This window comes from Caulobacter sp. (assembly GCF_039596335.1).
Lineage (GTDB): Bacteria > Pseudomonadota > Alphaproteobacteria > Caulobacterales > Caulobacteraceae > Caulobacter.
Window position 1 is genome coordinate 115344 of sequence record NZ_JBCNJZ010000006.1, and the last position, 230686, is coordinate 346029.

Annotated in this window: 197 protein-coding genes and 2 pseudogenes (2 of these 199 only partly in view); 114 read left to right on the plus strand and 85 right to left on the minus strand. The window is 68.2% G+C overall.

What is annotated here, in order from left to right; translation table 11 throughout:
* The 11 genes from ABDW31_RS13935 to ABDW31_RS13985 form a co-directional block, all read left to right on the plus strand.
* Positions 1-402 carry the 3' portion of an ABC-three component system middle component 2 gene (locus ABDW31_RS13935; protein WP_343699033.1) on the plus strand. It extends 108 nt beyond the left edge of the window, so the window shows 402 of its 510 coding nt (coding positions 109-510); the start codon falls outside the window, past its left edge; its stop codon occupies positions 400-402.
* Between the two features lies 1 nt (position 403).
* The gene (locus tag ABDW31_RS13940; protein WP_343699034.1) at positions 404-2269 is read left to right on the plus strand and encodes a hypothetical protein; all 1866 of its coding nucleotides are present in this window, start codon (positions 404-406) and stop codon (positions 2267-2269) included.
* A 223-nt stretch (positions 2270-2492) separates the two neighbouring features.
* The gene (locus ABDW31_RS13945; protein ID WP_343699035.1) at positions 2493-4259 is read left to right on the plus strand and encodes a reverse transcriptase family protein; all 1767 of its coding nucleotides are present in this window, start codon (positions 2493-2495) and stop codon (positions 4257-4259) included.
* A 334-nt stretch (positions 4260-4593) separates the two neighbouring features.
* On the plus strand, positions 4594-5238 hold the full coding sequence (locus ABDW31_RS13950) for a TetR family transcriptional regulator (protein WP_184720035.1): 645 nt from the start codon (positions 4594-4596) through the stop codon (positions 5236-5238).
* 143 nt (positions 5239-5381) lie between these two features.
* Positions 5382-5777 carry a zinc ribbon domain-containing protein gene (locus tag ABDW31_RS13955; protein ID WP_184720033.1) on the plus strand — a complete coding sequence of 132 codons (396 nt, stop codon included), beginning with the start codon at positions 5382-5384 and terminating at the stop codon, positions 5775-5777.
* Positions 5774-6934, plus strand: a complete 1161-nt coding sequence (locus tag ABDW31_RS13960; RefSeq protein WP_184720032.1) for a transporter — start codon at positions 5774-5776, stop codon at positions 6932-6934. The genes ABDW31_RS13955 and ABDW31_RS13960 overlap by 4 nt, the downstream gene beginning before the upstream one ends.
* A complete protein-coding gene (locus ABDW31_RS13965; protein ID WP_184720030.1) occupies positions 6931-7770 on the plus strand; it encodes an alpha/beta hydrolase in 840 nt (279 codons plus the stop codon). The genes ABDW31_RS13960 and ABDW31_RS13965 overlap by 4 nt, the downstream gene beginning before the upstream one ends.
* A 3-nt stretch (positions 7771-7773) precedes the next feature.
* Complete coding sequence (locus ABDW31_RS13970; protein WP_184720028.1) at positions 7774-9009, plus strand: FAD-dependent oxidoreductase; 1236 nt, start codon at positions 7774-7776, stop codon at positions 9007-9009.
* 62 nt (positions 9010-9071) lie between these two features.
* Positions 9072-10256 carry an aromatic ring-hydroxylating dioxygenase subunit alpha gene (locus ABDW31_RS13975; protein WP_343699036.1) on the plus strand — a complete coding sequence of 395 codons (1185 nt, stop codon included), beginning with the start codon at positions 9072-9074 and terminating at the stop codon, positions 10254-10256.
* A gap of 57 nt (positions 10257-10313) precedes the next feature.
* Positions 10314-11813, plus strand: a complete 1500-nt coding sequence (locus ABDW31_RS13980) for an AMP-binding protein (protein ID WP_184720024.1) — start codon at positions 10314-10316, stop codon at positions 11811-11813.
* Between the two features lie 11 nt (positions 11814-11824).
* Positions 11825-13039: a cytochrome P450 gene (locus tag ABDW31_RS13985; protein WP_184720022.1), complete on the plus strand. Its 1215-nt coding sequence runs from the start codon at positions 11825-11827 to the stop codon at positions 13037-13039.
* Here the strand turns inward: ABDW31_RS13985 and ABDW31_RS13990 are convergent.
* Positions 13036-13695, minus strand: coding sequence for a helix-turn-helix domain-containing protein (locus tag ABDW31_RS13990; RefSeq protein ID WP_343699037.1), 660 nt, complete (start codon positions 13693-13695; stop codon positions 13036-13038). The genes ABDW31_RS13985 and ABDW31_RS13990 overlap by 4 nt on opposite strands.
* 219 nt (positions 13696-13914) lie before the next feature.
* Between ABDW31_RS13990 and ABDW31_RS13995 the strand changes: the two genes are divergently transcribed.
* The 4 genes from ABDW31_RS13995 to ABDW31_RS14010 all read left to right on the plus strand — a co-directional run bounded on the left by ABDW31_RS13995 (position 13915) and on the right by ABDW31_RS14010 (position 19375).
* The gene (locus ABDW31_RS13995) at positions 13915-16356 is read left to right on the plus strand and encodes a TonB-dependent receptor (RefSeq protein ID WP_184720018.1); all 2442 of its coding nucleotides are present in this window, start codon (positions 13915-13917) and stop codon (positions 16354-16356) included.
* Between the two features lie 65 nt (positions 16357-16421).
* Positions 16422-16739: a 2Fe-2S iron-sulfur cluster-binding protein gene (locus ABDW31_RS14000; protein WP_184720016.1), complete on the plus strand. Its 318-nt coding sequence runs from the start codon at positions 16422-16424 to the stop codon at positions 16737-16739.
* A gap of 12 nt (positions 16740-16751) precedes the next feature.
* Positions 16752-18362: a GMC family oxidoreductase N-terminal domain-containing protein gene (locus ABDW31_RS14005; protein ID WP_184720014.1), complete on the plus strand. Its 1611-nt coding sequence runs from the start codon at positions 16752-16754 to the stop codon at positions 18360-18362.
* Positions 18359-19375 carry an acyl-CoA dehydrogenase family protein gene (locus ABDW31_RS14010; protein ID WP_343699038.1) on the plus strand — a complete coding sequence of 339 codons (1017 nt, stop codon included), beginning with the start codon at positions 18359-18361 and terminating at the stop codon, positions 19373-19375. The genes ABDW31_RS14005 and ABDW31_RS14010 overlap by 4 nt, the downstream gene beginning before the upstream one ends.
* Positions 19376-19394: 19 nt before the next feature.
* Here ABDW31_RS14010 and ABDW31_RS14015 read toward each other — a convergent pair whose 3' ends face one another.
* Together ABDW31_RS14015 and ABDW31_RS14020 are read right to left on the minus strand one after the other, a co-directional pair.
* Positions 19395-20603, minus strand: a complete 1209-nt coding sequence (locus tag ABDW31_RS14015) for an acyl-CoA dehydrogenase family protein (protein ID WP_184720009.1) — start codon at positions 20601-20603, stop codon at positions 19395-19397.
* On the minus strand, positions 20600-22012 hold the full coding sequence (locus ABDW31_RS14020; protein ID WP_184720007.1) for an aldehyde dehydrogenase family protein: 1413 nt from the start codon (positions 22010-22012) through the stop codon (positions 20600-20602). Before ABDW31_RS14020 ends, ABDW31_RS14015 begins: the two co-directional genes overlap by 4 nt.
* A gap of 121 nt (positions 22013-22133) precedes the next feature.
* Here ABDW31_RS14020 and ABDW31_RS14025 point away from each other — a divergent pair, with 121 nt between their 5' ends.
* On the plus strand, positions 22134-22556 hold the full coding sequence (locus ABDW31_RS14025; protein WP_184720005.1) for a GFA family protein: 423 nt from the start codon (positions 22134-22136) through the stop codon (positions 22554-22556).
* Complete coding sequence (locus tag ABDW31_RS14030; RefSeq protein WP_184720003.1) at positions 22553-24778, plus strand: CoA transferase; 2226 nt, start codon at positions 22553-22555, stop codon at positions 24776-24778. Before ABDW31_RS14025 ends, ABDW31_RS14030 begins: the two co-directional genes overlap by 4 nt.
* A gap of 14 nt (positions 24779-24792) precedes the next feature.
* Here ABDW31_RS14030 and ABDW31_RS14035 read toward each other — a convergent pair whose 3' ends face one another.
* The 6 genes from ABDW31_RS14035 to ABDW31_RS14060 all read right to left on the minus strand — a co-directional run bounded on the left by ABDW31_RS14035 (position 24793) and on the right by ABDW31_RS14060 (position 30460).
* Positions 24793-26142: an alginate export family protein gene (locus ABDW31_RS14035; RefSeq protein ID WP_184720000.1), complete on the minus strand. Its 1350-nt coding sequence runs from the start codon at positions 26140-26142 to the stop codon at positions 24793-24795.
* Positions 26139-26558, minus strand: coding sequence for a DoxX family protein (locus tag ABDW31_RS14040; RefSeq protein ID WP_184719997.1), 420 nt, complete (start codon positions 26556-26558; stop codon positions 26139-26141). Before ABDW31_RS14040 ends, ABDW31_RS14035 begins: the two co-directional genes overlap by 4 nt.
* 2 nt (positions 26559-26560) lie before the next feature.
* On the minus strand, positions 26561-28420 hold the full coding sequence (locus ABDW31_RS14045; RefSeq protein ID WP_221444685.1) for an amidohydrolase: 1860 nt from the start codon (positions 28418-28420) through the stop codon (positions 26561-26563).
* 83 nt (positions 28421-28503) lie between these two features.
* Entirely contained in the window at positions 28504-28764 is a 261-nt protein-coding gene (locus ABDW31_RS14050; RefSeq protein WP_184719994.1) for a DUF1427 family protein, read from the minus strand.
* Positions 28765-28837: 73 nt separating this feature from the next.
* Entirely contained in the window at positions 28838-29494 is a 657-nt protein-coding gene (locus ABDW31_RS14055; protein ID WP_184719992.1) for a hydrolase, read from the minus strand.
* 129 nt (positions 29495-29623) lie between these two features.
* On the minus strand, positions 29624-30460 hold the full coding sequence (locus ABDW31_RS14060) for an alpha/beta hydrolase (RefSeq protein WP_221444921.1): 837 nt from the start codon (positions 30458-30460) through the stop codon (positions 29624-29626).
* Positions 30461-30945: 485 nt separating this feature from the next.
* On the opposite strand from ABDW31_RS14060, the gene ABDW31_RS14065 reads away from it, so the two are divergent.
* The 8 genes from ABDW31_RS14065 (at position 30946) to ABDW31_RS14100 (ending at position 39787) form a co-directional block, all read left to right on the plus strand.
* Positions 30946-33327 (plus strand): two-component regulator propeller domain-containing protein, encoded by a 2382-nt coding sequence (locus ABDW31_RS14065; protein WP_343699039.1) that lies wholly within the window; start codon positions 30946-30948, stop codon positions 33325-33327.
* The gene (locus ABDW31_RS14070) at positions 33261-33941 is read left to right on the plus strand and encodes an ATP-binding protein (RefSeq protein ID WP_343699040.1); all 681 of its coding nucleotides are present in this window, start codon (positions 33261-33263) and stop codon (positions 33939-33941) included. The genes ABDW31_RS14065 and ABDW31_RS14070 overlap by 67 nt, the downstream gene beginning before the upstream one ends.
* Positions 33938-34570, plus strand: coding sequence for a response regulator transcription factor (locus ABDW31_RS14075; RefSeq protein WP_184719988.1), 633 nt, complete (start codon positions 33938-33940; stop codon positions 34568-34570). Before ABDW31_RS14070 ends, ABDW31_RS14075 begins: the two co-directional genes overlap by 4 nt.
* A gap of 154 nt (positions 34571-34724) precedes the next feature.
* Complete coding sequence (locus tag ABDW31_RS14080; protein WP_184719986.1) at positions 34725-35657, plus strand: hypothetical protein; 933 nt, start codon at positions 34725-34727, stop codon at positions 35655-35657.
* Positions 35645-36535, plus strand: coding sequence for a ThiF family adenylyltransferase (locus tag ABDW31_RS14085; RefSeq protein WP_343699041.1), 891 nt, complete (start codon positions 35645-35647; stop codon positions 36533-36535). Before ABDW31_RS14080 ends, ABDW31_RS14085 begins: the two co-directional genes overlap by 13 nt.
* On the plus strand, positions 36532-37719 hold the full coding sequence (locus ABDW31_RS14090; protein ID WP_184719984.1) for a hypothetical protein: 1188 nt from the start codon (positions 36532-36534) through the stop codon (positions 37717-37719). Before ABDW31_RS14085 ends, ABDW31_RS14090 begins: the two co-directional genes overlap by 4 nt.
* Positions 37716-38831 (plus strand): GNAT family N-acetyltransferase, encoded by a 1116-nt coding sequence (locus ABDW31_RS14095; RefSeq protein ID WP_184719982.1) that lies wholly within the window; start codon positions 37716-37718, stop codon positions 38829-38831. The genes ABDW31_RS14090 and ABDW31_RS14095 overlap by 4 nt, the downstream gene beginning before the upstream one ends.
* Entirely contained in the window at positions 38831-39787 is a 957-nt protein-coding gene (locus ABDW31_RS14100) for a hypothetical protein (protein WP_184719980.1), read from the plus strand. Before ABDW31_RS14095 ends, ABDW31_RS14100 begins: the two co-directional genes overlap by 1 nt.
* On the opposite strand, the gene ABDW31_RS14105 is transcribed toward ABDW31_RS14100, so the two are convergent.
* The 4 genes from ABDW31_RS14105 to ABDW31_RS14120 form a co-directional block, all read right to left on the minus strand.
* Positions 39784-41343: a c-type cytochrome gene (locus ABDW31_RS14105; protein ID WP_184719978.1), complete on the minus strand. Its 1560-nt coding sequence runs from the start codon at positions 41341-41343 to the stop codon at positions 39784-39786. The two genes, ABDW31_RS14100 and ABDW31_RS14105, sit on opposite strands and share 4 nt — an antisense overlap.
* Entirely contained in the window at positions 41340-42161 is an 822-nt protein-coding gene (locus tag ABDW31_RS14110) for an alpha/beta hydrolase (protein WP_184719976.1), read from the minus strand. Before ABDW31_RS14110 ends, ABDW31_RS14105 begins: the two co-directional genes overlap by 4 nt.
* A gap of 136 nt (positions 42162-42297) precedes the next feature.
* On the minus strand, positions 42298-42936 hold the full coding sequence (locus tag ABDW31_RS14115) for a ChrR family anti-sigma-E factor (RefSeq protein ID WP_184719974.1): 639 nt from the start codon (positions 42934-42936) through the stop codon (positions 42298-42300).
* The gene (locus ABDW31_RS14120) at positions 42933-43487 is read right to left on the minus strand and encodes a sigma-70 family RNA polymerase sigma factor (protein ID WP_343699042.1); all 555 of its coding nucleotides are present in this window, start codon (positions 43485-43487) and stop codon (positions 42933-42935) included. Before ABDW31_RS14120 ends, ABDW31_RS14115 begins: the two co-directional genes overlap by 4 nt.
* Before the next feature lie 196 nt (positions 43488-43683).
* Between ABDW31_RS14120 and ABDW31_RS14125 the strand changes: the two genes are divergently transcribed.
* Genes ABDW31_RS14125 through ABDW31_RS14135 form a run of 3 tightly spaced genes read left to right on the plus strand, consistent with a single transcriptional unit; the run spans position 43684 to position 47011 of the window.
* Entirely contained in the window at positions 43684-45009 is a 1326-nt protein-coding gene (locus ABDW31_RS14125) for an FAD-dependent oxidoreductase (RefSeq protein ID WP_184719970.1), read from the plus strand.
* Positions 45006-45785: a DUF1365 family protein gene (locus ABDW31_RS14130; RefSeq protein WP_184719968.1), complete on the plus strand. Its 780-nt coding sequence runs from the start codon at positions 45006-45008 to the stop codon at positions 45783-45785. The genes ABDW31_RS14125 and ABDW31_RS14130 overlap by 4 nt, the downstream gene beginning before the upstream one ends.
* Entirely contained in the window at positions 45782-47011 is a 1230-nt protein-coding gene (locus tag ABDW31_RS14135) for a cyclopropane-fatty-acyl-phospholipid synthase family protein (RefSeq protein WP_184719966.1), read from the plus strand. The genes ABDW31_RS14130 and ABDW31_RS14135 overlap by 4 nt, the downstream gene beginning before the upstream one ends.
* Before the next feature lie 15 nt (positions 47012-47026).
* On the opposite strand, the gene ABDW31_RS14140 is transcribed toward ABDW31_RS14135, so the two are convergent.
* Entirely contained in the window at positions 47027-47428 is a 402-nt protein-coding gene (locus ABDW31_RS14140; RefSeq protein ID WP_184719964.1) for a DUF2177 family protein, read from the minus strand.
* A gap of 183 nt (positions 47429-47611) precedes the next feature.
* On the opposite strand from ABDW31_RS14140, the gene ABDW31_RS14145 reads away from it, so the two are divergent.
* Complete coding sequence (locus tag ABDW31_RS14145) at positions 47612-50317, plus strand: hypothetical protein (protein ID WP_343699043.1); 2706 nt, start codon at positions 47612-47614, stop codon at positions 50315-50317.
* 50 nt (positions 50318-50367) lie between these two features.
* Here ABDW31_RS14145 and ABDW31_RS14150 read toward each other — a convergent pair.
* The 5 genes and pseudogenes from ABDW31_RS14150 to ABDW31_RS14170 form a co-directional block, all read right to left on the minus strand.
* A pseudogene (locus tag ABDW31_RS14150) lies at positions 50368-52197 on the minus strand (TonB-dependent siderophore receptor); the annotation flags it as partial.
* A gap of 15 nt (positions 52198-52212) precedes the next feature.
* A complete protein-coding gene (locus ABDW31_RS14155; RefSeq protein ID WP_343699044.1) occupies positions 52213-52479 on the minus strand; it encodes a hypothetical protein in 267 nt (88 codons plus the stop codon).
* A 198-nt stretch (positions 52480-52677) separates the two neighbouring features.
* On the minus strand, positions 52678-53805 hold the full coding sequence (locus ABDW31_RS14160) for a PepSY-associated TM helix domain-containing protein (protein WP_343699045.1): 1128 nt from the start codon (positions 53803-53805) through the stop codon (positions 52678-52680).
* Between the two features lie 10 nt (positions 53806-53815).
* Entirely contained in the window at positions 53816-55969 is a 2154-nt protein-coding gene (locus ABDW31_RS14165) for a TonB-dependent siderophore receptor (protein ID WP_343699046.1), read from the minus strand.
* A 69-nt stretch (positions 55970-56038) separates the two neighbouring features.
* On the minus strand, positions 56039-56380 hold the full coding sequence (locus ABDW31_RS14170) for a hypothetical protein (protein ID WP_343699085.1): 342 nt from the start codon (positions 56378-56380) through the stop codon (positions 56039-56041).
* Between ABDW31_RS14170 and ABDW31_RS14175 the strand changes: the two genes are divergently transcribed.
* On the plus strand, positions 56289-56540 hold the full coding sequence (locus ABDW31_RS14175; RefSeq protein ID WP_343699087.1) for a hypothetical protein: 252 nt from the start codon (positions 56289-56291) through the stop codon (positions 56538-56540). The genes ABDW31_RS14170 and ABDW31_RS14175 overlap by 92 nt on opposite strands.
* A 27-nt stretch (positions 56541-56567) precedes the next feature.
* Complete coding sequence (gene cobO, locus ABDW31_RS14180) at positions 56568-57188, plus strand: cob(I)yrinic acid a,c-diamide adenosyltransferase (RefSeq protein ID WP_343699047.1); 621 nt, start codon at positions 56568-56570, stop codon at positions 57186-57188.
* On the opposite strand, the gene ABDW31_RS14185 is transcribed toward cobO, so the two are convergent.
* Together ABDW31_RS14185 and ABDW31_RS14190 are read right to left on the minus strand one after the other, a co-directional pair.
* Positions 57185-57889, minus strand: a complete 705-nt coding sequence (locus ABDW31_RS14185; protein WP_343699048.1) for a TonB family protein — start codon at positions 57887-57889, stop codon at positions 57185-57187. The two genes, cobO and ABDW31_RS14185, sit on opposite strands and share 4 nt — an antisense overlap.
* Positions 57890-57891: 2 nt before the next feature.
* Positions 57892-60054, minus strand: coding sequence for a TonB-dependent receptor (locus ABDW31_RS14190; protein ID WP_343699049.1), 2163 nt, complete (start codon positions 60052-60054; stop codon positions 57892-57894).
* A gap of 166 nt (positions 60055-60220) precedes the next feature.
* On the opposite strand from ABDW31_RS14190, the gene ABDW31_RS14195 reads away from it, so the two are divergent.
* The gene (locus ABDW31_RS14195; protein ID WP_343699050.1) at positions 60221-60490 is read left to right on the plus strand and encodes a DUF2249 domain-containing protein; all 270 of its coding nucleotides are present in this window, start codon (positions 60221-60223) and stop codon (positions 60488-60490) included.
* Between the two features lie 23 nt (positions 60491-60513).
* On the opposite strand, the gene ABDW31_RS14200 is transcribed toward ABDW31_RS14195, so the two are convergent.
* Both ABDW31_RS14200 and ABDW31_RS14205 read right to left on the minus strand, forming a co-directional pair.
* Entirely contained in the window at positions 60514-60891 is a 378-nt protein-coding gene (locus ABDW31_RS14200; RefSeq protein ID WP_343699051.1) for a hypothetical protein, read from the minus strand.
* 91 nt (positions 60892-60982) lie between these two features.
* Positions 60983-61672, minus strand: a complete 690-nt coding sequence (locus tag ABDW31_RS14205) for an alternative oxidase (RefSeq protein WP_343699052.1) — start codon at positions 61670-61672, stop codon at positions 60983-60985.
* A gap of 185 nt (positions 61673-61857) precedes the next feature.
* On the opposite strand from ABDW31_RS14205, the gene ABDW31_RS14210 reads away from it, so the two are divergent.
* Both ABDW31_RS14210 and fixJ read left to right on the plus strand, forming a co-directional pair.
* Positions 61858-63297 carry a PAS domain S-box protein gene (locus ABDW31_RS14210; RefSeq protein WP_343699053.1) on the plus strand — a complete coding sequence of 480 codons (1440 nt, stop codon included), beginning with the start codon at positions 61858-61860 and terminating at the stop codon, positions 63295-63297.
* Positions 63290-63898 (plus strand): response regulator FixJ, encoded by a 609-nt coding sequence (fixJ, locus tag ABDW31_RS14215; RefSeq protein WP_343699054.1) that lies wholly within the window; start codon positions 63290-63292, stop codon positions 63896-63898. Before ABDW31_RS14210 ends, fixJ begins: the two co-directional genes overlap by 8 nt.
* Here fixJ and ABDW31_RS14220 read toward each other — a convergent pair.
* Positions 63891-64349: a hemerythrin domain-containing protein gene (locus ABDW31_RS14220; RefSeq protein WP_343699055.1), complete on the minus strand. Its 459-nt coding sequence runs from the start codon at positions 64347-64349 to the stop codon at positions 63891-63893. The two genes, fixJ and ABDW31_RS14220, sit on opposite strands and share 8 nt — an antisense overlap.
* Before the next feature lie 72 nt (positions 64350-64421).
* Positions 64422-64631: a hypothetical protein gene (locus ABDW31_RS14225; RefSeq protein ID WP_343699056.1), complete on the minus strand. Its 210-nt coding sequence runs from the start codon at positions 64629-64631 to the stop codon at positions 64422-64424.
* Between the two features lie 201 nt (positions 64632-64832).
* Between ABDW31_RS14225 and nirK the strand changes: the two genes are divergently transcribed.
* Together nirK and ABDW31_RS14235 are read left to right on the plus strand one after the other, a co-directional pair.
* On the plus strand, positions 64833-65864 hold the full coding sequence (gene nirK, locus ABDW31_RS14230; RefSeq protein WP_184719937.1) for a copper-containing nitrite reductase: 1032 nt from the start codon (positions 64833-64835) through the stop codon (positions 65862-65864).
* A gap of 67 nt (positions 65865-65931) precedes the next feature.
* Entirely contained in the window at positions 65932-67128 is a 1197-nt protein-coding gene (locus ABDW31_RS14235) for a hypothetical protein (protein ID WP_343699057.1), read from the plus strand.
* 2 nt (positions 67129-67130) lie between these two features.
* Here ABDW31_RS14235 and ABDW31_RS14240 read toward each other — a convergent pair whose 3' ends face one another.
* Positions 67131-67826 carry a Crp/Fnr family transcriptional regulator gene (locus ABDW31_RS14240; protein WP_343699058.1) on the minus strand — a complete coding sequence of 232 codons (696 nt, stop codon included), beginning with the start codon at positions 67824-67826 and terminating at the stop codon, positions 67131-67133.
* A 146-nt stretch (positions 67827-67972) separates the two neighbouring features.
* Here ABDW31_RS14240 and hemN (ABDW31_RS14245) point away from each other — a divergent pair, with 146 nt between their 5' ends.
* Together hemN (ABDW31_RS14245) and ABDW31_RS14250 are read left to right on the plus strand one after the other, a co-directional pair.
* A complete protein-coding gene (gene hemN, locus ABDW31_RS14245) occupies positions 67973-69334 on the plus strand; it encodes an oxygen-independent coproporphyrinogen III oxidase (RefSeq protein WP_343699059.1) in 1362 nt (453 codons plus the stop codon).
* 112 nt (positions 69335-69446) lie between these two features.
* The gene (locus tag ABDW31_RS14250) at positions 69447-71720 is read left to right on the plus strand and encodes a nitric-oxide reductase large subunit (RefSeq protein ID WP_343699060.1); all 2274 of its coding nucleotides are present in this window, start codon (positions 69447-69449) and stop codon (positions 71718-71720) included.
* Between the two features lie 285 nt (positions 71721-72005).
* On the opposite strand, the gene ABDW31_RS14255 is transcribed toward ABDW31_RS14250, so the two are convergent.
* Together ABDW31_RS14255 and ABDW31_RS14260 are read right to left on the minus strand one after the other, a co-directional pair.
* Positions 72006-72362 (minus strand): hypothetical protein, encoded by a 357-nt coding sequence (locus ABDW31_RS14255; protein WP_343699061.1) that lies wholly within the window; start codon positions 72360-72362, stop codon positions 72006-72008.
* Between the two features lie 12 nt (positions 72363-72374).
* Positions 72375-73805 (minus strand): hypothetical protein, encoded by a 1431-nt coding sequence (locus ABDW31_RS14260; protein WP_343699062.1) that lies wholly within the window; start codon positions 73803-73805, stop codon positions 72375-72377.
* Positions 73806-73985: 180 nt separating this feature from the next.
* Here ABDW31_RS14260 and ABDW31_RS14265 point away from each other — a divergent pair, with 180 nt between their 5' ends.
* The 4 genes from ABDW31_RS14265 (at position 73986) to ABDW31_RS14280 (ending at position 79893) form a co-directional block, all read left to right on the plus strand.
* Entirely contained in the window at positions 73986-74567 is a 582-nt protein-coding gene (locus ABDW31_RS14265; RefSeq protein ID WP_184719923.1) for an RNA polymerase sigma factor, read from the plus strand.
* On the plus strand, positions 74564-75487 hold the full coding sequence (locus tag ABDW31_RS14270) for a FecR domain-containing protein (protein ID WP_343699063.1): 924 nt from the start codon (positions 74564-74566) through the stop codon (positions 75485-75487). Before ABDW31_RS14265 ends, ABDW31_RS14270 begins: the two co-directional genes overlap by 4 nt.
* A gap of 72 nt (positions 75488-75559) precedes the next feature.
* Positions 75560-78358: a TonB-dependent receptor gene (locus tag ABDW31_RS14275; RefSeq protein WP_343699064.1), complete on the plus strand. Its 2799-nt coding sequence runs from the start codon at positions 75560-75562 to the stop codon at positions 78356-78358.
* Between the two features lie 74 nt (positions 78359-78432).
* A complete protein-coding gene (locus tag ABDW31_RS14280; protein WP_343699065.1) occupies positions 78433-79893 on the plus strand; it encodes a CehA/McbA family metallohydrolase in 1461 nt (486 codons plus the stop codon).
* Here ABDW31_RS14280 and ABDW31_RS14285 read toward each other — a convergent pair.
* The 6 genes from ABDW31_RS14285 to ABDW31_RS14310 form a co-directional block, all read right to left on the minus strand.
* A complete protein-coding gene (locus ABDW31_RS14285) occupies positions 79890-82262 on the minus strand; it encodes a TonB-dependent receptor (protein WP_343699066.1) in 2373 nt (790 codons plus the stop codon). The genes ABDW31_RS14280 and ABDW31_RS14285 overlap by 4 nt on opposite strands.
* Positions 82263-82578: 316 nt before the next feature.
* Positions 82579-83943 (minus strand): FAD/NAD(P)-binding protein, encoded by a 1365-nt coding sequence (locus tag ABDW31_RS14290; protein ID WP_184719912.1) that lies wholly within the window; start codon positions 83941-83943, stop codon positions 82579-82581.
* 59 nt (positions 83944-84002) lie between these two features.
* Positions 84003-84308 (minus strand): hypothetical protein, encoded by a 306-nt coding sequence (locus ABDW31_RS14295; protein WP_184719910.1) that lies wholly within the window; start codon positions 84306-84308, stop codon positions 84003-84005.
* Entirely contained in the window at positions 84305-86839 is a 2535-nt protein-coding gene (locus ABDW31_RS14300; RefSeq protein WP_184719908.1) for a cbb3-type cytochrome c oxidase subunit I, read from the minus strand. The genes ABDW31_RS14295 and ABDW31_RS14300 overlap by 4 nt, the downstream gene beginning before the upstream one ends.
* Positions 86836-87795 (minus strand): cytochrome c oxidase subunit II, encoded by a 960-nt coding sequence (coxB, locus tag ABDW31_RS14305; RefSeq protein ID WP_184719906.1) that lies wholly within the window; start codon positions 87793-87795, stop codon positions 86836-86838. Before coxB ends, ABDW31_RS14300 begins: the two co-directional genes overlap by 4 nt.
* Entirely contained in the window at positions 87785-88141 is a 357-nt protein-coding gene (locus ABDW31_RS14310; RefSeq protein ID WP_184719904.1) for a c-type cytochrome, read from the minus strand. Before ABDW31_RS14310 ends, coxB begins: the two co-directional genes overlap by 11 nt.
* Before the next feature lie 236 nt (positions 88142-88377).
* Here ABDW31_RS14310 and ABDW31_RS14315 point away from each other — a divergent pair.
* Positions 88378-88830, plus strand: a pseudogene (locus ABDW31_RS14315) (c-type cytochrome); the annotation flags it as partial.
* A gap of 19 nt (positions 88831-88849) precedes the next feature.
* On the opposite strand, the gene ABDW31_RS14320 reads toward ABDW31_RS14315, so the two are convergent.
* Together ABDW31_RS14320 and ABDW31_RS14325 are read right to left on the minus strand one after the other, a co-directional pair.
* A complete protein-coding gene (locus tag ABDW31_RS14320; RefSeq protein WP_343699067.1) occupies positions 88850-89560 on the minus strand; it encodes a cytochrome b in 711 nt (236 codons plus the stop codon).
* The gene (locus ABDW31_RS14325; protein WP_184719899.1) at positions 89557-90288 is read right to left on the minus strand and encodes a cytochrome c oxidase assembly protein; all 732 of its coding nucleotides are present in this window, start codon (positions 90286-90288) and stop codon (positions 89557-89559) included. The genes ABDW31_RS14320 and ABDW31_RS14325 overlap by 4 nt, the downstream gene beginning before the upstream one ends.
* A 132-nt stretch (positions 90289-90420) precedes the next feature.
* On the opposite strand from ABDW31_RS14325, the gene ABDW31_RS14330 reads away from it, so the two are divergent.
* The 3 genes from ABDW31_RS14330 to ABDW31_RS14340 all read left to right on the plus strand — a co-directional run bounded on the left by ABDW31_RS14330 (position 90421) and on the right by ABDW31_RS14340 (position 92624).
* Positions 90421-91248 carry a TIGR02587 family membrane protein gene (locus tag ABDW31_RS14330; RefSeq protein ID WP_343699068.1) on the plus strand — a complete coding sequence of 276 codons (828 nt, stop codon included), beginning with the start codon at positions 90421-90423 and terminating at the stop codon, positions 91246-91248.
* Positions 91248-91700 (plus strand): hypothetical protein, encoded by a 453-nt coding sequence (locus ABDW31_RS14335; protein ID WP_184719895.1) that lies wholly within the window; start codon positions 91248-91250, stop codon positions 91698-91700. Before ABDW31_RS14330 ends, ABDW31_RS14335 begins: the two co-directional genes overlap by 1 nt.
* Before the next feature lie 78 nt (positions 91701-91778).
* A complete protein-coding gene (locus ABDW31_RS14340; protein WP_184719893.1) occupies positions 91779-92624 on the plus strand; it encodes a LysR family transcriptional regulator in 846 nt (281 codons plus the stop codon).
* A gap of 251 nt (positions 92625-92875) precedes the next feature.
* Here ABDW31_RS14340 and ABDW31_RS14345 read toward each other — a convergent pair whose 3' ends face one another.
* The gene (locus tag ABDW31_RS14345) at positions 92876-93229 is read right to left on the minus strand and encodes an L-rhamnose mutarotase (RefSeq protein WP_343699069.1); all 354 of its coding nucleotides are present in this window, start codon (positions 93227-93229) and stop codon (positions 92876-92878) included.
* A gap of 92 nt (positions 93230-93321) precedes the next feature.
* Between ABDW31_RS14345 and ABDW31_RS14350 the strand changes: the two genes are divergently transcribed.
* The 11 genes from ABDW31_RS14350 (at position 93322) to ABDW31_RS14400 (ending at position 106228) form a co-directional block, all read left to right on the plus strand.
* On the plus strand, positions 93322-94500 hold the full coding sequence (locus ABDW31_RS14350; RefSeq protein ID WP_184719888.1) for an aldose 1-epimerase family protein: 1179 nt from the start codon (positions 93322-93324) through the stop codon (positions 94498-94500).
* A gap of 1 nt (position 94501) precedes the next feature.
* Positions 94502-95260, plus strand: coding sequence for an SDR family oxidoreductase (locus tag ABDW31_RS14355; protein WP_184719886.1), 759 nt, complete (start codon positions 94502-94504; stop codon positions 95258-95260).
* A 25-nt stretch (positions 95261-95285) separates the two neighbouring features.
* Positions 95286-96473: a CoA transferase gene (locus ABDW31_RS14360; RefSeq protein ID WP_184719884.1), complete on the plus strand. Its 1188-nt coding sequence runs from the start codon at positions 95286-95288 to the stop codon at positions 96471-96473.
* Positions 96470-97585 (plus strand): extracellular solute-binding protein, encoded by a 1116-nt coding sequence (locus ABDW31_RS14365; RefSeq protein ID WP_184719882.1) that lies wholly within the window; start codon positions 96470-96472, stop codon positions 97583-97585. Before ABDW31_RS14360 ends, ABDW31_RS14365 begins: the two co-directional genes overlap by 4 nt.
* 12 nt (positions 97586-97597) lie before the next feature.
* The gene (locus ABDW31_RS14370) at positions 97598-98368 is read left to right on the plus strand and encodes an enoyl-CoA hydratase/isomerase family protein (protein WP_184719880.1); all 771 of its coding nucleotides are present in this window, start codon (positions 97598-97600) and stop codon (positions 98366-98368) included.
* Positions 98369-98371: 3 nt separating this feature from the next.
* Entirely contained in the window at positions 98372-99532 is a 1161-nt protein-coding gene (locus ABDW31_RS14375) for a fumarylacetoacetate hydrolase family protein (RefSeq protein WP_184719878.1), read from the plus strand.
* Between the two features lie 9 nt (positions 99533-99541).
* A complete protein-coding gene (locus tag ABDW31_RS14380) occupies positions 99542-100498 on the plus strand; it encodes a D-glycerate dehydrogenase (protein WP_184719876.1) in 957 nt (318 codons plus the stop codon).
* Positions 100482-101261: a kinase gene (locus tag ABDW31_RS14385; protein WP_184719874.1), complete on the plus strand. Its 780-nt coding sequence runs from the start codon at positions 100482-100484 to the stop codon at positions 101259-101261. The genes ABDW31_RS14380 and ABDW31_RS14385 overlap by 17 nt, the downstream gene beginning before the upstream one ends.
* The gene (gene lldD, locus ABDW31_RS14390; RefSeq protein WP_184719872.1) at positions 101258-102400 is read left to right on the plus strand and encodes an FMN-dependent L-lactate dehydrogenase LldD; all 1143 of its coding nucleotides are present in this window, start codon (positions 101258-101260) and stop codon (positions 102398-102400) included. Before ABDW31_RS14385 ends, lldD begins: the two co-directional genes overlap by 4 nt.
* Before the next feature lie 76 nt (positions 102401-102476).
* A complete protein-coding gene (locus ABDW31_RS14395; protein WP_184719870.1) occupies positions 102477-104108 on the plus strand; it encodes a glycosyl hydrolase family 28-related protein in 1632 nt (543 codons plus the stop codon).
* Between the two features lie 44 nt (positions 104109-104152).
* Entirely contained in the window at positions 104153-106228 is a 2076-nt protein-coding gene (locus ABDW31_RS14400; RefSeq protein ID WP_184719868.1) for a glycoside hydrolase family 2 TIM barrel-domain containing protein, read from the plus strand.
* Between the two features lie 84 nt (positions 106229-106312).
* Here ABDW31_RS14400 and ABDW31_RS14405 read toward each other — a convergent pair whose 3' ends face one another.
* From ABDW31_RS14405 to ABDW31_RS14445, 9 genes are all read right to left on the minus strand, one after another.
* Positions 106313-109537: a family 78 glycoside hydrolase catalytic domain gene (locus ABDW31_RS14405; RefSeq protein ID WP_343699070.1), complete on the minus strand. Its 3225-nt coding sequence runs from the start codon at positions 109535-109537 to the stop codon at positions 106313-106315.
* A complete protein-coding gene (locus ABDW31_RS14410) occupies positions 109534-111558 on the minus strand; it encodes a DUF1565 domain-containing protein (RefSeq protein WP_184719866.1) in 2025 nt (674 codons plus the stop codon). Before ABDW31_RS14410 ends, ABDW31_RS14405 begins: the two co-directional genes overlap by 4 nt.
* Before the next feature lie 39 nt (positions 111559-111597).
* On the minus strand, positions 111598-112440 hold the full coding sequence (locus ABDW31_RS14415) for a fumarylacetoacetate hydrolase family protein (protein ID WP_184719864.1): 843 nt from the start codon (positions 112438-112440) through the stop codon (positions 111598-111600).
* Positions 112441-112452: 12 nt separating this feature from the next.
* Positions 112453-113178 carry an SDR family oxidoreductase gene (locus ABDW31_RS14420; RefSeq protein ID WP_184719862.1) on the minus strand — a complete coding sequence of 242 codons (726 nt, stop codon included), beginning with the start codon at positions 113176-113178 and terminating at the stop codon, positions 112453-112455.
* Positions 113179-113323: 145 nt separating this feature from the next.
* On the minus strand, positions 113324-116017 hold the full coding sequence (locus ABDW31_RS14425; protein WP_343699071.1) for a TonB-dependent receptor: 2694 nt from the start codon (positions 116015-116017) through the stop codon (positions 113324-113326).
* 112 nt (positions 116018-116129) lie between these two features.
* Positions 116130-117386 (minus strand): MFS transporter, encoded by a 1257-nt coding sequence (locus ABDW31_RS14430; RefSeq protein ID WP_184719860.1) that lies wholly within the window; start codon positions 117384-117386, stop codon positions 116130-116132.
* Positions 117383-118246, minus strand: coding sequence for an amidohydrolase family protein (locus tag ABDW31_RS14435; RefSeq protein WP_184719858.1), 864 nt, complete (start codon positions 118244-118246; stop codon positions 117383-117385). Before ABDW31_RS14435 ends, ABDW31_RS14430 begins: the two co-directional genes overlap by 4 nt.
* Entirely contained in the window at positions 118243-119202 is a 960-nt protein-coding gene (locus ABDW31_RS14440; protein ID WP_184719856.1) for an aldo/keto reductase, read from the minus strand. The genes ABDW31_RS14435 and ABDW31_RS14440 overlap by 4 nt, the downstream gene beginning before the upstream one ends.
* A gap of 40 nt (positions 119203-119242) precedes the next feature.
* Positions 119243-120400 carry a mandelate racemase/muconate lactonizing enzyme family protein gene (locus ABDW31_RS14445; protein WP_184719854.1) on the minus strand — a complete coding sequence of 386 codons (1158 nt, stop codon included), beginning with the start codon at positions 120398-120400 and terminating at the stop codon, positions 119243-119245.
* A gap of 197 nt (positions 120401-120597) precedes the next feature.
* Here ABDW31_RS14445 and ABDW31_RS14450 point away from each other — a divergent pair, with 197 nt between their 5' ends.
* From ABDW31_RS14450 to ABDW31_RS14460, 3 genes are all read left to right on the plus strand, one after another.
* Positions 120598-121326, plus strand: coding sequence for a FadR/GntR family transcriptional regulator (locus tag ABDW31_RS14450; RefSeq protein WP_184719852.1), 729 nt, complete (start codon positions 120598-120600; stop codon positions 121324-121326).
* Between the two features lie 95 nt (positions 121327-121421).
* Positions 121422-123401: a TonB-dependent receptor gene (locus ABDW31_RS14455; RefSeq protein ID WP_184719850.1), complete on the plus strand. Its 1980-nt coding sequence runs from the start codon at positions 121422-121424 to the stop codon at positions 123399-123401.
* Between the two features lie 59 nt (positions 123402-123460).
* Positions 123461-123874 carry a MerC domain-containing protein gene (locus ABDW31_RS14460; protein WP_184719848.1) on the plus strand — a complete coding sequence of 138 codons (414 nt, stop codon included), beginning with the start codon at positions 123461-123463 and terminating at the stop codon, positions 123872-123874.
* Between the two features lie 3 nt (positions 123875-123877).
* Here the strand turns inward: ABDW31_RS14460 and ABDW31_RS14465 are convergent, their stop codons facing one another.
* From ABDW31_RS14465 to araD1, 3 genes are read right to left on the minus strand one after another with little or no spacing between them, the layout of a single operon-like run.
* Entirely contained in the window at positions 123878-125014 is a 1137-nt protein-coding gene (locus ABDW31_RS14465) for an aldose epimerase family protein (protein ID WP_184719846.1), read from the minus strand.
* 38 nt (positions 125015-125052) lie between these two features.
* On the minus strand, positions 125053-125979 hold the full coding sequence (locus tag ABDW31_RS14470; RefSeq protein WP_184719844.1) for a Gfo/Idh/MocA family oxidoreductase: 927 nt from the start codon (positions 125977-125979) through the stop codon (positions 125053-125055).
* Positions 125976-126959, minus strand: a complete 984-nt coding sequence (gene araD1, locus ABDW31_RS14475) for an AraD1 family protein (protein WP_184719842.1) — start codon at positions 126957-126959, stop codon at positions 125976-125978. Before araD1 ends, ABDW31_RS14470 begins: the two co-directional genes overlap by 4 nt.
* 203 nt (positions 126960-127162) lie before the next feature.
* On the opposite strand from araD1, the gene ABDW31_RS14480 reads away from it, so the two are divergent.
* Together ABDW31_RS14480 and ABDW31_RS14485 are read left to right on the plus strand one after the other, a co-directional pair.
* Positions 127163-127906: a FadR/GntR family transcriptional regulator gene (locus tag ABDW31_RS14480; protein WP_184719840.1), complete on the plus strand. Its 744-nt coding sequence runs from the start codon at positions 127163-127165 to the stop codon at positions 127904-127906.
* Between the two features lie 94 nt (positions 127907-128000).
* Positions 128001-129797, plus strand: a complete 1797-nt coding sequence (locus ABDW31_RS14485; protein WP_184719838.1) for an IlvD/Edd family dehydratase — start codon at positions 128001-128003, stop codon at positions 129795-129797.
* A gap of 6 nt (positions 129798-129803) precedes the next feature.
* On the opposite strand, the gene ABDW31_RS14490 is transcribed toward ABDW31_RS14485, so the two are convergent.
* The gene (locus tag ABDW31_RS14490; RefSeq protein WP_184719836.1) at positions 129804-130541 is read right to left on the minus strand and encodes a Crp/Fnr family transcriptional regulator; all 738 of its coding nucleotides are present in this window, start codon (positions 130539-130541) and stop codon (positions 129804-129806) included.
* Positions 130542-130577: 36 nt separating this feature from the next.
* Between ABDW31_RS14490 and ABDW31_RS14495 the strand changes: the two genes are divergently transcribed.
* The 5 genes from ABDW31_RS14495 to ABDW31_RS14515 all read left to right on the plus strand — a co-directional run bounded on the left by ABDW31_RS14495 (position 130578) and on the right by ABDW31_RS14515 (position 135775).
* On the plus strand, positions 130578-132632 hold the full coding sequence (locus ABDW31_RS14495) for a toll/interleukin-1 receptor domain-containing protein (protein WP_184719834.1): 2055 nt from the start codon (positions 130578-130580) through the stop codon (positions 132630-132632).
* Positions 132633-133064, plus strand: a complete 432-nt coding sequence (locus tag ABDW31_RS14500) for a hypothetical protein (RefSeq protein ID WP_343699072.1) — start codon at positions 132633-132635, stop codon at positions 133062-133064.
* Between the two features lie 155 nt (positions 133065-133219).
* Positions 133220-134827: an adenylate/guanylate cyclase domain-containing protein gene (locus tag ABDW31_RS14505; protein ID WP_343699073.1), complete on the plus strand. Its 1608-nt coding sequence runs from the start codon at positions 133220-133222 to the stop codon at positions 134825-134827.
* Positions 134828-135070: 243 nt separating this feature from the next.
* Positions 135071-135265 (plus strand): hypothetical protein, encoded by a 195-nt coding sequence (locus tag ABDW31_RS14510; protein ID WP_184719832.1) that lies wholly within the window; start codon positions 135071-135073, stop codon positions 135263-135265.
* A 180-nt stretch (positions 135266-135445) separates the two neighbouring features.
* Complete coding sequence (locus ABDW31_RS14515; protein ID WP_184719830.1) at positions 135446-135775, plus strand: hypothetical protein; 330 nt, start codon at positions 135446-135448, stop codon at positions 135773-135775.
* On the opposite strand, the gene ABDW31_RS14520 is transcribed toward ABDW31_RS14515, so the two are convergent.
* Positions 135776-136492 carry a glutathione S-transferase gene (locus tag ABDW31_RS14520; protein ID WP_184719828.1) on the minus strand — a complete coding sequence of 239 codons (717 nt, stop codon included), beginning with the start codon at positions 136490-136492 and terminating at the stop codon, positions 135776-135778. It abuts the gene before it with no gap.
* A gap of 98 nt (positions 136493-136590) precedes the next feature.
* Between ABDW31_RS14520 and ABDW31_RS14525 the strand changes: the two genes are divergently transcribed.
* The 3 genes from ABDW31_RS14525 to ABDW31_RS14535 are packed head-to-tail and all read left to right on the plus strand — an operon-like array spanning position 136591 to position 141820.
* Entirely contained in the window at positions 136591-137892 is a 1302-nt protein-coding gene (locus tag ABDW31_RS14525) for an acetyl-CoA C-acetyltransferase (RefSeq protein WP_184719827.1), read from the plus strand.
* An 11-nt stretch (positions 137893-137903) separates the two neighbouring features.
* On the plus strand, positions 137904-139997 hold the full coding sequence (locus tag ABDW31_RS14530; RefSeq protein ID WP_184719825.1) for a 3-hydroxyacyl-CoA dehydrogenase NAD-binding domain-containing protein: 2094 nt from the start codon (positions 137904-137906) through the stop codon (positions 139995-139997).
* Entirely contained in the window at positions 139994-141820 is a 1827-nt protein-coding gene (locus ABDW31_RS14535) for an acetyl-CoA hydrolase/transferase C-terminal domain-containing protein (RefSeq protein ID WP_184719823.1), read from the plus strand. The genes ABDW31_RS14530 and ABDW31_RS14535 overlap by 4 nt, the downstream gene beginning before the upstream one ends.
* On the opposite strand, the gene ABDW31_RS14540 is transcribed toward ABDW31_RS14535, so the two are convergent.
* A complete protein-coding gene (locus ABDW31_RS14540) occupies positions 141817-142455 on the minus strand; it encodes a response regulator transcription factor (protein WP_184719821.1) in 639 nt (212 codons plus the stop codon). The two genes, ABDW31_RS14535 and ABDW31_RS14540, sit on opposite strands and share 4 nt — an antisense overlap.
* A 396-nt stretch (positions 142456-142851) precedes the next feature.
* Between ABDW31_RS14540 and ABDW31_RS14545 the strand changes: the two genes are divergently transcribed.
* The 6 genes from ABDW31_RS14545 to ABDW31_RS14570 all read left to right on the plus strand — a co-directional run bounded on the left by ABDW31_RS14545 (position 142852) and on the right by ABDW31_RS14570 (position 151577).
* Positions 142852-143913: a DUF11 domain-containing protein gene (locus ABDW31_RS14545; RefSeq protein ID WP_184719819.1), complete on the plus strand. Its 1062-nt coding sequence runs from the start codon at positions 142852-142854 to the stop codon at positions 143911-143913.
* The gene (locus ABDW31_RS14550) at positions 143910-144374 is read left to right on the plus strand and encodes a DUF11 domain-containing protein (protein WP_184719817.1); all 465 of its coding nucleotides are present in this window, start codon (positions 143910-143912) and stop codon (positions 144372-144374) included. Before ABDW31_RS14545 ends, ABDW31_RS14550 begins: the two co-directional genes overlap by 4 nt.
* A gap of 35 nt (positions 144375-144409) precedes the next feature.
* Entirely contained in the window at positions 144410-145480 is a 1071-nt protein-coding gene (locus tag ABDW31_RS14555) for a DUF11 domain-containing protein (protein WP_184719815.1), read from the plus strand.
* Positions 145481-145538: 58 nt separating this feature from the next.
* Positions 145539-150584 carry a DUF11 domain-containing protein gene (locus ABDW31_RS14560; RefSeq protein WP_184719813.1) on the plus strand — a complete coding sequence of 1682 codons (5046 nt, stop codon included), beginning with the start codon at positions 145539-145541 and terminating at the stop codon, positions 150582-150584.
* A gap of 41 nt (positions 150585-150625) precedes the next feature.
* A complete protein-coding gene (locus ABDW31_RS14565) occupies positions 150626-151111 on the plus strand; it encodes a GAF domain-containing protein (RefSeq protein ID WP_343699086.1) in 486 nt (161 codons plus the stop codon).
* A gap of 169 nt (positions 151112-151280) precedes the next feature.
* Entirely contained in the window at positions 151281-151577 is a 297-nt protein-coding gene (locus tag ABDW31_RS14570) for a response regulator (protein WP_184719809.1), read from the plus strand.
* 157 nt (positions 151578-151734) lie between these two features.
* Here ABDW31_RS14570 and ABDW31_RS14575 read toward each other — a convergent pair whose 3' ends face one another.
* On the minus strand, positions 151735-152760 hold the full coding sequence (locus tag ABDW31_RS14575; RefSeq protein WP_184719807.1) for an IS110 family transposase: 1026 nt from the start codon (positions 152758-152760) through the stop codon (positions 151735-151737).
* Between the two features lie 74 nt (positions 152761-152834).
* Between ABDW31_RS14575 and ABDW31_RS14580 the strand changes: the two genes are divergently transcribed.
* Together ABDW31_RS14580 and ABDW31_RS14585 are read left to right on the plus strand one after the other, a co-directional pair.
* Complete coding sequence (locus tag ABDW31_RS14580; RefSeq protein ID WP_184719805.1) at positions 152835-153098, plus strand: response regulator; 264 nt, start codon at positions 152835-152837, stop codon at positions 153096-153098.
* A gap of 402 nt (positions 153099-153500) precedes the next feature.
* Positions 153501-156506, plus strand: coding sequence for a TonB-dependent receptor (locus tag ABDW31_RS14585; RefSeq protein WP_184719803.1), 3006 nt, complete (start codon positions 153501-153503; stop codon positions 156504-156506).
* Positions 156507-156565: 59 nt separating this feature from the next.
* Here ABDW31_RS14585 and ABDW31_RS14590 read toward each other — a convergent pair whose 3' ends face one another.
* Together ABDW31_RS14590 and ABDW31_RS14595 are read right to left on the minus strand one after the other, a co-directional pair.
* Entirely contained in the window at positions 156566-158323 is a 1758-nt protein-coding gene (locus ABDW31_RS14590; RefSeq protein ID WP_343699074.1) for a glycoside hydrolase 43 family protein, read from the minus strand.
* Between the two features lie 59 nt (positions 158324-158382).
* Positions 158383-158628 carry a hypothetical protein gene (locus ABDW31_RS14595; RefSeq protein ID WP_184719801.1) on the minus strand — a complete coding sequence of 82 codons (246 nt, stop codon included), beginning with the start codon at positions 158626-158628 and terminating at the stop codon, positions 158383-158385.
* 122 nt (positions 158629-158750) lie between these two features.
* Here ABDW31_RS14595 and ccoN point away from each other — a divergent pair, with 122 nt between their 5' ends.
* From ccoN to ABDW31_RS14645, 10 genes are all read left to right on the plus strand, one after another.
* A complete protein-coding gene (ccoN, locus tag ABDW31_RS14600; RefSeq protein WP_343699075.1) occupies positions 158751-160415 on the plus strand; it encodes a cytochrome-c oxidase, cbb3-type subunit I in 1665 nt (554 codons plus the stop codon).
* Positions 160416-160423: 8 nt separating this feature from the next.
* A complete protein-coding gene (gene ccoO / locus ABDW31_RS14605; protein WP_184719799.1) occupies positions 160424-161167 on the plus strand; it encodes a cytochrome-c oxidase, cbb3-type subunit II in 744 nt (247 codons plus the stop codon).
* Positions 161164-161331, plus strand: a complete 168-nt coding sequence (locus tag ABDW31_RS14610; RefSeq protein WP_184719797.1) for a cbb3-type cytochrome c oxidase subunit 3 — start codon at positions 161164-161166, stop codon at positions 161329-161331. Before ccoO ends, ABDW31_RS14610 begins: the two co-directional genes overlap by 4 nt.
* The gene (ccoP, locus tag ABDW31_RS14615) at positions 161331-162200 is read left to right on the plus strand and encodes a cytochrome-c oxidase, cbb3-type subunit III (protein WP_184719795.1); all 870 of its coding nucleotides are present in this window, start codon (positions 161331-161333) and stop codon (positions 162198-162200) included. Before ABDW31_RS14610 ends, ccoP begins: the two co-directional genes overlap by 1 nt.
* Before the next feature lie 5 nt (positions 162201-162205).
* The gene (ccoG, locus tag ABDW31_RS14620) at positions 162206-163717 is read left to right on the plus strand and encodes a cytochrome c oxidase accessory protein CcoG (RefSeq protein WP_184719793.1); all 1512 of its coding nucleotides are present in this window, start codon (positions 162206-162208) and stop codon (positions 163715-163717) included.
* Positions 163714-164232, plus strand: coding sequence for a FixH family protein (locus ABDW31_RS14625; RefSeq protein WP_184719791.1), 519 nt, complete (start codon positions 163714-163716; stop codon positions 164230-164232). Before ccoG ends, ABDW31_RS14625 begins: the two co-directional genes overlap by 4 nt.
* A complete protein-coding gene (locus ABDW31_RS14630) occupies positions 164229-166403 on the plus strand; it encodes a heavy metal translocating P-type ATPase (RefSeq protein WP_184719789.1) in 2175 nt (724 codons plus the stop codon). The genes ABDW31_RS14625 and ABDW31_RS14630 overlap by 4 nt, the downstream gene beginning before the upstream one ends.
* Positions 166400-166558, plus strand: a complete 159-nt coding sequence (gene ccoS, locus ABDW31_RS14635) for a cbb3-type cytochrome oxidase assembly protein CcoS (protein ID WP_172264156.1) — start codon at positions 166400-166402, stop codon at positions 166556-166558. Before ABDW31_RS14630 ends, ccoS begins: the two co-directional genes overlap by 4 nt.
* A 78-nt stretch (positions 166559-166636) precedes the next feature.
* Positions 166637-168019, plus strand: coding sequence for an oxygen-independent coproporphyrinogen III oxidase (gene hemN, locus ABDW31_RS14640; RefSeq protein ID WP_184719787.1), 1383 nt, complete (start codon positions 166637-166639; stop codon positions 168017-168019).
* Between the two features lie 99 nt (positions 168020-168118).
* Entirely contained in the window at positions 168119-168763 is a 645-nt protein-coding gene (locus ABDW31_RS14645) for an OmpW family outer membrane protein (protein ID WP_184719786.1), read from the plus strand.
* Positions 168764-168827: 64 nt separating this feature from the next.
* On the opposite strand, the gene ABDW31_RS14650 is transcribed toward ABDW31_RS14645, so the two are convergent.
* The 8 genes from ABDW31_RS14650 to ABDW31_RS14685 all read right to left on the minus strand — a co-directional run bounded on the left by ABDW31_RS14650 (position 168828) and on the right by ABDW31_RS14685 (position 179673).
* Complete coding sequence (locus tag ABDW31_RS14650) at positions 168828-170687, minus strand: response regulator (RefSeq protein WP_221444682.1); 1860 nt, start codon at positions 170685-170687, stop codon at positions 168828-168830.
* Entirely contained in the window at positions 170684-172327 is a 1644-nt protein-coding gene (locus tag ABDW31_RS14655; protein ID WP_184719784.1) for a response regulator, read from the minus strand. Before ABDW31_RS14655 ends, ABDW31_RS14650 begins: the two co-directional genes overlap by 4 nt.
* Positions 172324-173403, minus strand: a complete 1080-nt coding sequence (gene cheB, locus ABDW31_RS14660) for a chemotaxis-specific protein-glutamate methyltransferase CheB (RefSeq protein WP_221444681.1) — start codon at positions 173401-173403, stop codon at positions 172324-172326. The genes ABDW31_RS14655 and cheB overlap by 4 nt, the downstream gene beginning before the upstream one ends.
* Positions 173400-175499, minus strand: coding sequence for a response regulator (locus ABDW31_RS14665; RefSeq protein WP_221444680.1), 2100 nt, complete (start codon positions 175497-175499; stop codon positions 173400-173402). Before ABDW31_RS14665 ends, cheB begins: the two co-directional genes overlap by 4 nt.
* A gap of 15 nt (positions 175500-175514) precedes the next feature.
* The gene (locus tag ABDW31_RS14670) at positions 175515-177185 is read right to left on the minus strand and encodes a methyl-accepting chemotaxis protein (protein ID WP_184719782.1); all 1671 of its coding nucleotides are present in this window, start codon (positions 177183-177185) and stop codon (positions 175515-175517) included.
* Entirely contained in the window at positions 177182-177658 is a 477-nt protein-coding gene (locus tag ABDW31_RS14675; protein ID WP_184719780.1) for a chemotaxis protein CheW, read from the minus strand. Before ABDW31_RS14675 ends, ABDW31_RS14670 begins: the two co-directional genes overlap by 4 nt.
* A 126-nt stretch (positions 177659-177784) precedes the next feature.
* Entirely contained in the window at positions 177785-179152 is a 1368-nt protein-coding gene (locus ABDW31_RS14680; protein WP_343699076.1) for a CheR family methyltransferase, read from the minus strand.
* A gap of 26 nt (positions 179153-179178) precedes the next feature.
* Positions 179179-179673 (minus strand): chemotaxis protein CheW, encoded by a 495-nt coding sequence (locus ABDW31_RS14685; RefSeq protein WP_184719778.1) that lies wholly within the window; start codon positions 179671-179673, stop codon positions 179179-179181.
* 164 nt (positions 179674-179837) lie between these two features.
* Here ABDW31_RS14685 and ABDW31_RS14690 point away from each other — a divergent pair, with 164 nt between their 5' ends.
* The 5 genes from ABDW31_RS14690 to ABDW31_RS14710 all read left to right on the plus strand — a co-directional run bounded on the left by ABDW31_RS14690 (position 179838) and on the right by ABDW31_RS14710 (position 187698).
* Positions 179838-180791: a pectinesterase family protein gene (locus tag ABDW31_RS14690; RefSeq protein WP_184719776.1), complete on the plus strand. Its 954-nt coding sequence runs from the start codon at positions 179838-179840 to the stop codon at positions 180789-180791.
* Positions 180792-180806: 15 nt separating this feature from the next.
* Entirely contained in the window at positions 180807-183926 is a 3120-nt protein-coding gene (locus tag ABDW31_RS14695) for a sugar-binding domain-containing protein (protein WP_184719774.1), read from the plus strand.
* 55 nt (positions 183927-183981) lie between these two features.
* Entirely contained in the window at positions 183982-185211 is a 1230-nt protein-coding gene (locus ABDW31_RS14700) for a pectate lyase (protein ID WP_184719772.1), read from the plus strand.
* Positions 185212-185352: 141 nt separating this feature from the next.
* Entirely contained in the window at positions 185353-186990 is a 1638-nt protein-coding gene (locus ABDW31_RS14705; protein ID WP_184719770.1) for an NAD(P)/FAD-dependent oxidoreductase, read from the plus strand.
* A gap of 27 nt (positions 186991-187017) precedes the next feature.
* On the plus strand, positions 187018-187698 hold the full coding sequence (locus tag ABDW31_RS14710; protein WP_184719768.1) for an NIPSNAP family protein: 681 nt from the start codon (positions 187018-187020) through the stop codon (positions 187696-187698).
* Here the strand turns inward: ABDW31_RS14710 and ABDW31_RS14715 are convergent.
* The 3 genes from ABDW31_RS14715 to ABDW31_RS14725 form a co-directional block, all read right to left on the minus strand.
* Entirely contained in the window at positions 187695-188771 is a 1077-nt protein-coding gene (locus ABDW31_RS14715; protein ID WP_184719766.1) for an alkene reductase, read from the minus strand. The two genes, ABDW31_RS14710 and ABDW31_RS14715, sit on opposite strands and share 4 nt — an antisense overlap.
* Before the next feature lie 132 nt (positions 188772-188903).
* On the minus strand, positions 188904-190277 hold the full coding sequence (locus ABDW31_RS14720) for an FAD-containing oxidoreductase (protein ID WP_184719764.1): 1374 nt from the start codon (positions 190275-190277) through the stop codon (positions 188904-188906).
* A complete protein-coding gene (locus ABDW31_RS14725) occupies positions 190277-190741 on the minus strand; it encodes a DUF4126 family protein (RefSeq protein WP_184719762.1) in 465 nt (154 codons plus the stop codon). Before ABDW31_RS14725 ends, ABDW31_RS14720 begins: the two co-directional genes overlap by 1 nt.
* A gap of 212 nt (positions 190742-190953) precedes the next feature.
* On the opposite strand from ABDW31_RS14725, the gene ABDW31_RS14730 reads away from it, so the two are divergent.
* The 8 genes from ABDW31_RS14730 (at position 190954) to ABDW31_RS14765 (ending at position 200691) form a co-directional block, all read left to right on the plus strand.
* Positions 190954-191514: an ANTAR domain-containing protein gene (locus ABDW31_RS14730; protein ID WP_343699077.1), complete on the plus strand. Its 561-nt coding sequence runs from the start codon at positions 190954-190956 to the stop codon at positions 191512-191514.
* A complete protein-coding gene (locus tag ABDW31_RS14735) occupies positions 191511-192485 on the plus strand; it encodes a CmpA/NrtA family ABC transporter substrate-binding protein (protein ID WP_184719758.1) in 975 nt (324 codons plus the stop codon). The genes ABDW31_RS14730 and ABDW31_RS14735 overlap by 4 nt, the downstream gene beginning before the upstream one ends.
* 234 nt (positions 192486-192719) lie before the next feature.
* Positions 192720-193940 (plus strand): nitrate/nitrite transporter, encoded by a 1221-nt coding sequence (locus ABDW31_RS14740; protein WP_184719756.1) that lies wholly within the window; start codon positions 192720-192722, stop codon positions 193938-193940.
* 20 nt (positions 193941-193960) lie between these two features.
* Entirely contained in the window at positions 193961-196426 is a 2466-nt protein-coding gene (gene nirB / locus ABDW31_RS14745) for a nitrite reductase large subunit NirB (RefSeq protein ID WP_184719754.1), read from the plus strand.
* Complete coding sequence (gene nirD / locus ABDW31_RS14750) at positions 196423-196773, plus strand: nitrite reductase small subunit NirD (RefSeq protein ID WP_184719752.1); 351 nt, start codon at positions 196423-196425, stop codon at positions 196771-196773. Before nirB ends, nirD begins: the two co-directional genes overlap by 4 nt.
* Positions 196773-199448: a nitrate reductase gene (locus ABDW31_RS14755; RefSeq protein WP_184719750.1), complete on the plus strand. Its 2676-nt coding sequence runs from the start codon at positions 196773-196775 to the stop codon at positions 199446-199448. The genes nirD and ABDW31_RS14755 overlap by 1 nt, the downstream gene beginning before the upstream one ends.
* Positions 199438-200208 carry a uroporphyrinogen-III C-methyltransferase gene (gene cobA, locus ABDW31_RS14760; RefSeq protein WP_184719748.1) on the plus strand — a complete coding sequence of 257 codons (771 nt, stop codon included), beginning with the start codon at positions 199438-199440 and terminating at the stop codon, positions 200206-200208. The genes ABDW31_RS14755 and cobA overlap by 11 nt, the downstream gene beginning before the upstream one ends.
* 75 nt (positions 200209-200283) lie before the next feature.
* Positions 200284-200691: a GFA family protein gene (locus tag ABDW31_RS14765; RefSeq protein WP_184719746.1), complete on the plus strand. Its 408-nt coding sequence runs from the start codon at positions 200284-200286 to the stop codon at positions 200689-200691.
* Here the strand turns inward: ABDW31_RS14765 and metC are convergent.
* A complete protein-coding gene (metC, locus tag ABDW31_RS14770; protein WP_184719744.1) occupies positions 200688-201842 on the minus strand; it encodes a cystathionine beta-lyase in 1155 nt (384 codons plus the stop codon). The genes ABDW31_RS14765 and metC overlap by 4 nt on opposite strands.
* 164 nt (positions 201843-202006) lie before the next feature.
* Between metC and ABDW31_RS14775 the strand changes: the two genes are divergently transcribed.
* On the plus strand, positions 202007-203083 hold the full coding sequence (locus tag ABDW31_RS14775; RefSeq protein WP_343699078.1) for an amino acid ABC transporter substrate-binding protein: 1077 nt from the start codon (positions 202007-202009) through the stop codon (positions 203081-203083).
* Positions 203084-203093: 10 nt separating this feature from the next.
* Here ABDW31_RS14775 and sseA read toward each other — a convergent pair whose 3' ends face one another.
* The 3 genes from sseA to ABDW31_RS14790 form a co-directional block, all read right to left on the minus strand.
* Positions 203094-203951: a 3-mercaptopyruvate sulfurtransferase gene (gene sseA / locus ABDW31_RS14780; protein WP_184719742.1), complete on the minus strand. Its 858-nt coding sequence runs from the start codon at positions 203949-203951 to the stop codon at positions 203094-203096.
* Between the two features lie 35 nt (positions 203952-203986).
* Positions 203987-204967 carry a cysteine synthase A gene (locus ABDW31_RS14785; protein WP_184719740.1) on the minus strand — a complete coding sequence of 327 codons (981 nt, stop codon included), beginning with the start codon at positions 204965-204967 and terminating at the stop codon, positions 203987-203989.
* A 192-nt stretch (positions 204968-205159) separates the two neighbouring features.
* Positions 205160-206599, minus strand: coding sequence for a deoxyribodipyrimidine photo-lyase (locus tag ABDW31_RS14790; RefSeq protein WP_184719738.1), 1440 nt, complete (start codon positions 206597-206599; stop codon positions 205160-205162).
* 61 nt (positions 206600-206660) lie between these two features.
* On the opposite strand from ABDW31_RS14790, the gene kdsA reads away from it, so the two are divergent.
* The 6 genes from kdsA to ABDW31_RS14820 are packed head-to-tail and all read left to right on the plus strand — an operon-like array spanning position 206661 to position 213677.
* Entirely contained in the window at positions 206661-207524 is an 864-nt protein-coding gene (gene kdsA, locus ABDW31_RS14795; RefSeq protein ID WP_184719736.1) for a 3-deoxy-8-phosphooctulonate synthase, read from the plus strand.
* Between the two features lie 4 nt (positions 207525-207528).
* On the plus strand, positions 207529-208530 hold the full coding sequence (gene rfaD, locus ABDW31_RS14800) for an ADP-glyceromanno-heptose 6-epimerase (protein WP_184719734.1): 1002 nt from the start codon (positions 207529-207531) through the stop codon (positions 208528-208530).
* Positions 208531-208540: 10 nt separating this feature from the next.
* Positions 208541-209779 carry an FAD-dependent oxidoreductase gene (locus ABDW31_RS14805; protein ID WP_184719732.1) on the plus strand — a complete coding sequence of 413 codons (1239 nt, stop codon included), beginning with the start codon at positions 208541-208543 and terminating at the stop codon, positions 209777-209779.
* A 55-nt stretch (positions 209780-209834) separates the two neighbouring features.
* Positions 209835-211310 carry a hydroxymethylglutaryl-CoA synthase family protein gene (locus tag ABDW31_RS14810; protein ID WP_184719730.1) on the plus strand — a complete coding sequence of 492 codons (1476 nt, stop codon included), beginning with the start codon at positions 209835-209837 and terminating at the stop codon, positions 211308-211310.
* Positions 211311-211321: 11 nt separating this feature from the next.
* The gene (locus tag ABDW31_RS14815; protein WP_184719728.1) at positions 211322-212524 is read left to right on the plus strand and encodes an acetyl-CoA acetyltransferase; all 1203 of its coding nucleotides are present in this window, start codon (positions 211322-211324) and stop codon (positions 212522-212524) included.
* Positions 212525-212555: 31 nt separating this feature from the next.
* Entirely contained in the window at positions 212556-213677 is a 1122-nt protein-coding gene (locus ABDW31_RS14820; RefSeq protein ID WP_184719726.1) for a DUF3089 domain-containing protein, read from the plus strand.
* On the opposite strand, the gene ABDW31_RS14825 is transcribed toward ABDW31_RS14820, so the two are convergent.
* Positions 213654-214022 (minus strand): DUF6285 domain-containing protein, encoded by a 369-nt coding sequence (locus tag ABDW31_RS14825; protein ID WP_184719724.1) that lies wholly within the window; start codon positions 214020-214022, stop codon positions 213654-213656. The genes ABDW31_RS14820 and ABDW31_RS14825 overlap by 24 nt on opposite strands.
* Positions 214019-214987 carry a phosphotransferase family protein gene (locus tag ABDW31_RS14830; protein ID WP_184723923.1) on the minus strand — a complete coding sequence of 323 codons (969 nt, stop codon included), beginning with the start codon at positions 214985-214987 and terminating at the stop codon, positions 214019-214021. Before ABDW31_RS14830 ends, ABDW31_RS14825 begins: the two co-directional genes overlap by 4 nt.
* Before the next feature lie 129 nt (positions 214988-215116).
* Here ABDW31_RS14830 and ABDW31_RS14835 point away from each other — a divergent pair, with 129 nt between their 5' ends.
* Positions 215117-216061, plus strand: a complete 945-nt coding sequence (locus ABDW31_RS14835; RefSeq protein ID WP_184719722.1) for a DUF808 domain-containing protein — start codon at positions 215117-215119, stop codon at positions 216059-216061.
* On the opposite strand, the gene ABDW31_RS14840 is transcribed toward ABDW31_RS14835, so the two are convergent.
* From ABDW31_RS14840 to ABDW31_RS14870, 7 genes are all read right to left on the minus strand, one after another.
* Positions 216058-216750 carry a class I SAM-dependent methyltransferase gene (locus ABDW31_RS14840; protein WP_221444679.1) on the minus strand — a complete coding sequence of 231 codons (693 nt, stop codon included), beginning with the start codon at positions 216748-216750 and terminating at the stop codon, positions 216058-216060. The two genes, ABDW31_RS14835 and ABDW31_RS14840, sit on opposite strands and share 4 nt — an antisense overlap.
* Positions 216751-216790: 40 nt before the next feature.
* Entirely contained in the window at positions 216791-218887 is a 2097-nt protein-coding gene (gene recG / locus ABDW31_RS14845) for an ATP-dependent DNA helicase RecG (protein WP_184719721.1), read from the minus strand.
* A 42-nt stretch (positions 218888-218929) separates the two neighbouring features.
* Positions 218930-219232, minus strand: a complete 303-nt coding sequence (locus ABDW31_RS14850; RefSeq protein ID WP_184719720.1) for a hypothetical protein — start codon at positions 219230-219232, stop codon at positions 218930-218932.
* A 131-nt stretch (positions 219233-219363) separates the two neighbouring features.
* Complete coding sequence (locus ABDW31_RS14855; RefSeq protein ID WP_184719719.1) at positions 219364-220104, minus strand: amino acid ABC transporter ATP-binding protein; 741 nt, start codon at positions 220102-220104, stop codon at positions 219364-219366.
* Positions 220101-220760 carry a cystine ABC transporter permease gene (gene tcyL / locus ABDW31_RS14860; protein WP_184719718.1) on the minus strand — a complete coding sequence of 220 codons (660 nt, stop codon included), beginning with the start codon at positions 220758-220760 and terminating at the stop codon, positions 220101-220103. The genes ABDW31_RS14855 and tcyL overlap by 4 nt, the downstream gene beginning before the upstream one ends.
* 4 nt (positions 220761-220764) lie before the next feature.
* Positions 220765-221550 (minus strand): cystine ABC transporter substrate-binding protein, encoded by a 786-nt coding sequence (gene tcyJ, locus ABDW31_RS14865; protein WP_184719717.1) that lies wholly within the window; start codon positions 221548-221550, stop codon positions 220765-220767.
* A gap of 109 nt (positions 221551-221659) precedes the next feature.
* Positions 221660-222778 carry a beta-ketoacyl-ACP synthase III gene (locus ABDW31_RS14870; protein ID WP_184719716.1) on the minus strand — a complete coding sequence of 373 codons (1119 nt, stop codon included), beginning with the start codon at positions 222776-222778 and terminating at the stop codon, positions 221660-221662.
* Positions 222779-223017: 239 nt separating this feature from the next.
* On the opposite strand from ABDW31_RS14870, the gene ABDW31_RS14875 reads away from it, so the two are divergent.
* From ABDW31_RS14875 to ABDW31_RS14885, 3 genes are all read left to right on the plus strand, one after another.
* A complete protein-coding gene (locus ABDW31_RS14875) occupies positions 223018-223548 on the plus strand; it encodes a porin family protein (protein ID WP_184719715.1) in 531 nt (176 codons plus the stop codon).
* A gap of 134 nt (positions 223549-223682) precedes the next feature.
* A complete protein-coding gene (locus ABDW31_RS14880; RefSeq protein WP_184723917.1) occupies positions 223683-224066 on the plus strand; it encodes a hypothetical protein in 384 nt (127 codons plus the stop codon).
* Positions 224066-224974, plus strand: a complete 909-nt coding sequence (locus ABDW31_RS14885) for a sterol desaturase family protein (protein ID WP_184719712.1) — start codon at positions 224066-224068, stop codon at positions 224972-224974. The genes ABDW31_RS14880 and ABDW31_RS14885 overlap by 1 nt, the downstream gene beginning before the upstream one ends.
* Position 224975: 1 nt before the next feature.
* Here ABDW31_RS14885 and ABDW31_RS14890 read toward each other — a convergent pair whose 3' ends face one another.
* From ABDW31_RS14890 to ABDW31_RS14900, 3 genes are read right to left on the minus strand one after another with little or no spacing between them, the layout of a single operon-like run.
* Positions 224976-225362 carry a hypothetical protein gene (locus ABDW31_RS14890; RefSeq protein ID WP_184719710.1) on the minus strand — a complete coding sequence of 129 codons (387 nt, stop codon included), beginning with the start codon at positions 225360-225362 and terminating at the stop codon, positions 224976-224978.
* 46 nt (positions 225363-225408) lie between these two features.
* The gene (locus ABDW31_RS14895) at positions 225409-226476 is read right to left on the minus strand and encodes an NAD regulator (protein ID WP_184719708.1); all 1068 of its coding nucleotides are present in this window, start codon (positions 226474-226476) and stop codon (positions 225409-225411) included.
* Positions 226400-227044 carry an HD family hydrolase gene (locus tag ABDW31_RS14900; protein WP_184719706.1) on the minus strand — a complete coding sequence of 215 codons (645 nt, stop codon included), beginning with the start codon at positions 227042-227044 and terminating at the stop codon, positions 226400-226402. Before ABDW31_RS14900 ends, ABDW31_RS14895 begins: the two co-directional genes overlap by 77 nt.
* Before the next feature lie 104 nt (positions 227045-227148).
* Here ABDW31_RS14900 and ABDW31_RS14905 point away from each other — a divergent pair, with 104 nt between their 5' ends.
* Complete coding sequence (locus tag ABDW31_RS14905; RefSeq protein ID WP_184719705.1) at positions 227149-227961, plus strand: universal stress protein; 813 nt, start codon at positions 227149-227151, stop codon at positions 227959-227961.
* A 36-nt stretch (positions 227962-227997) separates the two neighbouring features.
* Positions 227998-228375 (plus strand): hypothetical protein, encoded by a 378-nt coding sequence (locus ABDW31_RS14910; RefSeq protein WP_184719703.1) that lies wholly within the window; start codon positions 227998-228000, stop codon positions 228373-228375.
* 115 nt (positions 228376-228490) lie between these two features.
* On the opposite strand, the gene ABDW31_RS14915 is transcribed toward ABDW31_RS14910, so the two are convergent.
* The 3 genes from ABDW31_RS14915 to pseH form a co-directional block, all read right to left on the minus strand.
* Positions 228491-229294 carry a hypothetical protein gene (locus ABDW31_RS14915; RefSeq protein ID WP_184719701.1) on the minus strand — a complete coding sequence of 268 codons (804 nt, stop codon included), beginning with the start codon at positions 229292-229294 and terminating at the stop codon, positions 228491-228493.
* A gap of 92 nt (positions 229295-229386) precedes the next feature.
* The gene (locus ABDW31_RS14920; RefSeq protein ID WP_184719698.1) at positions 229387-230256 is read right to left on the minus strand and encodes a MoxR family ATPase; all 870 of its coding nucleotides are present in this window, start codon (positions 230254-230256) and stop codon (positions 229387-229389) included.
* A gap of 103 nt (positions 230257-230359) precedes the next feature.
* Positions 230360-230686: the 3' portion of a UDP-4-amino-4,6-dideoxy-N-acetyl-beta-L-altrosamine N-acetyltransferase gene (pseH, locus tag ABDW31_RS14925; RefSeq protein WP_184719697.1), read on the minus strand. The gene runs 252 nt beyond the window's last position; 327 of the gene's 579 nt are visible here — the last part of the coding sequence; the start codon falls outside the window, past its right edge; its stop codon occupies positions 230360-230362.

Here is a 230686-nt window from a genome sequence, read left to right on the forward strand (position 1 = left end):
TGCGACCTGCAGCGGCTGATCGTCTACGACTACCTGATGGTCCATTCTGGCGATGTCGAAGGGCCCGTCAGCCTGCACCCGGCGGTGCCGTTTCGCGGCGGCGAAATGCTGGTCAAGCGCGACGTCCTCAAGGCGGGGCTGGACCAGATGTTCTCCAAGGAGCTTCTGGAAAAGCGCTTCGACGCCGGCGGCATCAGCTATTGCGGCACCGCGCTCACCACCGCCTTCGTCGGGCTGATGGCCAATCCCTATTCCGAGGCGCTGCGCTGGCGCGCCCGCTGGGTGGTCGAGCGCTTTTCGCCTCTCTCCGATCATGAACTGACGACGTTCATGGACGAAAATCTTGGCCGGTGGGGCGCGGAGTTCGACCGCTACACCGCCCTGAACGACCTGGAGCTTTAGTGTGTTTCAACTGCGTAGAGTCGTGGTTCGAGGCCTGGGCCAGCCGGACGCGGGACTGACCTTCCACGCGGGCGCCAACATCCTGGCGGGCCTGTCCGACACCGGCAAAAGCTACCTCGTCCATTGCCTGGACTACATCTTCGGCGCGGCCAAGATGACCAAGCAATTTCCCGAGGCGCAGGCCTACAGCCAGCTTTACGTCCAGTTCGCCAACGACGAGGGCGAGGCGCTGACGCTCTATCGCGCGCTCGCCGGCGGCGACCTGCTCGCCTATAGATGCGCCATCGACGACATCACGGGCGCCGGCGAGGTCATCGTCCCCCAGCGGCGCGGAACCAGCACCGCCAAGGACGTGACCTCGGCGCTTTTCCCGTTCGCCGACCTCCCCGAAGCCCGCCTGCGCAAGAATGTCCGCGGCGAGCTGCAACGCCTGACCCTGCGTCACTGGATGCCGTCGATGCTGGTCGACGAGGTCGCCGTCATCGACGAGCGCTCGCCGGTCCAGGGCGCGCCGGGCTACGACAAGACCATCAACGAACGCGCCTTTGCGTTCATGCTGTCGGGACGCGACGACGCCGACGTGGTCACGGCCGAGCGCAACGACGTCATCGTCGCGCGGCTTCGCGCCAAGCTTGCCGTCATCGACGCCCTGATCGAGCCGATCGAAAAGCGCCTGGCCGAGCCGGCCAAGGAAACCGAGGACTCGATCGACAAGGTGGAGGCGGCGATCGCCCAGCTGTCCACCGTCATCGAAGGCAGCGCCCAGGCCCACGAAGCCCTGCAGGCCGAGCGCGGGGTCGCCCTGGCCCAGCAGCAGAAGGCCGAAGGTCAGGTCGTGGCCATCGACGAGCTGCTCGGGCGCTATCGCCTCCTGGAGAGCCGCTATATCTCCGACCTGGACCGCCTGGATTTCATCGCCGAGGGCGCCCACTACTTCGGCGAGCTGCAGACCGTGGCCTGTCCGCTTTGCGATCAGGTGATGGAGGAGGCCCACGATCACGGCGCCCATGGCGCCGATGTCCAGCGCGCCGCGCAGGCCGAGGGCGCCAAGATCAAGGCGCTGCGGGCGGACCTGACCGGCACGATCGAAAATGTCGAGGCGCGTCGCTCCTACCAGGTCGAGCTTGCCCAAACGGCCCGCGCGAGGGTCCAGCGCGTCGACCGCGACGCCGCCGCTCTGATGAGCCCGACCCTGCGCGACGCCGATGTTCGCCTCACCCGCCTGGTCGAACGACGGGTCGTGCTGGAGGCCGTGCGCAGCGACCGCGACCAGCTCAACAGCCTCAAGACCATGCGCCAGGAGATCGAGCGCGACGCGGCCCAGCCGCGCAGCACGGCCCAGACCTGGGAGGCGCTGCCGGCCAAACCGCTGGAGGATCTGTGCCTGGAGATCCAGCAGGTGCTGGCCGAGTGGAGCTGGCCCGGCAACGGGCGCGTCACCTTCAATCACCAGGCCTACGACATCGTGGTCGATGGCCAGGCCCGGCAGTCGCACGGCAAGGGCGTTCGCGGCGTCCTCTATTCGGCCTTCGTGATCGGCCTGATGAACTACTGCCGCAAGAGAGGGCTGCCCCACCCTGGCCTGGTGGTGATCGACTCCCCGCTGACGGCCTACAGCAAGGTCAAATCCGCGGGCGCAGGCGCCAAAGGGGTTCCGGTCGACGCCGGTGTCGAGGCCAAGTTCTGGGCTTCGCTCAAGCGTATCGGTCCCGAAGTGCAGGTGATCATCGTCGAGAACAAGGAGCCGCCCGAAGACGTCGCCCAAGCCCTCGATGCGATCTGGTTCGCAGGCGAGACGACGACGGACGGTCAGCGGTTCGGTTTCTTCCCGCCGCTGCCGCCGGACGAGGCTGAAGCCGACGGCTGATTTGGGCGAGCCGTGGAGCGATGGCGCCTTGGAGCGAGCACGCTCCAAACCCCAACCCGCCGACAGCCACACCCTACTACGCGCAGAGCTTGAGGGGAGGGCGCTAAGCGACTAAACGTTGCCGCACGGGGGGCGGAATGGCGACAAGGTTCAAGACGCGAGTCGCGTCTGCCGAATTCGGGACCACTTGCTTCGTGCGCGCATCCGCCTCTCGATCCGCAGCATGACGATGTTGCCGCGATACGATCTCACGCGAATACGAACTCGTCTGCACCTGACGACGGTTCTTGGGATCGACGACGCCCACCTCGAACACGTTTTGGGCTTTGTACCGCCACCGGATCTAGAGCCCACTGTCGAGGAAGACGATGGCGTCGTCGTGGAAATGCCGGCGTTCTTTCGCCACAAGATCCCTAAGCGCAACAAGGCCAGGGGCTACAGGATCGCGTGGGAACCGGCCTTCTTGAAACCCAGGTACAAGGCTCTTGCCGGGTATCTGGGGAAGTACTTCCGCTATCGGTTGAACGCTTTTCCGCACCCCGCCACGTTCGGCTACGTCGGCGGCCGGAATATCAAGGGCAATGCCGAGGCCCACTGTGGCCACACCCACCTGTTGGTGGTCGATATTGAAGCCTTCTTTCCGTCGATCACGCGCGGGCGGATCGAGGCGCTTCTGCTGGACTGCGGCTTCAATTCGGAGATAGCAGACCTTCTCAGCCGCTTTCTGACCATCGACGGCAGCCTGCCGCTTGGCTTGCCGACCAGCCCTGTCGTGTCCAATGCGGTGTTTTTGGCTGCCGACATCGAACTTGCCGCACTCGCTGAGCGCTGCGGCGCCACCTACACCCGCTACTCTGACGATATGAGCTTTTCCGGGAACGGCGAACTGCCAAGCCCGGATGACATCGATACGATCTTGGCTGGACATGGCTTCTCGCTCGCCAGATCCAAGACGCGCCGGTCGCGGCGCGGTCAGGCCCATTTTGTCACCGGTCTGAGCGTGAGCGAGGTCGATCAGCCCCACGTTCCCAAGGTCAAGAAGAGGCGCTTGCGACAGGAGCTCTATTACGCGGGTAAGTTCGGCTTAGCGGACCACCTCACGCGTCTGGGCGTCAATGACGACGACGTTCTCCAGGAGCAGATCAATCGCCTCGACGGGACCGTGAAATTCGTCGCCCACCACGAGCCGCGCCTGGCGCCGCGGTTGCGCCATGCATGGGGCGAGATCCTGAAGGAAGCTGATGCCAAACCAAGCTTCAAGCCCCGCAGTCAGACGGGCGAGACTTTCGCCATCGCCATCGATGAAGCTGAATATCGATCTCCGCGGGGGCACGTCCTAGCCCTCGGACTAACGGTAAGCCAGCATCAACAGCGTGTCGTGGGCCTGGCCAACGAAGTCCTTCAGGAGGCGCTAGGCAACCTGTGGGCGGCCGGGGACCCGGTGGCCATCGAGAAGCGGGGACTGCACTATAACGACGCCACGCCCGATCTTCGTCTGCGCTACGTGCAACAGCTACGGGTCATGCCGTTCGAAGGCTATGTAGTGATGGGACCGTTGGCTGGACCTGACGTTTACGAAGCCACCTATTTGCGACTTCTAGGGGCGGTGATCCGGCGGCGGCTGATGGCCGCTGAAGGTAAGTTCGCTGGCTTTGTCGTCGAGAAGAATAACAAGGTGGCCGAAACCAAGATCCGGGCGCTGATCCTTGAAACGGTCGCGGCGCTCAAGGCTGAGAAGAGCCGTGGGCCAAAGGCCGCGTTCGTCCATTTCGTCGCCAAGCCGGACTTGCACGTCAGCGTGCCGGACTTCCTGCTCGGAGTTCTGGGCGACTACCTCAAATCCGTTGATGCGAAGGCAGGCAAGCCCGAAGGGCGCGACCGGCTGATGTTCGAGCAGATCCGGGACAAGTACCGCCTCATCCTCGATGTCGAGCCCTGGACCGAATACTCACGCCGCAGGCCCATCTCGCCCTGGACGGATTGGGCCTGATCGACAGGCCGCCGCGGGAGCGGCATCATCTCGCTTCCATCCTTTGGACTTGTGACGCTTGGCGATTTCCAGTTCCAGCGGTAGCCTCCGCTTAGCACTTACGGGCACGGGGGCCACGCTTTTGGCCTTTGTCACTCCTAGGCAAGCGATGGAGTAGAATAGCGTACTCGTAGTTATCTGTTTCGTCCGACATGGGGCGCCAGTCGCCACAGCGCTACGTAGGACGCCAAGCGGCCAAGCCTAAGGCGCGTCTGCTTCTAAACCCAAGCCTCAAAGCCGTTGACTATCTAGTCAATCGATTAGCTAGTTTGCCCTCCATCAAGGGGGAGGCCGAGTGCGGGCTAAGGAACAGGATGCGAAGCAGGGGCGGCGCGATTCGCGCGGCATCCTCTTCGATGCGACAGCGGCGTTGTTGTCCGAGCGCTCGACGATCGAGGTGTCGCTTAGCGAAATCGCTCAGCGGTCGGGCCTGAACTCGGCCCTGATCAAGTACTATTTCGGCAGCAAGGAAGGTCTGCTGCTGGCTCTGCTCGAGCGCGTGGCCGAGCATTCGATGGCTGATCTGGCCAGTCTCGTTTCGATGGATCTCACCGCCGAACAGAAGCTGCGCATCCATATCGGCGGCATTATCAACACCTACTATCGATCGCCGTATGTGAACCGGCTGATCAACTACATGATCGCTCGCGGCGATACGGCCTCCAGCGAGCGGGTCGCCAAGATCTTCGTCGAGCCGATGGTTTCGGCTTACCGCGCAATCGTCGAGCAGGGCGTGGGCGAGGGGGCGTTCCGGCCCATGGACCCGGGCATGCTGTATTACAGCGTGGTTGGGGCCTGCGAGCACATCTTCTATGCGGGCTATTCGCTGCCCACGACGCTGGGTCTGTCGGAACTGACCGAGCAGGTGCGCCAGCAGTATGTCCAGCACGTGCTGGATCTGGTCTTCCACGGCGTGCTGGCGCGACCGGAGCCCGTTTAGCAATAGGCTGCGATGGCCTCGACGGAGCTTCTCACGACCTCAAAACTAATGATGTTAGGAAAAATGATTGATCCCAGCAGGCGGTGACTTTAAGTGATCGACTAAGGCGTCGCGACAAGACGACGCCGTCAGGGAGATCGCCGATGAAGGGCCTGGGCCAGGACGCGCGATATTGGGAGGCTCTGGCGCAGGGGCGGCTGGAGTTGCCGCGCTGCGCGGCGTGCGAACGCTGGCGCTGGCCAGCGCCGTTCCGCTGCGGCGACTGCGGCAGCTGGGCGTTCGCCTGGCAGCCCGTCGCGATGCGCGGCGTGATCTACTCCTGGACCCGCACCTGGCATCCGTTCGAGGGCACCGAAGGGTTCGGCTCGCCGTTCGTGACCCTGTCAGTGGCTCTGCCCGACGCGGGCGACATCCGGCTGATGGGCGTGCTGGACGGCGAGGGCGAGCCGGTCATCGGCGCGGCGGTCACCGGTCACGTGGGCCAGGCCGAGGTCTATGGCCGAACCATCCCCGGCCTGCGCTGGAGGATGGCGGCATGAGCGGCTTTCCCGTGAGCACGGCCGTCGTCGGCGTCGGTGTGCGGCAGTACAAGCGCGGCGGCGCGCCTTTGCCCGAGCAGGGCGTTCTGGTCGGCGCCATCGTCGACGCCTGCGAGGACGCGGGCCTCGATCCGTCCGAGATAGACGGCTTCGTCTCGTATGGCGACGACAAGAACGAGCCGGTCCGCATGGCCCCGGACCTGGGGACCAGAGATCTGTGCTGGTCGGCCCAGGTGTTTGGCGGCGGCGGTGGCGGGATGGCGGCGGCCTTCGGCCTGGCGGCGGCGGCGATCATGAGCGGCCAGGCCCGGACCGTCGTAGTGTTCCGAGCCCTGGTGCAGGGCGACAGCGGCCGGCTTTCCGGCGCGGTCATGGCCCACCACCTGAACGACCACATCATGGCCGCCGGCAATGTCGCCCCGGCCATCGAGTGCGCCATGCGCGCCCAGCGGATGCTGGAGCACCACAAGGTGCCCCGCCAATGCCTGGAGGATCTGGTCCGGGCCTCGTATCACCACGGCGCGCGCAACCCGAAGGCCATCGCCTACGGCAAGGATCTGGATCTGGAGGTCTATCGATCCTCACGGATGATCAGCGAGCCGTTCCACCTGTTCGACTGCTCGCGCGAGAACGACGGGGCCGGCGCCCTGATCCTGACCTCGGCCGAGCGGGCGCGGGACCTGAAGCAGAAGCCGGTCTATCTGAAAGGCGTGGCACAGGGCGCGGGGCGCGGCTGGGGCGACCTGCTGCAGAACGACGACCACTACGCCTCGGCGGGCTTCGAGTCCGTCGCGCGCCGAATATGGGCCCAGACCGGCCTGGCCCCGGCCGATATCGACGTGGTCCAGCTCTACGAGAACTTCAGCGCCCAGGGCGTGGCCTCGCTGATCGACCACGGCTTCTGCACCTATGAGAGCGTCGGTGAGGTGGTGCGCTACGACAACCTGATCGCGCCGACGGGCAAGTTGCCGGTCAATACCGCGGGCGGAAATCTGGCCCAGGGCTTCATCCACGGCATCGGCATGGCGATCGAGGCGGTGGAGCAACTGCGCGGGACCTCGGCCAATCCCGTCGCCGGCGCGCGCTACTGCCTGCTAGCCGGTGGGCCGGGCGCGCCAACGGTCAGTTCGGCGATCTTCGCGACGGAGGCCCGATGAGGATCGCCACGCCTGACGCCCTGACCCTGGCGGCGGACGTCGATGGTCCGCCGGACGCGCCAGTCGCGGTGCTGCTGCACGGCGGCGGCCAGACCCGCTACAGCTGGGCCGGGGCCATGACGGCCCTGGTGGTGCGCGGCTATCGGGTGATCAACTACGACGCCCGCGGACATGGCGACAGCGATTGGTCCGCCGCGGGCGCCTATCACCTGGACGATCGCGCGGCCGACCTGGCGGCGGTGACCCGCGACCTTCGGGTCCCGTTCGCCCTCGTCGGCGCGTCCCTGGGCGGGGCGACGGCGATCCAGGCCGTGGCGCGAGGCCTCCAGCCCGCCGTCGTGGTGCTGGTCGACATCGTGCCAGAGCCGGAGCCCGAGGGCGTCGGCCGGATCGTCGGCTTCATGCGCGGCCACCCCGACGGCTTCGCCTCACTGGACGAGGCCGCCGACGCCGTAGCCGCCTATAATCCAGACCGCCCCCGGCCTTCGGATCCCTCTGGCCTGATGCGCAATCTGCGCCAGCGGTCTGATGGCCGACTGGCCTGGCATTGGGACCCGCGCATCGTCGAGGCCGATCCCCAGACGCATCATGAAGAAGTCCGGCGCTCGGCCGTGGCCCTGGCGCGGACGGACATCCCGGTGCTGCTGGTGCGCGGTCTGCGCAGCGATGTCGTCAGCCCGGCCGGCGTAGCCGCCTTCCAGGCTCTGATGCCGCGCCTGGAGATCGTCGACGTGGTCGGCGCCGGCCACATGGTCGCCGGTGACCGCAACGACGCCTTCAACGCCGGCGTCCTGGATTTCCTGGCCCGGCGCATGCCGACTGCGAGAAGAGATTGAATCATGCAGCGCTATGACGTCCTGATCGTCGGCGGCGGCCATGGCGGCGCCCACGCGGCGGTCGCCCTGCGCCAGGGCGGCTTCACCGGCTCGATCGCCATCGTCTCGGCCGAGCCCGAGCTGCCCTATGAGCGGCCGCTGCTGTCTAAGGACTACCTGGCCGGCGACAAGGCCTTCGATCGCCTGCTGCTCCGTCCCGAGGCCTTCTGGGCCGAGCGGAGCATGACGATAATCCTGGGGCGGACGGTCGTGGCTGTCGATCCTCAGGCCCGCGCCGTGACCCTCGAGGACGGTGAGGCCCTGGGCTACGGCAAGCTGGTCTGGGCGGCCGGCGGAGCGCCGCGCCGCTTGACCTGCGCCGGCTATGACCTGCAAGGCGTCCACGCCGTGCGGACCCGCGCCGACGTCGACCGGATGATGGCCGAGCTGCCCGATGTCGAGCAGGTCGTGGTCATCGGCGGCGGCTATATCGGCCTGGAGGCGGCCGCCGTCCTGACCAAGCTGGGCAAGCGGGTCGTGCTGCTGGAGGCGCTGGACCGTGTCCTGGCCCGGGTGGCCGGCGAGGCCCTGTCGCGCTTCTACGAGTCCGAGCATCGCGCCCACGGCGTCGATCTGCGCCTGGGCGCACGCGTGGACTGCCTGGAAGGCGACGGCCAGCGGGTCACCGGCGTGCGCCTGGCCGACGGCGAGATCGTCCCGGCCCAGATGGTCGTGGTCGGCATCGGCATCGAACCTTCGGTGGCGCCGCTGCTGGCGGCGGGCGCGGAGGGCGGCAACGGCGTGGCGGTGGACGGCCTGTGCCGCACCAGCCTGCTGGACGTCCTGGCGATCGGCGACTGCGCGTTGCACGCCAACCGTTATGCCGACGGGGCCTGGATCCGGCTGGAGTCGGTGCAGAACGCCAACGATCACGCCGCCGTGGCCGCCGCCGCCATCCTGGGCGGGGAGGACGCGTACGACGCCGCGCCATGGTTCTGGTCCAACCAGTACGACCTGAAGCTCCAGACCGTGGGCCTGTCGACCGGTCACGACCAGGCGGTGCTGCGCGGCGATCCGGCGACGCGGTCGTTCTCGGTGATCTACCTGCGCGAGGGCAGAGTGGTGGCGCTGGACTGCGTCAATGCCGTCAAGGACTACGTCCAGGGCCGCAAGCTGGTCGTCGACGGCGCCCGGATTGAACCTGCGGAACTGGCGAACAGCTTGATCCCGCTCAAGCAAATGGGCGTCGCAGTCGCTTAAAACTATTGTCATTAGGTTTTTACGTGCTAGGCTTCAGCCAACGATAAAAGGGAGGCGTGATCATGGATCTCGTCGCTGAGAAGAAGCCTGTCGCCGAGCGCAAGGTCACGACCCTGGCGGCTCTGACCGCCAACCAGCAGGCGGCGATCCGCAAGATCCCGGCCGAGGTCGACGCCGTGGTCGAGCCGCTGGAGGCTACGCGCCCCAACGCCATCTTCACCGGGCGCGAGCGGTACGACGCCGAACAGGCGAAGATCTTCCGCCGCTATCCCGTGCCGGTGACGGTGTCGGCCCTGCTGCCCGAGCCGGGCATGGTCATGGCCCATGACGGCTACGGCGTGCCGCTGCTGATCTCCCGCACCCGCTCGGGCGAGATCAAGGCGTTCCTCAACGCCTGCCAGCACAAGGGCTCCAAGCTGCTGGAGGACTGCGAAGTCCACAAGCGCGGGCGGGTGACCTGCCCCTATCACGCCTGGACCTACGGCATCGACGGCAAGCTGATCGGCGTGGCCCGCAACGAGGCCTTCCTGAACCTGGACAAGAGCCAGCGCAGCCTGGTCGAGCTGCCGGCCCGCGAATGGGGCGGCATCGTCTATGTCCAGCTGGACCGCAGCCAGCCCGCCGACTGGTCGCAGCTGCACGACCAGGTCGCCGCCGACTTCGCCGCCCTGGGCATTCCGACCGCCCATGTCTATGGCCGCAAGACCTTCGACCTGAAGGCCAACTGGAAGGTGATCCTGGAGCCGTTCCTCGAGGGCTATCATGTGCAGCGTCTGCACGCGGCCTCGATCGGCGATCTCTTCCAGGACGCGCCCAACATCGTCGACCTGTTCGGGACCAACATCCGCCAAGTGTCGGGCCGCATCGGCTACGTGCCCGAGATGCTGGACGAGGACCCAGGCCAGAACATCCACAAGCTGGTGACCCACGCCTACACCGCGTTCCCCAACTGCGTGGTGGTGACCAGCCAGTACTACACCAGCGTGATGATCCTGATGCCGCGCGATACGGGGCGCACGACCGTCGAGTACTTCATGCTGACCCCGGGCGAGCCGACCACCGACAAGGCCCGCGAGGTGTTCGCGCGCTCCTACGAGCTGATCCTGAACGTCTTCGGCGGCGAGGACTTCCGCGCCGCCGAGATCAGCCAAATCGGGCTGGAGGCCGGCGTGCCCGAGACCACCGTCTACTGCGGGCTCGAGAGCAACATCGTCCGCTACTACGACGCGCTGGAAGCTCTGCTCTAACGCCAGGATTTCGAAGGCCGACAAACAGCCGGCGCAGACCGGCGAGAGAGAGGAAACATGGCGCAGACCCTGTCTGGAGCCCTGGCCTGGTGGGCGCGGATGCGGCCCGACCAGCCCGCCGTCGTCTTGGGCGGCGAGACCCTGACCTATGCCGACCTGAAGGCCTGGTCCGACCGGGTTGCGGCCATGCTGATCGCCGATGGCCTGAGGCCGGGCGAGCGGGTGGCGATGTGCTCGCTGAACAGCCTGGCCTATTGCGCGCTGATCTTCGGCGTCATCCGGGCCGGCGGCATCGTGAGCCCGGTGAACTTCCGCTATACCGTCCGCGAGATCGGCGAGCTGTGCGAGGACACCCAGCCGCGCCTGGCCTTCGCCGCGCCCGAATTCGCCGACCGCATGCAGGTGGCCGGGCCGCCGGTGCGGGCGATGGCTGAGATCGAGGCCCTGCGGCACGGCGAGCCGGCCGCGATCGCGCGCGACGTGGATCCCGACGCCCGGGTGGTGATCATCGCCACCTCCGGCTCGACGGCGCGGCCCAAGGGCGTGGTCTTCACCAACCGCTCGATGACGTCTTACGCCGCCAACTGGGCCAGCGAGGAGACCTCGACCGGGCCGGGTTCGCGGATCATCAGCCTGGCGCCGCTCAACACTTCGGCCGGCTTCGTGCAGCTGATGCACTACATCACCCAGGGCTGCTCGATCTTCATGGTCCCGCAGTTCGTTCCCGCCGACACGCTGCGCCTGATCCAGGACCAGAAGATCACCTGTTTCGCCGCCGTGCCGGTGTTCTTCGAGGCCATCGCGGCCCTGCCGGAGTTCGCGCAAGCTGACCTGTCGTCGCTGCGCCTGGCCACGGTCGGCGGGGCGCGGGTCAGCCGCGCGCTGCTGGAGGCTTGGAGGGCCAAGGGCGTCATCCTGCGCCAGATCTATGGCCAGACCGAGGTTGGCGGCAACGCCACGGTCATGCCCGCCCACCTGGCCCTGGAAGAACCCGACAAGTGCGGCTGGGGCGGCCTCTTCATCGACCTGCGCGTCGTGCGGCCCGACGGAACCGACTGCGCCCCGGGCGAGGCAGGCGAGATCGTCATGCGCTCGCCAGGCATGATGAAGGAGTACTGGCGCAATCCCGAGGCCACGGCCCAGGCCATCCGCGACGGCTGGCTGCACTCGGGCGACATCGGCATGCTGGACGAGCTCGGCCTGCTGACCTTCGTTGACCGGCTCAAGGACCTGATCATCTCGGGCGGCTTGAACATCTCGGCCGCCGAGGTCGAGCGCGTGGTCTGCGAGTTCGACGGCGTGGTCGAGGCTCTGGTCATCGCCGCCCCGGACGACAAGTTCGGCGAGACTCCGATGGTCGTCTATCACGGCCCGGCCGAGGTCGCCGTCGAGGCGCTGATCGCTCACTGCAACCTCAATCTCTCCAACTACAAGGTGCCGCGCTACGTCGCCTTCTCTGCCGAGCCGCTGCCGCGTCTGGCCACTGGCAAGCTGTCCAAGCCCGCCGTGCGCCAGGCCTATGCCGGCGCCCATCAGACCCTCGTTCGCGTCCGCTGAGAGGACCCGCCATGAACGCTCCCGCTATCGTCGCCGGCCAGCAGCCGGCGCATGTGCCCGACCACCTGGTGTTCGACTTCGACATCTACGGCGATCCCCGCATCGGCGAGGACGTGCAGGGCGACTACGCCGCGGCCTTGGCCAACGCGCCGGACCTCTTCTGGACCAACCGCAACGGCGGCCACTGGATTGCCAAGGGCTTCGACGCCATCACTGCGGTGGTCACCGATCCCGAACATTTCTCGGTGCGCGAGATGCAGATCCCGCGGGTGGAGAACCCGCCGTTCTTCATCCCGCTCAGCCTGGACCCGCCCGAGAACCTGCCGTACCGCCGGGCGATGATGCCGATGTTCGGGCCGGTGGCGGTCAAGGCCCTGGAGCCGCGCATCCGCGAGCTGGCCCGCCAGATCGTCGATCGCGTCGTCGCGAGGGGCGACTGTGACTTCCAGGTCGAGGTCTCCAAGATCTTCCCAGTGACGGTGTTCATGGAGCTGATGGGCATGGACCTGTCGCGCCTCCAGGAGTTCCGCCATCTCGCCGAAGGCTTCTTCCAGGTCCAGAACGACGCCGCCGAGCTGGGTCGCCTGTCGGGCCTGATCCTGGGCACGCTGAAGGCGCTGATCGACGAGAAGCGCGCCAACCCCGACGACAAGCTGATGAGCCACTTCATCCATGTCGACATCGACGGTCGCACCATGAGCGAGGACGAGATCCTGGCCATGAGCTTCGTACTGTTCCTAGGCGGCATGGACACGGTGACCAATGTGACCGGCTTTGCCTACCAGCAGTTGGCGCGGATGCCCGACGTCCAGGCGCGGCTGGTCGCCGATCCTTCGCTGATCCCCGCCTTCGCCGACGAGGCCGTGCGCCTGTACGGCGTGGTCAACACCCCGCGTCTGGTGGTCAAGGACCGCGACATCGGCGAGGCGCGTCTGCGCGAGGGCGAGATGGTGCTGAATGTGCTATGTGTCGGCAGCCGCGATCCGCGCAAGTTCGATGCGCCCAACGCCTTCGATCTGGACCGTAAACGCGCCGCGCACCTGACCTTCTCTTCGGGGCCGCACCTGTGCGTCGGCCACGTGCTGGGCCGCGCCGAGCTGCGCATCCTGACCGAGGAATGGCTCAAGCGCGTGCCGGCCTTCGAAGCCACGCCCGGCGAGCGTCACGCCTTCCGGATGGGCACGGTGATGGCGCTGGAGACGCTGCCCCTGCGCTGGAAGCCCTAGGCGGTTTCCAGCTGTTCGCTGTCGCTGACTGGTTGGCCCAAGGCCCCGCGGCGATAGCGTTCGGCCACGCCGGTGAAGAAGATCCGCAGGGTCTCGACGAACAGCGACTCCTCGTCGTCGAATGGGTTGGCGTCCAGCGCCAGGGCCAGGCGTGGCAGCTTCTCGCGGTCGGCTTCGGGCATGGGCGGGATACCGCGCGCCTGGGCGGCGGCCGCGAACAGCGCCGAGCCGAAGGTCAGCTTCTCGGTGCCCTCGATCACCGCCATGTGGAATTCGGGCGGGTAGGGGTCGCCAGCGGCCGCCTCGTTATAGGCGGCCAGCAGCAGGTGACGCGGGAAGAACTGCAGCATCAGCACGGCCGCATTCGGATGGCGCAGCAGCGACCGGCGGGCCGACACGCACAGGGTGACGATCCGCTCCTCGTAGGGCAGCTCGGTCTTTTCCAGGCCCGGCAGGTTCAGCAGCAGCAGGCGCGCCACCTCTTCCAGCAGCGCGGCCTTGTCGGTGAAGTGGTGGTACAGCGACGGCGGCTGCACGCCCAGCTTCTGGGCGACCCGCACCAGGCTCAGCTTGGCGAGGCCCACCTCGTCGATCACGGCCAGGGCCGCCTCAGCGGCGTTTTCGCGAGAAATGAGCGGAGAAGACGGGCGAGCCAAACGACATCCCTGGGATTCGACGTGGAGCCTAGTTTCGCACCCGCTCCGCCAGGGCTCAAGCCGTGACCGATCCGCAAACCTACAACGTGTAGGTGAACTTGCGTCTGACTTTAATCAATCGACGAATTAACCGCCATCAAGCCTGTTGACGTTAAATCTACTGTCATTAGGATTAGCGTCGAGGTCCCGCCAAGTGGACCCAGGGAGAGGGAGCTCAGGATGACGAGCAAGGGATACCGCGCGGGTCTGATGGCTTGCGCCACGTTCGCGCTGGGCGCTTGGGCGCCGCAGGCGATCGCCGCGGAAAACACACAAGGCGCGCCGGCCGAGGAACAGGCGGCCGTCCGACAGGGCGTGACGTCGCTGGATGAGGTCATCGTCACGGCTCGCCGCCGTGACGAGCGCCTGATCGATGCCCCGGTGGCCATCACGGCCATGGGCGGCAAGGCGCTGGAGGCCTATTCGGTCACCCGGGTGTCGGACCTGGCGACCATGGTGCCCAGCCTGATCGCCGGCAAGGCGGCCTCGGGCTCGTCGGCCAGCATCTTCCTGCGCGGCGTCGGTTCGACCGCGCTCAGCGCCGGCTTCGACCAGTCGGTGTCGTTCGTGATGGACGGCCTGCCGATGAGCCGCGGTCGTGAGCTGAGCCTGCCGCAGTTCGACGTCCAGCGGGTCGAGGTGCTGAAAGGCCCGCAGGCCCTGTTCTACGGTAAGAACACCACCGGCGGCCTGATTAGCATTGTCACCAACGGCCCGACAGCGACGCCGGAAGCCGGGGTCAAGGCCGGCTACGGCTTCAAGGCCCGCGAGCGCTATGTCGAAGGCTATGTCTCCGGCCCGCTGGCCGACACCCTGCGCGCCCGCCTGGCCGGCCGCTATTCGAAGTCGGACGGGGCGTTCGCCAACAGCGCCGCTGAGACATATACCGATCCGCTGGGCATGCAGCGCCACCGCAACGCCAAGCGGCGCGGCGGCCAGGAAGTGTTTAGCGTCCGCGGCGCGCTTGACTGGGACGCCAGCGAAAACCTGACCTTCCAGCTCAAGGCCGGCCTGACCGACCTGAAGGATGGCGGTCCGACCGACGTGCTGGAGCGCATCTGCGGCGCGGGCCGCACCACGCCGTTCTCGGCCAACGGCATCCCGCCTAGCCCGAACGCCGACTGCAAGATCAACGGCGTGGCCGACAGCTCCAGCATCCCGACGCAGGTGGCGCAGGCCAATTATCGCTATGCCCGCGACGGCCGGATGTACGCCGACTTCGGCTCGCAGTTTGGGGCGCTGACCAGCAACCTGACCCTGGGCCAGTTCGGCATCACCTCGATCACGTCCTACTACCACTTCAAGCAGACCGACCTGAACAACGTCTCGGGCGAGGCCTATCCGGCCACCTTCTCGCAGCTGGCCGATTTCGAGCAGTTCGCCGAGGAGATCCGGGTCCAGTCCAAGTTCGACGGGCCGTTCAACGTGCTGTTCGGCGCCTTCTATTCGAAGGGCGATTTCGACTTCAACACCGATGCCTACATCTTCCCGGTGCCGCTGGATCCGTCGTCGGGCACTTACGCCACCTTCAAGCGCGACAACGGCTTCAAGAGCGAATCCTACTCGTTCTTCGGCGAAGGCACGTTCAACATCTCGCCGGAGCTGGAGCTGGCGGGCGGGGCGCGCTGGTCGCATGAATCTCGCGACTCGTACCAGCGCTCGCTGCCGGCTCACATCGCCTTTGCCGGGGCCTTCCCGGGCGGCATCCGGTTCACGGACAAATTCGAGGACGACAATCTCTCGCCGCAGGTCAGCGTTCGCTACAAGCCCGAGACCGACACCACGATCTATGCGGCCTACAAGCAAGGCTTCAAGTCGGGCGGCTTCAACATCTCGCAGGCCCTGAGCCCGACCGCCAGCGTCGACGCTGGCCGCTTCGGCAGCGAGACAGCCGAGGGCGGCGAGATCGGCCTACGCACGATCCAGTTCGGCCACGACCTGCAGTTCAACGTCACCGCGTTCCAGTACACCTACAAGGATCTGCAGGTTCAGACCTTCGATCCGCAGTCGGTGTCGCTGATCGCCGACAACGCCGGCAAGCTGCGCACGCGCGGCGTCGAGGCCGATGTCAACTACCGCGTCTCCGGCGTGCCAGGCCTGAGCCTGCGCGGCGCGGCGGCCTATAACGACGTGCAGTACATCGACTATGTCGGCCAGTGCTACAGCGGCCAGACCGTGGCCCAGGGCTGCAACCAGCAACTGGTCGCCGGCGCCTTCACCGCCCAGGACTACAACGGCCGCACCCCGCCCAAGGCGCCCAAGTTCGCCGGCCGTGTCGGGGCCAGCTACGAGCGCGACGTCGCCTCGAACCTGACCTTGCGGATGTCGGGCGATGTCAGCCGGACCAGCAAGTACAACTTCACTGACACCCTGCGGCCCGACGGCTGGCAGCCGGGCTACACCAAGGTCGACGCCTCGATCAGCGTCAGCGGCCCGGACAATCGCTGGACCCTGGCGTTGATCGGCAAGAACCTGACCAACGAGCTGGTGGTGACCTCGGCCAACGACATCCCGTTCGCGGGCGGCACGGGCACCGGCACGACCACCGGCGTCCTGGCCGACATGTCCGCCTTCGTCGAGAACCCGCGCGAGATCCTGGTGGAGCTGTCGCTGAAGTTCTGACGACCCGCGAGCAGGCGCTCCCCCGCCTGCTCGCGCCCCTTTTCCATAAAGATCGAAAGACCCCAGTGCCCAGCCTTACCGTCATCACCCGCGACGAGACCCGTCACCCGATCGAGGCCGAGGTGGGTCTCAGCGTAATGGAGATCATCCGTCGCGCGGGCTTCGACGAACTGGTGGCCCTGTGCGGCGGCTGCTGCTCGTGCGCCACCTGCCACGTCTATGTGCGCGAGAGCGACTTGGAGCGCCTGCCGCCACTGGCCGGCGACGAGAACGACCTGCTCGACAGCTCCGAACACCGCACCGAGCGCTCGCGCCTGTCCTGCCAGCTGAAGTTCGAGGCCGGCATGGACGGCCTCGAAGTCGCGATCGCACCCGAAGACTGAGGAGGCGCGGCTATGGCCGAGTACGACTATGTAATCGCCGGGGCCGGGGCGGCCGGCTGCGTGCTGGCCTACCGGCTGAGCCAGGATCCTTCGGTGCGGGTGGCCCTGGTCGAGGCCGGGCCGCGCGACACCCATCCGTTCATCACCATGCCCAAGGGCCTGGCCAAGGTGATGGCTGATCCCAAGCACCTGTGGGCCCACGCCAGCCATCCCGAAGAGTCTACGGCCGGCCAGTCCGAGGTCTGGGTGCGCGGCCGGGTGCTGGGCGGCTCCACCTCGGTCAACGGCATGATGTACGTGCGCGGTCAGCCCGCCGACTTCGACGCCATCGCCGACCTGTCCAGCGACGACTGGCGCTGGGAGCACATCCAGCAGGCCTATCGCGAACTGGAAGACCACGCCCTGGGGGGCAATGAAACCCGAGGGGCGGGCGGTCCGCTGAAGGTCTCGATGCCGACCCTGAAGGACAAGCTTTCGGCGGCCCAGATCGCGGCGGGGCAGGCGATGGGCTGGACCGTCAAGACCGACGTCAACGCGCCCGACGACGCCGTCTCGATCGGCTACGCCCCGCGCACCATCCACAAGGGCAAGCGCCAGAGCGCCGCCACCGCCTTTCTGCGCCCGGCCGAGAAGCGGGCCAACCTGACCGTCCTGACCGAGCGCACCGTCAATCGCGTGGTGTTCGAGGCCAAGCGCGCCGTCGGGGTCGAGATCCTGCACGACGGCGCCACCGAGGTGCTGCGCGCCCGGCGCGAGGTCATCGTCTGCGGTGGGGCCATGGCTAGCCCGGGCATCCTGGAGCGCTCTGGTATCGGCGATGCCCAGCGCTTGACGCGGCTGGGCATCCCGGTCGTCCACGACAATCCCGAGGTCGGCGAGGGCCTGCTCGAGCATCGCGGCGTCATCCTGCAGTGGAAGCTGAAGCAGCCGGTTTCGCAGAACCGCGAGTTCTCCGGCTGGCGACTGCTGGCGGCGACGGCGCGCTACTACCTGACCGGCGACGGGCCGATGTCGTCGGCGGCGTATGAGCTGGGTGGCTGGTTCAAGACCCGGCCGGGCCTGAATCGCCCCGACGCCCAGATGCTGATCGCGCCCTACAGCTTCGACTTCGCCAAGCAGCGCACGGCGCTGGAGCCGTTCCCGGGCATGAACGCGGTGGTCTATCCCCTGCGTCCGACCTCGCGCGGCAGCATCCATATCCAGACCCGCGACCCGGATGCGGCCGCGCGGTTCTCGCCCAACTACCGGGCCACCGAGCAGGACCGCCAGGCCATGGTCGGCGCCATCCGGGTGATGCGCGACTATGCCCGCCAGGCGCCGCTGGCCGACCTGATCGATCAGGAGACCATGCCGGGACCGGCCTATGAGACCGACGCCGAGATCCTGGCCGCCTACGACCAGTTCGGCACCTGCGGCTATCACGCGGTGGGCAGCTGTCGGATGGGTTCGGACGGGGCCTCGGTGGTCGATCCGCGCCTGCGGGTGAGGGGCGTCGCGGGCCTGCGGGTCATGGACACCTCGATCATGCCCGCCATCCCGGCCGGCAACACCAATGGCCCGACCATGGCCATGGCCTGGCGGGCGGCCGACCTGATCCTGGCCGACGCGCGGGTGAGCGCATGAGCTTCGACCATGTCCAGCTGAAGAACGCCCTGCTGGCCCGCCTAGCCGTGGCCGGGGAGGCGAGGGCTTGGAGCGCGCTGCGTGACGCCGGGGTCACCGGCCTGCGGGTTCCCGAGGCGCTGGGCGGTTCGGGCCTGGCCTTCGCCGACGCCGCGCCGGTGTTGGAGGTGCTGGGCGAGCTGTGCTTGCCAACCCCGTTCCTGGAGACGGGCATCGTCGCCGCCGGCCTGCTGGCGGCCACCCCCACGGCCGAGGGCGACGCCCTGCTGACCGCCATCGCCAGCGAGGGCGCGATGGTCGCCGTCGCAGGTTTGGAGCCCGCCGCCCTGACCGCCACGCCCGTCGACGGCGGCTGGCGCCTGGATGGCGAGGCCAAGATCGTGGTTGACGCGCTCTCCGCCAAGGCCGTGTTGGTGCTGGCCATTCTGCCGGGCGGCGAGGCGGCCGCCTTCCTGGTCGCGCCGGACGCTCCTGCGCGCCGGCCCGTGGCGACGATCGACGGACGGATGGCGGCGGACCTGTCGTTCGCCGGCGTCGCCGCGCGGGGGCCGATCCAGCTGCCCGCGTGCTTGGACCGCGTTCGCGACGAGGCCGTGGCCGCGCTCTGCATCGAGGCCGCCGGCCTGATGCGCCGCCTGGTGCGCGACACTGTCGCCTACGCCAAGCAGCGTGAGCAGTTCGGCCAGGCTCTGGGAAGCTTCCAGGTCGTGCAGCACCGGCTGGTCGACATGAACATCCAAGCTCGCCGCGCCGCCGCCATCGCTCGCCGGGCGGTCGCGGCCATCGACGGTGATCCCATCGAGCGCGCCCACCTAGTCAGCGCCGCCAAGGTCACCGCCGCCCGCGCCGGCCGCTTCGTCGGCCAGAACGCGGTGCAGTTGCACGGCGGCATGGGCATGACCCAGGAGCTGATCGTGGGCCGCTGCTTCAAGCGCCTGACGGTGATCGAGGGGCAGCTGGGCGGGACCGACCACCACCTGACGAGGTTCTCGGGGACTGGCGCGGCGGCCTGACGGTCGCCGCGCTGCTTTTTCAAAGTCCCAGTTCGGCCTTGGCCAGGATCCCGCGCTGGATCTCGTTGGCGCCGGCATAGATCGTTCCGGCTCGTTCGTTCAGGTAGCGCAGCGGCGCGATGGCCTGCCAGGCTTCGCCGCTGGTGTAGTCGTCCAGGTCCAGCGGATGGCCGATGACCGGACCGCCGGGAACCGCCACGCCGGGCTGCCAGGCGCGGGCGAGGGGACCAGCGGCCTCCAGGGCCAGTTCCGTGACCCGCTGCTGCAGCTCGGTGCCCAGGATCTTCATCATCGAGGCGTCGGTGCCGATAGCGCGATCCGCCGACAGGGCCGACAGGATCTCGGCCTCCAGGGCGTCCAGCACCTCGACCTCGATTTGCGTCTCCGCGATCCGGGCGGCCAGCAGCGGATTGGCGGCCAGCCCGTCGGCGGCCTGGCGGCGCAGCGCGTCCAGCTTGACCTTCAACTCCGGCGCATAGGCCGTCCCGCCGCGCTCATACTCCAGCAGGTACTTGGCGACCGTCCAGCCGTCGCCGATCACGCCGACGACATTGGCGATCGGCACGCGCACCTGGTCGAAGAACACCTGGTTCTGGACCGCCTCGCCCGAGGCCATGACGATCGGATGAACGGTGATCCCGGGGCTGGCCATGTCGATCAGCACGAAGGTGATGCCCTGCTGCTTGCGGCCCGTGGCGTCGGTGCGCACCAGGCAGAACATCCAGTTGGCGACATTGGCGTGGGTGGTCCAGATCTTGGTCCCGGTGCAGATCAGGTCGTCGCCGTCGGGCACGGCCCGCATGGTCAGGGCGGCGAGATCCGAGCCGGCCTGGGGCTCGGAATAGCCCTGGCACCACAGGTGCTCGCCGTTCAGCATGCGCGGCAGGAAGTGGGCCTTCTGGGCGTCATTGCCGAACGCCATGATCGCCGGCCCGACCATGTTGATGCCCAGCGGCGCGGTCGGGGCCCCGGCCAGCAGCCGCTCTCGCGCGAAGACGTAGCGCTGCACCGCCGACCAGCCGCAGCCGCCATGCTCGACCGGCCAGGACGGCGCGGCCCAGCCCTTGGCGTGCAGCAGGGCCTGCCACTCCAGCTGGGCCTCGTGGTCGCAATAGACGCTGGTCATTAACGTCCCGGCCCGGCGCAGGTCGGGCGTCAGCGATGTGTCGAGGAAGTCCCTGACTTCATTGCGGAAGGCCGCATCCTGCGGCGATAGCGCGAGACTCATTTGCCGGCCTTGGGGATGTAGATCGCCTTAGGCCGGGTGAATTCCAGCAGGCCCGGCAGGCCGTTCTCCTGGCCAAAGCCCGACTGCTTGGCGCCAGCCAGCGGGGTGAACGGCGTCGATTGGAGGTTCTGGTTGATCCACACCGTGCCGGTGTCCAGGCGGTGGGCGATGGCGGTGGCCTGCTCGACATCGGCCGACCATACCGCGCCGGCCAGGCCGTACTCGGTGTCGTTGGCGCGGCGGACCACGTCGTCGATGTCGCTGAACTTCAAGAGCGGCAACACCGGGCCGAACGCCTCCTCCGTCACGACGCGGGCGTCGTCCGGCGGATTGTCGACCAGGGTCAGGGGCACGAAGTAGCCCTTCTGCGGAACCTCGCCGCCTTCCAGCAGGGTCAGGCCCTCGCGGCGGGCTTCCTCGATCAGGCCGACGACGCGGCGGTACTGCGGTTCGTTCTGCACGGGGCCGTAGCGCACGCCCTGCTGCGTCCCGTCGCCGACCGGCAGGTCCTTGGCCAGCTGGTGCAGGCGGTCGCGCAGGCGATCGTAGATGTCCTCGTGGATGAACAGGCGCTTGGTCGCCACGCAGACCTGGGCGGTGTTGTGGAAGGCGCCTTCGAACAGTTGCGCGGCGACGGCGTCGACATCGACGTCGGGCAGCACGATGGCCGCGTCATTGCCGCCCAGCTCCAGAGTGATGCGCTTCAGATCGCGGGCGGCGCTCTCCATCACCCGGCGGCCGGTGGCGGTCGAGCCGGTGAACGAGATCTTGGCGAAGCCCTTGTGGGCGGTCATCAGCGGACCCAGCGCGTCGTCGCCGTTGATGACGTTCAGCACGCCAGCGGGGAACACCTCACGCAGCAGCTCGCCGATGCGCAGGGTGGTCAGGGGCGTGAACGGCGAGGGCTTCACCACGATGGTGTTGCCGGCCAGGAGGGCCGGGCCGATTTTCCAGATCGCCAGCAGCACGGGGAAGTTCCACGGCACGATGGCGCAGACAACACCCAGCGGCACGTGATGCACCTCGATGCGGCGCGTGGGGCTGTCCTCGGTGACGTCCACCGGGATGTCCAGCATGGTCCCGGCCTTCAGCCACATGGCCGCGCCCTTGACCTCGGCCGTAGCGCCGGGGAGGGGGCGGCCCTGCTCCTGAGTGAACAGCGCGGCCAGCTCGGCGGCGTGGTCGTCGATGATCTGCGCGGCCTTCAGCAGGAGGGCCTTGCGTTCCGCAACGGGAGCGGCGCTCCAGTCCTTGAAGGCGCGCTGGGCGGCCGCCACCGCGCGGTCCAGGTCGCCCGCGTCGGCGGCCGGCGCCTGGGCGAAGACCTCGCCGGTGGCGGGGTTGCGGACGTCGATCGTGGCGACGGCGTCGACCGCCTGGCCATCGATGGTGAGCGTGTAGGGGGACATGCGGTGGTCTCCTCGCCGGTCTCGCCCAGGATACTTTGCCTCGGACGCTTGCTGGATAAATCTAATATCGTTAGATAAAATGACAATCAAGATGGTCTGAAGGCCTCGGGAGGAAACCAAGATGAGCGACCAGAGCGTACTGCGCGGCGGCTGCAACTGCGGGGCCGTCCGCTACGAGATCGCCTCGAAGCCGCTTGCGGTGATCGTCTGCCACTGCACCAGCTGCCGCCGGCAATCGGGCGCGGCCTTCTCGGTCAATCTGGTGGTCCGAGCCGACACCATGAGTATCGAGGGCGAGCTGGCCAGCTGGCTGGATCCGGACACCGAAAGCGGCGCGCCGATCCAGCGGCAGTTCTGCGGGACCTGCGGCTCGCCGATCCGCTCGACGCCGACCACGGCGCCCAAGATGATCGCGGTGAAGGCCGGCACGCTGGACGCACCTGAGGCCTTCGCGCCCGTGATGCACATCTGGACCCGCTCGGCCCTGCCTTGGGCGTCGATTCCGGAAGGCTTGCCGCGCTTCGAGAAAGGCCCGGCGGCATGAGCGGCGTCGACCGTCCGCTGACTGGGATCAGGGTGCTGGACCTAGTCCGCGGCCCGCTGGCCACGACGACGCGCTACCTGGCCGAACTGGGCGCCAGTGTGACGCGTCTGGACGACGAGACGCCGGCGGACCGGCTGGAAGACCTGGCGGCCAATCTTGGCAAGCAGAGCGCGGACGTTCTCGACGAAGCCATGCTGGCGACCGCCGATGTCATCGTGTTCGACACGGGGAGGGTTCTGGACCTGGAGGGGTTGCGCACCCGCCGTCCGGCGCTGGTGACCATGGCGGTCAGCGACTTTGGGACAGACACCAGCCTGTCCGGCTGGCGCGGTAGCGACCTGGTGCTGCATGCCCTAAGCGCGGAGCTGTCGCGGTCGGGCATTCGAGGGCGCGCGCCGCTGCCGCCGCCGGGCCAGCTGGCCTATCAATGCGCGGCGTCGCAGGCCGCCTACGCCCTGACCGTCTCGCTCTACCACGCTCTGCGGACGGGGCGGGGCGACCACCTGGACTTCTCGGCCCTGGACGGCGCGGTGCAGGCGCTGGACCCCGGCTACGGCATCAACGGCAGCGCCACCTTGGGCCGGCCGGCGCATCTGCTGGCGCGGGAGCGGCCGGCCAAGGGTTTTCAGTATCCGATCCTGCCGTGCGCCGATGGCCATGTGCGGATCTGCTTGCTGGCCAAGCGACAATGGCAGGGCATGTTCCGCTGGATGGGCTCGCCGGCCGCCTTCGCCTCGCCGGAGTTCGAGAAGACGGCCGTGCGGTACAAGTCCCCCGATCTGGTGCCGGCCATCGCCGCCTTCTTCGCCGATCGCGCGCGCGCCGACCTGGAGCGCGAGGGGCAGGCGCATGGCGTGCCGATCTCGGCCGTGCTGACGCTGCCGGAGTTCATGGCCTCCGACCATGTCGCGGTGGGACAGGCCCTGACGGAGGTTGACGGGATCAAGCTGCCCAACGGGGTCCTGACGATCGATGGCGCGCGGATGGGCCCTGCTCACACCGCCGCCGAACCCCCGGCCTGGCCGGAGCCGGTCGCGCCTGGCGCGCGCGCCTTCGAGGGGCTGAAGGTGCTGGACCTGGGCGTCATCGTGGTCGGGGCGGAGCAGGGACGGCTGCTGGCCGACCAGGGGGCGGACGTCGTCAAGGTCGAGAGCCAAGCCTTTCCGGACGGCAGCCGCCAGTCCTACCTGTCCTACGGCCTGTCGGTCAGTTTCGCGGCCGGCCATCGCAACAAGCAGAGCCTGGGGCTGAACCTGCGCGACCCGGAGGGGCAGGCGCTGTTCCTGGAGATGGCGGCCAAGGCCGATGTCATCCTGTCCAACTTCAAGCCCGGGGTGATGGAGAGCCTGGGCATCGATCATGCGACGATCTCGAAGATCAATCCCCGCATCATCATGTCTGACAGCTCGGCTTTCGGCGCAACCGGACCTTGGGCCGAGCGCATGGGCTATGGCCCGCTGGTCCGCGCCGCGACGGGCCTGACCCGGGCCTGGCGTTATGACGACGATCCCGAGAGCTTCAGCGACTCCATCACCATCTATCCCGACCACGTGGCGGGGCGGATCGGGGCGATGGCGGTGACGGCTCTGTTGATCCGCCGTCTGCGGACGGGGCAGGGCGGCAACGCCAGCGTCGCCCAGTCGGAGGTGATGTTGAACCACTTCGCCGCCGATGTGGCGCGCGCTTCCTCAGGCGAGGCGACGTCGCCCGCTCCGTGGCGCGAAGGCGTCTTTCAGGCGGCCGGCGACGATGAGTGGTGCGTGGTCAGCGTGCGAAGCGATGCGGACCGCTCGGCCCTGGCCGCCGTGGTGGGCGACGAGGCCAGCCTGGCCGCGGTCGAGGGCTGGATCGCCCAGCGCTCGGCGGACGACGCCATGCGTACCCTGCAGGACGCAGGCGTGGCCGCGGCGCGGATGCTGCGGGTCTCGGACCTGCCCGACTTCACCTACTATCGAGAGCGCGACTTCTACCGCGTCGAGCGCCACCCCTATCTTCAGGAGGCGGTCGTGGCTGAGCGCAGTCACACCCGCACCGGGACCCTCGATGACGCCCCGCGCGCGCCTGCGCCGTTGGCCGCGGAACATACCCGCGCCGTGATCGCCGATTGGCTGGGGCGGTCCGACACGCAGATCCAGGCCCTGGTCGCCAATGGCGTGCTGGAGCTCCTGGAGCCGGCTATTCTAGCGGCCGCCAAATCCGCGACCGGGGATCTGGCGCCCTAGGAGCGCGTCGCGCGTCAGAAGCGGAGCTGGGCGAACAGCACCGCCAGGTCGACTGGCTTGCCGCCCAGCGCGCGGACGGCCGGGCCGGCCTCCTGGTGAACGAGCTGGGCCTGGAGCTTCAGGTTGCGATTGACCTGCCAAGTCCCGTCCAGCTGGGTCGCGCCACCGACATCCTTTGAGCGATACGAACCGGCCGGCGCCAGGGTCGCCAGAGGCTGGATGTAGATCGCGTCGGCGCCGGTCATCCGGTGATGCAGGGTGTAGCTGGCCTCCAGGCTGACGCCCTTCATCGGCGCCACGCCTAGACTGGAGCGCACCGAGACCAGATTGCCCCAGCTCATCAGGGTGGTTTCGTTGAAATAGCCGCCCTTGGGGAACAGCGGGTTGAAGGTCTGCAGCCGGTCGTCGGCCGGGTCGTTGTCGCCTGAGCCAAGATCCAGGCGCAGGCCCAGGCGAGGCTTCCAGGGCTGGTCCAGCGTGTAGCCGCCGGCGGCCGAGGCCGACCAGGCGCGGATCTTCCGGCCGGCGAAGCGCCCACCCTGGATCACGCCCTCGGCGTCGTAGTCGATCGGGCCGGCGACCCCAGCCAGGCGCGCGCCCAGACTGGCGCGCCGCTCATCGCCGGTCACTGTCCCGAACCGCACACGATCGCGCTCGAAACCCAGGGCGTAGACGTCCAGCGTCTGTCGAGGCGACAGCCTGGTCGAGGTGTAGAGGCCATAGAACCGCTGCCGAGGGTTATGCCTGTCGTTGAAGGCCCCGGGCGAGACCGTGACGGGCTGCAGATAGAAGGCGTCCAGCTTCAGGGCGCCGGTCGTGTGGGTCACCCGGGCGCCGTCGAAGCTCTGGCGAATGTTGGGGGACTCCCGCACGGCGATGAAGCGCTGGGTCGGGTTCAGCTGCAGCTCCTGGCGACCCAGGCGCACCCGCCAGCCGGCGGCCGGGGCGACATCCAAGAACAGCACTTGGGTATCGACGCCGTTGCGGTCCAGGGGCGTGGCGGGGTCATGCTTGCCCAGGTCGCGGTGCAGACCAAGCTCGCCATAGACCCGCACGGAAGGCGCCAGATGCAGGTCGGCGCTCAGCAGCAGGCGGCCGAGGGCAAAGGTGTCGGCCTGTTCGCCGTCGATGCCGAAGTGTGGGGCGTCAATGGCGTCGACCCGCAAGCGGGCCTCGCCGCCCAGGCTCAGATAGGCCTGCCCGCCCAGCGGAATGTAGCGCAGAGGATCCAGGCCCGTGCGATCGGCGACGCCCTGCAGATAGCTGTAGTCCTCGTCCGAACGCACTGGCTTGAAGGCCGGCGGCGGAGGAGCGGCCCCCGCACCGGCCAGGCCAAGAGCCAGGAGCGCCGCCGCCGTGCTCATCGGCCCGTGCGCTCCTTCTCGACCAGGGCGGCGGCCAGCATGAAGCCGCCGATCAGGCCGATGTGCTCGAGGAAGGTGTTGGTGGCGTGGAAGCGGGCCATGGAGTCCTCGACCGTCCAGAACGGGTGGGCAATGACGGTGGCCAGGGCGGTGAAGGTCGCCAGGGCGCCGGCCGCCAACCAGCTGAGCCGGCCCAGGATCAACAGGATCGAGCCGCCCAGCTGGACCAGGATGGTCGCGGCCACGACCAGGCCGGCGGGATTGAGCCCGAAGTGGCCGGCCTCGGCCAAGGCACCGGGCAGGTTGGTCAGCTTGGCGATCCCGCTGGCCCAGTAGGGCAGGGTCAGGACCGCGCGGGCGAAGAGGCCGAATGCTGGCTGGCGCAGCAGCGCCGCGATGGGCTGGGGCGTGCTCATGATCAGACCGCCCAGCAGCCGCAGCCCATGGCGCCCCAGAAGGAGCGCGCATCGCTGGTCGGGGCCTCGCGGATATAGGCCGAGGCGTGGTCATGGCCGTGGACGTTGCAGCTGCTGGCGCAGCCGCAGGCGCTGGCCATGGCGAGCGCGGTCTTCTTCGAGCGGTTCTGATAGCCGCCGAAGGTGCGCACCGGCGACCAGTCGGGCATGGCCGGCGGCAGGTCGGGGGAGAGCTTGGAATAGCCGCCCTCGCCATGCACCACCTTGCCACCCAGCACCGTCAGCACGGCCGACAGGTGCGGGATTTCATCCTCGGGCACGGTCATGTAGTCGCCCGAGAGCACGGCCAGGTCGGCCAACTGGCCGACGGCGATCTGGCCCTTCTTGCCTTCCTCGTTGGAGAACCAGGTGTTGGCGGTGGTCCACAGGCGCAGGGCTTCTTCGCGGTCCAGGCGGTTGGCCGGCGGATACAGGCGCGTGCCGCCCACCGTCTTGCCGGTCACCAGCCAGTTCAGCGAGACCCACGGATTGTAGCTGGCCACGCGGGTCGCATCGGTGCCGGCGCCGACGGGCACACCCGCCTTCAGCATCTTGTTGATCGGCGGCGTCGCCTCGGCGGCCTTAGCCCCATAGCGTTCCATGAAGTACTCGCCCTGGAACGCCATGCGGTGCTGCACGGCGATGCCGCCGCCCAGGGCCGCGATGCGGTCGATATTGCGCTCGCTGATCGTCTCGGCGTGGTCGAAGAACCAGTGCAGGCCGTCGAACGGCATGTCGCGATTGACCTTCTCGTAGACGTCCAGCGCCCGCGTGATGGTCTCGTCATAGGTGGCGTGCAGCCGCCAGGGCCAGCGGTTCTCCACGAGGTGACGGATCACCGGCTCCAGGTCGGTTTCCATGTTGGCCGGCATCTCCGGACGCTCGGCCCGGAAGTCCTCGAAGTCGGCGGCGCTGTAGACCAGCATCTCGCCCGCGCCGTTGTGGCGGTACTTGTCGTCGCCCTGGCCCGGCTTGACCTGCTTGGACCAACTCTGGAAGTCCGACAGCTCGGCCTTCGGCTTCTGGGTGAACAGGTTGTAGCTGATCCGCAGCGTCAGCTGGTCGTCGGCGTGCAGCTTCTCGATGATCGCATAGTCGTCGGGATAGTTCTGGAAGCCGCCGCCAGCGTCGATCACCCCGGTCACGCCCAAGCGGTTCATCTCGCGCATGAAGTGGCGGGTCGAGTTCAGCTGGTAGTCTTCCGGCAGCTTGGGACCCTTGGCCAGGGTGGCGTAGAGGATCGTCGCATTGGGCTGGGCCAGCAGAAGCCCCGTGGGCTCACCCGAGGCGTCGCGCTGGATCTCGCCGCCGGGCGGATTGGGCGTGTCCTTGGTGTAGCCGACGGCGCGCAGGGCGGCGCGGTTCAGCAGGGCGCGGTCATAGAGGTGGAGGATGAACACCGGCGTCTCGGGCGCGGCGGCGTTGATCTCGTCCAGGGTCGGCAGGCGCTTCTCGACGAACTGGTGCTCGGTGAAGCCGCCCACGACGCGGACCCACTGCGGCGGCGGAGTGTTGGCGGCCTGCTTCTTCAGCATGGCCATGGCGTCGGCCAGGGTCGGCACGCCATCCCAGCGCAGCTCCATATTGTAGTTCAGCCCGCCGCGGATGATGTGCATGTGGCTGTCGATCAGGCCCGGGATCACCCGCCGGCCGGCCAAGTCGATGATCGTCGGGTTGGGACCGGCGGCGGCGCGGACTTCGCCTTCCTCGCCGACGGCGGCGAACTTGCCGTCGCGGATCAGGGCGGCATCGGCGCGCGGGTTGCTCCGGTCAAGGGTCGTGAACTTGCCGTTGATCAGCAGCAGATCGGTCGAAGCGGGCATGTCGGGCCTCCAGGGGGTGGCGAAAGCGGAGCTGGGCAAAAGCGAGGCTCCCAGCGCCAGGGCGCGGCGGCGGCTGAGTTGCGTCATACCTGAGCCTCCGGCTTGGGCGCGGCCACGGCCTGCGGGCCCAGCACCTGGCCGGCGCATTCGGGGGTCTTCAGATAGGCCGTAACCGGCGCCTTGGTCATCAGGCGCTTGGCGATGGGGACCATCTGCTCGCCTAGCAGGATGCCCATAAGGCCCAGCAGGGCGATCGCGGGCGGGGCGGGCGATCGAACATTGAGCAGGGAATAGATCACGCCGACCAGAAGGCCCGCGCCCAAAGACAGCAAGTAGGGTTTCATCGGGACCTCCTGGGGCGGATTCTGGCGGGGAAGGGGGAGGCGGAGCCCGGAAGGCTCCGCCCCTGAACTTGGCTCAGTGACCTTCGGACGCGCCGAACATGGTCTTGGCGTAGGTGATGCCCAGGCCGTAGGCGCCGCCGAACTTCTTGGCCACGCCGGTGGTCATCTCGTAGGTCTCGCCGCGGGCCCAGTCGCGCTGCATTTCCAGCAGGTACTGCAGCGACGTGATCGGCTGGGCGCCGGCCTGGATCATGCGGGTCACGGCGCGCTCGTGGGCCTCGTCCGAGATGTCGCCGCAGGCGTCGGTGATGACATAGACCTCGAAGCCCTGATCGAGGGCCGACAGGGCCGGACCGACGATGCAGACCGAGGTCCACAGGCCGGCCAGCACGATGCGCGATTTACCGATGGCGTTGACCTGATCGATCACGGCCTGGTCTTCCCAGGTGTTCATCGAGGTGCGGTCCAGCAGCGGCTGGCCCGGGAAGGCGTCGGTGATTTCCGAGAACATCGGGCCCGAGAAGCTCTTCTCGGCGACCGTCGTCAGGATGGTCGAGGCGCCGAAGCCGGCGGCGGCGTTGGCGACCAGCGCGGCGTTGGTGCGCAGCAGGCTGGCGTCGATCGACTTGGTGGCGAAGGCCATCTGCGACTGGAAGTCGATCATGACCAGGGTGTGGTCGGTCGGGGTCAGGAGACGTGCGCCGGGGGCGGCCTTGGCTTGCGGGATCATGGTCTGGTTCCGTCCTGGAGGGCGCCGCCTGGCGGCCGCCGCGTTGTGGTGACGAGGTGAATTTGACCTCGCTCAAGAAAGAGAGAAATGGAAATGATGGAAAATCATCATTTCCATTTCTGATGCGATCTAGGCTTTGAAGAAGGCCAGGAGATCGGCGTTGATGATGTCCGGATGGGTCGAGGCCATGCCGTGCGGCAGGCCCGGATAGGTTTTCAGCGTGCCCTTCTTGACCAGCTTGATCGCAAGATGGGCGCTGTCGGCGATCGGCACGATCTGGTCGTCCTCGCCATGCTGGATCAGCACGGGAACCTCGATCTTCTTCAGATCCTCGGTGAAGTCGGTTTCCGAGAAGGCCTTGATGCAGTCGTAGTGGGCCTTGGCGCCGCCGGTCATGCCCTGGCGCCACCAGTTGTCGATTAGCCCCTGGCTGACCTTGGCGCCGGGGCGATTGAAGCCGAAGAACGGGCCTTCCGGAATGTCACGGAAGAACTGGGCGCGATTGGCCAGCAGCGCCGAGCGGAAGCCGTCGAACACCTCGATCGGTAGGCCGCCCGGATTGGCGGGCGTCTTCAGCATGATCGGCGGCACGGCCCCGATCAGCACGGCCTTGCCCACGCGACCCGGCTTGGCACGCGCCACATAGTGGGCGACCTCGCCGCCGCCGGTGGAGTGACCGACGTGGAAGGCGTTCTTGAGGTCCAGATGGTCGGTCAGGGCCCCCACGTCGGCTGCGTAGGTGTCCATCTCGTTGCCGGTGTCGGTCTGGTCCGAGCGCCCGTGGCCGCGACGGTCATGGGCAATGACGCGATAGCCCTTGCCCAGGAAGAACATCATCTGGGCGTCCCAGTCGTCGGCCGACAGCGGCCAGCCGTGGTGGAACACGATGGGCTGGGCGTCCTTGGGACCCCAGTCCTTGTAGAAAATCCGAACGCCGTCTTTGGTGGTGACGAAGCCGCTGCTCATCTTGGGAGATCCTTTGGCCGGGGTTGAGGAATGCGTTGTTTTGGTCTGCGCCAGGGTGGCGGAGGGCAGGGCGGCCAGGATCGCCGCGCCCGCGCCGGCGGCGAGGACATGGCGGCGGGTCGAGCGCCCGTCGGGGCCCGCATCGTTGGAGGTCTGATCGGTCACTGTTGAAGCCCCACGGAGGTTTGAATTCTTGAACAAAGCCGTGCTCGCCATCGGCACGGGTCGCGCGCCTGGCTGGGCCAGACGGCGTCGAGGATGCTGGCAGCGCTTGTTCTTGGTTGGCGCGAAGCCTTGCTGGGCGCGGCCGCAGCGTAAATGTCGGGCGGGTTGCTCCCCGCTGACACTGATGGGGGGCGACCTCCGAGCATGAGGCGGCGGCACGTGGCGCTCGACCTCAGATGGGTGGGCGGGGCCTAGTCCGGTCGATATTGCAAGCCGCTCGCGGGGCGCCTAAGAGCCGCGCTGATCACCGAAGGACTCTCATGGCGCCAGGCCTCACCCGGAGCGGATGCGCGGCGTTCGTGGCCGCCATGCTGCTGGCTGCGCCCGCCCATGCGCTCGATCCGCAACGCGCCATCGGCCAGTACAAGCACACCCGCTGGACGGTCGAGGATGGCGCCCCCAGCAGCATCGAGGCCATAGCCCAGACGCCCGACGGCTATCTGTGGCTTGGCACGCCGCTGGGTCTTTACCGCTTCGACGGCGTCAGCTTCGAAGCCATGCGGCCGCCGCGCCCCAGCTACAGCATGAGCGACCGCGTGGTCAGCCTGATGGTCACCCGCAGCGGCGCCTTGTGGGTCGGCTACGAGGCCGGTGGTATCGCGGTCTGGGAGCACGGCAAGTTCCGACTGATCTTCGATCCCAAGATCTTCCGGTCGGTAATCATCCGCCTGGCCGAGGGCCGCGACGGGACGATCTGGGCGGCGACGACCAGTCCCAAGGCGCGGCTGGTCCGGCTGACGGGCGGCCAGTGGCGCTCTGCGGACGACCTCAGCGGCCTGCCGGCGGAGGACCTCTCGGACATCCTGGTGGCGCGCGACGGGACGGTCTGGGCGACCGCCGGCGGCGTGGTTTCGTATCTGCCGCCGGGCGCCAAGCGGTTCTTGGTCGCGCGCAGCGGGCTGGGCGAAGGCGTTGGCCTGGCCCAGGACGCTCAGGGTCGGATCTGGACCGCCGACACGCGCGGCGGACGGGTCATCGCCGGTCCGCCGGCCCCGGCGTACGCCCTGGCCAGCCGCAGCCGCCAGACGCGGATCATCGTCGATCGCGACCAGAACCTGTGGGGCGCCCAGCATCCTGATGGCATCTTCCGTCTGAGCTCGGGCGGCGCGCGCGCGGAAACGTTCTCGGCGGGGCAGGGGCTGAGCTCGGCCATGGCCTATGCCGTGTTCGAGGACCGCGAGGGTAATCTCTGGGTGGCGACGGTGCGCGGGCTGGACCGTTTCCGGCCCGCCAGCGTGGTCCCCGAGCCCCTGGTCCCGACCAGCTCGCCCTATGGCTATAACCTGTTCGCCGATGCGCAGGGCGTAGTCTATGTCACCGACTCCACGACCCTGTACCGCGCCTTGCCCGGGCAGCCGCTGACGCCGCTGATCCGGAACCTGGGTCCTGCCAGCATGATGTGCGACGCCGGCGACGGCGCGATCTGGGTGGGGCTGGGCGACCGCGTCGTTCGGGTCGACGGGGATAAGGTCACGCCGCTGCCCAAGCCCGCCTTCGCCAACGCCTATCTGACCGCCTGCGCCCGTGACGCGCACGGCGACCTGTGGGCAGCCGGGTTCATGGCCGGCCTGCTGCGGTATGACGGCAAGCATTGGAGCGCGTCGCTGCCCGAGCCCCTGGGCGTGGCGATCACCGCGCTCGAAGCTGACTGGCGCGGTCGCATCGTCGCCGACGGCGGCCGTGGCGCGGTGCTGGTCGATGGGCCGAATGTTCGAACGATCACCACACCGCCTCGGCCCGTACGCGGGGGCACCATGCCGATGGCCGATGGACCTTTGGGGGTCCTGGCGGCCAGCGATCGCGGCTTCACGCGCTTTCAGGGCACGCAGACGCAGTTCATTTCGCGCGACCGCTTCCCGTTCCTGGGGCTGGGCCACGGCTTGGCCCAGACCGATCGCGAGACCTGGCTGCTGAGCGCCAGCGGCCTGGTCCGGATGCTGAACGCCGACCTCGAGCGCGCCTTCGAAGACCCCAAGGCCGGTCTTCCAGCGCGGATCTTCGAGCTCAGGGACGGACTGCCGGGACCGGCGTCCTACAAGTACCGCTCCGACCTGGCGGTCGGTGGTGACGGCAGGGTCTGGATGGCGACGGCCAGCGGCGTCGCTTGGCTGGATCCGGCGCGCCTGCCGCTCAACACCGTGGCGCCGCCGGTCACGATCCGCGGCGTGTCGGTCGACGGCGTGAGGGTGAACCATCGCGGCGCCATCACCCTGCCCAAGGGCGCGCGGACGCTGGAGATCAGCTATGCGGCCCTCAGCCTGGCCATTCCGGAGAGGGTGCGCTTCCGTTACCGCCTGGGCGGTGTAGACCCCGACTGGGTCGAGGCGGGCTCGCGGCGCCAGGCCTTCTACGCCAATCTCAAGCCTGGCAAGTACGTGTTCCAGGTTCGCGCCGCCAACAACGACGGGGTCTGGAACGAGCAGGGCGCGCAGCTGTCGCTGGACCTGCCGCCAACCCTGATCCAGAGCCGGCTGTTCCTGCTGCTGTCGGCGCTAGCGTCGGCCTGCTGGTCGCGGCCTATCGCTGGCGGATGGGCGCGCTGGCCGAGCGGCTTCGCGCCAGCCTGCGCGAGCGGATGGCCGAGCGCGAGCGTATCGCCCGCGAGCTGCACGACACGCTGCTGCAAGGGGTGCAGGGCCTGATCCTGAAGTTCCAGTCGGCGACCCGACAGGTGCCGCCGGAGTTGCCCGCACGCGATCAGCTGGAGCGCGCCCTGGATCGCGCCGAGGACGTGGTGATCGAGGCGCGCGACCGGGTGCGCAGCCTGCGGGCGGCGGCGGATGGCGATCTGGTCGCCACCTTGACCGAGGTGGCCGAGACCATGGCCTCGGCGGGCGCGGCCGAAACCCATGTCATCGCCCAGGGGCGCGAGATCGCGCTGCACCCGCTGGTCGCCGACGAGATCGAGCGCGTGGTGGTCGAGGCGCTGTTCAACGCCCATCGGCACGCGCGCGCCACGCGCATCGACGTGACGGTGACCTTCGACCCCAAGCGGCTGCGGGTCAGCATCCATGACGACGGGGTCGGGGTCGAGCCGGAGATCCTGGAGGCTGGCGGTCGTGAGGGCCACTTCGGTCTGGCGGGCATGCGCGAGCGTGCTCGCAAGATTCAGGGGGCTCTTACGATCCGCAGCCAGCCGGGTCAGGGGACCGAGATCGAACTGGCGACGCCGGGCGGGGTGGCCTATGCGGCGCGGCAGGCGGGCGGATGGTCGCGGTTTTTCCCGGATAGGCGCGAACAGGAGACGAAGACGTGAGCACCTGCGACGAGACGACGTCCGTCCTGATCGTCGACGACCATCCGCTGTTGCGCGAAGGCGTGGCCGCCGTGCTGGAGGCCGAGGTCGACATCACCGTGGTTGGCGAGGCCCGCGACGGCGCCGAAGCCGCGACGCTGTTTGAGCAGCTTCGGCCCGACATCGTTTTGATGGATCTGCAGATGCCCGGCATGGACGGCGTCGACGCCATAGGCGCGATCAAGGCCCTGGCGCCGGATGCGCGGATTATTGTCCTGACCACCTATGCCGGCGATGTTCGCGCCTTGCGGGCCCTGAAGGCGGGAGCCAGCGGCTATCTGCTGAAGAGCAGCCTGCGCCGCGAGTTGATCGACACCATTCGTACGGTGCGGGGCGGCCAGCGCTACCTCCATCCGCAGGTGGCCCACGACATCGCTGTCAACGCCATCGGCGATCCCTTGAGCGAGCGCGAGATCGACGTCCTGCGGTTCGTGGCGGGAGGGCTGGCCAACAAGGCGATCGCGAGGGCGCTGTCGCTGTCGGAGGACACGGTCAAAGGCCACATGCGCAGCATCTTCGCCAAGCTCGACGTCACCGATCGCACCCAGGCGGTGACGGTGGCCCATCGTCGAGGAATTATCGCGATATAGGCCCGTGGCAGCGATCGGCGCTGCAGGCGCCATAAGGGGAGCCCTCATGGATTTTCCATGTCGAGTCGGGCTCAACTCAGGGTAACGATGCTAAGCGCTTTGTTAAGCGTGGGCATGGTCGAACAGGCTGACGGATCTAGACGGAAGCGGGTTCATGAACGCCGCCAGCGCGCGTTACATCGATACGGTTCTGCCGGCCGGCAGGGGGCTGCGCTCGCGGATCGTCGAGCGGCCAGCCCTGGCGCTGGCGCCTGACGACCTCGCCAAGCTGATCCAGGACATCCGCGCCGTGGCCCGCACGACCCTGGGCGAGAGCGAACTGACCTACGGCGTGTTCTCCGGCGACCACGAGACCTTGTCGCGCACGGTGCTGACCGTCGTCTATGACGCCAAGAGCGGTGAGCCGGTTGCGTTCAACGCCCTGGCGCTGCTGAAGGCCTCGCTGGGCGGGCGCGAGATCGAGGTGCTGCATCTGGGCCTGGTGATGACCGCGCCCCAGGCGCGGGGCGGGGGGCTGTCGGCGGTGCTTTACGGCCTGACCTGCGTACTGCTGTTCGTGCGCCGCCAGTGCCGACCCCTGTGGATCTCCAGCGTCACCCAGGTGCCGGCCGTGGTCGGCATGGTCGCCGAGACCTTCTCCGACGTCTGGCCGGGCCAGCCGGCGACCCGCGCCTCGTTCCAGCACAAGCTGCTGGCCCGCCAGATCATGGGCCGTTGGCGCCACGCCTTCGGCGTCGGGCCGGAAGCCGGCTTCGACGAGGATCGCTTCGTCATTACCGACGCCTATACCGGCGGCTCGGACAATCTGAAGAAGACCTTCGACCAGGCGGCCAGGCACCGCGACCCGCGCTATGGCGCGTTATGTCAGGCGCAGCTGGACTATGGCCGTGGCGACGACCTGCTGCAGCTGGGCAGGATCGACATGCGAGCCGCCGCCCGCTACCTGGCCAAGGTGGCGCCGCCCGCCAGCGTCACCGGCCTGGTGGGCAGCTTCGCCCTGATGCTGGCCCGTGGCGCGGTGCTGCCGCTGATCCACTGGCTGGACGATAAGCAATCCTGGGGGAGCCTGAGACCGTGGACGCGCTGAACGGGTTCGACTACGCCGAATTCACCACCCGCAACATCGGCTTCGTGACCAAGGCCGAGCAGGACAAGCTGCGGGCGGGCGCGGTGTTCGTCGCCGGCGTCGGCGGCATGGGCGGAGCCTGCTTCCTGGCGCTGGTCCGGGCCGGGGTCGGGCGGTTCGCGGTCTGCGACATCGACGTCTTCGAGACCTCGAACCTGAATCGTCAGGTCTTCGCCTTCACCGACACGGTGGGCCGGGACAAGGCCGAGGCCGCCTGCGAGGCGGCCCGGCGGATCAATCCCGACGTCCAGATCGAGCGTCTGGGCGGGGAGTGGGTGCAGCAGCTGGACGACCTGGCCGCGCGCTATCCGGTGATCGTCAACGGCACCGACGACGTGGCGGCCGGCGTCGCCCTCTACCGCGCAGCCAAGACCCACGGGGCGACAGTGATCGACGCCTATGCCTCGCCGCTGCCGTCGGTGCTCGTGGTGCGGCCCGGCGATCCCCGGCCTGAGGCGCGTCTGGGCTATCCGACCCGCGGCAAGGCGCTGGACGCCCTGACGGCCGAGGATCTGTCGGCCAGCTTCCTCAAGGAGCTGGAATATGTGCTCACCCATTCGTCGGCCGCGCGCCATGTCGATCTGGAGGTCGCCGCCGCCGTCGCCGCGGGCAAGGCCAAGCGGATGTCGTTCGCGCCGATGGTCATCGCGACCGGCTGCCTGATGGCCTATGAGGCGCTGTGGCTGCTGCTGGGGCGACGCTCGGCGACCGATTGCCGAGGCTGGTTCTTCAACCCGTTCGCCGGCCGCACCGAGCGGCCTCTGCCCTGGCCCGTGGCGGCCGTGAAGGGCGCGCTGGTCCGCGGCTTCATGGCCCGCATGATGAAAGCCGCCACGTGATCCAGTCGCTGGCCCAGGCCTGTCTGGATGGTCTCAGCGCGGTCGGCCTGGGCGCCTACGCCCTCTCGGCCCGACGTGGCGCGGGGCCACTGGCGCCCCGTCTGTTGCTGATGTTCGGGCTGATGGCGATCTTCTACGCTGGGCGCGGTCTCTATGTGCTGACCGGAGCGGACGGGCTGCTGGTGGTCGCCTTCGCCGCCGTCGCCCTGGCGCCGGTCGCGGCGCTTCTGGTGGCCGAGGGCGTACTGCGCCGCCACGCGCCGCGCGCGCTGAAGCTGGCGGTGATGGGCGCCAGCGCGGTGTCGCTGGTCTTCGCCTTCCTCAGCGCTCGCGACATGGAGTTCGACGCCGTCATCGGTCTGGCCGCGCCGGTTGTCCTGTCGCTGCTGGCCATCCTGGCGATGCTGGGGACGCGCGACCGCGCCCAGCTGTCGACCAGCGAGAACCGCGTGGTGGCGGCGCTGGTCCTGGGGCTGGCGGCGGCGCTGCCGCTGATCCTGACCGATTTCACCCGGCTGATGCCGGCCCCCATTGGCCTCAGCCCCATCGGCGCGTTGCTGATCGTGCTGGTCATCGTGTCCAGCGACGGCGACGAGCCCAAGGGCATGGCAGGAGAGATCGCGCTGCTGCTGCTGGTCGCGGCCGGCGCAAGCCTGGGCCTGGCCTACGCTCTGTCGCTGACGGCGCCAGCGGATCTGGCGCGCCTGGCCGCTGTCGTGCTGGCCGGCCTGGTTGTGGCCTCGCTGCTGGTGCGCCTGCAGACGCAGGGCGCGGCCGAGCGGCGCGGTGGTCTGCGGCGGCGTCTGACGCGGGCCGACGGCGGCTCGCTGGACGGTTTCCTGGCCGACCTGGGTGAGGAGCCGTTGTTGAAGGATATGGTCGTCCTGGAGGCTGGCCAACTGGCCGACTATGACGCCGAGGCGCTGGCGGCGACCTTGATCCGCCGGCCGTTGTGGAGCCTGGCGCGTCTGAAGGCTGGCGAGGCGGCGGCCAGCGTCTCCGAGGCTGAACCGCTGATCGAGCTGCTGGAGCGGGCCGGCGCGACCCATATCGGCCTGCTGGGCCGTGCCCCGGTGCGTCTGGGTCTGGCGCAGCTGCCCGGCCTGGCGCGCGGCGGCGAGGCTGAAGTCGACCTGGCCCTGACCTTCCGCATGGCGCGACTGATCACGGAGCCCGAACGATGAGCCTGGAGCTGCGCGAGCGCGACCTGGACGGCTTCTTCGCGGTCCCGTTCGCGGTCTATCCCGAGGACAGCCCCTATGTGACGCCGATGCGCTCGGACTTGGAGCGCTATCTGGATCCGGCCCGCAATCCGCTGATGCGCGATGGCGGCGGTCAGCTGACCTACTTCACCGCCTGGCGCGGCGACCGGCCGGTGGGACGACTGGTGGTCCACACCCATCCAGCCTCCAACATCCGCCACGGGACGCGGCGCTGCCAGTTCGGTTTCTTCGACTGCGCCGACGACCTGGAGGCGGCGCGGGCCCTGTTCGACAAGGCCGAGGCCTTCGCTCGCGACCAGGGCTGCGACGAGCTGGTCGGGGCCTTCAACCTGACGGCCATGCAGCAGGCGGGCGTGCTGACCGATGGCTTCGACGGCGTGCCCTATACCGACATGGTCTGGGGCCCGCCGTACCTGCCGCGCCTGCTGGAGGCCTGCGGCTTCGCTCCGACCTTCCCGATGTCGACCTTCGAGTTCGATATCGGCCCGCACACCGCCCAAACCCTGCTGGGCGAGCCGCAGCGCGCTATCCTCGCCGACCCCGACTGGACCTGGAAGCCGATCAGCCGGCGCCATTTCAAGGAACGGTTCGAGGAGGCGCGGCAGTGCCTCAACGACGGTTTCGCCGACAACCCGATGTTCGTGCCGCTGACCCCGGCCGAATTCGACTTCCAGGCCGGCGAGATGATGTGGATCGTCGATCCGCGCATCGCCTCGCTGATCCACTACAAGGGCGAGCCGGCCGGGGTGGTGATCTGCATCCCAGACCTCAACCCGTTCCAGAAGGCGGTGAAAGGGCGGTTCGGGCCGATGGCGCTGTTCCACTTCCTCAAGGCGCGGCTGCGCCGCCGGCGGGCGGTGATCATCTTCTATTCGGTCAAGCAGGCGCTGCACGGGCGCGGCGTCAACGGGGCCATGCTGCACCGGGTGGTCGAGGCGCTGTACGCCGGCGGCTACCGCCAGTGCGGTGTGACCTGGATCGCCGACCAGAACGCCGCCTCCCTGCGCCAGATGGACAAGCTGGGCGCGCGCCGTCTGCACCGGCTGCACCTGTTCCGCAAGGCGGTGTCGTGATGGATCCCGAACTGCTGAGGGCGCTGGTCGCCGAGGCCAGCTTGGCCCCCAGCGTCCACAACATCCAGCCGACTCGCTGGCGCGCGGACAAGGGCCGGGTGCTGGTCGTCGCCGATCCGGCGCGCCGGCTGCCGGTCGGTGATCCCGAGGGCCGCGACGTCGCCGTCAGCCATGGCTGCGCGGTCGAAGGTTTCCGCCTGGCCGCCGTCGCGCGCGGGTTGGCTGTGCAGGTCGCGCCCGGCGACGATGGGGTGGCCGTGCTTGGATTGGCGAAGGGCGGCGAGGTCGATCCGCTGGGCGCCTTTGTCGGGATGCGGCGGACCTATCGCGGGCGGTTCCAGGCGGACGGCGGGACGCGGGAGGCCTGCGCGAGACTGGCCGGTCCGGATCTGATCGTGATCGAAGAGCCGCGCGCCATCGCCGAGATCGCGGCGCTTTATGACGACGCCAGCCTGCGCTGGTTTCGGAAGGCCGACTACCGGGCCGAACTGGTGTCGTGGATGCGGCTTTCGCGTCGCGATGCGAACTGGGCACGCGACGGGCTGAACGCCGAAGCCATGGAGATGTCGCCGTTCGAGGCGGTCGGGGCCGGCCTGGTGCTGCGGCCGGGCGTGTTCGAGGCGCTGGATCGCCTAGGCGCGGCCGGGGCGCTGGTCGCCGAGGCTCCGGTCGTGCGATCGGCGACAGCGGTGGCGCTGTTGCACCGGCCCGTCGACGAGCCGCCGTTCGAGACCGGTCGACACTTCTACAGGACCTGGCTGAGCTTCACTGCAGCCGGGCTGTCGGCCTCGCCGATGGCGGTGCTGGCAGACGATCTCGACGCCGCGGCGACCCTGGCGCGGGAGTATGGCTTGGGTCCCGACCGGCGGCTGATCACCGCTTTTCGCCTGGGTCTGGCGCCGCGGCGCGACCTGCCGCCCAAGCCCCGCCTGCCGCTGGATAGCCTGATCCTCTAGAGGCGCTTGAGGTATTCGATCAGCGCCCAGCGGTCCTCGCGCGAAAGGCTGTCGAACGGGGCTTCGTGGCCGCGGTTCGAGCGACCCGGCTGGCGGGTGTCGTAGATCGCCCGGCGCGACCAGGGGGCATGGCCAGGCGGATAGGCGACGCCGACCGTCTTGAAGTCTAGGGCGTGGCCGCCGACCGCGAACCGTTCGGCCCGAGACTCCAGCAGCATCAGCTGGGCCAGGGTCGGCACCGAACCATTGTGCAGATAGGGGGCGCTGGACCAGACGCCCGACAGCGGCGGCGCGGCGTATTGGCCGGTGTGGCGGGCGTCGATCACGGTCCGATAGGGGCTGTCGGCCACGTAGCGCTGCAGCGCCGGGGTGAAGGCGGCGGCGCGGGCCGGGTCTGTGCCGATCTGGCCGCGCCAGTTGGGGAAGCTGGCCAGGCGAGGGTTCTCCGCCGGGCCGTCATAGGTTCCATGGCAGCTGGCGCAGGCGCGGGCGTAGAGGTCGGCCCCGCGCGCGGCCAGCGCCGGGTCGATCGGGCCCGGGAAGGTCTGCGGACGCCGCTCGGCCAGCCAGGAGAAGGCGCGCCGGGCGGTCGGGATCTGGGCATGGGCGCCCTTGGGCGTTTGGCCCATGCTGGGCACGGTGAAGAAGCTGACGATGTCGGCCAGGCGGTCGGCATGCGCCGGGGTGATGTCGGCGCGGGTCATCGCCCGCCAGCGTTCCTGGTTCGGCGGGGCGTAGGCGCCGTCCTGCAGCAGGGCGGAGCGAAAGCCGCGGTCGGCCAGCTCCGGCACCGAAGTGAAGCCGGCTTCCATGGCGTCGCGCGGCGTGTGGCCCTGCAGCTTCAGCGCCGCTACGCCGTTGGTGACGCCCGGCGAGCCGTTGGAGAACGGCAGCGGACTGCCGTCCTCGGGAACCGCGTCCAGGCGGCGCTGGGCCAGCGGGATGACCGCCAGGCGCAGGCTGGTTATTTCCCAGGTGTCGGTGTCGGGGAACAGCGTCCTGACCGCTGCCAGCAGGCGCGGCTTGTCGGTCATGCCCCGCTTCAGCGCGTGAGTGACTGCGCGGGTATAGGCTTCCAGGTCCAGGCTGGTATTGGGCGCGCCCAGCCAGGCGGCGCGCGGATCGGGCGCGCCGTCGGCGGCGTAGACCGGGCCGGCATGGCAGGCCGCGCAGCCGAGATTGGCCACCGTGATCTTCACCGGCGGCAGGCCTGGCGTCACGGTCCCGACATTCAGCCCCAGCGGATGCTCGGCGCTGGCCCGGACAGGCTCACGCGCCCCCTCCAGGCGCTCGGGCCAGAGGAAGCCGAAGCTCATCATCCGTCGCCGCAGGTGGGCGTGATCGACGCCGCCGCCGCCGGCCGGATCGTCCAGCACCAGCGCGGCCGCCGTCAGCTTCCAGGGCACGGCGACGGTGTTCAGGGCCTGGAAATTGATCGCGCCGAAGTCGTGATGGGCGAAGGTCTCTGCGCCCGAGCCCAGCGGCCGCGGGGCCGGCGCGCAGGATCCCGCGACCAGCGCCAGGCAGGTCGCGACGATGGCTCGCCTGGTGCTCATGTCAGGAACGCCTCCACCGCCGAGACGAAGGCCTCGGGTTGCTCCCAGTGAGGGTAGTGTCCGCATTGGTCGATCAGGACACGCGTGGCCTGGGGAAGCAAGGCCAGCGCCCGGTCGCTCTGCTGTGGCGGGAACACCCGGTCCTGCCGACCCCAGAGAACCAAGGCCGGGCGATCCAGCCGGCGGGCCAGGACCTCGAAGCTGTCGCGGGCCGTGACCCCAAACAGGCCGACACCCGTCCGCAAGGCGCGCGGAAACGACCATTCGCTGCCCGGCATGGCGGCGTAGCGGTCGGTGAGGGCGACCAGCTCGGGCGTGATGTTTCGTGGGTCGTGAATGGCCAGGCGAAGGGTGAGGTGGTTGTTGAACGGCGTCGGCCGTCCCAGCGCCTCGCCGATCAGAGGCAGGGCGGTCGGACGCATCAGCAGGTGGGTCTGACGCCCGAAGCCTCCCGGCGCAGCCAGGACGGCCCGGTCGATCCGGCGGAGGTTTGCGGCCGAGAACCGCACGATCACGCCAGCGCCCAGCGAGCTGCCAACCAGATGCGCCCGCTCGATCGAAAGGGCGTTCAGTACGTCTTCCAGCTGTTCGACGAAGAAGCGGGAGTCATAGGCGGCATCGGGCCGGCTGGCCTCGCCGAAGCCGGGCAGGTCGAAGGCCACGACGCGGAAGCGCGCGGTCAGGGCCGGCAGGACGCGATCCCAGATCTCGATGGCGTTGGCCAGGCCATGCAACATCACGATCGGCGGCTTGTCGCCCCCGGTGTCCAGCACCCGGGTCGACAGCCCGTTGGCGAGCGTGACTCTGGAAAGGCCCATGACGCCAAAGTAGCGGATTTGGGCTGACAAAACCTCAAGGGCGCGCGGTCTGCGAAGATTTTCTGCGCCGGCGGGCCTGGACCCCCTTCAGGTTACCATGTCGGCATCGCGAAGCGCACACGCCCCGAGTCGAGAGCTACAGACGAACGAACGGCGCCAGCAGTCGTCCCAGGGGACCGGGCAGCATGATCTGCCCGTCCAGGGCGGCCACGCAAAGGCAGGCTTCCTTGGACACGACCTTGGGTTGGTGCGTCACATTGGGGTCGGCGTCCTCGAAGTCGCCGCGGGCGAAGACGCCGTCCTGGGTCTCGTAGGCCCCGTCAATGACGCAGGTCAGCTCGACGCCCTGATGGGTGTGGCGCGGCGTCGATTGGCCCGAGGCGATCTTCAGCAGGATGACCCGGCAGTCGCCGACCTTGGTGCCCAGCACGTCACGCACCCGCACGCCCGGACCCAGCCAGCGCCAAGGTCCCAGGGCGAAGCGGTCCAGCGGCGCGGGCAGGGCGGGATCCGCCGTCGCGGGGCGGCCGTCGTTCGCGGGAGCGATAGGAGCGTCCAGGCGGCTCAGCAGGGCGTCGCGCGCGTCCGCGTCGATCGGGCTGGGCGCCTGCTCCTCCAGCACCGCGCCGCCAACGGCGGTGGCCAGATCGGTCCAGGCCCGGGTCTCGGGACGCAGGCTCAGATGGGTGGCCACCACAATGGCTTCGGGGAAGCTGAGCGTGCCGGCGGCGTAGGCCAACAGCTGCTCCTCGCTGGGCTGGCGACGAAGGCTCATGCCGCGCTCCCCCGCTCGATGAACACGCGCAGCTTCATCATGCCAAACCGGATGCGCGCCTTGATCGTCCCCAGCGGGACGCCCAGCGCCTGAGAGATCTGGGTGTGGGTCTGTTCCTGGAAGAAGGCCATTTCGATTGCCTGGGCTTGGTCGGCGTTCAGCGTCCGCATCGCGGCGCGAACCTGTTCGGCGTCCTGAGCGCCGCTGAGGATGGCGTCCGGCTGAGCGGGCTCGTCGGCGCCGAAGCTGAAATCCAGATCGTAGAGCGAGGGCGACCCGCGCCGCAGGCTGTCGATGCGCAGATTGCGGGCGATCGTGAAGATCCAGGCCGCCGCCGAGGCGCGAGCGGGATCGAAGAGGTGCGCCTTGCGCCAGACCGCCAGCATCGTCTCCTGGGCCAGCTCCTCGGCCGCTGACGGACTGGCGCCGCCGCGGATCAGCAGCGCCTTCACGCGCGGCGCATAGTGATCGAACAGCGCCACGAACGCGGCGCGGTCGCGGTCCGCCGCGACCCGGATCACAAGGTCGTCGAGCGCGCGCGACGGGGTCACGGCGCGACGGTCTCCAGAGCCAGTTGGCAGGGCGCGAGTCGCATACATGTCCAGGATACGCCTTGGATCCTCGAACGGATCATAGGAGGTGGTGAGATTTTTTCGCCGGGCCAGGACGGTCGCCTCCATCCGATCGCGGCGCTGGCGCGTAACTGCTCTTGAACCTGCCGCTGGCGGGCGTGCGTTCGGAGTCTAGATGTCCCTGTCCCAAGTCGCCAGTTCCTCCCCGCCGCTGAAGATCGCGGTCGTCGGCTCCGGCGTGGCCGCGTTGTCCTGCGCCTGGCTGCTGTCCAGCCGTCACCGCGTCACGGTGTACGAGAAGGCTCCTCGTCTCGGCGGTCACTCCCACACGGTCGAGGCCGACAAGCGCGCCGTGGACACCGGGTTCATCTGCTTCAACGACGTGACCTATCCCAACCTCAAGGCGCTGTTCGAGCATCTGGCCGTGCCGACCCAGGCGACCGACATGTCGTTCGCGGTGTCGCTGGAGGAGGGCGGCTTCGAATACGCCGCGCCGGGCCTGTTCGCACAGCGCCGCAACGCTCTGCGGCCGCGGTTCTGGTCGATGCTGGGCGAGGTGTTGCGCTTCTACCGGCAGGCGCCGGCCGATCTGGCGGCGGTGGTCGATCCGGGCCTGACCCTGGGCGACTATCTGCGGCGCGAGGGCTTCAGCGACGCCTTCCGCGACGATCACCTGCTGCCGATGGCGGCGGCGATCTGGTCATCGCCGGCCAGCACCCTGCTGGACTATCCGGCCGAGGCCTTCATCCGGTTCTGCGACAACCACGGTCTGCTGAAACTGGTGGGCCGTCCCATCTGGCGCACGGTCGTCGGCGGCAGCCGTGTCTATGTCGAGCGCCTGGCCAGCGCCATCCAGGACATGCGCATCGGCTGCGGCGTCGCGGCGGTGCGCCGCACGCCGGGCGGCGTCGTGGTCTGCGACGAGGACGGCCGCGAAGAGCACTTCGACCACGTGGTGATCGGCGGCCATGCCGACCAGGCCCTGGCCATGCTGGCCGAGCCGACGGCGCTGGAGCGCGAGCTGCTGGGCGCGTTCGGCTACAGCCGCAACCACGCGGTGCTGCACACAGACGCCACGCTGATGCCGCGCCGCCGACGGGCCTGGGCCAGCTGGAACTACATCGGTTCCGACCAGGGCCTGTGCGTCACCTACTGGATGAACAAGCTCCAGGGCATCAAGGGTTCAGACCTGTTCGTCACCCTCAATCCGCCGCGTCCGCCGGCGGCGGGGAGCGTTCTGCGCGAGGAGATCTACGAGCACCCGATCTTCAACCCCGCCGCCATCCGGGCGCAGCGCCGGCTGTGGAGCCTGCAGGGCGAGGGCGGCGTCTGGTTCTGCGGGGCCCATTTCGGTGCGGGCTTCCATGAGGATGGCCTCCAGTCGGGCCTGGCGGTCGCCGAGCAGTTGGGCGGCGTGCGCCGGCCCTGGTCGGTCGCCGACGAGAGCGGCCGCATCTTTGTCACGCCGCCGGCGCTGGCGGGACTGGAGCGCGCCGCGTGAGCCAGGCCTCGGCCCTCTATCGAGGCGCTGTCGCTCACCGGCGTTTCCGGCCCAAGGCCCATCGTCTGCGCTACAGGGTCTTCTGGCTGCTGCTGGACCTGGCCGAGCTGGATGACCTGGACCGCCGGCTGAAACTCTTTTCGCGCAACCGCTTCAACCTGCTGTCCTTCCACGACGGCGACCATGGCGACGGCTCGGGAGCGCCGTTGCGTGCGCAAATCGAAGCTCGACTGGCCGCGGCCGGTGTCGATCTGCAAGGCGGCGCGGTACGCGTGCTCACCATGCCCCGGCTGCTGGGCTTCGTTTTCAATCCGATCAGCCTCTACTACTGCCACCGTCCCGACGGCGCCCTGGCGGCGATGGTCTATGAGGTGACGAGCACGTTCGGGCTGCGTCACGCCTATGTCGCGCCGGTCCGCGCCGAGGATCAGGCCGCCGGGATCATTCGCCAGCAGGCCGCCAAGGCGCTCTATGTGTCGCCGTTCATGGACATGGACATGCGCTACGCCTTCCGAGGGCGGGCGCCGGACGACGGGCTGGCGCTGACCATCGAAGGCCGCGACGCCGAGGGCGCATTGATCACCGCGACCCTGGCCGGTGAGCGGCGGGAGCTGAGCGATCCGCAGCTGCTGGCTGCCGCCGTTCACTTTCCGTTGCTGACGCTGAAAGTCGTGGCGGCAATCCACTGGGAAGCGTTGAAACTGTGGGCCAAGGGCGTGCCCCTGACCCGACAGCCGGCCGCAGGTCCCCTGACGACGAAGGTCCGAAAGTCATGAGCGATATTTCCGTTGAAATGCCCACCAACGGCGGGCCGGCCGCTCCGGCGATGTTCGATCTGGTGATGCGGCTGCTGTCGGCCAACTGGACCTGGGGCGAGCTGACCATCGTTGCGCCGAACGGCGCTCGCCGTTGTCTGGTCGGCCAGCAGCCTGGCCGCGCCGCCAGCCTGACCGTCCGCGATTTCCGCTTCGCCGGCCGCGTGCTGGCTAGCGGCGACATCGGCTTCGCCGAGGGCTTCATGGCCGGGGAGTGGGACAGTCCGGACCTGACGGCTCTGCTGGAGACGCTGGTCCAGAACTACGACCACATCCGCCGCCTGTTCGACGGCGGGCCGCTGATGAAAGCGGCCAATTGGGCGTTCCACCGCCTGCGACCCAACAGCAAGACCGGCGCGCGCCGCAACATCCACGCCCACTACGACCTGGGCAACGCGTTCTACGAGGCCTGGCTGGACGGCTCGATGACCTATTCGTCGGCTCGTTTCGAACACGCCGGGCAGACGCTGGAAGCCGCCCAGCGCGCCAAGTACGCCGCGCTGGCGCGTCTGATGGATCTGAAGGCCGGGCATTCGGTGGTGGAGATCGGCTGCGGCTGGGGCGGCTTCGCCCAGTTCGCCGCCGGCGAGGTGGGCGCGACCGTCACCGGCGTCACCATCTCGCGCGAGCAGCACGACTACGCCCGGCGGCGGATGTTCGAGGCGGGGCTGGCCGAGCGGGTCGATATCCGCCTGTGCGACTATCGTGACCTGGAGGGGCAATTCGACCGACTGGCCTCGATCGAGATGTTCGAAGCGGTGGGGCGGTCCTACTGGGGCGTCTATTTCGACAAGGTCCGCGACCTGCTGAAGCCCGGCGGTCGCGCCGGCCTGCAGGTGATCACCATCCAGGAGGCGCTGTTCGAGGAGTACGAGGCGCGCACGGACTTTATCCAGCGCTATGTCTTCCCCGGCGGGAGCCTGCCGTCCGAGGCGCGGCTAGCGCCGCTGATCCAGGCGCGCGGGCTGGCCTGGTCGGAGACCGAGCGCTTCGGCGGCGACTATGCCGACACCCTGGCCGCCTGGGCGCGCCGGTTCGAGGCGGCGTTCGAAGGCATCACGCGGCGGTCGCCGGGCTTCGACGCCCGCTTCGAGCGGCTGTGGCGGTTCTATCTGGCCTATTGCGAGGCCGGTTTCCGCTCGGGCCGGACCGACGTCATCCAGATGACGATCGACAAGCCGGCCTGAACGGGCGGCGCGCAGCTATCGCGCCGCGCGCAGGGCCGCATAGCCGGCGCAGGCGGCAGCCGTGGTCAACAGCGTCCCCCAGGCGATGTCGGCCACGGTGACGGCTGTGGACCAGGACCTCAGCGTCGCCTGGTTGGTCAGATCGTAGGTCGCATAGGCGCAGAAGCCGAACACGGCGGCGTTGAACACCAGCCGTCGCCAGCTGTCCTCGCGCGCGGCCGGCAGGATCGCCAGCAGCAAGATCCCGAAGAGATAGATCAGGTAGAAGGCGACAGCGGGCGGCAGGGCCGGCTTGTCGGCGATCAGCGCGCCCAGTCGCGGCTTGTAGAGCTTCGGGACCATGGTCGTCAGCCAGATGGCGTCCATGATCAGGAACACCACGCCGGAAGCTAGGTAGGCGAAGAGGTGGCCTTTCATCGGGCGGTCTCCTGGATGGGTTTTGGGGCAGCGCCCTGGAGCAAGACGATACGAGGCCGATGCGATCTTGGACGTGTCCGCGAGACCGTTGAACGCGACGACCTAGCCACCTAGCCTGCCGTCTTGAACGCGCGAACAGAACGGCGGATCGGGGAGGTTTTCTTGTCAGATGCAATCAAGGGGATGTCGGAGCCGTCCCGCCGCGCCTTTCTCGCGACCACCACCGCCGTGGCGGGCGTGGTCGCCGTCCAGCCGGCGATGGCTCTGCCGGCGGCCGCTTCCGCATCGACCGCGACGCCGCTGACCTGGCTGGACGGCCATGCGCCGCTGACGCCCAGCGGCGTGGCGTTCGGCGTGCCCTGGCCCCGTGGTGCGGTGAGCCGAAAGGCGCATGTGGTGGTGCGCGACGGGGCGGGGCGCCCGGTCGCCGCCCAGGCCTGGCCGATGGCCTACTGGCCGGACGGCTCGATCAAGTGGACCGGCCTGGCGCTGGCGGCGGACGCCCAAACCGAAGGTCTCAGCGTCTCGACTGCTTCCAGGCCCGGCCCGAAGCCGACGAAGGTGGTCACGGTGCGCGAAGAGGGCGCTTCTGTGATCGTCGACACCGGCGCGGTCGTCGCGCGGATCGAACGCTCGGGTGCGAACCTGATCGCATCCCTGTCGGTGGAGGGGCGCGAGGTCGCGCGAGACGGCCGTCTGATCGCCGTCCGCGAGGACCGTTCCAGCCTGGAGGCCGAAGGTGTCCGGCGTGACGTTCGCTACGTCGGCGACATCACCAACGTCACGGTCGAACAGTCCGGACCTGTCCGGGCGGTGGTCCGGATCGAGGGCCAACACCGCGCCCAGGGCGGGCCGGACCGCCGGTGGCTGCCGTTCGTCGTGCGGTTCTATTTCACCGCGGGGCTGGCCTCGATCCGGATGGTCCATTCTTTCGTATTCGACGGCGACCAGGCGACCGACTTCATCAAGGGGCTGGGCCTCCGCTTCTCCGTGCCGTTCCGCGAGGAGATCCAGAACCGCCACGTCCGCTTCGCCACCGGCGACCACAACCTGTTCTCGGAGCCGGTGATGCTGGCGCCGGGCTATCGGCCCAAGGCCATGGCCAACGCGGCGGCCTATGAGCGCGCACAGCTGCAGGGCGAGCGCATCCCGAACCTGGACGCCTTGCCGCCGACAGACCGCGCCAACCTGCTGGAGACGCCGACCTGGGACAGCTTCAAGCTCAATCAGCTGACCGCCGACAGCTGGGAGCTGACCAAGCGCACCAATGCGAAAAGCGCCTGGCTGCGGATCACCGGTGGTCGTCGGGCGCGGGGCTTTGCCTTCCTGGGCGACGTCTCGGGCGGCCTGGGCGTCAGCCTCAAGCGCTTCTGGCAGAAGTGCCCGGCCGGGTTCGAGGCGGTCGACGCCTCCAAGGCGGCCGGCGAGCTGAAGGTCTGGTTCTGGTCGCCCGACGCCCAGCCAATGGACCTTCGCCACTACGACACCGTCGGCCATGCCCTGGACGTGGTCTACGAGGACTATGAAGAAGGCCACGCCAACGCCTATGGCGCGGCCAATACCTCGGAACTGACCCTGTGGGCCACGGGGCGGACGCCCGATCCCGCGATCCTGGACGCCATGGCCGACACAGGGGCCTCGCCGCCGCTGCTGATCTGTCCGCCGGCCCGCTATCACCAGACCCAGACCCTGGGGCAATGGTCGCTGCCCAACACGCCGGTCCCGGGGCTGACCGAGGGGGATCTAGCCGCCGTCGAGACCCAGCTGGACCGGGCCTTCGCCTTCTTCACCGGGGAGATCGATCGCCGGGGCTGGTACGGCTTCTGGGACTTCGGCGACTTCAAGCGCACCTATGACCCGATCCGGCACCAGTGGATGTACGACATCGGCGGGCATGGCTGGAACGCCACCGAGCTGATGCCCAATGTCTGGCTGTGGTTCGCCTTCCTGCGCAGCGGCCGGGCCGACATCTTCCGGGCCGCCGAGGACATGACCCGCAACACGCTGGAGGTCGACGTCCACCACATCGGCCGCTTCGCCGGCCTGGGCTCGCGCCACAATGTCAGCCACTGGGGATGCGGGGCCAAGGAGGCGCGCATCAACATGGCCTTCATGAAGCGCTTCCACTACTATCTGACCACCGACGAGCGGACCGGCGATCTGATGCGCGAGCCGCTGGACGTGGTCGAGACCAGCCTGGCCAATGTGCCGCCGCTGCGGAAGGTCTCGCCGCGCCCCGACATTGTCCCGCCCAAGGCCTTCATCCGCATCGGCCCCGACTGGCTGACCCTGGCCAGCCACTGGATGGCCGAGTGGGAGCGGACGGGGGATACGAAGTACCGCGACTACCTGCTGACCGGCATGCGCGACATCGGCGCCATGCCCGAGCTGTTCGCCACCGAGGACGGCTACGCCTTCGATCCGGCCACCAAGCACCTGAAGGCGGCCGGCCAGCCGAACAAGCAGCCGGGACAGTTCATGTTCCTGTTCGCCGGCGACCAGGTCGCCCACGAGCTGATTTCACTGATCGACTGTCCCGAGTTCGCGCGCGCCTGGACCAGCCTGTGCGAGCGCTTCGTCGCCGAACGGCGGGTCAACTGGTACTTCGAGCCGCGCCTGACGGCCCAGGCGGCCATGACCACCGGGCGGCGCGACCTGCAGGACAAGGCGATCGCCCTCTATCGGGATCTGCTGAAGTTCGAGGGGCAGGACCGTTTCCTGGCCACGCCGATCCGGGTGGACGGTCCGACGGTGACGCAACCGGCCCTGGTCAATCCGGGAACCAGCACCTTCACCCCGGCCATCGCCACGCCAGAGATCTCGCAGTGGGCGATCAATCTGATGACCGCGCCCGAGCTGCTGCGACAGTTCAAGCCTCGCGCGGCCTGAGCTGATCAGAGCCATGCTTGGGAAGAGGGCCCAGGCATGGCGCGATAGGCTTAGAAATTGCGCGCGATGCTGGCCGTAATCACTCGGCGCGTGCCGTAGAAGCAGTTGGCGGCCGGCGAGCAGCTGGCGACATATTCCTTGTCGAACAGGTTCGAGGCGGTCACCGCCAGCTTCCAGTCGTTGACGTCGTAGTGGACGCTGGCGTCCCACAGGGTCACGGCGAGGTTCTTGTAGATGACCGGCGCGAAGGCCCCCAGCAGGTTGCCGGCCGTCTCGCTGGTGTAGCGCCCGCCGAAGCTGGCGCCGAAGCCGGCGAACGGACCGTTCTGGAAGGTGTAGTCGACCAGGGCCGAGACCTTGTGCTTGGGCGTCATCGGCAGGCGGTTGCCCAGGTCCGGACCGTTGCTCTTGGTCACCTCGGAGTCGGTGTAGGTATAGGAGGCGTTGAAGCTGACCCGCTCGTTGATGCGACCCACGACCTCGGCCTCGATGCCCTTGACCTCAACCTCGCCAGTCTGGATCGAGAAGCCGACATTGGCGGGGTCCGGGGTCGAGACGTTCTGCTGGGTCAGGTCGAAGGCGGCCAAGGTGGCGAACAGCTTGACGCCCGGCGGCAGGCCGCGCGCATCGAACTTCACGCCCGCCTCGTACTGCTCGCCCGTGGTCGGCTTGAACAGCGCGCCCGAGAAGGTCGAGCCGGCCACCGGCTGAAACGACTTCGAATAGGCGACGTACGGGACCAGGCCGTTGTCGAACAGATAGCTGAGGCCCGCGCGGTACGAGAACTCCTTGTCCTCGACCTTGGCGCCGGCGGCCATGCGGTTGGTGGTCTCGACCCAGTCGTGGCGGACGGCCAGGGTGGCGATCCACTTGTCCAGTTTGATCTGGTCTTGCAGGTAGAGGCCGGTCTGTTTCTGAAGCTGGTCGGAGAACACCACCAGCGGCGGGGCCTCGATCTTGAGACCCTGCACCGGGTTGAACAGGTCGGTGTTGGGCGAGCCGAACACGAAGGCGCTGCTGCCGATGTAGTCGTAGCGGCGGTAGTCCAGGCCCGCGACCAGGTCGTGGCGCAGGGCGCCGGTGTCGCCGCGGTACTTCACGCGCGTGTCGACGGCGAACACGTCGACGTCCTCACCGAACGAGAAGCTGTAGCGGCTGACCGTGCGGTTGTCGGCCAGCACCGAGCTGGCGAACAGGCCGCGGTCGTCGCTTTCGAGGTGCGTGACCTTCAGGTTCTGCTGGATCGACAGACCGTTGCCCAGCTTGTGCTCGACGTCGTAGCCGATCGCGCCGTGGTCGCGCTGGAAGCGGTTGTAGGTCTTCTCGCCCAGGTTGGTGTGCGACGAGGTGCGGCCCAGCGGGTTGGCCGTCAGGGTGCCCGAGATCGGCAGGAAGCCGCGGCTGTCGCCCCGGACGTCATCCGACTGGAAGTAGGACAGCAGGGTGATGCGGGTGGCGTCGGTCGGACGGAAGGTGAGGGCCGGGGCGATGTAGATGCGCTCGGCGTCGACGCCGTCGATCTGGCTGCCCTTGTCGCGATAGAGGCCGGTGAAGCGCGCCGCGGCGCTGTCGCCCAGCGGGCCGGTCACGTCGAGATTGAACTGCTTGTGGTCGAGATTGCCGGCCTGCACTTCGATCTCGCCGCCGAACGCGTCGCCCGGGCGGCGGCTGGTGATGTTGACGATGCCGCCGGGCGGCGTCGAACCATACAGCACCGACGAGGGGCCCTTCAGGACCTCGACCGACTCCGAGCCGTAGAGATCCAGGCCGGTGTTGCTGATCGAGCCGACGGCGGCTTGCAGGCCGTCGATATATTGCACCGGATTGAAGCCGCGCACGGTCAGCCAGTCGACGCGCTGGTCGGGGCCGTAGTTCTCGCCGGTGACGCCGGCGGTTTAGCGCACGATCTGACCCAGGGTGCTCCAATCCAGCAGGTCGATCTGGTCGCGGGGGATCACGGTCACCGACTGCGGCACCTCGACCAGCGGGGTCTGGCTCTTGCTGGCCGTGGTCTCGCCGTTGGGCACGTAGCGCGGGGCCGTGACCACCACCGCCTCGACCGACTCGTCCTCGGCCAGGGCCGGAGCCGCCGTCGCCAGGACGCCGATGCTGGCCGACATCAGGGCGACGAGACGGAGGTATGCGAAGGGGGTTTTGGGCACGGTGGCGGATCCTTGGTCACGAGGACGGGAGCGGCGGCGCGGGGCGCTTTCGCGCGCGAGCGAGCGATCTTACTTGAAACTAAGTCGCAACTACACCGGTGCATACTGCGCCGCAACGCCCGGTCCCGGGTTCGGGGAGAGGTGTTGCCGGAAGGACGCGGTCGGACGAACTGCAGCTCGCCCCAGATGCGTGCCTCGCTACGACGCCCGCCGGGCCGCTGCGCGTTTGCGCCAGCGCAGGAAGCCGGTGACGAACAGCACCGCCGGAACGAAGCCGATCAGGACGCCCAGGATCCGGGTCGCCAAACCGCCCACGGACGCGTCGTGCAGCGGCCGGATCCAGGCGTTCACCGCCGTCGAGGCCGAGCCTTGTCGCATGTCGTGAACAGCCAGAACCGCGCCGGAGTACTGGTCGACGAAGACGAAGCTGGTCGGGAAGCGCGTCGTCGGATCGTGCGGTACCCGCGCCCGGATCCGGAACACGCCATCTCCGGGACCGGGCACGTCGACCCACCGGACCTGGGCGTCAGGCAAGGCCGCGTGCGCCGCCGACAGGGCCTGCGCCACCGGGATCTGGACGCCGGTTTTGGCCGTCGATACGGGCGTGGGCACGGGCGTCATCGGCGCGACCAGCTTGCCCAGCAGCCAACCCTTCTCGGCGGGTAGCGCCAAGAGCGCGCCGGTCGCCGTCAGGATCAACAGCAGCGCCAGGCTGTAGAGGCCTGCCAGCTTGTGCAGGTCGTACAGCCGGCGGATCGGCGACGCCTGGCGCTTGTAGGCCAGGGCCTTGCGCCAGCTGCCCCTGGGCCACCAGACGATCAGGCCGGTGATCAAGAGCAGCAGCGACGCCACGCCGATCCAACCGACGACATAGTTGCCGGTGTCGCCCGCCAGCAGGTTGCGGTGCACGTCGTAGAGCCAGGTCATCAGGTAGTCGCCCCACCGGGCTTGGCGAACCACCTGCTGGCCATCGCGCGAGAACCAGACCATCAGCGGATCGACGCCATGGGAATGGCCGTGAGCGGATGACGGCGGGTAGTAGCGCGCCGGGATCGGGCCGGCCTGGCCGGTGACCTCGAACGACCACTTTCCGCTCGCTTCGGGCCAGCGGGCCCTGGCGGTCCGCAGGGCCTGGTCCCAGACGGGCGAGTTCCAGTCTGGCGCGGGTCCGGCCGACACGGTGCGAGCTGCCGGGTTCAGCAGCGCGTCGATCTCGACATAGAAGACCAGCGCCGATCCGGTGAAGGCCAGCACCAGGAACGGCAGTCCCAAGGCCAGGCCCAGCCACAGGTGAACCTGGCGCAGAAGCGAGCGGAAAGGGGCCATCGGCGCGGCCCTAGAACTTGCGCGACAGCGACAGCTCGACGCTGCGCGGTTCGCCCAGGAAGACCAGGTACGAGGAATAGCCGGACCAGTCGGCATAAAGCTTGTTGGTCAGGTTACGCCCGCGCAGGGTCAGGGTCCCGAACGGCGCCCGCCAAGCGATCGAGGCGTCCAACACCGTGAAGGCCGCCACCTTGGTCGTGTTGGCGTTGGCGGTGAAGAAGTCGCCGTTGTGGCGCACCGCGCCGGTCAAGGTCAGCGGCAGGGTCTGCGGCGTGTAGGTCACGGCCAGGTCCACCAGATTCTGGGGCACGTTGGGCGGGCGCTTGCCAGAGCGGTCGACGCCGCCGGCTTCGATCAGCTTGTCGAACTTGGCGTCCAGCACCGTGGCGCCCAGTTCGACCCGCAGCGCCTGGGTGAGGTTCCAGTCCAGCGCGAGCTCTACGCCCTTCGAGGCCTGGCTGCCGCCCTGGACGGTCTGAGCGGGATTGACCGGATCGCGGGTCAGGACGTCGTCCTGGCGGATGTCGAACGCCGAGGCGGTCAGCTGCATCCGGTCGTTCAGCAGCAGGGTCTTGATCCCGGCCTCGTAGGACCGGCCCATGCTGATGTCGAACGTGGCGTTGGCCGCGCTCATGAACAGCAGGCCGCTGATCGGCGTCGCGGCGCGGCTGTACTGGGCATAGAGCTGGGTCTTGGGGCGCAGGTCGTAGACGGTGCCGGCCCGCCAGGAGATGGGATGGTAGTCCTGGGCGTAGGTCGTGGCCACGCCGCTGGTGACGTTCAACACCCGGCGGTCCAGCTTGATGTCGTCCAGACGCGCGCCGACCGCCAGCAGCAGGCGGGGCGTCAGGTTGAGGGCGTCCTCAACAAAGACGGCCTTCGCGGTCACGTCGGCCCAGGCGTTCTGGCGCGTCGCGAAGTTCGCTGACGTGTCGGCCAGGAAGCGTCCCCGCACCGGCGCGAACGGATCGACCGATGGGGCCGCGCCGAACCGGCGGACGGTGAAGAAGTCCGTTCCGCTGATCTCCGCCCCCAGGGTGAAGCGGTTGCGGCGTCCCACCAACGTCCCGTCATAGGCGGCATGGACGCGCTGGTTCCAGATCTGATGGTCGTGGCTGATCAGCGAGGTGGCGCGGTCCAGCCGGCCGGTCGCGCGGTTGAAGCTGTAGTCGTCGGAGCCTCGCCACAGGCGCTCGGCGTCATACCAGCTGGTGTCGCTGACCAGGGTCCAGCGGTCGTTCAGGCGATAGTCGGCCCGGGCGCGCAGCCACAGCGACTGGGAGTTCATCAGGCTGTCTTCGACGTCGTAGTTCGCAAAGCGCAGCGTCTTGTCCAGCACCAGGCCGGCCGAGCCGGAGACCAGGCTGCTGGGGTCCCGCGCCGCGCCGGCCGCCACCAGGGGCGTGCCGTAGTAGGGGCCTGAGAACCGGTCCTCATAGTAGTCCGCCGACACCGTGACGGAGAGGCGATCATTGGGCTGCAGCAGCAGCGCCAGATTGGCCCCGAAGGCCCGGGAGCCGGTGTCCTCGACCCAGCCGTCGGCGCGCGAATAGACGATGTCGCCGCGCACAGCGGCCTTGTCGCCCAGCGGGGCGTTGAGGTCGCCCGCCAGGCGATAGGCGCCCCGGCTGCCGGCGCTGGCGAACACCTCGCCGACGCGCTTGTCCAGCGTCGGGCGGCGCGGCACGAAGTTGATCGCGCCGGCCAGGGCGCCTTCGCCGGAGGTGACGGAGGCCGGGCCCTTGATGACCTCGATGCGCTCAAACGCCCAGGCGTCCCAGTTGCGAACGGCCACGTCGGAATTGGCCATGCGCACACCGTCGTAGAGATAGTTCACGGCGCGGTGGAAGCCGCGCATCGACACCGATCCGACCGAGCCGGGCAGGTTGCCCGAGGCGACGCCGGGCGCGGCGTTCATGGCTTCGATGGCGGTGCGCAGGCCTTGGACCTGGAAGTCCTGCTGGGTGAGGACATCGATGGTGGCCGGCGTTTCACGCTCGGTCAGGCCCAGGCGGCCGGTGACCTCAGCCTTGGTGTTGAACGGTCGGGCGGTGACCATGACGCCATCAACGGCGGAGGTCTGATCGTCGAGGGTCTCGGCGTGAGCGGCCACGGAAAGACCCGCGCCAATGAGGGCGCTGGTCGCAAGCAGAACGGATTTCATCTGTGGGATCCTTCGACGCGCGCGGCGTCGCAAGCTGAACTGAGGGTTAGGCGCGGGGGCGCCTTGCGGTCAGGTCAGCTGGATCGGTGGTCCACGGGCGGGCAGGGGCGGGCCGGACACGCCGCGGCCGGGCGTGACGCTGGCCACGATGGTCGGCGCATCGCTCTCGATCGCGACGAATGCGACCTCCAGCACCGAAGCGACGACAGGGGGCGGCGCGGCCAGGGCGTTAGCGGCGAAGAGGCAGGGCGCTTCAGGCTTCGCCGGCGCGGTCTTGTCGTCGTGCTGCGACAGTGGCGCGCCGGGTGCGATGCTGAGCATGCCTTCGCCGGTGCAGAGCACGATCGGGAAAGGCAACTCGTTGCGCGGCCCGCTCGCGACCATCATCCCCGGCGGGATCAGCACCTTCATGGCGATCGCAAGCACCGCCAACGTCAGACAGACGTGGCGCGCCAAGCGATCCGGGATGGAGAGTCGGCTGGTCACGCGGCTGGCCTATCTCAAGCGCCGGGCCTTGTCATGCGTGTCGCTCAACCTGCGCGGCTTGACCGCTCGCCCCGGCGCGGCCTAACCCCGACGCGACTGGAGGCAAGCCACCATGACCGACACCGTCGACGACGCCGAGCTGAACGCTCGCCACAAGGCCAAGATGGCCAAGATCCAGACGGCTCGGGCCAAGATGATGGCCGAGCGGCAGGTCGAAAAGGGTCTGCTGATCGTCCACACCGGCGCGGGCAAGGGCAAGACCACCGCGGCGCTGGGCATGGTCTGTCGCGCCATCGGCCACGGCCAGACGGTGGCGGTGATCCAGTTCGTGAAGGGCGCGCTGCAGACCGGCGAGAAGGTGGTGTTCGACGCCTTTGCGGATCAGGTCGAGTTCCGGCCGATGGGCGAAGGCTTCACCTGGGACACCCAGGACCGCGCCCGCGATATCGCCGTGGCCCGCGAGGCCTGGGAAGTGGTCAAGGCCCGCATCGCCGATCCGGAGATCGACATGGTGGTGGCCGACGAGCTGAACATCGTGCTGCGCTACGAATATCTGCCGGTGGACGAGGTGGTCGAGGCGATCGTCGCCCGGCCCGAGGGCAAGCACGTCATCGTCACCGGTCGCAACGCGCCCCAGGCCCTGATCGACGCCGCCGACCTCGTCACCGAGATGGCCGTGGTCAAGCATCCGTTCCGCAGCGGCGTGAAGGCTCAGGCTGGCATCGAGTTCTAGCCGAACTGGAACCGGATCTGGAACCGCGTGGCGGCGTCGACGCCGGCTGGCGGCTTGGGAAATGGTCCCGCGCGCTTGACGGTGTCCAGGGCCAGGCGGTCCAGCATCGGATCGCCGCTGGTGCGGACGATCTCGATATCGCACGGCGCGCCGTTGGCCATCAGATGGAAGCCGATCATCGCTCCGCCGGTCAGACGTGCGCCCGGCGGACGGCGCGCCATGATCATCCGCCAGACCTGTTCCTGATAGGCCTTTAGGGCCGTGTCCTCGGTCGGGGGCGGAGCCTTGGCGGCGACGGGGGCCGCCGCTGGCGTCACGAACGATGCGGGCATCGGCGTTGGCGCGATCCGATCGTCGAGCGCCGGGGCGCTGGCCTGGACCGGCGCCGCCGCCGTGGTAGTCTCGGCCTTGGCCAGCTTGGCGGGCTTGGGTTCATCCGCCGGCCGGGGATCGCGCTGCGCCTTGGCTGCGGGCGAGGGCGCGGGCCGCAGCGGGACGGGCGGCGGCATGACCAGGTCGGGCGAGACCAGGGTCACGACGATGTCCGGCGCGGCCGGAGCCAGCGGCGGGGGCGAGCGCTCGAAGGTCACCAGGGCCAGCTGCGCCGCCACAATGCCGCACGAGGACACAAAGGCGGCGCCCTTGGGCAACAGCACCCGCCGGCACCAGCGCTCCGTGGCGAGGAGAGCCGCAGCGTTCATGGTCAGAACCTCGCGCTCAGGCCGATGTCGATCGAGCGGCCGCGACCGGGCGTCTGGCGCAGCAGGCCGTTCGCGCCATAGTCGCCTAACGAGACCCCGCCCAGCGGCAGGGCGTAGCTGCGGTTGGCCAGGTTCTCGACGCCCAGGCTGAGCTTGATCGTTTTCCACTGGTAGGCCGTGCGGACGTTCAGCAGTTGGTAGGCGGCGGTCTTGCGTTCGTTGCGGGTGGCGTCAACGCGGTCCTTGTCGGCGACCAGTTCCAACTCGACCTCGCTGGTCCAGGGACCCTTGGCGTGCTCCAGGCTCAGGCGACCGTTCAGCGGAGCCTGGCGGTAGAGCGAGCCGCCGTCGGTGCGGTTTTCGCCACGCAGGGCGCTGACCACGCCCTTGGCGCGCAGCTGGCCCCAGGCCTCGCTGGACCACAGGCCGGTCTCGCCCGAGACGTCGACGCCGTAGAGGCGGGCGTCGACATTGGCGAACTGCAGCTGCACGAAGCCGCTGGGCTGGCCCATCATGTTGGTCAGGTCGGCGATCTTGCGGGCGTCGATATAGTCGTCGACCCGGGTGAAGAACGGCTCGACCTTTAGCCGCCAGCCTTGCTCGACGCCGCCGGAGAACTGCGCGGCGGCGCTGAACGTGTCGGCCTTCTCGGGCGTCAGGTTCAGGTTGCCGACATAGCCGTTGCCGTCGCCGTACCAGCCGATCATCTGGCTGGACATCGCCCCGCGGCCCCAGGCGTACAACTGGTAGAGGTTGGGCGACTGCACCTTGCGGGCATAGCCCAGCTCCAGGACCACGCCCGGCTGCGGCGCATAGCGGAGCAGGGCGGTGGCGGCCCAGTTGCTGTCGTCGTGCTTGCGGTCGGCGGCGTTGAACGCAGCCGCAGCCATGGCGTCCTTCATGCTCATCATGCTGGTGGAATAGGGCTGCACCGCGCCGGTGTTCATCGACACCGCGTCGTGGCGAAGGCCCACCACGGAGGTCAGCTTGTCGGTCCAGCGCGAGTCCAGCTCGGCGAAGACGCCGAAGCGGTCGCGGTGACCGTCATTGACGTTCAGATAGGTGTTGGGGCCCATCATCATGCTGCCCGCCACCGCCGGCCAGACGTCGTTCAGGCCCTGGTGGTGGAACTCGCTGCCGACCCGCAGGGTCTGGCGCGCGTCCAGGACGATGTCGGCCTTTGCGATGACGCCGTTGGACTTAACGGTGGTGTTCATCGGCATGCCGCCGTCGGCGTCGCCGCCCTTGTCGTCCAGGAAGTTCATCTTGTGGCGGACGTCGCGGTGATAGGCCGTCACGTCTGCCGAGCCCCAGCCGAACACGCCCTGATAGCGGCCGGTGACCGACCAGGACTGGTTGTAGGTCATGTCCATCCACTGGTTGGGGAAGCCCTCGTAGGGCGAGTAGTCCAGGGTGGTCTTGACGGTGAACAGGCCCACGCCCGTGCGGCGGGCCAGGGACAGGGCATGGCCGGTCTTGGCGTATTCGGTGGAGCGCACGCGGCCATCGCCCGAACCGCCCTGGTAGTTGCGGGCCTTGGCGACCGAGCCGGCATAGCTGGCGCTCCAGAGGTCGTTGGCCCAGGTCGCCTGCACCGCACCGCCGACGGCGTCGTCATTGCTGCGGTAGAAGCTGGAGGCCTCACCGGTGACCAGGGTCTTGCCGGGCTCGGCGAAGCGCGGATCGGCGGTGCGGGCGGCGATGACGCCGCCGATGTTGTCGCCGCCCAGGCTGACGGGCGCGACGCCTTTCATGACCAGCACCGACTGCAGGGTCTGCGGGTCCACATAGGACAGCGGCGGGTTCATGAAGTTGGGGCAGGCCATGTCGACCGGCGCGCCGTCGATGGTCACGACGATGCGGTCCTCGCCCAGGCCCCGGATCGCCGGCAGGCTGGAGAAGCCGCCGGCCCCCTGGGCCGCGACGCCGGGGACGGCTCGCAGGATCTCGGCGACGTCGCTGGATGCGGTGTGGCGGTGCTTCAGCGTGTGTGTCACCGTCTGGCTGGAAAGGCTGCCGCCGTTGTTCAATGGCTCGGCCGGCGCGGCGGCGACGTCCACGTCGCGCAGCTGCAGCGTGGTTTGGGCCATGGCCGAGCTGGCGGTCAAGGCGAAGGCGATGGCGAGCCAGGAGGAAGAAGCGGCGAGGGCGGCGATGCGGATCATGGTGACACCTGGCGCACGAGATTGTGCGGTCTTTTCTGAAGGTTGCGGGCGTTCTTCCGCCCTGGCTTGGACGTTAGAACCCGCCCGCGCGCGAACGTTGTGCGGGCGCAACGAGACGGGCGGGCGGAGCCCTTAAGGCGTCGGGTTTTCGAAGAAGGGATTCCCCGTGAGCCAAGACACCCCGACGCCCGCCCACACGCCGGCTTTGGCGACCTATCCGTTCGATGCGCGGGCCATCGCCAAGCGCTTCCGCCACGCGGCGATCTTCGGCGCGCTGGAGGTGCTGGAGCCGGGTGAGGCGATGCGGTTCGTCAACGACCACGACCCGCTGCCGCTGCTGCGCCAGATGGCCGAGCACTTCGGCGAGACCGTCGCGATCGAGTACCGCGAGCGTCGGGCCGAAGGCGTGATCATCGACTTCATCAAGCAGGTCTGAGGCGGTCACCGCGTGGCCCTCGCTCAGCGGGCGAGGGCCGACTGGAGCGCCTGCAGCAGGCTGTCTTCCAGCAGAGGCTTCTCGACCAACAGCGCCCGATGGCGTTTTGCCAGGCGCACGAGATCGGCGGTGGGATGGGTGGCGGTCAGCAGGATGGCGCTCGCCTGATCCTTGGAGCGAACGCGCTCGACCAGCGGCGCGGCGTGGATGGCCGGCGGGGCGTGACCGATGATGACGGCGTCGTGGGCGGCCAGATCCAGGTGGTCCGAAAACCGGTCCGGATCGCCGAAGGCTTCGACGCGGTAGCCGTCCAGGGGCAGGGAGAAGCAGAGCGCCTGACGAAGCGCGACGTCCTGGTCCAGGAGCAGGACGCGCGGCGCGGCGGCGGGGAGCTCGGACATGGACGGCCTTCGAAAAACGCTGAGGGCTGGGGCGGGCGGGGCCCGCCCATCCCCACGGGATGGACAGGCCCCTTGGGCTCGGGTTGGAGGGTTAGGCGGCGATCTTCCAGTTGGGCTGGAGCTCGACGTGCGGCGGGCAGGGGGCCACTTCGCCGGTGGGCAGGCCGCACAGCTCGTTGGCGAAGCCGTGGTTGACGTCGCGGTGGTGCGCCTCGTCGGCGCGGACCACCTCGACCACGTCCCGCAGGGTGCTGCCGGCCGGCAGGTTCCAGTAGTCGAGGGCGATCTGCGGAGCGGCGACGTTCTCGCTGCGGCCTTCGTCGATCTCAGCCAGGTAGTGGGTGTAGCTGATGACCGCTTCTTCCTCGAAGTAGCCGACCACGCGGTGAGCGGTCTTCGAGCTGATCAGGTAGAGGCCGAAGAAGAACAGGTAGAAGACCCACTGGGCGGCGACGACGACGAAGCGCTCGAACAGGGTCGGCTTGGCCACCTCGATGAAGGTCATCAGGTGCATGCGCTCGTTCTCGGCCTCGTCCATCAGGGTCTTGATCCAACCCTTGTCGCCTTCCATGCGGCGCAGGCACTTCAGGTGGTTGAGCGTGGCGCCGACCATGCCGGGCACGGCGGCGACGGTTTCCAGGACCACGGCCCGGTGGCCGTAGCGCTTGGCGAAGAAGGTGTCGGCGCAGAAGCGCAGGGCCTTCACGAAGCCGAAGGCGACGACGTCCGAAGCGCCCTTGGGCTGATGGTGGACGTCGAGATTGATTTGCGGGCCAGTCATGGTCTGAGACCTTTGCTACGGGGGACGGTCTTGAGGGCCGTCTGTTGCGATGGGGTCTTGATACGACCGGGCCTCGCGTCGCAAAATTCTGGTCTGATCCTAAGGGGAATCCCTGAGGCCGCCGCGGAGCACCGACCATCGCTGAGTTCATGCCATCACGCCGAGATCCCGCACGGGAGTGGGCGATGGTCGCGGGCATCGTCGCGGGGCTGATTGGGGCGGGGGCCGCCACGCGCGTGTTCTTCGAGCCGCTGCTGGGCGAACGGGGCCTTTATCTCTTCTTTTTTCCGGCGGTGGTGGCCGCCGCGGCCTATCGCGGCGCGCTGGGCGGCTTGGCCGCCTGCGCGGTCGGTACGGTCGCCCTGCTAATGCTGAGCGCCCGTCATCACGGGCTGGATCCGGGGGATTGGGTCGGGGCCGGGCTCTATGTCGCCGTCAGCGGTGTCATCGCCTATGGCGGCGAGCGTTTCCGCGTGGAGCGCCGGCGGACCCAGGCCGTGGCCGAGGACCTACTGGTCCGCGAGGCGCACCTGGCCTCGATCCTGGACACCGTGCCCGACGCCATGGTGCTGATCGACGAGGCCGGGCTGGTGCGCTCGTTCAGCTCGACGGCCGAGCGCCTGTTCGGCTGGACCGCGGCCGAGATGCAGGGCCAGAACGTCAACCGCCTGATGCCCGAGCCCGACCGCACGCGCCACGACGGCTATCTGCAGCGCTACTACGCTACCGGCGAGCGACGGATCATCGGCCTGGGGCGGGTGGTCATCGGCGAGCGCAAGGACGGCTCGACCTTCCCGATGGAGCTGGCGGTCGGCGAGATCCGCACGGGGCAGGGACGGTTCTTCACCGGCTTCGTGCGCGACCTGACCGAGGTCCAGCAGACCCAGGCGCGCCTTCAGGACCTGCAGGGCGAGCTGGTGCACATGGCCCGCCTGACCTCGATGGGCGAGATGGCCTCGGCCCTGGCGCACGAGATCAACCAGCCGCTGTCGGCCATCGCCAACTACCTGAAGGGCGGTCGCCGGCTGCTGGAGGATCCCGATATCGACCGCGCCCTGCTGTCCCAGGCGCTGGACAAGGCCGGTGAACAGGCGCTGCGGGCCGGCGCGATCATCCGCCGCCTGCGCGACTTCGTGGCCCGCGGTGAGACGGAGAAGGCCCTAGAGAGCCTCAAGCGCCTGGTCGAGGAGGCCGCCGCCCTCGCCCTGGTCGGCGCGCGCGAACTGGGCGTGAACGTCCGCTTCCACTACGACCCCAGCGTCGACCAGGTGTTGGTCGACCGCGTCCAGGTGCAGCAGGTGATCGTCAACCTGATCCGCAACGCCGTCGACGCCATGGAGACCGCGCCCCGACGCGATCTGGCGATCAGCGTCGGCCAGGTGGAAGGCCACGCCCTGGTCACCGTCGCCGACACCGGTCCCGGCATCGCGCCCGAGATCGCCGAGAACCTGTTCGCGCCGTTCGTGACGACCAAGCGCACTGGCATGGGCGTGGGTCTGTCGATCTCGCGCACCATCATCGAAGCCCACGGCGGCCGCCTGTGGGTGGAACCGACCGAAGGCGGCGGGGCGACGTTCAAGTTCACCCTGCTGACCACCGAAGAAGGAGATCTGGACCTTGAGTGAAGGCGTCGTTCACATCGTCGATGACGATGCGGCCATGCGGGACTCGCTGGGTTTCCTGCTGCAGGTCAACCGCATCCCGTTCCGTCTCTACGACTCTGCCGTGGCCTTCCTGGAGGACCTGCCGGCCGACGATGGCGGCTGCGTGCTGACCGACGTGCGCATGCCCGAGATGAACGGCATCGAGATGGTGCGCCTGCTCAAGGGCAAGGGCTACCGCTCGCCGATGATCGTCATGACCGGCCACGCCGACGTGCCCCTGGCCATAGAGGCGATGAAGGCTGGCGTCGTCGACTTCCTGGAAAAGCCGTTCGAGGAAGAGGTGCTGTTGCGCGCCGTGCGCTCGGCGCTGGAGCTGGGCCATGTCCAGCGCGACCAGGATGCCGCCCTGGTCGAGACCCGGCGGCGCATCGCCACCCTGTCGCCGCGCGAACGCGACGTGCTCAAGGGACTGGTCGAGGGCAAGGCCAACAAGGTCATCGCCTTCGACCACGGCATCAGCCCGCGCACCGTCGAGATCTATCGCGCCAGCCTGATGACCAAGATGCAGGCCAAGAGCCTGTCCGAGCTGGTCCGCATGGCGCTGTCGGTCGAGGTCAGCTGAAACGGCGGAAGAGGACGTCGTTTTCCAGGGTCACGTGCTCGCGCAGGTCGGCGTCGATCTCGCGGCACAGGGCGTAGAGCGTCCGCCAGCTGCCACAGGCGCCCTCGGGCGGCGTGAAGTCGGTGGTCAGTCGCGCCAGGGTGTCCAGCTGGACGACGACGTCGTCATGCTCTTCCTCCATGCAGGCGATCGGGCCGGGCGGCACGGCGCCTCGGCCCATCATCGGGAACAGCATCAGCTCCTCCTTCTGCTGGTGCAGTTCCAGGTCGTCGAACATGAAGAGCAGGTGCTGAGACAGGCCGATCGGAACGTTCGGATGTTCGCTGTGCACGGCCTCGACCCGCTGGGCCAGGCGAACGGCCTCGGGGAACTGCTGGCGGTGGACCTCGTGATAGCGGGCGATCAGGTGGGCGATCAGCGCGCCGGTTTCCAGTCGCGGGGTGATGTCCATAGCGGTCTCCTCTGGCGCATCGCCAGCGCCGGGAAAGGCGCTGAATTGCGGCCATTGGAGCGCGAGACGGGCTCACGAACGTTGCGCGCCGCCAAGGTTCTCGTCCGACGCCGGATAATAGGCGACCATCGCGCCGCGGCGGCCGGCGGTGGTCAGCGCGCCCTCGCGAATCAGCTGGGCGCACAACGACCGTAGCGCCGCCGCGCCCGAGGCCTGGCTGACATAGAAGACGCCGCGCGCCCGGGCCCGATCTAGGACATCCTCTTTTGACCAAGCAGCCAACGCCATCCTCCGCGGAAACAGACGAGGGCGGTTAGCCGAGTCTGGCGGGGCCGACGTTGAGCCTGCTCAAGCTGCAGGCCTAGCGGTTGTTGCGTAAGCGTTTTTCCGGATAACGCCAGTTTGCGCAGGCGCAACGTTCGAAGCCTTGGACGGGCGGACGGTCTCCCCATCGGCGCCGCTTCGGCGTCTGGGGATACGACCATGAAAGCTCTCGCCCTTTTCGCCACCGCCGCGACCCTGGCCTTGACCAGCGCCGCCGGAGCGGTCGCCGCCACCGCCGACGCGCCCAAGCCCGCCGTCGCCGACACCATTCGCCTGGCCACCGACCTGCCGCCGCCGATCACGCGCCGCACGCCGGCCACCGTGAAGGTCGACCTGATCACCCAGGAAGTCATCGGCACGCTGGACGACGGCGCGACCTACAAGTTCTGGACCTTCAACGGCAAAGTGCCCGGTCCGATGGTCCGCGTCCGCGTCGGCGACACCGTCGAGGTGACCATGAAGAACGCCGACGACAGCGAGCACATGCACAATGTCGACTTCCACGCCGTGACCGGTCCCGGCGGCGGGGCGGTGGCGACCATGGCTGCGCCCGGCGAGACCCGCAACTTCACCTTCAAGGCGATGGCGCCGGGCCTCTACATCTATCACTGCGCCACCCCGATGGTCGCCTCGCACATCGCCAACGGCATGTACGGCGCCATCCTGGTCGAGCCGGAGGAAGGCCTGCCCAAGGTCGATCACGAGTTCTACGTGGTGCAGGGCGAGGTCTATACCGACGAGGCGATCGGCACGAAGGGCCTGCTGAACGAAAGCGTTGAGAAGCTGCTCAACGAGCAGGCCGAGTACGTGATCTTCAACGGCGCCTACAAGGCCCTGACCGGCAAGCGGCAGCTAAACGCCAAGGTCGGCGAGACGGTGCGAATCTTCTTCGGCGTGGGCGGTCCCAACAAGACCTCGAGCTTCCACGTGATCGGCGAAATCTTCGACAACGTCTACAATCTGGGTTCGCTGACCAGCGCGCCGACCAAGGACGTTCAGACCGTCACCGTCGCGCCCGGAGGGGCCACGATCGTCGACTTCAAGCTTGAGGTCCCCGGCAACTACATCCTGGTCGACCACGCCCTGAGCCGTCTGGAACGCGGCGGCGCCGGCATCCTGCACGTCGAGGGCCCCGACGCGCCGACCATCTTCAAGGCGCCCCCGAACCCGCACACGGGTGGCGGTCACTAACAGAGCCAAGACCGGGGCGGCGAAGGGATCGCCGCCCCGATTTCTTTCCGACATCAGGATATTTCCAATGAGACAGCAGCTCCTGCTCGCCGTGGCGAGCGCGGGCGCCTTGGCCATGGGCGCTTCGGCGGCGCAAGCCGCTCCCGACACCGGCCAGCTCCTGCTCGAGGCGCGCTTGCGGTTCGAGCACTACGAGGCCGACGGTCCCGACGCCGAGGGCGTCACCGAGCGGCTGCGGGTGGGCTGGCGGCAGCCGATCTCCCGCACCCTGACCGGCTTGATCGAGATGGAGGTGGTCGGCGCCTTCGAGCACGACTATGCCGACGGCGTGCACCCGGCGCCGGGCAAGGCGACCATTCCCGACCCGGCCATCGTCGAGCTCAATCGCGCCCAGCTGGAATGGCGGCCGAGCGACAAGGTCAGCGTCGACCTGGGCCGGCAGCGGATCATCCTGGGCAACAGCCGCTTCGTCGGCAATTCAGCCTGGCGGCAGAACGAGCAGACCTTTGATGCGGTGCGGCTGACGGTCCAACCAACCAAGACCGCGACCCTGACCTACATCTATGCCGATCGGGTCAATCGCTCGCTGGGCCGCAAGTCGCCGCAGGGCATCTGGCGCGGGGACGTCCATGTCGTTCAGGCCGAGAGCGAGCTGGGCGCGCTGGGCAAGGGCACGGCCTATGCGCTGCTGCTGGATTTCGACAACGCGGTGACCCAGTCCTCCAAGACCTTTGGCGTCCGGCTGGCTGGCGCGCGGCCGATCGGCGGCGGCGGCGGCGTCAGCGGGACCTGGGAGCTGGAGTACGCTCACCAGAACGACTGGGGCTCCAATCCGCAACGCTTCGCGCTGGACTACCACTTGGCGGGCATTGGCCTGAAGACCAAGCGCTCGTCGATGTCGGCCAACCTTGAACGGCTGGAGGGCGACGGCGTGCACGGGTTCCAGACGCCGCTGGCGTCGCTGCACCTGTTCCAAGGCTGGTCTGACGTCATCGGCGCCACGCCGGCCAAGGGTGTGCGCGACGTCTTCCTCCGCGGCGTGACCAGCTTTGGGACCGCACATCCGGTCCGGCTCACGGCCGAGGCCCATGATTTCGCCACGACGGTGGGCAGCCAGAAGCTGGGTCGCGAGGTCGACTGCGCGATCATGACGACCCTGGCCAAGGGTTGGTCGTTCGAGGTCGGGGTGGGTCGGTTCGACAGCCGCGGCCCGACCTATCCGAACGCCACCCGCACCTGGGCCAGCCTGGACTTCAAGCTTTGAGACTAGGCGGGCTCGGCGAGGGCGGTCAGGGCGTCCATGTCGCGAACGATGATCCGCTTGCGCGCGCTGCCCGTCACGCCGCGCTCGTCCCAGGACGCCAGCGTCCGGCTGACGGTGTGCAGGGTGGAGCCAGCCATTTCGGAAAGCTCCTGGCGGGTGATCGGGAAGTCGATCTCGATCCCCCGCTCGGTGCGCCGGCCGGCCTGCTGGACCAAGCGCAGCAGGGTGTGGGCGATGCGCTGCTCGACCTTCTCGACGGCCATCTCGCCGACCCGGTCCTGCATCTCGAACAGGCGGTGGCCGGCCGAGGCGGCCGAACCCATGGCGATCTCGGGATAACGGGCCATCAGCTCGCGCATCGCCGCCACGGTCCAGTAAACCTCCAGGCTCTCGACCACGGTGACGGCGTCGGCCGGAAAGGCCTTGCCCATCAGCGCCGCGACGGTGCCGTACATCTCGCCGGGGCCGATGAAGCGGATCACCGACTGGCTGCCGTCGGGACGGGTCTGGACGATCTTGATCCGGCCATCCAGCAGGGTGTGGCAACTCGTGCCCGGATCGCCCTGCGAGAACACCACCTTGCCAGGCGGCAGGGTGCGAACCTTGCCGGCGGCCAGGGCGTCGGCGCGGGCGGCCTCATTCAGATTGCCGAACATGTCGGCGCCGCGAAGGGCGTCGGGCGTGAGGGGGGCGGCCATGAGGCGCTTTCCTTGGGTGAGCTTGGCTCCTGCCTAGGCGAGCCGGGTGTCCGCCTGAATCCCGGAATTATACCTAGGCGCATTCCCCGAATGTCGGCGGCGGGGGCCGGCTTGCTAGGTCGAGATCTCACAACGGGACCTCGCGCATGACTTTCACGGCTTTGTCGGACGCTCAACGGGCGCATGCCGGTCGCAACCTGCCGCGATACACCAGCTATCCGACCGCCTTGGCCTTCGATCCCGAACAGGGGCGGGCGGCCGAGGACTGGTTCGCAGGCACGCGCGCCGAGGACCGGCTGTCGGTCTATGTCCACGTGCCGTTCTGTCGGCGGCTGTGCTGGTACTGCGGCTGCAACACCTCGATCGTCCATACCTATGACCGGGTCGGGGCCTATATCGACGTGCTGACGCGCGAGGTCGATCTGGTCGCTCAGAAGCTGGGTACGCACGACGGCCTGGCCCACCTGCACTTCGGCGGCGGCAGCCCCAACGCCCTGCGGCCACACGACTTCCTGGCGCTGGTCCAGCAACTGACGCGCAACTTCGGCCTGCGCGCCGGGGCCGAGGTCGCGGCCGAGCTGGATCCAGGCCTGCTGTCCGACGCCTTCATCGACGCGGCCGGGGAGGCGGGGGTGACCCGTGTCAGCCTGGGCGTCCAGACCTTCGATCCGCACGTCCAGGAGATGGTCAACCGAATCCAGCCGTTGGACATGGTGGCCCGCGCCGTCGAACGGCTGCGCGGCGCCGGGGTCGGGGGTATGAACTTCGACCTGATGTACGGCCTGCCAGGCCAGACGCCCGAGAACGTCCACGAGTCCGCCCGCCTGGCCGCGCAGATGCGGCCCGACCGGGTAGCGGTGTTCGGCTACGCCCACGTGCCGTGGATGAAGAAGCACCAGATCATGATCCGCGAGGCGGACCTGGCTGACCTGGATGGCCGCTGGGCTCAAGCGGAAGCGGCCGACGCGGCCCTGACCGAGGCCGGCTATGTCCGCATCGGCCTGGACCACTATGCGCTGGCCGAGGATCCGCTGACCCAGGCCATGGCCGAGGGCCGCCTGCGCCGCAACTTCCAGGGCTATACCGACGATCCCGCGCCGGTGCTGATCCCGATCGGCCCGTCGTCGATCGGCCAGTTCCGTGAAGGCTTCGTCCAGAACCACACCCCGACCGACGACTGGGCAGCGCGGGTGGTCGAAGGCCATCTGCCGCTGAACCGCGCTCTGCCGGTCAGCGATGAGGACCGCCTGCGCGCGGCCGTGATCGAGCGGCTGATGTGCGACATGGCCGTGGATCTCGAAGCCGTCTGCCGCGCGCAGAACGCGTCCGTCGATCAACTGGCCGGAGACTTCGAGCAGCTCGATCTGCTGGCGCGCGACGGCCTTTGCGCTCGCGATGGCGCGGTCGTGACCATCCCCGAATCCGGTCGTCGGCTCATGCGTGTCGTGGCCGCGGTCTTTGACGCGCGTCTGCCCAAGACCGTGACGCGTCACGCCAAGGCGGTTTGATCAACATCAGGTCCGGTGAGGTTGTCGACCGACAACGTCCGCCTCGCCGGCCCCGCGCATCTTCCCCCTGAACGCCGCCGGGACTCTCCCACGGCAATGGGGAAAGCGAGAGATGAACACGCGAAGACTATGGTTCGTCCTCGCCCTGGTGATGGCGGTGTCGTTCACCGTCCTGGGGCTGATGGGACGCGAAATCTACCGGGAGGCGCCGCCGATACCGTCGCAGGTCGTTGATCCGAGCGGCCAGGTCCTTGTCACCAAGGCCGACATCCAGACCGGGCAACTGGCCTGGCAATCGATGGGCGGCCAGCAGGTCGGCTCCGTCTGGGGCCACGGCGGCTATGTCGCGCCGGACTGGTCGGCCGACTATCTGCACCGCGAGTCTGTCGCCCTACTCGACATCTGGGCCCAGCGCGACTTCAAGACCGCCTACGACGCCCTGCAGCCCGAGCAGCAGGCCAGCCTGCGCGAGCGCCTGAAGCGCGAGATCCGTACCAACACCTACGACGCCAAGACCGACTCGGTGACGGTCAGCGCCGACCGCGCCCAGGCCATGCGCCAGGTGCGGGGACACTACGAGACCCTGCTGGGCTCGGACCCGTCGCTGGAAAAGCTGCGCGAGCAATATGCGATCGCCAACGGCGCGGTGAAGGATCCGACCCGGCGCACGGCCATCTCCGCCTTCTACTGGTGGTCGGCCTGGGCGGCGAGCACGGAACGTCCCGGTCAGGCGATCACCTACACAGCCAACTGGCCGCATGAGGAGCTGATCGGCAACCGTCCGACCACCGCGGCCATCGTCTGGTCGATCGCCAGCATCATCCTGCTGATCGGCGCGGTCGGCGGGCTGGTCTTCTGGCACTCCAAGACCAAGGTCGAGGAACACCTGCCGGCCCCGGTCCAGGATCCGCTGGCGCTGATGAAGCCCACGGCCTCGATGAAGGCCACGGGCAAGTACTTCCTGACCGTCATCGGCCTGTTTCTGCTGCAGGTCGGCCTGGGCGCGGTCACGGCCCACTACGCCGTCGAAGGCCATGACTTCTATGGCGTCCGCATCTCGGACATCATTCCGTATGCGGTGACCCGCACCTGGCACACCCAGCTGGCCGTCTTCTGGATCGCTACCGCCTGGCTGGCCACCGGCCTCTATGTCGCGCCGATGATCTCGGGTCACGAACCCAAGGGCCAGAAGCTGGGCGTGGACCTGCTGTGGGTCGCCCTGGTCGTGGTCGTGCTGGGCTCGATGGCCGGCGAGTGGCTGGGCGTCCAGCAGGTCTTCGACCTGAACGCCAACTGGTGGTTTGGCCATCAGGGCTGGGAATATGTCGACCTGGGCCGCTTCTGGCAGATCCTGCTGTTCGTGGGCCTGATGAAGTGGCTGGTGCTGGTCGGCCGCGCCCTGTGGCCGGCCCTCAAGGTCCCGTCGGACAGCAAGCCCGTCCTGTGGATCCTGTTCCTGTCGACCATCGCTATCGGCCTGTTCTACGGCGCGGGCTTCATGTGGGGTAAGCACACTCACATCAGCATCGTCGAGTACTGGCGCTGGTGGGTGGTCCACCTGTGGGTCGAAGGCTTCTTCGAGGTGTTCGCCACGGCCGTCATCAGCCTGCTGATGGTCAAGCTGGGCCTAGTCCGGGCCAAGACCGCCAACGGCGCGGTGCTGTTCGGGACCATCGTGTTCCTGTTCGGCGGCGTGCTGGGCACCGCCCACCACTGGTATTTCGCCGGCACGCCAGTTTCGGTGATCGCCATCGGCTCGGTGTTCTCGGCCCTGGAGGTCGTGCCGCTGGCCCTGATCGGCGCCGAGGCCTACGAGACCTTCCGCCACACCAAGGCCGCCCCGTGGGTCGCCACCTATCGCTGGCCGATCTTCTTCTTCGTAGCGGTGTCGTTCTGGAACCTGCTGGGGGCCGGCGTCTTCGGCTTCATGATCAACCCGCCGGTCAGCCTGTACTTCATCCAGGGTCTGAACACGACGGCTACCCACGCTCACGCCGCGCTCTTCGGGGTCTACGGCATGCTGGGCATCGGCCTGCTGCTGTTCTGCTTCCGGGGTCTGGCGCGCCGCGAGGCCTGGGACGACCGCCTGCTGGCCTGGACGTTCTGGCTGCTGAACGGCGGCCTGGCGATGATGATCTTCCTGTCGCTGCTGCCGGTCGGCGTGGTGCAGGCCATCGCCAGCATCGAGCACGGCATGTGGTTCGCCCGCTCGCCGGAAGTGATCCACTCGCCGCTGGTACAGACCCTGGTCTGGATGCGCGTGCCCGGCGACATCGTCTTTGCCGGCGGGGCGTTCACCCTGGCCGCCTTCGCCGCCAAGCTGCTGATCGGTTCGCGCCGGTCCGCCGCTAAGCAACCGAAGGAGGTGACCGTCCCAGCTGAATGATGAGCCGAACCTGAAAACCGATGGCGGCCGGGCTCCTTGCGGGTCCGGCCGCTTGCGTTCGGGCGCCCTTGAAGTCCTGGAACCAGCCGGTGCCCCTTCGCCGGAAAGGCCGCGTCTCCGGCGCCGTGAACGGACCGCGCCGGAGACGCTCGCGCCGGCCCCACAAGCCGGGCGGAGATCGCGACGCCTCAAGGGGAGGAGCGACGTCGCAGGTAAAATCTATTCATTGAGTAGGATTTTGGTCGATGAAGTTTTTCTGCGGTCGCTCGCAGGTCTCGGCAATGGCTAGGACGTGGTGGCCAGGGACAGGTCGATCGCGCCCTTGTTGTTGAAATAGAAACCGGGAACGTCGTTGGCGAAGACGAACAGGCGGCCGGATTTCTCGAAGATGATCTCCGCCTCTGCGCCGATCAGGAAGGTCTCGTCCCCGCGCTGGTCGAGCGCGCCGCACAGCGCAAACCATGGCGCGCTGGGCCGTCGCCGCAGCGGGCGCGCAAGGTTCATCATCGGGCGCTCGTAGCCTTCGGGACCACAGGTGATGGTCCAGTCGGTCCAGGTTCCGGTCGCGGTGAAACGGACGGTCTGGCCGGCGCTGACGTCCAGTAGGGTGTCGGTCCAGTAAGGCTTGGCGAAAATCAGCACCACGGCGCTCCGTCAGGGCAGGAACGAGAAGACCTTGTCGATCGGCCGCCGGGGAATGATCACTTCCACAAAGTGCGTCCGGTTGCGATGAAGCCGCGCAGGCAGGTCGGCGCGGGCGTTGACGTCCTGGGCGTGGATATTGACCTCACCCTTGGCGCTGTCGGTCTTAGAGTCGAAGTATTTTATGTTCCGCCCCAGCGGCGCTGCCGAGATGCTGACCGCCAGTTCCGCCGTGTTGTTCCGGTAAAAGATGTCCATCAGGTCGGTGTGGTCGATGTACAGGCAGCGATAGGCCGGGTGGATCGAATTGACATGCACGTGCTCGAGCACGTCGCGGTGGAAGGTGATCATGCCCTTGCGGTTCTTGGCGTCGGGCTCCGCGAACTCCAGAAAGTAGTCGCTGACCAGATTGCCGTAGTCGTCACGCACCATGACGTTCAGCTGCAGATAGCGGTGGAACTGCTTGGGCTTGGGATCGTCGAGATTGCCGAAGGTCTGATCGATCAGCTCCTGGGATTGTGCCAGGGTGGCGGTCTCGTCGCTGATCGCCTGCCAGGCGTCGGTGATGGTCTTGTACTCCGCGAGCGACACGCACCTCAGCGCTTGCAACAGCAACTCGCGCAGGCGGGCATCTTTCGGCGGCAGGATCTCGCCGCTTTGCTCGGGGTGAGTGATCTCGGTGTGATCGCGCTCGGGCAGCACCGCCAGAGGCGCGGCGTACGGCTTGCGCAGCGGCCAGAGAGTGACCTGCGGATCGGCGCTGTTCTTGCTGAAGTCGATCGTGAAGCCCGTGGCGTTGATGTCCGCCGCCGACACCCGCACGGTGCCATCTGACCCGGCCTCGTTGATGATCTGCTGCAGGCCGGAATCATAAGCGCGCGTGCCGACGATGACGAAAGGAAGGACGCCCTTCGTATCGTCGATCGCGCTGAACGGCCCCGAGGCGTCCTCGCCCGGGCGGGCCAGCAAATCCTGCTGGGCCAGCTTCCATTGATACGGCGAGGCCAGCTCCAGCGCCCGCAGCATCTCCTCACCGGTCTCCAGGCGATTGCCCAGACCCTTGGTCAGGCGGCCGATCATGCTCTTGCCGACCGCGGCCAGCCGCGAGCCGAAATTGGCCGGCGCCAGCATCACAAAGCGCCGTACGGGCACGGTCCGCCCCGCCGCGTGCAGGTTCGCCATCCACTGCCGCGCGACGAGGGCGCCGGTGGAATGCACGATCAAGTCGAAGGTCTGGCTAAGCGTCCCAGCGGCAATCATCGCCTGGATCACCACGTCCATCCGCTTGGCCACATCCTCGACCCGGACGTCGTCGTCCATCGAGATGTAGTTGCCCAGGAAGACGTCCTGCACGGCGAAGCCGTTCTGACCCAGGAAGTCGCGTAAATGCTTGAAGGAGTCGCCCTTGTCGCTCCAGCCATGCAAAATAGCGATGCTGTTCATGACGCCCCCACGCCTATGTCCAATGCGACCATCAATTGAATAACGACGTTATGCAAGTGTGGCTTTCGCGCATATGGCGAAGTCGCGAGGAGGCGACCGCGCACCGTCAGCAAACCGTCACGAGGCCCCGCTAGTCACCGCGCATCGACTCGGCGGCGCGCTGGGCGACGGGACGTGGTGATGGCCTGGCTTCGCGATATAGACCGATGGTTCGTGACGAGCGTGCTGCCGTACGCCGACAACTACCGCGCCTATGCCCGCAAGCTGACCAGTGATGAGGCCGATGCCGAAGACCTGGTGCAGGAGGCCTACGCCAAGGTCCTGGGCGTGCCGGACTGGAAGCGGCTGGAGGCGCCCGAGCGGTTCGTCCTGACCATCATCCGCAACCTGGCCTATGAGCGTTTCCGCCGGGCCAAGGTCGTAGGGATCCGCCAGATCGGAGTGCTGGAGATGGACGCCTTGGCCGATCCTTCGCCGGACGCCTACGCCGTGACCAGCGCCCGCGAGGAGCTGGACCGGGTGCTGGCCGCCCTGGACCGCTTGCCCGAGCAGTGCCGCAAGGTGCTGACCCTGCGAAAAATGCACGGTCTGTCGCCCGGACAGATAGCGGTCCGGCTGAACTTGTCCGTCTCTACGGTCGAGAAGCATCTGGCCAAGGGTCTTAAGCTCTTGACCAAGGCCCTGGCGGCGAGCGATGGCCGCAGTTTCGCAAAAAGATCGAGTTCATGGGTCAAACGGGCGATCAAGACCGAGACGCGTTGATCGCCCAGGCTTCGGAGTGGCTGGCGCGACTGGACGCCGGCCGGACCACGGAACGCGAGCTGGATGACTGGCGCGAGGCCGATCCGCGCCGCGCCGCCGCCTTCGCGCAAGTGGCCGCCGCCTGGAGCCGACTGGACGTGCTGCGCACCGCCGACGCCTTGCCGCCGGCGCGTGAGCTGCGCGTGAGCCGCCGCGGTTGGCTGGCGGGGGGCGGGGCCCTGGCGGCCAGTCTGGTGGGCGGCGTCTATCTGGGACGCGATCATCTGCTGCGTACCGGCGTCTCCACCGATGTGGGCGAGCGGCGGACCTTCACCTTGCCGGACGGCAGTTCGGTCGAGCTCAACACCGACACCAGGATCGCCTGGCGCTTCGACCGCAAGCGCCGCCGGTTGTGGCTGGAGCGGGGGGAGGCGGCCCTGACCGTCGCCCAGGACGCCCTGCGGCCGTTTGAGCTGGTCACCGTGCGGGGGCTGGCGCGGCTGGCGGCCGGGCAGTTCAACGCGCGCCTGCGGCCGGCGGGCCTGGATCTGATCGTGCTGGCCGGGCAGGCGGCGGTCGAAACCGTCTCGGCCAGCGCCGAGGTTGGCGTGGCCAGCGCCGCCGCCGCGCGTCAGGTGCTGGAAATCACCGACCAGCGCATCGATGTGGCGGATGCGCGCGAGGCCGAGGTCCAGAGCGTCCAGGCCTGGCGGCGCGGCGAGATCGTCTTCGAGGGCCAGTCCCTGTCGGCTGCGGTCGAAGAATACAACCGCTACCTGACCCGCAAGCTGGTCGTCGACGACACGCGCGCGGCCAATCTGCGGCTGGGCGGGCGTTTCCTCACCGGCGACCCCGACAGCTTCCTGCGCGCGTTGCGCACGACGTTCGGTCTACGGATCATCGACGACGGATCGTCAAGAATTCTTCTTAAATCTCCATAGCGGTCTTTGCGTCGCCCCCCGTCTTGCGGGTCGAGACGCCGGTTTCCGGCGAACCAAGCAAGGGGCGATCCAATGAGCAAGACCTGGGCTCCGCGCATCAGCGCGGGCATTCTTCTGGCCACCACGGCGCTGGTCGCCGTCGCACCGGCCCAAGCTGTCGCGCAAGCCGCGGCCAGCGTGACCTTCGATATCCCGGCCGGCGACGCCGCCACGGCGCTGAACACCTTCTCGCGCCAGGCCGGCGTACAGCTGATGTTCCCCTACGACATCGCCGCCCGTCACCGCACGGCGGAGCTGAAGGGCGCCTACGGCCGTGAAGAGGCGCTGCGTCGCTTGATCGCCGGCGCCGACCTGGAGATCGCTTCGGCCAACGCCCAGGTCATCACCCTGCGCGCCCGGAGCGGCGCCCCTTTGGCCAGCGCGGCCGCCGCTGAGGTGGTCGAGGAGGTCATCGTCACCTCGCGCGCTGGTTCGGACGCCCGCACGCGTCTGGCCACCAGCTACGCCGTCACCAGCATGAACGAGGAAACCCTGCGGATGCGCGCCCCGATGGGCGTGGCCGATGCGCTTAAGTCGGTGCCCGGCTTCTGGGTCGAGGCTTCGGGCGGCGAGGCCAGCGCCAACATCCGCGCCCGCGGCATTCCGCAGGAAGGCTTTTCGGCCATCGCCCTGCAGGAGGACGGCGCGCCGGTGCAGCACGACGGCGGCCTGGGCTATCTGAACGCCGACCAGTCGTTCCGCCTGGACGAGACCATCGAGCGCATCGAAGTCGTGCGCGGCGGTCCTTCGTCGATCTTCGCGTCCTACGCCCCGGGCGGTACCGTCAACTTCATCACCCGCAAGGGCGACGTGCAGGAAGGCCTGGTGAAGGTCCAGGCCAGCGACTACGGCCTGAAGCGCGTCGACGCCTACTACGGCGGTCCGATTGGCGACTGGCGCGCCAGCGTCGGCGGTTTCTGGCGCGAGGACGACGGCATTCGCGACCCGGGCTTTGCGGCCAACAAGGGCTATCAGGTCCGCGCCTCGATCGGCCGCGACTTCGAGCGCGGCAGCTTCGACTTCAACATCAAGCACCTGGACGACAACGTCATCCTGTTCGCCGGCGTGCCGCTGAAGTTCGACGCCGCCGGCAAGCCCAGTGCCGCCCCGGGCTTCGACCCGCTGACCGGCACCCTGTCAGGTCCGGAGACCAACAAGCTGACCCTGCGCGGCCCCAAGGGCCCGTTCGACTGGGACCTGTCGCGCGGCACCGAAGTCAAGCTGACCCAGGCTACCGCTGTCCTGAAGTACGAGATCGCCGACGGCTGGCATCTGCAGGAGACGCTGCGCTACCGGACCTCGGAGTCCAAGCGCATCGGCCTGTTCCCCAACACGCCGGTGACTGGCGCGGCCCGTATCGCCCAGTATCGCGCCCAGCTGTTGGCCGTCACGCCGGGCGCGACCGACGTGCAGCTGCGCTACGCGACCAATCCCAGCGAGATCTTCAGCACCACGGGCGCGGGGCAGAACGGCAACGGTCTCGTGCTGGACGGGTCGCTGCGCTACGTCTCGGTGCCGCTGGACGAACTGATCAGCGACACCCGCCTGGTCCACAAGTTCGACATCGGCGGCCAGACCCACGACGTTGCGGTCGGCTTCTACCACGCCCATGTGGAAGAGGCCTTCAACCGCTATTCGGCCAACGCCCTGCTGGACGTGCGCAACAACGCCCGTCGCCTGGACATCGTGGCCGTCGACAATACGGGCCGGGTGCTGTCCAGCCTGACCGAGAACGGCATCAGCCGTTACGGCGCCGAGTTCGCCAATGGTGACGGCAAGTCCAACACCACGGCCCTGTACCTGACCGACGAGTGGCAAGTGACGCCGGCCCTGCGCATCGACGCGGGCGTGCGCTGGGAGAAGGTGGAGTTCACCGGCCGCAGCGAGCGGTCGGCGACCATCAATCTGGGCCTGTCGCCGACCCCGGCCGACGACACCGTGCTGGCCGGCACGGGCGTCTACGACCGCTTCACGCGCAAGTTCGACCACGCCGGCTGGACCGTCGGCGCTGACTACCGGATCACGCCGCGGATGGGCGTCTTCGCCCGCTACACCTCGGCGTTCCGTCTGCCGTCGCTGGGCGACTACATCACCAACGCCAGCAACACCGCGCCGTTCGTCCAGACGATGGATCTGATGGAGGCGGGCTACAAGCTGTCGACCGGCAAGCTGGATCTGTACGCCACGGTCTTCCACACCGCCTATGACGCCCTGACCTTCGGCAGCCTGGTCTTCAACCCGACCACCGGGGCCTATGTGAACCAGACCAGCATCACCGACACCAAGACCCTGGGCTTGGAAGTCGAAGGTGTAGTGCGGCCGGTCAAGTGGTTCGACCTGGGCTTCAGCGCCACGGTGCAGAACCCCGAGTTCGGCGACTACCAGTTCGAGGAAAGCTGCACCGTCGCCGCCACCGACCCGAGCTGCACGGTCAAGCCGCCGGCCACGTCGGGCAGCCGAACGCGGGACTTCACCGGCAACCAGCTGGTGCGCGTGCCCAAGACCTCGTTCCGCCTTACGCCGGGGCTGAACCTGCTGGACGGTCGGATGCGCATCGAAAGCAGCCTCGAACGCTACGGCGCGCGCTTCTCGGACGCGGCCAACACCTCGAAGCTGCCGGCCTACACCCTGGTCGGCGCGACGGTCCGCTTCGACGTCACCGACAAGCTGGCGCTCTATGCCTATGGCAACAACCTGACCAATGAGATCGGCCTGACCGAGGGCAACCCCCGCGCCGGCCAGATCATCAGCGGCGAGGCCGGTTCGCTGTACGGCATCGGTCGTCCGGAATTCGGCCGCTCGTTCCGCGCGGCTGTGATGTACCGCTTCTAAGAAGCGTCCTTTCTTCCCCTGAAACTTGGGCGGCCGGGTCTCCGGCCGCCCATCTTTTCGTCCGGAGCGCCAATATGATCCGTCGGCTGATGATCGTGCTTTTCCTGCTGGTCGCCGGGCCGGTCTGGGCCGCCGACACGGCGCCGGACCTGGTGTTGGTGGGCAAGATCGTCGGGGCGGATCACCAGACCTACAAGCGCGTGACCTTCGATGTGCCCAAGGGCGTCACGCGGCTGACCATCGCCTTCGACTACACCGGCAAGGATCAGAAGACCGTCGTCGACCTGGGTCTGCTGGATCCCCAGCGCTTCCGGGGTTGGAGCGGCGGCAACAAGCGCACGTTCTCGGTCAGCGCCGAGGCTGCGACCCTGAGCTATCTGCCGGGACCGCTGCCGGCCGGACGCTGGGCCCTGCTGCTCGGCGTTCCCAACACCCGTGCGGCCACGATTGCGACCTACGAGGCCAAGCTGTTCTTCGAGCGGGAAGGGCAGGCGGCCAGCCCGCCGCCGTTGCGCGCTGGCACAGCCTGGTATCGCGGCGACCTGCACGTTCACACCGGCCACAGTGACGGCTCCTGCGCGAGCCAGTCGGGCGGCCGCGCGCCGTGTCCGCTGTATCGCACAGCCCAGGTCGCCGCCGAGCGGGGCCTGGATTTCGTGGCTATCACCGACCACAACACCACCAGCCACTTCCAGGACATGGACGCCCTGCAGCCGGCCTTCGACAAGTTGCTGCTGATCCCCGGGCGCGAGATCACCACCTTCCACGGCCACGCCAACGTGTTCGGCCCGACCCAATTCCTGGACTTCCGCCTAGGCGATGCGGCCCTGCCGACGATCAAGCGCCTGCAGGACGCGGTGACGCGCGAGGGCGGGGTGTTCTCGATCAATCACCCAAGTTCCCCATCGGGCGAGCTTTGCATGGGCTGCGGCTGGACGGTCAGCGACACCGACTACGCCCAGGTCCAGGCCATCGAGGTCGCCAACGGCGGTTCCGAGCGCGCCCAGGGCGGGGCCGAGGGGCCGCTGACGGGCATCGCCTTCTGGGAGGCGCAACTGAATGCTGGCCGACGGATCGCCGCCATCGGCGGCAGCGACAACCATGACGCCGGCCTGCCGCATGAAACCGCCTCGGCGATTGGCCGGCCGACCACCGTCGTGCACGCCGACGCGCTCTCGACGCCGGCCGTGCTGGCCGGCGTACGGGCTGGGCGGGTGTTCATCGACCTGGACGGGACGCGTGAGCGTCTGCTGGACGTTTCTGCCCAGGCTGGCGACCGTACCGCCGTGATGGGCGGCGAGCTGAAGGCCAAGCCGGGCGAGACGGTGACTTTCACCGTCGCGTTGACCGGCGTTGACGCCGCCAGTCTGGAGGTCATCCGCGACGGGGCCAAGGTCTCGCCGACCCTGACTGCGCCGGGCATCTTCTCGATCGTCATGGGCGAGCGGTCCGGCTGGGTGCGGGTCAATGTCCGCGACCCGGCCGGACGGCTCCTTCTGATCGGTAACCCGATCTACGTGACTGTCGGCGGCTAGAAGTCCGCCGAGATCGTGAACTGGATCGTCCGCGGCGACGCCGGCCGGAAGCTGGCCGGGGTGTTCACCGTGGTGCTGATCGTGCCCAGATAGTCCTTGTCGAACAGGTTATCGATGTTGACCCGCGCCTTGACCTGGCTGAACGGGCCGGCGGCGAAGCCGTCGCCGATGTCGATATAGGCGTTGACGATCGTATAGCCGCCGACGCTCTCGCTGTTGATAAAGTTGGTGAAGCGGCTCTCCAGGTGACGAGCCGAGACATTCACCAGCAGGCCGTCGAACGGCTCCAGCGTCACGCCGCCCTGGACCACCCAGTCGGGGAAATCGGGCACCTTCTTGCCGGCGATAGGCAGGGTGGTCGGCGCGGCCGTGGTGCTGGCGCGGTAGTTCAGGACGTCGTCCTGGAACTTGGCGTCGTTGTACGAGACATTGGCGTTGAAATAGGCGCGGCCGGCGAAGACTTCCGGCTTCCATTGGCCGCTGAACTCGACGCCCTTAGCCTTCACCGCCCCGACGTTCTGGAAGAAGCTCTCGGTGATGCCACCGCCGCCCGGGACCAGCGCTGCGAACGACTGCAGCCGGTTCTTGAACTGCGTCTGATAGGCCACGATCGAAGCGTTGAAGGTGCGGTGGTTGGCGCGGTAGCCGATTTCCCAGTTGGTCGAGGTTTCGGGTTCCGGCGCGGTCACGGTCGGGCTGGCGGCCGAGAAGATGTCGTCCGCGCCGCGCGGCAGGGCCATGTTTTCCGAATACGAGGCGAACACCTGGTCGCGGCCGGTGACGTTGTAGACCCCGCCGACCTGGGGCAGGAAGCTGTCCTTCCAGTTGGCCTTCAGGATCGGGTGGCGGCCGGCGATATAGTCGGCCGGGTTGCGATAGCCGGCGATCTTGTAGTCGATGTCCGTAGCCTTGAAGCCCAGCTCCAGCTTCAGCTTGGAGTCCAGCAGGGTCAGGGTGTCCTTGACGAAGAACTGCTTCGTCTCGCGCAACGACTTGTAGTCGCGCTGGGCGTGGACCCGCTCGTTGAACAGCGGTGCGCCGTCTGGGTGGCCGTTCTCGACATTGTAGCGGTTCTGGGTGCGGTGATAGTCGTCGTTCTCGATCCACAGGCCGGCTTCGATCTTGTTGAAGCCCAGATGCCAGGAGACCTTGGCAGTCAGGCCCTGGCGGATGCCGTCGACGCCGGAGAGGCCGTACTGGATGCCGCGCGGGGCGACGATACCGGCGACCTTGCCGATCTGAGCGTTGTGACTGGTCAGAGAGGTGCCGTAGGCTTCCGGTGAGACGCCGTAACCGCCCTTGTCCTCGTAATAGGCCGTGGTGGTCAGGTCCAGGTTTTCGCCGAGCGGCGTGTTCAGCGTCAGGCCGTACAGGTGGTCCTTCCGCTTGTTGACCGCAAACTTGTAATATTGGGCGTAGTTGGCGTTCGAATAGGTCGGGCCAGTCGCCGTCGCCGGCAGGTTTGTTCCGGTCTCGGGCGTGCCCGCCGGGCCGGGATTGGGGATGTGTCCCAGATAGGCGAAGGAACGACCCTTGCGGCCGAAGATGTCGCCGGTCGTGCTGTTGTACTGGGCCAGGGTGATCGACGGGCTGTCGTAGTCGAAATAGTCGTTGTGGACGGTCTGGAAGCTGATGTCGCCGCCATTGGGCAACTCATATCGCAGCTTGCCTTCGATGTGCTTGCGGTCGATGTCGCCCGGACCGCGCCACAGGTCGCCCTTGATCCACGAGCCGCTGACATAGCCCGACACCGGGCCGATCTTGCCCGACTCCAGCCGCAGGAAGCCGCGCTTGAGGGCGTTGCTGCCCAGGGTGCCGCTAACCGAACCGCCGGCCTCGGCCGCGGGGGCCTGAGTGAAGTAGTCGACGATCGGCCCCAGCGAGGCGTAGCTGGGCAGGGCGACGTCGCCGGCCCCGGCTGAGGCCGTCACCCGCAGCAGGTTTTCATTGTCGACATAGCGATAGATCGGGCTGCCGCCGAACTGGTCGCTGCGGCCCATGGGGATGTTGTCCAGCAAGAAGCCGATCTGCTGGAAGTTGAAAGCGCGCACCGAGACCGAGTTGCCGAACTCGTACATGCCCAGGGCGTCGTTGGCCTGGACGTTGAAGCCGGGTAGGGACTCCAGCATCTTCAGGCCGGTGACGCCGGCGGGGGCCGACAGCAGCGCTTCGCGGGTGATCGAGACCGTGGCGGTGGCGTGGTCGGTGCCGATGGCGACGCTGGCCTCGGACAGGCGCTTGCCGGTGACGACGACGGAGTCGAGCTCTGTCTTGTCGGTCTCCTGGGCCAGCACGGGCGTTGCGCCGCCCAGCACGGAAGCGGCCAGAAGAAGCGCGCGGAGGCGCGGCGCAGCTTTACGGAAAGTCATCTCGATCCCCAATCCTTATTGACTGGGAAGGAGCGTCGTGGATCAGCGTTCGGTAGGTAAATTCATAATTTCTGATTTCGCGGAATGGATATTTTAAGTCGAACTGTCGAGCATTCGTGTCCATTTTGTGAACATCGACGACGCTTATAAGCTCTGATTATAAGGAAATGCCTATCGCGCGTACCGAGGTGCTCGGTCGCGGTTCTTTTGCTCTTTGCAGTGTCATTGAGCAAAGCATTCGCTCTCACCGTCAAGACGGCGGCGCGGGCAGTGCGTCGCTGGACATGGTTCTGCGAGCAATCGCGGCGCCGGGTGCCTAGCTTCGGCTCAGTCCGGCCAAGGTTGCAGCGGCGACGGCCGCCGCCTGGCCCCGGATGTCGGGGACGGCGGTGATCTCCCAGAAGGCGCCGCGCGTGGCGGGGCCGACGGCCAACAGGGTGGGCCAGGCCGATCCCGAGACGTCGCGCACCCGGTTGTCGTCATCGACATCCAGGCCCAGGCGCAGGGGATCGGGACGGGCCAGGCCTCGGCGCAGCAGGTCCTTCAGCAAGGCGTCGGTCGAGGCCAGGACATCGCCGGTCGGGCCGGTGCAGTTGATCACGGCCACAGCGCGGGCAACGTAGTTCTGGCGTCGGCCGCGTCCGCGCCACTTGGCCAGGACCAGGCCATCGGGCTGCTTGCCGATCTCGCGGATCTTGCCAGCGGCCACATGCAACTGCCCGGCGGAGCGCATCTGCCGGATCCGCGCGGCGACGGTCGGGGCCAGGCGGTGGCGATGCACCTCCCAGAACGGTCGGGCGTGGCGCAGGAAGGCCTGCTTCTCGGCGACGGACCAGTGCCGCCACAGCGCCTGGGTGGCGGGGCGGACAGAATCGATGGCGGTCCGCCAGCCATGCTCCGCCGCCGCGCGGCGCAGCCAGGCCATGGCCTCCAGCGGCGACAGGTCCGAGGGCGGCGGATCCAGATGCGCGCCCGAGGGCGGCGTGAGGTCATGCTCCAGAGGCAGCAGGCCGCGCCGCGACAGGGCCATGATCGGCCGGCCTCTCTGGGCGTCGTCCAGCGACAGGGCGACGTCGATCATCGTCAGGCCCGTGCCAACCAGCAGCACGGGACCAGGCGGCAGGGTCTCGGAGTTCCAGCGCCAGGGATCGGGCACGTAGTCCTCGGAGGCGGCGAAGGCGTCGTCGATCCCCGGTGGACGCGCGGGCGGCGGGTTGCCTAGGGCCAGGACGACCGCGTGGACGGTGACCGCACGACCCATGGCGCACTGCAGCCGCCAGCCGTCGCCGCCGGGCTCAAGGCCGACCACGGCGTCGGGCGTGACCACCAGCCGGCCCGCGCCCGCCGACCCTTCGGCGATCTCGGCTACCTGGCTCTGGATGTAGCGGCCATAGTCGGCGCGGGTGGCGAAGTCGGCCGCGCCCAGATGCAGGCCCTCGGCGTCCAGCCAGTCGACGAAATGGCCGCGTTCGTCCGGCCATGCGCTCATATTGCCAGCGCGGACGTTCAGGCGATGCAGGGGATTGTGGGTCGCATAGGCCGCGCCGAGCCCGACCGGCACGCGCCGCTCGAACAGGATCACCTTCACGTCCGGCGAGCGGCGAAGAAGGTTCAGGGCGGTCATGACGCCGCTGAAGCCCGCACCGATCACGGCGATGACGGGCGCTGGCGGATGAGGCATGCGGGATACTCTAGCGGCTTACTGGGGTTGTCGGCGATCGATGGTCCGGTGGCAAGCCGTCAGGCGCGTCCGATCCAGTCCGGCGCCGCCTGGAACAGGATCGCCACCGCCGCGATCGCCGCGCCCAGGGCGCCGAGCCGGTCGCGGAACGCCTTCTCCGGCGGGGCCTTGTCCGCCCGCCGCCAGCAGTCGACCGCCAAGATCAGGGCGACGCCAAAGCAGCCTGCGGTCGAGACGTCGTGCAGGGTGTAGAACGCCTGCGGCTTCATCGCCTTGATCGCGTCCAGGCTAGGCACGGCATAGACGAGGCCGAAGTGCAGCAGCCAGATCAGCAGGCCGCCCAGCATGGTGCTCCAGCCACTCATGGTGCGGCCAGGGCCAGCAGGCGCGGCAGGCACAGCAGCACCAGCCCCTGGGCGGCGACATAGTCCAAGAACAGCCCGACCAGCTGCATCGTCGCCGGCCGGTCGGGGCCGACATAGCCAAACAGCCAGCGCAGCACGACGTACAGCGCCATCAGCCCGCAGACGCCGACGAAGAAGCCTTGCCAGGAGTGCATGGCGTAGACGATCGCGCCCTGCGCGCTCATCGACGCTTTCAGACCCGCCTCGCGCCAGCCGCTCAGATCCAGGCCCCAGGCCGCGGCGACGGCGACGCCGGCCAGCACCATCAGCAGCGTCGCCAGCGGCGGGCGCTTCAGCGTGCGGTTGGCCAGCCAGGCCAGGGCGATCGCCGTCAGGTTCAGCCCGACGGTCGTCAAAGCTGGCAGCAGATCCGTCGGCGCAGGCCATGGCGCCGTCGAGCGGCTCCACAGGAAGACATACGAGAAGACGCTCATCGCCAGCACCATGCCGGCCACGACCAGGGTGATGACCATGGCCCACCAGCCGGTGCTGGTCGGACCGCTGTCGTAGGTCTTGAGCTCGATACCGGCCCCGACATCGACCTTGGCCTGGGGCAGGGGATGATCCAGGAACCAGCACCAGCGCATGACGCAGAAGATCGCCAGCACAGCGCTGATCACCGAAGCGGCATAGGCCTGGATGGTCAGCAGCAGGAAGAAGCCCGCCGTGAACACCGCCGCCCAGACGTGCCAGCCCGACGGCTTGGGCATCGGCAACAGGTGCTGGGGTTCGGCGTTGAGCGGGCTGGTCACCAGGGTCTCGCGGCCGCCGGTCGGGGCGCCAGGCAGGAAGTAGCGGCCGGCCACGACATCGTGCGCCAGGTTCTTCTGGTCCCAGACCGGATAGAGCGAGGTCACTACGGGGATCGAGCGGATCGAATAGAGCTCGGACGGCAGCCATTCCAGTCCGCCGCCGTCGTAGGGATTGCCGGCGCTGGCCCCGAACGGGCGGAAGTTGCGGCACATGTCGATGATCCAGACCAGCACGCCGACGGCGAACAGGAAGGCCCCGACGGTGGAGATCATGTTGGGGATCTCCAGGTCGCGACCCGGGGCATAGGTCCAGACGCGGCGCGGCATGCCCATAAGACCCGACAAGTGCATGGGCAGGAAGGCCAGGTGCATGCCGCCGAACATCAGCCAGAACACCCAGCGGCCCAGGCGCTCGCTGAGCGGCCGGCTGGAGCTCATCGGCGTCCAGTAGTAGATCGCCGCGAACAGGGGGAAGACCATGCCGCCGATCAGCACGTAGTGCAGGTGGGCGACGATGAAATAGGTGTCGTGGGCCTGCCAGTCGAACGGGACCATGGCCGCCATCACGCCCGTCAGCCCGCCCATCACGAAGATCAGCAGCGAGCCCAGCACGAACAGGCCGGGCGTGTTGAACTTCATCTTGCCCGAGGCCACCGTGGCGATCCAGGCGAAGACCTGTACCCCTGCCGGTAAACTCACCGCCATGGAGGCGGCCGAGAACACCCCGATCGAGCCGTTCGGCAGACCCGTGGTGAACATGTGGTGGGCCCAGACGCCGAAGCTGATGAAACCCGTGGCCAGGAAGGCCAGCACCACCATCCAGTGGCCGACCAGCGGGGTTCTCGACACCGCCGAAACCATGGTCGACATCGCCCCGGCCGCCGGCAGGAAGATGATGTAGACCTCCGGGTGGCCGAAGAACCAGAAGAGGTGCTGCCACAGCATCGGATCGCCGCCGCGCGCCGCGTCGAAGAACGGCCAGTTCAGCGCCCGCTCCAGCTCCAGCAGCGTGGTGGCCAGGATCACCGACGGGAAGGCGATGATGATCATGCCGGCGAAGACCAGCATAGCCCAGGCGAAGATCGGCAGCTTGTCGAGGCTCATGCCCGGGGCGCGGGTCTTCAGCACCCCGACGATGATCTCGATGGCCCCGGCGATGGCCGAGATCTCGATGAAGCCGATGCCCAGCAGCCAGAAGTCGGCGTTGATCCCTGGTGAATAGGTGGTCGAGGTGAGCGGCGGGTACATGAACCAGCCGCCGTCCGGGGCCAAGCCGAAGAAGATCGAGCAGAAGAACGCCAGCCCACCGATCAGATAGGCCCAGAAGGCGTATGCCGACAGGCGTGGGAAGGGCAGGTCGCGCGCCCCCAGCATCTGGGGCAGCAGCAGCACACCCAGCGCCTCGACCGCCGGCACCGCGAACAGGAACATCATCACCGTGCCGTGCATGGTGAAGAGCTGGTTGTAGGTCTCCTGCGCCAGCACCCCGTTCAGCGGCAGGGCCAGCTGGGTCCGCATGACCAGGGCCAGAATGCCGGCCAGCACGAAGAACAGCATGGCCGCGCCGACATAGTAGACGCCGACATAGTTGTTGTTGATCACCGTGATCCACTGCCAGCCCTTGGGGCCGCACCAGATATCTTCCAGCGCCTCGACCTCGCCCTTGGGCCGGCGGCCCGTGGTCGGGAAGCGGTCGTAGAGCGAACGGTCGAAGCCGGTTTCCGAGGGCTCCTGGCTCACTTCAGGCTCTCGAGATAGCCGGAGATGGCGCGCAGCTCGGGGCCGGTCAGGACGGGATAGGCGGGCATGCGGTTGCCGGGCTTGATCGCCTGGCTGTCGGCGATCCAGCCGGCCATGGTTCCCGCATTGTTGGGCAGCACGCCCGCGCCTAGCGTTTGGCGCGATCCGACATGGGTAAGGTCCGGTCCGGCGACGCCATTGGCCGAGGCGCCACGCACCGTATGGCAGGCCCCGCAGCCGGCGCGATCGAAGGCCGCCGCACCGGCGTTGTGGGCGGGTAGGATCGCGGCCGGCCGGCTGGCCTGGGCGCGCCAGCGCTCATAATCCTCGGGCGTGTGGGCGACGACGACGAAGGCCATCAGAGCGTGGGCCCCGCCGCAGTATTCGGCGCACTGGCCGGCATAGGTCCCGGGCTTGTCGGCCTGCAGGCGCAGGACGTTGCGGCGGCCGGGGATCATGTCCAGCTTGCCTGCCAGGCGTGGCACCCAGAAGCTGTGAATGACGTCGGTCGACTCCAGCTCGAAGGCGATCGGACGGCCGACCGGGATGTGGATCTCGTTGGCGTCCTGGAAGGTCTCGCGGCCGGTCTCGTCCAGATAGGCCACTCGCCACCACCACATCTCGCCGGTGACCCGCACGCGCAGATCGCCCGGCTGCGGGGTCTCGGCCAGGCGGTTGGTCAGGGACAGGCCCCAGATCAGCAGGGCGGTCAGCACCACCAGCGGAAAGCCCAGACCCGCGATCCAGATCAGTCGTTCGCCGCCCAGTTTCTGCCGCCAGGCGCGTGGTCCGAACAGCGCCACGCCCATGGCGACCACGACCACCAGCGTGACCCCGGCCGCCATGGCCAGCAGGCCCCAGGTCAGGGTGTTCAGCGGCGCGGCGAACGGCCCTGCCGGATCCAGCACCGGCGGCGGCCAGCCGGCCAGGCTCTCGTGGGCGGTCCTATCGGTCATCGAGCGTATAGAGATAGGCCGCGACGTCGCGGGCTTGGGCTTCGGAAAGCCCCGTGGCGGGCATGGCGGTGTCGGGCGACAGGGCCGGCGGATCGCGCAGCCAGCGCACCAGGGCATCGGGCTGGTTGGGCAGCTTGCCGGCGATCAGGGTGCGGCTCGCAAAGCCTTTCAGGGATCCGCCGACCTGGCCTCGCGGCCAGTCGACGCCAGGAATGACATGGCAGGCGCCGCAGCCGTGGCTCTCGACCAGCGTCAGCCCTCGCGCGGGATCGGCGCCGGCGATCTGCGGCCCGTCCGGACCTTTCTCGACGCAGGCGGCCAGACCCGCGCTGGCCAGGCCAATCATTGCTGCTCCCGCCGCTCCGCGCACGCCATCCCCACAGAAACTCAACGCAGCCTCAACCCTCCGGCGTGGCCAAGGTTCCGATTGCGATCATGGGAACTGAGCCGCTGTGCGCCGGTTTAGCCGCTGTGCGCGCATCCCAGCTTCTCCTCGTCCTGGCGGCCCTGACGGCGACGGCCTGCGATCGGTCGGTCAGTCGGACCGACCAAGCGCTGACCGCCACGGGGCGGGTGACGGCCATGAGCGGCGGTGCGGGCGGGCCCGCCAACGCCTGCTTCGCCTGCCACGGGCTGGACGGCGAGGGCGACGGCGTCTCGGTTCCGCGCCTGGCGGGCCTCGACGCCGGCTATCTGCAAAAGCAGATGGAGGACTATGCCTCGGGCATCCGGCCGGACCCGGTCATGACGGCGGTGGCCAAGGCGCTGGACGACGATGCGCGCCGGGCGGTGGTCGCTTACTACGCCGGCCTGAAGCCGAAGGTCTCCATCGCGGATATGAGCCCCGCGCCGGCCATCTGGCGCGATGGCGATCCCGCGCGCGGGCTGACGGCTTGCGCATCCTGCCATGGCGCGGACGGCGAAGGCGTCGGGCGGGGGCAGCCGGCGCTCGCCGGCCAGCCGGCGGCCTACACTCGCGAGCAGATGGATCGCTGGCGGGCGGGCAAGCGCCGCAACGATCCCCGCGCGGCCATGACCGACATCGCCCGCAAGCTCACTTCGGCAGAAGTCGACGCCGTAGCGGCCTGGTTAGAGCGGCGACCTGCTTCTCCAGCGCCCGCCAGCGACGCTGCCAGCGCGTCCGCCGCGGCGTCCGCTGCGGCACGATCGGCAGCATCCCGTGAAGGACGTCGTCTCGATCGATGAGGTGGTGCTTCAGCGCCGCGCCCGCGTGGATCGGGATCAGCGCCAGCAGGCTCAGCACCAGGCCCCAATGCATCCACTCGGCGGCGGCCTCAATGGCCCATAGGTTCGGATTTCTCAGCGCGCCCAGCGGCATCAGCGGCCACGGGACGAGGCCGAACAGGGTCAGCTGCGTCTCGCGCGCCGTAGCCGAGACGATCGCCCAGCCGCTCAGCGGCAGGCCTAGCAGGCAGGTGTAGAAGACGTAGTGGGTGACGTGGGCGGCGGCGCTCTCCCAGCCAGGCTTGTCGGCGTCATTGATGATGTCGGGGGCGAACAGCCGCCAGCCCAGCCGGCCCAGCACCAGGACCAGCATCACGACCCCGACCGCGAAATGCAGCTCGTAGGCGGCCATCATGCCCGGCCCGGCAGGCGCGCGGCCCATCCAGAAGCCCCAGCCCAGCTGGAAGATCGCCAGGCCCGCCATGGTCCAGTGGAAGACGATGGCGACCGGCGAATAGCGGCCTTCATCGGCGTGGCCAGCCGCCCATTCGAAGATGTTCTCGATCAGCCTGTCGATCATGCCGGCTGGACCACGGGCTGGGGCCGCAGCAGCCGGCCCAGGATCGACAGAGCGAAGACCAGATAGACCGCCGCGGCCGGGATCCACATGATCAGCCCAGCCAGCTGCTGGTCGGCGATCGGCGTCAGGCCCCAGGCGGTGGTCGTCAGCGCGTGCGGCGCATAGAGGGCACGCGGCGTGAAGGTCAGGATCGCGCCCAACAGGCCCATCAGCACCATGGCCCCAAGCAGCCCGGCCACAGCGGCAGGCGGCGGCGCGGCGCGGACGGCGCGCCAGGCGGCGACGGCGCTGACCAGCAGGCCCGCCTGCATCAGGCCGTAAACTAAGTTGTTCGACATCGCCCAGCCATAGGCGACCGGTGCGTGCCAGCCCCAGAATACGGCGGTGAAGAGCAGGGTGGTTATCGCTACCTGCGGCTTACCCCGCGGATCAGGCATGGCCCAGGCGATCAGCGGCGCGGCGGCGACGGTCAGTAGCACGTGGTGGACGGTCCGGGCCGAAAACAGCGCCGAGCTCAGGGCGCACAACGGCGAGACGAAAATGACGAGCAGCGCGGCGACTGCGGCGATCGCGAAGCGACGGCGCCCGGGCGCGAAAGCGATTAGAGCCGCGCCTAGCCCTGCAATCAACGCCAGGGCGATAGGATCGAGGTTCCAGCGTGTCCACAGCTCGGCCGGCGTGGGCCCCGCGCCGCAATAGGGCAGCCATAGACGGTCGGTATTCGACATGAAGGGGGGGGGCTTTCCGGTGGAGCTCCTTTGGCAAATCCGCAGGCGGCAGGGCTGTTCCCACTGGATATGCGACGGAACCGGCCGCCAAGCCTGACCGTTGGCCGATTTGCAATTGGGGAGGATGCGCCGGTGAGCGCCGCCAGGGACGCCAATCTCGACTACGGCAATGCCCTGGCGCGGGCGTTCGGCGGTGCGCTGCTGTTCTCGTTCCCGCTGCTGATGACCATGGAGATGTGGTCGCTGGGCATGACGGTCGACCGCTGGCGGCTGGTGATCTTCCTGGTGCTGACGATCCCGATGCTGATCGGGCTTTCGTACTATTCCGGCTTCGAGCCGACCTTCCGGCTGAAGGACGAGGTACTGGACGCCTTGGCCGCGTTCGGCGTCGGGTTTCTGCTGTCGGCGGCGCTGCTGGCGGTGTTCGGTGTGCTCAGCGGCGATGGCGTCGGCTCGCAGGCCGTCTGGGGCAAGATCTCACTGTGCGCCGCACCAGCCGCCATTGGCGCGCTGCTGGCCGGAAAACAACTGGGCGAACGCGGCCCCGGCCGGCGTGAGAAGGCTAGGGCAGGGACTATGGGCGAGCTCTTTCTGATGGCCGTGGGCGCGACCTTCTTGGCCTTCAATGTCGCCCCGACCGAGGAGATGATCTTGATCGCCTACCAGATGGGGCCGTTGCAGACCCTGCTGCTGATGACGGCTTCGATCGTGCTGCTACACCTCTATGTCTATCGGCTGGGATTCCCGGGGCAGGCCAGGCGGCGCGAGGCAGGCGGGTTTCGGCGCACCTTCGTGGCCTTTACCGCGCCGGGCTATGGCGTGGCCCTGATGGTCAGCCTCTACATGCTGTGGACCTTCGGACGGACGGATGGGGTGCCCCCGCACGAGATCGCCACCATGACCGTCGTGCTGGGCTTCCCGGCGGCCCTGGGTGCGGCCACCGCGCGGTTGGTGGTCTGATGGCCCAGGCCCGCAAAACGACGACGCGAAAGGCCACGGCGCGTAAGACACCGGCCACCAAGGGCACGGCCTCGCCGAAGAATGACATCCCACCGCTGGAATGGGCCGCGGCCGGGATCGGTTTGTGCTTGGCCGTTGCTGCCATCGGCATGACAGCCTGGGATGCGGCGTTCGGTGTCGAAGGGCCGCCGGCTATCGAGGTGCGACTAACCAAGGTCACGGCCACGCCGTACGGCTATGTCGCCCAGATCGAGGCCTTCAACCACGGTGGCGCGGCGGCAGCCCAAGTCGTCGTGGAGGGCGAACTGACCGGCGCGACGCCGGAGACGGCAAATGCTACCTTCGACTATATTCCCGAGCAGTCGGGCGCTCAGGGCGGGTTGATGTTCGAGCATGATCCACGCGCCCAACCGCTGAAATTGCGGGCGAAGGGCTTTGTCGAGGCGTCTTGAGGATCACTTGACGCCTGCTCGCCAGGCGTGACACCAATAAATTGCACAACTATCCCGTTCAGATGTGGAAAAGCACACATGTTCGACTGGGAGGATCTGAGGCACTTTTCGGTGTTCGCGCAGCGCGGCTCGTTGTCGGCGGCGGCGCGGACCCTGGCGGTCGACCACGTCACCGTCGCCCGCCGCATCGCCGCCCTGGAGGCGCAGCTGGGCCTGGAACTCGTCGAACGGAAGCCACGGGCCTACATCCTTACCGGTGACGGTGAGCATGTCGCCCGGCTGGCCGACCGCATGCTAACCGAGTCTCTGGCCATCGAGCGTGTTTCCCGCGCCGGCGGGATCAATTTGGCCGGCGAGATCGTCGTTTATGCGCCGGCGGCGCTGTCGGCGGTGCTGATCGCGCCCAGGCTGGCCAGGCTACGCGAAGCGCATCCCGATCTGATCCTGCGCCTGGACGCCGCCAGCGGCGAAGCCGATCTCGTCGTCCAGTGGGGAAGGCCCGTTGGCGGCGCCAAGGGCGGGCGCAAGCTGGGCGCGTTGCGCTTCGGCCTCTTCGCCACGCCGGGCTACCTCAACGTCCGCGAGGATGCGGATTTCAAGTTCATCGATGATGAGGCCGAGCAGGACGTTTCGCCCGAGGCCGACTGGCTGAAGGTCCAGGCAGGCCGTCGGGCGGTGGTCTTCCGCAGCGGCGACCTCTTGGTGCGCCGCGCGGCGGCCCTTGCCGGCGTTGGCGTTGCCGCCCTGCCTGAGGCGCTGTCGGGTGGCTTGGCGCGGGCGCCGGACGATGGCCTGTTGCTGGAGCGCGAGATTTGGCTGATCCTCGCCGAGGACGTTCAGGACGCCGCCGCTATCCGCGCGGTCGGCGACTTCCTTGAGAGCTGCTTCACCTCCTCGGCCCTAGCCATGGCAGCTCTGAGCTGAGGCGTTGCCTCGCTAACGGAATCAACGACTTAATCGGCTTCGTTGACGCGAAAAGCGCCGACTTCGCGTGTTCGCCTGCGTGAATTCACAAGTCGCGCCTAGCGATGTGAAATTATTCACCGATCATGGCCGCGTTTTTCGCTGCTGACGCGCACAGCGCGCGTCGCGATCCGTATTTCGTGGGCTGGAGCTCGCAGCCGAGCGCTGCCGTTCTTTCACAGCGACACTGACGCGCTAGAGCGCAGCTTGAGCTAGGGCTGTTCAGACAAGGCGAAAATTCGCGCCATCTCCACCCAAGTCTGTTCAGGCGCGAAGGGCAGGGATTTCTGGAAGGTGCGCATCAGCGCGTCCCAAGCCTGGACGTCCGGGTTGGCGGCGTCGCGAGCGGCCTTGGCGGCTGGGTCGTATTGGTCGCCCTGTTCCAGGATCATGAACATCCGATCGCCGACCAGCCAGATCTCGAGTTCGCGCACATCATCGGCGCGGATCGCTGCGGTAATCGCAGGCGGCGGGCTGCCGGCCGCGTGCCAGGCGCGATAGCGGGCGATCTGGGCCGGGTCGTCGTGCAGGTCGACCGCGAAGCAGCGGCGGGTGGTGGCGCTCACATCGGCCTCGACAAGGTCGTTGACGGGATCATCTCGGCTCTTATAAACATCATACATATTATCTTACCGAGCCGATGTCAGGGAGGCAAGGCGTGGCCCAGTTGTACGGAGAAAAGCTGACTCGGCGCGCCCTGGCCGAACGCACCGGCGCGCTGTCGCAGTTTGCCGGCGTGCGGCTGTCGACCCTGGGTGACGGCGTCGAGCGCGGTGTGCGCCAGCTGGAATTCCGCACCGGCACGGGTCTGCGCTTCACCGTCCTGGTCGACCGGGCCATGGACATCGCCGAGTGCGAGCACAACGGCCGCGCGATCGGCTGGCACTCGCCCTCGGGCTTCCGTCATCCAGGCCTGCACGAGTACGAGGGGGAGGGCGGTCTCTCGTGGTTCCGCTCGTTCTCGGGCCTGATGGTCACCTGCGGCCTGGACCATGTGCTGTTCATGCACGACGACCTGGCCGGCCACTATTTCTACGGCCCCAAGAAGGCCGTCAGCTCGTCCCTGCACGGCCGCATCGGCACGATCCCGGCCCGGCTGACCGGCTATGGCGAGCGCTGGGACGGCGACGACTGCATCCTGTGGGCCGAGGGCGTGGTCCAGCAGTCGACGGTGTTCGGCGAAGATCTGCACCTGATCCGCCGCATTGAGGCGACCGTCGGCAGCGACGAGATCCGCCTGCACGACCGGGTGGTCAATCACGGCTTCTACACGACGCCGCACATGTACTGTTACCACATCAATGCCGGCTATCCGGTGCTGGCCGAGGGCTCGCGCTACGTGGCCCCGATCCGCGACGTGGTCTGGGCCGCTCATGCCGGCGAGGACTACCAGAAACAGGGTGTCGGCTATCGCACCCTGCCGGCGCCGATCCGCAACTTCCACGAACAGGTCTGGCAGCATGACATGGCCCCCGACGCCGAGGGCAAGGTCAATGTCGCCCTGGTCAACGAGGCCCTGGGCTTCGGCTTCGAGGTCCAGACCCTGAAGTCGCAGTTCCCGGCCATGTACGAGTGGCAGAACCTGCACGCTGGCCACTATGCTCTGGGTATCGAGCCCTCGACCAACCACGTGTTGGGCAAGGACTTCGCCCGCGAGCGCGGCGAGCTGATCCTGCTGGAGCACGGCGAGGAGCGCCGCTACGACAGCGTCTTCCGCATCCTGCCCGACGCGGCCGCCGTCTCCGAAGCCGTGACCCGCATCGAAGGCGTCGCCCGCCAGCCGGCGGAGGATTATCCCGCGCCGTCGGGCGTCTATCCCGCCATCGGGGGGCGCTGAGATGGCTCTCGACCTCGACGGCAAGGTCATCCTCTACACCGGCGCGGCCGGGGGGCTGGGACAACAGACCACGCTGCAACTGATGGCGCGCGGCGCCACCGTCGTGGCCGTCGACAACGACCCGGCGAAGGTGGCGCAGCTGAAGGCCGCCGCCGAGGGCGTATCGGCCGGCAAGCTGATCGTCTCGACCTCGGACCTGTCGCAACTGGAAGGCTTCCGCGCCGCGTTGCGCGTGCTGCTGGCTCAGGTCGGTGGCTTCGACGTGGTGATCAACAACGCCGCCATCTATCCGTCGAAGCCGTTCGAGGACTACACGATCGAGGACCATCAACTGGTCCAGCGGGTCAATGTCGACGCGGCGATCGTGGCGGTGCAGGAGGCCCTGCCGGCCATGCGCGCCAAGGGCTTCGGCCGCATCGTTAACATCTCCAGCATCACTATCTCGGGCGAATGGGCCAACCTCTCGCCCTATGTCGCCTCCAAGGGCGCGCTAGTCGGCCTGACGAGGGCCTGGGCGCGCGAGTTCGGGCCTTACGGGATCACCGTCAACGCCATTGCGCCAGGTGCCTTCCCGACCGACGCCGAGAAGATCCATCCCGATCCCGAGGGCTACACCCGCCATGTCCTCGACAGCCAGGCGATCAAGCGCCGCGGCCATGTCGGCGACATCGCCCACGCCATCGCCTTCTTCGCCGCCGACGCGGCGGGCTTCATCACCGGCCAGACGCTGCATGTGAACGGCGGCTGGGTGATGAGTTGATCCAGCCAAAAGGTCTTTGATTATAATGGGTATCCTCAGCGGAATCCGCGTTCTCGACTGTTCGATCGCCATGGCCGGCCCGTTCGCCGCCCAGCGCATGGGCGACATGGGCGCCGACGTCATCAAGGTCGAGCCGACGACCGGCGAGTGGCAGCGCCACGTCTCGGCCGGCGGTGCGCGCGGCAACCAGATCAACGTCTCGTTCCTGTCTCTGAACCGCAACAAGCGCTCGCTGGCCGTCGACCTGAAGAGCGCCGAGGGCAAGGCCCTGCTGCTGGAGATGGTCAAGACCGCCGACGTCTTCCTGCAGAACTATCGTCCGGGCGTGGCCCAGCGGCTGGGCGTCGACTACGAGACCCTGTCGAAGATCAATCCGCGCCTGATCTATGTCTCGATGTCGGGCTATGGCGAGGACGGGCCCTACAAGAACTATCCCGGCCAGGACCTGCTGCTGCAGGCGATGTCGGGGGCGATGATGTCCTCGGGGTCGGCGGACCAGCCGCCGCAGCCGGCGGGCCAGTATCTGGTCGACGCCATCACCGCCTACACCGCTTTCGAAGGCGCGCTGGCGGCGCTGTTCCACCGCGAGCGGACGGGCGAGGGGCAGCTGGTCCAGATCAACATGCTGGACGCCATCACCACCATCCAGATGCAAGAGCTGTCGGTGTTCACGGTCGGCGGCAAGCCGCAGACCCGTTCGGCCGAGCCGCACGCCCACACCTACATCCGCGCGCCGTACGGCGTGTACCAGACCGCCGACGGCTATATCTCGATCGCCATGGCCTCGCTGAAGACCCTGGGTGCGCTGATCGAGGAGCCGTTCTTCGCCGACCTGGACGACGAGACCGACAGCTGGACGCATCGCGACGAGATCTTCGCCTGCGTGCGCAAGCGGCTGGTCAACCGCACCAGCGCTGAGTGGCTAGAGCTGTTCCGCGCCCACGACATCTGGTGCGGCCCGGTCTACGGCTATGCCGACCTCGTCCAGGATCCGCAGATCCAGCACAATGGCACGTTCGTCGAGTACGACCACGCCACCGAGGGCCGGGTGAAGGCGCCGGGCTTCCCGATCAAGTTCTCCAAGACGCCGTCGACCATCGAGCGTGGCGCGCCGGTGGTCGGCGAGCACACCCGTGAGATCCTGGCCCAGGCCGGCCGCTCGCCCGAGGAGATCGAGGCCCTGATCCAGGCCGGCGTGGTCCGCTCGGCATGAGCGCGCCCGCCTTTCGGGGCCTGACCTGGGACCATCCGCGTGGCTACAAGGCCCTGGAAGCGGCGGCCGCCCGCCTGGATCCGGCCCGCGACGGTCTTTCCCTGACCTGGGAGCGCCACTCGTTGGAGGGCTTCGAGGAGCGGCCGATCGGCGAGCAGTGCGCGCTGTACGACCTGGTGGTGCTGGACCATCCGCATGTCGGCGAGGCGGTCGCCGCCCACTGCCTGCAGCCGCTGGAAGCGCTGTTCTCCGCCGAGGAGATCGCCGGTTGGCGCGACCAGGCCATGGGCAAGAGCCTGGCCAGCTACCACTATGCCGGGCAGCACTGGGCGCTGCCGCAGGATGCCGCGACCCAGGTCATGGCCTGGCGCCGCAACCGCCTGGAAGCCCCGCCAGTGCTGTGGGACGAGGTCGCTCGGCTGTCGGAGACCGGCGGCGTCGCCCTGTCGCTGTCGGGCCCGCACGCGGCCCTGACCTTCCAGTCGATCTGCGCGGCCCATGGCGGGACGTTCCGCGACCGCGTCGAGGCCCGCGCGGCCTGGGACCTGATGGCCCGTCTGGCGGCCAAAAGCCCCCAGGCGCTGCGGCCGCTGAACCCGATCGGCATCCTGGAGCACATGAGCCGCCACGACGACGTGGCAGTCTGCCCACTGGTCTATGGCTATGTGAACTACGCCCCCGGCGGCGCCCTGGGCTTCGCGGATGCGCCGCGCGTGACGGTCGACGGACCGGTGGGCTCGATCCTGGGCGGCACGGGTATCGGCGTCTCGCGCTGGTGCAAGGTGACGTCGGAACTCCTGGACCACCTGCGCTGGCTGATGTCGGAGGAAGCCCAGCGCGGCTTCATCCCCGAACACGAAGGCCAGCCGGCCCTGAAGAGCGCCTGGCGCGATCCGGCCGTCAACGCCCGCTGGGGCGGCTTCTACGCTGACACCTACGCCACCCTGGACGGCGCTAGCCTGCGACCGCGCCACGACGGGGCGATCGCCTTCCAGACGGCGGCCTCGCAGCGCATTCGCATGGGTCTGGAGGGCGGCGAGCCGGCCGACCGGGTGCTGGACGAACTGCTGGCGCTGTTCGAGCGCCACCGCCCGGCGGGCGCCGAGATCTGAGGACTTGAGACGATGAGCCAAGACGTTCTGTTCGAGGTGACGGGCCACGTCGCCGTCATCACCCTGAACCGCCCGCAGAAGCTGAACGCGGTGACCCCCGACATGGCCAAGGCCATCGAGGCCGCGATCGCTGAAGTCGACGCCTCCGATACGATCCGTTGCGTGGTCATCACCGGGGCCGGGGAGAAGGCGTTCTGCGCCGGGTCGGACATCTCGACGCTGGACCAGTATGAGACCCCCTGGGATTTCCGCAATCGGGGCGACTACTGCGATGCGGTGCGCCTGTGCCGGAAGCCGACCATCGCCGCCGTCAACGGCTACGCCTTGGGTGGCGGGCTGGAGACGGCGATGAGCTGCGACATCCGCATCGCCTCGACCAAGGCCAAGTTCGCCGCGCCGGAGATCAAGCTGGGCTGGATCGGCGGCGGCGGCATGGCGGCCGGACTGGTCCACTCGATCGGGGCCTCGAACGCGGCGCTGATGATCCTGACCGGTGATGTCGTGGACGCCGAGACCTGCAAGCAATGGGGCCTAGTCAGCGAGATCACCGCGCCTGCGGACCTGCTGGCCCGGGCCGTGGCGATCGCCGAGATCATCGCCTCGCGCGCGCCGATCGCCGCCGAGACCGCCAAGCTGAACCTGAAGGCCGCCCACGCCATGCCCTACGAAAAGGCCGTGGAGTACGAGCGCGACCTGCAGACCATCTGCTTCGCTACCCAAGACGCCGCCGAAGGCCGCGCGGCCTTCGCCGAAAAGCGTCCGCCCGTGTTCAAGCGCCGGTAAGCCATGCGTCTTCAGCCCTCCGACATCCTGCCCGCCGACGCGCGGGCCCTGCTGTTCGGCCGCGTCCAGACGCCGTACGGCCCGGCGGTGGTCCGCGTCGATGGCGAGCGCCTGACCGACGTCTCGCGGGCGTTCCCGACCGCCCGCGACCTGTGCGAGGCCGAGGACCCGGCCGGCGCCCTCCGCGCGGCCGAGGGCGCGGACCTGGGCTTACTGGCCAACGTCCTGGCCAACACCGATCCCGACACGCGCGACGCCTCCGAGCCCTGGCTGCTGTCGCCGATCGATCTGCAGGCGGTGAAGGCGGCCGGGGTGACCTTCGTCACCTCGATGCTGGAGCGGGTGATCGAGGAGCGGGCGCGCGGCGACCTGTCGGCGGCGGCCGGCCTGCGCGGCCAAATCCGCGACCTGGTCGGCGACGACCTGCGGCGGCTGAAGCCCGGCTCGCCCGAGGCCGCGGCGCTGAAGGAAACCCTGATCGCCGCCGGCGCCTGGAGCCAGTATCTGGAAGTCGGCATCGGTCCGGATGCCGAGATCTTCACCAAGGGCCAGCCGATGTCATCGGTCGGCACGGGCGCCGATGTCGGGGTGCATCCGGCCTCGACCTGGAATAATCCCGAGCCCGAGGTCGTGCTGGCGGTGTCGTCGGCTGGAAGGATCGTCGGCGCGGCCCTAGGCAACGACGTCAATTTGCGTGACGTCGAGGGGCGCTCGGCCCTGCTGCTGGGCAAGGCCAAGGACAACAACGCCGCCGCGGCCGTGGGTCCGTTTGTGCGGCTGTTCGACGAGACCTTCGACCTCGACACCGTGGGCCGTCTGGAGATCGCCCTGACCGTGACCGGCGAGGAGGGTTTTACGATGCGCGGCCGCTCATCACTGAGCGAGATCAGCCGCGCGCCGGCGGACCTGGTCGCCCAGGCGATCAACGCGCATCACCGCTATCCGGACGGACTGGTGCTGTTCCTGGGAACCCTGTTTGCCCCGGTTGAGGACCGCTACGAAAGCGGCAAGGGATTCACCCACGCGACGAACGACGTGGTCCGCATCGCCTGCGACGAGCTGGGCGCGCTGGTCAACCGCGTGCGTCCGACCGATGCGTGCGAGCCGTGGACCTTCGGCGTCGCGGACCTGATGCGGAACCTGGCCCGGCGCGGCCTGATCTGAGTTGAGAGCATGAAGCCGAAGATCCTGATCAGCCGCCAATGGCCAGACGCCGTCCAGCAACGCTTGGCCGCGCGCTACGACGTGACGCTGAACGCGACCGACACGCCGCTGACGCTCGACCAGTTGGCGGCGGCGATGACGCAGTATGACGCCCTGTGCCCGACGGTGTCGGACAAGGTGCCGGCCCAGGTGCTGTCGGTTCCGAACGCGCGGGTGAAGATTATCGCCAACTATGGCGCGGGCTTCGAGCACATCGACCTAGGGGCCGCCAAGGCCGCCGGCCTGGTGGTGACGAACACGCCGGACGTCCTGACCGATGCGACCGCCGAGCTGGCCGTGTTGCTGATGCTGATGACCAGCCGGCGGGCCGGGGAGGGCGAGCGCGAACTGCGGGCCGGGCAGTGGGCCGGTTGGCGGCCGACGCACCTCTTGGGCCAGTCGCTGGCCGGCAAGACCCTGGGCCTGGTCGGTTACGGCCGCATCGCCCGGGCCACCGCGCTGCGGGCCAGGGCCGCGCTGGGCATGCAGATCGCCTATTACAGCCGCCGGCGCGCGACCGACGAGGACGGTGCGACCTATCACGACAGTCTGGACAGCCTGGCGGCGGCCTCGGACGTGCTGTCGCTGCACACGCCGGGCGGTCCCGAAACCCACCACATGGTCGATGCGGCCCTGCTGGGGCGGATGAAGCCGACCGCGATCCTGATCAACACGGCGCGCGGCACGGTCATCAACGAGCCCGACCTGGCCAAGGCCCTGACCGATGGCGTGATCGCCGGGGCGGGGCTGGACGTCTATCAGGGCGAGCCCAAGGTCGATCCGGTGCTGCTGGCCGCGCCCAACGCGGTGCTGCTGCCGCACCTGGGCAGCGCCACCCTGGAGACCCGCACGGCCATGGGCATGAAGGTGGCCGACAACCTGGACGCCTTCTTCGACGGGAAGCCGCCTCATGACCGCGTCGCTTGACGCCGTCGAGCGGGCCCTGGACGGCTGGCGTGGCGACGGGCCGTTCATCCTGGGCGTCTGCGGCGCGCAAGGGTCCGGCAAGTCGACCCTGGCCGAAGGCCTGACCCAGCGGCTGGCGGCGCGCGGCCTGCGGGCTGCGACCCTGTCGCTGGACGACCTCTACCTGTCCCACGCGGAGCGGGCGCGGCTGGGCCAGATCGTCCACCCGCTATTCGCCACGCGCGGCGTGCCCGGCACCCATGACACGGCGCAGGGCGTCCGCCTGCTGGACCGGGTTCGCGAGGGCGGCGACGCGGTGCTGCCCCGGTTCGACAAGGCGACCGACGATCCCGCACCGGCGGGGACGCCGGTGAAGGGACCGCTGGACGTGCTGATCTTCGAGGGCTGGTGCGTCGGCGCGCGGGCCCAGGACGATGACGCCCTGACGACGCCGGTCAACGCCCTGGAAGAAGAGCGCGACCCCGACGCGACGTGGCGTCGGCGCGCCAACCAGGCGCTGGCCACCGACTATGCCGAACTCTTCGCGCGCCTCGACCGGCTGGTGCTTCTGGCCGCGCCCGGCTTCGAGGTCGTGCGTGACTGGCGCATCCAGCAGGAGCACGAACTCCGCGCTCGGGTCGGCGACGGCGCGCGGACGATGAGCGACGACGAGATCGGCGTCTTCATCCAGCACTACGAGCGCCTGACCCGCCACATCCTTTCCGACATGCCGGCCTATGCGGACCTGACGCTGCGGCTGGACGAGAAGCGTCGCCTCACATGATCATCGCCTCGACCACAGATTTCCGGCGCGCCGCCCAGGCGCGGCTGCCGCGCTTCCTGTTCGACTATATCGACGGCGGGGCCTTCGCCGAGAAGACCCTGCAGCGCAATATCGACGATCTGGCCGAAGTGGCCCTGCGCCAGCGCGTGCTGCGCGACGTCTCTTCGCTGAGCCTGGAGACCAGGCTGTTCGACGAGACCCTGGCCATGCCGGTGCTGCTGGCCCCGATCGGCCTGGGCGGCATGGCGGCCCGGCGCGGCGAGCTGCAGGTCGCCAAGGCGGCGACGGCGGCGAACATTCCCTACGTCCTGTCGACCGTCAGCGTCTGCGACGCCAAGTCCGTCACCGAGGCGTCGGGGCGGCCGATCTGGTTCCAGCTCTATGTCCTCAAGGACCGCGCCTTCATGCGCGACGCCCTGGAGCGGGCCATGGCGCTGGGCGTCACTAAACTGGTCTTCACGGTCGATATGCCGGTACCGGGCTCACGCTATCGCGATCCGCACTCGGGGATGAGCGGGCCGTGGTCGGGCGTGCGACGTATGAAGCAGGCGGTATTCAAGCCCGGCTGGGCCTGGGACGTCGGTTTGCACGGCCGCCCGCACGACCTGGGCAACATCTCGGCCTATCGCGGCAAGGCCACGGGTCTGGCCGACTACATCGGCTGGCTGGGTGAGAACTTCGATCCGTCCATTTCGTGGAAGGACCTGGAGTGGATCCGCGACGTCTGGAAGGGCCAGATCATCATCAAGGGGATCCTGGACCCGGAGGATGCCCGCGACGCCCTGCGCTTCGGGGCCGACGGCGTGGTGGTGTCCAACCATGGCGGCCGGCAGCTGGACGGCGTGCTGTCCAGCGCTCGGGCCCTGCCGGCGATCGCCGAAGCGGTGGGCGACCAGATGACCGTGCTGGTCGATGGGGGCGTGCGCACCGGCCTGGACGTTGTGCGGATGCTGGCCCTGGGCGCGGACGGCGTCATGCTGGGCCGGGCCTATATCTACGCCCTGGCCGCGGGCGGGCAGGCCGGCGTGACGCGCCTGCTGCAGTTGGTCGCCGCCGAGATGCGCGTGGCCATGGCCCTGACCGGGGTCACTTCGCCCGCCGAAATCACCCGCGAGATCCTGTCCCAGACGCGTCCCTGAGGCCGTTCCAGGGTTGCTATAATATAATACATCATACAACATGTGACCCTCTAGATAATGAAGAGGACGGGGAGGCATGGCGGACGACGCGCTTGGCCATAAGGCGGAATTCAGCCGCCGGTTCGTGACGCTGGGCCTGGGGGCGGCGCTGGCCGCCAGCCCCAGCCTGGTGCGGGCCAGCGGATCGCTGAAGGCCTTCCATAACGTCCGCGACTACGGCGCGAAAGGCGACGGCATCGCCATTGACTCCGACGCCATCAACCGCGCCATCGAGGCCGCGGCGGCGGCTGGCGGTGGCACGGTCGTGGTGCCGCCCGGCCACTATCTCTGCTTCTCGATCCGCCTGAAGAGCTTCGTGACCATCGTGCTGATGAACGGCTCGGTGATCGAGGCCGCCGATCCGCGCAAGCACGCCGGCCGCTATGACTTGCCCGAGAGCGTCTATGACGAGCAGTTCCAGGACTATGGCGTCAGCCATTTTCACAACAGCCTGATCTATGGCGACGGGGTCAATGACGTCGCCATCATCGGCAAGGGCCTGATCCACGGCATCGGCCTGGATCGCGAAGGCCCGGCGCCGCGCTGGCACGGCATCGCGGGCTGGAAGTCGCCTGCCGAGCAGGGCTTGAGCCCCGACGCCGCCCGCCGGGCCATTCCGCGCGAGATGGCCTATGAGGGCCGGGGCAACAAGGGCATCGGCCTGATCCGCTGCCGCAACGTGCTGCTGCGCGACTTCACCATCCTGCAGGGCGGCCACTTCGCCTGCTACGTGCTGGGCTCGACCAATGTCCGGATCGACGGCCTGACGGTCGACACCGACCGCGACGGCATCGACATCGACGCCTGCCGCGACGTGAAGGTCACCAACTGCACCGTCAACGCCCCCAAGGACGACGCCATCGTTCTGAAGAGCAGCATGGCGCTGAAAGAGCTGCGCTTCTGCGAGGACATCAGCGTGATCGGCTGCAAGACCAGCGGCTATCTGCTGGGCACGGTCGTTGACGGCACCTACCAGCCGTCGCCCTACATGTCGGTAGACGACATCGGCGTGCTGGGCCGGATCAAGCTGGGCACCGACAGCGCGGCTGGCTTCCGCAACATCATGATCGCCGACTGCATCTGCGAGAACACCCGCGGCCTGCAACTGGGCGCCATCGACGGCGGTGTCCTAGAGGATGTGACCTTCTCGAACATCCTGCTGCGCAATCCGGTCAATCACCCGATCTTCGTGCGCCTGTCGGGCCGCAATCGCGCGCCCAAGGGCAACGGTCCCTCGCAGGTGCGCCGCGTGCGGTTCGCCAACATCAACGTCTCCGGCGCGCCGGGTCCCTATGCCAGCGGCGTGGTCGGCCTGCCGGGCGGTTTGATCGAGGACGTCAGCTTCACCGACATCCACGTGCGCTCGGCCGGCGGCGGCACGCGCGAGGACGCCGTCCGCGAGATCGAAGAACGGCCCAAGTCGTCGCTGGAGCCCAGCTTCATGAAGACGTTCCCGGCCCACGGCCTGTGGGTGCGCCACGCCCGCAACATCAAGATCCGCGACGTCAGCTTTACGGTCGATAAGCCGGACGCGCGGCCGGCCGTGCTGCTGGACGACGTGCAGGGTGCCAGCGTCGATGGTGTGCGCTCCAGCCTGGCGGCCGGCTCGGCCGTCCGCGCCGTGCGCAGCCGCGATGTGCGCGTGCGCGACGTCGAACGCCTGACCTGAACACTGAACACACGCTCCGGTAAAGGAGCGGACGGAGAGACGCCATGACCATCCTATCGCTGCGCAATGGCCTGCTGGCCGGCATCGCGCTGTGCGCGTTCGGCGCCCAGGCCGCCGAGGTGACCCCGCTGCGCGACGGCTGGCGCTTCGTGCGCGCCGACGCCCCCGGCGCCGAGGCCGTGGCGTTCGACGACAAGGCCTGGGCTCCGGTCTCGACACCACACACCTACAACATCGCCGACAGCGGCGTCGGCGGGACCAAGGCGCGGGGCGAGCCCGAAGGCGTCTACTATCGTGGCCCAGCCTGGTACCGTCTGGCGCTGGATCATGCGCCCAAGCCCGGCCAGCGCTACTTCCTGCAGTTCGACGGCGCGGCGCTGAAGGCCGACGTCTATCTGAATGGGAAGAAGCTGGGCACGCACGAGGGCGGTTATGCGGCCTTCCGCTTCGACGCCACCGAAGTCCTGAAGGCCGGCCAGAACGTGCTGGCGGTGCGGGTCGACAACGCCCGCAACACCCGTTTCGCGCCGCTGAACGGCGACTTCTTCATCTTCGGCGGTCTCTATCGCGCCGTCAGCCTAGTCGAGGCCTCGGACGTCCATGTCGATCTCTCCGACTGGGGCGGTCCGGGCGTCTATGGCCGCACCGAGTCCATCAGCGCCGGCCAAGCCAAGATCAGCGCCAAGGTGCTGGTCCGCAACGATCGCGCCGCGCCGGCCAGCGTCCAGGTCGTGACCAGGATCGTCGACGCCAAGGGCGCGACGGCGGCCCAGGCCCAGGCGATGACCCGAATCCGCGCCGGCCAGAGCTTGCCGGTGCAGCAGGCTCTGACCTTGAAGAAGCCCAAGCTGTGGGAAGGTCGCCGCTCGCCCTATCTCTACCGCCTCAAGACCGAGGTGCGGGTGGACGGCAAGCTGGTCGATACCGCCGATGTCCCGCTGGGCGTGCGCACTGTCGGCCTGGATGGGGAGGGGCGCTTCCTGCTGAACGGCAAGCCCTATGCCCTGTATGGCGCGAACATCCAGATGCCGACGCGCTTCGGCAAGGGCCCGATCGTCAGCGACGCCGAGATCGACGAGGACATGAAGATCATGGCCGACATGGGCGTCACCGCCCTGCGTCTGGCCCACATGCAGCACCCGCAGCGGGTCTATGACGAGGCCGACCGCCTGGGCCTGCTGCTGACCACCGAGGTGCCGCTGATCGACGACCACGATGCGTCGGACGCGTTCCGCGAGAACCTGGTCCAGCAGATGCGCGAGCTGATCGCCCAGAACGTCAACCACCCGTCGGTGGCGCTGTGGGGCATCGGCAACGAGCTGCGCGCTTCGGGCGAGGCCCCCAACCGCATCCTGGCGGCGCTGCAGGCGACGGCCAAGGCGATGGATCCGAAGGGGCTGACGACCTACGCCCACTGCTGCCTGAACGATGACGATCCGATCGCCCAGCACAGCGACACGGTCTCGTACAACCGCTATTTCGGCTGGTACTGGACCGAGGCCAAGGACATCGGCCCGTGGGCCGACGCGCTGCACGCCAAGATGCCCAAGCGCCCGATCGGGGTCAGTGAATACGGCGCGGGCGCCAGCATCCTGCACCAGGAAGATCCGGTCATGCGCCGCCCGGTGGCCGACGGCTACTGGCATCCCGAGCAGTGGCAGACGACCTTCCACGAGGTGCACTGGCGCGAACTGGGCAAGCGTCCTTACCTGTGGTCGAACTTCATCTGGGTCGGTTTCGACTTCCCGTCGTTCAAGCGCAACGAGGGCGACCGCGCGGGCATCAACGACAAGGGCCTGGTCACCGAGGACCGCAAGATCCGCAAGGACGCCTACTACTGGTACCAGGCTAACTGGTCGGATGTTCCGATGCTGCACATCACCAGCCGTCGCGACGTCAACAAGCGGATCGCCCACGCCAAGGTGAAGGTGTTCTCCAACCAGCCGTCAGTGCGCCTGCGGCTGAACGGTGGCGCCTGGACCACCGTGCTGGTCGAGGATCACGCGGCGGTGTGGGAGATCGACCTGGTCAAGGGCGAGAACCTCGTTGAGGCGACGACCGAGGCTGGCGGCAAGACCCTGACCGACAGCGTGCGCTGGACCTACAAGACCAACCCCTGAGGGGGGCTGAGCGCCGAAACAAGAAGGCCCTCCCGCGATCGCCGCGGGAGGGCCTTTTCGTTCGCTCTGCGTGGGTTGGAGGCCCTACGCGCGCGCCTCGAACCGATGGTCGCCCGAGCCGATCTCCAGCACCAGCCGGCCGCGCTTCAGGCCTTGGACCGTCACGCCAGGAGCATGGGCGACCGGGACGCCGTTGACGCGCACGGCGTCGGCGCTCTTGGCCGGGATGTGGACCTCGGCGCGGCTGTTGGTCGGGGCGACCAGATGCAGGTCGAAGCCACCGTCAGGCTTCATTTCCCAGTCGGTGCTGATCCGGCCCAGTACGCTGTCATAGTCGCCACCGCCTCTGGACACGCGGGCGTCCAGTACGGGGTCGAAGCGGAACGACAGGAAGCCGGCGCGGATCGGCTCGATGCCGGCGATGCGACGGAACACGAAGCCGGTCACCGCCCCCAGGGCGTAGTGGTTGAACGAGTTCATGGCCACGTCGCCGACGTCGCCGTTCCAGCGCTCCCAGATCGTGGTGGCGTCCTTGCGGATCATGTAGCCCCACGACGGGAACTCGGTGCGCAGCAGCAGATCGTAGACCACGCTGTGCTGGTCGTTGTCGGCCAGGGCGTCCAGGCTGAACGGCGTGCCCAGGAAGCCGGTCGACAGTAGATCGCCGCGCCGGCGGATGTCGGCCACCAGATGGGCCGTGGCGGCTGCCCGGAGCTCTTCTGGCACTAGGCCGAAGCGAAGGGCCAGAATATAGCCGGCCTGCGAGCCGTTGCCCATCGAACCATCGGGCCGGATGAACTCGCGCTGGAAGACGGCGGTGATCTGGTTAGCGAGATCGCGATAGCGCACCGCGTCGGGCTTGCGGCCCGAACCATAGGCCATATCGGCCATGGCCTCGACCGAGCGCTTCCACCAGGCCGTGGCGATCAGGGCCTTTGGCGTGGTCTCATCGCCGGGGTTCTTGGCGTCTAGGGCCACCCAGTCGCCGAAGTCGTAGCCGCGCTCCCTGCGCCAGATCAGGTCCGGATTGTTCGTCCGGATGAAGGCCAGGTAGCGGGTCATGGCCGCCCAGTTCTGGTCGACGATGGCGGTGTCGTTGTAGCGCTTCCAGACCGTCCACGGCAGCATCACGCCCGCGTCGGCCCACCCGGGCGAGGCGCCGAGGCCAAGGTCGGTGAAGCCGGCCGGCGCATAGTCGGGGAACTCGCCGCGCGGACCCTGGGCGTCGCGCATGTCGCGGCCAAACCGCTCGGTGAAGGCGGCCACGTCCATGTTGAAGGCGGCAGCATCCCAGAACACGTTGGCGTCGCCGGTCCAGCCCAGGCGCTCGTCGCGCTGCGGGCAATCGGTGGGCACGCCGACGAAGTTGGAGCGTTGGCTCCACAGGCTGTTGCGCCACAGCTGCTGGATCACCGGATTGGCGATGCGCAGGTGGCCGGTCTCGGCGAGGTTCGAGGACACGACAATCCCTTCGACGTCCTCTGCCGTCGGTGCGCGGCCCAGGGCTTCGGCCAGGCCTTCGACCTCGACATAGCGGAAGCCGAAATAGGTGAAGCGCGGCTCGTAGGTCTCGCCGGCCGGGTCGCCCTTCAGGGTATAGACCACGGCGGCGCGGGCGGCGCGAAGGTTCGACTGGTCGACGCGGCCGTCGGCGCCCAGCACCTCGGCGAAGCGCAGGGTGACGACCTGACCGGCCTTGCCGCGTACCTTCAGTCGGGCCCAGCCGGCAAAGTTCTGGCCGAAGTCGAAGATGTGGCGCGCGCCCGCGGCCTTGATCGAGGCGGCCTTCAGCGTCTCGATCCGGCGGATCGGCGGGCTGGTCTGGGCGGTCAGGACGCAGGGCGGTGTCGGCGCGATATCGACGGCGCGCCAGCCCTGGCCCGCGAAGCCGGCGGTCGCCCAGCCGGGCTGCTCCAGGCGGGCGTCGTAGTCCTCGCCGTAATAGATCTCGCCGCGGGTGATCGGGGCTTGGGCGATGCGCCAGGTCTCGTCGCTGGCGACCGTTTCGCGCGTGCCGTCGGCGTAGGTGATCTCCAGCTGGCCCAGGAAGCGCAGGGGGGCGTCGCCGAAGGTGTAGCGACCGGCTGGGGCGTGATAGCTGCCGTACCAGCCATCGCCGACCATCGCTCCGATGGCGTTGTCGCCCTGGGTCAGCAGGTCGGTGACGTCGTAGGCGCGATAGAGGGCGGTCTTGCGGAAGTCGGTGCTCTCGGGCGTCAGCAAGGCGTCGCCGACCCGCTTGCCGTTGATTTGGGCCTCGTAGCCGCCCAGGGCCGTGGCGTAGAGGCGGGCGCGGGCGATCGGACGGCCGACCTTGAAGTCCTTGCGCAGCAGGAAGGCGCCGTAGCCCGGCCAGGCCTGGGGCTGGGTCTTCGAGACCTCGGCGGCGGCCCAGCGCGCGTCGGCGAAGCCCGGACGCATCCAGCCGTCGGGGGCGCCGAGGGCGGTCTTCATGCCCTTCGAGGTGATGCGTAGCGCCTTGCCGCCGGCCAGCTCGGCGCGGACCATCACGGCGGCGGCGATCTCGTGCAGCTTGGGCTCGTTGAAGCCGGTCGGGTCCTGGACCTTGATGGCCACCACGTGACGGCCGGCCGCCAGCCTGTGCTTCGTCTCGGCGATCGGGGCGACGCCGAAGGCGATCGGCGAGTGCGGCGGGCGTTCGACGGGCTGGCCGTCCAGCCAGACGTCGGACGTGAAGTTGGCGATCGAGAACAGGGTGACGTTGGCCGCCGACGGCAGGTCGAAGGCCAGGCGGAAATAGCGGGCCGAACGGTCGGCCGGGCGGTGGCCGCGCATCCAGACGAGGCCCGCCTGGCGGTCGGCCTTGGCCATCTCCGTCTCGGCGGCGACCCACTTGGCGGTCCAGTCGGACGGGGCCAGCAGGCCAGTCTCGAAGCTGGCGATGGCGCTGGTTGCCTTGCGGCCCTTGTTGTCGCGCACCAGCACGCGCCACCAGACGATCTGGCGCGACTTCAGCGGGCTGCCCAGCCAGGAGACATCCATGCTCTGGTCGGTCAGCACCTCGCCGGCGTGCCACAGGTCCGGATCGCCGGCCTCCAGCTTCTCGCGCGTGCTGGCGGCCTGGATCTCGTAGCGGGTCTGCTTGACGTCCGGATCGGGGCTGACCAGCCGCCAGGACAGGCGCACGGCCTGGTCTTCGACGCCGATCGGCGCCGTGACCGAGCCGGCCTTCAGGTCCAGCACCTCCAGGCCGGGACCCTGCAGCGCCTGGGCTGCCAGGGTGGGGGAGGCCGCCGCGACGCCGGCCAGGCCGGCGCCCATCATCAGGCCGCGACGCGAGACGGTCATTTGGAGACCTCGGGACGCGGACCGGCGTTGTCGATCACGGCCTGGGCTTCGGCGGGCCAGTCGCGGTTAGGGACCAGGATGTTGTTCTCGGCGACATTGCCGATCTCGGCCAGCCAGCGGCCGCCGGTGCGCAGCGAGTTGTGCCAGTTGCCGGTCGCCAGATTGTCGGTCGAGATCTTGCGGCGGAACATCTTGCCGGCGGTGTTGATGTTCAGCCACTTGCCCTGGGTGTCGACGACGTTGCCGGTCACCTTGAAGTGCTTGGAGCCTTCATCCAGGTAGATGGCGATCTTGCCGCCGATGTCGAAGATGTGGTTGGCGCGGATCACCGAGTCCGGATTGGCCGACAGATTGTAGATCGCGCCGCCGTCCATGTACCAGGTCTTGACGCCATGGATGCGGTTGCCCTCCACCAGGGTTTTCTGCAGCATCGTCGGGGTCGTGTATTTGGTGTTGTAGCGATAGCCCTTCTGGTTCTCGTCGTAGTTCGGATTGCCGCCGGCGTCGTTGTAGCCCCAGCCCCAGCCGACCGCGACGCCGTCATAGGGCGCGTCCGAGATTTCGTTGTGCAGGATGCGCGCGTCGTCGATGTAGGTCGTCAGGATCGCGGCGTTGTCCTTGTAGTCCTGGCTGACCGTGGCGATCGTGTTGTCGGCGATCTCGAGGTCGGCATTGACCAGTTCGGGCGCGGACGGGTGATGGGCGTCCTGGCGGACGCCGCCGGCCATGATGGCGCTGCCCGACAGCACCGAGAAGTGGTTGCGGCTGACCCGGATGCCCTTCGTGCTCAGGCCCTGGCCCGACAGGTTGGCGTTGGCGTCGTTGCCGATCCCCAGGCCGATCTGGCCCAGTTGCGAGAACTGGTTGCCGGTGAAGGTCACGTCCTGCGCCGCGGCGACCTGCACGGCGGCGGGGATCTGGTGCCACTTCTGGCGCATGGACTCGAACTCGGGGCAGCCCCAGCCGCACGAGGACCAGGCGTCGGCCGGACGGATCGGCGAGGTCTCCTTCAGGAAGGCGCCGCTCTGCTGGTTGGCGTAGCCGGTCGCCTCTGACGGGCCCATCCAAGAGGTGTAGGAGAATCGTAGGCCCTCGAAGCTGAGATTGCGCACCGGGGCCTTGGCCGTGCCGGCGATCGAGACCAGGGCGGAAAGGGCGGGGACGGTGACCCGCAGGGCCTTGATGTCGTCGTCCTCGGCGATGCGCAGATAGAGCTTGCCGGCGGCCGGATCGACGAACCACTGATAGGGCTTGGCGTGCCAGTCATTGGCCTTGCCGACCAGCTCCAGAGCGTTCACCAGGAACAGGCGACTGTCGTCCGGGAAGATCGGCTTGGAGACCGTGTCGTAGCCCCAGGTGTTGTTGTCCCAGGCCGGCTGGCGCATCGTCACCTTGGTCCCATCGATGGCCTGCACCGGCGAGACGCGGTCGGTGAAAAAGCCGGTGGCCTCGACCTCCAGCCGCGACGGGTGCTTCAGGTCCTTCAGGAAGGCCAGCTTGGGATTGATGATCTCGAAGCCGGTGGCGTTGAAGGTCACGTCCGAGGCGCGGATCTCCATCCACGGGCGCTCGGCCAGGGTGTCGTTGACCCAGACCTGGCGGGTGTCCAGGCCCTTGGGGATGTCGGCAACATAGATCCGGCGCTCGGCGTCGAACACCGTGAAGTTCGCGACGTCGAAACCGCCGGAGATCAGCGGGCGTGCGCCGGCCTGGCCGCGCCAGGTGACGCGCTTGCCGGCATGGCCGCCATCGGCGGCGGTGAAGACCAGGGGCTTGTCCAGGCGATAGGCGCCGGCCGCCACCTCGACCGTCACGTCCGCCTTGGCGTTGCTGGCGCGGACCAGAGCCTGAGCGCGGGTCAGGGTGCGGACGGGACGCTCGACCGTGCCGGGGTTCTTGTCGTCACCCGTGGGCGAGACGTGCAGCGTCACGACTTGAGCGTTCGCGATGGCCGCCCAGGTCAGGACGGCGCCGGAGACCATGGTCGCCGCGAGGCGGCGAGCAGAAGAGGTTTTGACCATCGCGAACTCCCTAAGTCTTCTTCTTTAGTTCAAGTGGCTTCAGGCCTGGCGGACGACCTGTCTCTGGTCGCCAAGGCCCTCGATGCCCAGTTCCATCACGTCGCCGACGTCCAGATAGACCGGCGGCTTCTGGCCCAGGCCCACGCCGGGCGGCGTGCCCGTCGAGATCACGTCGCCCGGCAGCAGGGTCATGAACTGAGAGAGATAGGCGACGATGAAGGCCGGCTTGAAGATCATGGTCGCGGTCGAGCCGTCCTGGAACGTCTTGCCGTTGACCTTCAGCCACATCTTCAGATTGGCCGGGTCCGGCACTTCGTCGCGGGTAACCAGCCAGGGACCGATCGGACCGAAGGTGTCGCAGCCCTTGCCCTTGTCCCATGTGCCGCCGCGCTCGATCTGGAAGGCGCGTTCGGAGACGTCGTTGATCGTGCAATAGCCCGCGATGTGGGCCTCGGCGTCCTGCTCGTCGATATATTGGGCGGTCTTGCCGATCACGATTCCCAGCTCGACTTCCCAGTCCAGCTTGGTCGAGCCGCGGGGCTTCAGCACGTCGTCGTTCGGACCGCAGATGGCCGAAGTGAACTTGGAGAATAGCACCGGCTCTTCGGGGATCGGCAGACCGCTCTCGGCGGCATGATCGGCGTAGTTCAGGCCAATGCATAGGAACTTGCCGATACCCGCGACGCAGGCGCCGTAGCGGACGCCTTCGGGAACCAGCGGCAGGGCGTCCAGGTCGAGGGCGCGCAGGCGGGCCAGGCTCTCGTCCGAGAGTGTCGCGCCGTCGATATCGGCGACCACGCCGCTGAGGTCGCGAATGCGGCGTTGGGCGTCGAGGACACCGGGCTTTTCCTGGCCGACGGGGCCGTAGCGAAGCAGTTTCATGTCACGCGTTCCCTAGTTGACCCAGCCGCCGTCGATCACGTTGATCGTGCCGGTGGTGAAGGCGGACTCGTCGGAGGCCAGATAGACGGCCAGGGCGGCCAGTTCCTCGACGCGGCCGAAGCGGCCCATCGCTTGACGGGCTGTGAACTCGGCATAGGCCTTGTCGAAGTCGCCGGTGTCGCGCAGGCGCTGCAGCAGGGACGGGGTCTCGACCGTGCCCGGGCAGATGGCGTTGCAGCGGATGCCCTTGGTCACGAAGTCGGACGCCACCGACTTGGTCAGGCCGATCACGGCGGCCTTGGTGGCGCCGTAGGCGAAGCGGTTGGGCACGGCCTTGATGCTGGAGCAGACCGACGACATGTTGATGATCGACGCGCCGCCATTTTCGATCATGCGCGGCAGGAAGGCGCGGATCATCCGGTACTGGGCGGTGACGTTCAGGGCGTTGGAGAAGTCCCAGGCGTCCTCGTCACAGTCCAGGATCGTGCCGGCGTGGACGAAGCCCGCGCAGTTGTAGAGCACGTCGACGGTCGGGAACTCTTCGGCGATCGCCTTGACGGCCTCGCGGTCGGTGACGTCCAGCTGGCGAACGGTCACGCCGTCGAGGCCCTCCAAGGCCTCGGTGCGGATGTCAGCGGCGATGACGCTGGCGCCCTCGCGCACGAACGCCTCGACGGTCGCGCGTCCAATTCCCTGAGCGGCGGCCGTCACCAGCGCCGTCTTGCCCGCAAGCCTCATCGGTCAACCTCAAACATAAGATGTATTATGTTTGCTAAGGGCAGTGGGCGGGAGCGTCAACCCGCCGTGGACCTGCTGATAAAAGAAAAGCCGCATCACGACGGGGGCGTGATGCGGCGCACCAAAATGGCAGGAGGGGAAGTGCCTAGAAGCGGACGCGGACGCCGGCTGCGACGCGGCGGCCCGTGGTCCGGAATTCCTTCGTACGGTTGGGCGTGACCGAGTAGATGAACTCTTCCTCGTCGGTCAGGTTCAGGCCATCGACGAACACGGTGAAGTGTTCGTTGATGTTGTACGACGCGCCCACGTCCAGCTGGCCATAGCTGTCGAAGTATTCCGGCTCGCCGTTACGGCCCGAAGCGACCTGCAGGAACTTGTCGCGCCAGGTGTAGGCCACGCGGGCCTGGATCGGACCCTTCTCGTAGAAGCCCACCAGGCTGTAGGAGTACTTCGACAGGCCTTCCAGACCGTAGGAGACGTTGGCCACGGTGTTGGTGTAGTTGGCGTCAGACTCGGCGTAGGTGAAGCTGGTCTGCACGCCCAGGCCATCGAACGGCGCGGGCAGCTTGTTGAACACCTGGCGGTAGCCCAGTTCGAAGCCCTTCACGACCGCGCCCTTGCCGTTGCCCGGGACGGTCACCTGGAAGGTGACCTGATCGACCTTCTGCGGCGTCGTGACCAGGGTCACGAACGAGTCGATGTTCTTGTAGAAAGCCGCGAACGACAGCAGCGACATGGTGTCGAGATACCACTCGACGCCGCCTTCGATCTGCGAGGCGCGGAACGGCTGCAGGTCGGGGTTGCCGCGACGGATGGTTTCGTTGCCGGGGTTGGTCTGGATCGTCTGGCGCGGCGACAGGTCCGACAGGGTCGGGCGGGTCATGACGCGCGAGGCTGCGAAGCGCAGGATCAGGTCGTCGGTGACGTTCAGGCGGGCGTTCAGCGACGGCAGGATGTCGGTGTACTTGCCTTCGAAGCTGACCGGGACGACCGGCGAGACGGTGATGATGTTCTGGCCCGCACCGTTGGGACGGGCGCTGAGGACCGTTCGCGAGGCGCCCGACGAGGTGTAGTCGGTGTCCTCGATGCGGACGCCGACATTGACCGCCAGCGGCATCGAACCCAGCTCGGTCTTGATGTCGGCCATGACGTAGCCGACCAGGACCTTTTCATCGACGACCGACGAGGCCGACGGCGAGGCGACGCCCGGGTTGAAGGCCTTGTTGTCGCGGGTGGCGTATTCCTTGACTTGTTGGATCAGGGCGCGGGGGTCGTAGTACAGCCAGTCGTGGATGATGCTGTCGCCGTACTTGCCGCTGAAGAAGTTGCGGTCGGTCGACTGGAACAGCGACGTCGGCAGCAGCTGGTTGGAGTCGCAGTAGGCGCACTGCTCGCCGAACGGCATCTCGACCGCGTTGATGGTCTTCTTGCGGTTCTGGGCGGCCAAGCCGGCGCTGATCGACACGGCGCCTGCGGGCTTCCAGTCGGCGTCCAGGGCGAACTCGTTGATCTCGTCATCGACGTCCGAACCGCCGCCCCAGATGTAGTAGTGGGCGGTCACGCCTTGCGGGTTGGTCGCGGCGTTGGCGTAGTTCGGGCTGGTGAAGCCGTACGAGTACATCGGGTCCCCGCCGCGGCGGTCGAACCAGGTGTTGACGTTCTTGCGGCGGATGGTCGTGAAGTCGTTGTCTTCCTTGCCCCGGCGCTCGGCCTTCGAGGTCGAAGCGTCGAAGGTCAGGGTCAGGTCCTGGGTAGCCTGCCACTTCAGGTTTAGGCCGATCTGGTTGGTCGTGACGTCGCGGTGATCATACTGGATGATCTGGTCGACGAACCCGCCCTGATAGCGCTGGTAGACGGCTTCGCCGCCCTGCACGACCTGCTCGACCAGCGTACCGCCGGCGAAATCGTAGGCCAGGCCCGTCTGCTGTTCCTTGAAGTCGGCCTTGGCGTACAGCACGTCGACCGTGGCCGTCAGGCTTTCGACCGGCTTGTACTGAACCACGCCATTCAGGCCGAGCATCTTCTTGTCGCGTTCGAAGAAGAAGGGCGACAGGTTCGACGGCATCGAGACGCTGGTGAAGGGCGCGACGCCCGGTCCGATGCGGGCGCCCGCCACGCCGCCGGCGTTGTAGTAGGAGTCGGTGCTGGAGCGACGCACGTGGCCCGCGCCGATAGTGAACTCGTCGTTGCGGACCTTCTGGTCCATGTACGAGGCCGACAAGGCCGCGCCGAAGGTGCGGTCCTCGTTGCGCCAGCTGACGACGCCCGAGACTTCCGGATTGTACTTATCGCGCAGCTCGGCCCACTGGCCGCTGATCGAACCGGCGGCGCTGAACGCCTGGCGCTGCTCCAGCGGACGCAGGGTGCGCACGTCGATGGTCGCGCCGATCGAGGCGCCGTTCACGTTGGCTTGCGGCGACTTGTAGACGTCGGCGCCCGAGATGATCTCCGAGGGCAGGACGTCGAACGAGAACTCGCGGCCGTTGTTGTCGGTGGCCAGGGTGCGGCCATTGACGGTGACGGCGTTGAACTTGGGACCGAAGCCGCGAACCGAGACGTAGCGGCCTTCGCCGCGGTTACGCTCGATAGTCACGCCGGCGATGCGCTGCAGCGACTCGGCGACGTTCTGGTCGGGCAGCTTGCCCAGGTCTTCCGAGGCGATCGAGTCGACGACGCCGACCGCGTTGCGCTTGATATCGATGGATTGCTGCTGGCTGGCCCGGATCCCCGTGACCACGATCTCTTCGACGCTGGAAGCGTCCTGAGCTGCGGCAGGGAACGCCCATGCCCCCAGCAGCCCGAGAGCGGTGGCGGCCAACATAGTCGTCTTGGTGGACATGCTCGATCCTGTTGTTTCAACCCCTTCGGCCGGTTTCCCCGGCTTGTTCTGAACTTGTATGATGAGTTCAGTTGTCTGTCAAATTATCATAATACGTAATATGAATCGTTGTTCAGCGAACCGAGCGGATCGGGGCCACGCAAAGGGCCGAGCTGAACACGAAGACGATCGCGGCGATGAAGATGGCGGCGTAGTTGCCGTCGAAGACGTTCAGCAGCACCGCGGCCATGACCGGGCTGATTATCTGCGGGATATTCACCGCCGTCGTCAGCACGCCCAGGTCCTTGCCCTCGTCCCCGGCCGTGGTCTGGGGCAGCACCTGGGTCATCAGCGCCATGTCGATCGACATGAACATGCCGTAGCCGACGCCGATCACCCCGGCATAGACCCACATGCCGGTCATGTTCGGCATGACCAGAGGGGCGACCATCGCGCAGCCCATGATCAGGCTGGAAGCAATCACGAACGGTTTGCGGCGCTGCAAACGGTCAGACAAAAAGCCCGAGGCCAGCGACGACACGATCAGGCACACCAGGGTCAGGATCGCCATGTTGGCGATGGCCAGGTTCGAGCCCACGTCCGACAGGCCGATATAGTCGCGCAGGATGTACAGCAGATAGGCCGCCACGGCCTGGTAGCCCATGTAGACGGTGAAGCGTCCGGCGAAGGCCCAGGCGAAGTCGGGATGTTCCTTGGGGCTGATCCAGAAGCTCGAGAAGAAACCCTTCCACGAGAACGGACGGGCCGGGGCGTTGGCGCTGGATGGCTCGCGATTGATCAGCACGAAGGCGATGCACGAGACGGCGATGGCGACGGCGAACAGGCTGTAGGCCAGCACTCGGGCGCCGGCCAGATAACCGGCCACGACGGTGCCGGCGGTCAGGCCCGCGGTCATGCCGGCTCCGACGATGCCCGACACCGCGCCGCGTGTTTCGGGCGGGAAGCGGTCGGCGATCACCGTCGTCATGGCCGGCTGCATGGAATTGTAGGCGACGGTCGCCATCACCCACAGCACCATCAGCGACCAGAAGCTGGTCTGCCACGACACGCCGAACAGGCACAGCGAGCCGATCAGCGAGGCGATGGCGATCCAGGGCGAACGGCGGCCCCAGCGTGTGCGGGTGCGGTCCGACAGGGCGCCGGCGATCGGCGTCGTCAGGGTCGAGAACACCGAGGTGATCGCGAACATCAGGGCCAGGTTGTTGGCCTTTTCCGCCGAGTTTAGGGCGGCGATCTGGTTGGGCAGCAGCACGCCCAGAACGCCGCTGTAGAGCGCCATCAGCAGGAAGAAGTTGACCGCCAGCGACAGCTGCAGGCGCATCCGGCCGGCGCTCGCCGGGCTGGCGGGGAGGGTGGTGTCGAGGCTCATGGGAGCGTCTCCGGCGCCAGGGTGTAGAAGGTGGTCGCGGTTTCGGTTTCGATGAGCCGGCGATCGGCGGCCGACAGCGCGATCGCGTCGAAGATCCGCCGCCAGCGCTGGTAGCCGCCAGCCAGGTCGACGACCGGCCAGTCGCCGCCGAACATCAGGCGCTCGGGGCCGAAACAGGCGAGGGCGTGGTCGATATAGGGCAGGAGGGCCTCGTCGCGGCCCTCGGTCCAATGGTCCTGGGTGGTCAGGCCCGACAGCTTGGCGCAGACGTTCGGGAGGGCGGCCAGGATCTTCAGGTTCACGTCCCAGTCCGCGCCACGCACGTCGCCGGCATGGGCGGCGATGTCGGGCTTGCCCAGGTGGTCCAGCACGATGCGGGCGTCGGGCGCGCGCTCGAACAGCTCACGCAGAACGGCGATGACCAGCGGCAGCTGGTGGTCGCGGGAGCAAACGTCGATCGTCAGGCCGCGCTGGGCGACCGCGACCAAGCCGTCCAGATGGCGGGGATCGGTGATGAAGGCGTCGGGCTCGTTCTGCACCGAGCGGCGCACGCCGCGCACGATCGGACGGGCCTTGAGCAGGTCGAGATAGGCACCGACAGCCTCGCCGACTTCCAGCGGCGCGAAGGCCACCGCGCCCAGGATCTCGAGATCTGGATGGGACAGGCTCGCGACCCAGTCGACCTCGTCCAGCGCCTGGTCGGGCGCGCAGTCGGCTTGGACGAAGACCGCCTGGCGAACGCCGGTTCCTTGCGCGGCCCAGGCGTCCGGGCCATGCGGGCCGGCGATGCTGGGGACATACTGCAGCCAGTCGTAGTCGAGGCGGCGCGGGTCCCAGAGATGCAGGTGGGCGTCGATCATGCGCCGGCCTTGCCGCCGTTGCCGGGCAGGACGTCCCAGCCCAGGTCGCGGACCGGCGCCAGGGCCTCCTCCACGGCCGCCAGTATGGCCGGGTCGATCGGCGTCGTCAGCGCCTTCAGGTTCTGGCGCAGGTTCTCGGGCTTGGACATACCGACCACGGTCGAGGCGATGCCGGCTTCGCTGGCCGTTTGCAGTGCGAACTGCAGGGCCACGAACGACAGGTCCGCGCCCAGGGCGGCGCTGCGTCGGGCGGCCTCGGCCGCGGCGGCATGGACGCTCTCGTGTCCCGGATGCCACTCGGGCGGCCCGCCGGTGGTCAGCAGGCCCATGCCCAGCGGCGAGGCGTTGAAGACGGTGATGCCGTGTTGCGCCAAGCGGCGAGCGACGTCGGCCAGGCGCTGGTCCTGCAGGGTGTAGGTGCAGTAGGCCATCACGGTGTCGACCTGTTCGGCCACCGCGACCTCTTCCAGCAAGGCCAGGTCGTAGCCGGTGATGCCGACCTGACCGATCGCGCCTTTCGCCTTCAGGTCGCGCAGGGTCGGCAGGGCCTCGTCGATCAACTGGCGCCGGTCGCCATGCTCTATGTCGTGGCACTGCAGGACGTCGATAAATTCCACGCCCAGGCGGACCCGGCTTGCGTCCAAGCTGCGCAGGGTGGCTTCGCGCGAGAAGTCCCAGGCCTTGTCGCCATAGCGGCCGATCTTGGTCATCAGGACATAGGCGTCACGCGGCACGCCGCGTAGCGCCGCGCCCAGCGCCGTCTCGGCCTTGGTCAGGCCGTAGTAGGGAGCCACGTCGATCACGGTGACGCCGGCCTCCACGGCCGCGGCCACCACGGCGTCGGCCTGGGCCTGCGGCACAGGGTGATAGACGCCGCCCAGCGAGGCGCCGCCCAAAGCCAGAGGGGATCGGGCCAGGGGCGAAATAGACGCCGCGCCGAGGCTGTTACTGATCATCCTGTTCGTTTCCTGATCGCGTCCTGAGGACGTCTTGTCTTTAGCGTTCGGCGGCGGCGCGGCTGGCCGGCACCAACCCCAGTCCCGCGCGCCGGGGCCGGACGTGCGGCCCTCCGGACTTTGACCATGTTCCGCTGAGTCGATTGGCGGTGATCGCCGCTTCGTCGACCTCGATCCCCAGGCCGGGACAATCGCCGAGCACCAGGCCGCCGTCCATGATCTGCTGGTCGACCGACAGGCCCACCGGGAAGTTGAAGTCCTGGATCTCGATGCCGACCATGTTGGGCACGGCCGCGGCCGCGTGGGCGACTGGGTTGCAGTCGTAGCCGACCGGCGAAACGGGCAGGTTGTGGGCGTGGGCGGCCATGGCGACGCGGTTGAAGTGGGTGATCCCCCAGACGCTGCCGGTCTGGACCACGTCGACGGCCTTGGACTCGAACAGCGGCGTGAACTGGTCGACGCCGGTCAGGTTCTCGCCGGTCGCCACGGCGGCCTTGATCGCGCGGCTGACGATGGCGTGGCCCTCGGCGTCCCAGCGGCGCAGCGGCTCCTCGATCCAGGTCAGGTCGACGCGGGCCTCGACTTCGCTGGTCAGGCGCACGGCCTGCTTGCGGCTCCAGCACTCGTTGACATCCAGCATCAGGCCGGGGCGGTCGGTATTGCGGCGCAGAACTTCGGCGGCGATTTCCAGGCGATGGATGTCGCGCTCGACGTCGCGGCCGCCCTTGATCTTGGCGGCGGTGAAGCCGCGCTCTGCCCACTGCTTGTAGTGCGCCTCGAAAGCCTCGTCGGTTAGGCCGTAGCACAGGCCCGAAGCGTAGCCGGGCACGAAGCGATCGCGCGCGCCCAAAGTCCGCCACAGAGGCTCGCCGGCCATCTTGGCCTTCAGGTCCCACAGCGCCATGTCGACCGCCGCGATCGCGCCATAGGTCGCGCCGGCGTGGCCGCTCTTGAACACATAGGACAGCATGCGGTCGTACAGGGCCGAGACGGCGCGGGGATCCTCGCCCTCCACGGCCGGGAAGACGCGGGCGATGTCGGCGTGCTGGCCCAGGCCGACGCCGGTCAGGCCGCCGTCGGTCTCCAGGAGCAGGATCGGCACCTCGGTGACGCCGGCTTCGACCACGCCGTTGACGTCGCCCACCGGGCGGCCCCAATCGTGGACGGTGGTCAGACTACGGTAGCCGGTAATCCGCATGGGTCGGTCTTTTACTCATTATGTGGGACCACGGCCCCTTGTCTCAGGTAATATGTATGACGAATTTTGGGTTGGCAAGCCTTCCGCTCTGGGGCGGGAGGGGGATTTGCGTCTGATCCGTCGACGCTCGAATCTCGTATTGTGATACGATGCGGGCGTCGGATAGAACGTTCGTTCAACGAGATCGAGCAGCTGAAATGACCGTTTCGACCAGCGCCCCGGGCGCGAGAGCCGCGCGTCGCCCCCGTCTGGCGGCAGCCGTGGTCGAGGATCTGGTCAATGCCATCGTCACCGAGATCTATCCGCCCGGCTCGGCCCTGCCGCCCGAGAACGTACTGTGCGACATGTATGCGGTCAGCCGCACGGTGGTGCGCGAAGCCACGACGGCCCTGACCGAAAAGGGCCTCGTCGTCTCGCAGCAGGGGCGCGGCACCATCATCCAGGATCCATCGTCCTGGAATCTGCTGGACCCGATGATTCTCAGCGCCCTGTTCCGGCGCGAGGACGGCCTCAGCTATCTGGACAACCTGTCGGAGATCCGCGCCTCGCTGGAAGCCAGCATGGCCGCCAAGGCCGCGCGCAACATCACGCCCGAGGCCGCCGCTCAACTGGGCCGGCAGATGGAGAAGCTGGAGGGGCTGATCTCCACGCCCGCCGGCTACGTGCATGAGGACGTGAACTTCCACGACATCATCATGCGGCTGTCAGGCGACCGCCTCAGCAAGGCGATCATCGACAGCATCCAGAGCAAGGCCGTGAAGACCTACGGCTACAGCGGCCGTCTGAACGTTGAGCACGTGCAGGCCACCCACGAGGCTCACAAGCGGGTTTACGACGCCATCGTGGCCGGCGACGCCGAAAACGCCGCTAAGGCCATGCGCGAACATATCGAGACGTCGTGGCGCAAGCGCCGGCCCACCAGTTAAGGCGACGAGCGAGCTAGACAATAAAAGCCAAGCCTTGGCGCCGTAGGGCTCCCCGCGCGTTGTGGTGTCGCTCAACCGTGTAAGAGGCTTGCTTAGTGCTGCTTGACGCCCCGCCGCCACCGGTCTCCGCCGTCATTGTCGAGGCGCCGGCATTGCCGCCTCTGTTGGGGCAAGACGCCTTTTCGACGGCCCGATATGACGCCCGAGCGTTGTCGGCTGCGCCGCGTCTGGACCAGGCTCTGGGCGCGACGCCGGGCGTCTCGCTGTTTCGCCGAACTGGTAGTGACGCCGCAAATCCGACCATTCAGGGCCTCTCCTTGCGCGGAATCGCACCTTCTGGTGCGGGGCGAGCGCTAGTCACCTTGGACGGTGCGCCGCAGAATGATCCGTTCGGTGGCTGGGTTATCTGGAGTGCGCTTCCGGCCGAGAGCCTGTCGGGCGCGACGATCGTGCGGGGCGCTGGGGCCGGGGCCTATGGAGCCGGCGCGTTGACCGGCACGGTTGCTCTGCGTGAACGGTCGACCGGCGGCGGCCTGACCGCCCTGACGCTGCAAGGCGGCCAGCGCGACAGCTGGCGCGGGGCGGCGGCCTTCGGGACCGAGCATCTGCTGCTGACCGCCAGCGGTTCGCGCACGGATGGCTATTATCCCGTGCGCAACGGTCAGGCCGGCGCGACCGATACGCCCACGACGCTGGAGGATGCCGCCATCGCCGCCCGCGTGCAGGGCGATATCGGCGCGGTGCAGTGGGCCATGCGGGTCGGCGCCTTCCAGGAGAAGCGCGATGCGGGCCTCGTCGGGGCGCGCTCGAACGCTACCGGCGTCTCGTGGGCCCTGACCCTGGCCGGCGAGACCTGGCGACTGCAGGCCTGGGCGCGCAAGAGCGATCTGGAGAACACCTCGGCTGCCGTCGCCGCCGGGCGCACCGGGACGACGCCGGCCAACGACCAGTATTCGACCCCCGCGCTCGGCTACGGCCTCAACGCGGCCTGGCAAGGTCAGTATGGCCCGGTGATGTGGGAGCTGGGCGCAGATGTACGGGCTGCCGAAGGCCGGGTGCGCGAGCGCTTCCGTTATCAGTCCGGCGTCTTCACGCGGGGTCGCGAGGCCGGCGGCCGCACCCTGGTCGGCGGCATCTATGCCGAGGCGGCCTATGCCAACGCGGACTTCTCGATCGCCGGCGGGGCGCGGCTCGACGGCTGGCGGTCCTATGATGGTCTCCGGCGTGAGCGCGACCTGGCGACCGGCGCCGCGATCCTGGACGCGCCGCCGGCCAGCGCTTCGGGAGCGACCCCGACCGCGCGGATTGGTCTGCGCAAGCGACTGTCCGGCGAAACCTTGTGGCGCACGGCCGCCTATGCCGGCTTCCGGCCGCCGACCCTGAACGAGCTGCATCGCCCGTTCCGGGTGGGCAACGACGTCACCGAGGCCAATGCGGCCTTGAAGCCCGAGACCCTGTACGGCCTGGAAGCAGGCTTGGCGGGGGACGGCGCGCTGCGCTGGAACCTCAGCGCCTTCCACAACCGGATCGAGGATCCGATCACCAACGTCACCGTTGGCATAGGGCCGGGGACCTTCCCCGTGGCTGGCTTCATCCCAGCGGGCGGGGTGCTGCGCCAGCGGCGCAATGTCGGGGCGATCAAGGCCTATGGCCTGGAAGGCGACATCGCCGCCGATCTTGCGCCCAATTGGACAGTGCGGGCGGCGTTCTCGGCCACACGGGCTCGCGTGGATGGCGGCGATGAGGCCAGCCAGCTGACCGGCAAGCGCCCGGCCCAGGCGCCGGCCCTGACAGTCACGGCCGGGACGATGTGGCGGCCGATCGACCGCCTGACGCTGGACGCCGACCTGCGCTACGAAAGCCGCCGTTTCGAGGATGACCTGAACCTGCGCAGCCTGAAGGCTGGCGCCACCCTGGACCTGCGCGCCGGCTGGGCGCTGACGCCGACCAGCGAGGTCTTCGTGCTGGCTGAGAACGCCCTGAATGTCGACTTGGCTGTGGGGCAGACGGCAGACGGTATCACTAGCTACGCCGCGCCGCGCACCGTGCAGATTGGATTTTCTTTACGCCGCTGACCTTGAACTCATTATGTTACAACATAACATAAGGCCTCCTTGTAGCGTCTGGAGGCGTCGTGCCGTCATTTTTTCGAGCGTCGGATCGTCCGTCGAACCCGACCGCGACCGCGCTGGACGCCTCAGCCGTCGGTCTTTCCGCTCTGTGCCTGGCTCACTGCCTGGCCCTGCCGGTTCTGGCGCTGGCCTTGCCGGCCCTGAGCGCCTGGGCCGAGGCCGAGTGGATCCACGTGGCCCTGCTGCTGGTCGCCGTGCCGATCGCAGCCATGGCCTTCATCGACCGCTCGGGCCGGCCCCATTCCTGGCCGATGCTGGGCGTGGCCGCCGCGGGCCTGGGCCTGATGCTGGCTGGCGCGCTGGAGTTCCCCAATCACGACTGGGAGCGCCCGCTGACCCTGCTGGGCGGTTTGCTGCTGGCGGGCGCGCACATCGCCAACTGGCGGCGACGCCACGCCCACTCGCACGCAGCTTAGGACTTACTTCTCGACCGACAGGCGGAAGACCATGACGTTCCGGTAGGTCTGGCCCGGGTCCAGGCGCACCGGGGCGAACTGGGGCTTGTTGGGCGCGTCGGGGAAGTGTTGTGGCTCCAGGGCGATGCCGTCGCCCTGGCGATAGATCTTGCCGCTCTTGCCCGTCCACGTGCCGTCGATGAAGTTGCCGGCATAGAACTGCAGGCCCGGTTCGGCCGACAGGATCTCCAGCACCCGGCCGCTCTTGGGGTCGGACAGGCGCGCGGCCAGGCGCATCGCGCCGCCGGCCTTGCCGTTCAGGACATAATTGTGGTCGTAGCCGCGGCCGATGACCATCTGCGGGTCCTTGCCGTCGCGGATGCGCGTACCCACCGCCGTGGGCTTTCGGAAGTCGAAGGCCGTGCCGGCCACCGGCGTCGTCTCGCCCGTCGGGATCAGCTCGGCGTCGACCGGCGAATAACCGTCGGCGGGGATGGTCAGGACGTTGCCCATCGCGCCGTCCGCAGACCCTTCGCCGGCCATGTTGAACAGGGCGTGGTTGCTGATGTTGACGATGGTCGGCTTGTCGGTGGTGGCGCCGTAGGTGACGGTCAGCTGGTTCTGCTCGTCGAGGGCGTAGGTCGCCGTGGTGGTCAGGGTCCCGGGATAGCCCTCGTCGCCGTCGGGGCTAACATAGCCCAGGGTCACCGAGGCGACCGGGCCGCTCTTGGTGTCCAGCACCTTCCAGACCACCTTGTCGAAGCCCTTCACGCCGCCGTGCAGGGCCGCCACGCCGTTGTTGTTCAGCGCCAGCTGGTAGGTCTTGCCATCCAGGGTGAAGCGGCCCTTGCCGATGCGATTGGCGAAGCGGCCGACCGTGGCCCCGAAATAGCTGGCGGTCTTGGCGTAGGTTGCCGCGTCGGCGAAGCCCAAGGCGATGTCGGCGCCCTTGCCGTCGCGACCCGGGGCGACCAGGGCCTGCAGGGTGGCGCCGTAGGTGATCACCGTGGCGCTGACGCCCTTGCCGTTGGTCAAGGTAATGGCCTCGACGGCCTCGCCCGACGGGATCTGGCCGAACGGCTTGCGCGACAGCTCGACGGCTTGGGCCGAGGTCGCGGCCAGGGCGAGCGCGCCGCTCAAGGCGATGGTCTGCAGCTTCATGTTTCCTCTCCCGATTTTTGTTGTCTGGCTGACGCCGGCTATTCGATGAACGGCGGCGCGGCGACCCGCTCGCTGAGCAGGAAGGCGTCGGCCACGTGGCGCAGGGGACTGACATCCACGTCGCTGGCCCGGTCGGCGATCAGCCGGGCGAACTCGGTGTAGAGGCCTGGATACTCGCGGTCCGGCCCCTCGAAGACGAGATCGTCGTTGATCCACAGCTTGGCGCCGCCATTGGTCAGTTTCAGCGCGCCGTCGTCGGTGTCGACCTCGATGTCCCAGCTCTGCGGACCGGTCTGCAGGAAGTCGAACTCGGCGCGGATCGGCGCGCCGGCGGCGTCGGTGAAGTCCAGCTCGGCCTGGACCGGGGCCTGCAGATTACTGGGCGTATGCAGCACGCCGCGCGTCAGGAAGAACGGCCTCGGCAGGATGGCGGTCACGATCGACAAGGCGTTGATGCCGGGGTCGAAGACGCCCAGGCCACCGGCCTTCCAGATCCAGGTCTGGCCCGGATGCCAGACGCGGACGTCCTCTTTCCAGCAGATTCGCACGGCCTTGACCTCGCGCTCGGCCAGCCATTCGCGGGCGGGCTGGACGCCGGCGGCGCAGCGCGAGTGCCAGGTGGTCTGCAGGGTCAGGCCGCGAGCAACGGAGACCTGGCGCAGATCCTCGACCTCGCTGAGCGTCGCACCGGGCGGCTTTTCCAGCATCACGTGCTTGCCGGCCGCCAGAGCCTGATGGGCCAGGGCGTGGCGCGGCTGGGGCGGGGTGCAGAGCGCGATGGCGTCGACCGTCACGTCACTGGCCAGCAACTCGGCCAGGGTCGCGAAGTGCGCAACGCCGTCAACGCCCGACGAGCGGCTGACCACGGCGGCCAGGACGAAGCGCTTGTCGGCGGCGATGGCCGGCAGGTGCTGGTCGCGGGCGATCTTGCCCAGGCCGACCAGAGCGAGGCGGACCGGCGTCACAGCGACTTCACCGTCACCGGGCGCTCGGCCGCCTGGGCCAGGGGGTTGCTGACCGGATACTGGAACGGCGCGGCCTCGATCTCGAACACGTCGCCGACCTCCGTCTGGAAGCCTTCCGAGAAGGAGAGGGTGGCCGTGCCGAAGAAGTGGACGTGCACGTCGCCCGGGCGGCGGAACAGGTCGTATTTGAAGTGGTGGTGCTCGAGATTGGCGAGGGTGTGGGACATGTTCGCCTCGCCCGACAGGAAGGGCTTTTCCCAGACCGTCTGGCCGTCACGGACGATGCGGCTGGTCCCGCGCACGTCGTCGGGCAGCGGGCCGGCCAGCAGTTCCGGACCCAGGGCCGCTTGGCGCAGCTTGGAGTGGGCCAGCCACAGATAGTTGCCGCGCTCGATCACGTGGTCGGAGAACTCGTTGCCCAGGCAGAAGCCCAGGCGGTGTGGCGTGCCGTCGGGGCCGATGACATAGACGCCAGCGATTTCGGGCTCTTCCCCGCCGTCCTTGGCGAAGCTGGGCGAGGCGAGGGGCTGGCCAGGAGCGACCAGCTGGCTGCCGTCGCCTTTGTAGAACCATTCCGGCTGCACGCCTTCCTGGCCGGCCGCGGGCTTGCCGCCCTCGACGCCCATCAGGAACATCCGCATGGAGTCGGTCAGCTGTTCGCCAGATTGGGCCGCCTTGTGCATCTTGTCCCGGCCCTCCGCAGAGCCGAGGTGGGTCAGGCCCGTGCCGGTCATCTGCAGGTGGGCGGGATCAGGATGGTCGATCGGGGCCAGCACGCGGCCTTCGGCTAGGGCGGCGGCGATGTCGATCGTCTCGCCCAACGTGGCGGCCTCGACCAGCGTCACGCCCTTGGCGATCGCGACCTGGGCCAGGGCGTAGAGGGTGTCGGCGGCCTGGACGCGACGAGCGCGGCCCTCATCGTCGATCGCCGCCAGCCGCCGCGCTTCGCTGTCGGTCAGTTGCACGAAACGAAACGCCATGGCCGATCTCCTCACCTAAGAATAGTCCGACAAATATAGGGCCGGGCCGTCCTGTCAAATGCCCGCGATGGCTGCGCTTCAAGGCCGGGCTGGAATCCGTTTTCGCATCATGGGTTTGCGTTGTGACGTGAATTTGCCTGTTCTCCGACAATTGATCTCGCTAGGGTCCGAGGGATCGGCGTCATGGGTGGAGCAAGCAGCGCGTGTCGAAAGCCAGGGAAGCGGACGGCGGCGGGGCCGCTTCAAAGCGCATCCACGGCTCCATCGCGCGCAAGCTGGGCGTGGCCATCGTCTCGGGCCAGCACCAGCCGGGCGACGTTCTGACCAACGAAATCGACGCTAGTGAGCAATTGCAGGTCTCGCGAAGCGTCTATCGTGAAGCCATCCGCATCCTGGCCGCCAAGGGGCTGGTCGAGAGCCGTCCCAAGACAGGCACCCGGGTCAGCGCCCGCGCCCGCTGGCAGCTGCTGGATCCGGACGTGCTGGCCTGGTTCTTCGAATCAGAGCCCAGCGAGGATTTCCTGCGAGAGCTCTACGAGCTGCGGATGATCGTCGAGCCGGCAGCTGCGGCCCTGGCCGCCCAGCGCCGGGATGAGGTCCAGTTGGAGCGGATGCGCGCGGCCCTGGTCATCATGCAGCACGAAACCCTGGCCAGCGAGGCCGGCCGCGCCGCCGACCGCGACTTCCACGACACCGTGCTGGAAGCGACCAGTAACGGGCCGCTGTTCACCCTGAGCAGCAGCATCGGGGCGGCCGTACGCTGGACGACGATCTTCAAGCAGCGCCATAGCGAACTGGCCCGCGATCCGATGCCCGACCACTGGAAGGTGTTCGACGCCATCGCCGCCGGTCGCGCCGACCAGGCCCGTGAGGCGATGGAGCGGCTGGTCAGTCTGGCGCTTGAAGACACGCGCGCCTCGATTGACGCTCCGGCAGACCAGGTATAGTCAGACAAATGATTGACGACGCGGCAGGTCGGAGCCGCGCGGACGAGACTCCGCCTCCGACCGTGTACGCGCACCGACACCTCCGAGGTCAGCCATGAGCCCCGTTCCGCCCCGCGCCCTTCGCTCGCGCGCCTGGTTCGACAATCCCGACAATATCGACATGACCGCGCTCTATCTGGAGCGCTATCTGAACTTCGGCCTGACGCTGGAGGAGCTGCAGTCGGGCAGGCCGATCATCGGCATCGCCCAGACCGGCTCGGACCTGTCGCCCTGCAACCGCCACCACCTGGTGCTGGCCGAGCGCGTCCGTGAAGGCATCCGCAGCGCCGGCGGCATCGTTCTGGAGTTTCCGGTCCACCCGATCCAGGAGACCGGCAAGCGCCCGACGGCGGGCCTGGACCGCAACCTCTCGTACCTCGGCCTGGTCGAGTTGCTGTACGGCTATCCGCTGGACGGAGTGGTGCTGACCATCGGTTGTGACAAGACCACGCCGGCCTGCCTGATGGCGGCGGCGACGGTGAACATTCCGGCCATCGCGCTATCCGTCGGTCCGATGCTGAACGGCTGGCACAAGGGGCAGCGTACGGGCTCGGGCACCATCGTCTGGAAAGCCCGTGAACTGCTGGCGGCCGGCGAGATCGACAATGCCGGCTTCATCAAGCTGGTGGCCAGCTCCGCGCCCTCGACGGGCTATTGCAACACCATGGGCACGGCCACGACCATGAACTCGCTGACCGAGGCGCTGGGCATGTCGCTGCCCGGCTCGGCGGCGATCCCCGCGCCGTACCGCGACCGCCAGGAAAACGCCTACCGGACCGGCCTGCGCATCGTCGACATGGTGCACGAGGACCTGAAGCCGTCTGACATCCTGACCCGTGACTCGTTCCTGAACGCCGTGGTGGTCAATTCGGCGATCGGCGGCTCGACCAACGCCCCGATCCACCTGAACGCCCTGGCGCGCCATGTCGGCATCGAACTGTCGATCGACGACTGGCAGCAGACCGGCGAGGACGTGCCGCTGCTGGTCAATCTGCAGCCGGCCGGCGAGTATCTGGGCGAGGACTATTACCGCGCCGGCGGCGTACCGGCGGTGTTCGGACAGTTGATCGAGCAGGGTCTGATCCGCGAGAACGCGGCGTGCGTCTCGGGCCAGACCATCGGCGAGCAGTATCGCGGCGCCACGATCGAGGACGAGGATGTCATCCGCCCGTTCTCGCGTCCGCTGGTCGAACGGGCTGGCTTCGTGGTCATGCGCGGCAACCTGTTCAACTCGGCGATCATGAAGACCAGCGTGATCAGCCAGGAGTTCCGCGATCGCTATCTCTCGAACGCCGAGGATCCTGACGCCTTCGAAGGCGACGCCATCGTGTTCGACGGGCCCGAGGACTATCACCACCGGATCGACGACCCGTCGGTCGGCATCACCGCCAACTCGATCCTGTTCATGCGCGGCGCCGGCCCGGTCGGCTATCCCGGCGCGGCCGAGGTCGTAAACATGCGCGCGCCCGACTACCTGATCCGCCAGGGCGTGACCCAGCTGCCCTGCATCGGCGATGGCCGCCAGTCGGGCACCTCGGGTTCGCCGTCCATCCTGAATGCTTCGCCGGAAGCGGCGGCGGGCGGCGGTCTGGCTCTGCTGAAGAGCGGCGACCGCGTGCGCTTCGACCTGCGCAAGTCGCGCGTCGACGTGCTGATCTCAGCGGCCGAAGCGGTGGAGCGCCGCAAGGCGCTGGAGGCGGCCGGCGGCTTTGCCTATCCCGAAAGCCAGACGCCCTGGCAGGAGATGCAGCGCGCCGTCGTCGGCCAGATGGAGACCGGCGCAGTGCTCGAACCGGCCGTGAAGTACCAGCGCATCGCCCAGACCAAGGGGCTGCCGCGCGACAACCACTAAGCCCGACTAGACCTCGCCGCCGATCCGCTCGATCTCGGCGGTGAGGGCCGGAACGTCCAGCACCTGCAAGGTGCGGCCGGTCTGGCGGACGATGTTCAGGCCGGCCAAGCGGTTCAGCTCGCGGGTCACCGGCTCGCGCTGGCTGCCCAGCAGGGCGGCCAGTTCGGCGTGGGTGGGGCAGGGGTTGATCACCGCCGTCACCCCGTCGCCGCCGGCCGCCGTGGCCATGCGCAGCAACTCGATGTCAACCCGGCAGGCCACCGAGACGGCGGTCAGTTCGAACAGGCGATCGGTCAGAGACCGCGTCAGGCCGGCCATGTCTTCCAGCAGCGCCCGCATGAAGTTCGGCGAGGTCTCGAACAGGCGGCGGGCCAGGGTCTGGGGCACGCGGGCGATGCGGACGTCCTCGATTGCCACGATATTGGCCGAGCGCGGCTGGCCGTCGATGGCGGCGATCTCGCCGAAATAGCCACCCGGAGCAATCCGGCGATAGCCCACCTCGCGCCCCGACTTGGCGTACTGGTTGGCCAGAAGCGCGCCGTCCAGCAGCAGATAGATGCCGCCGTCCTGGTCATGGCGCTGCACGATCATTTCGCCCTTGCCGTAGCGCAGCATCTCGACCGACGGGGACAGCGCCTCGATCTCATTGCTGGTCATGTGCCGAAACAGTTTGTTGCCGCGAAAGTCTTTGGCGGCGGCGTCCGGCGGCGTATGGCGGGGGAGCAGTGGCGGAATCGCGGTCATCAAGTACGCTCCTGCTGTCGATCGGGGGACGACGGAATGAACAGCCGACAGCGATACAAGGCCTTTATCAGCTATAGCCACAAGGATCGCAAAACCGCCGAGTGGCTGCATCGCGCGCTGGAGACCTATCGCGCGCCGCGGGCGCTGCGAAAGGCGGACGACGGGGCGCTGCGGCCGATCTTCCGCGACCGAGAGGAACTGAGTGCGTCGTCGAACCTGTCCGAGGTGATCCGCGACGCCCTGGACCGTTCCGACGCCCTGATCGTGCTGTGCTCGCCTCACTCGGCTGCCTCGCGCTGGGTCGACCAGGAGGTGGCGCACATCATCGACGGCGGCGACGCCAGCCGCGTCATCTGCCTGATCACGCCGGACACCCCCGCGGAGGCGGCGCTTGAAACGGTGCTGCCGAAGGCTCTGCTCGCGGCCTTGCCCGAGGGCGTCGAGCCCCTGGCCGTCGACCTGCGCCCCAACGCCGACGGCCGCCGTCTGGCGCGCCTGAAGATCGCTGCGCGCCTGTTGGACGTCAGTCTGGACCAGCTGGTGCAACGCGACGCCCGCCGCCGGCTGCAGGTAATGACGGCGTTCACGGCCGCGGCCGTGGTGGTGTCGGTGGGCATGGGGGCTATGACCGTCGTGACCCTGAAGTCCCGCCAGGTCGCCCGCGCCCAGCGCGACGAGACAGAGGCGCTGGTGGCCTACATGCTGGGCGACCTGCGCGAGCAGTTGGAGCCGGTCGGTCGCCTGGACGTGCTGGACGGCGTCGGCGGCCGGGTGCTGGCCTACTACGCCAAGGCCAGCGACGATCGGCTGGATGACAAGGCCCTGGCCCAGCGCGCCAAGGCCCAGACCCTGTTGGGGACCATCCGCGAGCAGCGATCCGACTGGAAGGGCGCGGAAGACGCCTTTGCCCAGGCCGCGGCGACGACCCACGCCCTGGTCCAGCGCGATCCGAACAATGGCGAACGCATCTTCGACGAAGCCCAGAACGTCTTCTGGGTCGCCTACATGCGGCAACGTCGCGGTGACGAAGCCGCCGCCGAGCAGGGCTTCAAGCGTTACGAGCAGCTGGCCCGCCGGCTAGTGGCGCTCGACCCCAATCGCCCGGAGTGGCGGATCGAGGTCGCCTACGCCAATACCAATCTGGGCACGCTGATGTTCAAGCAGGGGCGTCCCGCGGAAGCCTTGTCGGCGTTCCGGGCGGGGCTGGCGGTGCAAGAGGCTGAGCGGCTGCGTACGCCGACCAACACCGCTCGGATCAGCGATACCGCCAATGCGCGCGCCTGGGTGGCCGATTGTTTGCTGATAATGGCGCGTCCGCGCGAAGCCTATGTCGAGCGTGAGGTCGCGAGCCGACTGCTTGCTCAAGCGGTGGCTGCTACGCCGGGGGATAAGCGACTGGCAGCCAAGTCCGTGGCTTCGCAGTCGGCCCTTGCGCGTCTCGAGTTGGACCTGGGCCGCGTAACGCAGGCGCTGACGCATGCGACCTCCGCCTTAAAGTCACTGTCGGAACTGGCGGCCCTAGACCCCACCAACGCCCGCTGGCGTGAACATCTGCTGATCGCCCGCTTCGATACGATCGACATCGAAACCTGGTTGGGGCCAGCGGGACTGGCCAAGGCCAAGGCTGCGCACGAGGAGGCGACCGCGGAACTGGCCCGGATCCGCACCGGCCAATCAGCGAAGGTCTGGCGTCCGGATCTGGATGGACGGTTGAGGCAACAGGCGGTCCTGTTCGCCATTCTGGAGATCGATACCGGACGCGCGCGAGCACTGGCCAAGGCGCTGCTGCACGAGATCGACGACGCCCCAAGCGCGCGTGAGGGGCGGGGGGACCTTTCGGCGATGCTGGGCTTCGCGAATCTGCAGGCCGGCCATGCCGACGCCGCCATCGCGGTTCTGGCACCGCGACGTCAGGCGCTGCCGCCGGGCAGCCTGGACACCCTGGCCCGGGCCTACCTCGCGACCGGCCGCAAGGCCGAGGCGCGATCGATAGTGGGCGAGCTGCAGAAACATGGCTACGCCCACCCCGCATTCCTTGCGTTCTGGGCGGAGTCAGCCCCAGGTGGCGCTGTCAGTCGGGAGGCACCTTAAATGGCTACTATCAACGCATCCGGTCCGTTGGACGAACCGGTTCCTTCGAAGGTCGTCTATGTCGTTGTCGGCATGGAAGACTACACGTTCATGAACGTGGTGGACCCGAAGAACCCGGAGCGCCTTACCCTGGATCTTCAGGAGCGCTGTGAACTCGTCTTCACGCTCAGCGACAGCCTGATCAAGGCTGGCTGGACGTTCCAGAACCGTCCCATCTCGATCGCGCTCGACTACGGGGTCAATTTCTCCAGCTACGTCTGGGTCCCGTACGGCCTGGAAGAAGACAAGCCGATCCCGCACACGCGCTTCAAGATCATCTACGAGTGCAAGCGCATGGGCGTCTACGACTACAGCCTGCTGATGCGCGACAAGTTCGGCCAGAACATCGACCTGGATCCGGACGTCGACAACGGCGCGGGCCAAATTCCCTGACCACGTCGCTGTTCGACGGGGACGAGATCGCCGCGCTGATCCGGCGCGGCGAGATCCTCGCGGCCTACGATATCGCCCATGCCGCGCTCGAGGCGGGCGAGACCTCTACCGAGATCGCCTACGCGGCCGTGCTCTGTTTGGCGCGGGCCGGAGCCTTGGATTTTGCGCGCACCGAGTATGTCCGGCTGGGGCTAGCGGAGGTTCGCGATCATGCCGACACCGTGGCGCTGGGCGCGCGGCTGCTGAAGGACGTGGCGCTGGGCGCCAGCGGCCAGAGGCGGGTCGCCTTCGCCAAGGCCTCGCGCCAGGCCTATGAAGCCCTCTACGCCCGTTTTGGCGGGGTTTATGGGGCGATCAACGCCGCGACCATGACGCTGGTCGCCGGCGAACGCGCTGGCGCCGCGACGCGGGCCGCCGCGGCCCTGGACATTCCCCGGACGCCAGCGGCGACCGGCGAGGGCGCCTATTACGAGCTGGCGAGCCGCGCTGAGGCGTTGTTTCTGACCGGCGACCGGGACGCCGCGCGCGAGGCCATGGCCACGGCCGTGGCGCTGGCCCCGAGGGCCTACGCGGCCCACGCCTCGACCCTGCGACAGCTCGAGATGATCGGACGCGAAACGGCGGTGGATAGCTCCTGGCTGGACCCGTTCCGGCCGCCGGTCTGCGCGCATTTCACCGGCCATATCCTGGCGCCGTGCGGGGCGGGGGCCTTGGACGGTCCGGACCTGCGTGGGCGGGCGGATGCGCTGCTCGCCGCCCAGCGCGTCGGCTTCGCCTATGGCGGCCTCGCAGCAGGCGGGGACATCGTTTTCGCCGAGGCGGTGCTGGACGCGGGAGCTGAGCTTCACGTGGTCCTGCCGGTCGGACGGGCCTCATTCGTAGAGGTGTCGGTCGCCCCGTTCGGCGCTCACTGGGTCGAACGGTTCGAGCGCTGCATGGCGCAAGCGGCCTCGATCCGATACGCGGCGCAGGATCCCTACCGCGGCGACGAGCAGGTCTTCGCCTATTCCAGCCAGTTCGCCATGGGTTGCGCCGTGCTTCGGGCCCAGACCCTGTCCACCGAGGCGATCCAGCTGGCGATCTGGGATGGTCACCGGACAACGAGCCCGGCCGGCGTGTCCGCCGACCTCGACTACTGGGCGCTGGCCGGCCGCCGGCTGGCGGTGATCGACGTGCAACGCCCGCCGCCCCTCCCGCGTGAACCCGCGGCCGAGGCTGGGCGCGAGCAGCGGGCGATGAAGGCCATGCTGTTTGCCGACGTCCAGGGGTTCGGCGCGCTGCGCGACGACCAGATTCCGGCCTTCATCGAGGAGGTGATGGGGCGGATCGCCGAGGCGGTCGGCGCCCTGGACGCGCCGCCCCAGCATGTCGAGACCTGGGGCGACGGCGTCTTCCTCGTGTTCGACCAGCCGATCGACGCTGCTTTAGCGGCTTTGGCGCTGCTGGAGGCCCATCGGGCGCTGGACCTGGGCGCTCTTGGTCTGCCGCGCGGCCTGGGCCTGCGGATCGGCGGGCACTATGGGCCGGTCCACCTGCGCACCAATCCGCTGACCAAGGCTCCGGCGGTGATGGGCGCGCACGTCGTGGTGGCTGCGCGGATCGAGCCGGACGCCGCGCCGGGATCAGCCTATGTCAGCGAGGCCCTGGCCGGGGCGCTGGCCACCTTCCACGGCGACGTGGTCCGCTGCGGCTATGTGGGCCGGACTCAGGGGCGCAAAGGCTTTCCGGCCACGCCGATCTTCAGTCTCGCGCGAGCGCACTGAACGCGGACGGGCGATTTTGGTCGCCGCAAGAAATCGCAATTTTCCCGGATGTGCAGATCCTCACATCCAAGGCGCCGCTTCCCCGGACATGATCCCTTCTGTCGACCGCGACGTTCAGGACGCCATCACTGATTTCCTGATCGCCGCCGGCCGCGTGAACCGACCTAGGACCCGGTCCCCGCCGACCGGGTCCTCCTTTTCGATCTTTCCGCCCGGGGGTTCGGGCTGAACAGGAGCCGCGCCGTGCCTTTCGACCAGATCACCGACGCCACGCCCGCACCCGAAGTCGGCAACGCCTTCCTGCGCCACGCCCTGCGCGTCTGGGCGCGCGAACATGGGGTCATCGAGAACAACCTGCCCGTCCTTGTCAGCGAAGTGCTGGATTTCGCCAAGTCGTCGCTGGAAAGCGAGCGCCTGCGGTCGGGCTTCAACGCCTAGTCTTTTCTGCTGTCCATGAACTGTCGTCTCGGTGGGGCTGAGGGGGCGGCAAGTCGACGGGCCATGTCTTCCAAGCGGGGGCAGGAGCTTGTCGCTGAGGGCCCGGACGAGACGTCCGGGTCCTCCAAGGACAGACTTCGCGTTTTCGGAGGGCTTCAAGTTTTCGGGGGAATGAACATCATGTCGTACGGTCTGGTCGCCCTGCTGGCGGCGACGATCCTGTCGATCACCCTGGCCGCGATCATTGCGCGGCTGTCCCTGCGTCTGCGTGTGGTCGAGGATCGGCTGGATGACGCCGAGCGCCAGGCCATCGACGCCGCCGCCGAGCGCGACAGGGCGCACGCTGAGCTGGCCCAGAGCCGCGAGCGCCTTGCGGAAGCGCGTTCCGCCGCCGGCCGGGCCCAGGCGGCCGCCGAGCGCGAGCTGCGCATGAAGTCGCTGGTCGAGGAGGATCGCCGCTTCGGCGAAGGTCGCTTCGACGGCTTCAACCGCTCGCTGGGCGGGCGCTGATCATCCCTTCGGGGGATCCAGTTCCGGATAGGCCCGGAAGATGTCGTCCGTGCTGAACGCCAGGCGACGCGGCGAGGCCAGATAGGCCCGGATGCGCGGGCGGGCCGCGACGGCGTCGCGCACGGTCATGACCCGTTCCAGCTTGGGCTCCAACGTCCGCATGGCGTGCGGGAAGGCGTAGCGCAGACCCTCCACGGCCTGAAACAGCGACAGGTCCGCATAGGTCGCGGCTGCACCCGTAAGCCAGTCGCCTTCGGGCGCGCGGCTCAGGATCGTTTCGAACCAGCCCAGGAACTTGCCGATCCGCTGCTCGCGGAATTCGACTGCGCGCCGGGCCGCCTCGGGCTTCTGGTCCTCGTAGTAGAGGCCCATGCCGACCGGATGGTGCACGTCGTGCGCCTCGGCCACCAGATCGGCGAGGGTCAGCTGCATCTGGTTGACCCAAAGTCGCCCGGGATCGTCCGTCGGCGCCAGGCCCAGCTTGGGGCCCAGGTGCAGCAGGATATTGGCCGTCTGGCCGACGACCTGATTGCCGTCGACCAGGAAGGGCGGCGCGAAGCTGGGACGCGGACCGTCGTGGAGCTTGTCCATCAGAGCGTCCTCGCCGTCATCCTGGCGGGCGACATCGACATAGGCCGCGCCCGCGTCCTCCAGCGCCAGGCGGACGAATTCGCCACGGCCTTGGATGGTCGGCCAGTAATGCAGTTCGTAGGTCATACGGTGAGAACCGCCCAGTCGCCGGAAAGATGCGCCCTTGAGGCGGAGCAACCTGGGCCGTCCGGCGTTGTGTCGCTGTCCTCTTGTTGGGAAGCGTCATGGCAGCAGCTCAGGGCTTTGGCCGTCCGGTCTACATCGTCGATGGCGCGCGTACGCCGTTCCTGAAGGCGCGGGGCGGTCCAGGACCGTTCACGCCGGTCGATCTGGCCGTTCAGTGCGGCAGGCCCTTGCTGCTGCGCCAGCCCTTCGCGCCCGACGCCTTCGACCAGGTGATCCTGGGTTGCGTCAACGTCATCGCCGACGAGCAGAATCCCGCCCGCGTCGCCGCCCTGCGCCTAGGGTGCGGGCCGGAGATGACCGCCTTCACCGTGTCGATCAACTGCGGCTCGGGCATGCAGTCGATCGACACGGCGTTCCGCTATATCCGCGAAGGCTCGTCCGACCTGATCCTGGCCGGCGGGGCCGAGGCCCTGAGCCATGCGCCGCTGGTGCTGAAGCAGTCGGCCGTCGAGTGGCTGTCCAGCCTGCAAGGCGCCAAGGCTCCGATCGACAAGGTCAAGGCCATGGCCGGCTTCCGGCCCGACATGCTGGCCCCGGTCGTGGGGCTGGAGCGCGGCCTAACCGATCCGATCACCGACCTGGGCATGGGCCAGACCGCCGAGGTGCTGGCCCATTATTTCAACATCAGTCGCGAGGCGGCCGACGCCTATGCCGCTGAGAGCCATCACCGTCTTGCCAAGGCCCAGAGCTCGGGCTGGCTGGACGGCGAGGTCGAGCCAGCCTTCGCCCACGACGGCAAGGTTCACGCCCAGGACGACGGCGTGCGGCCCGACAGCTCGGTCGAGAAGCTATCGACCCTGAAGCCCGCCTTCGAGCGGCCGTTCGGCAAGGTGACGCCCGGTAACAGCTCCCAGATCACCGACGGCGCGTCCTGGGTGATCCTGGCTTCGGAAGAGGCGGTGCGAAAGCACGGCCTGACGCCGCGTGCGGTGATCATCGACAGCGAATGGGCGGCGCTGGATCCGTCGATCATGGGCCTGGGGCCGGTGCTGGCCTCGACGCCGCTGATGCAGCGGGCGGGCCTGTCCCTGCGGGACGTCGAGCTCTGGGAACTGAACGAGGCCTTCGCCGCCCAGGTGCTGGCCTGCCTAGCCGCGTGGGAGGACGAGGCTTTCTGTCGTGAGGTGCTGGGCCTACCTGGCGCAGCCGGCGCGATCGACCGCAAGCGGCTGAACGTCGACGGCGGGGCGATCAGCCTGGGTCACCCGGTTGGCGCCAGCGGCAACCGTATCGTGCTGCATCTGATCAACGCCCTGGAGCGCCTGGACCTCAAGCGCGGCATCGCCACCGAGTGCATCGGCGGTGGCCAAGGCGGCGCCATGCTGATCGAACGGGTTTGAGGAGGATGGCCATGCAAGACCGCGCCCTGAGCCTGCTCGAGCCGCGCGATCTGGACCTGGGTCCGGCGCCGCTGAGCGATCACGGCTACCGTCATTGGCGGACGTCCCGCGCGCCTGACGGCGTGGCCTGGGCGGTGCTGGACAAGGCCGACGCCAGCGCCAACACCCTGGACGACGAGGTCCTGGGCGAGCTGGACCGTATTCTCGACGGGCTGGAGGCCGACCGCCCGACGGGCCTGGTGATCCGCTCGGCCAAGACGTCGGGCTTCATCGCCGGCGCCGATGTCGGCCAGTTCCGCAGCGCGACCGACGTCAACGAGGTCGAGCAGCGCATGGCGCGCGCCCACGCCATCGCCGACCGCCTGGAAAGTCAGGAGTACCCGACCATCGCGGTGGTCCACGGCTACGCCTTGGGCGGCGGCCTGGAGGTGGCGCTGGCCTGCAAGATCCGCATCGCCGTCGAGGGCGCCAAGTTCGGCTTCCCGGAGGTCCAGCTGGGCCTCCATCCGGGCCTGGGCGGCACGGCGCGCTTCACGAGGCTGATCGATCCGCTGCAGGCCATGAGCTTCATGCTGACCGGCAAGACCATCCCTGCGCGCAAGGCCAAGGCCCTGGGCCTGGTCGACACGATCGTCCCCGAGCGCCACGTGCGGGCGGCGGTCAAGGCGGCTGTGCGGGGTGAACTGCGCAGCGAAGGCCCCAGCCTGATCGACAAGCTCAAGGACAGCGCGCCGGCCCGCAAGCTGGCGGCCGGCCGGATGCGCGAGGAGGCCAAGAAGCAGGCCCCGCCTGAGCACTATCCGGCCCCGGGCGCCCTGATCGAGCTGTGGGAGCGCCACGGCGGCGACTTCGAGGCGATGAAAGTTGCGGAGATCGGCTCCTTCGCCCGGCTGATGGTCTCGCCGACGGCCCAGAACCTGATCCGCGTGTTCTTCCTGCGCGAGAAACTGAAGGGGCTGGCCGGCGCGAAGGGTCACATCCGCCGCGTGCACGTGATCGGCGCTGGCGCCATGGGCGGCGATATCGCCGCCTGGTGCGCCTGGAGCGGCCTGACCGTCACCTTGACCGACGTGAAGGCTGAGCCGATCGGCGGAGCGATCAAGCGCGCCGCCGAGCTCTACGGCAAGATCGCCCACGACGACCGGCTGAAGGTGCGCGACGCTCTGGACCGCCTCGTGCCAGACCTGCGTGGCGAGGGCGCCCAGTCGGCTGATCTGATCATCGAGGCCGCGCCCGAGAAGGTCGAACTGAAGAAGGGCCTTTACGCCCAGATCGAGCCGCAGATGAAGTTGGGCGCGATCCTGGCGACCAACACCTCGTCGATCCCGCTGGAAACCCTGCGCGAAGGCCTGCAGCGGCCCGAGCGGCTGGTGGGGCTGCACTTCTTCAACCCGGTCTCGCGGATGCAGCTGGTCGAGGTGGTGCGCCATGACGGTCTGGATCCGGCGGTGGAGACAGCCGCTCGGGCCTTTACCGGCGCCATCGACCGACTGCCGGCCCCGGCCAAGAGCGCGCCGGGCTTCATCGTCAATCGCGCCCTGACGCCTTACCTAGTCGAGGCTATGGCCTTGCTGGACGAAGGCGTGGCCAAGGAGACCATCGACAAGGCGGCCGAGGCGTTCGGTATGCCGATGGGGCCGATCGAGCTGGCCGACCAGGTGGGGCTGGACATCTGCCTGGCCGTGGCCGACATGCTCAAGCGCGAGCTGAACTGGCCCATGCCGGACGCACCGCAGTGGCTGCGCGACAAGGTCGAGCAGAAGAAGCTGGGCAAGAAGACCGGCGAGGGGCTGTACGTCTGGAAAGGCGGCCACGCGCAGAAGACGCCCGGCGCCGCCGAGCCTGATCCGGAGATGGCTGATCGCCTGATCCTGCCGCTGGTCAATACCTGTGCGGCGATCTTGGGCGAGGGGGTCTCGGATGATCCGGACGTCATCGACGCGGCGATGATCTTCGGGGCCGGCTTCGCGCCGTTCCGGGGCGGGCCGTTGCACTACGCCCGCCAGCGGGGCGTCGCCGACGTGAAAGCCAAGCTGGAGGATCTCGCCCGTAAGTACGGCGAGCGCTTCCAGCCCAGCGATGGCTGGTCCAAGCTGGAGGCATGACCGAGCGCTTCACCGACCCCGAACGGCTGGCCGACGCCATTATCGAGAAGGTCGGCCGCCGCATCGTGCTGGGCTTGCCGCTGGGCCTGGGCAAGGCCAACCACGTGGTCAACGCCCTGTTCGCGCGGGCCATGGCCGACCGGTCGATTCGCCTGCACATCTTCACGGCGCTGACCCTGGAGCCGCCGCGGCCCAAGTCGGACCTGGAGGCCCGGTTCCTGGGCCCGGTCATTGAGCGCACCTTGGGCGGCTATCCGGCTCTGGCCTATGCCGAGGTCCAGCGCCGCGACGCCCTGCCGGACAATATCGAGGTCGACGAGTTCTTCTTCCAGGCCGGAACGCGCCTTTCTGTCGAGAGCGCCCAGCGCAGCTACATCTCGGCCAACTACACCCACGCGGCCGGCTATCTGCTGGAGCGGGGCGTCAATGTCGTGGCCCAGCTGGTGGCGCGCGAGGGCGACCGCCACAGCCTGTCGTGCAACACCGACATCACCCTAGACCTGCTGGCGGCGCGCCAGGCCGGCAAGGCCGACTTCCTGCTGGTGGGGCAGGTCAACGAGCAGCTGCCGTTCATGCCCGGCGACGGCGACCTGCCGGAGGCGACGTTCAGCCATGTGCTGGACGGGCAGGGCGTGCAGTTTCCGCTGTTCGCCCCGCCCAAGGAGCCGATTCCTGACGCCCACTACGCCATCGGCCTGCACGCCGCCGGCCTGATCCCCGACGGCGGCACGATCCAGATGGGTATCGGCTCGATCAGCGACGCCGTCGCTCAAGGCCTGATCATCCGCCACCGCGAGCCCGCAAGGTTCGGCGAGGCGCTGAAGGCGCTGTCGCTGTCCGGAACGTCGCCGATCCACGGCGAGCGGTTCGAGGCCGGCCTCTACGCGGCGACCGAGATGTTTGTCGACTGCCTGCTCGATCTCTGGAAGGCGGGCGTGCTGAAGCGCGAAGTCAACGGGGCGGTGCTGCACGGCGGCTTCTTTCTGGGGCCGCGCGCCTTCTACCAGGCGCTGCGCGAGATGCCGGGCCCGGAGCGCGCCAAGTTCCAGATGCAGGCGATCTCGGCGATCAACGAGCTCTACGGCGACGAGGACGCCAAGCGCGCCGCGCGAGTCGACGCCCGCTTCATCAATACCGCCATGATGATGACCCTGCTGGGGGCGGCAGTGTCCGATGGCCTTGAGGATGGCCGAGTCGTCAGCGGCGTGGGCGGCCAGTACAACTTCGTGGCCCAGGCCTTCGCGCTGGAGGGCGCGCGGTCGGTGATCACCCTGCCGTCCGTGCGTGGGTCAGGGCGCAAGGCCGCCTCGAACATCCTGTGGTCCTACGGTCATGGCACCATTCCGCGCCACCTGCGTGATATCGTGATCACCGAGTATGGCGTGGCGGATCTCCGTGGGCGGACGGATCGCGACGTGATCGTCGCCCTGCTGAAGATCACCGACAGCCGCTTCCAGACCGGTTTGCTGGAGAAGGCCAAGGAATCGGGCAAGCTGGAGAAGGCCTATGCGCTGCCGGAGGCCTTCACGCGCAACACGCCCGAGCGCGTGGCCCAGGCGCTATCGCCGCTGAAGGGCGCGGGTTTGGCGCCGCTGCTGCCGTTCGGCTCGGACTTCGATTCGCTGGAGGAGAGCCTGCTGCCGGCCCTGGGGCGGCTGAAGGCGGCTCAGGCCGAGCCGCGAGCGCTGGCGGGCCTGGTTTTCAAGGGGATGGGCCAGCGGAGCGGTCACGAGACCGCTCTGGCCCGGTTGGGCCTGAACAAGCCCAAGAGCTTGCGGGATCGGCTGACGGCGCTGGCCGTGCGCGGCGCCCTGGCCGACTAGGCGGCCGCGCCTTCGGTCAGGATCGGGCGCAGGGCCAGCATGGCCTGGGCGCGGTTGTGGACGCCCAGCTTGCGGAAGATGGCGGTCAGGTGCGCCTTTATGGCGGCTTCCGACACATGCATGTCGGCGGCGACCTGCTTGTTCAGGCGGCCGTCGGCGATGCTCAGCAGCACCTTTAGTTGCGTGGCGGTCAGGGCGTCCAGGCGCTTGCGCATGGCGGCCAGTTCGTTCTGGACCGTGGTCGTGCCGTTCAACGTCGGGAACAGGCGCGCGCCACTGGCGACCGACTTCAGGACGTCGACCATTTCGGATGGGCAGGCCGACTTGTGGATGAAGGCGGCGGCGTCCAGGGCGCGGCTGAAGCCGACCATTTCGTCGTCGCGGCGCGAGGCGAAGATCACGACCGGGGTATGGGGCAGGCGCTGCTTGACCTGGATCAGCGCCGACAGGCCGGTGGCGCCGGGCAGGGCCGGATCCATGACCACCAGATCGATGGCGGCGCCGAAGCGGCAGCCGGCTTCGATGCTCGCGAGATCGCCCACTTCGACGGTGTGCGCCTTCGGCCACGCCGACAGGGTCACCATTCGAATGGCCTCGCGCATCAAGGGATGGCTGTCGATAATCAGAACGCGCATGAAGTTGTCTCGGCCCCGGTTGAGCAACTGAGGCGAGCATGAGGCGGACGCGATCGCACGTCATCGCGCGTAGTGTCGCAGTTGTGTCCGTGGTTCGGCGAGCTTTGCTACGCGAAATAGGTGCAAATCGCACATATATCACGGTTTCCGTGGTTTTTCAGCGATTTACCTTCCTAATCGCTGGGGCTGGAAACGATTGCGACAGGACGTCGCACGGTTGTGTCGGCCTGTCGCATCGCGATTTACGATACTCATTTTGAGGCGAGTCCGAAGTCATCTTTCGCACTAGACGATAGTCTAAGGTTTCTGGTTTCGTTCTCCTTTGGTAAGGTCTGATTAGGCGTCCTGACGTCGTGAGTGGGTCGAGATTTTTCGTACCCGCTTTTCGACGGACTCATGCGCCACCTGAATCACATCGCTGCTGACAAGCCGACCGCCTCGCGCGGTGGGGTGGCGGCCGCGTGTGTTCTGGCGGCGGCTCTCGTATGCGCGCCGGGCGTGTCGAAGGCCCAAACCGACCCCGCGTCGATGACGTCGGCCGGCGCGATGATCGACAATATCGCCGCCCTGACCTTCACCGATCAGTTCGGCCCGCAGGCGCGGACCTCCAACAAGGTGTCCCTGAAGGTCCAGGAGATCGTCGACGTCAGCGTCGAGACCCTGACCCCCGAAGTCGACGTCGAGGCCGATGCGAAAGACCAGCGCCTGGCGTTCCGCATCCGCAACCTGGGCAACGGCTGGGAAGCCTTCGACCTGTCGTTCGAGCACATCGACGACGACTTCGATCCCGACGCCTGCAGCATCATCATGGATTGGGACGGCGACGGCCATCTGGACATGGCGCGCGATCGCGTCATCGCCACGACCCCGGTCCTGGCTCCCGGCCAGTCGGTGGTCGCCTGGGTGTCCTGCCATATTCCCAGCGACGTTCGCATGGGCGCGTTGGGCCGCATTCGTCTGCGCGCCTTCCCGGCGGCGCTGCGCAACGGCGCCACCGAGAGCGACATGGCCCAGGCCGGCAACGGCGGCGTGTTCATGGTCTTCGGTCGCTACCTGCGGGGCGGCGGCGGAACCGGCAACGGCGGCGCCACCAGCCAGCCGGCCACCTATCGCGTGGGCAAGGCCGACGTCCGCCTGATCAAGTCGCAGGACATCGTGGACGCCCTGGACGACGGCAGCGTCGTCGCCGGCACCATCGTCACCTACGGCCTGGAAGCCCGGGTCGGGGAGGGGGCGGCGGCTCGCCAGGCCCGGATCACCGACGCCATCCCCGCCGGCGCCACCTACCTCGACGGCAGCCTGACCCTCGACGGCGCGGCCCTGACCGACGCCGACGACGGCGACGCGGGGCGCTTCGCCAACGGCGCCATCGAAGTCGAGCTGGGCGACATCGCCGCCCAGTCCAGCCGCACCGTCACTTTCAGAGTTCGCATCAACCCGACCGGGAGCACCGAATGATCAAGACCTTTCTGCTCGCAGCGGCCGTAGCCGGGCTGCTGGCCCATTCGGCCCACGCCGGCGAGGCCACGCTTTCCACCGCCGTCTTCAAGGAAGTCGAGACCCGCGCCGCCGATGGCAAGGTGACGACCGCCCTGAAGCCCGCCGCCCGCGTCACGCCGGGCGACCAGGTCGTCTACGTCCTGACCTATCGCAACGGCGGCGCCAGCCCGACCACGGGCGTGGTGATCAACAACCCGATCGCCACGGACCTGATCTACGCCGGTCCGGCCGACGCCAAGCCGCCGGTCGTCTCGATCGACGGCAAGACCTTCGGGCCGCTGGCCAGCCTGACCAAGACCGGCGCCAACGGGGCCGTTCCGGCCACCACGGCCGATGTCACCACCCTTCGCTGGGCCCTCGCTCAACCCGTTCCGGCGGGCGGTGAGGTCCAGATGTCATTCCGCGCGCGCCTGAAGTGACGCGCGTCTCATCCCATTCAGAACCGGGGGCTACCATGAAGAAATCATCCAAGACGTTGTGGTTGGCGGGAGCATCCTCGCTTCTCGTCATCCTGTCGGGTCAGGCGGCCCTGGCCGCGCCGGGCACCCAGGCCGGCACCAGCATCACCAACACCGCGACGGTGTCGTACTCGGTCAACAGCGTCGCCCAGACGCCTGTGGCCTCGAACGTCGCCTCGTTCGTCGTCGACCGTAAGGCTGACGTCGTCGTGGCCGAGGTGGGCGGCGCGGCGACCAGCGTCTCCTACGGTCAGAGCAACCAGGTCACGACCTTCACGGTGACCAACGCCACCAACGCCACACAGGACTTCCGCCTGTTCGCGGCGAACACCGTGCTCGGCGCGCCGACCCAGCTGGGTCACACCGACACCTACGGCGTGACCAACCTGCGGGTGTTCGTCGACACGAACGGCAACGGCACGTACGACGCCGGCGTCGACACCGCGACCTATATCGACGAGCTGGGCGCGGGTCAGACCAAGACCGTGTTCATTGTCGCCGACATCCCGGCCTCGGGCCCGGCCAACGGCGTCTCGGGTGTCATCCTGACGGCCGTCGTCGCCACGGGCGGCACGGGCGGCGCGCTGGGCGCTGACGTGACCCAGAGCCTGCTGGACGACACGAACCAGATCGACACGGTCTTCGCCGACGGCGCCGGCTTCGCCGACCTGGTCCGCGACGCCCGTCACAGCGCCGGCGACGAGTACCTGATCGCCGCCGCCAGCGCTGAAGTCACCAAGTTCGCCGTGCTGATCAGCGACCCGCTGAACGGCATCGTCTCGCCCAAGGCCATTCCCGGCGCGATCATCGAGTACTGCATCGCGGTCAAGAACATCGGCGGCCAGGCCATCACCAATGTCGGCCTGACGGACAACATCCCGGCCAACACCACCTACGTGGCCAACAGCACCTACGTGAACGGCACGTTCTCGGGCGGTCTGTGCGTGCTCGACGGCGCTCAAGCCACCGACGGCAACGTCTACAACGGCTCGCGGATCGCCACGAACATCACCAGCATCGCGTCCGGCGCGACCGCGACGACCCGCTTCCGCGTCACCATCGACTAGCACCACACGACCCCGACCGGGCGGCTCGCGCCGCCCGGGACGGCCTTTTGGACACCGAATGACCTTCCTGACCCGCATGAAATTGGCGCTGACGAGCCTGGCGATCTCCGCCGGTCTGCTGTCGCCCGCCTATGCGCGTCAGACGGACGTCGTGACCAACACGGCCCAGCTCTCCTATGCGGGCTCCGCCGGGCGTCTCAGCGTCAATTCCAACACCACCACCGTGAAGGTGGCCTATGCGCCGAAGATCCTGCTGATGCGCCTGGCGGGCGAAGCGGACGGCATCGTCCTGAACGCCGGCGGCACCATGTGTCAGGTCGAAGGGCAGGGCTTTAAGGCCCCCGACGTCTCTGCCCTCGAAGCTTTCGACCCGATGAAGGTGAAGCTGCGCGAAGCGCCGTCGTTCCACGCCGGCGAGACGATGTTCATCGACGTCTCGATGCCCGAGGTGAACCGCGACCCGAACGTCCGCGAAGAAATCACCATCACCGTCGAGACCCCGCAGGGCGACAAGGAAACGCTGAAGGTCAGCGAGTCGACCCGCAACAGCGGCCGCTTCCTGGGCTACATCCCGGCCACCGACAAGCCGATGACGCCCTATGACTGCCAGATCTTCGCGCCGCGCGGCGGCAAGCTGAGCTTCAGCGTCGCGGGCTTCGACGGCGCCAGCTCGGCGACGGTCAACGCCCTCATCGACCCCTACGGTTATGTCTTCGACTCGCGCACCGGCGCGCCGGTCGATGGCGCGCGGGTCACCCTCGTCGACCAGGAGACTGGCTTGCCGGCGAAGGTGTTCGGCGATGACGGCTTCAGCGTCTATCCGTCGTCGGTGATCAGCGGTCACGATGTCGTCGACGAGGGCGGCTCGGTCTATCAGTCCTCCCACGGACAATATCGCTTCCCGCTGACCGCGCCCGGTCGCTACGCGCTCTTTATTGAGCCGCCGCAGGGCTACACGGCGCCGTCCTCGGCCACGGCGCAGGATATCGCCAAGCTTACCTCGCCCGAAGGCGGCGACTTCATCATCGCCGACGCGTCCTGGGGCGCGGCCTTCGATCTGACCCAGCCCGAACCGCTGCAGATCGACATCCCGCTGGACAGCGGAGCCCTGCCGGTCGTGGTGCGCAGCTTCTCCCAGGGCCTGTCGCTGGATAAGGCCGTGTCGCACCAGAAGGCCTCGTTCGGCGATCTGATCGGCTACACGCTGGATGTCCACAACCTCGGCGCGCAGCGCACGATCTCCGATGTGAAGATCGTCGACACCCTGCCGCGCGGCCTGCGCTACGTGAAGGGCTCCTCGCGCCGCGACGATGTGCCGCTTCCCGACCCGACGATCAGCGCCGACGGGCGGACCCTGACCTATCTGCTCGGAACATTCCGAGGTTCTCAATCAAGTAAAGTCAAGTATCAGGTCAGTATTGGCGCCGACGCGCCGGTCGGCACGGCGATCAATCGCGCCATCGCCACCGGCAGCATGGGCGCCTCCAGCGGCGAGGCCCGCGCCCGGGTGCGCATCTCGGCGCCGCTGATGACCGACTCTGGCACAATTCTAGGTCGCGTGACCGAAGGCGCCTGCGCCACGCGTCGCGAAGACGGCCGCATCGGCGTCGCCGGTGTGCGCCTGGTGCTGCAGGACGGGACCTATGTGGTCTCGGACCGCGATGGCCTGTTCCATTTCGAGGGCGTGGCGCCGGGACTCCAGGTCATCCAGATGGACGTGGGCTCGCTGCCCGCGGGCCTGGAAGCCGTCGCCTGCGGCCGTGACACCCGCATCGCCGGTCGCGCTTTCTCGCAGTTCGTCGACCTGCGCGGCGGCGGTCTGCAGCGCGTCGAATTCCGCCTGCGCCGCACTGAGGCAGAGGCGACCAAGGCCGGCGTCGTGGTTCCCGATGACCAGGCCTCGACGGACGCGATCAACTGGTTCGCCGACCAGCAACCGGGCATCGACTTTGTCTATCCGAATCAAGGTCATAATCCCGTCGCGCCGGTGACCCGCGTCGCCGTCAAGCACGCGCCGGGCAACCGGGTCAGCCTGACCATCAACGGCGCGCCTGTCGACGTCCTGGCCCGCGACGGCGTCGAAATCAGCGCCGACGGCGCCATGGCCGTGTCGCTGTGGCGCGGGGTGCCGCTGGTCGAGGGCACGAACGTCCTGGTCGCCACCGTCACCAACGGCAGCGGCGCCACCGTCGCCCAGGTCAAGCGCGAAGTGGCCTACGCCAATACGCCGAGCCGCGCGACCCTGGTCCCGGAAGCCTCGCACCTGATCGCCGACGGCCTGAGCGCGCCGGTCATCGCGGTCCGCTTCACCGACCGCTTCGGCCATCCGGTTCGCGCTGGCGCGGTCGGCGGCTTCGAGCTGTCGGACCCGTACATGATTGCCCGCGATCCGAACGCCGACCAGCGCCTGGCAGGCGAGGGCGCGCGCGGCGCGACCTGGCGCATCACCGGCGACGACGGCGTCGCCCTGATCGAGCTGGCCCCGACCACCCAGGCCGGCTCGGCGACCCTGCGCTTCAAGCTGCCGGGCGTCGGCCCCGCCGCCGCGCCCAGCGAAGTCCGCGCCTGGCTTAGCGCCTCGCGTCAGGACTGGATCGTCGTCGGCTTCGCCGCCGGCACCGCCGGCTACAACACTTTGTCGCGCCACGCCGCCCCGCTGGCGCGTCGCGACCGCAACAAGACCATGGTCGACGGCCAGCTGGCCTTCTACGCCAAGGGCCGTGTCCGGGGTTCGTGGCTGCTGACCATGGCCTATGACAGCAAGAGCACGCCGAACCAGGACCGCGGCCTGACCTCGGCCATCGATCCGGACCGCTACTACACCGTCTATGGCGACGGCTCGGGCCAGGCCTATGACGCCGCCAGCCAGCGCAAGCTGTACCTGCGCCTGGAGCGCAAGGCCTTCTACGCCCTGTTCGGCGACTTCCGCACGGGCTTCGACGCCACGCGCCTGGGCCGCTCCGACCGCACCCTGAACGGCGTGAAGTTCGAGCGTCAGGGCCGCGTGTTCAGCTTCGCCGGCTTCGCCGCTGATACCGAGCAAAGCCATGTCCGCGACGAACTTCCCGGCTCGGGCCTGGCCAGCCTGTACCAGCTGTCGCGTCGCGAGATCGTGCCGAACACCGAGACCGTGACGATCGAGACCCGCGACCGTCTGCGCGGCGAGCGCATCCTGACCAGCCGCGTCATGGTTCGCGACGTCGACTACGACATCGACTACGTCACCGGCGCCATCACCTTCCGTGACCCGGTCGCCAGCCGCGATCTCGACCTGAACCCCAACGTCGTCGTCGTGAACTACGAAGTTCTCGGCAACGGCGAGCGGACCACCGAGCTGGGCGCCCGCATGTCGACCAATCTGATGGACGGCAAGGTCAAGGCCGGCGTCACCTATCTGCACGGCCGCCCGGGCGCAGCCACCCGCGACACCGACCTGGTCGCCGCCGACCTGACCCTGCGCCCGCGCGCCGACACCGAGATCCGTCTGGAGGCCGCCACCAGCCAGTCGGTCGCGACCGGCCGGCAGGAAGCCTGGATCGCCGAGGTCGAGCACCACTCCGCGTACTTCGACGTTCTGGGCTATGCCCGCCAGGCCGACGAGTCGTTCGGTCTGGGTCAGACCAGCCAGGCCGAATTGGGCGCGCGCAAGATCGGCGTCGACGGCAAGGCGCGCCTGACCCGGAACCTGTCGCTGGACGTCTCGGCCTATCATGAGAACTACCTGGACAACGGCGACGTCCGCGACGTGGTCGACGCCAGCGTGAACTATCAGCGCAACGGCATGCGCCTGGGCGCTGGCCTGAAGTCGGCCAATGATGCGCCCGAGGTCGGCGAAGCCCGTCGTTCGGACCTGCTGACCCTGTCGGCCACCAAGGAGTTCTTCAACCGCCGCCTGCAGGTGAACGCCTCGTCCGACTTCGCCCTGGGCGACGCCGAGAGCCTGGACTTCCCGGTCCGTCGCCGCCTGGGCGCCATCTATGAAGTGCGCGAAGGCCTGCGGGTTCTGGCCATCCGCGAGATCATCGAAGGCACGGACTACAAGGCCGCCGTCACCGGCGCCGGCGTCGAGGTCGCCCCGTGGAAGGGCGCGCGCCTGACCAGCGCCGTGAACCAGCAGACCCTGTCGGCCTTCGGTCCGCGCACCTTCGTGCTGATGGGCTTGGCCCAGACCGTCAACCTGAAGGGCGGCTGGACCCTGGACGCCACGATGGACTCGGCCAAGACCCTGGCCGGCCAGGCGCCGGATCCGAACACCGAAACTCCTCGCGCCACCGGCTCGGCCCTGATCACCGAGGACTTCACCGCCGTCAGCCTGGGCGCGACCTATCGCGCCGATCGCTGGAGCTGGAACGGCCGCATCGAAGCCCGTCGCGGCGACCGCGCGGACAGCTGGGCGGTTCGCGCCGCCTATCTGCGCCAGCTGCGTGAAGGCGTCACGGCTGCCATGACCGTCCGCGCCGACGAGACCGTGACCAATGCGGGCGCTGTCTCGCGCGGCGCCGAGGTCACCGGTTCGGTCGCCTGGCGTCCGCTGGACAGTCGCTGGGCGGTTCTGGACAAGCTGGAAGTGCGCAAGGAAGAGGCCCGGGGCATCGTCCAGGGCACGGGCGTGGCCGGCTATGGCCCGACCGCGCGCGGCGACGGCGTCACCTCGAAGGTTATCAACAACCTGGCCGTCAATTTCGACAGCGACCGCGGCGACCACACGCCGGGCGCGGTGCAGGCCTCGTTCTATCACGGCGCCAAGCTGGTGCGCGGCCGCTATGACGGCGACGTGCGGACCAACGTGGTGCAGGTGATCGGCGCCGAGGCTCGTCTGGATCTGACCCGCAAGATTGACCTGGGCGTGAATCTGTCGGTCCGCCACGCGGGCAAGCAGGGCGGCACCGCCTACGCCGCCGGCCCGTCGATCGGCGTCTCGCCGGCCGAGAACACCTGGATCAGCATCGGCTACAATGTGGTCGGCTACCACGACCCCGACTTCGCCGCGGCCGGCTACAGCCGCAAGGGCTTCTACGTCACCGCGCGCGTGAAGTTTGACCAGAACACCTTCGCAAACCTGGGCTCGGGCGCCCGGCAGGTGTTCGGGGTGATGCGCCAATGATCGCGCGAGCGACCACAACAAGGAGGAGATGAATCTTGCGGATGCTGACGCAGACCGATCACGAAGAGCTCCTGCGGCTGGCGGCCCTGGTGCGCGCCAACGTGCTGGCCACGCCGCGTGATCCTGCCTTCGACCAGGTGGCCGAAGCGGCCAAGTCGCTGTTCGGCGCGATGGCGGGGATGGTGACCTTCGTCGACGCCGACCGGCAATTCTACAAGGGAAGGGCAGGGGTCGACATCGCCGACACCCCCCGCGAGGTCTCGTTCTGCGACCACTGCATCGCCTATCGCAACCTGCTGTGGATCGAGGACACCCGCGAGGATCCGCGCGTCTACGACAATCCGTTTGTGACCGGCGCGCCGAACATCCGCTTTTACGCCGGGGCGCCGGTGCGGGACGCCGACGGCTGGCTGCTGGGTACGGTCTGCGTCGTCGACATCAAGCCCCGCGTCTTCGATCCGGCGCTGTCCGACGCCCTGAAGGCCCTGGCCGACGTCGTGTCCAGCCACCTGCCGTCGGGCGACTAAGTCCCTGTCGCGACAGGAGATTGTCGCACGTGCAGCAATTTGCCGCAGGCGGGATGTCATATGTGTAAACCCCCGTTGAGCGCGGCCGTGTCACGGTGACGGCGCGGGCCGCTTCGGTTGTCCGCAGTGTTCCAGGGGGATCCGGCGGGCGATGGGCCGAAGCGTACTTGTGATCGACGATGACCCGATGATCCGCCAGTTCGTGGAACTGGTGCTGCATCAGGCCGGCTACAGGGTCTCGTCGGCCGCAACGGGGGCCATGGGCGTCGAGGCGCTGCAGGAGTCGCGCTGGGACCTGATTCTGCTGGATATCGAGCTGCCCGACATGACCGGCCTGAACGTGCTGGGCGTCATCTATGGATGCCCCCGCTCTTGCAAGGGTCTTCTAAGCAACGACGGCACGATAAGCGGCTGCAGTCATCTATCCGGCCTTCTCGTGGCGAGCACCCTGCATCGCCGGCCGTGATGGTTCGATCCGCAGACCGGGCCCAATCACGCGACACGAGCTCGAAGCTCGATGCGCCCAGCGGGTTGCTCCGGTCTCGGTTACGCCGTTCGCCATCACATGCTCATTGTCCCTCGCGCCGCTTCAGCCCGCAGGTCTTGCTGGCCGAATCTCCTATCTATGCCGCCGCGTGAAGCGGGGGCTGGTGATATACGCCGCCAAAGCGAAGCAGCGCCCAGACAACCCGTGCGGTCTTGTTGGCCATAGCGACTGCGACCACGTTCGCCGGCCGGCGGTCTCTGATCCGGGCGAGCCAGGTCCAGGACTTGCGGCGCCATCTCATGACGGACCGAGCACCGTGAATGAGCAATCGCCTCAAATAGCCATTGCCGCGCTTGCTAATGCCTCCGAGCTTATCGACGCCACCTGTCGAATGCTGGCGCGGGACCAAGCCCAGCCAAGCAGCGAAGTGCCGTCCAGACTTGAAGTCAGCCGGATCCCTGACAGACGACACCAGGGCTGTCGCGGTGATTACGCCCACGCCGGGGATGGTCATGAGGCGGCGGCAAGCTTCGACGTGACGAGCGATCGCGCCGAGTTTGATCTCGATCTCCGCGAGGCTCGCTTCTACGCGGCGCAACTGGACTACCAGATGGCCAAGGGCGCTCTTCACGAGATCCGGAATCTCAGGATCGTCGGGATCTTCGATCCTCGCGGTTAGAACGCCAATGTTGTGGGCGCGCTTGTCGCCGATGACGCCAAACTCGGCGAGGTGCCCGCGTATCGCATTGATGAGTTGCGTGCGCTGCCGCATGAGCGTCTCCCGAACCCGGTGGATGACCAGGATCTCCTGCTGCTCCCTCTCCTTGATCGGGACGAACCGCATGGTTGGGCGAACCATAGCTTCGCAGATCGCCTCGGCGTCAGCCGCGTCGTGCTTGTTGGATTTAACGAACGGCCGGACGAACTGCGCCGGCACCAGGCGGACCTCGTGACCATGAGACCGGATCAATCTGGCCCAGTAGTGCGAACTCGGACACGCCTCAAGAGCGACGATGCACGGCGCCAGTTTTTGAAAGAACCCCTCCACCTCATCGCGTCGCAGGCGCCGACGCAGCAACGGATGGCCCTCTCGATCCGCACCGTGCACTTGGAAGACGAGCTTGGCGATATCAAGCCCGATGAGCGCAATATCCTTGGACATCTCTCACTCTCCTTCGCTGAATGGCGATAGCCGCCGAAACACAAGGTAGGGTGAGCGGGGGCATCCATACCATCATGCGCCGCCAGCGCGTGCGCCCGCCCGTGATGATGATGACCGCCAAGGGCGACGTGATGACGGTCCGTGTGGCGCTGGAGGCCGGCGCCGCCGGCTATCTGGTCAAGCCGTTCACCGCTCAGAATATCCTGCGACGGGTCGAGGCCATGCTGCGGGCCCAGGGCCATGCGCTGACGCCGCCGGCCAAGGCTGTTGCAGCCTCGGCGACCGCGCCGACGCTCGAAGCGACGCCCGCGCCGAAATACCAGACGATCGAGATCTGAAGTCCGCGTACCGCGTCGTGGCGGCGCTGCCCGCCCGGTGACGTCAATAACATATGAAGCGGCCTCAGCTGTTGTGGGGCGCAAAGCGGCCTGAAACTGCCGCAATGCATCGCGATCAACGTGTGGAGCACGCCTCACGGTTGTCTTTGTGCGTCAAATTTCTCACATCATGGGACATCTTGTCGCATAATGGAAAGAAATTGCTGGAAGCGCAAAAAATGCTCTGGCCAAACTAAGGCTCTTTCCTATTATTCCTCACAAGTTGGGATTTTATCTCATTATGTGAGATTTGCTTGAGCGGGTCGGTCCGCTCGGCGCTCCCAGCCCAGGAGCCGCCCCGCAGAGGGCGGCCGGATGAGCAGAGGCGCTCGCAAAGTCGAGCGCCGCGAAGGGAGAGGAACGATGGGCTATCAGGCCAAGAATAATGGCGTCCTGCGTACGGGCTGCTCGCTGCTGGCGCTGACGCTGGGCGCGTCGCTGCTGACGGCGACCGCCGCTGCGGCTCAAACGGCGCCGGCTGACGACGCGGCGGCCGTCGAAGAGGTCGTGGTCACCGGCTTCCGCGCCAGCCTCAGCAGCGCGATCAACACCAAGCGCGTCTCCAACAACATCGTCGACGTCATCAAGGCCGACGACATGGCCAGCTTCCCTGACGCGAACCTGGCCGAGTCGATCCAGCGCATTCCGGGCGTCTCGATCACCCGCGACGGCGGCGAAGGCCGCAACATCACCGTGCGCGGCCTGGGCGGCGACTTCGTCCGCACCACCCTGAACGGCATCGAGGCCTATTCGGCCACCACCGGCTCGACCCTGGGCGTGGTCGCCGGCATCAACCGCTCGCGCGGCTTCGACTTCTCGACCTTCGCCTCGGAGCTGTTCAACAGCGTCACCGTCAGCAAGTCGCAGTCGGCCGAGATGGACGAAGGCTCGCTGGCCGCCACGGTCGACCTGCAGACCGGCAAGCCGTTCGACAAGAAGGGCTTCCGCGCCGCCGCCTCGGTTCAGGGCGCCTATTACGACAACAACAAGACCAAGGCTCCGCGCTTCGCCGGCCTGATCAGCAACACCTGGGGCGACTTCGGCGCCCTGTTCTCGGTGGCCTATAGCGAGCGCCGCGCCCAGGAAGAGGGCTATAGCGACACCTCCCAGTCGGACTATTCGGACGCCAACAACGGCTTCTGCGGCACGGCGGTCGACATCGCCAGCCAAGCGGGCAGCCAGGTGGTCAACACCGCGATCCCGTACGTGAACCCGCTGTCGGGCGCGGGCAACCGCCCCGCCGGCCAGTGCTTCTCGGGTCTGCCGTCGGATCCGACCGCCTACGCCGCCATCAACCAGCCCAACGTCTTCCTGCCGCGCAACCCCGGCCTGGGCCGTTTCGAGCTGGATCAGAAGCGTCTGGGCATGACGGGCGCTCTGCAATGGCGCCCGAGCGACCGCACCGACGTGACGCTGGACCTGGTCTATTCGCAGTTCGACCAGGACCGTGCCGACTACGCCCTGTCGAACGCGTCGCTGAACCGTAACGTCAACGGCGCCAGCGCGGCCTTCCCGCTGTTCGCCGGCCGGGTCGACGCCCAGATCATGGACGCCCACGTGCAGCCCTCGGGCCAGGTGGACTACATGAAGATCAACAATGTCGACATCAAGCACATCGCCGAGAAGAGCCAGACCACCACCAAGACCCACCAGATTGGCCTGACGCTGCGCCATGACTTCAGCGACCGGCTGAGCGGCGACGTGAAGATCGGCCACTCGGGCTCGGACTTCCAGCAGCCTTGGGACGTGCTGATGTCCTATGACGGCTTCAACAAAGCCGGCTACATCTGGGACGCGCGTAACGACTCCCGCCGTCCGTTCATCAACTACGGTTACGACGTCGCCAATCCGGCCAATGTCACCTTCACCAACGCCGGCACGGGCCTGACCCCCGACATCCGCATCGTCAAGGCGGCGGTGTTCAACACCCTGGCCACCGCCGAGGCCAACGCCAAGTACCGCCTGAACGACGTCTTCACGGTCAAGGCCGGCGTCTCGCTGAAGTCGTTCGACTTCCAGAGCAAGCAGGTCCAGCGCCTGTACGCCAACAACAGCTCCACCGCCGTGACGGCGACGGGCACCGTTCCGTTCAACTTCGCCCAGTTCGCCGCCGACTTCCCGGGCAGCGCGCCGCTGAGCGAGACGATCACGGGCTTCGGCAAGCAACTGGGCATGCCGGCGGGCTCGGTGACCAGCTGGGTCGTTCCCGACGTCACCGCCTATGTCGACAAGCTGGGCCTGCTCTGCAACTGCTCGAACAAGTACGGCGACTTCACCCTGGCCATCAATTCGGCCCTGGGCAACAACCGCAAGGTCGCCGAGAAGGACACCGGCGCATATCTGCAGGTCGACTTCGACACCGACATTCTGGGCGGCCGCCGCCTGCGCGGTAACGCCGGCGTGCGCTATGTGAAGACCGATCTGGACGCCACGGGCTACACCTCGCTGACCTCGCAGATCACGGTCAACAACAAGTACAGCGACTGGCTGCCGTCGGTGAACCTGGCCCTGGACGTCGCCCCGAACCTGGTCGCGCGCTTCGCCGCCGCCAAGGTCATGGCGCGTCCCAGCTTCGGCAACCTGACGCCCGGCGGTTCGGTCAACACGACCTTCGGCGCGCAGTCGGCGTCGATCGGTAACCCGTTCCTGGATCCGTACCGCGCCAAGAACTACGATCTGAGCCTGGAATGGTATCCCAGCGAGGGCGTGATCCTGAGCGCCACGGTCTTCGACAAGGAGATCGCGAGCTCGATCCAGACGATCGCCACGACCGAGGCCTATGGCAACACCGGCCTGCCGTTGGCCCTGCTGCCGGCAGGCCAGGACGCCTCGACGCCCTACCTGGTGACCCGCTCGCGCAACACCCAGGGCGGCTACATCCGCGGCCTAGAAATCAACTACCAGCAGCCGTTCCACTTCCTGCCGGGTCTGCTGAAGAACACCGGCACGATGCTGAACTACACCTATGTGGACAGCTCGGTGCTGTACTACCTGTCGACGGGTACGGCGACGACCCCAGCGACGCAGATCCACGATCAGTTCCTGAACGTCTCGCCGCACTCGGTGAACGCCACGCTGTACTACGAAGACGAGAAGCTCTCGGCCCGCGTGTCGGTGGCCTATCGCGACGAGTACCTGACGGCCCTGCCGTTCAAGTCGGAAGTGCCGGACGCTAACGGCAGCTATGCGACGACCAATGTCGACGCCTCGCTGTCGTACCAGCTGACGCCGCACCTGAAGCTGACGTTCGACGCGCTGAACATCACCAACCAGGAAGCCGACCAGTGGAGCGGCAAGGAGCGCCGCGCGCAGCGGGTGTTCAGCACCACCGGCCGCCAGTTCTTCCTGGGCGCGTCCTACACCTTCTAACCTCGGTTCCCCACCCCTGAGGTCATCCTGGCGCCGGTCTCGCGACCGGCGCCTTTTCTCTATGGACAGGTCTGGACGGGCGTCAGGTCCGGCGAAGGCTTGGTTGGCGCGGTGACGCGGACCTGGAAGTCGTCGAAGTCCGCATGGCCGTTGCTGGTGGCGACATAGGCCGGGGTGTCGCTGGCCGCGATCGAGAACAGGCCGATCTGCGCCCCGACCCAGCGGCCCTCGCGCGACAGGAAGGTGTCGTCGGTGGTCTGGAACGTCTGACCGTCCAGGCTGTAGCTGAAGCGGACCTCGGCCTGGAAGTTCCGCTCCTTCGAGGGCCAGGGCGCGCCTTCCTTCGGCGCGGCCATGCGCGTGACGACGGGCTCGGCCGATAGGCGCAGGGTCACGCGTGATCCGTCCAGCTTGCGCGCCAGCACGACCTTTTCCGCACCGCCTTCGTCGCGACGCTTCTGGACCAAGTAAGTCCCATCGGCGCGACGCTCCAGGCCGATCCAGGCATAGGCGTAGCCGACCATGGCCAGGCCCGCCTGTTCGCCCACCCGCAGGGGCGAAAACTCCAGCGTCGTAGTCGCCGAGAAGGCCAGGCCCGGCAGTTTCTGGGTCAGGACCGCGCCGGCCTCGTAGAGATTGGCCGGGGAGGGGGCGGCGCGCAGGCGCAGCCAGCCCGGACGCGCGCCGGGCTCCATCCAGTTGGCGGACGGATTGCTGTTCCACTGCCAGGCCAGCGACGGACGGCCGCTATCGAAGGTGTCGGTATCCTGCGGCTGGCCCTGCGACTGGCCGCGGGTCTTGGGAACGGCGTGGCAGACGACCGGCTCGCCGCGGCCGTCGCCGTCGGGATCGGCGCCGATCACCGGCCAGTCCTTGCGCCAGGTCATCGGCTGCAGGTGGACGCGGCGGCCGTAGCTGTCGGTGTCCTGGAAGTGCAGGAACCAGTGCTCGCCCAGGCCCGTATCGACCCACGCGCCCTGGTGCGGGCCGTTGACCGGCGTCTTGCCCTGGTCGAGCACGTTGCGGCTTTCATAGGGGCCGGTCAGCGACTTCGAGCGGAACACCGCCTGCCAGCCAGGCTTCACGCCGCCGGCCGGGGCGAAGATGTAGTAGTAGCCGGCGCGCTTGTAGAGCTTGGGGCCCTCGATGGTCTCCCACGGAGCCAGGCCGATGCTGGTCCTCACCGGCGGCAGCTTTTCGCCGTCCAGGATGACCACGCCGGCGTCGACCGTGCGGCTGCCGTCGGCGTTCAGGCGCTTGAGGGTCAGGCGGTTGGCGAAGCCGGCGCGGCTGCGGGCCCAACCGTGCAGCAGCCAGCCCGTGCCGTCCTCGTCCCAGAAGGGCGCGGGATCGATCGCGCCCTTGCTGTCGTCGACCAGCTGCGGCGGGCTCCACGGACCGGCCGGGTCCTTGGCGGTGACCACATAGATGCCGAAGTCGGGGTCGGGGTAGTAGATGCGGAACAGGCCGTCGTGGAAGCGGATGGCCGGGGCCCAGACGCCGCCGCCCTTGCGCGCCGTGCGGTGATGGTCGTCCTGCGGCAGGCGCTCCAGCGCGTGGCCGATGATCGTCCAGTGCACCAGATCCTTCGAATGCAGGATCGGCAGGCCGGGCAGGTTCACGAACGATGAGGCGGTCAGATAGTAGTCGTCGCCCACGCGCACGACGTCGGGATCCGACCAGTCGCCGGCCAGGACCGGGTTGCGGTAGGCCTTCGTGGCGTCGTGGGGCGCGGGCTCGGCCGCCAGCGCAGCGGGCGCCAGCAACGACAGGGTCAGGGCGGCGGCGAGGGCGGGGCGATAGGCGTGAATCTGCACGTCGGCTCCTTGTCAGGCTCCGACGTGTCTTCGCGCGGCGTTGGGCTTTCGTCGAGCCCTTAAGGTCGGGCGATCAAGGCGGTCGCGCGACGACGGCGCAGGCCCATCGCCAGCGATCCCAGGAACGCGACGGTCAGGCCCGCGGCCACGAAGCAGGCCGGGCAATGACCCGCGAACGCCCACGAATCCTGGCTGGAACCGCAGATGGGGCCGGCCAGAAGGCGCGGCATGGCCTGTTGCAGGGCGATCGCCCAGCTGGCCAGGGCGGCGGCGCCGAGCAGCGAAGAGAGATGACGAATGGGCATGAACCGACTCCGGATTGGCCGACAGGCTGCTCCAGGGTGCGGCTTCCCGCTTTGAGCAAGATCAAAGCGGGGGTTGAGGGGGTGTGAGACCCAGGCTGCCAGGTTCGACTCATGGAGTCCGCATGTCCGCCCCATCGCTCACTAGTTCAGGCCCGCCCGCCGGGTCCAAAGTCCTTCTCATCATCTCCGTCTTGGGAGCCTTCTTGGCGGTCCTGGGCGCGGGGCTGACACACGACCCGATCTTCCGACTGCAAGCCGGAACGTTCGCGGTCGCCGGCATCATCGCCGGCTTCGTCCTCAGCTCCGGCCTCGCCGGCGGCAAGCTGCTGGACCACCCTGACCAGTATTCCGACAACGTCATCAAGGCGGGCGTCATCGCCACGATGTTCTGGGCGGCCGCCGGTCTCCTGGCCGGCGTGGTGATCGCCGCCCAGCTGTCCTGGCCTAACCTGCTGTACTTCCCGGAAGCCGGCTGGACCAACTTCGGCCGCCTGCGTCCGCTGCACACCTCGGCGGTGATCTTCGCGTTCGGCGGCAACGCCCTGATCGCGACGTCCTTCTGGGTCGTCCAGCGCACCTGTAAGGCGCGCCTGGCCGGCGGCATCACGCCGTGGTTCGTGTTCTGGGGCTACCAGCTGTTCATCGTCTTGGCCGCTACCGGCTATCTGATGGGCGCGACCCAGGGCAAGGAATACGCCGAGCCTGTCTGGTACACCGATCTGTGGCTGACGATCGTCTGGGTGGCCTATCTGCTGGTCTTCCTGGGCACAATCTGGAAGCGCAAAGAGCCCCACATCTATGTGGCCAACTGGTTCTATCTGGCCTTCATCGTCACCATCGCCGTCCTGCACCTGGTCAACAATGCCGCCGTGCCGGTTGGTGGGCTGAGCCACCGTTCGTACGGCGCCATGTCTGGCGTCCAGGATGCGCTGACCCAGTGGTGGTACGGCCACAACGCCGTCGGCTTCTTCCTGACCGCCGGCTTCCTGGCCATGATGTACTACTTCGTGCCCAAGCGCGTTGAGCGCCCGGTCTACAGCTATCGCCTGTCGATCGTGCACTTCTGGGCCCTGATCTTCATCTACATCTGGGCCGGTCCGCACCACCTGCACTACACGGCCCTGCCGCAGTGGGCCCAGACCCTGGGCATGACCTTCTCGATCATGCTGTGGATGCCCTCGTGGGGCGGCATGATCAACGGCCTGATGACCCTGTCGGGCGCGTGGGACAAGCTGCGCACCGACCCGGTCGTCCGCATGATGGTCGTCGCCATCGCCTTCTACGGCATGGCCACCTTCGAAGGTCCGGTGATGTCGATCCGCGCCGTCAACGCGCTGAGCCACTACACCGACTGGACCATCGGTCACGTCCACTCCGGCGCTCTGGGCTGGAACGGCTTCATCACCTTCGGCGCGATCTACTGCATGGTGCCGTGGCTGTGGAAGAAGAAGGGCATGTACTCGACCAAGATGATCGAGTGGCACTTCTGGATCGCGACCACCGGTATCCTGCTCTACATCGCCGCGATGTGGGTGTCGGGCATCATGGAAGGCCTGATGTGGCGCGAATACACGCCCCAAGGCTTCCTGGCCTACAGCTTCATCGAGACGGTGTCGGCCAAGCACATCGAGAACGTCATCCGCGCCATCGGCGGCCTGATGTTCCTGTCCGGTGCGCTTATCATGATCGTCAACATCTGGAAGACGATCGCCAGCCCTGAACTCGATCTGGCTGCGGCCGAACAGACCGACGACACGCCGGCTGTCCCCGCCACCGCGAACGCCTGAGGTCCCCGATGTCTCTTTGGAAGCACCACGCAAAGTTCGAGCGGCACTCGCTGCTGCTCGTGGTTGGGATCGTTCTGGTCATCTCCGTCGGCGGACTGATCGAGATCGCCCCGCTGTTCTGGCTGCAGAGCACGATCGAGAAGGTGGACGGGATGCGTCCCTACACCCCGCTCGAACTGGCCGGCCGCGACGTCTACGTCAAGGAAGGCTGCTACGTCTGCCACTCGCAGATGGTTCGTCCGCTCCGCGACGAGGTCGAGCGCTACGGCCACTACAGCCTGGCCGCCGAGAGCATGTACGACCACCCGTTCCAATGGGGGTCCAAGCGCACCGGTCCGGACCTGGCCCGGGTCGGCGGCAAGTATTCGGACACCTGGCACCGCGACCACCTGATCGACCCGCGCTCGGTCGTGCCGGAGTCGGTGATGCCGCCCTACAAGTTCCTGGCTGAAAAGGAACTGGACTACAGCGACATCGTCGATCGCCTGAAGACCCAGCGCACGGTCGGGGTGCCCTACACGGACGCCCAGATCGCCAACGCCAAGAAGGATCTCGAGGCCCAGGCCGACCCCTTCTCGACGGACGCCGTGGGCCTGCGCGAGCGCTACGACGCCAAGGTCGTCAACCGCGACTTCGACGGTAATCCCGACAAGATCACCGAGATGGACGCGCTGGTGGCCTACCTCCAGATGCTGGGCACCCTGGTCGACTTCAAGACCTACAAGCCCCAGTCGCCGGAGAACCAGCGATGAGCGGCCTGACCTACGAAACCGTGGCGCAGATCGCCCAGCAGGGTGGCCTGATCTACTTCGGCCTGCTCTTCCTCGCTGGCTGCGCCTACGCCCTGAAGCCTTCCAAGAAGGCTGAATTCCAACACGCCGCCCGCATGCCGCTGGACGACGAGGAGCTCATCTGATGGCTCACGAGAAAGACACCGACGAGATCACTGGCGTCGACACCACCGGTCACGAGTGGGACGGCATCAAGGAACTCGACAATCCGCTGCCCCGCTGGTGGCTGTGGATCTGGTACGCGACCATCGCCTGGGCGATCGTCTACTGGGTGCTGATGCCGGCCTGGCCCGGCGTCAGCGGCTACACCAAGGGCGTCCTGGGCCAGTCCGACCGCGTCGCGGTCGGCAAGGAGCTCAAGGCCCTGGAAAGCCACCGGGGCGAGGGCGCGGCTCTGCTGCGCACCGCCAGCCTGGAGCAGATCGAAAAGGACCCGAAGCTGAGCGCCTATGCCCAGCAGGTGGGCCAGTCGATCTTCGGCGACAACTGCGCCACCTGCCACGGCATCGGCGGCACGGGCGGCAAGGGTTACGCCAACCTGCGTGACGACGTGTGGCTGTGGGGCGGCAAGCTGGAGGACATCCAGTACACCATCACCCACGGCATCCGCAGCAACGACGCGGAAACCCGCTTCTCGGCGATGCCGGCCTTCGGTCGCGACGAGATGCTGAACGCCGCGCAGATCGACGACCTGACCGAGTACGTGGTCAAGCTGTCGGGCCGTCAGGCCGATGCGGCCGCTGTCGGTCGCGCCGCGCCGCTCTTCGAAGCCCAATGCGTCGCCTGCCATGCGGCCGACGGCAAGGGCGTCCAGGAGATGGGCGGTCCTGATCTGACCGACGCCGACTGGCTGTACGGCGCCGACCGCGCCGACATCCGCAACCAGATCTTCTCGGGCAACGGCGGCGTCATGCCGGCGTGGGGCGGTCGCCTCAGCCCCGAAACGATCAAGGCTCTGTCCGTCTACATTCACGCCAACGCGGGTGGTCAGTAAGGGCTATGCCCACGCTTATCGACAATACGAGCCCTAAGCCTGGGTCCGGCCAAGACCCCAAGCCCGGGAAGGCGGTTTCGGCCGCCACCCGGGCGAAGGGCAAGGGCGACGCCAAGGGCGGTCTCTACAAGCCGCGCCAGCCGATCTACCCCAAGCTTGTCCATGGCAAGTGGCGGGCGGTGAAGTGGGCGCTGCTGATCGCCTGCCTGGCCATCTACTACATCACGCCGTGGATCCGCTGGACCCGTCCGGAAGGCTTCCCGCAGCAGGCGGCGCTGGTCGATTTCGACGGCCGACGCTTCTACTTCTTCGACATCCAGCTGTGGCCCCAGGAAGTCTACCTCTTCACCGGGGTCCTGGTCATGGCGGCCCTAGCGCTGTTCCTCGTGACAGCGCTCTTCGGGCGTTTGTGGTGCGGCTATGCTTGCCCGCAGACTGTCTGGACCGACCTCTACATCGTGGTCGAGCGCCTGTTCGAGGGCGACCGCAACGCGCGGATGCGCCTGGACGCCTCGCCGACCTCGTTCAACAAGATCTGGCGCAAGACCGGCAAGCACCTGGCGTGGCTGGGCATCGCCTTCGGCACCGGCGGCGCGTGGATCTTCTACTTCCATGACGCACCCACCCTGATCCGCACGTTCTGGACTGGCGAGGCGGCGGTTACGGCCTACGTGTCCTGTCTCCTTCTGACCTGCACGACCTACATCTTCGCTGGCTGGATGCGCGAACAGGTCTGCACCTACATGTGCCCGTGGCCCCGCATCCAGGGCGCCATGCTCGACGACCATTCGCTGCAGGTCACCTATCTGGGCTATCGCGGCGAGCCGCGCGGCCCGCACAAGAAGAACCAGACCTGGGAAGGCCGCGGCGACTGCATCGACTGCCACCAGTGCGTCGTGGTCTGCCCGATGGGCATCGACATCCGCGACGGCGCGCAGATGGAGTGCATCAACTGCGGCCTGTGCGTCGACGCTTGCGACGAGGTGATGGTCAAGATCAACCGTCCCACGGGCCTGATCGCCTACGACTCCGAATACGCCGTGGCCGCCCGCACCAAGGGCGAGCCGGCCAAGTACCCCGTGGTCCGTTCGCGCACGATCTACTACGCCATGGCGATGTCCGTAGTCGGCGGCCTGACGCTGTGGTCGCTGATCACCCGTCCGGAAGCCGACCTGAACATCATTCGCGACCGCAATCCGACCTTCGTGCGCATGCACGACGGCGCCGTGCGCGATGGCTACACGCTGAAGATCGGCAACCGCACCTTCAAGCCGCGTCGCTTCGACGTGACCTTCGAGGGCATCCCGGGCGCCAAGCTGAGCCAGCCGGGTGAAACCGGGCGGACCGTCAGCGTCGTCGTTCCGGCCGACCAGGTCGCGGCGGTGCGCGTGTTCGTCACCGCGCCGGCCGAGGCCGAGCTCGAGCCCAGCGTGCCCGTCCGCTTCGTCATCCGGTCCGGTGAATTCAAGACCCAGACCAAAACCGTTTTCCTCTCAGGAGCTGCGAACCCGCAATGACCGCTGCCGCGCATTCGCTTTCCAAGCCGCCACCCAAAACGCCTGGCGAAAAGGGCCGCATCACCGGCTGGCACGTGCTGATCGGCATGGTGCTGTTCTTCGGCCTGATCATCGCCGTGGACACCCTGTTCATCATGAAGGCCTACAAGACCTTCTCGGGACAGGTGGCCTCCAATCCGTATGAGACGGGCCTGACCTTCAACCGCACCCTGGCCCAGCGCCAGAAGGAAGCGGCTCTGGGCTGGAGCGCCGGCGTCGAGACCCCAGGCGGGACCTCGGTCATCGTTCGCCTGGAAGACCGCGACGGCCAGCCGCTGACCAGGCTGTCGCTGACCGGCACGCTGGAGCGCCCCGCCACCGAGGTCGGCCGTCAGACGCTGAACTTCAAGCCGCTGGGCGATGGCCGTTACCAGGCGTCCGCCCGCCTGGACGGGGCCTGGGACCTGCGCGCCTCGGCGCGTGACGGTAGCAACCTGTTCGAGATCGAAACCCGTCTGGTCGAGGGCGCGAAATGACCCAGAGCCTGGCTCTCAACCGCGACCTGGAGGCCTTCGTCCGCCGTGACGCGGAAGGGCTGGGGCACCTGGAACTGCTGGTCAGCGGGGCGCGCTGCGCGGCCTGCATCAGCAAGATCGAAAAGGCTGTGCGTGAGGCCCCGGGCGTCGACGCCGCGCGGCTGAACCTCACGACCGGCAAGCTGGCCGTGCAGCTGCGCGGCCGTGAGGCTGATCCCGGCCGTGTGGTCGAGACGGTCGAGGGGTTGGGCTATCGCGCCTGCCTGTTCGACCCGGGCGAGGCCAACGCCGCCCAGGACCGCGAGGGGCGGGAACTGGCCGTCGCCCTGGGCGTGGCCGGCTTCGGGGCCGGCAACGTCATGATGTTCACCGTGCCCGCCTGGGCCGGCATCTTCGGGCAGGAGCTGAACGCTTCGACCCTGACCCTGATGTATTGGATGGCCGCCATCGTCGCGACGCCGTGCGCGCTGTTCGCCGGTCGACCGTTCTTCCGCTCGGCCTGGGCGTCGCTGAAGCGCGGCAAGGCCAATATGGACGTGCCGATCTCGATCGGCGTGATCCTGACCCTGATCGTCAGCTTCTCCGAGACGATCCTGCGCGGCCAGCACGCCTATTTCGACGCGGCGGTGACGCTGCTGTTCCTGCTGCTGATCGGCCGCTACCTGGATCACCGCCTGCGGGCCAGCGCCCGCTCGGCCGCCCGCGACCTGCTGGCCCTGCAGACCCCGGTGGCCATGCGCCTGATCGACGGGGTGGAGCAGGGCGTGCCGGTGGCCGAGGTCAAGATCGGCGACCTGCTGGTCGTCGCGCCCGGCGACCGTATCCCGGTCGACGGCCTGGTCGAGAGCGGTCAGTCCGAGATCGACAACGCCCTGATCACCGGCGAGACGGCGCTGGCGCCCGTCGGCGCCGGCGCCAAGCTGCACGCTGGCGCGCTGAACCTGTCGGGCCGCCTGGTGATGACCGTCACCGCCCGCAGCGAGGACTCCACCCTGGCGGCGATCGCCCGCCTGATGGAGGCCGGCGCCCAGACCCGCTCGGCCTATGTCCGCCTGGCCGACAAGGCCGCCGCCCTTTACGTGCCGATCGTCCACACCGCCGCGGCCCTGACCTTCGTCGGCGGCTGGGCGCTGGGCCTAGGGCCGCGCGAGGCGCTGCTGCGCGCCGCCGCCGTGCTGATCGTCACCTGTCCCTGCGCGCTGGGCTTGGCCGTGCCGGCCGTACAGATCGCCGCCAGCAGCCGCCTGTTCCGCAAGGGTGTGCTGGTCAAGTCGGGCGCGGCGCTGGAGCGTCTGTCCGAGGCCGACCACGTCGTCTTCGACAAGACCGGCGTCCTCACCGAAGGGCGGCCCAAGCTGATCGACGCGCCCGCCCACCTGGTGACCATGGCCGCGCCGCTGGCCCGCGCCTCGCGCCACCCGCTGGCCAAGGCCTTGGCGGCCGAAGCCGGCCTGGGCCTGGTCGCCACCGATTGCGTGGAAACGGCGGGGCAGGGCGTCGAAGGCCTGATCGATGGCCGCCGCGCCCGCCTGGGCCGCGCCGCCTTCGTCGGCGTCGCCGGCGGTGACGTCCGCGAGACCGAGCTGTGGTTCGGCTTCGAGGACAGCGTCAAGATGCGCTTCGTGTTCGAGGACCGTCCGCGCCACGACGCGGCTCAGACCATCGCTCGCCTGCGTGCCATGGGCCTGTCGGTCGAGATCCTGTCCGGCGACCTGGCCGGTCCGGTGCGTGACATCGCCAAGGCCGTCGGCGTCGACCACTGGCGCGCGGGCCTGACCCCGTTCGACAAGGCCGCGATCGTCGAAGGTCTGAAGGCCGAGGGCCGCAAGGTGCTGATGGTCGGCGACGGCCTGAACGACGCCGCCGCCCTGGCCAAGGCCCATGCCTCAATGGCCCCGGGCGCTGCGGTCGACGCCGCCCAGAACGCCGCCGACCTGGTCTTCACCGGCGAAGGGCTGGATTCCGTCGTCGAGGCCATCGACACCGCTGTCGAGGCCCGCCGCCGGGCGATGGAGAACTTCGGCTTCTCGGCGCTGTACAACCTCGTCGCCACCCCGGCGGCGATGGCCGGCCTGATCAATCCCTTTATCGCCGCCCTGGCCATGGCCGGCTCGTCGATGGTGGTGCTGCTGAATGCGGCGCGTCCGCGCATCAGCTGGAGACGTCGATGAACATCGTCCTGTTGCTGGCCCCCATGTCGATCGGCCTGGGGGCGATGGGCCTCTTCGCGTTCTTCTGGACGATGAAGTCGGGCCAGTACGAGGATCCGAAAGGCGACGCCGAACGGATCCTCTACGACCACCTCGACGACAAGCCGCCTGTCTGAGTGGGCGCGCCCGATTGATCTAGATCAGGGCGCTTGCACGGACACCGGCGCAATCACGGGCTCTCCAGGAGAGAGTCCATGACCGCTGCGACTGTCCAAACCCGCGCCTGTTCAGAGCGCCGAGATCTGCTGGCGCGCTATGACAGCCGCGCGCCGCGCTACACCAGCTATCCGACGGCCCTGCAGTTCTCGAACGCGGTCGACGCGGAGGTCTACGGCGACTGGCTGGCGAACCTCGATCCCGGCGAGCCGGTCTCGCTGTACGCGCACATCCCGTTCTGCGACCGGCTGTGCTGGTACTGCGGGTGCAACACCCGGGTGGTGAAGAAACGTGCGCTGATCAGCGAGTATGTCGAGCGCTTGGTCGACGAACTGGCGCTTGTCGAGGCCCGGCTGCCGGGGAAGATCAAGGCCGGCGCCCTGCACCTGGGTGGCGGCACGCCCAACATGCTCTCCCGCGACGACCTCGTGCGTCTGTTCGGCGCGTTGCGGCACGTCTTTCCGTTCGCGCCCGGCGTCGAGATCTCGGCCGAGCTGGATCCGGCCGTCCTGACAGAGAGCTGGGTGCAGGCCGCCGCCTTCCACGGCCTGACGCGCGCCAGCCTGGGCGTCCAGGACCTGGCCCCGCACGTTCAGGAAGCCGTCAACCGCATTGAGCCGTTCGAGGTGGTGGCCCGCGCCGTCCACTGGCTGCGCGAAGCCGAGGTCGCCTCGATCAATCTGGACCTGATGTACGGCCTGCCCAAGCAGACCACTGACGACGTGGTCTCGACCCTGGACACCATCCTGACCCTGCGGCCCGAACGGGTGGCTCTGTTCGGTTACGCCCACGTGCCGTGGGCCCGCGCCAATCAGAAACTGATCCGCGACGAGGACCTGGCCGACGCCGAGGGCCGCCTGGCGCAGAGCGAAGCCGCCGCCGAGCGGCTGCTGCGCGCCGGCTATGTCGCCATCGGCCTGGACCACTTCGCCTTGCCCAGCGACGAGTTGGCGATCGCGCTGGAGGCGGGGACCCTGCGCCGGAACTTCCAGGGCTACACCACCGACCGCCACATGACGCTGATCGGCCTGGGCGCGTCGTCGATCGGGCGGATGCCGGGCGGCTACGTCCAGAACCTGACCGCCGAGGTCGCCTGGCGCGACGCCATTGCCGCTGGACGCCTGCCGGTGGCGCGGGGCGTGGCCCTGACCGACGACGACCGCCTGCGGGCCGACGTGATCGAGCGGCTGATGTGCGACTTCGCCGTCGACTACGCCGCCATCGCCGCGCGCCACGGCGTCTCGCCGGCGGTGTTCGCTCAGGACCTGCCCAAGCTGGACGCCCTGGTCGCCGACGGCCTGGTGACGCTGGACGTCGGGGGCGTTCGGGTCACCGAGGCCGGCCGTCCGTTCGTGCGCCTGGCGGCTCAGGCTTTCGATCATCGCTCGGATGCGAAAGAGGGTTTCTCCCGCGCGATCTAGATTTTTCGAAACTGATCGAGGTCAAGGTCGAGCGTTCGGGAATCCCCCAAAAGAACATCGCGGCACAAAACACACAGTCGCACTATCTGGGGATAGATGATGAAGACCGTTATTCTCTCGGCTATCGCGGCCACGGCTCTGGCCGGTGGCGTTGCTCAAGCCCAGGACTTCTCGCCGAACGCCAAGGGTGACCTGATCGTCCACGTGCGCGCCACGCAGGTCGCGCCGGCCGACGACGCGGCCATCCTGACCGCCGCTGGCGTCAACTCGGGCCTGAAGGCCCACGTCAAGAACGACGTGATGCCGACCCTGGGCTTCACCTACTTCCTGACCGACAAGGTCGCCGTGGAAGCCATCCTGGGCACCACCCAGCACGACATCCGCGCGCAAGGGCCGGGCACCGACGCTCTGGTCCGCAAGCAGTGGGTCCTGCCGCCGGTCGTGACGCTGCAATATCACCCGCTGCCGGCCGCCAAGGTCAGCCCCTATGTCGGCGCCGGCATCAACTACATGCTGTTCTACAGCGGCAAGAACAAGAACGGGTTCAAGGTCGCGGTCGACGACGGTTTCGGCTACGCGCTGCAAGCTGGCGTGAACGTCAAGCTGAAGGGCGACTGGATGCTGAACGCCGACATCAAGAAGGTCTATTTCAGCACTGACGCCAAGATCAACGACGGCGCCCTGAAGGCCAAGGTGGACCTGGATCCGCTGGTCTCGTCGATCGGCTTCAGCCGCAAGTTCTAGGCTTCCGCGCCTAGGCAGAGAGAAGCGCCGCCGGTTTCGGGACCGGCGGCGTTTTTCGTTTCTGTCAGGCGCCCGCGTGCTGGCGGACAGCCGCGGCCAGCTGGTCGGCGGTGAAGGGCTTGGCGACCAACGGCACGCCCTTGGGCACGCTGTCGAGGTCGGCATAGCCCGTCAGCAGCAGCACCGGCAGGGCCAGGCCCATGGGCTGGATGCGCTGGATCAGCTCGGCGCCGTTCATGCCGGGCATGGCGAAATCGACGATCGCGAAGTCGGGCTTCAGCCCGCCCGACAGCTGGGCCAGGGCGTCGGCGCCGCTGGAAGCCTCGGTGACCTGATGACCCTGGTCGCGCAGCAGGCCGGCGGTGACCTGACGCACCGAGGTCTCGTCGTCCACGACCAGGATCGCCAGCGGCCGCCCGGCCTCGATCGTCACCGTGCCGTCCTCGGCGACGATGGGGATCTCGGCGTCGTCCGCGGCGCGGGGCAGGTACAGGGTGACCTTGGTGCCGACCCCGACCTCGCTCTCGATATCCAGGGCGCCGCCCGAACGCTGGGCGAAGCCATAGGCCATGGGCAGGCCCAGACCGGTGCCTTTGCCGACGGGCTTGGTGGTGAAGAACGGCTCCAGCACGCGCGACAGCACGTCGGGGCGGATGCCCTCGCCATGATCCTCGACCGAGACGGCGACATAGTCACCGGGCGCCAGGTCCAGGGTGGACGGCAGCTGGCCGGGGCCCAGGTCGCGCGCCCGGACGGTGATCGCGCCGCCGTCACCCATGGCGTCGCGGGCGTTGATGCACAGGTTCAGGATCGCCATTTCCAGCTGATCGCACTCGACCAGCGACGGCCACAGCTGAGCCGGCACGTCCCACGACACGGTCGCGGTGACGCCCAGGGTGCGGGTGACCAGCTCGTCCATGCCGCGCAGGGTGCCGGCGATGTCGGTGACGCAAGGATCGCCGTCGGTCTGGCGGCTGAAGCCCAGCAGGCGTTGGGTCAGGGACGCGCCGCGCCGGGCGGCCAGGGTGGCGTTCTCCAGATAGCGGCGCACGCGCTGCTCGTCCGGCAGTCGGCGCGAAGCCAGCTCGAGAGAGCCCAGGATGGCGGTCAGCAGATTGTTGAAGTCGTGGGCCACGCCGCCGGCCAGGGTGCCCAGCGCCCGTAGCTTGTCGCTCTGGCGTAGTTGCTGCTCGGCCAGCTTCTGGGCGGTGATGTCGCGCTCGATGACGATCAGGGCCGCGGCCGAGTCATGGGTTGGGATGCAGGTGGTTTCTAGCCAGGCCGGGCCGGCCTCGCTCGTGGTCTCGACCACGCTCTGCACGACGTCGCCGCCCGAGAGCGCGCGGCGTTCCAGCTTGGCGGCGCCGCTGCGGATCTTCAGGTCGCTCTCGCTGTGGCCGCGCGCGGAGCCGGCGTCGACGCCCAGGGCGCGGGCCTTGCGGGCGTTGAGGGCCAGGAACCGGCCTTGGCCGTCCTTGAAGGATACCGCCGCGGGCACGTTCTCCATCAGGCCTTCCAGCAGGGCCTGGTGCAGACGCAGATCACGCTTGAGGCTGAAGCGCTCGGCCGCCCCGGCGATCATGGCGCGCAGGGCGTCGGGCTCCCACGGCTTGGGCGCATAGCCGACGATGCCGCCGCTGTTCAGGGCCGCCGTCACCGCGTGCAGGTCGGCATAGCCGGTCAGCAAGATCGCCTCGGCCAGGCTGGTCCGGCGCGCCTGCGTCAGGAAGGCGTCGCCGGTCATCTCGGGCATGCGCTGGTCGGAGATGATCACTGCCAGGTCCGGTTCGCGGGCGACGCGCTCCAGGGCCTCGACCGGCGAAGTGAAGGTCAGGATGTCGTACCGGTCTTCCAGCAGGTCCTGCAGGGCCACCAGGATGTCGGGCTCGTCGTCGACGAGCAGGATCAGCGGACGCGCCATCATGGCCGGGCGCCTTTCGGCAAAACGATACGGAAGCGGGCGCCGCCGAGGGTTGCATCTTCTACCACGATCTCGCCGCCATGCGCGCGCACGACGCTATACGCAATGGCCAGGCCCAGGCCGGTGCCCGAGCCGACCGGCTTGGTGGTGAAGAACGGTTCGAAGATGCGGTCGCGGACGTCCGCCGGCACGCCGGGACCGGAATCGTCGATCTGGATGATGTAGTCGCTGTCGGTGCTGGACGTGCTGACCGCGATCTCGCCCTGGCCCTCCAGAGCGTCGGCGGCGTTGGCCACGATGTTCATCACCACCTGGTTCAGCAGGGCCGGGGTGCCGTCGAAGGTGCGGTCGCCAGCGAAGTCGCGGCGAACCGCGATGTCGCCCAGCTTGGGTTTCAGCAGGGCCAGCACGATCTCGATGGCTTCAGGCACGTCCAGCACCTGGCGCTCGGCCTCGTCCAGGCGCGAGAACTTGCGCAGGTTCAAAACCAGGCTCTGGATTCGCTGCAGGCCTACGCGCATGGAGGCCAGGCGGTCGCGGGCTTTGGAGAGGCCCGCCGGCGGCGCATCGGCCTGCTCGGCCAGCACCTCGCCGATCAGGCGCTCTACGGTGGCGTGGTGGCCCAGGATGAAGGCCAGCGGATTGTTGATCTCGTGGGCGATGCCGGCGACCAGCTCGCCCAGCGAGGCCATCTTGGCCGATTGCACCAGCTGGGCCTGAGCGTCGCGGAGCTGCTGGTTGGCGGCGGCCAGATCGGCGTTGGCCCGCGCCAGGGCGTCGGCGGCGGCGGCCTTGGCTTCGGCGGCGGCCATGGCGCGCTCGCGCTGCAGGGCCTCGGCCTCGGCGCGGCGGGTTTCCTCGACCACCTGGGCGCGGCGGGTGACGGCGCGGATGCGCATGCGCAGAAGGTCGTCGCCGACCGCGCTGGGCGCGACCTCGTCGGCGCCGGCCTCGAAGGCGGCGGTGACGTCGGAGCCGTCGCCGCCGATGGCGACGATGTGGAAATCCATGGCCTCGTGCTGGCGCCGGCGATCCAGCGCCCGGCACAGGGCGAAGCCGTCCAGGCGCGCGCCGGTCAGCGGCAGGACCACGCAGTCGACGCCGTCAGCGACCTGGGCCGCGGCCACGATGGCGTCGTCGGTGACGGCGACGTCATAGCCTTCCTGCTCCAGCAAGTGGCGCAGGCGCAGCTGGGTGGTCGGGCTGTCGTGGACCAGCAGCAGCTTGGCGCGGCGGAACTGCTGGCCGCCCTCACGGGAAGGTGCAGCGCCCCGGCGTAGCAGGGCCTTCAGCCGCACCAGCATCATGTCCAGGTCGGCGGACTTGGCGACATAGGCGTCGACGCCGCTCTCCAGGCCCTGGCGCTCCAGGTCCTGTTCGCGGGCGCTGGTCAGCATCAGGACGGGCAGGGCGCGCGTGCGGCTGTTCTGGCGGATCTGGCGCGACAGCTCGCGGCCGTCCATGCCCGGCAGGTGGAAGTCGGCGACCACCAGGTCCGGCAGCGGGCCGTTCAGCAGCTCCAGAGCAGCCTCGGCGCTGTCGGCGCGGGTGACGGCGAAACCGTCCTTCTCCAGGGCGCTGCGCAGCAGCAGCGCCTGGGTGTCGGAGTCCTCGACGACCAGGATGCGGGCGCCGTCGGTCATGCGGCCTCGCGCGAGAGGTCGATGATGCGCTGGCCGATGGCGTCCAGCGGCAGCACGTCACGGGCAGCGCCCAGCTTCACAGCGGCGGCGGGCATGCCGTAGACGACGGCCGAGCTTTCATGTTCGGCGATGGTGTGGCCGCCGGCCTTGCGCAGTTCGGCCATGCCCTGGGCTCCGTCCTCGCCCATGCCGGTCAGCAGCACGCCGACGGTGCGCGAGGCCACCGAGCGGGCGAGGCTGGAGAACAGCACGCTGGCCGAGGGGCGCTGGCCGCGCACCGGGGCGGCGCTGGTCAGGCGGATGACGCCGCCGGCGGTGACGGTCATGTGGCGATCGCCGGGCGCGACATAGACCCGGCCAGGCAAGGCGATCTCGCCTTCGCGGGCAATGGCGGCGCGAAGCGGCGACAGGCTGTCCAGCCATCCGGCGAAGCCCTCCATGAAGGCCGCGCCCATGTGCTGGACCACGAATACCGGCGCGCCGAAGTCGGGCGGCAGGGCGTCCAGCAGCTTGGCCAGGGCCGGCGGACCGCCAGTCGAGGCCGCCAGGGCCAGGAAGCCGACGCCGCGCAGGGGCGGATCATTGAGGTCGGCCGCGATGAGCGGCTTGCTACGATCGCGGGCCAGGGCCCCGCCGATGCTGCGCCGGCGGATCACCGGCACGCTGCTCATGATGTAGAGCTGGGTGCACAGGGTGGCGGCCAGGTCGTCGTGATTGGCCGTGGCCACGCCGACGGGCTTTTCCACCACCGTCAGGGCGCCGGCCCGCAGGGCGTTCATCGAGATCTTCAGCGAGCTGTCCTCGATGGCGTCGGCGAAGACGACGATAGGGGTCGGGCGCTCGGCCATGATCTGGCGCGTGGCCTCCAGGCCGTCGATGCCAGGCAGACGGATGTCCATCGAGATGACGTCAGGCTTGACCCGGTCCAGCTCGGCCATCGCCTCCTCGGCCGAGGGCACGGCGGCCACGACGGTGAAGCGCGGATCACGGCCGACGATGTAGGCCAGCAGTTGCCGCACGACGAGGGAGTCCTCGACGATCATCACGCGAACGGGACGCTTGGGACTAGAACTCATAGAACGCGACCGATCGTGGCCAACAGCTCGCGCTGGTCGAACTTCTGCTTGGTGATGTAGGCCTCCGCGCCCAGATCCAGGCCCCGGCGGACATCTTCGGGATCCGAACGCGAGGTCATCAGGATGACGGGCAGGGCGGCCAGGGCGGCGTCGGCCTTGATGGCCTGCAGCAAGCCAAAACCGTCCATGCGCGGCATCTCGATGTCGGCGACGACCAAGTCGATCACCGCCTCGCCCGAGCGCAGGGTGTTCAGGGCGTCCAGACCGTCGACGGCCAGAATAACGCGATAGCCCTGGGCCTCCAGGATGCTCTTTTCCAGGGTGCGGGTGGTGATCGAGTCGTCGACCACCAGCACGGTGCGGGCGGCCTTGGCCTCGACGTCGTCCTGTTCGGCCAGGCCGAGGCCGGCATTGGCCAGGCGGCGATGGTCGCGCAGCCAGCGGTCCATCAGGGCGTCGGGGTTCAGCACCACCACGGGCGTCTCGTCGGCCAGCACCGCTGCGCCGAAGGTCAGGGCCTGATCGACGCCGGAGAGCGCAATGGTCTCGACCACGGCGGGGGCGACGTCGGTCATGGCGTCGACGGCCAGGGCCAGGCGACGGTCGCCGCGCGAGAGCAGGGCGACATGGACCGCGCCGTGATGCACGGGCACGGCGGACGGGGTGTGGGAAAGCAGAGCAGTAAGAGGCACGACAGGGGCGACAACGCTTTGCCCCTGGGACTCGATCCGCGCGACGGGGTGACCTTCGACTGTTTCGAGTTCGGTGGCGCTCAGTCGCAACAGTCGCAGGCTGGCGTCGGACGGCAGGGCGTAGAGCGCGCCGTCGGCTTCCAGCTGGGCCAGGGCCCGGCGCGAGGTGGTCAGCGGGACCGACAGCACGACCTCGGCGCCGAACGGACGGGCCGGCGCCAGGCGGGCGGAGCCGCCCAGGGCGCGGACGGCTTCGGCTACGACCGACAGGCCCATGCCGCGACCCGACAGCTGATCGACATCGGCCGCCGAGGACACGCCGGCCTCGAAGGCCAGGGCCAGGATTTCGTCGTCGGTCGCGGGCGCGGCGTCGGGACCGCGCGGTGGGGCCAAACCCCGAGCGATGGCGGCCGCCTCGATGCGGGCCAGGTCCGGACCCGGACCATCGTCGGTGACGCGCACCTCCAGCCGGCCGCCGCGCGCGGCGATGGCCAGGTTGATGCCCAGCGCCTCGGGCTTGCTGGCCTTGCGACGCTTGGCGCGCGGCTCGGCCCCGTGGCTGAGGGCGTTGCGTAGCAGGTGGCTCAGAGGATCCTTCAGGGCCTGCAGCACGCGGCGCTCGGCCTTGGTTTCCAGGCCCGAGACCTCGACCTCGACCTCGACGCCGGTTTCTCGGGCCACCTGGCGGATCATGCCGGGCAGGGTTCCCAGCACGGCGTCGGCGGGGGTCATGGCGATGCGTTCGGCCTGCTCCCGAACGCGCTGGGCGGCTTGGCCGGCCGACCAGACGGCGCGGGCCTGGCTCTGGCCGATGGCGCGCAGTTCGCGGCTCAGTTCCCTCAAGCCGTGGTCGAAATCGCGGGCGCGCAGCGACTCCCGGCCGCCTTGCGTCTGCGGACGGATCTCGCCCCACAGCCGTTCCATGCGCAGTACTTCGGTCTGCAGGCGGCGCAGGGTGGCCAGGGCGCGATCCTGGTCGGCCAGGCTGGTCGAGACCTGGTGAGCCGCCTCGCTCAGCTCGGCCAGTTCCTCGGCCTCGACGCGCAACAGCTCGACGCCGCGTGTGGGCTCGGCCGTCTCTGTCGCCTCGACTTCCGACTCACCGCCGTTGGCCGCCAGGGCCTCGATGGCGTCCAGAGTCTCGCGGATGATCGCCAGGGTCGGCTTGTCGAAGGCCCCGCCGGCGTCCATCTGGCGCGAGAACACCTCTTCCAGCGTATGGGCCAGGGCTTCGATCTGCGGCAGGTCCACGGCCCGGGCGGCGCCCTTCAGGCTGTGGGCGCGCCGGAAGATCTCGCGCAGGTCCAGCGGCGCTTTTGAGGCAAGCGCCTTGCGGATCGCGTCCAGATGGTCGCGATGCTCGACCTCGAAGGCCGCCAGCAGCATTTGCCGGATGTCGGTCACGAGTGGCGCTGCCTCTTAGGTGCGATAGCGCTCGGCCAGGCTCAAGAGCTGGCGCGACAGGCCGTTCAGGTTGGCGGCGGCTTCGTCCAGCTGGCGGGTGCCGGCAGCGGTCTGCTGGCTGGCGTCGCGGATGTTCTGCAGCGCCCCCATCACCTGCTCGATGCCCAACTGCTGCTGGTTGGTCGAGGCGACGATCTGCTGGAAGGTCTGGACACTCTCCTGCACCCGGGCGGTGATCTCGGTGATCGTGCGCTGGGTGGTGTCGGTGCGCTCCTTGCCGGCGGCGACGCGCTTGACGGCCTCTTCGGTCAGCATGACCGACGCGTTGATGCCGCGCTGGATGTCGCCGAGGATCGAGCGGACCTGGCCTGTGGCGTCCTTGGCCTGGTCGGCCAGCATCTTCATCTCGGCGGCGACGACCGAGAAGCTGCGGCCGTTCTCGCCGGCAGCGGCGGCCTCGATGGCCGCGTTCAGGGCCAGCAGGTGCGAGCGCTCGGAGATGTCGTTGACGGTCATGATGATGTCGCCGATCGCCTGGGTCTTCTCCGACAGGGCGACGATGTTCTCGGCGACGGCCTCGGCCTGCTCGCGGATCGAGTCCATGGCCTTTGTCGTCTCGTCGACGGCGCGCAGGCCCTCGTTCGAGGTCTGGGCGGTGGCCTGGGCCGAGGCGATGACCTCCTGGGCGCGCTTGCCGATCTGGACGCCCGAATGGGTGATCTCGTCGACGGTGGCGGCGGTCTCCTGGACGGCGGCCAGTTGCTCCTCGACGCTGGCGGCCTGCTCTTGCGTGGAGGCGCGGATCTCGGCGGTGGCGGCGTTGAGGTTCTCGGTCGCCTCGCGGCTCTGGCGGGCCATTTCCTTCAGGCCGTCGACCATGGCGTTGAGGTTGGCGCCCAGCTTGCCGATCTCGTCCTGGCTGAGGTCGGCGGCGCGCTGGGTTAGGTCGCCGTCGCCGACGCGGCCGACGAAGGCCATGAAGGTGTCCAGCGGGCCGACGATCGAGCGGCGGATAGCCCAGGTGACCCCGATCGCGAGCACGCAGACGATGGCCAGGGCGACCATGATCGAAACGCGGCTGGTGTTGTAGACGTCAGTGGTGCGGCGCTGGCCGACCAGGATGGCGTCGTCCAGCACAGCCTCGGCGGTCTGCATGCCGCGACCGAACTCGCCCCGGCGCTGGACGAGGGCAGTCTGGGCGGCGGCGATAGCGCCCTGGTCATTCGAGCGGATGGCCGAGAACAGCGCCTCGGTGTCGGCGCGGCCCTGGCGGGACGAGGCGGCGGTCTGTTCCAGGCTCGCCTGGATCTTGCTCCACGCCTCGGCGCGTTCGGTGGTCTGGGCGGTGGCCTTGAAGTCTCGGGCCGAGACGATCGCCTTCGACAGCGCCGCGTCCATGTCGACGCCCTTTTGACGCCAGCGGGTGATCGGATCCTCGTCCGACTGGCCCGCGCCGCCGGCTGAGCGCGTCAGATAGCTGGTGATCACCGCGTCGCTGGCGGCCCGCATCTCGTTGGCGTTGTTGCGGATGGCGGCGATGTCGCGCAGCACGGCCATGTCGCGGGTGACGATGGTCTCGGTGGTCGACTTGACCATGGAGATCTGGTTCAGGCCGTAGAAGCCGATGCCGATCGTCAGAAGGATGACGGCGGCGAAGCCGATGATGATGCGGTTGGCGATCGTCACGATTGGGGCTCCGAGACAGGGCGGGGCGAGAGCGGGAACAGGGTTTCGAGCGACAGCGGGGTCGCCATGCGGTCGTTCAGCGGGCCGTCGGCCAGGCGCAGGTGGTCGCCGTCCTCGGCCAGCGCGCCCAGGGCGACTTGCGGGCGTTTGTCGAGACGCAGGGCGGTCTGGCCGCGACGCAAGATGACGAGATAGCCCTCGGCCGCGCGCGACGGCGGGGCCAGGTTCAGGCGAGCGGCCAGATCGAAGACCTGCAGGGCGCGGCCGTTCTCGGCGGCCAGGCCGACCAGGCTCATGTCGGTGGACGGGGGCGTCGCGCCCAGGCGCGTCAACGGCGTGGTGCGCAGAACTTGATAGAGAGGCAGCGCGTAGAGGGCTTCGCCGATCTCGCAGATCAGATGCTGGTCCTGATCGATCCGGACTTCCCGGACGGCGAGGCGCGCGGCGAGGCGGCGGGCGCGCTCGTCAAGCACGTTCTTGTGCGCCCTCTCGTCACGCAATGCGACATCGGTCGGCGCCGCTGTCTTGCGGCGCGCGTTTGTCCGCGCTGTCCTGGCCATTCTAACGCCCCCAATGCCCCTGTCGCGCCCCTCATTTCCCTAAAAATGGAGTCGCGCCAACTCGCGCAGTTCACCCGCGGTGAGTCCTGCGCCTTCCTGCAAACGCGCATCTGCGGTCAAGGTTCCCGCCATGCTGGCCGCAACCGCGATGGCCTTCCGTCCGGCCGCGGAATGCCCACGCGCCAGGCGGGCCAAGCCCAAATGATAGCGGGCCATGATGAAGTCGGGCTCCAGATACAGAGCCTTCTGGAAGCTGGCCTCGGCCTTGGCCGGATGGCCTTGAGCCTGGCCGATCAGGCCGCCGAAGAAGTGCAGCACGGCGTTGTCGGGCGCGATCGCCAAGGCCTCGGCGCGCTTGGTCTCGGCGCCGGCATAGTCGCCCGCGTCGGCGCGGCTGCGGATCTGCTCCATCAGCGCTTCCAGGGGCGCGGCGGAAACCGGTTCGGCCGGCTTCTCCTGCGGGCGGGGGCGGGGCGGCGGCTTCGCGGCGACGGGCGTTGATCGCGGCGCTTCGGGCGGTAGGCGGGGCGACCAGGGCTGCGGCATCGGCGCGGCGCTGGCCGGACCTTCCTCGCCCGGCGGTCGATAGACGACCGCGCCCGACAGCGAGACGGTCGACAGGAAGGCGCTGAAGCCCGGGTTCGGCTCGGCATGGCCCAGCAGCATCCAGCCGCCCTCGGCCATCCGCTGGCCCAGGGCCTGGACGATCTGGGTCACCGCGTCGGCGTGGAAGTAGATCAGGACGTTGCGGCACAGGATCAGGTCGAAGTCGGTCAGCTCCAGCGGCGGGGCCGGACCCAGCAGATCGAGCAGATTGCCGCGCTCGAAGCGGACCAGGCCGCGATAGACAGACTTCAGGGTCCACGTGCTGCGCCCGCTCTCGACGAACCAGCGGTCACGGTCGGGATTGGACACCGCCCGCAGCGCCCAGCGGCCGAACCGCGCCTGGCGGGCGGCGTCCAGGAAGGTCTCGTTGATGTCGGTGCCCAGGATCGAGATCCGCCAGTCCGGCAGCCTCTCGCCCAGCATGTCGGCCAGCAGGATGGCGATTGAATAGGGCTCGGCCCCAGTGGCGCAGCCGGCGCTCCAGATCCGCAGGCGGCGAGTCTCGGCCCGGCGCGCCATCAGGTCCGGCAGGATGGTGTCGCGCAGGGCCGTGAACTGCTCGGCGTAGCGGAAGAAGAAGGTCTCGCCGATGGTGATCTCGGCTTCCAGCGCCGCCCACTCGGCCTCGCCGTCGCAGGCGTCGGCCAGGCGTCGCAGATAGTCGCCGCTGCCGGACGCGCGGGTGGCCGCCAGCCGCTTGGCGACGCGGTCCCACAGCAGGTCGTCCTTGTCCTGGTAGTAGAAGTGGCCAGTGCGGGCGATGATCGCCTGCTTCAGGCGAGGAAACTCCGCGTCCGGCAAGGGCCTCGGCGGCGGTCGCCTCAGGCTCAAGCGGCCGACCACTCGGCGAGGCGTTCGGCCATGGCCGTGGTCATTTCCGCGAGGCGCGCGGTCTCCTCGGCCAGCAGCAGTCGCTGCGCATCCAGGCCCGGCACGAAACGGCCATTGATCGTCAGGGTGGCGGCGATCACGCCGTTCAGGCTCTCGTCGGGCGAGGCGGGCTCGGCCGCGCTCGGCGTGACAGCGGCGTCCAGTACGCGCTCGACCAGCAGGCCGACGGACGGACGGTCCTCCGACGGCTTCAGGCGCACGATGTGGCTGTAGAGGTCGTCGGTCTCAGGGACCGCGCCGCCCAGCAGCACGCCCAGACGCAGCACCGGCAGCGGGACACCGCCCAGGTTCAGGAAACCGGCCAGGGCGCGCGGGGCGGTCGGCGGTCGGTCCAGGCGGGCCAGGGGCAGGATCTCGGCGATGTCCTGGCGGGGCAGGGCGGCCTCACCATCATTGATGCGCACCAGAACGTGGATATCCGCGAGGGTCATGGGCGCAATGACACCCGTTCGGCGTCGCGACACAAGGGAGGCTCCAAAAAGGTACCGGTAACTTTTCGCTTTTGCAGACTCCCCGGCCATGCTTATCTCGCATGACACCGGTAGCTTGAGCGGCCGGCAAGACGGCTGTTCACGGCCGCGATGTGGGGGAAACGATGCCGAGGATTCTTCTGGCCTTGCTGCTGGCCTTGACGTTCGCCGATGTCGCGACCGCGCAAACCCTGCGCGTTGGCCCCAAAGCCGCCTACAAGACCCTGACCGCCGCCGTCGAGGCGCTGCCGGACGATGGCGGCACGATCGAGCTGGCTCCCGGCGAGTATCGGGAGAAGGTCACGGTCGCCAAGCCGAACGTGCGCCTGGTCGGCAAGGGCAAGACGCCCCAGGACACCGTCATCGTCTGGAGCGACGGCGCGCTGACCGCCGGCGGCACCTTCAAGTCGTTCACGATGAACGTCTCGGGAGACGGCTTCCGGGCCAAGAACCTGACCATCCAGAACGACTATCACCTGAAGGACTCGCGCCCTTCCCAGGCCGTGGCCCTGGCCATCACCGCCGACCGCGCCGTGCTGGAGAAGGTGCGGCTGCTGGGCGCGCAGGACACGCTGTATGCCGCCACCAAGAAGGACAAGGCCAGCCGTCAGTACTTCAAGGACTGCTACATCGAGGGCCACGTCGACTTCATCTTCGGCGACGCCAAGGCCTTCTTCGACCGCTGCCACATCCACGGCATCGCCCATGAGAGCGTGATGATCACCGCTCAGAGCAAGAACCGGCCTGACCAGGACAGCGCCTATGTCTTCGATCGCAGCCTGATCACCGCCGACGCCGGGGCAAAGTCGATCTGGTTCGGACGCGCCTGGCGGCCGCTGGCCACCGTCGTGTTCATGCGCTCGCGCATCGAGGCCAGGTTGGATCCGGCCGGCTGGCGCGAATGGACGCCCGGCAAGACCGAGACCCTGAACACCGCCACCTTCGCCGAGCACGCCTCGACCGGTCCGGGCGCCAGCCCATCGACCCGCGAGCCGCGCTCCCACCAACTGACCGACGAGCAGGCCAGGGCCTGGGACCGCAAGACCTTCCTGGCGGGCCCGGATGGCTGGAACCCGTAAGAGCGAGAGCGTCCCATGCGTATCGACCGCCGCAGCTTCCTGACCTCCAGCCTGGGCGTGGCCGCGGCCTCGTCGCTGGTCCCCGCCGCCAGCCTGGCCGCCGAGGCCTCGCTGGCCATTCCTGACGACGGCTGGCGTCTGTGGATCGACCGCGACGCCGCCTGGAAGGACGATGTCATCCACCTGCCGGGGACATTCGATCTGGCCAGCCTGCCGATCAACCCGCCGACCGGCGGCTGGGCCGCGCCGGCCTCGGCCTCGGCGATCGCCGTCACCCTGCCGACCACGGTCGAGGAGCACTTCTGGGGCCAGTTCGGCACCCGGCCCTATGGCGCGGACGAGTACCGCTACGCCGAGGACGACGACGTTCCGCGTTACGGCGCCTACAAGGGCGTGTCGTGGTGGACGCGCAGCATCGACATCCCGGCCTCGGCCAAGGGGCAGCGCGTGATGCTGAACATCCGGGGCGCGCGCAAGCGGGCCGAGGTGTTCCTGAACGAGAAGCTGGTCGGCTATTCGATCATGTCGGAACTGCCGATCGTCTGCGACCTGACGGCGGCGATCAAGCCCGGCGAGGCCAACCGCCTGGCCATCCGCATCACCAATCCGGGCGGCCGCTTCGACTGGCGCGACTCCACCACCATGATGTGGGGCAAGCTGAAGCTGTTCGCCTCGCACGGCTTTGGTGGCCTCGATCGCGGCATGACGCTGAGCGTCCACCCGCTGGCGGCGCGCATCGACGACGCCTGGGTGCTGAACACGCCCAATCCGCGCCAGATCACCGCCTTCATGGAGGTTGTCCTCGACAAGCCGCTCCCGAAGTCGGGCCTGGAGAAATGGAAGAGCCGGGCCGCCGTCCAGCTGGTCGATGACGACGGCGCGCCAGTGGCCGCCACAGCCAGCGTCGAGGCCGTCGAGGCGATCAACGAGCGCCGCCTGCGCGTGCGGATCGCCGTCGCCGCGCCGCAAGCCAGGATCTGGGACCTGGATACGCCGGTCCTGCATCGCCTGCGCTTCTCGTGGACCCACGCCAAGGGCGCGGTCGATACGCGGGAGGTCCGCTTCGGCTTCCGCTGGTTCGGCATCGACGGCGTCGGGACCGACGCCATGCCGCGTTTGAACGGCCGCCGCGTACGCCTCTATTCGGCGATCTCGTGGGGCTATTGGGGCTTCAACGGCCTGTGGCCGACCAAGGAGCTGGCCAAGCGCGAAGTGGAGGCCGCCCACAAGCTGGGTCTCAACACGCTGCATTGCCACCGCAATGTCGGCAAGCCCGAGGTCTTCGACGTCCAGGACGAGATGGGCCTGCTGCGGGTCATGGAGCCGGGCGGTGGTCGTCACGCCGTGGGCCGCGATCTGAAGGCCGGCGAGAAGCTGTCCGAGGCCGACCAATTCAGTGTGAACTTCATGGTCGAGAAGTGCCGGTCCATGGTCCGCGCCTTCCGCTCGCGGCCGTCGCTGGTGCACTACACCCTGCAGAACGAGATCGGCGCCAACCTGGCCAATCCCGACGTGCAATATGTGCTGAAGGCCATGCACGACCTGGATCCCAGCCGGGCGGTCATTCTCAACGACGGCTTCGTCAAGCGCGGCGCGGCCCAGGCCATGTATCTGCCGTACAACGACCACTACTTCCGCTCGGACGTCGAGGAGTGGGGCGGCTGGTGGGTCGAGCACCAGGGCGCCGGCGACCAGTGGTACGACAAGTTCTACAAGAACCAGAACGACTACATCCACATGCAGAAGGGCAAGCCCTTCATCGTCGAGTTCGGCGAGATGCAAGGCTGCGCCACCGCTGACAACCACGAGGCCATGGTCGTCGAGATCCTGGCCAAGGGCGGCAAGAGCTACGACCTGCAGGATCACAAGGACATCCTGGCCGCCACCAACAGCTATATCGAGCGCTGGGGCTTCAAGTCGGCCTTCCCGACCAGCGAGGCGCTGTATCTGTCCGTCGGCCGCAAGGTCTATGAGAGCTGGCGAAACTACCTGGAGAACATCCGGCTCGGTGAGACGGTCGACGTGGCGGCGATCTCTGGCTGGGAAAGCACCTCGATCGAGAACCATTCGGGCATCGTCGACGTGCTGCGCGGCTTCAAGGCCGATCCGGCCCTGATGAGCCAGGCGCTGCGCCCGGTGATGGCGATCACCAAGCCGCGGGCCCTGGCCTATGCGGTGGGCGAGACCGCCGAACTGGATATCTGGTTCTTCAACGACACCGGCAAGCCGGCCGCGGGCGAGATCGTGCTGAGCCTGGTGGGCGCGGGTGGCGAGGTCCAGGAGCTGAAGCGCTGGCCGGCCCCGGCCCAGACCGCGCCGGATCAGTTCAGCTATCTGGTCGCCGAAAGCCTGCGCACGCCGGCCCTGACGCGGCCTGGCCTCAACACCCTGCGAATCGCCTTCGGGGATGTCGTCTCCGACCGTGAGATCTGGGTGACGGCTGCGGCGGCCAAGCCCGCCAAGCCGGTGCGGATCGGCGTCTCGGGCGTGGCCAAGAGCCTGCGCGAGCAACTCACGGCCCTGCCCAATGTGGTGGTCGAGGACTTCAAGCCAAACGGCCGCTACGCCGGTATCGTCGCCTCTGGCCTGAAGACCGACGAGATCATCCGCCGCCAGGTGGGCGAGCAGACCGGCCTGGAAGCCCAGCCCACCAAGGACGGCAAGCCGGTCCTGGTCCTGGGCGAGCTGCCGCCGGAGGTGCTGGCCGCCGCCAAGGCCGGCACGCCGCTGCTGGCCATGGTGCAGGAAGACGGCCTGGCCGACGGTGTCGCCAAGCAGCTGTCGGGCCTGGGCCTGTTTGACTATTCCGGCCAGGTCGGCGGCCTGCGCGCGCCATGGATGGGCAACTGGAACTATGTCCGCAACCACGCCACCTTCGCCGGCTTGCCGGCCGACATGGCCATGAGCGTGCTGCACCAGGTCGAGGGGCAGCCGTCGAACGGTCTGGTCATTGAGGGGCAGGGGATCGAGGTAATCGCCGCCTACAGCCGCGACCACGATCGCAAGAACGGCGCGGCCAGCTTCACGGTGCGCAAGGACAAGGCCCGCGTGCTGGTCCACCGCCTGCCGGACATGGTCAAACCGCTGCAGCAGCGCTGGCTGGCCAATGCGGTGGCGTGGCTGGCCAACGGCTAGAAACCACAATGGGGCGGAGGCGAGCCATAATCGCCCCGCCGGGAGGAGAGAGACAATGCTTAACCGACGCGACACGTTGATGGTTGCGGCTCTGGCCGCCACGCCGGGCCTAGCCTTGGCCGTGCCTCGCAAGCCGGTGTTCGAACGACTGGGATGGGCCGGCAAGACGCCCGGCGGCGACGGTGGCAAGGTGATCCGGGTCACGACGCTGGCGGGCGGTGGTCCGGGCTCCCTGCGCGAGGCCCTGACCGCCAAGGGGCCGCGCACCGTGGTCTTCGACGTCGGCGGGATCATCGACCTGGCGCGCAAGAGCATCCGGGTGGTCGAGCCCTTCCTGACCATCGCCGGTGAAACCGCGCCGTCGCCGGGGATCACCCTCATTCGCGGCAGCCTGGAGATCCAGAGCCACGACATCTTCGTGCGCCACATCCGCGTGCGGGCCGGCCGCGACGGCGAGCCCAGCAAGAGCGGCTGGGAAGTCGACGGCATCACCTGCTGGAAGGCCCACGATGTCGTGGTGGACCACTGCTCGGTCAGCTGGGCCACCGACGAGAACCTGTCGGCCTCGGGTCCGCGCTTCGAGGGTGGCGAGGACCAGGCGAAGTGGCGCGACGGGACCTCGCACCGCATCACCTTCAGCAACAACATCGTCGCCGAGGGCCTGTCCCATGCCAGTCACGTGAAGGGCGAGCATTCCAAGGGCAGCCTGATCCACGACAACGCCTATGAGGTGCTGATCGTCGGCAACCTCTATGCCCACAATCTGGAGCGCAACCAGCTGTTCAAGGGCGGCGTCGAGGCGGTGACGGTGAACAACCTGATCTACGATCCGGGCACGCGCTGCATGCACTACGCGTTGAACGCCTCCGAATGGGTCGGCCACGAATGGCGCGTGGGTCAATTGGCCATCGCCGGCAATGTCGTGAAGGGCGGGGCCTCGACGCGGCCGGACCTGCCCTTCCTGATCGTCGAGGGGCAGGGGGACCTGGAGCTCTACGCCTTCGACAATCCGGCCCACTATGCGGACGGGACGCAGATGCCGCCGGTGCGGATCCTGAACACGACGCCATTCCCGAAGATCAAGCTGCTGACCAAGCCGCCGTTCTGGCCGCAAGGGCTGAAGCTGAAGCCCTCCAGCCAGGTGCAGGGTCATGTGCTGGCCAATGCCGGCGCGCGCCCCTGGGATCGCGACGCCGTCGACCGCCGTATCGTGCAGCAGGTCAAGGCCGGCACGGGCAAGGTGATCGACGACGAGCAGGAGGTCGGGGGCTACCCGAAAGGCTGAGGAGCCGTCCTCGCCCTTCGACAGGCTCAGGGTGAGGACTATTGCGAGCGCTGAATTAGAAACCTCACCCTGAGCTTGTCGAAGGGCGAGGTTTCGTCGCACCGATAGCGCAATCCAGCACTTCCCGCTAAACACCGCGCCATGCTGCGTATTTCGGAACTGAAGCTGCCGCTCGGCCACGCGCCGGAGGCCATGGCGCCCGCCATTGTCGAGCGTCTCGGGATCAAGCCCGAAGACCTGCTGAGCCACGTCGTGGCGCGCCGGGCCCACGACGCGCGCCGCAAGAGCGCGATCCTGATGGTCTATTCGGTAGACGTCGAATTGCGCGACGAGGCCGCCGTGCTGGAGCGCTTCAACGGCGACAACCACGTCCGCATCCGCCCAGACACCGACTACAGGTTCGTAGCCAAGGCCCCGGAAGGCTTCGATGGCCCGCGTCCGGTCGTCATCGGCGCCGGCCCCTGCGGTCTGTTCGCCGGCCTGATCTTGGCCCAGATGGGCCTGAAGCCGATCATCGTCGATCGCGGCAAGGTCGTTCGCGAGCGCACCAAGGATACCTGGGGGTTGTGGCGCAAGAGCGAGCTGAACCCTGAGTCAAACGTCCAGTTCGGCGAGGGCGGGGCGGGGACCTTCTCGGACGGCAAGCTCTACAGCCAGATCAAGGATCCGCGCTTCCTGGGCCGCAAGGTGCTGGAGGAGTTTGTCGCGGCCGGAGCACCGGAAGAGATCCTGACCGAGGCCCATCCGCACATCGGCACCTTCCGCCTGGTGCACATGGTCGAGCAGATGCGGGCGCTGATCGAGAGCCTGGGCGGCGAGTATCGCTGGCAGCACAGGGTCGAGGACTTCGACATCGCGGTCGGCGAGGACGGTTCGCGCCGGCTGAAGGGGTTGCATATCGCCGGCCAGGACTATCTGCCGGCCGCGCATGTGGTCATGGCCCTGGGGCACAGCGCACGCGACACCTTCCAGACGCTGTATGATCGCGGCGTCCATATCGAGGCCAAGCCGTTCTCGATCGGCGTGCGCATCGAGCATCCGCAGTCCTGGATGGACAAGGCGCGCTTCGGCGACTGCGCCGGCCATCCCGACCTGGGCGCGGCCGACTACAGCCTGTCGCACCACTGCAAGAACGGCCGCACGGTCTACAGCTTCTGTATGTGCCCGGGCGGCACGGTGGTGGCGGCGACGTCCGAGCCGGGCCGGGTCGTGACCAACGGCATGAGCCAGTATTCGCGCAACGAGCGGAACGCTAATTCCGGCTTCGTGGTCGGCATCGACCCCGAGCGCGACTATCCCGGCCATCCGCTGGCCGGCATCGAGTTCCAGCGCAAGTGGGAGAGCCTGGCCTATCTGGCGGGCGGTTCGACCTATCAGGCCCCGGGCCAGAAGGTCGGCGACTTCATGGCCGGCCAGCCCTCGACGCAGCTGGGCGAGGTGGCGCCGTCCTACAAGCCGGGCGTCACCCTGACGGACCTGTCGGCCTGCCTGCCGGACTTCGTGATCGAGGCCATGCGCGAGGCTCTGCCGGTGTTCGGTCGCCAGATCGCCGGCTACGACCATCCCGACGTGCTGCTGACCGGGGTCGAGACCCGGACGTCCTCGCCGATCCGCATCACGCGCGGCAAGGACTTCCAGAGCCTCAACACCGCCGGCCTGTTCCCGGCCGGCGAGGGCGCGGGCTATGCCGGCGGCATCCTCTCGGCCGCCGTGGACGGCATCAAGGTCGCCGAAGCCGTGGCCCAGGCCTACATCGCCGAGGGTCTGCTGACAGCATAGGGATCAGGCGCTGTTCTAAGCCGCGCCATGAACACCGTTCTCGAACTTCGCCAGTACAAGATCGTCCCGGGTCGCCGCGACGACATGATCGCCGTCTTCGAGCGGTGGTTCGTCGAGAGCCAGGAAGAGCTGGGCATGCGTCTGGTCGGCCAGTTCCGCGATCGCGACGACGCCCACCGCTTCACCTGGCTGCGAAGCTTTCCCGACATGGCGGCGCGCGAGCAGGCCCTGAGCGCCTTCTATTTCGGGCCGGTCTGGCAGGCGCATCGCGACGAGGCCAATCCGCTGCTGCTGGACAACGACAACGTCCTGCTGCTGAAGCCCCTGACGCCTGAACTGGCTTTCGCCGAGCCCGACACGCCTGCGCCGAACGGCGAACTGCCCGCGGGCGTGGTCGTGGCCACCATCCTCTATCTCTGGAAGGATCCGGCCGAAGGTTTCGGCCAGCGGTTCGCCGAGCAGATCGCGCAGGGGCTCGGCCTGTCCGTGCTGGGCGCCTATGTCCCTGAAACAAGCGAAAACACCTTCCCGCGCTTGCCGGTGCGGCAACACGAGAAGGTGCTCGTCTGGTTCACGCGGGTCGACGACCTGGCCGTTTGGGACGAGGCCCAGGCGCGGCTGGCGGCCGATGCCGACTATGTCGACGCCCAGGAGCGTCCAGCCCAGGTGTTGCGCCTCGACCCGACGCCCCGGTCACGCCTGCGTTAGGCGGGTTCCGACACCTGGGCCAGGGTCGGGTAGTCGGTGTAGCCCTTGGGGCCGTTCTCGAAGCCGTAGAACGTGCTGAAGTCGGGCGCGTTGAGCGGCGCGCGCTTTTGCAGGCGCTCCACCAGGTCGGGGTTGGCGATATAGGCCTTGCCGAAAGCGATGGCGTCGGTCCAGCCGGCAGCGAGGGCGGCGTTGGCGCTGTCGAGATCGAACTTCTCATTGGCGATATAGACGCCGCCGAAGGCCTTCTTCAGCGCCGGGCCCAGGCTGTCGGCGCCCTCGTACTCGCGGGCCGAGACAAACGCGATCTTGCGCTCGCCTAGGGCCTTGGCGACGTAGCCGAAGGTGGCCTCCAGGTTGCTGTCGCTGATCCCGTGGCTGTCGGCGCGCGGCGCCAGGTGCACGCCGACGCGACCCGCGCCCCAGACGGAGACGACGGCGTCGGTGACCTCCAGCAGCAGGCGGGCGCGGTTCTCGATCGAGCCGCCATACTGGTCGGTGCGGGTGTTGGAGCCGTCCTGCAGGAACTGGTCGAGCAGGTAGCCATTCGCGCCGTGGATCTGCACGCCGTCGAAGCCGGCGTCCTTGGCGTTTTGCGCGCCTTGGCGGAAGGCCTCAACCACGTCGGCGATCTCGGCGGTCTCGAGGGCGCGCGGGGTCGGGTAGGGGCGTTCGGGACGTAGCAGGCTGACGTGGCCGCTGGCGGCGATGGCGCTGGGGGCGATCGGCAGGTCGCCGTTCAGGTGTTCGGGATCGGAAATCCGGCCGACGTGCCAGATCTGCATGAAGATGCGGCCGCCCTTGGCGTGCACAGCCTTGGTGACCTGCTTCCAGCCTTCGGTCTGCTCCTTGGACCAGATGCCGGGCACGCCGGCATAGCCGACGCCGCTCGGTGAGACCGGCACGCCCTCGGTGATCAGCAGGCCCGACGAGGCGCGCTGGGCGTAGTACTCGGCCATCAGGGCGTTGGGGATCTGGGTCGGACCGGCGCGCAGGCGGGTCAGCGGCGCCAGGATCACGCGGTTGGGCAGGGTCAGGTCGCCGACGGTCAGCGAGTCAAACAGGGTAGTCATCAGTAGCTCGTCCCTTGGAGAGGGGCGCCGACCCTCCGTCGGCGTCTGGCAGCTATCTGGGGGCGCGTCCGGCTATCGCAATCGAAACAGTTTCGATTTCATCTGATAGCGAGACGGCGAAAATCTGAAAATCTAAAGCGGCTTCAGCTCGCTCAGCATCGTCGGAATCAGCTCCGACACCGTCGGGTGGATGTGCACGGCGCGCTTGATCACGGTGTAGGGCGCCTTGGCGTACATCAGGTCGATCATGCCGTGGATCGCCTCATCGCCATTCAGGCCCAGGATCGCCGCGCCCAGGATTTCCTGGGTTTCGGCGTCGACCACCACCTTCATGAAGCCTTGCGTCTCGCCCTTCTCGACGGCGCGGCCGACACGGGTCATCGGGCGGTGGCCGACCAGCAGCTTGCGGCCGGTGGCTTTCGCTTCGGCTTCGGTCATGCCCACCCGGCCCAGCGGTGGATCGACGAACAGGCCGTAGCAAGTGATGCGGTCGCTGACCCTGCGCGGATTGTTGTCGAGCAGGTTGGCCGCCACGATCTCGAAGTCGTTGTAGGCCGTGTGGGTGAAGGCGCCCTTGCCGTTACAGTCGCCCAGCGCCCAGATGCCCGGGACGTTGGTGCGTAGCTGGTCGTCGACGGTGACGTAGCCGCGCTTGTCGGTCTCGATACCGGCGGCCGCCAGGTTCAGGTCGTCGGTGTTGGGCTTGCGGCCCACGGCCAGCAGTACGTGCGAGCCGGTGACCTGCGGCGCGCCATCCTCGCAGGTGACGTGGACGCAGACGCCGCCCTCGGCGGGGGCGAAGCTGATGCACTCCGAATTCAGGCGCACCGCGATCCCTTCGGCCTCCAGGATTTCGCGGATGGCGTCCGAGACTTCCGGGTCCTCGCGGCCGATCAGGCGCGGGCCCATCTCGACCACGGTTGCCTGGCTGCCGAAGCGGCGGAACATCTGGGCGAATTCCAGCCCGATATAGCTGCCGCCGACGATTATCAGATGCTCGGGCAGGGTCTCCAGCTGCATCATGCCGACATTGGTCAGGTAGGCGATGTCCTCGACGCCTGGCATGTCCGGCACGTTGGCGCGGCCGCCGACGTTCAGGAAGATCTTCGGGGCGGTCAGCACGTCGTCGCCCACGCGGATGGTCGTGGCGTTCTCGAACCGGGCGTGGCCCTGGAAGACCGTGCAGCCCTTCATGCCGCGCAGCCATGTCTCGACATTGCCCCGGGCGTTGCGGACCACCGTCTGCTGGCGTTCGTGGACACGCTTCATGTCGACCCCGACCTCGCCCTGCAAGGTGACGCCATAGTCGGCGGCGCGGCGGGACAGGTGGGCGGCATAGGCGCTGGCGACCAGGGTCTTGGTCGGCATGCAGCCGGTGTTGACGCAGGTGCCGCCGAAGTCCTTGCGCTCGACCAGGGCCACGCGCCAGCCGGCGTCGCTGAACCGTCCGGCCAGGGCGGGGCCGGCCTGGCCCGCGCCGACGATGATGGCGTCGAAGCTCTGCATTAGTAGGCCGCCGCTGCGATGGCCAGGCCGCCGATCACGGCGACGGCGTCCTCGATCAGGGCGGCGGGCAGGTCCTTGCCGAACCGAGCGGCCAGCCTGGCGCGGGCCTCGGCCCCGCCCAGCGTGCCCAGAATCGCGCCAACCGCGCCGATGGCCGCGCCACGCACCCAATGGCCGCTCGGCATCATCAGCGCCGCGCCGCTGAAGGCGCCGCTCAGGATGCGCGTGCCGAACTGGTGAGGGACCTTGCGGCTGGGCGTCTTGGGATGCTGGTCGGCGAACAGCTCCAATGCCGCCAGCAGGGAGAAGGCCGCCACGGCGATCGTTCCGCCCAACCAGGCCAGCGGCAGGCCCGCCAGCGCCAGCCAGCCCAGATGCGCCCCCCAGGCTACGGCGGCGGGTGCGGTCATGGCGCGCAGGCCGGCGACGACGCCGATCAGCAGGGCGAACAGATAGAGGGTCATCGAAAGGCTCCGCGGCTGGTCGCGCGCCGAGGTTGGCGCGTCAGGGCAGGACAGCGCAAGAGCGAACGCCGATCTTGGACGTTCCGGCGCGCGCCTAAGCTTTGATCGCTGGCGCCTGCGTTCTGGGCAATCCTCGTGGCTTGCCGTCGGCTGGAGGGAATTGGCTGCCGTCGCGCCGTCGGCTGCGTAGGTACGAGACGATGCGAGTGCTCGTGATCGATCCTGATACCGCCCGCGCCGCGCTCGTGGCCCAAGGCCTTGAGGGCGTGCAGCCGCTGGAGGTGCGCCGCTCGGCCGTCTATGACGAGGCCGAGGTCCTGGCCTTCGCGCCCGACGTGGTGGTGATCGCCGCCGAGAGCCCCGATCGCGACACCCTCGACAGCCTCAAGGAGAGCGGAGGCGGCCGTCCCGTCGTCATGTTCGTCGACCGTTCCGAGCCTGGCCTGGCCGAGCAGGCGGTGCGGGCCGGCGTGGCGGCCTATGTCGTCGACGGCCTGGCGCCGGGCCGCGTACGTTCGATCCTCGACGTGGCCATGAGCCGCTTCGCCCTGACCCAGCAACTGCGCGGCGACCTGGCGAAGGCGAAAGCCGACCTGGAATCGCGCAAGACCGTCGAGCGGGCCAAGGGTCTCTTGATGCGCGAGCGCGGCCTGGACGAGGACGGCGCCTATCGCCTGCTACGCAAGTTGGCCATGGATCGAGGCAAGCCGATCGGTTCGGTGGCCGCCGATCTTTTGGCTTTCGCCGGCGTGCTGAAGGGCGACGCCCCGTGAGCGGCCTGTCAGACTTGCGGCTGGGCTTTATTCCGCTGACCGACTGCGCGCCGCTGGCCGCCGCCCAGGCCCTGGGCTTCTTCGAGGAAGAGGGGCTGGCGGTCGAGCTGGTCCGCGAGGCCTCTTGGGCCACCATCCGCGACAAGGTCGCTGTCGGGGCCCTGGACGGCGCCCACATGCTGGGGCCGATGGCGCTGGCGGCCGAGGGCGATGTGCTGGCGCCGCTGGCCCTGAACCGCAACGGCAGCGCCGTGACCGTCTCCACCGCCCTGGCCGGCGCCGTCGGGCCGTCGGGCGAGGGGCTGGCGCAGATCGTGGCGGCGCGGCGCGTCAGCGGGCAAGGGCCTCTGACCTTTGCGGTCGTCTTCCCGCAGTCGATGCACAACTACCTGCTGCGCGACTGGCTGGCGCGGGCCGGGGTCGATCCTGACCGAGATGTGCGGCTGGTGGTCATTCCGCCGCCGCGCATGGTCGAGCGGATGCGGGCCGGCGAGATCGACGGTTTCTGCGTCGGGGCGCCCTGGAACGCGGTGGCCGAGGCGCAGGGCGTCGGGCGCATCCTGATGGCCTCGTCTCAGTTCTGGCCCGGCGGTCCCGACAAGGTGCTGGGCGTCACCGCCGCCCTGGCCGCCCAGCGCCCCGATGATCTGCGGGCCTGCCTGCGGGCGGTGATCCGTGGCGCGGCCTGGGCCGATGCGCCCCAGAACCGTCAGGACCTGGTCGAACTGCTGGCCCGCCCCGACTTCGTGGGCGTCGCGCCCGCCGCGCTGATCCGGGCGCTGGAGTACGAGATCGTCTTCCATCGCGACGACGCCGGCCTGCCGCAACGCGAGCACGCGCTGTGGTTCTTGTCGCGGATGGTCCGTTGGGGGCAACTGGACGCCGATCACGACCTGGAGGCCCTGGCCGACCGGGTCTATCGGTCCGATCTCTATTACGACGCGAGCCTGTCGCTCTCCGAACCCGCCTGATCTGCCTGCTTCCTGGGCGCCGCCGGCGCCTGTCTGCTGAGCAACCGAGCGAGGCGGCCTTCGTCGGCTCCGCGCCCCTTCGTTCCCGGTGACAGCGCCGCCGGATCGGGTCTCCCATAGTCTCCAGGCCAACGAACAACGGCGTTCGCGGCTGCCAGAGGACCGCTCGGATGCGGTCACCCGTCCGGGGCGATGACGCTCCGCTCTTGCAGACACGCTAACCCCGAGGCCGACATGCTCTCCCGCGACTTCCTGAAGGCCGGCCATACGCCGACCCTGTTCGCAGCGTTCCTGTACTTCGATCTCAGCTTCATGGTCTGGGTGATCCTGGGCCCGCTGGGCGTGGCGATCGCCAAGGACTTCAATCTGGATCCGGCCCAGAAGGGTTTGATGGTCGCGATCCCCGTGCTGGCCGGCGCGGTGCTGCGCCTGGTCAATGGCGTGCTGGTCGACCGTATCGGACCCAAGAAGACGGGCATGATCGGGCAACTGATCGTGCTGACGGGCCTGGCGCTGGCCTGGGCGGTCGGCATCCACAACTACCACCAGGTTCTGGCTCTGGGGATCGTCCTGGGCGTGGCGGGCGCCTCGTTCGCCGTGGCCCTGCCGCTGGCCTCGCGCTGGTATCCGCAGGAGCATCAGGGCCTGGCCCTGGGCATCGCCGGCGCCGGCAACTCGGGCACCGCCCTGGCGGCGCTGTTCGCGCCGATCCTGGCCAAGCACTTCGGCTGGCAGAACGTCATCGGCCTGGCCGCCCTGCCGCTGGCCGTCGCCTTCGTCGTCTACATGCTGCTGGCCAAGGACGCCCCCGAGCAGCCTGCGCCCAAGAAGCTGGCCGAGTATCTGGACGTGCTGAAGGTCCCGGACGCCTGGTGGCTGATGCTGCTGTACGCAGTGACCTTCGGCGGCTTCGTGGGCCTGGCCTCGTCGCTGACCATGTACTTCAACTCCGAGTACCACCTGGACCCGGTCGTCGCCGGCTTCTTCACCGCCGCCTGTGTGTTCGCCGGCTCGTTCATCCGCCCGGTCGGCGGGGCTCTGGCCGACCGCTTCGGCGGCGTGCGGACGCTGAGCATCGTCTACGCCCTGGCCGCTCTGGGCCTGACGGCCGCCAGCTTCCAGCTGCCGACGGCCTGGGCCGCTCTGGCGGTGCTGATGTTCTCGATGCTGGCCCTGGGCGCGGGTAACGGCGCTGTGTTCCAGCTGGCCCCGCAGCGGTTCCGCAAGGAGATCGGCGTCATGACCGGCCTGATCGGCATGACCGGCGGCATCGGCGGTTTCTACCTGGCCTCGACCCTGGGCCTGGCCAAGAAGATGACCGGTTCCTACCAGTCCGGCTTCATCGGCTTTGCCCTGCTGGCCCTATTCGCCCTGGCGGCCCTGCACGGCCTGAAAGCCCGCTGGCGCGCCTGGCCGACCTTGCACGGCGACACCGCCGCCACCGTCCGCGTCTGATTTTCCGAGAGATACAAGCCATGACCAAGGAACACCTGGTCGTCATCGGCAACGGCATGGCCGGCTGCCGGGCGGTCGAGGAAGTGCTCAAGCGCGACCCGTCCCGCTACGACGTCACCATCTTCGGCGCCGAGCCGCGGGTGAACTACAACCGCATCATGCTGTCGCCGGTGCTGGCGGGCGAGAAGACCTTCCAGGACATCGTCATCAATGACGAGGCCTGGTACCGCGACAACGCCATCACCCTGCACGCTGGTCGCGCCGTCACGGCGGTGGACCTGGACGGCCGCAAGGTGGTCGCCGAGGGCGGGCTGGAAGTCGCCTACGACAAGCTGATCCTGGCCACCGGTTCTGACCCGTTCCGCCTGCCGCTGCCGGGCTCGGATCTGAAGGGCGTGGTGACCTTCCGCGATCTGGACGACGTCGAGGCCATGGTCGAGGCCTCCGCCAATCCCGGCGCCCGCGCCGTGGTCATCGGCGGCGGCCTGCTGGGTCTGGAGGCCGCCTACGGCCTGGCCCGTCGAGGCATGGCCGCCACGGTCGTCCACCTGATGGACGTGCTGATGGAGCGGCAGCTGGACGAGAGCGCTGGCTTCTTGCTGCGCGAAGCGCTGGCCGAGCGCGGCGTCGAGACGGTGCTGGGCGCCCATTCCGACGAGATCGTCGGGCAGGATGGCCGCGTGGCGGGCCTGAAGCTGAAGGACGGTCGCGTCCTGCCCTGCGACCTGCTGGTCATGGCCGTCGGCATCTGCCCGAACGCTGCGCTGGGCAAGGCCGCGGGGCTGCAGGTCAATCGCGGCATCATCGTCGACGACGCCATGCGCACCTCGGATCCGGCGGTGTTCTCTGTCGGCGAGTGCGTCGAGCACCGCGGCAACTGCTACGGCTTGGTCGCGCCCATTTGGGACATGTGCCGGGCCCTGGCTGAAGAGCTGACCGACGGCGCAGGCGCTTATGCCGGCTCTGTACTGTCCACCCGCCTGAAGGTCTCGGGCGTCGACGTCTTCTCGGCCGGCAAGTTCGCCGGCGGCGACGGCTGCGAGGACATCGTGTTCCGCGACGCCGCGCGGGGCGTCTACAAGCGCGTGGTCATCGAAGGCGGCAAGGTCGCCGGCGCGGTGCTGTTCGGCGATGCGGCCGATGGCGGCTGGTACTTCGACCTGATGCGGGCCGGCACGGACGTGGCCGAGATCCGCGAGACCCTGATCTTCGGCCAGGCGATTACGGAAGGGCTGTCCGGCCTGGACCCTAGCGCCGCCGTTGCAGCCATGCCCGACACGCAGGAAATCTGCGGCTGCAATGGCGTCTGCAAGGGGGCGATCACCGGCGCGATCACGGCCCAGGGCTTGACCACGCTGGACGAGGTCCGCTCGGTGACCAAGGCCTCGGCCTCGTGCGGCTCGTGCACGCCGTTGGTGGAGCAGGTCATCCGCCTGACCCTGGGCGATGGCTTCAAGGCCCAGACGGGTCCCAAGCCAATGTGCAAGTGCACGCACCACCCGCACGGCGACGTGCGCGAGGCGATCGTCGCCCAGGGACTGAAATCGATGCCGGCCGTCTTCCAGGCCATGGAATGGACGACGCCCGACGGATGCGCCTCGTGTCGACCGGCCCTTAACTACTACCTGCTATGTGCTTGGCCGGGCGAATACCAGGACGACGCGCAGTCGCGCTTCATCAACGAGCGCGTCCACGCCAATATCCAGAAGGACGGGACCTACTCGGTCGTACCGCGCATGTGGGGCGGGATGACCAGTCCGGCCGAATTGCGCGCCATCGCCGACGTCGCCGACAAGTACGCCATACCGGCCGTGAAGGTCACGGGCGGCCAACGCATTGATTTGCTTGGTGTCCAAAAGGATGACCTACCGGCGGTATGGGCCGACCTGAACGCCGCCGGTATGGTCAGTGGCCATGCGTATGCCAAGGGCCTACGCACGGTGAAGACCTGCGTCGGGTCCGACTGGTGCCGGTTCGGCACCCAGGACTCCACGGGGCTCGGCATCAAGCTCGAGAAGTTCCTGTGGGGCTCGTGGGCGCCGGCCAAGGTCAAGCTGGCCGTGTCGGGTTGCCCCCGTAATTGCGCTGAGTCGACCTGCAAGGATATCGGCGTGATCTGCGTCGACAGCGGGTACGAGATCCATGTCGGCGGCGCGGCGGGCCTGCACATCCAGGGCACGCAGCTCCTGACCAAGGTCGCGACCGAGGCCGAGGCGATCCAGCTGATCGCCGCGATCATGCAGATGTACCGCGAGGGCGGCTGGTACCTGGAGCGGGTCTACAAGTGGATGGCCCGTATCGGGCTGGACACCATCCGCGCCGCCACGGTCGACGACCTCGATAACCGCGCGGCGCTCTACGACCGCTTCGTGATCTCGCAGGAGACCGCCCAGATCGATCCCTGGGCCGAGCGCGCCAGCGGCGGCGTGGCGGCGGGCGAGTTCAAGCCGATGGCGACCCTTCCTCTGGAGATGGCGGCAGAATGACCCTGCAAGCTCACATCGATCCCGATTGGCGGGATATCGGCGCCGTGACCGACATTCCCGAGCGCGGCGCGCGACGCGTGGCCACGGCCCAGGGCGACGTCGCCGTGTTCCGCACTGGCGACGGCCAGGTCTTCGCCCTGGTCGACCGTTGTCCGCACAAGCATGGCCCGCTCAGCCAGGGCATCGTCCACGGACACGGCGTGACCTGTCCGATGCACAGCTGGGTCATCGACCTGGCCACCGGTCAGCCGACCGGGGCCGACGCCGGCAAGGGCTGCACGCCCGTGGTGCCGGTGCTGGTCAAGGACGGCCGCGTGCTACTGGCCCAGCCGGCGATGGCCGACTGATGGCCGACGGCTCCGGCGCCCTGCGAACGATCAAGACGACCTGCGCCTATTGCGGCGTGGGGTGCGGGGTGTCGAGCGCGGTCGGCGAGGGGCGGGCGGTGGCGATCGCCGGTGACGCCGTCCACCCGGCCAATCTGGGGCGGCTGTGCTCCAAGGGCTCGGCCCTGGGCGCCACAGTCGGTCTGGAAGGGCGGCTGCTGGAGCCGACCATCAACGGCAAGGCCGCGTCCTGGGGTGAGGCCACAGCCCTGGTGGCCAAGCGCTTCAAGGACACGATCGCCAAGCATGGCCGCGACAGCGTGGCCTTCTACGTCTCGGGCCAACTTCTGACCGAGGACTATTACGTCGCCAACAAGCTGATGAAGGGCTTCATCGGCTCGGGCAATATCGACACCAACAGCCGCCTCTGCATGGCCTCGGCCGTGGCCGCTCACAAGCAGGCGTTCGGGGCTGACCTGGTGCCCGGCTGTTACGAGGATCTGGACCTGGCGGACCTGGTGGTGTTCAGCGGCCACAACGCCGCCTGGACCCATCCGGTGCTGTTCCGGCGCATGGAGGCGGCCAAGGCGCGCGGCCAGAAGCACGTGGTCATCGACCCTCGCCGCACCGACACCGCCGAGGGCGCGGACCTGCACCTGGCCATCGCTCCGCAGAGCGACGTGCGCCTGTGGAACGGCCTGCTGGCCGACCTGATCCGGCGCGGCGCGATCGATCGCGACTACATCGCCGAGCACGTGAACAATTTCGACCAAGTGGTCGCCGCGCTTCTGGAAATGGATCAGTCCGTAGAGGCCGTCGCCGCCGATTGCGGCGTGGCGGTCGAGGACCTGCGGACCTTCTACGACCTATTCGCCGACCACGACCGCACGGTCAGCCTGTTCTCGATGGGCGCCAACCAGTCGGCCCAGGGCGTGGCCAAGGGGCTTTCGATCATCAACGCCCACTTGGCCACGGGCCGGATCGGAAAGCCGGGCGCATGCCCGTTCTCGATCACCGGCCAGCCCAACGCCATGGGCGGACGCGAGACCGGCGGCATGGCCAACACCCTGGCCGGCCACATGGACTTCGCGCCCGAGGATCGCGACCGCGTCGCCCGCTTCTGGGGTGCGCCCGACACCGCTCGTGCGCCGGGCCTGAAGGCCATCGAGATGTTCGAGGCCGTGCGCGACGGAGGGATCAAGGCGATCTGGGTGATGGCCACCAATCCGGCCGTCAGCCTTCCTGACAGCGGCGCAATCCGCGAGGCCCTGGCCAAGTGCCCGTTCGTGGTGGTGTCCGACTGCGTCGAGACCGACACGACCGCCTTCGCCGACGTCAAGCTGCCGGCCCTGGGCTGGGGCGAGAAGGACGGCACGGTGACCAATTCGGAGCGCCGGATCTCGCGCCAGCGGGCCCTGTTTCCGGCGCCGGGCCAGGCGCGGGCCGACTGGAAGATCATGGCCGACGTCGCCACGGCCATGGGCTTCAGCGGTTTCGGCTGGGCCAGCAACGCCAGCGTCTTCCGCGAATGGGCGCGCCTGAGCGCCTATGAGAACACGAACCGTCTTCTGAATCTGTCTGGTCTTTCGGCTTTGACGCCAGAGGCTTATAGCGAACTCCTGCCGGTTCAGTGGCCGGTGAAGGCGGACGGGCAGGGCACGCCGCGCCTGTTCGTCGACGGCCGTTTCCAGACACCCGACGGCCGCGCCCGCATGGCGCCGACGCGCCCCCGCGGCCCAGCTGAGGCGACGGACGCGGCTTTCCCGATGGCGCTGAACACCGGCCGCATCCGCGACCAGTGGCACACCATGACCCGGACGGGCCTAGCCCCCGACCTGTGCCGCCACGCCCCCGAGCCCTATGTGGAGCTCCATCCGGAAGACGCTAAGACGCGGGGTCTCAAGGACGGCGCCTTGGCGCGGGTGATCACCGCGCGCGGCGAGGCCGTCGCCGTGGCCAAGGTCAGCGATCGCCAGCGCCAGGGCGATCTCTTCATGCCTATGCACTGGACCGACGCCTTCGCGCCGTCCGGCCGCGCCAACGCTCTGGTCGCGCCGAACATCGACCCCACGTCCGGGCAACCGGAGTTCAAGCACACGCCCGCCCGGATCCGGGCCTATCGCGAGACCTGGAAGGGCTTCTTCCTCTCTCGCGACATCATCGCAGCGCCCGACCTGGACATTGTCTGGCGGCGTCTGCCGCAGGACGCCTGCCAGCTCTACGAGTTCGCCGGCCGTGGCGAGCAGGCCCAGCGCGAGGCCTTGCGCAAGGCGTTGACCAAGGGACTTCCCGGGGAAGTCCTCGTCTATGAGGACGCCAATGTCGGCGCGCGTCGCGAGGCATGGGTCGAGGACGGCCAGCTGACGGCAGCCCTGTTCACGACCACCTCGGGACGCCTGCCGCCGCGCGACTGGCTGGCCGAGCTGTTCATCGCGCCCCTGCCGTCGGATGCGCGCTCGACCCTGCTGTTTGGCCGCGCGCCCGGCGCGGCGGTCGATAACGGCCCCGTGGTCTGCGCCTGCCTGAAGGTTCGGGTCAAGACCGTCAACGCCGCCATCGCCGCCGGCGCGGCCACCACGGACGCGGTCGGCGCGGCGACCGGCGCGGGCGCCAATTGCGGATCATGCCGGCCCGAGATCGCCCGCATGATCAAGGCCTTGTCCGTAAACCCTAAGGAGCCCGCCCATGTCGGTTGAGAGCACGTTCGGCAAGGTGATGCTGGTCGGCGCCGGCCCTGGTCCCGTGGACCTGATGACCGTCCGCGCGGTCCGCGCCGTCGAGAGCGCCCAGGCGCTGCTGTACGACGCCCTCTGCTCGGAGGAGGCCATCGCGCTGGCGCCGCCTGGCTGCGTGCGCATCCAGACCGGCAAGCGGGCCGGCAAGCCCAGCATGAAGCAGGACGAGATCAACCGCCTGATGCTGCGTCTGGCCCGCAAGGGCCTGAAGGTGGTGCGGCTGAAGGGCGGCGATCCCTCGATCTTCGGCCGGGTCGGCGAGGAGGCCGCGTTCCTGAACGGCTTTGGGGTCGAGACCGAGGTCGTCCCCGGCATCACCGCCGCCTGCGCCGCCGCCGCCCAGTTCGGTTTCCCCCTGACCCATCGCGGCGAGGCGCGCCGGGTGGTGTTCACGACCGCGCGGCTGGGGGCCGGCGCGCTGTCGGGCGACTGGAGCGCCGCGGCCGATCCCCAGGCGACCCTGGCGGTCTATATGGGCGGCGACGTCGCCGGCGACCTAGCCCAGCGAATGATCGAAGCCGGCCGGCCCGCTGACACGCCCGCCGTGGCTGTCGAGAAGGCCGGCGGAGCCGACGCGCGGCTCTATCCGGCGACCCTGGCCACCCTGGGCGAACGCGTCGCCGCGGCCGGCGACGGCCCTCTGCTGATCGTGGTCGGCGAGGTCGCGGCCCAGGCCCAGGCCGCCGCGACGATCGTCGAACCGGCGCGGCGCTCGGCCTGATACTGACAGCAGGCTGTCAGCAGTCGCTCGCTAGACCGGCGTTCGACAACGCTTATCGCGAGGGGGACGAAAGCCATGCTCAAGACCTATACCGGCGGCTGCCATTGCGGCGCGGTCCGCTACCAGGCCGAGATCGACCTGGCGGCCGGCACGGGGCGCTGCAACTGCTCGATCTGCGCCAAGACCCGCGCCTGGGGCGTGGTGCTGAAACCGGACGCCTTCCGCCTGCTGGCCGGCGAGGATCGCTTGGGCGGCTATCAGTTCGGCACGATGAGCGGCACGCACCGCTTCTGCGCGACCTGCGGCGTGCGGGTGTTCGGCGAGGCCAATGTCGCCGAGCTGGGCGGCGAGGTCGTCTCGGTCCAGGTGGCGACGCTGGACGCCGAGCCCGAAGAGCTGGCGGCCGCGCCCATCAACTATGGCAACGGCCGCGACAATCTCTGGTGGGAGCGCCCGTCCGACGCCGAGGTGAAATACCTCTAGGCGTTCCGCAGCGCTTCGAACGCCCGGTCGAGGTCCGCGGTCAGGTCCTCGACCGCCTCGAGCCCGATGTGCAGGCGCAGCAGCGGACCCTCCAGGTTCACCGGCACGGTGCGATCCTTGAGCTGCGGATCGCAGTGGATCGCCAGGCTCTCATAGCCGCCCCACGAGAAGCCCAGGCCAAACAGCTTCAGCTCGTCCAGGAAGGCGTGGACGGCGCGCTGCGAGCACGGCTTCAAGACCAGGCCGAACAGGCCGCAGGCGCCGGTGAAGTCGCGCTTCCAGATGGCATGACCCGGATCGTCGGGCAGGGCGGGGTGCAGGACGCGCAAGACCTCTGGCCGCTGTTGTAGCCAGCGCGCGACGGCCAGGCCGTTCTCCTTGTGGCGCGGCAGGCGCACGGCCAGGGTCCGCAGGCCGCGCAGCATCTGATAGGCGTCGTCGGGCGAGACCGACCAGCCGATGTCCCACATGGCGTTGCCCAACTGGTTGCCGATGGTCTCGTCCATCGTCGTGGCCGAGCCCATGAAGCAGTCCGAGTGGCCGCCGACATATTTGGTGAGGGCCTGGACGCTGATCGTCACGCCATGCGCCAGCGGCTTGAAATAGAAGCCTGCCGCCCAGGTGTTGTCGATCAGGGTGATGACGCCCTTGGCGTTGGCCGCCTTGGCGATGGCTGGAATGTCCTGCATCTCGAAGGTCAGCGAGCCGGGCGCCTCCAGCAGGATCATGCGGGTGGCTGGCGTGGCCAGAGCCATCAGCGCCTCGGGGGACAGGGCTGGGTCGTAATAGACGGTCTTGACGCCGAAACGGGTCAGCACCCGGTCGCAGAACCGGCGCGTGGGCTTGTAGGCGCTGTCGACCACCAGGATCTCGTCGCCGGCCTTCAGCACCGCCAGCATGACGCCGGTGATCGCCGCCAGGCCCGACGGATAAAGCGTGACGTCCGGCGAGCCCTCCAGCTCGGCCAAGGCCTGCTGCAGCGCGGCGGGCGAGGCCAGGCCCGTAATGCCATAGGTCAGCTGGTTGTCGTCGTACAGCGACGCGGCGTTGGGCAGCAGCACGGTCGAGGCCCGCTGAATGGGCGGATTGACGGTGCGCGCCAGGGTATCGGGCGCGGAGCCCTTGCGGATCAGGCGGGTTTCTTCGTCCATGGCGGAGACTCTTTTGCGACGCAGCGTAACGCTTGTGGTTTAGAGCGTGACAGCCAAAAGTGTGAGCGGTTTTGGCGGCCGTCACGCTCTAGTCTTTGAGGTAGAGCCTGCTGAGGCAGGCTCTAGCGCGCTGGGCGCACGGTTCAAGGAGCGATCGGTTGTCGGTGCGTTTAGGTATGCTGATGGTGGCGGTGCTGGCGCTGAGCGCTTGCGGCAAACGCGCGCCCGAACCGGAGCCGTCCGAGACCGCGGCGGTCGCGCCGCTGACGGTCAAGACGGTCGCGGTCAGTCCGACCCTCAAGGCTGTCCGGGCGCGCGGTGTGCTGCGCTGTGGGGTCAATCCGGCCCTGCCTGGCTTTGCGTTCCAGGACAACAGCGGCCGCTGGCGCGGCTTCAACGTCGCCTTCTGCCGGGCCTTGGCCGCCGCGGTGCTGGGCGACGCCGACAAGGCCCGCTTTGTGCCGCTCAGCAACGAGGAACGGATCGCCGCCCTGCGTACGGGCAAGGTCGACGTCCTGTGGCGCAACACCTCGTGGACCTTCTCGCGCGACGCCGCCGACCAGCTGGACATGGCGGCGATCTCGTATTTCGACGGCCAGGGCTTTCTGGTGCGCCGCAGCCTGAACCTGACCAGCGCCGTCGAGCTCAACACCGCCAAGATCTGCGTGCAAGGCAACGCCACCAGCGCCCAGAACCTGGAGGACTTCTTCCGGGCCCGCGGCATCGCCTACACGGCCATGGTGTTCGACAGCGAGGAGCAGACCCGCGCCGCCTATCAGGGCGACAAATGCGACGCCCTGGCGGCCGACATCTCGGCGCTGGCGGCGACCCGCTCGGTGCTGGACGACCCCAACGCGCATGTCATCCTGCCCGACGCCATCTCCAAGGAGCCCCTGGGTCCTCTGGTGCGTCAGGACGATCCGGCCTGGACCGACATCGTCCGCTGGACGCTCTACGCCCTCGTGCTGGCCGAGGAGCACGGCGTGACCAAGGCCAATGCGAAAGAGATGAAGGACGGCGCCGATCCCGAAGCCCGCCGTCTGTTGGGCGAAGGCGACTACGGCAAGGCGCTGAACCTGGACGCCGACTGGGCCTATCGGGCGATCACCACCAGCGGCAACTATGGCGAGATCTTCGAGCACGAGATCGGCGGCGGCTCGGCCCTGAAGCTGGACCGGGGCCTGAACGCGCTGTGGAACGCGCCCAAGCCCGGCCTGATGTACGCGCCGCCCTTACGCTAGGGTTTGAGCGCTAGGCGGCGGGACCGGTCGCGACCGGCGTGTCCGCCAGGCCGCCCCATTCGGTCCACGAGCCGTCATAGACCGCCGAGCGCGGCTGGCCGAGGCGGAACAGGGCCAGGGCCACGACCGAGGCGGTGATGCCCGAACCGCAGGTCGAGACGACAGGCTTGGCGATATCGACGCCGGCCTTCTCGAACACCATCCTCAGCTGATCGGCCGGCAGCATCGTCGCGTCGGGACCCAGCAGGGCCGACAGCGGGATGTTGCGGGCTCCGGGCATATGGCCGCCGCGCAGGCCGGCGCGGGGCTCGGGATCCTTGCCCTCGAAGCGGCCGGCGGCGCGGGCGTCGATCACCTGTTCGCTGCCGCTGTCGACGACGCCGCGCATCTGCTCCAGCGAGCGATAGATGTCGGCCTGCCAGCGCGGGGTGAAGTGGCGCTCCTGCGGCGCGGCGGGACCGTCCTCGACCGGGCGGCCCTCGGCCAGCCACTTGGGCAGGCCGCCGTCCAGCACCACGACGTCCTCGTGGCCCATGGCGCGGAAGTGCCACCAGGCGCGGGCGGCCGGCAGGATGCCGCTGCTGTCGTAGACAACGATGCGCGAGCCGTCGCCCAGGCCCAGCTTCTTGACCTTCGAGGCGAACTTCACCGCCGTGGGGATCATATGCGGCAGGTCTGACGTCTCGTCGGAGATGTCGTCGATGTCGAAGAACACCGCGCCCGGGATATGGCCGTTCAGGAACTCCGCGCCGGGATCGCGCTGGGCGGCCGGCATGTGCCACGAGGCGTCGACCACACGCACGTCCGGCGCGTCGAGATGGTCGGCCAGCCAGGCGGTGGAGACCAGCGGATCGGACGGGATAGCCATGGCGACGCCTCTTGCGATGTGACTCGCCTGCGACCTTACATCCAAGGCGGCGTGGGCAGGCCTTTTTCCGCCAGGAATTGCGGATTGAACAGCTTGGACTGATAGCGCGAGCCGTGGTCGCACAGGATGGTCACGATGGTGTGGCCAGGACCCAGTTCGCGGGCCAGCTTGATGGCGCCGGCGATATTGATGCCCGACGAGCCGCCCAGGCACAGGCCCTCGTGCTGGACCAGGTCGTAGAGGACCTCCAGCATCTCCTCGTCGGTGACACGGAATGGGTGGTCGACGACCAGGTCTTCCAGATTGGCGGTGACGCGGCCCTGGCCGATGCCCTCGCTGATCGAGGTCCCTTCGGCCTTCAGCTCGCCGTCCTTGTACCAGGCATAGAGTGACGCGCCGTAGGGGTCGGCCAGGCCGATCTTCACGCCCGGCTTGCGCTCACGCAGGGCCGCAGCGACGCCGGCCAGGGTGCCGCCCGAGCCGACTGCGCAGATGAAACCGTCGACCTTGCCGCCGGTCTGCTCGAAAACCTCCGGGCCCGTGCCGAGGTAGTGTGCCTGGCGGTTGGCGACATTGTCGAACTGATTGGCCCAGACCCCGCCCAGCTCCTCGGCCAGGCGGCCGGAATAGCGGACATAGTTGTCGGGGTTGGAGTAGGGCACGGCGTCGACCTCGACCAGCTCCGCGCCGAGCAGGCGGATGGCGTCCTTCTTCTCCTGGCTCTGGGTGCGGGGGATGACGATCGTGGTCCTGTAGCCCAGGGCCGAGGCGACCATGGCCAGGCCGATGCCGGTGTTGCCGGCCGTGCCCTCGACAATGCGGCCGCCGGGCTTCAGCAGACCTCGCGCCTCGGCGTCGCGGATGATCCCTAAGGCGGCGCGGTCCTTGACCGACTGGCCGGGGTTTATGAACTCGGCCTTGCCCAGGATCTCGCAGCCGGTCGCCGCGCTGGCGCGGTTCAGCCGGATCAGCGGCGTGTTTCCGATGGCGTCCAGAACGGTGGGCAGGGCTGTCATGGCGGGCTTTCGAGGACGCAGTGGGTGGCTGGTAGATCGTGCGCGACGCCTCCGGCGCAAGCCCAGTTTTCCTGAAGAGGCCTCAGAGGCGAAGCTGAAATCGTAGCTTGGACGTGGGGTTGCAGAATTATCCACAGCTGTGTCCGCTTCGATAGTTAGCCGACCGGGCGCCTGTTCTGGAAACCCTTATCCTTAAAGGCTTCGATAGGCCTCCATCGCCTTCTCGCGGGCTTGGGCGTGGTCGACGATCGGGCGCCCGTACAGCGGTCGGGCCGCGGCGGGCAGGCGCTCGGGCCTGGTCCAGGGCTTGTGGATCAGGTCGTCAGGAACGCCCTTCAGCTCGGGGATCCATTGCCGGACGTAAGCGCCCTTGGGGTCGAACTTTTCACCCTGGGCGATCGGGTTGAAGATCCGGAAATAGGGCGAGGCGTCGGCGCCGCTGCCGGCCACCCACTGCCAGTTGCCGACATTGTTGGGCAGGTCGGCGTCCAGCAGCGTGTCCCAGAACCAGGCCTCGCCCTCGCGCCAGTCGATCAGCAGGTGCTTGATCAGGAATGAGGCGACGATCATGCGCACGCGGTTGTGCATGAAGCCGGTGACCCACAGTTCGCGCATCCCCGCGTCGACGATCGGATAGCCGGTCTGGCCCTTGGTCCAGGCCTCGAAGAAGGCGGCGTTCGATTTCCAAGGAAAATCATCGAACTCGGGTCGGAAGCTCTTGGTGGGGATTTCCGGCCAATGGAACAGGATCGAGTGGTTGAACTCGCGCCAGCCGACCTCGGACAGGAACTTCTCGACCTCGCCGGCCGGGGCGTCGCCAGCCTCCGCGGCGTTGCGGGCGGCCAGCCAGACCTGCCGCGGACCGATCTCGCCAAAGTGCAGGTGCGGGGCCAGGCGCGAGGTAGCCTCGACGCCAGGGATGTCACGCTGCTCGCCATAGCCGTCGATCGGCGCGGACAGGAAGTCGTCCAGCCGCTCCAGCGCGCCGGCCTCGCCGGGCGTCCAGTCGTCGAAGCCCTTGGACCAGTCGGGTTTGGTCGGGTGCAGCTTCCAGCTCGCCAAGCTTTCGCTGCGCGGGAAGTGCTCGGGCGCTTTCAAGCTCTTGGGCGCGGGCTCTACGACAACATGGGTCAGGTGCTCGCGAGCCGCGCGCCAATAGGGCGTGAAGACCTTGTAGGGCTGGCGCGAGCCGTTCTGGACCGTCCAGGGCTCGTTCAGCAGGCTGGCGTTGAAGCTCTGGCAGTCGATGCCGGCGTCCTTCAGCTGGGTCTTGATCGCGGTGTCGCGGTCGATCGAGGCCTTGTCGTAGAGGCGGTTCCAAAGCACGCAGGTCGCGCCGCTGTGCGACAGCACGTCGTCCAGCACCTGCGCGGCGACGCCCTTGCGCAGCACCAGCTTATTGCCAAGCTTCTCAAGGTGCTCGTTCAGGCGCTTCAGCGACTTGTCCAGCCACCACAGCGAAGCCGCGCCCATCGGCCGGACGCCCGGGGTCTCGTCGAGGATATAGAGGCAGATCACGGGGCGACCGCTGTCCGCGGCATGGCGCAGCGCGGGATTGTCGGCTAAGCGCAGGTCGTTGCGGAACCAGACGATGATGGCCTCACCGTTGTCGTTATTCTTCTGCACTTGCACCGTCCTGCCCGAAGGGTCACCTCTTGGGCGCCCGAAATCCTAATACGTCGGAATACTCGCCTTGGATCAGCCGCAAGCCGTCGCCCCGAATGCCGTCGTCGAGATCAAGACGCCGAACGGCGCGCCCGTTCGCATCGGCAATGGTGAGAAGCTGTCGATCATCGCCGGCCCTTGTCAGATGGAAAGCCGCCAGCACGCGCTGGAAACGGCCCATGCGCTGAAAGAGATGGCCGATCACCTGGGCGTTGGCCTGATCTACAAGACCTCCTACGACAAGGCCAACCGCACCTCGGCCAATGCGCAGCGCGGCATCGGTCTGTACGACAGCCTGCCGATCTTCCAGGAGATCCGCGAGGTTACCGGCCTGCCAACCCTGACCGACGTCCACGAGACCAGCCACTGCCCGATCGTGGCCGAGGCGGTCGACGTCATCCAGATCCCGGCCTTCCTGTGCCGCCAGACCGACCTGCTGGTCGCCGCCGCCAACACCGGTCGCGCGATCAACATCAAGAAGGGCCAGTTCCTGGCCCCCTGGGACATGAAGAACGTCATCGCCAAGGTGACCGGCGCGGGCAATCCCAACGTCATGGCCTGCGAGCGCGGCGCCTCGTTCGGCTACAACACCCTGGTCAGCGACATGCGGTCCCTGCCGATCATGAAGGAGATCGGCTGCCCGGTCGTCTTCGACGCCACCCACAGCGTGCAGCAGCCGGGCGGGCAGGGCACGTCCTCGGGCGGCCAGCGCGAGTTCGTACCGGTTCTGGCGCGCGCGGCTGTGGCCGTGGGCGTGGCCTGCGTGTTCATCGAGACCCACCCCGATCCGGACCACGCCCCGTCGGATGGCCCGAACATGGTGCCGATGAGCCAGTTCGAGGCCCTGGTCGGCAACCTGCTGAAATACGACGCCCTGACCAAGGGCGCTTAAGGCCATGACCCGTCGCATCGTTCTCGTCACCGGCGGCGCGGGCTTCATCGGCAGCAATGTCGTCGCGCGCCTCTGCGAGGATCCCGAGCTCGACGTCGTGGTCTGCGATCGCCTGCGCGACGCCGCCTCGGGCAAGTGGCGAAACATCGCCAAGCACCCGATCGCCGACTTCGTCGCGCCCGAGCAGCTTTTCGACTGGCTGGCCCGCAAGGGCGACCAGGTCGAGCTGATCGTCCACATGGGCGCGGTCTCCTCAACCACGGAAACCGACGCCGACAAGATCGTGCAGTCCAACTTCGTGCTGTCGCGCGACCTGTGGGACTGGTGCGCGGAACGCGGCAAACGTCTGATCTATGCCTCGTCGGCGGCGACCTATGGCGACGGGACCCTGGGCTTCGATGGCCAGGATGATCTGGACACTCTGCGAGCTCTACGTCCGCTGAACGCCTATGGCTGGTCCAAGGCGCTGTTCGACATCTATGCGGTGCGCCAGGCCCATCGCGGCCACGCCCCGGCCCAATGGGCGGGCTTGAAGTTCTTCAACGTCTACGGCCCCAACGAGGACCACAAGGGCGGCATGAAGTCGGTCGTGGCCCAGATCTGGCCGCGCATCGCCGCCGGCGAAGGCGTCAAGCTCTTCAAGTCGCACCATCCAGACTACGAGGACGGCGGCCAGCTGCGCGACTTCGTCTATGTTCGTGACGTGGTCGACGTGATCGCCTGGCTGGGCAAGAGCCCAGCCGTGAACGGCGTCTTCAACCTGGGCTCGGGCCACGCCCGTTCGTTCCGCGACCTGGCCGAGGCGACGTTCCAGGCCGCCGGCCGCGAGCCGGACATCAGCTATATCGACATGCCCGAGGTGCTGCGCGGCAAGTACCAGTACTACACCCAGGCCGATATGAGCCGTCTGCGGGCCGCTGGCTACAATGCGCCCATGACCGCCCTGGAGGACGGCGTGGCCGACTATGTGGCCGGCTACCTCGTCACGGACGATCCCTACCGCTAGGAGCCGCGAGATGGCCGCGCCGATCCAGGTCCAGTGCTGCATCGTCGGCGGCGGCCCGGCCGGCGTCATGGTCGGCCACCTGCTGGCGCGGGCGGGGATCGACGTGCTGGTGCTGGAGAAGCACGGCGACTTCCTGCGCGATTTTCGCGGCGACACGGTTCATCCCTCGACCCTGCAGGCCATGGCCGACCTGGGGCTGCTCGAGGACTTCCTGAAGCTGCCGCACACCAAGGTCGACCAGCTGTCGGGCGAGGTCGGCGGTCAGGTCGTGCATCTGGCCGACTTCCGCCACCTGCCGGTCGCCGCGCCGTTCATCGCCCTGATGCCGCAGTGGGATTTCCTGAACTTCCTCGTCGAGCGCTCGCGGCGGTTTCCAAGCTTTGGCCTGATGATGAACGCCAAGGTCGCCGGCCTGCTGACCGAGGCCGGCCGTGTCGCCGGCGTGGCGGTCCAGACGCCCGACGGCCCGCAGGAGATCCGCGCGCGGCTGGTGATCGCCGCCGATGGCCGGGGCTCGGCTGTCCGGGCGTCGGCCGGTCTGAAGATGCAGGACCTGGGCGCGCCGATGGACGTCCTGTGGATGCGGTTGTCGCGTGGACCTGCGGATCCGCCCGAAGCGCCGCTGGGCCGGCTCAGCGCCGGTCGCATGTTCATCGCCATTCCGCGCGAGGGCTATTTCCAGTGCGGCTACGTGGCGGCCAAGGGCAGTTTCGATAGCATCCGCGCGGCGGGCATCGAGGCGTTCCGCCGCGAGGTCGCCCTGGCCAGTCCCGCCTTTGCCGACCGCGTCGACGAGCTGAAGAGCTTCGACGACGTCCACCTGCTGACCGTGACGGTCGACCGGCTCACCCAGTGGTCCAAGCCAGGCCTGCTGTGCATTGGCGACGCGGCCCACGCCATGTCGCCGATCGGCGGGGTCGGCATCAATCTGGCGATCCAGGACGCGATCGCCGCCGCCAACCTGCTGCATGACGCCTTCGAGGGTGACGATGAGGCGCTGGACCGACGCCTCCCGGCCGTGCAGGCGCGCCGCGAGGGCGCGGTGAAAGCGATCCAGGGCGTGCAGCTGTTCGTCCAGAAACAGGTGATCAGTCAGGTTCTGGCTGCCCAGACCCTCAAGCCGCCGGCCGTGCTGAAGCTGTTCGACGGGTTCCCGATCCTGCGTCGCGTGCCGGCCCGGGTGATCGGCATGGGCTTTCGGATGGAGCGCGTCCGCTCGCCCGAACGCTTGACGAAGCGTCAGGCTTGAACGCTTCGAACGCCCCGGCCTAGGCTCGTCCCAACAAGATCAAAGGGAGCGAGACATGGCCGGCATCGCCGCCTGGGGCGCCTATGCGCCGCGCCTTCGGTTGAGCCGCAAGGCGGTGACCGAGGCCAATGCCTGGGTCGCGCCGAACCTGCGGGCCAAGGGCAAGGGCGAGCGCGCCATGGCCAACTGGGACGAAGACGCCCTGACCATGGCGGTCGAGGCGGCCCGCGACGCCCTGGGGCCCGACGACGACCGCAGCCACATCGACGCCCTCTACTTCGCCTCCACCACCGCGCCGTTCGCCGATCGACTGAACGCGGGGATCCTTTCGGGCGCCCTGACCCTGGAGAAGACGATCGCGGCCAGCGACGTCACCGGTTCGCAGCGCTGCGGCCTGAGCGCCCTGGGCCAGGCCCTGGCGGCCGGCGGCACGTCGCTGGTGGCCGTCGGCGAGCACCGCAAGGCGCGGGCGGCCTCGACCCAGGAGCTGGACTTCGGCGACGGCGCGGCGGCCTTCGTGGTCAGCGACGAGCCGGGCGCGGCCGAGCTGCTGGGGCGTGGCAGCGTCACGGCCGACTTCGTCGACCACTTCCGCGGCGACGACGGCGGCTTCGACTACTACTGGGAAGAGCGCTGGATCCGCGACGAGGGCATCGTCAAGCTGGTCCCGCCGGCGATCAGAAAGGCGCTGGAGGTTTCGGGGCTAAACGCTTCGAATATCGATCATTTCTGCTTCCCATCGACGTTTTTCGGCATGGCTGCGACGGTCGCCAAGGCGGTCGGGATCAAGCCGGAAGCCGTGCGCGACAACCTCGCCGCCGTGATGGGCGAGGCCGGCTGCGCGCACGGGCCGATCATGCTGGCCCACGCGCTGGAGGACGCCAAGGCGGGCGAACTTATCCTGGTGGCTCAGTTTGGTCAGGGCGCCGAGGCCCTGGTGTTCCGCGCCACCGGCGCTGGCCAGCGCCCCGCGCGGGGCGTGACGGGGTCTCTAGCCGCGCGAGAAGAAGAGACCAACTATCTGAAGTTCCTGACCTTCAACGGCCTCGTTGATTGGGACAAGGGCATGCGGGCCGAGAAGGATAACAAGACGGCCCTGACCACCCTCTATCGCAACGAGGACATGGTCCTGGGCCTGGTCGGCGGCCGCTGCCGCGAGACCGGCGTCATCCAGTTCCCGCGCACCCGCATCTCGGTCGCACCCAACAACCCAGCCGTCGACACCCAGGAGCCGTACCGCTTCGCCGAGCGTCGCGCGAGCATCTTGAGCTACTCCGCTGATTACCTGACCTTTTCCATGGCCCCGCCGAACCACTACGGCATGGTCGTGTTCGAGGGCGGCGGGCGGATCATGATGGACATCACCGACGTCGCCCCGGGCGATGTCGAGACCGGCCTGCCGGTGCGGATGGTGTTCCGCATCAAGGAGGTCGACGAGAAGCGCGGATTCGTTCGCTATTTCTGGAAAGCCGCGCCCGACCGCGCCGCCGCCCAGATCGCTCATTCCAACGAAATTCGGGCTGCCGAATAGAGGAGACGGTCATGCCGCAAGGGATCCGGGACAAGGTCGCCATCCTCGGGATGGGCTGTTCCAAGTTCGGCGAGCGCTGGGACGCCGGCCCCGACGACCTGATGGTCGAGGCCTATCTGGAGGCCATGCAGGACGCGGGCGTCGAGCCGACCCAGCTGGACGCCGCCTGGTTCTCGACCCACATCGACGAGATCGGCACGGGCAAGGGCGGCACGCCGCTGTCGATCGCCCTGCGCCTGCCCAACATCGCCGTCACCCGGGTCGAGAACTTTTGCGCCTCTGGCTCGGAAGCCTTCCGGGGCGCGGTCTACGCCGTGGCGGCCGGCGCGGCCGACATCGCCCTGGCGGTCGGCGTCGAGAAGCTGAAGGACACCGGCTATGGCGGCCTGCCGGTGGCCAATCCCGGCACGCTGAGCCCGCAGGTGATGCCCAACGGCTCGGCCCCCGGCAACTTTGCCCAACTGGCCAGCGCCTATCGCGCCAAGCACGGGGTCTCGAAAGAAGATCTCAAGCGCGCCATCGCCCATGTCTCGGTCAAGAGCCACGCCAACGGCGCCAAGAACCCCAAGGCCCATCTGCGCAAACCCATCACCGCTGAGCAGGCCCTGAACGCGCCGCTGATCGCCGAGCCGCTGGGTCTGTTCGACTGCTGCGGGGTGTCGGACGGCGCCGCCGCGGCCATCGTCACCACGCCCGAGATCGCCCGGGCCCTGGGCAAGCGCGACCTGGTCACCGTCAAGGCGCTGCAGCTGTCGGTCTCCAACGGTTACGAGAGCCAGTACAACGGCTGGGACGGCAGTCACTTCCACACCGCCCGCATCGCCGCCGGCAAGGCCTACAAGGAGGCCGGGGTCGAGCGGCCGCGCGAGCAGATCTCGATGATGGAGGTGCATGACTGCTTCTCGATCACCGAGCTGGTGACGATGGAGGACCTATTCATCTCGCCGGAGGGCCAGGGTTGGCGCGACGTGCTGGACGGCTTCTACGACGCCGACGGCGGGGTGCCGTGCCAGATCGACGGCGGCCTCAAGTGCTTCGGCCACCCGATCGGCGCCTCGGGCCTGCGGATGCTGTACGAGATGTACCTGCAGCTGCAAGGGCGCGCGGGCGAGCGGCAGCTGGCCAATCCGGTGCTGGGCATGACCCACAACTTGGGCGGCGCGCCGGCCAGCAATGTCTGCTCGGTGGCGATCATCGGCCAGGAAGGGGCTTAAACCCCTTCTAGGCTTGGTGTACCCAAGGCCCATGGGACGAGGACGCTTCAAGGGCTTCAAGCGCTGGATCTTCGCCGGCGCGGTCCTCGTGCTGGCGCTGGTTCTGTCGGCCGCCTTCATCTGGCGCTACGACATCCTCAGCAACGCCCTGGACCCCAAGGTCCCGTTCCTGACCTATCATCCGCCGGCCGCGCCGGACTACGGCAAGGCCGACGCCTGGGCTTTGCGGCCCAGCGGGGCCGCGCCGGCCGATCGGCCCGTGGACGTGTTCTTCGTCCATCCGACCACCTTCGACGGCGGCCGCGACTGGAACGGCGGTATCGAGCAGCCCAAGGCCCAGCGGTTCCTGAGCCGGGTGGTGCTGCCCAACTATGCCGGACCGTTTGACCGCGTGGGTCGGGTGTTCGCGCCGCGCTATCGCCAGGCCAGCCTCTACACCTATTTGACCCTACGCGACGACGCCCGCGACGCCCGCCGCTTCGCCTATGGCGACGTGCTGCAGGCCTTCCGCGCCTGGCGGGTGCGCGACGGCCAGGACCGACCGTTCATCATCGTCGGGGTGGAGCAAGGCGGCTCCCTGGCCGCGCGGCTGCTGCGCGAGGAGATCGCCGTCGATCCGGCGCTGAAGCGTCGTCTGGTGGCGGCCTATCTGATCGAGACCGCCGTACCAGCCGACGAATACGCCCCCGATGCGCCACTGCCGGCCTGCGAGCGCAAGGGCGAGACCGCCTGCGTGGCCGCCTGGATCTCGGCCCCGGAGGGCGACTTCCAGCGCGTGCAGGAGCTGATAGGCCGCTCGCTGGTCTGGGACGGCGCCGACCAGCTGGTAAATCTGGAGGGCCGCACGCCGCTGTGCTTCAACCCTCTGCTGGGCGCGGTCTCGGCCGAGCGGGCGCCGGCGCGGCTGAACGTGGGGGCGGCCAACGCCACCGGACTGGACTGGGGCGCGCGGCCGGCCTTCCTGCAGCGACAGGTCTCGGCCCGCTGCGAGAACGGCGTGCTGCGCACCAGCAAGCCGAAGTCCAAGGTGCTGCGCGACAGCGGCTCGTGGGCCGATCTGCGCAAGGTCGACGCCTTCAACCTGTTCTATGCCGACCTGGAAGCCGACGCCCGGGCCCGCGTGGCGAGCTCAGCCGGCCTCGAGCGCCGCTAGCCCGCCATAGCTGGGCTGATCGATGGCGATCTGGCCGATGGCGGTGGCGCGCAGGTGAGCCAGCACCGCCGGATCCCGTGGCGACAGGGTTCCATCGCGCAGGGCCTGGCAGAGTTGGGTGTTCAGGCGCGAAAATTCACCGTCTTGGCCCAGTAAGGTGCGCAAGCGCGCCAGCGCCTCGGCCTCCAGTCTTGCGCCGTGATCGGCTTCGCGGGCCAGGGTGGCGCGCGCGTTGTCAGTGACCCTCGCCAGGAAGACCTGACGCGGATCGCCCGGCTGACCGGGAGTGGCCTCGAACGTGGCGATGGCTTCGGAAAGCTCGGCGGCGGTCGGGTGGCTGATCATGCGGCCGATTCCATCAGGGCGACGAGGTCGATCTCGGTCTCGCTGGTGCGGCGGCCGATCATGGCGCGCTCGATCGAGCGGTCCGCGCCGGTGGCGAAGCTCTGGTACATCATCAGGCACATAACGCCCCACTTCAGCGAGCCCAGGGCTTGCCAGAAGCGCACGCGCTCCAGATCGACACCCCGGCCATAGCCGGCCAGCAGGTCGTCATAGTCGCCAAAGCCGCCGACGGGCTTGCGCCATTCGCCGAAGCGCCAGGAGTTGACGCAGATCCAGCCCAGATCCTCGGCCGGATCGCCCAGATGGGCCAGCTCCCAGTCCAGGACCCCCACCAAACCCTGCTCGGGGTGGATCATCAGATTGCCATTGCGAAAGTCGCCATGCACCAGAACCGGGCGTTCGGGCGGCGGCGGGGCGATGGCCTCCAGCCAACGGAAGGCGGCCTCCAGGATCGGCCGCTCGGCGCCGATCTGGCGGTAGACCGCCTCGTACCGGGCCAGTTCGCCCCGCGCATCGGAGATCGCCAGCTCCGGCAGGCCTGCGGTCGGCACACCGTGGATCTGGGCCATGACGGCGCCGCAGCGGCGGGCCAGGCCCGGACGGACGCCGGCGAAGGCCTCGTCGCGGACGATGCGGCGGCCCAGGGTCTCGCCCTCCAGGCGGCGCATGACATAGGCCTCGCCCAGGCCGTCCTGGTCGTCACAGACATGGACGACGCTGGGGACTGGTGCGCCGACGGCGTCGGCTGCGGCGATCAGGGCGGCTTCCGAAGCCAGCGGCAGGGCCTCGTCCCGCAGCGCCGTGCCGCTCGAGCGTCGGCGCAAAATCAGCGGGGTCCCGTCGTCCAGGTCGAAGGCCCAGGTCTCCAGGCTGGCCCCGCCCGACAGGCGACGGGGCGAGACCACGCCGACAGCGTTCGGCGACAGGCGCGGGGCGAGGCGATCAAGGGCGGCGGCGACATCCATGACGCTCAGCTTCCAGGCTTCACGCCACGTCAGGCAAGCGACCAACGTGACGTCCTTTCGAGTCCTGGCCTTTACGCAGCGCCCGGCGCGCCTTACGCAAGCAGGGCTCAACCTTCCTCAGGATTTCCAATGCCCTCCGGTCTCGCCGCGCTCCTCGATGACGTCGCGGCTATCACCAAGCTCGCCGCCGCTTCCCTGGATGACGTGGGAGCCGCGGCCGGCAAGGCCGGGGCCAAGGCCGCAGGGGTCGTGGTCGACGACGCGGCGGTGACGCCCGGCTACGCCATGGGCTTCTCGCCCGATCGCGAACTGCCGATCGTCTGGAAGATCGCCAAGGGGTCCTTGCGCAACAAGCTCTTGTTCCTGCTGCCCGGCGCCCTGCTGCTGGCGGCCTTCGCGCCGTGGGCGGTGACCCCGATCCTGATGGTCGGCGGCGCTTATCTGGCCTTCGAGGCCACCGAGAAAATTCTGGAAGCCTTCACGCCCCAGGCCGAGGGCGAGGCGATCGAGGAGCTGGCCCTGGCCGGTCCCGAGCTGGAGAAGCAGAAGGTCGATGGCGCGATCCGCACCGACCTGATCCTGTCCGGCGAGATCATGGCCATCGCCTTGAACGAGGTCTCCGAGCTGAGCCTTCCGATGCAGGCTATGGCGTTGGCTCTGGTCGGCGTGCTGCTGACCATCGTGGTCTATGGCGCGGTGGCGCTGATCGTGAAGATGGACGACATCGGTCTGAACCTGTCGCGTCGCGAGCCCAAGGGCGTCCAGAGCTTTGGCCGTGGCCTGGTCAAGGCCATGCCGATCACCATGGAGGCCCTGACGGTGATCGGTACGGCGGCCATGCTGTGGGTCGGCGGCGGCATTCTGGTCCACGGCTTGGAAGAGTTTCACCTGACCCCGATCCCGCACTGGGTCGAGGGCTTCTCGCACTGGGCCCACGGCGTTCCGGGCATCGGCGCCGTGACGGGCTGGCTGGCCTTCGCGATCGGTTCGGCCATCGTCGGCCTGGTGGTCGGCGGGGTGATCGCCGGGATCATGCACCTGTGGCACAGCCGCAAGGGCGCGGCGGCGCACTAGCTTGGCTTGCGGCCCGCCACCAGGGTCGCGCAACCGAAAAAGCAACGCTTAAGCTCGACCTCCAGACCTTCGGCGCGCAGCCTGTCGCCGAAGGCCGAGGCGTCGCCGAAACTGGTGCTGTAGGTCCCGATCATCGTGAAATCCTGGGCACCCGCCAGGAACAATCGCTCGATGAGCGGCAGCATGGCTTTCAGATATAGGAGAAAGAGCGGCCGCAGGATCCAGCCTTTCGGGTCCGATGCCTCGATCAGCGAGAAGACGCCGCCGCGACGCAGGCAGCGCGCGATCAATTCGGCCAGCTTGGCTTGGTGCTGGGTGTCGAAGGTCTTCAGGCCGAAGGTCGAGACGACGAAGTCGGCGCTGGCGTCCGGCAGGGCGCTGGCCAGTACGTCGTCCTCGACGAAGGTGATCCGATGGGCGCGATGACGATGCAGGCGCTCCAGAGCGCGTTGGTGCATACCTGACGAGATGTCGACGGCGGTGATCGACGCTAGGTCCGGGAAGCGGCGCAGCAGGTGGGGCCAGAGCTCACCGGTTCCGGCCATGAGATCATAGCCGGTGGGGGTGGCGGTCGGCGGCTCGGGCAGGGCGGCGGCGCACTGCCGGCGCCAGCGCTCGGTGAAACCGAACGAGCAGATCCAGCTGAAGGCGATGTACTTGCCCGAGCAGCGGTCAAAGACCCCCTTCACGAAGGTCGGGTCGTAGATGTCCGCCAGGATCGGCTCCTCGTCAGCCCGCCTCGTTCAGCGGCGAGGCGGGTTTCCAGTCGAACAGTTCCTGCAGCATCCGCAGGGCCTGGCCGCGGGGCGAGGTCAGGTCGGGGTCGCGGGCCAGGATCAGGCGGGCGTCGTCGGCCGCGACGGCGATCAGGTCGCGGTGCGCCACCGGATCGGCCAGGCGATAGGCGGGGAAGCCGCTCTGCTTGAGGCCCAGCGGGTCGCCGCCGCCGCGTAGCTCCAGGTCCTTCTCGGCGATCTCGAAGCCGTCGTCGGATCGGCGCAGGATGTCCAGGCGCTGTTGGGCCACTTCCGACAGCGGCGGGTCGTAGAGCAGCACGCAGGAGCTCTCGCGCGTGCCTCGGCCGACGCGACCGCGCAGCTGATGCAGCTGGGCCAGGCCGAAGCGGTCGGCGTGCTCGATGACCATGATGCTGGCGTTGGGGACATTGACCCCGACCTCGACCACGGTGGTGGCGACCAGTACGCTGACCTTGCCATCGACAAAGCGCTGCATGACCGCGTCCTTCTCCGCGGCGGGCATCTGGCCGTGGACCAGGCCCACGCCGGGCAGGTGGCGGGCCAGGTCTGCGGCGCGGTCCTCGGCGGCGCGCAGGTCGACCTTGTCGGACTCCGAGACCAGCGGACAGATCCAGAAGGCCTGGGCCCCGCTGGCGATGGCGCCGCGTAGGCGCTCGACGATCTCGGGCACGCGCGGCGTGGGCGCGGCGCGGGTGGCGACCGGCGTGCGGCCCGGCGGCTTCTCGTCGATGCGCGAGACGTCCAGGTCGCCGAAGACGGTCAGTTCCAGGGTGCGCGGGATCGGGGTGGCCGACATGGCCAGCAGGTGCACGCCCCAATCTTCACTAGAGGGACCCTTGTCCTGCAGGCGGCGGCGCTCATTGACGCCGAAGCGGTGCTGTTCGTCGATAATGGTCAGGGCCAGGCGATTGAAGACCACGTCGTCCTGGAACAGGGCATGGGTGCCGACGGCGATGTGGTGGGTCCCGTCGGCCAGGCCCAGCAGCTTTGCGTTCCGGCCCGCGCCCTTGTCGCGGCCGGTCAGCAGGATCACCGACAGGCCCAGCGCCTGCAGCGGCGCGGCGATCGTCTCGAAATGCTGGCGGGCCAGGATCTCGGTCGGGGCCATCAGGGCCGATTGGAAGCCGGCGTCGGCGGCGTCGGCCATGGCCAGCAGGGCCACCACCGTCTTGCCGGAGCCGACATCGCCTTGAAGCAGGCGGCTCATCCGCTCGCCGGAGGCGAGGTCGCCGCGAATCTCCGAGAGTGCGCGGATCTGGGCGCCGGTCAGCTTGAAGGGCAGGGCCTTCTCCGCCTTGTCTGACAGGTCGCCGGACGGGATGCGCGGGCCGGGATGCGAGCGGCGCGAGGCCTTGCGCTGGGCCAGGGCCAACTGGTGGGCCAAGAGCTCGTCATAGGCCAGGCGCCGGCGCGGGCGGGCCAAAGGCGAGAGGTCGGCCTCGCTGGCCGGGCCGTGCACCGCCGCCAGGGCCTCGCGCCAGCCGGGCAGCTTCTCGCGCTCGCGCCAGGCGGCGTCCTGCCACTCGGGCAGGTCGGGAGCGCGTTCCAGGGCTTCCAGGGCGAACTTGCGGAAGGTGCGCGAGGGCAGGCCGTGAGTCGCCGGATAGACGGTCTCGATCTGCGGGATGTCGCCGGCCCGCTCCTCGTCGACGATGTAGTCGGGGTGGGCGATCTGCAGTTCGGAAGCGTAGCCGTCAGGCCGTTCGACCTTGCCGCTGACGGCGCGGCGCGCGCCCTTGGGGTGCTGGCGCTCCAGGTGCGGACCCTGGCCCTTGAACCAGATCAGCGTCAGGAAACCCGTGCCGTCCCAGGCGCGGATCTTCCACGGCTGGCTGGGGCGCTGCGAGGGGAAATGGGCGTCGATGGTGACGACGAAGGTCTGGACCTGGCCCTCGACGGCCTGGTCGACCGTGGTCACCGTGCGGCGGATCAGGCTGGCCGGCGGCGTGAACAGCACGTCGCGCGTGATCGAGCCCGCCAGCTTTTCGAGCAGCGGCGCGACGCGCGGGCCGACGCCCTTGAGCGTCGACACCGAGGTGAACAGGGGAAAGAGAATCTCCGGGCGCATTCGCGGCCAACCTTAGCCAACTAAGCGCCCGGAGCGCAGACCCTACTCGGCCTGATTCATCACCGGCGTCAGGGCGATGACGATGTCCGAATACTCGTCGGCCCGCGACGCGCCCGAGACGTTCAGGCGGGTGTAGAGCCAGGTCGCGCCGTGGCGGGCATAGGCCTCCGACCAGCGGGCCTTGGAGTCGATCAGATTGTTGGCCTCGCCCGCGTAGACCACGGTCCCCTTGGCGTCGACATAGACATAGTTGCCGGCGATCGTGGTGTTGGGATCACCGTTCTCGGCCAGCTTGTAGCGGTACACGGCGCCCGAGGCGCCCTTGAGTTCGATGTAAGGCTTCACGCTGTCCTCGCCATAAAAGCCACCCGGCGTAGGGCTTTGATTCAAAAACATTAGAGCGCGTGTGAGCAGCGAGGCCGCCTACGCAACCGACTTCACGCGCCAGCAGGAACTGAAGCGCGCCGTGGGCCAAATTATGGCTGGAGCACGCCTGACCTGGCCAGGAAACGACGGGTCCGTTCCTCGCGCGGCGCGGCGAGCAACTGACCGGATGGTCCTTGCTCCACGATCACTCCGCCGTCCATGAAAATCGTGCGATCGGCCACATCTCGCGCGAAGTCCATCTGGTGGGTGACCACGACCATGGTCCGCTTCTCGGCGGCCAGGTCGCGCATCACGGCCAGGACTTCACCGACCAGTTCGGGATCGAGCGCCGAGGTCGGCTCGTCGAACAGAATGACTTCCGGATCCATGGCCAGGGCGCGGGCGATGGCGCAGCGCTGCTGCTGACCGCCGGACAGGGCGGCGGGATAGGCGTCGGCGCGACCGGCCAGTCCAACCTTTTCCAGCAGGGCCAGGCCACGAGCGCGGGCCTTGGCCGGGTTTTCCTTGCGGACGACGATCGGGCCCTCGATGACGTTCTCCAGCGCCGTGCGGTGCGGGAACAGGGCAAAGCTCTGGAAAACGAAGCCGACGCGACCGTTCAGGGCCTTGGCCAGCGGGATCTTGCCGCCGGCGGTGACGGCCGCGATGGTCAGGTCGCCGCCATTGATGGGCTCCAGGCCCGCCAGGCAGCGCAGCAGGGTGCTCTTGCCCGAACCGCTGGGCCCGATCACGGCCACCACTTCGCCGGGCGCGACGGTCAGGTCGACCCCCGCCAGGACGGGCGTGTCGCCATAGCTCTTGCGGATGCCCTTGGCGTCGATCGCGCTCATCGGCGGCCCTCCGCGGCGCGGCGCTCGAGCTTGGCCTGGCCGGCGGCCAGCAGGGTCGACAGGATCCAGTAGATGGCCGCTGCGGCCAGATACATCGTGAAAATCTCGTAGGTGCGGGCGGTGATCAGCTGGGCCTGGCGGAACAGCTCGGGCACCTGGATGGTGGCGGCCAGGGACGTATCCTTCACGAGGCCGATGAAGCTGTTGGACAGCGGGGCCACGGCGGTGCGGGCGGCCTGGGGCAGGATCACCCGACGCAGGGTCTGGCCGCGGCTCATGCCCAGCACGCTGGCGGCTTCCCACTGGGCCTTGTCGACGGCGTCGATGGCGCTGCGCAGGATCTCGGACGAATAGGCGGCCACGTTCAGCGAGAAGCCGATGCCGGCGGCGACCAGGGCGGGCATCTCCACCCCAAACTGCGGCAGGCCGTAATAGATCAGGAACAGCTGGACCAGCAGCGGCGTGCCGCGGAAGGCCGAGATGTAGACGGCCGCGGGCCAGCGCAGCAGCGGCGTGCGCGACAGCCGCATCAGGGCCAGGCCGAAGCCCAGCGCCACACCCACGCCCATGCCCACGACGCTGAGCAGGATCGTGTAGCCGGCGCCCTTCAGCAGCAGCGGCGCCGATTGGCCGAGAAGATCGAACCCCGTCTCCATGGGATCAGCGCGTGACGTCCATGCCGAACCACTTCTGGGAAATCTGTCCCAGCTGGCCGTCGGCGCGCAGCGCGTTGATCGCCTGGTCGATCACCGCCTTCAGGCCTGGATCCTTCTTCATGGCCACGCCCGCGCCCTGGGCGGCGAACGGCATGCCCGAGGCGACATATTCGGGCGAGGTCTTGATGAAGTCAGCGGCGACCAGGCGGTCGTTCAGCACGGCGTCGATGCGGCCGGCCTTCAGATCCTGGTACTTGGTGGGGTCGTCGTCATAGGTGCGCACGTCGGCGGTCGGGACGTTGGCGCGGACCCATTGCTCGTAGTTGGTGCCCAGGCCCACGCCGACCTTCTTGCCGGCCAGCTCCTCGGGCTTCTGCGGGCCCGCCTTGCCGCGCAGGGTGATGATCTCGATGCCCGAGATCGTGTAGGGCTCGGAGAAGTCGTACTTGGTCTGGCGGTCGGGCGTGATGATGATCTGGTTGATCACCACGTCGACGCGACCCGATTCCAGCGCGCCCAGCAGGCCGGCGAACGGTGCGGGACGGAAGTCAGGCTTCAGACCCAGCTGCTTGGCCAGCGCCTTGGCGAAGTCGACCTCGAAGCCGGTCAGCTGGCCGTCTTTGCCCTGGAAATTGAAGGGCGGGTAGGTGCCCTCCAGGCCGATGCGCAGGGTTCCCGACGCCTTGATGCGGTCCCAGGCGTTCTCGCCCGCTTGCGGCTTCTTTCCGCAGGCGGCGAGCAGGGCGAGGCCGAGACCGGAAATGACGGCGCGGCGGGCGGGGAATCGCATCGGAGAACCTTCGGCGAAATGATCTTGCGCAGTTCTATACCGGCAAGCGCGCTTCGCCAGCCAGAACGTGGTGGCGCAAGACGGATGGGGCCGGACTGTTTTTCAGGCGTCAGCCGCGCTTGCGCACGAACACCGTACCGGCCGAATAGCCGGCGCCGAAGCTGCAGATCAGGCCCGTTTCGCCGGGCGCGAAGTCGTCGCTGGCGGTGTGGAAGGCGATGATCGAGCCGGCCGAGCTGGTGTTGGCGTACTCGTCCAGGATGATGACGTTCTCGCCCGGGGCGGGGTCGCGGCCCAGCACCTTGCGGCCGATCATCTCGTTCATGTTGATATTGGCCTGGTGCAGCCACAGGCGCTTCAGCGCATGCGGGTCGACGCCGATGTCTTTGGCGTGTTCGACGATCATCTCGCTGACCATCGGCACCACCTCGCGGAACACCTTGCGGCCTTCCTGGACGAACAGCTTGTCCTTGGCGCCGACGCCTTCGGGGGCCGCGCGGTTCAGGAAGCCGAAGTTGTTGCGGATGTTGTTGGAGAACACCGTCTTCAGCCGCGTACCCAGGATTTCCCAACCGCCCTTGGCCAGATCAGCGTCCTCGACGATCACGGCCGTGGCCACGTCACCGAAGATGAAGTGGCTGTCGCGGTCCTGGAAGTTCAGGTGGCCCGAGCAGATCTCGGGATTGACCATCAGCACAGCCTTGGCGCTGCCGGTGGTGATGAAGTCGGCGGCGGTCTTGATGCCGAAGGTGGCCGACGAACAGGCCACGTTCATGTCGAAGGCGAAGCCGTCGATACCCAGGGCTTGCTGCACCTCGATGGCCATGGCCGGGTAGGGGCGCTGCATGTTCGAGGCCGCGCAGATCACTGCGCCGATCTCGCTGACCGGCTTGCCCCAGCGCGCGATGGCGTCCTTGGCGGCTTCGACGGCCATCTCGGCCAGGATCGACAGCTCGTCGTTGCTGCGCTCGGGCAGGTTGGGCCGCATGACCTCGGGGTCGATGATGCCGTCCTTGTTCATCACGAAGCGCGACTTGATGCCCGAGGCCTTCTCGATGAATTCGGGCGAGGAGGGGGAGAGGGCGGTGACCTCGCCGGCCGCGATGGCCTCGGCGTTGGCGGCGTTGAAGCGCTCAACGAAGGTGTTGAAGGCCTCGACCAGCTCGGTGTTCGAAATGCTGTGGGGCGGGGTGTAGAGGCCGGTGGCGGCGATGACGGCTTGCGGCAAGACGACTGTCCCGATGATGCGCGCGAACCTCGTCCGCTACGAGGGCGAGTCCGCGTTCTGACGCTCGTTTGAAGTCGTAGATAGCATGGATGACGCCGCCGTCATCACCGTGACATTTCGGTCACGACACGGATGCGCCGCAAACACGGCCGTGAACCGCCCCATACCCGCCGCGTTATCCGATTAGCCCTAGGCTGGCTGAGGGAGCTGAAGACTACGTGTAGAATTGGAGTACAAGAATGAAAACTCTCATCGCCACTGCCCTGGTCGCTGGTTCTGTTCTCGCGACCCCGATGTTCGCACAGGCTCAGAATTCGACCGAGGTCTATGGTTCGGTGAACTATGGTCAAACTCGGACCAAGGGCGTTGACACCGGTGCTATTCAAGGTCGCATGGGCGCCAAGTTTACGCCTAATTTTGGCGTCGAGGCTGAGGTGGCCGGCGGCGTCGATGGCGACAAGACCTATGCGCCGGGTCAGGCCAAGGTGAAGATGGAGCATCAGGTCGCCGCCTATGCCGTCGGCTACCTGCCCGTGACACCCAATGTCGACCTGATCGGCCGCGTCGGTTACGGCACGACCAAGTTCAGCACCAACAACCCGGCCGCGACCCAGTTCGACGGCAGCCGCGACAGCTGGAACTACGGCGTCGGCGCTGAGTACAAGCTGGACGACAAGAACGGCATCCGGGCCGACTACACCCGCTCGGACTACACCAAGAGCGACCTGAACTCCGACACCATGTCGGTGGGCTACGTGCGTCGCTTCTAGTTCGACCCGACCTGCGAGACATGACCGACGGCGCGCTCCTCACGGGGCGCGCCGTTTCCGTTTGCGTCAGGCTTGACGCGCACGCGGACGACGTCAATCTGAACAGTAATAAGTTTCGGGAGGATGCGTCGGTCTTGGACAAGGCGCTGTTGTTGCAGTTGGGCGGCTCGGTAGCCGCTGTGGCTTTGCTGGTGGCGTTCGCGGCGTGGCTGGGCGTGGCGCGATCGACGCCGCCGCTGGACGCCGAGTCGGCCAAGGCGCTGCTCTCCCTGGAATTTCCCGATCACAAGCCGGACGCGGTCTGGATCGCCGTCGACGGCGCCGCGGTCATCGCCCGCGACGGTCCCCTTGCGCTGGTCCTGTATCGGCGCGGCGACGGCTATGTGGCCCGGGACCTGCCGTGGAGTGCGGTCGCCGGCCTCAAGCCCACCGGCGGCCGTCTGAAGGTGCGCCTGTCCGACGCCCGTCCGATCTTCGTCGTCGAAAACGACGCCTGGCCGCCGAAGGAGCTCGCCTGATGCTGAAAGCCCCCTTCGACCCCGTCCAGATGGCCATTCCGTTCTTCGTGCTGGCGATCATTCTCGAGATCCTGCTGGGCCGTTTCGGCAAGGCCAAGGCCCATTACGAGCCCAAGGACACAGCCATGTCGCTGACCATGGGCACGGGCAGCACAGTGGCGGGCCTGTTTTTCGGCGGAGTGATCTTCGCCACCACAGTCTGGGTTTATCAGCACCGGCTGTTCACGATCCCGATGACGGCGATCTGGGCCTGGGTGGCGGTCTTCCTGCTGGAGGACCTGACCTACTACTGGTTCCACCGTCTGGCCCACGAGCGGAGGTTCTGGTGGGCCAGCCACGTCAATCACCACACCTCGACCCACTACAACCTGTCGACCGCCTTGCGGCAGACCTGGACAGGCGGCGTCGCCGGCACCTGGCTGTTGTGGCTGCCGCTGTCGTTCCTGGGGTTCCCGCCGGCCATGGTGGCGATCCAGAAGGGGGTCAGCCTCGTCTACCAGTTCTGGATTCACACCGAGGCGATCAAGCGTATGCCGCGCTGGTTCGAGGCGGTGTTCAACACGCCGTCGCATCATCGCGTGCACCACGCCCGCAACGCCCGCTATCTGGACGCCAACTACGCCGGCATCCTGATCATCTGGGACCGGATGTTCGGCACCTTCATCCCCGAGGTCGACGAGGAGCCCTGCCGCTATGGGACGGTCAAGAACCTGGGTAACTTCAACATCTTGCACAACGTCTTCCACGAGTGGGTCGGTATCGCCAAAGACATCGCCGCCTCGCCGCGCCACGCCTTGGGCTACATCTTCGGCCCGCCGGGCTGGAGCCCCGACGGCTCGCGCGACACGTCCCACACGCTGAAGGCCAAGTGGCGGGCGCGCGTGGAGGCGGAGAAGAGCGGCGGTTAGCCTAGCCCGCGCACACGTCCGACCATTTCTGGTCCACGGCGTCGGCGCCGTCGGCTTCCTCCACGGTGAGTTCGCCGTTGGAGAAGACGTAGCGCTCGGGGCCGTCGAACATGTCCTGCGGCTGGACGATGTCGACCTTACCGCAGACTGAGGGAATGTCGCCGTCCCAATGCACCTTGGCGTCGCCGAAGGTCAGCTGGGCCTCGGGAAAGCGGTTCTCCATGGCGATCTTGGCGCCGGCGACCTGTAACGGATCGCCCTTGGCTTGGCCGCCCAGTTCGGCGCGCGAATCCTGCACCACATAGATGCTGAGGCCGATGCCGATGGCGGCCAGCACCACGGCGGCGAGGCCGCCCACGATGATTGTCGTCTTGTTCTTCGGCATCATCAGGCGAGCTTAGGGCGAAGCTCGCCCCATCTTCAACCTGGAGCCTTCAGTCCCGCAGCAGGGGCAAGGACAGGCCGGTGGCCTGGCGCGCGGCTAGCATCTCGCGGCGGAAGCGGAACAGCTCGGCGGGCCGGCCGCCCGTCTCGGCGTCCATGCGGCCCAGGCCCTCGACCAGTTCCTCGCGCTCGACCACGCGGCGGAAGTTCTGCTTGTGAAGCTGGACGCCGGCGATGGCCTCGACCGTGCGCTGCAGGGTCGAGAGGGTGAATTCCTCGGGCGTCAGTTCGAACACCACGGGGCGGTACTTGATCTTGCCGCGCAGGCGGGAGAGGCCCGTGGCTAGGATCCGTCGGTGGTCGGAGATCATCGGCTCGCCCAGCGCCGCTGACAGGGCCGCCGGTTCGGCCGGATCGTGACCGTCGGCGCGCGCCCGGTCGCGGGCGGCCTCGGGGGCCAGGCCGGCTTCGTAGAGCAGCTCGTAGCGCTCCATCACCCGTTCTTCGTTCCAGGGCGCGCCGTCCAGGGCGAAGGCCAGGCGGGCGCGCGACCATTTGGCGGCGTCCTCGCCGGCCCAGCGGCGCAGGGCCGGGGCGATAGCCTCGTCCAGCAGGGGCGGACGGCCGGCGCGCCAGTCCTCCCAGGGGAAGAAGCGGGTCCACGGGGCCCAGGCGGTGTCGGGGGCGTCGGTGTCGACGGCCTTGGGCGTCAGGCCCAGATAGCCGACCGAGACCACGCGCGCGGCGCCGGCCCCGACCTCGGCGCGCGGGGCGTCGCGGCCCTTGTCGCCGAAGGTGTAGAGCTGCTCCACATAGCCCAGCTGGAAGCGGGTCTGCTGGGCCACGAAGGCCCGCAGGCCCAGCTCGAAGGTGCGGTGCGCCTCGGGATCGAATGGGCCGAACGGCAGGCCCGACAGCGAGGAGGCGACGTCGGTGATCGCATCGTGCGGCCGCACGGTCAGGACGACGGCCTCGCCGTCGCGGATCGCGACGACCACCGCCGAAAGGCCGATGACGACCGCAATGCTCATCTGGGGGCAGTCATTCTGTTTCGAACGCCGCGCCCGGCGCGGACTCGAAGCCCGCCGCCCGCGACAGGACGTGAAACCGCTGCACATAGCGGGCCTGGGCCTCGAACGGCGGCAGGGGATTGATGGTCAGCTCGTAGCCGGCCGGCGGCGCGCCGAAGATCTGCAGCGACTCGGCGTGCTCGAAGCCGGCCAGCTGGGTGGCCTCGAAGAAGGCGCAGGCGCGGTCAGCCTGCTTGATCAGCTTCTTGATCTGGGCAGGGGTCTTTACCGGTAGGCCGAAGCGGATGTGGATGGCGTCCTCGAGGCGGGCCTCGAAGTCCTTGTAGCTGACGCCCAGCGCCGCCTTGAACGGGCTGATCATGTCGCCGATCACATATTCGCTGGCGTCGTGCAGCAGGGCGGCCAGGCGCCACTTGGGCTCCAGGTCCGGCTTGATGTGGGCGGCGATCTCCTCGACGACCATGCTGTGCTGGGCGACGGAAAAGCCATGATCGCCAACGGTTTGGCCATTCCATCGCGCCACCCGGGCCAGGCCGTGGGCAATGTCCTCGATCTCGATGTCCATCGGCGACGGGTCGAGCAGGTCGAGCCGTCGTCCGGAGAGCATTCTTTGCCAAGCGCGGGGCGGTGCGCCCCTATGCAGCCCTTTGGCCACGAGATCGTTCCTCACGGTGAAGGTGTTGACTGAAGCATTGATTGAGAAAGATCAATGAGCCGGTCGCCGTCATCTGTGGAAATGCCCTGGAAGGGAGTTCGATCATGAGTTGGGCGAGAATTATGGTTCCGCTGGCCGGGACCCCGAACGACCAGGGTGTTCTAACCGCCGCCGCCGCGTTGGCCGGCGCTTTCCAGGCCGAGCTGGCCTGTGTGCACGCGCCCGCCGACATGGCCGACCTGATGCCCTGGATGGGCGAGGGGTTCATGGGCGGCGTGCAGGTCACCGCGCTGGAAAGCCTGAAGGAAGCCGCTCACGAGGGCGCGCGCGCCGTCGGCAAGCTGGCCGCCGACACCGGCTACAACCGCACCCGCGTGGTGACGCTGGAATCGCCCGTGTGGGCGGGCCTGGCCATGGAAGGGCGCCTGTCGGACGTCATCGTCTTCGACGACGCCTCGGCGCGCGGCAAAGGCCCTCTGGCCGAAGCCTTCCAGCAGCTGGTCGCCGACGAGCAGCGTCCGACCCTGGTGGCCCGTCCCGGTTTCCGGACCGACGGCGTGGCCCTGGTGGCCTGGGACGGCGGCAAGGAAGCCAGCCGCGCCATGCGCACGGCCCTGCCGCTGCTGCAGAAGGCCGGGTCGGTGATCGTGGCCGGCGCCCCCGGCGCCTCGTCGCGCGCTTTTGAGCTGGAGCGCCTGGTTGCGTTCCTGGCCGCCCGCGGCGTCAACGCCACGACGCGGGTCCTGGACGGCAATGGCGACGCCGCCGGCCTGCTGCTGGGCGCGGCGCGTGACACAGGCGCGAACCTGCTGGTCGCCGGCGCGTTCGGTCATCCCAGGCTTCAGGAGTTCATCTTCGGGGGCACGACCCGCAGCTTGCTCAACAGCGATGGTCCCTCGCTGTTCCTGTCGCACTAAGGTTCTGAAACAAAACCAAGAAAGGGAGACGACCGCATGTCTCTTTCGCGCATCGTCATGCGCCTGGCGCGCAATCCGGGCACTGAATTCGCCGGCGGCGACGACCACCGCGGCTACGCCCTGACCGCCCCGCTGACCGAGGACGGCCACATTGACGAGGCCGCCTACGCCAAGGTGAAGGGCGACTGCAGCGTCCGCCGCTTCGCCCCCGACGAGGACGCGGTCGACGGTCGCCTGAACAAGAAGGGCGCGCGCTGGTTCTTCGACTATGACGACGAAGACGAAAACGACGACGAGCCGCTGCACCGCCTGGGCGAGCACCGCTTCGCCCTGGGCGAATACGTCACCGTCACCGACGAGGACGGCCGCCCGCTGACCTACAAGGTCATGCAGGTGGAGCCGGTCCAGCAGTAAAAACCTGTCATCCCGGGCGAAGCGCAGCGAAGGCCCGGGACCGCAGCAAGCTCAGAGCTTCCGGCGGTCCCGGCTGGGCGCGCTTCGCGCTTGGCCGGGATGACAGCTTGTACGGTCAGCCGCCCACGTTGTGGCGAACCAGGGCCTTCATGTCCTTGAACAGGTCGTGGTCGTCGGTGTTGCGGCTCTGCGCCTTCACGACGGCCACGGCCAGCGGGCCGCCCTTGGGGCCGCGCGCTTCATAGCCGGCCAGGCGATAGCCCTTGGGGGCCTTGTCGTTGGCCAGGATCAGGGTCGAGCGGATCACGTCGCCGCCCTTGCGGGTGCGGATCTCGGCGCCCTGGTCGTTGGCCTTGATGGTCACGTCGCCTTCGTGCTCGTCATTGGCCGAGACGTTGACCTGGGCGTTGCCGCGGACGTTGGTGTTCTTGTTGACCTTCACTTCGGCCGCGCCGCCGTCGCTGTTGATGGTCAGCTGGCCGATGCGGATGTCGGCGCCGTGGTCGCTGGCGTTGATGTTGACGCCCGGCAGGCTGATGGTCGTCTGGTTCTTGCCGCTCTTGGCCGGATGCGGCCGCTCGGGCGCCGGGGGCAGGGGCATGATGTCCTTCAGCTCGGCCTCGATCGGCGCCAGGGCCGCATCGGCGTCTCCGCCGTTCAGCTTCACCAGGCGCAGGGTGACCAGGGCGTCCTTGGCGCTGTAGCTGCACGACTGGCCGTCCTGGCCACGGATTTCCAGCACCAGTTCGCCTTGGCGGTCGGGGCAGTCCAGGCGGTCGATGGCGTGCACCGGCTGGCGGCGGCCGGGCTTGGCCTCGGCCTCGCGCTCGCTGGAGGCCTCGTGCCGCTGGCAGCCGGCCAGGGCCGCCGCGCAGGCGCTGATCGCCAGGATCGCGGCCAGAGAATGTTTGTGACGCATGGGATTCCCCCGAATTTCCCGGAACGCCGGGAAGGTGGGCGCGCTCGCCGGGCGCGTCCAGTGAAATCCAGGTAACGCCGAGCCGTTGCGGCCTATTGGCCGGGACGGGCGCCCGAGCCTTCGCGGCGGGCCAGGAAGGCCAGGCGCTCGAACAGGTGCACGTCCTGCTCGTTCTTCAGCAGGGCGCCGTGCAGCGGCGGGATCAGCTTGGTCGGATCCTTCTCGCGCAGAACCGTGTCGTCGATGTCCTCGACCAGCAGCAGCTTGAGCCAGTCCAGCAGTTCGGACGTCGAGGGCTTCTTCTTCAGGCCCGGCACCTTGCGCATGTCGTAGAAGATGCGCAGCGCCTCGGAGACCAGCTTCTGCTTGATGCCCGGGAAGTGGACGTCGACGATGGCCTGCATCGTCGCCTCCTCGGGGAAGCGGATGTAGTGGAAGAAGCAGCGGCGCAGGAAGGCGTCCGGCAGCTCCTTCTCGTTGTTCGAGGTGATGATCATCACCGGCCGGACCTTGGCCTTGATGGTCTCGCCGGTCTCGTAAACGAAGAACTCCATGCGATCGAGCTCCTGCAGGAGGTCGTTCGGGAACTCGATGTCGGCCTTGTCGATCTCGTCGATCAGCAGCACGGGGCGGACCGGGGCCTCGAAGGCCTCCCAGAGCTTGCCCTTCTTGATGTAGTTCTTGACGTCCTTGACCCGCTCGTCGCCCAGCTGGCTGTCGCGCAGGCGGGTGACGGCGTCGTACTCGTAGAGGCCCTGCTGGGCCTTGGTCGTCGACTTGATGTGCCAGGTGATCAGCGGCGCGCCCATGGCCTTGGCGACCTCATAGGCCAGCACGGTCTTGCCGGTGCCCGGCTCGCCCTTGATCAACAGGGGACGCTCCAGGGCCACGGCGGCGTTGACCGCGACCTTGAGGTCGTCGGTGGCCACGTAGTCGGAAGTGCCTTCGAAGCGCTGGCTCATGCCCATCTCCGCCGGAATCTGAGTCCGGTTCGAACAAGTGTTCAAAACGAACTGAGCAAACTACCGGCGCACACGCGCTTGGCAAGTGCGGCGATGAACGGCGTTACAGCGGCGCGTCGAGAGCGGCCTGGGAAAAGCCCTTCGCCAGCAAGCGGGCCTGGGCTTTCGGACGATGTTCGCGCCAGTCGACGGCCAGCAGGCCCAGGCCGATGACGTCGGTCGACTGGCCCTGCTTGACCACGTGGGCGCGGAACAGGGCCTCGCGCTGGAAGCCGCCGGCCAGATGCGAGGCCAGGGCAGGGGCGTTGGTCGCCAGCACTTCGGACCACAGCTTGCGCAGGCCCAGAGGCCCGAAGGCGTGGTCGGCGACCTTGAACTCGGTGAAGCCGCCCACGCCCAGGCCACGCGCGGCGTCCTCGGCCAGATAGCG

Bases quoted from the DNA above. Each gene is read 5' to 3' on its own strand.
- sseA (WP_184719742.1), bottom strand. From the start codon at position 203,951: ATGGCTATCCCGTCCGATCCGCTGGTCTCCACCGCCTGGCTGGCCGAC.
- ABDW31_RS14110 (WP_184719976.1), bottom strand. From the start codon at position 42,161: ATGGGCCTTTCCAGAGTCACGCTCGCCAACGGGCTGTCGACCCGGGTG.
- ABDW31_RS14700 (WP_184719772.1), top strand. From the start codon at position 183,982: ATGCTTAACCGACGCGACACGTTGATGGTTGCGGCTCTGGCCGCCACG.
- ABDW31_RS14610 (WP_184719797.1), top strand. From the start codon at position 161,164: ATGAGCGGCCTGACCTACGAAACCGTGGCGCAGATCGCCCAGCAGGGT.
- ABDW31_RS14080 (WP_184719986.1), top strand. From the start codon at position 34,725: ATGAACGCCGCCAGCGCGCGTTACATCGATACGGTTCTGCCGGCCGGC.
- ABDW31_RS14895 (WP_184719708.1), bottom strand. From the start codon at position 226,476: ATGTGCAGCGGTTTCACGTCCTGTCGCGGGCGGCGGGCTTCGAGTCCG.
- ABDW31_RS14545 (WP_184719819.1), top strand. From the start codon at position 142,852: ATGCGCCACCTGAATCACATCGCTGCTGACAAGCCGACCGCCTCGCGC.
- ABDW31_RS14160 (WP_343699045.1), bottom strand. From the start codon at position 53,805: ATGGCCCCTTTCCGCTCGCTTCTGCGCCAGGTTCACCTGTGGCTGGGC.
- ABDW31_RS14710 (WP_184719768.1), top strand. From the start codon at position 187,018: ATGAACACCGTTCTCGAACTTCGCCAGTACAAGATCGTCCCGGGTCGC.
- ABDW31_RS14585 (WP_184719803.1), top strand. From the start codon at position 153,501: ATGGGCTATCAGGCCAAGAATAATGGCGTCCTGCGTACGGGCTGCTCG.
- ABDW31_RS14355 (WP_184719886.1), top strand. From the start codon at position 94,502: ATGGCTCTCGACCTCGACGGCAAGGTCATCCTCTACACCGGCGCGGCC.
- ABDW31_RS13970 (WP_184720028.1), top strand. From the start codon at position 7,774: ATGCAGCGCTATGACGTCCTGATCGTCGGCGGCGGCCATGGCGGCGCC.
- ABDW31_RS14190 (WP_343699049.1), bottom strand. From the start codon at position 60,054: ATGATCCGCATCGCCGCCCTCGCCGCTTCTTCCTCCTGGCTCGCCATC.
- ABDW31_RS14360 (WP_184719884.1), top strand. From the start codon at position 95,286: ATGGGTATCCTCAGCGGAATCCGCGTTCTCGACTGTTCGATCGCCATG.
- ABDW31_RS14395 (WP_184719870.1), top strand. From the start codon at position 102,477: ATGGCGGACGACGCGCTTGGCCATAAGGCGGAATTCAGCCGCCGGTTC.
- ABDW31_RS14580 (WP_184719805.1), top strand. From the start codon at position 152,835: ATGCGCCGCCAGCGCGTGCGCCCGCCCGTGATGATGATGACCGCCAAG.
- ABDW31_RS14515 (WP_184719830.1), top strand. From the start codon at position 135,446: ATGTCGTACGGTCTGGTCGCCCTGCTGGCGGCGACGATCCTGTCGATC.
- ABDW31_RS14070 (WP_343699040.1), top strand. From the start codon at position 33,261: ATGGCCGAGCGCGAGCGTATCGCCCGCGAGCTGCACGACACGCTGCTG.
- cobA (WP_184719748.1), top strand. From the start codon at position 199,438: ATGTCGGTTGAGAGCACGTTCGGCAAGGTGATGCTGGTCGGCGCCGGC.
- ABDW31_RS14885 (WP_184719712.1), top strand. From the start codon at position 224,066: ATGCTGAAAGCCCCCTTCGACCCCGTCCAGATGGCCATTCCGTTCTTC.
- rfaD (WP_184719734.1), top strand. From the start codon at position 207,529: ATGACCCGTCGCATCGTTCTCGTCACCGGCGGCGCGGGCTTCATCGGC.
- ccoS (WP_172264156.1), top strand. From the start codon at position 166,400: ATGAACATCGTCCTGTTGCTGGCCCCCATGTCGATCGGCCTGGGGGCG.
- ABDW31_RS14415 (WP_184719864.1), bottom strand. From the start codon at position 112,440: ATGAAACTGCTTCGCTACGGCCCCGTCGGCCAGGAAAAGCCCGGTGTC.
- ABDW31_RS14025 (WP_184720005.1), top strand. From the start codon at position 22,134: ATGAGCGACCAGAGCGTACTGCGCGGCGGCTGCAACTGCGGGGCCGTC.
- ABDW31_RS14450 (WP_184719852.1), top strand. From the start codon at position 120,598: ATGACCGTTTCGACCAGCGCCCCGGGCGCGAGAGCCGCGCGTCGCCCC.
- ABDW31_RS14045 (WP_221444685.1), bottom strand. From the start codon at position 28,420: ATGCCCGCTTCGACCGATCTGCTGCTGATCAACGGCAAGTTCACGACC.
- ABDW31_RS14410 (WP_184719866.1), bottom strand. From the start codon at position 111,558: ATGGTCAAAACCTCTTCTGCTCGCCGCCTCGCGGCGACCATGGTCTCC.
- ABDW31_RS14295 (WP_184719910.1), bottom strand. From the start codon at position 84,308: ATGAGTGGCTGGAGCACCATGCTGGGCGGCCTGCTGATCTGGCTGCTG.
- ABDW31_RS14250 (WP_343699060.1), top strand. From the start codon at position 69,447: ATGAACACGCGAAGACTATGGTTCGTCCTCGCCCTGGTGATGGCGGTG.
- ABDW31_RS14420 (WP_184719862.1), bottom strand. From the start codon at position 113,178: ATGAGGCTTGCGGGCAAGACGGCGCTGGTGACGGCCGCCGCTCAGGGA.
- ABDW31_RS14890 (WP_184719710.1), bottom strand. From the start codon at position 225,362: ATGATGCCGAAGAACAAGACGACAATCATCGTGGGCGGCCTCGCCGCC.
- ABDW31_RS14575 (WP_184719807.1), bottom strand. From the start codon at position 152,760: ATGTCCAAGGATATTGCGCTCATCGGGCTTGATATCGCCAAGCTCGTC.
- ABDW31_RS14280 (WP_343699065.1), top strand. From the start codon at position 78,433: ATGATCCGTCGGCTGATGATCGTGCTTTTCCTGCTGGTCGCCGGGCCG.
- ABDW31_RS14015 (WP_184720009.1), bottom strand. From the start codon at position 20,603: ATGAGTCTCGCGCTATCGCCGCAGGATGCGGCCTTCCGCAATGAAGTC.
- ABDW31_RS14220 (WP_343699055.1), bottom strand. From the start codon at position 64,349: ATGGACATCACCCCGCGACTGGAAACCGGCGCGCTGATCGCCCACCTG.
- ABDW31_RS14705 (WP_184719770.1), top strand. From the start codon at position 185,353: ATGCTGCGTATTTCGGAACTGAAGCTGCCGCTCGGCCACGCGCCGGAG.
- tcyJ (WP_184719717.1), bottom strand. From the start codon at position 221,550: ATGCGATTCCCCGCCCGCCGCGCCGTCATTTCCGGTCTCGGCCTCGCC.
- ABDW31_RS14920 (WP_184719698.1), bottom strand. From the start codon at position 230,256: ATGAGCCAGCGCTTCGAAGGCACTTCCGACTACGTGGCCACCGACGAC.
- ABDW31_RS14465 (WP_184719846.1), bottom strand. From the start codon at position 125,014: ATGAAGCTGCAGACCATCGCCTTGAGCGGCGCGCTCGCCCTGGCCGCG.
- ABDW31_RS14010 (WP_343699038.1), top strand. From the start codon at position 18,359: ATGAGCTTCGACCATGTCCAGCTGAAGAACGCCCTGCTGGCCCGCCTA.
- ABDW31_RS14050 (WP_184719994.1), bottom strand. From the start codon at position 28,764: ATGAAACCCTACTTGCTGTCTTTGGGCGCGGGCCTTCTGGTCGGCGTG.
- ABDW31_RS14380 (WP_184719876.1), top strand. From the start codon at position 99,542: ATGAAGCCGAAGATCCTGATCAGCCGCCAATGGCCAGACGCCGTCCAG.
- ABDW31_RS14535 (WP_184719823.1), top strand. From the start codon at position 139,994: ATGACCGAGCGCTTCACCGACCCCGAACGGCTGGCCGACGCCATTATC.
- metC (WP_184719744.1), bottom strand. From the start codon at position 201,842: ATGGACGAAGAAACCCGCCTGATCCGCAAGGGCTCCGCGCCCGATACC.
- ABDW31_RS13995 (WP_184720018.1), top strand. From the start codon at position 13,915: ATGACGAGCAAGGGATACCGCGCGGGTCTGATGGCTTGCGCCACGTTC.
- ABDW31_RS14530 (WP_184719825.1), top strand. From the start codon at position 137,904: ATGCAAGACCGCGCCCTGAGCCTGCTCGAGCCGCGCGATCTGGACCTG.
- coxB (WP_184719906.1), bottom strand. From the start codon at position 87,795: ATGACCGATAGGACCGCCCACGAGAGCCTGGCCGGCTGGCCGCCGCCG.
- ABDW31_RS14905 (WP_184719705.1), top strand. From the start codon at position 227,149: ATGAGTTGGGCGAGAATTATGGTTCCGCTGGCCGGGACCCCGAACGAC.
- ABDW31_RS14830 (WP_184723923.1), bottom strand. From the start codon at position 214,987: ATGGATGTCGCCGCCGCCCTTGATCGCCTCGCCCCGCGCCTGTCGCCG.
- ABDW31_RS14430 (WP_184719860.1), bottom strand. From the start codon at position 117,386: ATGAGCCTCGACACCACCCTCCCCGCCAGCCCGGCGAGCGCCGGCCGG.
- ABDW31_RS14185 (WP_343699048.1), bottom strand. From the start codon at position 57,889: ATGAACGCTGCGGCTCTCCTCGCCACGGAGCGCTGGTGCCGGCGGGTG.
- ccoO (WP_184719799.1), top strand. From the start codon at position 160,424: ATGTCTCTTTGGAAGCACCACGCAAAGTTCGAGCGGCACTCGCTGCTG.
- ABDW31_RS14020 (WP_184720007.1), bottom strand. From the start codon at position 22,012: ATGTCCCCCTACACGCTCACCATCGATGGCCAGGCGGTCGACGCCGTC.
- ABDW31_RS13985 (WP_184720022.1), top strand. From the start codon at position 11,825: ATGAACGCTCCCGCTATCGTCGCCGGCCAGCAGCCGGCGCATGTGCCC.
- ABDW31_RS14915 (WP_184719701.1), bottom strand. From the start codon at position 229,294: ATGCGTCACAAACATTCTCTGGCCGCGATCCTGGCGATCAGCGCCTGC.
- ABDW31_RS14175 (WP_343699087.1), top strand. From the start codon at position 56,289: ATGCCTTCGCCGGTGCAGAGCACGATCGGGAAAGGCAACTCGTTGCGC.
- ABDW31_RS14525 (WP_184719827.1), top strand. From the start codon at position 136,591: ATGGCAGCAGCTCAGGGCTTTGGCCGTCCGGTCTACATCGTCGATGGC.
- ABDW31_RS14435 (WP_184719858.1), bottom strand. From the start codon at position 118,246: ATGATCGACGCCCACCTGCATCTCTGGGACCCGCGCCGCCTCGACTAC.
- ABDW31_RS14325 (WP_184719899.1), bottom strand. From the start codon at position 90,288: ATGTCGAATACCGACCGTCTATGGCTGCCCTATTGCGGCGCGGGGCCC.
- ABDW31_RS14560 (WP_184719813.1), top strand. From the start codon at position 145,539: ATGACCTTCCTGACCCGCATGAAATTGGCGCTGACGAGCCTGGCGATC.
- ABDW31_RS14290 (WP_184719912.1), bottom strand. From the start codon at position 83,943: ATGCCTCATCCGCCAGCGCCCGTCATCGCCGTGATCGGTGCGGGCTTC.
- ABDW31_RS14490 (WP_184719836.1), bottom strand. From the start codon at position 130,541: ATGACCGCGATTCCGCCACTGCTCCCCCGCCATACGCCGCCGGACGCC.
- ABDW31_RS14645 (WP_184719786.1), top strand. From the start codon at position 168,119: ATGAAGACCGTTATTCTCTCGGCTATCGCGGCCACGGCTCTGGCCGGT.
- ABDW31_RS14440 (WP_184719856.1), bottom strand. From the start codon at position 119,202: ATGATCAGTAACAGCCTCGGCGCGGCGTCTATTTCGCCCCTGGCCCGA.
- ABDW31_RS14285 (WP_343699066.1), bottom strand. From the start codon at position 82,262: ATGACTTTCCGTAAAGCTGCGCCGCGCCTCCGCGCGCTTCTTCTGGCC.
- ABDW31_RS14630 (WP_184719789.1), top strand. From the start codon at position 164,229: ATGACCCAGAGCCTGGCTCTCAACCGCGACCTGGAGGCCTTCGTCCGC.
- ABDW31_RS14040 (WP_184719997.1), bottom strand. From the start codon at position 26,558: ATGAGCACGCCCCAGCCCATCGCGGCGCTGCTGCGCCAGCCAGCATTC.
- ABDW31_RS14170 (WP_343699085.1), bottom strand. From the start codon at position 56,380: ATGAAGGTGCTGATCCCGCCGGGGATGATGGTCGCGAGCGGGCCGCGC.
- ABDW31_RS14365 (WP_184719882.1), top strand. From the start codon at position 96,470: ATGAGCGCGCCCGCCTTTCGGGGCCTGACCTGGGACCATCCGCGTGGC.
- ABDW31_RS14165 (WP_343699046.1), bottom strand. From the start codon at position 55,969: ATGAAATCCGTTCTGCTTGCGACCAGCGCCCTCATTGGCGCGGGTCTT.
- ABDW31_RS14825 (WP_184719724.1), bottom strand. From the start codon at position 214,022: ATGATCAGCCACCCGACCGCCGCCGAGCTTTCCGAAGCCATCGCCACG.
- ccoN (WP_343699075.1), top strand. From the start codon at position 158,751: ATGTCCGCCCCATCGCTCACTAGTTCAGGCCCGCCCGCCGGGTCCAAA.
- ABDW31_RS14695 (WP_184719774.1), top strand. From the start codon at position 180,807: ATGCGTATCGACCGCCGCAGCTTCCTGACCTCCAGCCTGGGCGTGGCC.
- nirD (WP_184719752.1), top strand. From the start codon at position 196,423: ATGACCCTGCAAGCTCACATCGATCCCGATTGGCGGGATATCGGCGCC.
- ABDW31_RS14690 (WP_184719776.1), top strand. From the start codon at position 179,838: ATGCCGAGGATTCTTCTGGCCTTGCTGCTGGCCTTGACGTTCGCCGAT.
- hemN (WP_184719787.1), top strand. From the start codon at position 166,637: ATGACCGCTGCGACTGTCCAAACCCGCGCCTGTTCAGAGCGCCGAGAT.
- ABDW31_RS14105 (WP_184719978.1), bottom strand. From the start codon at position 41,343: ATGAGCACCAGGCGAGCCATCGTCGCGACCTGCCTGGCGCTGGTCGCG.
- ABDW31_RS14035 (WP_184720000.1), bottom strand. From the start codon at position 26,142: ATGAGCACGGCGGCGGCGCTCCTGGCTCTTGGCCTGGCCGGTGCGGGG.
- ABDW31_RS14835 (WP_184719722.1), top strand. From the start codon at position 215,117: ATGCCCTCCGGTCTCGCCGCGCTCCTCGATGACGTCGCGGCTATCACC.
- ABDW31_RS14030 (WP_184720003.1), top strand. From the start codon at position 22,553: ATGAGCGGCGTCGACCGTCCGCTGACTGGGATCAGGGTGCTGGACCTA.
- ABDW31_RS14205 (WP_343699052.1), bottom strand. From the start codon at position 61,672: ATGACTGGCCCGCAAATCAATCTCGACGTCCACCATCAGCCCAAGGGC.
- ABDW31_RS14495 (WP_184719834.1), top strand. From the start codon at position 130,578: ATGAACAGCCGACAGCGATACAAGGCCTTTATCAGCTATAGCCACAAG.
- ABDW31_RS13945 (WP_343699035.1), top strand. From the start codon at position 2,493: ATGACGATGTTGCCGCGATACGATCTCACGCGAATACGAACTCGTCTG.
- cobO (WP_343699047.1), top strand. From the start codon at position 56,568: ATGACCGACACCGTCGACGACGCCGAGCTGAACGCTCGCCACAAGGCC.
- ABDW31_RS14875 (WP_184719715.1), top strand. From the start codon at position 223,018: ATGAAAACTCTCATCGCCACTGCCCTGGTCGCTGGTTCTGTTCTCGCG.
- ABDW31_RS14715 (WP_184719766.1), bottom strand. From the start codon at position 188,771: ATGACTACCCTGTTTGACTCGCTGACCGTCGGCGACCTGACCCTGCCC.
- ABDW31_RS14720 (WP_184719764.1), bottom strand. From the start codon at position 190,277: ATGCAGAGCTTCGACGCCATCATCGTCGGCGCGGGCCAGGCCGGCCCC.
- nirB (WP_184719754.1), top strand. From the start codon at position 193,961: ATGACCAAGGAACACCTGGTCGTCATCGGCAACGGCATGGCCGGCTGC.
- araD1 (WP_184719842.1), bottom strand. From the start codon at position 126,959: ATGGCGTTTCGTTTCGTGCAACTGACCGACAGCGAAGCGCGGCGGCTG.
- ABDW31_RS14910 (WP_184719703.1), top strand. From the start codon at position 227,998: ATGTCTCTTTCGCGCATCGTCATGCGCCTGGCGCGCAATCCGGGCACT.
- ABDW31_RS14805 (WP_184719732.1), top strand. From the start codon at position 208,541: ATGGCCGCGCCGATCCAGGTCCAGTGCTGCATCGTCGGCGGCGGCCCG.
- ABDW31_RS14725 (WP_184719762.1), bottom strand. From the start codon at position 190,741: ATGACCCTCTATCTGTTCGCCCTGCTGATCGGCGTCGTCGCCGGCCTG.
- ABDW31_RS14540 (WP_184719821.1), bottom strand. From the start codon at position 142,455: ATGCGCGTTCTGATTATCGACAGCCATCCCTTGATGCGCGAGGCCATT.
- ABDW31_RS14375 (WP_184719878.1), top strand. From the start codon at position 98,372: ATGCGTCTTCAGCCCTCCGACATCCTGCCCGCCGACGCGCGGGCCCTG.
- ABDW31_RS14785 (WP_184719740.1), bottom strand. From the start codon at position 204,967: ATGACAGCCCTGCCCACCGTTCTGGACGCCATCGGAAACACGCCGCTG.
- ABDW31_RS14405 (WP_343699070.1), bottom strand. From the start codon at position 109,537: ATGACCGTCTCGCGTCGCGGCCTGATGATGGGCGCCGGCCTGGCCGGC.
- ABDW31_RS14065 (WP_343699039.1), top strand. From the start codon at position 30,946: ATGGCGCCAGGCCTCACCCGGAGCGGATGCGCGGCGTTCGTGGCCGCC.
- hemN (WP_343699059.1), top strand. From the start codon at position 67,973: ATGACTTTCACGGCTTTGTCGGACGCTCAACGGGCGCATGCCGGTCGC.
- ABDW31_RS14060 (WP_221444921.1), bottom strand. From the start codon at position 30,460: ATGAGCAGCGGCTTCGTCACCACCAAAGACGGCGTTCGGATTTTCTAC.
- ABDW31_RS14260 (WP_343699062.1), bottom strand. From the start codon at position 73,805: ATGAACAGCATCGCTATTTTGCATGGCTGGAGCGACAAGGGCGACTCC.
- ABDW31_RS13955 (WP_184720033.1), top strand. From the start codon at position 5,382: ATGAAGGGCCTGGGCCAGGACGCGCGATATTGGGAGGCTCTGGCGCAG.
- ABDW31_RS14755 (WP_184719750.1), top strand. From the start codon at position 196,773: ATGGCCGACGGCTCCGGCGCCCTGCGAACGATCAAGACGACCTGCGCC.
- ABDW31_RS14265 (WP_184719923.1), top strand. From the start codon at position 73,986: ATGGCCTGGCTTCGCGATATAGACCGATGGTTCGTGACGAGCGTGCTG.
- ABDW31_RS13960 (WP_184720032.1), top strand. From the start codon at position 5,774: ATGAGCGGCTTTCCCGTGAGCACGGCCGTCGTCGGCGTCGGTGTGCGG.
- ABDW31_RS14550 (WP_184719817.1), top strand. From the start codon at position 143,910: ATGATCAAGACCTTTCTGCTCGCAGCGGCCGTAGCCGGGCTGCTGGCC.
- tcyL (WP_184719718.1), bottom strand. From the start codon at position 220,760: ATGGAGACGGGGTTCGATCTTCTCGGCCAATCGGCGCCGCTGCTGCTG.
- lldD (WP_184719872.1), top strand. From the start codon at position 101,258: ATGATCATCGCCTCGACCACAGATTTCCGGCGCGCCGCCCAGGCGCGG.
- ABDW31_RS14135 (WP_184719966.1), top strand. From the start codon at position 45,782: ATGAGCGATATTTCCGTTGAAATGCCCACCAACGGCGGGCCGGCCGCT.
- nirK (WP_184719937.1), top strand. From the start codon at position 64,833: ATGAAAGCTCTCGCCCTTTTCGCCACCGCCGCGACCCTGGCCTTGACC.
- cheB (WP_221444681.1), bottom strand. From the start codon at position 173,403: ATGAGTTCTAGTCCCAAGCGTCCCGTTCGCGTGATGATCGTCGAGGAC.
- ABDW31_RS14055 (WP_184719992.1), bottom strand. From the start codon at position 29,494: ATGATCCCGCAAGCCAAGGCCGCCCCCGGCGCACGTCTCCTGACCCCG.
- ABDW31_RS14810 (WP_184719730.1), top strand. From the start codon at position 209,835: ATGGCCGGCATCGCCGCCTGGGGCGCCTATGCGCCGCGCCTTCGGTTG.
- ABDW31_RS14445 (WP_184719854.1), bottom strand. From the start codon at position 120,400: ATGCGGATTACCGGCTACCGTAGTCTGACCACCGTCCACGATTGGGGC.
- ABDW31_RS14485 (WP_184719838.1), top strand. From the start codon at position 128,001: ATGAGCCCCGTTCCGCCCCGCGCCCTTCGCTCGCGCGCCTGGTTCGAC.
- ABDW31_RS14500 (WP_343699072.1), top strand. From the start codon at position 132,633: ATGGCTACTATCAACGCATCCGGTCCGTTGGACGAACCGGTTCCTTCG.
- ABDW31_RS14650 (WP_221444682.1), bottom strand. From the start codon at position 170,687: ATGATGGCGCGTCCGCTGATCCTGCTCGTCGACGACGAGCCCGACATC.
- ABDW31_RS14370 (WP_184719880.1), top strand. From the start codon at position 97,598: ATGAGCCAAGACGTTCTGTTCGAGGTGACGGGCCACGTCGCCGTCATC.
- ABDW31_RS14340 (WP_184719893.1), top strand. From the start codon at position 91,779: ATGTTCGACTGGGAGGATCTGAGGCACTTTTCGGTGTTCGCGCAGCGC.
- recG (WP_184719721.1), bottom strand. From the start codon at position 218,887: ATGCGCCCGGAGATTCTCTTTCCCCTGTTCACCTCGGTGTCGACGCTC.
- ABDW31_RS14210 (WP_343699053.1), top strand. From the start codon at position 61,858: ATGGTCGCGGGCATCGTCGCGGGGCTGATTGGGGCGGGGGCCGCCACG.
- ABDW31_RS14200 (WP_343699051.1), bottom strand. From the start codon at position 60,891: ATGTCCGAGCTCCCCGCCGCCGCGCCGCGCGTCCTGCTCCTGGACCAG.
- ABDW31_RS13965 (WP_184720030.1), top strand. From the start codon at position 6,931: ATGAGGATCGCCACGCCTGACGCCCTGACCCTGGCGGCGGACGTCGAT.
- ABDW31_RS14235 (WP_343699057.1), top strand. From the start codon at position 65,932: ATGAGACAGCAGCTCCTGCTCGCCGTGGCGAGCGCGGGCGCCTTGGCC.
- ABDW31_RS14335 (WP_184719895.1), top strand. From the start codon at position 91,248: ATGGCCCAGGCCCGCAAAACGACGACGCGAAAGGCCACGGCGCGTAAG.
- ABDW31_RS14095 (WP_184719982.1), top strand. From the start codon at position 37,716: ATGAGCCTGGAGCTGCGCGAGCGCGACCTGGACGGCTTCTTCGCGGTC.
- ccoG (WP_184719793.1), top strand. From the start codon at position 162,206: ATGCCCACGCTTATCGACAATACGAGCCCTAAGCCTGGGTCCGGCCAA.
- ABDW31_RS14385 (WP_184719874.1), top strand. From the start codon at position 100,482: ATGACCGCGTCGCTTGACGCCGTCGAGCGGGCCCTGGACGGCTGGCGT.
- ABDW31_RS14685 (WP_184719778.1), bottom strand. From the start codon at position 179,673: ATGACCCTCGCGGATATCCACGTTCTGGTGCGCATCAATGATGGTGAG.
- ABDW31_RS14100 (WP_184719980.1), top strand. From the start codon at position 38,831: ATGGATCCCGAACTGCTGAGGGCGCTGGTCGCCGAGGCCAGCTTGGCC.
- ABDW31_RS14595 (WP_184719801.1), bottom strand. From the start codon at position 158,628: ATGCCCATTCGTCATCTCTCTTCGCTGCTCGGCGCCGCCGCCCTGGCC.
- ABDW31_RS14125 (WP_184719970.1), top strand. From the start codon at position 43,684: ATGTCCCTGTCCCAAGTCGCCAGTTCCTCCCCGCCGCTGAAGATCGCG.
- ABDW31_RS13975 (WP_343699036.1), top strand. From the start codon at position 9,072: ATGGATCTCGTCGCTGAGAAGAAGCCTGTCGCCGAGCGCAAGGTCACG.
- ABDW31_RS14275 (WP_343699064.1), top strand. From the start codon at position 75,560: ATGAGCAAGACCTGGGCTCCGCGCATCAGCGCGGGCATTCTTCTGGCC.
- ABDW31_RS14240 (WP_343699058.1), bottom strand. From the start codon at position 67,826: ATGGCCGCCCCCCTCACGCCCGACGCCCTTCGCGGCGCCGACATGTTC.
- ABDW31_RS14815 (WP_184719728.1), top strand. From the start codon at position 211,322: ATGCCGCAAGGGATCCGGGACAAGGTCGCCATCCTCGGGATGGGCTGT.
- ABDW31_RS14145 (WP_343699043.1), top strand. From the start codon at position 47,612: ATGTCGGAGCCGTCCCGCCGCGCCTTTCTCGCGACCACCACCGCCGTG.
- ABDW31_RS14765 (WP_184719746.1), top strand. From the start codon at position 200,284: ATGCTCAAGACCTATACCGGCGGCTGCCATTGCGGCGCGGTCCGCTAC.
- ABDW31_RS14625 (WP_184719791.1), top strand. From the start codon at position 163,714: ATGACCGCTGCCGCGCATTCGCTTTCCAAGCCGCCACCCAAAACGCCT.
- ABDW31_RS14555 (WP_184719815.1), top strand. From the start codon at position 144,410: ATGAAGAAATCATCCAAGACGTTGTGGTTGGCGGGAGCATCCTCGCTT.
- ABDW31_RS14425 (WP_343699071.1), bottom strand. From the start codon at position 116,017: ATGTCCACCAAGACGACTATGTTGGCCGCCACCGCTCTCGGGCTGCTG.
- ABDW31_RS14565 (WP_343699086.1), top strand. From the start codon at position 150,626: ATGCTGACGCAGACCGATCACGAAGAGCTCCTGCGGCTGGCGGCCCTG.
- ABDW31_RS14520 (WP_184719828.1), bottom strand. From the start codon at position 136,492: ATGACCTACGAACTGCATTACTGGCCGACCATCCAAGGCCGTGGCGAA.
- ABDW31_RS14740 (WP_184719756.1), top strand. From the start codon at position 192,720: ATGCTCTCCCGCGACTTCCTGAAGGCCGGCCATACGCCGACCCTGTTC.
- ABDW31_RS14655 (WP_184719784.1), bottom strand. From the start codon at position 172,327: ATGACCGACGGCGCCCGCATCCTGGTCGTCGAGGACTCCGACACCCAG.
- ABDW31_RS14855 (WP_184719719.1), bottom strand. From the start codon at position 220,104: ATGAGCGCGATCGACGCCAAGGGCATCCGCAAGAGCTATGGCGACACG.
- ABDW31_RS14310 (WP_184719904.1), bottom strand. From the start codon at position 88,141: ATGATTGGCCTGGCCAGCGCGGGTCTGGCCGCCTGCGTCGAGAAAGGT.
- ABDW31_RS14820 (WP_184719726.1), top strand. From the start codon at position 212,556: ATGGGACGAGGACGCTTCAAGGGCTTCAAGCGCTGGATCTTCGCCGGC.
- ABDW31_RS13980 (WP_184720024.1), top strand. From the start codon at position 10,314: ATGGCGCAGACCCTGTCTGGAGCCCTGGCCTGGTGGGCGCGGATGCGG.
- ABDW31_RS14115 (WP_184719974.1), bottom strand. From the start codon at position 42,936: ATGAGCCTTCGTCGCCAGCCCAGCGAGGAGCAGCTGTTGGCCTACGCC.
- ccoP (WP_184719795.1), top strand. From the start codon at position 161,331: ATGGCTCACGAGAAAGACACCGACGAGATCACTGGCGTCGACACCACC.
- ABDW31_RS14140 (WP_184719964.1), bottom strand. From the start codon at position 47,428: ATGAAAGGCCACCTCTTCGCCTACCTAGCTTCCGGCGTGGTGTTCCTG.
- ABDW31_RS14400 (WP_184719868.1), top strand. From the start codon at position 104,153: ATGACCATCCTATCGCTGCGCAATGGCCTGCTGGCCGGCATCGCGCTG.
- ABDW31_RS14320 (WP_343699067.1), bottom strand. From the start codon at position 89,560: ATGATCGACAGGCTGATCGAGAACATCTTCGAATGGGCGGCTGGCCAC.
- ABDW31_RS14005 (WP_184720014.1), top strand. From the start codon at position 16,752: ATGGCCGAGTACGACTATGTAATCGCCGGGGCCGGGGCGGCCGGCTGC.